Below are 230,686 nucleotides of genomic sequence, written 5' to 3'. Positions count from 1 at the left end.
GACACCGTACTTTCTCTCATTGAAAATGAGATTGACGGACCGATTCCAGTCTCAATTCAACAGGTCATCCAGGATTTTCAGGAGCTTAATGATGGTCTTTTACCTGAACAAATTCAAATTGGAAAAGTCTATACTATTCCGATTTATTAACAATATTCTATGTTCTAATCCCGTCCTATTTCTTGTCAATCTCTATGAAAGACTGTTACAATATGCTAAGGATATACTAATGAAAGTAACTAAAGGAGCGAGATCATTTGAGTGAAATAATTCATCGTTCTACAACGCGCCCTGTTAAGGTTGGTAACTTGACCATCGGTGGCAGTGATGAACTTTTTATACAAAGTATGACTACAACCAAAACCCATGATGTTGAAGCAACTGTGAAAGAAATCCATCGCCTTGAGGAAGCTGGTTGTCAAGTCGTTCGAGTCGCATGTCCAGATGAACGTGCTGCGGATGCAATTGCTGATATTAAAAAACAAATAAATATTCCATTAGTAGTAGACATTCATTTTGATTATAAATTAGCACTAAAAGCAATCGAAGGCGGCGCAGACAAAATTCGGATTAATCCGGGAAATATTGGTCGTCGGGAAAAAGTAGAAGCTGTCGTTAAAGCAGCCAAAGCAAAAGGCGTCCCAATTCGTATTGGAGTCAACGCTGGAAGTCTAGAGAAACAATTTTTAGAAAAATATGGCTATCCTACAGCTGATGGTATGGTAGAAAGTGCTCTTCATCATATCAAAATTCTAGAAGAACTGGATTTCTATGACATTATCGTGTCTCTAAAAGCATCTGATGTAAACCTTGCCATTGAAGCCTATGAAAAAGCATCCAAAGCATTTGATTATCCACTTCATCTAGGCATTACAGAGTCAGGAACATTATTTGCAGGTACGGTAAAAAGTGCTGCAGGTCTTGGAGCGCTTTTGAGTAAAGGCATCGGAAACACTCTTCGTATTTCTCTTAGTGCCGATCCAGTAGAGGAAGTAAAAGTGGCTAGAGAACTCCTGAAAGTGTTCGGACTATCTTCTAATGCGGCTACTCTCATATCATGTCCAACTTGTGGGCGAATTGAAATTGATTTAATTTCGATTGCTAATGATGTAGAAGAGTATATTTCCACTATTAAAGCTCCAATCAAAGTGGCTGTCTTAGGATGTGCGGTAAACGGTCCTGGAGAGGCACGTGAAGCAGATATAGGAATAGCTGGTGCTCGAGGAGAAGGACTCTTGTTTCGAAAAGGAAAAATTGTCCGAAAAGTTCCTGAAGAAATAATGGTCGAAGAATTAAAAAAAGAGATTGATGCCATCGCGGCTGAATATTTCGAGAAGCAAAAATTGGAACAAGAAGAACAATAATCTAATTAGTAATCTTCCGGTGAGGAGCCACAAACTCTTCACTTTTTTCTTTTTTATCTGTCCTTTCCATGTTATCATTTCGCTTGTTTAAATAGTGGCTCACAAATGTTCGAATGCATCTAAGACCTCTTCACATTCCACAAGTGCATATTTACCCTTCTCAATTTATAAGGCTCTTTTCGTATACATTGTGGCTATTTCATCTGATTTTTGATTAAATCGCCCATATCACTGTTGATTTCCATTAAAAATAGACGAAATGATGCCCGAAACAAAGCTATATCATCATTTATAGGCTAGTGCGAAAAGCAACAAACTTTGTAAAAACAGCCACTTATAAAGAAGCTTGGCCCCTTAGCCAAGCTTCTTGCTCCTATTCGGATCTTTTTCGCCCTTTTAAAAAAATGGGAGAACAAAGATTCCAATGATTATGGAAATAGCTCCAATCCCAATGGACCATGATCCTAGCATTTCTGAGCCTTTTCTTCTGGCGACAAAGCCTAAAATGATGCCAGCGGCTCCAAATAAGACAGGTAGTAAAAACAGAGATAGAATGGATAGAGTGATGGCCGAGTACCCATAAATTCGACCAGACGTTTCGGTTTGCTCCACTTCATCCCGTTCAAAATCTGTCCCTAATGCCATTGGGGTTGTAATTTCTGCTGCAACTTCCTCATTGTATTTCCTAGATAGAACCTCTGCTTCCGGATTGTTGTTTGTATCTATTCCTGGATATTGAAAATCCACTGGTGAATAGTTTCTTTTATCGCTCATACCAATCCCTCACTTTCGGTTTCTTGGAGCATTTATTAGTATGAGGCAATTCGATTATTTTACATATTGTAATGTTTAACAGTTCTGAACTTTTTTCTCCAACTTAAATTATATGGTACACTATGGAGGGAAATTGGCATATTAGAAGAGAGGGGTTCATTCATATGACATTACGCTTTGGAATAGATATCGACGGGACAGTAACATGTCCTTCTACACTACTTCCTTATATTAACAAGTCCTTCAACAAAAATATCACACTAAAAGATGTTACCCAATATGATTTATCAAAAGCATTAGACATCCATCCGAGCTCGTTTTCGGAATGGTTTAAGCGAGAAGAAGCCACCATTTATCAGGAATCTCCTCTAGCTGAAAATGCAAAACACGTCCTTTCAACCTGGAAGGAACAATTTCAGCTTTATTTTATCTCTGCTCGACCAAAGCATCTCGCTCAATTGACGGAAAAATGGTTTAGTGAACAAGATATTATGTACCACCATATCGAATTAATAGGATCACATAATAAAATCGCCACAGCGAAAAAGCATAACGTCAATCTCTTTTTAGAAGATAAGCACGATAATGCTGTTATGCTCCATGAAGAACTTGATATACCTGTACTATTATTCAACACTCCCTATAATCAAGACTCGATTCCACAAGGCGTAAAACGTGTAAACAACTGGATAGAAGCCCAACACTGGGTTCAAAATTGGACTGAAGAGAAAAAGCAAAGGTAATTATCCTTTGCTTTTTTCTTTTTGTTGAAGGCTCTTTTCGCATACTTTGTGGCTCTAGCGTATAAAACGGATGGAAACACATTTTTCTTTCCTCATTTCTAATTAAAAATAATGCGAAAAGATGTCCGAAATCATTCTTCATCACAAAATAGGGACTAATTCGAACAGCCACAATCTTTGCGAAAACAGCCTTGTTGAAATAACGCTTTGAATGTTTCCATTCGCTTACGATTTACTTGAAAATCATAATAACCTGCACGTGAAGCTGAGCGAATATGGATCAATTTATTTTTGGGGTCTAACAGTATTTGAATATCATCTTTAAATCTCATCCATTTCGATGTGAACACAGCATGTAAATAGTCAGATTTCTTCTCCTTAACGTGGACCCGATCAAAGTGATTCGTGACTAACTCAACAACGATTGACATCGCTTTCTCCTCACTCACTTCATAAGGCAATGCAGGAATAAAATGGTTCTTCCCTTCTCCTTCTATCGAACTAACACAGTTTTTTTTCCATGAAGTGCATACTTCTAATTCATTCATCGTCTATAACACTCACCTTAAATTTAATGACATATTAATTATTTCCCTACTTTGAAGATCAAAAACCCCTCTATAGAAAAGAGGGGCTGTTAATATATAATTTTTTCTAATGCCTCTTGAAGTTCATTCCTCTTTCAAGAGGAGCAAGTTTACATTCTAAAAAGGTAAAGGCATTTTATATCATCAATTGGATTTTAGAGGATTGTTCAACAGATGCTCCGATGGTTGTACTAAGTCTCTGCTTCTTAGTACGGGATCACTGACATAATGGACATTGACCATAAATTTCAAACTTATGTCCGGATATTTCATAACCCATTAGTTTTTCATTAATATCGGTCATCGGACATGTCTGAATTTCTTTGGTCTTTCCACATGTAGTACAAATAAAATGATGATGGTGGCGAGAATTGGAGCAGGAGATACGAAATAACTTTTCTCCTGAGAGTTCCGTTTCTTCTAAAATGCCAAGGTCTACAAACAAAGATAAATTTCGATAGACCGTGTCAAAACTCAATCCCGGATAGCTTTCCTTCATATACTCCAAAACATCCTTCGCGTTCAAATAGCGGTCATTGGTGGCAAATAGCGTCACCATATCTTCTCGCTTACCTGTTTGCTTGTATCCACGCTCTTTCATAATTTCAATGGCTTCGCATACCTTCATGAACTTATTTCACATCCTTCGAAATCATGTGATGCTGGATTTTTTTACCGACTATAGTGGCAATTAAAATAAAAATCGAGGAAGCAACAATCGTCCCTCCAGGCGCTAAATCTAAGTAATAGGCAGATATTAAACCTACGATCACAGCGGATTCTCCAAATAGAATTGAAAGAAATATGGTTTGTTTAAATCCGCGAGCAATTCGAATACTAGCGGCCACTGGTAATGTCATTAAACTTGATACAAGTAAAATTCCAACAATTCTCATCGATGCAGCAATGACAAGCGCGACCATGATAATAAATACAAAGTGAATCACTTTCGCTTTGATTCCAGATGCTTTTGCGTATTCTTCATCAAAAGAAAGTAAGAAAAGTTCTTTATACAAGAACAGAATGGTAAAGATTACACCAATACTGATTAGTGTAATTAACCATACATCGCTAGAACTGACGGCTGACACACTGCCAAATAGATAATTAAATAAATCCGTGTTGAATCCGTCTGCCATAGATATAAAGATGACACTCAAACCAATTCCACCAGATAAAATAATTGGAATCGCTAATTCTTCGTAATGTTTATAAAGCGAACGCAAACGTTCAATTAAAATTGAACCTACTACTGAAAAGCCCATCCCGAAATATAGAGGATTTAAGCTTGCCATCGAAGGGAATGTTTTACTAATGAGTAAACTTGATGCAATTCCAGCAAGAGTGACGTGACTCAATGCATCAGCAATGAGAGAAAGTCTTCGAACGACGATGAACGCTCCTAATAGGGGCGCAATAATGCCAATGAGTAATCCAGCTAAAAATGCATTTTGTAAAAATGAGTATTGTAATATAGCTTGAAACATAAGCCACCTCTTCTTTAATGATGGCTGTTTTCGTAAAGAATGTTGCTTGCTTTTTGCATTAGTCCATATTTCGTGACGAAGAAAGACTCCGTGAATCTTTTTGTATTATTTTTAACTCGAAATAAGGGTAAAGGAGTGTTTCCACCCGTTATTATATGCTTGAGCAACAAATTATGCGAAAAGAGCCTTAATGATTGTGCTGTAACACATGAACATCGTGGCCATAAAAGGAGGAGAGCTCATTGTCTTTCAGCTGATGAAATTGTTGGGTATTACCATGAAAGTGTAATTCTCGATTCAAACATGCGACATGCGTCACTTTATTCGAAATAGTTCCGATGTCGTGGGTAACTAAAATTAACGTGATCCCTAACTGTTTGTTTAGCACTTCTAACATGTCATAAAAGGATTGAACATTTTGGCTATCAACACCAACTGTAGGCTCATCTAAGATTAGTACGTCAGGCTCACTTACTAATGCTCTTGCGATAAAGACGCGCTGTTGTTGTCCACCTGATAACTCGCCTATATTTCGATTGTAAAGGGGTTCCATTCCAACTGAAGCTATGGCTTTCATCACTTTTTCTCTGTTTTTACGCCCGATAAAACGGAACATACCTGTTTTTTTGGTTAAGCCACTTTCAACCACTTCATATACTGTTGCAGGAAAGCCTGAATTAAAAGAATTCGCTTTTTGTGAAACGTAACCGATCCGGTCCCATTCCTTAAATTTTCCTTGCGATACTCCAAACAACTTTACTTGCCCTTCTTTTGCTTTTAACAGCCCTAGTATCAACTTTAATAGTGTCGACTTCCCAGATCCATTTGGCCCTACTATGCCTAAGAATGCTCCCGTTGGAACAGATAACTGGACATCTTTTAACACAAAATCTCGATCATAACGATAGCTAACATTATTTAACTCAATTATGGTCTTGGTTTCCATTTTTTTAACTCCTTATTCAGAATGATTCCGATTTACTATTGTTCAAAGTATACTAGATTTATTTACTCTTGTAAATAAACTACTCATTGAGACTGCTTCGCTGAAGACCTCGAGCCGATACCACTTACAGCTAAACACCTATCTTACTCACAAAATTAAATGTCTCTTACCTTTAAAAAAACAATCTTCATTGAGAAGATTGTTTTAATGTATTGCTGATTTAAATCGTGCTCCCTTTGTTTCTTGTGTATTCATAATGGTGATAAATGCCTGTGGATCAATGTCTCCAACAATTGATTTAAGCTTGGTGACTTCTAAACGCGTAACCACAACATAGATCACTTCTTTCTCGTTATCTGTATACCCACCTCTTCCTTTCAACATGGTTGTTCCACGACCAAGACGGTGAAGTATTGCTTCTGATACCTCTTCAAAAACTTCTGAAACGATGATGACCGCTTTCGTTTCGTCCATCCCTTGAATAACCGTATCAATGGTTTTAAAGGCAATATAGTAGGTCATAACAGAAAACATCGCTTGTTCTGCGCCAAATACGAAGGCGGCCCAACCAAAAATAAAAATATTCATAAACATAACAAATTCCCCGACGGAAAAAGGCAATTTCTTCGTTAACAAAATCCCGAGTATTTCGGTACCATCCATCGATCCTCCGTGCCGAATCACAAGGCCTACTCCAATCCCCAAAATCAGCCCACCAAACACAGTAGCTAAAATTGTCTGATCTGTACTAAAAGGTTCTATTTTATGTAGCAAATTTTCTAACAATGCTAGTGAGACGATACCGAATAAAGAAGAAATCATAAATGTTTTACCAATTTGTTTATACCCAAAATACATGAAAGGCAAATTTAGCAAGACAACCAGAATCCCAAAGTTGAAAAACCCAGATACATCCGATAATAAATAACTCATGATAAGGGAAACCCCAATAATTCCACCGTCAATGATTTGATTAGGAACGAGAAAAAGTTCAATGGATATAGCCGCTAATCCTGCTCCAATGAAAATCATGACTAACCTATAAATATAATGTAGCAAACTTTCTTTTTTATGGACTTTTTTCGTCATACATCTCTCCCACTTTTCTTTTTATATTTATCGTACACTTTTATTTCATTTGTGCATAGACTTCAAATGAGGAGTGATATTCGGTGAAGCTAATTCAACATGTAATTAACCAAAAAATGAATCGAATTACAGGTGAAGAGTTGTTAAAACACGCCAACCAGTATTCGGTTAAACTGTCATTGGATGATGCCAATCTGATTGCCCACTATTTAAAAGGAAAAAACTATGACCTATTTGACGCAAAACAAAGAAGTCAAATTATTAAACATGTGGCAAAAATTTCTGGTCCTGCAACAGCAAAAGAAGTAAATAGTCTTTTCTTGCAGTTTTTAAAATCATAATCCATTTAAATTCCATCTGACCTACTTACTTTAAGAAAAAAGTAGCTGAAGAAAAAAAGCTGTGTATTTCACAGCTTTTTTTTACGAATTGATGAAGAATAAAATTTTTAGTGGCTATGCTTCAGACGCTGGGAGCTTTTTTTATTGGCTTAGTATCTTCTCACGGATGGTTTCTTCAAAGGATTGATTTTTTAACATTTCAATTTCAAAGAGATAAGGGGGTTTTTTGTCCTTTTTATCTTCTCCTACATAAGGCGTTTCAAGTATTTTTGGTACAGTTTGTAAATTTGGGTGATGAACAATTGAATTAATTGCTTTAAAACCAATATAGCCAAAACCAATGTTTTCATGTCGGTCTTTTCGAGCACCTTGAACATTCTTACTATCATTTATGTGCAACACTTTTAATCGATCTAGTCCTACTAATGAATCGAACTCTTCTAACACCCCATCAAAGTCTTCCACTATATTATACCCTGCATCATGAGTGTGACAAGTATCAAAGCAAACTGAGAGTTTTTCATTGAGATGAACACCATCGAAAATTTGGGCTAATTCCTCAAATGATCGTCCACATTCAGTGCCTTTACCTGCCATAGTTTCTAAAGCTATTTGAACAGTTTGGTCTTTTGTAATCACTTCGTTGAGTCCTTTGATGATTTGCTTAATTCCAGCTTCTGTTCCCTCACCAACATGTGCACCAGGGTGTAAGACGATTTGTTTCGCACCTAATGCTTCAGTTCGTTGGATTTCTTGACGTAGAAAATTCACGCCGAGCTCAAAAGTATCCATATTTTTACTATTACCAATATTAATGATATAGGGTGCATGTACGACAATTTCATCAATGCCGTTCTCTTTCATGTGAAGATGACCTTTTTCAATGTTAAGGTCTTCGATTTTTTTACGCCTTGTATTTTGTGGAGCACCTGTATAGATCATAAAAGTATTAGCTCCATAAGAAACTGCTTCTTCGCTCGCAGCTAAAAGCATTTTCTTACCACTCATGGAAACGTGTGAACCAATTTTCAACATCCAAATCCAATCCCTTCTAAAACAACTTACTTATTTCTATTTTTAATTCGACGTTCTTTCTTTTTAATTTCGTCCATTTGCCACTTCATTTTTCGTTTGTACCCTGGCTTTACTTTTTTAGGTTTATTGATATGCGTTTTCGCTTTTTCATCAATGCTATCACTCGTTTTTTGACGTTTTGAGCGTTTATTCAATTCGCCTAGTTCTACCCATTCTCCTTTTTTTAGGTCCTGTTGAACAAACTTAATACCCAACTTCTCAAGTTTTACTAACGCATCTTCATCGCTAGGAGTGTAAATCGTTGCTGCTATTCCAGAAAAACCTGCACGAGCCGTACGACCTGCTCGATGGATATAGAAATCAAGATCCTTTGGTAGCTCAAAATTAATAACATGACTAACACCTTCAATATCAATGCCTCGAGCCGCTAAGTCTGTCGCCACAATAAATTGATAGTCAAGATTTCGGATTTGTTTCATTTGCTGTTTACGTTCTCTTGGTGATAAATCACCGTGGATTCTTCCTACCTTTAATCCTGCAGCATTGAGTTTGTCTGCCACTTCTTCTGCTTTAGCTTTTGTATTCGTGAAGACAATCGATAAATAGGGGTTGTAGCTCTTCAACATATTAACAAGCAAGTTAATCTTGTCACGGCTTTTTTGTGGAACAACTACATGCTGGATGTTCTGAGCCGAAACTTGCTTAGGTTGTACGTGAGTATAGACCGGATTTTCCATGTATTTTTTCAAAAATGGCTTTAATTTTTCTGGAAGAGTTGCTGAAAATACAAGAATTTGAAGATTGCTTGGCATTTTTGCTGCAATCTTATCAACGTCTAAAATGAAGCCCATATCAAGCATTAAATCTGCTTCGTCCACTACTAACATGGTTGCAGTATGAACAAATAAAGCTTGTTCCTTCATTAGATCGCTGATTCTACCTGGGGTACCAACGACGATATGAGGTTGATTTTTCAACTTTGTTATCGCCCGTTGCTTATCTGTACCGCCTATGAAATTACGCACTGTAATTTCCTCATCAGAATGCTTCGCTAACTCAATCGTTGCTTGATAAAGCTGCTGAGCAAGCTCACGAGTTGGTGCGGTAATGACTGCTTGGACAGTCTGCTGTTCTACATTAATTTTTTGAAGAATTGGCAATAAGAAAGAGTGTGTCTTTCCCGTACCGGTCTGTGATTGACCGATAGCACTTTCCCCTTTTAAAATCGTAGGAATGATTTTCTCTTGTATTTCTGTAGGCTCTTGAAAGCCTGCTTCTTTGATTGCTTCATTTATAAATGGTTTAAATGAAAATTTATTAAATTGATGGGACATATTTTCCCTCCTAGTGTTTGAACATTACAGTATAGAACCCATTATGTCATTATAATAAACATTTCCCGAAACATCTACCTCTCAACCCTGTTAATTGTTGAATAAAATAAATTTCACTCTCTTTATAAGCATTTTCATCTCTCCAGCATAAAATACTATGAAGCAGTATGCTGGTTATGAATTTGAGAGGAGGCGAAAAGATGCCACCTAGAAACCCATCTCCGTTTCAGTTTAACCCAAGAGGCGGACGACCACCATCACTGAGAGGAGGATTCTCTCCCGCGCGGCAACCTCAAGCAATGTTTGGAAGAAATATTTTACAAAACCCTCAGAATTCAATCATTCAACAAGGAGCTCGCGCAGCTAAGACAAATAGCGGTTTACTTTCTCGATTGTTTCAGCGTGGAAGCACTTCAAGTGGTGTGAGTAATGCAGTGTCTGGATTTGAACGCAGTGCCGCTGGAAATGTTACAGGAAGTGGTGGTTTATTAAAAGGATTGCTACAGCCAGGGAACGTTAATAGCATGTTAAGTAACACACAACAGATGTTACAAACGGCTCAACAAGTAGGACCAATGATTAAACAGTTTCAACAATATGGACCGATAATCAAAAACCTCCCAGCAATGTGGAAACTGTATCGTGGTTTGCAGGATGGTGACTCAGAGGAAGCAGAAGAAGATACTACGGAATCAAGTGATGCCAATGAATCCACAGAAACTGCTTCTCGGACTACATCAAAAAGATCGAAAAAAACTACAAGCAAGAAGAAATCCACTACCACTTTGCCTCAAGAAGAGGAAACAAAGCTTTCAAGAGGCAACTCAAAGCCTAAATTATATATTTAGTATACCCATTGAAGCCAATGGGTTTTCTTTATAGTCCTCTTTTTTTGTCAACTCTCTAATTCTCCTTTATAATGAGGTAGAAAAAGAAACCGCACTCCGATTCTTAAACAAGGAGGATGTTTATGGAAGTTCAAAAAATTTCACCAAGAGGGTATTGTTACGGCGTTGTAGATGCAATGGTGATTGCACGAAACGCTGCTTTAGATAAAAGCCTACCACGTCCCATCTATATTTTGGGGATGATTGTTCATAACAAACATGTGACAGATGCCTTTGAAGCAGACGGGATTATTACCCTTGACGGAGAAAACCGTAAAGAAATTTTAGAAAAAGTGGACACTGGAACCATCATTTTCACAGCACATGGGGTTTCCCCCGAAGTAAGAAAGTTAGCCGCTGAAAAAGGACTTATTACGATTGATGCCACATGTCCTGATGTAACAAGAACACATGACCTTATTCGCGAGAAAGAAGCAGAAGGTTATGAAGTCATTTATATCGGTAAAAAAGGACACCCTGAACCTGAAGGAGCGGTTGGTGTAGCACCTCAAATTGTTCATTTGGTAGAAAAACCAGAGGAAGTCGCCTCCTTAACTATCAAAAGCGATAAAATTATTGTCACAAATCAAACCACAATGAGTCAGTGGGATGTAGTTGATATCATGGAAAAAGTTACAGAAAAATATCCTCACGCCGAAGCCCATAAAGAGATATGTTTAGCCACTCAAGTCCGTCAAGAGGCGGTTGCTGAACAAGCTGGTGATGCAGATGTTTTAATTGTTGTTGGAGACCCTAAAAGCAACAACAGCAACCGACTTGCTCAAGTTTCAGAAGAAATTGCTCATACAAAAGCCTACCGCATTTCTGATGTATCAGAACTTGAAATTGAGTGGTTGAAGGACGCCGGGAAAATTGCAGTTACTGCTGGGGCATCGACTCCAACACCGCTTGTCAAAGAAGTGATCAATTTTTTAAACCAATTTGAATACACTGATCCGACCACCTGGAAAAGAGAACGTACTGTTCCTCTGCATAAAATTTTACCTAAAGTAAAAAAACCAAAAACAATTTCACAAGACTAATACAACTCTTAATGTAGTACTTCTTGATTAAGCAATGATCTTGCGGCCTATCAAAAAAAACTATGCGACCAATTGTCAGCAAAGTTTTTTTTGATAGGCACATTTCGTACACATTGTTGCTTTTTCATTTAATCATCAATGATAACATCATATTCCCCATTGACTTGATTCAAAAAGACACGAAATAAAGCCCCGATTCCTATCTTTTAGACGGTTAATATACTGCTGCAAAAAAACTATACGATGGTAAATGGATTCGTATTCGTTTCTGACTGAATAATTTCCACTTTAAAGTTCCGTTCTATCATCTTTCTCTCTAGAATTTTGGCAACACCCTTTATCATGACTTTTTCAACATGATGACCAGGGTCCACCACATTTAATCCTAACATCATCGCTTCGTGTGCTGTATGAAAATATAGATCCCCCGTAACTAAAACATCGGCTCCTTTAAACTTTGCAGCATGTATGTATTTGTTGCCATCTCCACCTAAAACAGCTACCTTTTTCACTGTTTCCTTTTTATGCCCTACAAAACGAACCCCCTCAACCTTTAACTGCTTCTTGACAAATTGGGCAAATGCCTCTAAAGACATTGGCTCCTTTAAAGAGCCAATTCTTCCTAAGCCTAATGTTCTCCCTTTTTGCTTTAGCTTAATCACATCATAAGCTGGCTCTTCATAAGGATGTGCTTTTAACATGGTCTTGATTAATTTTTGTTCAAGAGATTGTTCAACGATTGTTTCAATGCGAACCTCTGTGACTTCTTCAGCCTTTCCTTGTGAACCAATATATGGGTTACTTTCTTTTAATGGCAAAAAGCGTCCTGTTCCAGAGCTTGAAAAGGAACAGTTTTGGTAATTCCCTATATGTCCTGCACCACTTTCTCCTAGCGCTTTTCGCACCTCATCAGCCGCTTCCTCGGGAACATAAACGACTAACTTACTCAAATCTTCTTCAAACGATGGAACTAAAATGTTCGTATTTTCTAATAACAGTGCTTCAGCCAGTAGATCATTCACACCACCTTGTGCCACATCTAAGTTCGTATGGGCTACATATACTGCGATATCATTTTTGATTAACTTTTCAAATATTCTTCCCTGTCCTTTATCTGTCACAAGGTTTTTTAACGCATTATAAATGGGTGGGTGATGGGCGATTATTAAATCTATTTGCTTTTCGATTGCCTCATCCACCACTTCCTCTAAAACATCTAGAGTGATCATGACTCTTTCGACATTTTTATTTAGAGAACCGACTTGAAGACCAATCTTATCTCCTTCTAATGCATACTTTTTGGGAGAAAAATCTTCAAATTGTTCAATGATTTGAAAACCATTCACTTTTTTCATCAAATGACTCCCTCCACCATCGTGATTTTTTTTCTGAATTCACTCTTTTTTATCGATAACTCACTCGTTTCTTCCGCTTGTTCCATTTCTTTTAGTATCCTCTTCCATTGATCGCATTCTTGCTGCCATTTTTTTTTGAAAATATCATTATTTTCTTTTATTAATATGGGACCAAGTAATAATTCTTTTTCAGTTAATTGATAAGAATCCCCTTTTTCTGCTACTACAATCTCATAAATTTTATTTTCTTCTTCTAAAATTTCTTCTTTAACAACAGCCCATCCATTTTTCATTAACCATTTTCTAATGGAAATGGCTGAAACATTCGGTTGTAATATTAACCGCTCATTCCCAACCAATTTTTCTTTTCCCTCTTCTAAAATGGACGAAATAAGCGTGCCTCCCATCCCTGCAATGGTAATGACATTCACTTCTCCTCTAGAAATCACCTCTAAGCCACTACCCAAACGGACTCGTATATGATTTTCTAATCTCAACTGTTGCACTTGATGCTTGGCCGATTCGTACGGTCCTTCAACAACTTCCCCTGCGATGGCGAAATTGACGATTCCAGCTTTAACCGCATAGCATGGTAAATACGCATGATCTGACCCTATATCAACGAGGCGTGACTCGTGAGGAATAAAACTAGCTACTTTTTCTAATCTCTTCGATAATTTTTCTGCATTCACTTTTTTCACCACATTCTACTCATTCTTTTATTCTTTTAGGCTGTATTCGCAAAGATTGTGACTTTTCGCTTTAGTTTATAATCTATGATGTAGCTTTGTTTCGGACATCATATACGAAAAGCGGAAGTGGCTCGCCCTGAGGCGGCAGGCAAATGACAGGACACGCAGTGAAGCCTGCTTCACGTAGTGGACTGGCATTTGACCCGAGCCTCAAGCCACTGCAGCTGGATCACGAAAAGCGGAAGTGGCTGCCCTGAGACCACCGGCATCTGGCAGTACACGCAGTGAAATGGAGAATTTAGTAAAAAACCAAATGAAATAGCCACAATGTATACGAAAAAAGCCTTCTTTTATTATTATGACAAGAAAAAAAGCCCTTTGCAAAGGCAAAGGGCTTTTTTCTACTCAAGACTCAATAACCATTCAGTCATAGCATCAAGGTTTTCAGCTGGTACTAGGTTCGCTGGCATTCCAGCTCCTTTACCATTTTGAAGAATATCCTTGATCTCTTCAGCGCTGTATTTTTCACCCACGCCTACTAGACCAGGACCTACACCGCCACCATAATCTCCACCGTGACAACCGATACAAGATTTTTCGTAAAGCCCTTCAGGATCAAAAGCGACATCCTCTGAACCTTCCATTTCGCCTTCACCATGCTCACTAGCCATTTCGTCAGCATCGCTAATTCCTTTAACAGAAAGGAAAAAAACGAGACCAATTCCCATCACCATAATCAAGATAAACGGAATAATTGGATTGCGATTCATGCATATAACCCCCTTTGTATGTAAAATTGAATTGTCTTTTAATGTACAAGCACTATATATTTTACTTGAAAAAGTAGAAAAGGAAAAGTCTTTACCTCAATTTTTCTACATTATTTGCAAATTCTCCATAAAAAAAGTCTCAGACATGCTGAGACTTTTCAAGAAATTAAGAAAAACAACCAATTTCTCTTGCAATCACCATTCTTTGAACTTCCGAAGTACCTTCCCCAATTTCGAGAAGTTTTGCGTCACGCATCATTCTCTCGACTTCATAATCTTTCATATAACCGTTTCCACCATGTAGTTGCACTGCTTGGTCGGTGATTTCCATACACACTTCAGACGCATACAATTTGCACATTGATGCTTCTTTTGTAAATGGTTTGCCCTGATCTTTCAACCAAGCTGCTTTATGAACCATCGTACGAGCAAGTTCAATCTTCATCGCCATATCAGCCAGTTTAAACTGAGTCACCTGAAATTGAGATAAGCTTTTTCCAAATTGCTTTCTCTCTTTTGAGTATTGGAGGGCTTTGTCAAACGCTCCTTGAGCGATACCTACAGCCATTGCCCCAATACCAATTCGTCCACCGTCTAAGGTCATTAAAAATTGTTTAAACCCTTCACCTTGATTACCTAAGAGGTTTTCAGTTGGAACACGAACATCTTCCATAACAAGTTCGGTTGTATTTGATGCATGAAGTCCCATCTTTTCGTAATTGTCAACAATGGTAAAACCTTTTGAATTCGTTGGGACAATGATTGCACTTATTTCTTTTTGTCCATTCTCAGTTCCAGTAATAGCAGTAAGAGCTAAAGAGTTCGCATAGCTCGCATTGGTTATGTAACATTTGTTTCCGTTAATTACATATTCATTTCCATCTACCTTGGCAGTCGTTTGTGTTCCACCAGCATCTGAGCCTGCATTGGGTTCTGTGAGACCAAATGCTCCGAATGACTCTCCTGTACAAATGGGAGTTAAGTACTTTTGCTTTTGCTCATGTGATCCGAATAAATTTAGTGGTGCTCCTCCTAATGATATATGTGCAGAATAGGTTATGCCTGTCGATGCACATACTCTACTTAATTCTTCTACAACAATTGCAAAGCTAATAGTATCCGCTCCCGAACCACCATATTCCTCCGGGAAAGGCAATCCCATAATTCCTAACCCTGCCAATTGCTTAAACTCTTCTATCGGAAAGGTCTTGTTTCGATCTCGTTCAATCGCTCCTGGAGCGACAATTTCATTCGCAAATTCCTTAATGGTGCGTTGAATCATCTTTTGTTCAGAAGTTAATTCGTAATTCATAACCATCCCCCTTTACATGAATACGCTTTCATTTGTATTATATAAGGAAGGAAGTCTGTTCTCAACATTTAAAATTTTCGTTATTTTCTAAATGTTATTTGAATATAAAGATTAAAATAACTATAGACCCCAATGCACTGGCAATATAAAAATAAGTCAATCTCCATTTTAGGCCAATCCAACCCCAAAATATACAGTTGATAAACAAGATGAGGTAAAGGCTCCATTCACTTTTCTCCTCATAAGATAGGTTGAAATGAAGGGAAGCCATAAAGAAAATTACGCTAGCTTGGATAAAGAGAAGAGGAAACGATTTTTCTTTATCAGAAAAGTAAATAGCCGAAAAAAATAATAAAACGACAAAAGCCAACAAAATCACTGTTTGCAATACGTTTGACAATTCAGTAAAATATATGACAAATACCGAAATTGGAATCATTAGACTATAGAGGGTGAGTAAATACCACCAATTCCTTAGTATGAAAGACTCCTTTTTCTTGGGCTGATTATTTCCTTCACTATATAGGGAAAGTAAAAATTCACAATAATGTTCAGGTAGCATTTTGTTTTGTTTCCACATTTCTATTTCATTTATTATCGTTTCTTTACGATGTTTATTCATGAATCATCACATCCTGTATGTTACAATTCGCTCTCTAGAGACAAAATCCTTCCAAATTTTCATAAAAATTTGGAAACAAAAAAAACAATAGTTCACTCCGAAAAGTAAACTATTGCTGATTGCCTATTCTAAGAAGTCTTTTAAACGTTTGCTACGGCTTGGGTGACGAAGTTTTCGAAGAGCTTTCGCTTCAATTTGACGAATACGTTCGCGGGTAACGCCAAATACTTTTCCAACTTCTTCTAGAGTTCTTGTTCGGCCATCATCTAATCCAAAACGAAGTCGTAATACATTTTCTTCACGATCTGTTAATGTATCTAAGACATCTTCAAGTTGCTCTTTCAACAACTCATATGCAGCGTGTTCTGAAGGAGATTGTGCTTCTGCGTCTTCAATAAAGTCTCCTAAATGAGAGTCATCTTCCTCTCCAATCGGAGTTTCCAAAGAAACTGGCTCTTGAGCAATCTTTAGAATTTCGCGCACCTTTTCAGGCGTTAAGTCCATTTCTTCTCCTATTTCTTCTGGTGAAGGTTCACGACCTAAATCTTGTAGTAGTTGTCGTTGGACACGAATTAGTTTATTAATGGTCTCAACCATATGAACAGGAATCCGAATGGTTCTTGCCTGATCCGCAATTGCACGTGTTATAGCCTGACGAATCCACCAAGTAGCATACGTACTAAACTTAAATCCTTTACGATAATCGAATTTTTCTACAGCTTTAATTAAGCCCATATTTCCTTCTTGAATTAAATCTAAGAATAGCATGCCACGGCCTACATAACGCTTAGCAATACTTACTACAAGACGAAGGTTTGCCTCAGCCAATCTTCTCTTAGCTTCCTCATCACCATTTTCAATGCGGTTTGCAAGTGAAATTTCCTCTTGAGCAGAAAGAAGGTCTACTCGACCAATCTCTTTCAAATACATTCGTACAGGGTCATTAATCTTCACTCCAGGAGGAACACTTAAGTCATTTAAGTCAAATTCCTCATCTGTACCTTTATTAATTTGAGCTGTACTTGGTGCATCGTCGGCCCCGTTTTCATTAATAACTTCAATGCCTTGTTCACCCAAACTTTCATAGTATTCATCCATTTGATCGGATTCAATATCAAAATTCGAAAGCTTTTCAGCTATTTCTTCATATGTTAAGACACCGCGTTTTTTCCCAACCTCAAGTAATTGTTCTTTTACTTGTTCTAACGTAAGTTCTGATTCTACCTCTTTGGAACGTGCTGACTTTTCAGCCATTAGTTCCCCTCCTTCCAACATCCTAAAACTATTTATTGTGAAGAGACTTTTGTAACTGAATGATTTCCATTGCAATTTGAACCGCTTTGGTTACGTCGTTCTGCCTCTCCGCTTCTCTTCTCTCGTTTTCTTTATCCTTTATTGTCAACATCTTTTGATGTTTTAACACGGAATTTACACAATCCACGATTTCTTGATCACTTGCCTCATTATTAATCGACATCATCTCAATATCGGTTATCACCCTTCTTAATTTCTCGTCAGGGATAAAAGTAAGGAATGAACTTGTATTTGGACTGTTATCTTCCTCATAATAGGCTAATAAATACGTAAAGATTGCTTGATGCTCATCTATATTAAAGGGTTCTCCTGCTAACAGTTCTCGTATTTTATAGGTAACATCTGCATCTTTCAACATATGTGCAATAAGATGACGTTCAGCTGTTTGGTAAGCAGGGAACAATCGATGATTAACTTTGGGTTCAACTAGTGCGATTTGTTGTTTTTTACCAATTGAAGGATCTTTCTTCCTTTGCATGAAATATATCTGTTTTTGTTGCTGGACAAGTGCTTCTAACGATAAATCAAATTCATCTGATAGCTGCCTTAAATAAAGATCTCTTTCAACAAAGCTATCTAAGTATGAAATCTCTGTAAGCACTTCTTCGATATACTTTAGGCGATCTCCTTCATCTTGAAGGTTTTTTTTCATTCGGAAATAGACTAACTTAAAGGCCATGAACGTTATACTTGCCCCTATTACATTCTCTAAAAATTTCTTCTTACCGAATTTTTGAATGTAGTCATCAGGATCTAGTTTCTCAGGAACTTGAGCAATTCGAACATTCATACCTGTTTCTGTTAGCATTTTGGCTGTTCGGAATGCGGCCTGGATTCCAGCAGAATCTCCGTCATAGCAGATCACAATGGAACTGGCCATTCTTCTAATCATTCCTATATGCTGTTCTGTTAATGAAGTACCCATCGTAGCAATACCATTTTTAATATCTGCTGTCGAAGCAGATATCACATCAGCAAATCCTTCAAATAAGATAGCTTGATCTAACTTCTTAATCTGTCCTCTAGCGCGATGAAGATTGTAGAGTATCCCACTTTTATTAAAAAGAACTGTCTCCGGGCTATTTAAGTATTTGGGTGAATCGTCTTGTAAAGCACGTCCAGAAAAAGCAATCACTTTTCCTTTAACGTCCTCAATTGGGAACATAATTCTCCCTCTAAAACGATCAAAATATGTGTTTTCATCTACTTTCTTTACTAATAACCCTGCATTTTCCATGAGTTCAACCGGAAAATCACGTTTCTGTAAAAATTTCACGGTGAAATCCCAACTTAATAAGGACCACCCTATCCGGTATTCTTTAATCGTTTCTAACGTAAATCCGCGAAGCAATAAATATTCAAGTGCATCCTGACCTTCTTTTGTGTTTACAAGTAAATGATGGTAAAATTTACATAATAATTCATGTGCTTCTAGCATCAATTCTTGCTCTTTCGATATTTTCGTATTCGAAATAGAAGGAATATCTAGCTCCACCTGTATTCCCGAACGGCCTGCTAGCTCAATTAATGTTTCTTGAAAACTGATTCCTTCTGTATCCATTAAAAAGGAAATCGCGTTCCCACCAGCTCCACACCCAAAACAATGATAAATCTGTTTTTCAGGTGAAACAGAGAAGGACGGGGTGCTTTCACCATGAAAAGGACATAAGCCGAAATAATTTCGCCCCTGCTTTTTCAGTTGAACATAATCACTAATGATATCAACAATATCCACAGATTGGCGTATTTCATTTACTTTTTCCTCTGGTATTCTTCCCGTCAATTTCAATCACCTTGCCTAGTTCATTTAGTCAGGCTCTATTCGCACACATTGATGCTATTTAGACAACATCGAAGACAATAGTTCAATAAAGCGAACTCGATCCTCTTCAAGAAAGGGCTTTGGTCCTTTGCCATATCGGCCTCTTCTTCTTTCTTTCGCTGCAAGGTAACGGAAGTCTAAGGCCGTTTCAATCGTTTCTTCCCTATACTGCATTCCCTTCGGCGATAAAACTAAAACACCTTTAGGCAGAGCAAGACCAGCTAACCCGATATCTTGACTAATCAGAATATCCTTCGCTTTAATATGATTCAGGATGTAGAGATCAGCCGATTCTTTCTCATCATCTACATATATCCACTTTCCTTTTGTAGGAGAATGCATTCTATGTTGATAGGATGCGACAAATATAATTTGAACTTTGTAATCATGAGCAAGACGTGTCGCCTCATCTTTTACGGGACATGCATCCGCATCCACAAAAATAGATCTTGATTCATCTGTATTAATAGTAATTCTACATCACTCCAAGGAATCCTTCTCTTATTTGCATTTTCTCTAAGAAAAAAAGCGATACTTGTCGAATTTTATTATTCCCATATTCTTGACATACCTCAATAATTAGTTTATTCCTATCACGATTAGTCTAAACCTATTTTCATGAGTTTTATCACAATTTTTTATTATAGTATAAAGAATGCATTTTGACTATGTTTTTTATTCATTCAATATAAATAACAGCACAAACTTATTGTGCTGTTACAGGTTTCGCTTAATTAAAGGAAATCATTCGTGATTGCAAACCAAAAGCAGACGATAATTATTTCCGTTGAATATAACTTGTGATGATATTAGCCGTTTCTTCTACCGCCTTGTTTGTAACATCAATCACTTTGCAATCTATCTTTTCGGCAACGCGTTCAAAATACTCAATTTCTTGAGCAATTCTTTGCATATTTGCATAGCTGGCTTTATCGTTTAATCCTAATGCTTTTAGACGCTCTTTACGAATGTTATTTAGTTTATCAGGTGAAATTTTCAATCCAAAGCACTTTTCTGGAGATACTTTAAATAATTCCTCAGGAGGATCAACTTCTGGAACAAGTGGAACATTCGCTACTTTTAACCGTTTATGTGCCAAGTACTGTGATAACGGTGTTTTCGATGTTCTTGATACACCAATTAATACAATATCTGCTCGTAAAATCCCTCTCGGATCACGTCCATCATCATATTTTACGGCAAATTCAATTGCTTCAACTTTTTTAAAATAATCTTCATCTAACTTTCTTACCTGACCAGGTTCATTTAAGGGTTCCATCTGATACATACTTTCAAATGTATCGATTAATGGACCAATTACATCAAATGACTTAATACCTAATCCAGTTGTTTTTTTCTTCATATATTCTCGCATCTCTGGTTTTACAAGTGTATACACAATCACACCTTTATCTAAACTAACGAGGGAGAATACTTCATCTAAATGCGAAAGCTCTTCAACATAAGGAAACCGTTTTATGGAAGTGTTTTTTCCAATAAATTGACTAGCAGCTGCCTTAGCTACTAGTTCAGCCGTTTCTCCCACGGAGTCGGAGACAATATAAATCATGGGTTCTTTCATCTTTTGGCCACCACCTTTACTATCCTACAAATCCTCTTCTGCCAAAGCAACGAAGGCTTTGGTCACATTTGTTTTCGTAATCCTACCAATTACTTCCATATCACCTTGAATACTCTTCACGATTGGAATCGCATCAATTTGCTTATCAATTAGACTTTTAGCAACGTCAATTAATCGATCCTCACGTTCGCATACGGTAATGTTCGGCATTCTTGTCATAATAATGTTAACGGGTAATGTAGTTAATTCTTGCTTTCCGATACTTGCTCGAAGCAAATCTTTACGTGATAATACACCTACTAAACGGGTTTGATCATCCACCACAAAAAGTGTCCCTACATCTTCAAGAAACATCGTACAAATGGCATCATAGACCGATACATTCTCAGGAACGACAACTGGAATCGATTGATAATCCTTCACAAAAATCTTTTTCAAGTTTTCTGTGAGAAGTTGTGTGCCTGTTTTACCTGTATAGAAATATCCTACCCTTGGACGTGCATCTAAATATCCTGCCATTGTAAGAATGGCTAGATCAGGTCGAAGTGTTGCACGTGTTAGGTTCAATCTATCTGCAATTTGTTCACCTGTGATTGGTCCGTTATCTTTCACAATTTGTAAGATATATTGTTGACGCTTATTTAGTTCGATTATCCTCACCACCTCTAAAATAAAAACGAAAGTGTTATACTTTTATAAAAATATTATATACTAATTAACAAAAAAGAAAAGGGTCTTTCATGAAACTACTCTTTAATATCCAAGATTACTCTTTTGAAGATAAAATATCAATTTTCTTGATTATTCCTTGCAGAAACGTGCTAAATTGTCTTTCAAACTGAGCTACATTAGTTGGATTCTTGAAATAATTCGAATAGGGTCCTGCAGTATCATTTCCTTTTTGATTGCACTTTCATTCTCAAATATTGAGAATTTACTTAGAACGTGTTAAAATGATTCCATCTTTCAACTTAATTGTTGCGTTGACGGACAAATAAGTACTTGTACATAGAGCGAGCCAAGGATAGTGAGAGCTTGGTAACACAAGGAAACGGCGCTCCTGAGCAAACCTAAACAAAGTGAATAGACAACAAGTTTGTCTATTAACTAGGGTGGAACCGCGGGTTTAACTCGTCCCTAGGCAGTGTATTTCTATTGCCGTTGGGAGGAGTTTTTGTTTTGTCAAGGGTGTTTTCGCAAGGATTGTCGCTTTTCGAACCAGTCTATATACGGTGAAATTTCTTATTTTTTGGGCATTTTTTCTTCTATTTTTTCTGGATTCAACAGCCAAATAGAGGATTCCAATTAAAATTTGAGGAAATAGCAACAATTATACGAAAAACTCCAGGTCTGCGGATCCACTGCCACCGTCTACCATGAAAAAAAGTCATTTTTATTCAAAAAATGGTTTACGACTGATTTGTTTGGAATAAGCTAAATAATTTATCTATTCTAAAATATTCTTTTTTTTACACAAAATTAGCAAAGCGGTTGGCAAGCGGTTACCTATTGGCGTTAAGCCTAAGACTGGGGGGCTTATACCCTGGATACGATGATGCATAGAGCAAGACACAAAAACTGGTTTAAGGTCAATGTTTTTTTATTTTCACAAATAAAAATATTTGGAGTGAATTCAATGTCAATGGAACAAATAGTTAGTCTTGCGAAACAAAGAGGATTTATTTTCCCTGGTTCAGAAATTTATGGTGGGCTAGCCAACACTTGGGATTACGGTCCTCTCGGTGTTGAATTAAAAAACAATATTAAAAAAGCATGGTGGAAAAAATTCATTCAAGAATCACCTTATAACGTAGGATTAGATGCCTCGATTCTAATGAACCCCCAAACATGGGTAGCATCTGGTCACGTAGGAAACTTCAATGATCCTATGGTTGACTGTAAAAAATGTAAGTCACGTCACCGAGCGGATAAACTTATTGAAGACAAACTTGAAGAAAAAGGAATTGAGATGGTCGTTGATGGTCTTCCATTTGAAAAGATGGGGGAATTAATCAAAGAACATGATATCGCTTGTCCTACGTGTAATGGTCATGACCTTACCGACATTCGTCAATTTGATTTAATGTTTAAAACACATCAAGGCGTTACAGAATCTTCTTCAAATGAAATATTTCTTCGCCCTGAAACGGCTCAAGGGATTTTTGTTAATTTCAAAAATGTTCAAAGAAGCATGCGCAAAAAAATGCCTTTCGGTATCGGACAAATCGGTAAAAGCTTCCGTAACGAAATCACTCCAGGAAACTTCACCTTTAGAACGAGAGAATTCGAACAAATGGAAATGGAGTTCTTTTGTAAACCTGGCGAAGATCTCGAGTGGTTCGAATACTGGCGTGAATTCTGTAAAAATTGGTTACTCACTCTCGGTATGTCTGAAGATAACATCCGACTTCGTGATCATGGTGAGGAAGAATTGTCACATTATAGTAATGCAACGACGGATATCGAATTTAAATTCCCGTTTGGATGGGGAGAGCTTTGGGGCATTGCCGATCGTACAGATTTTGATTTAAAACGTCATATGGAACATTCCAAAGAAGACTTCCATTATCAAGATCCACAAACCAATGAAAAATATGTGCCTTACTGCATCGAACCATCGCTGGGAGCAGATCGAGTCACACTTGCTTTCTTGGTGGATGCATACGAAGAAGAAGAGCTAGAGAACGATAAACGTACGGTTCTTCGCTTCCATCCAGCACTCGCTCCTTTTAAAGCTGCGATATTGCCTTTATCGAAAAAGCTATCGGATGGAGCAAGAACGGTATTCGAAGAATTATCAAAAGAGCTAATGGTAGATTTTGATGAAACCGCGTCAATTGGAAAACGATATCGCCGTCAAGATGAAATCGGGACACCATTTTGTATCACTTATGATTTTGATTCCGAAGAAGATGGCCAAGTCACCGTGCGTAACCGAGACACAATGGACCAAGTACGTATGCCAATTAATGAAGTTAAGTCATTCATAAAAGAAAAAACCCAATTTTAACAAGAAAAGCGGAAGTGGCTCGTTTTGAGGCGGCAGGCAAATGACAGAACACGTAGTGAATCCTGATTCACGCAGGGGGCTGACACTTTGCCCGAGCCTCAGAGCCACTGCAGCTGGATCAAGAATAGCGGAAGTGGCTCGTTTTGAGGCGGCAGGCAAATGACAGAACACGCAGTGAATCCTGATTCACGCAGAGGGCTGACACTTTGCCCGAGCCTCAGAGCCACTGCAGCTGGATTACGAATGTCAATTTTGACTTAGTTAAAATAGTTTCCCAAATTGAAGATTAACTCTTTCTATACACTTCAAAAAAGACGAACCCTAGGGTTCGTCTTTTTTGATTAAATCCTCAATGGATTGAAGTTGATCTAAAAACTTCCTTGATTTTAAATATAGCCCTGAAGCCTCGTCATAATAACTTCGAATCAAAGTGGTTAATTCATTCTTGGTTTCTTCTTTCACTGATATATTACCCATTCGATTCAAATCGAAAAAATACATAATCCGCAATATTTTTACGGCACTTTGAGATAGCGGGAAATGATGAGGATCGTTACCTTTACAACGATGGCAAATCAACCCATTTTCTTTGAACGAAAAACCAAATGATCCATCGGAATTCCCACAAATAGCACAAGCATTCATTGTGGGATGCAACCCTAAAACAGGCAACATCTTTAATTCAAAAATATGAGTTAAAATTTCCGCATCATAACCCTCATCTATATATTGTAATATTTGTAGATATAGCTGAAACAAAAACGGATTCGGCCTTGCATCATCGGTTCCCTTATCTAGCAATTCTGAGATATAAGTGACATAAGAAGTTTTAAATAGATCTCCTTTAATCCCTTTCATACTTGAAATGATATCTCCTTGCTGTAGAGTTCCTAGTCCACTCCCTTTTTGAAATAAAAAATATCCATAAGTAAAAGGTTGTGAAACGGCTGAGAGACGACTTTTTGGTTTTTTAGCTCCTCTAGCCATAAATGCAACTTTACCAAATTCTCTTGAAAAAACAGTCACTACTTTATTTGATTCTCCATAATTACTAGTTCGAATCACTAGTCCTTCACATTTCTGTTGCAAGTCATCACCTCCCGTCAGTATTCAACCATTACGAGGGATGACTAAGTTTTTATCTTAAGACAAAGGGAAATCAACTTGTACTAGCTCAGCATCGTCAGTCAATCCACTGTCAATTTGACTACTTTCTAGCTCCTTGATGAGAAGATACGTGTCTATATTACCTGTTTCTTGAAATAATTTCCAGGTAAGATCTAACATATTGAATCTCCACCTTTCTTGTTTTTACTAGTAAGTGCCCCTAATGACTTCTGTTCTTAGCTTCACCCTAATCCCTCAAAACATAAGACGTAAAATTTACTAACTGACTTCTTCACCCTTATTTGTAGTGTATTAAACACATCTAAATCTGACTAGAACTATGCATCCTTCTTACGTATTGAAGTGAAAAAACAGTACTAAAAATTTTAATAGTCGTCTTCACGAAAACCATAATCTCGAAGATGTGTGGCCTTATTACGCCAATCCTTCTGAACTTTCACCCAAAGTTCTAAAAAGACTTTTGTTCCTAATAAATTTTGAATATCTAGCCTTGCACGCTTACCAATTTCCTTTAGCATCGAACCTTGCTTACCGATGATTATTCCTTTTTGAGAATCACGCTCGACTACAATTGTTGCCATGACATGGATCATCTCTTTGTCCTCTTCTTTAGACATCTTCTCAATGACTACTGCTAAGGAATGTGGAATTTCTTCACGAGTTAAATGAAGGGCTTTTTCTCGAATCAGTTCTGATGCAATAAATCGCTCCGGATGATCGGTTACTTGATCTGCTGGATAGTATTGTGGTCCCTCAGGAATATAGTTTTTTATTTGCTTGAGCAGCGTATCTACATTATTACCTTCTAGTGCTGAAACGGGAACAATCTCCGTAAAGTCATACAGTTTGCGATATTGATCAATAACAGGAAAAAGATCATCTGGGTGAATTTGGTCAATTTTATTTAGCACAAGAAAGACTGGGGTCGTGACATTTTTTAGTCTCTCAATGATAAATTCGTCTCCTCGACCATATCCTTCTTCCACGTTAACCATAAACATAATAAGATCGACTTCTTTTAATGTATTTTGGGCTACCTTGAGCATGAAATCACCTAGCTTGTGCTTAGGCTTGTGGATACCTGGTGTATCAATAAAAACTAGTTGCGCATCATTAGTCGTTAAAACACCTTGCACTTTATTTCGCGTTGTTTGTGGTTTATCACTCATGATCGCAATTTTTTGTCCAATGACTCTATTTAATAATGTTGATTTCCCTACATTAGGTCTTCCGATAATAGCAATAAATCCTGACTTATGTTCACTACTTTTTTTATTCATGTAAATCCTCCGGTGAAAAAGCTCCTGGTAATAGTTCTTCTACAGTTATTTCTTGAATATCTCCATTGAGGTTTGTAAGTACTACTTTCATTTCTTTGGCGCAAAGCTCTGAAATGACTTGTCTGCACGCTCCACACGGGGACACAGGGCGTTCTGTGTCAGCCACTACCGCTAACATCTTAAACGAAGTAACCCCTTCTGAGTAAGCTTTAAATAGGGCTGTGCGCTCTGCACAATTACACATGCTATAGGCAGCGTTTTCAATATTACATCCATGATAAACAATATCATCACCCGATAAAAGTGCTGCACCTACTTTGAATTTTGAATAAGGAACATATGCCCGCTCTCTTGCCAATTTGGCTTCTTTTATTAATCGTTTAACATCCATGACTGTGACTCTCCTTTTACTTTACAATTCTATTTTACTACATTTCCTCAAGGAAATTAATGGGCTGTAACAACATTGTTAAAAAAGTAAGAAAATTCAAACAATTTACCTATTTTTTAATTGGCTTGTCCTCATATTTTATCCAACTATAGAACGCATTTCAAATAAAGTTATGTAAAAAGAAGATTTTCAATAAAAAACAAGCTCATTTTACATGAGCTTGTTTTCACAATAACCCTATTTTCGGTAAAAAGATAATAAAACCAATACAAACTGATGCGATCGCATAAACCAAAACAGCCGCCGCCGCCAAATCCTTTGCTTTTTTAGCAAGAGGATGAAATTCTTCGGTAACTAAATCGACTGTAAACTCAATCGCACTATTCACTATTTCAACTACAAACATCCCGGCAATCACCATAATTATCAACATCCATTCAACTTTATTGACAGAAAGACTAAAGGAGAGGATGAGGACGATGACAGCTGTTAACGTATGAAAACGAAAATTCTGTTGTGTTTTCCAAACTATTTTCAGGCCATTTAAAGCATAGCTTAAGGCAGGCAAAAATTTTGACCACTGAAAAAATTTAGCTTCTTTGGAGTCCATATTCATCTAAGATATCTTTCTGACGAGAAAACATCGTTTTCTCGTCTTCTTTTGTCATATGGTCATAACCTAATAAATGTAAGAAGCCATGAAGGGCAAGAAATCCAAGTTCTCTCGAGAAACTATGCCCATATTCATTTGCCTGTTCCTTCGCCTTTGGAACGGAGATGATAATATCTCCTAAAACTCTTGGTATACCTTCCCCAACAATCTCCATCTCTCCCTCGCCTAGTTCTTCCATTGCAAAGGAAATAACATCTGTCGCTTGATCTTTCTCTCGATAATCTTTATTAATATCTTGAATGCGATCGTTAGAGACAAATGTTACAGATAGCTCAGAGTCATCCTGTACTTCTTCCTTTTCTGCTGAAAAATTTAATAAAGCTTCTATTTGAGTCAGGTCTTGTTCAGTTAATTCCTTCGTTTCATCAACAAAGTCAATTTGCAAACTCATAAGTCATTCTCCTTTTTATCCTCGGGATATTCTATTCTTGAATGAAAAATGCCATTTAATGCATTACACAGTGTTTCTTTAACAATTTCTAATTCTTGTAACGTAATATCGCATTCATTAAACTGGCCATCCAATAATCTATCTTGAATAATAGAAGACACAATTTTCTCGATTTTTTCTTTCGTAGGATGGTCCATTGATCGGACTGCCGCTTCAACGCTATCAGCAATCGAAATAACCGCAATCTCTTTACTTTGAGGCTTTGGTCCCGGATACCGGTAATCATCCTCTTTTACTTCATTTCGTGTTTCTTTTGCTTTATGATAAAAGAATTTCAAAAAAGTCGTGCCATGATGCTGCTCCGCAATGTCGATAAATTCTTTGGGCATTTTGTATTTTCTAAGGAGCTCTCCCCCATCAACAGCATGTGCAATAATAATATCACGACTCCTCTCAGGTGAAATACGATCATGAGGATTCGGACCATTCATTTGATTTTCAATAAAGAAATGTGGTCTTTTTGTTTTTCCGATATCATGGTAATAACAACCAACTCGAGCTAAAAGTCCATTTGCTCCAATCGCTTCACACGCTGCCTCAGCTAAATTCGCCACCATGACACTATGATGATACGTTCCTGGAGCCTCGGTTAGGATTCTTTTTAATAGGGGATGATTTGGATTGGATAACTCCACCAATCTCATCGTGGAAAGAATTCCAAATCCCGCCTCAAAGAAAGGAAGAAAACCTATTGTCAATACGGCAGAAGTTATGCCAGATCCAAACGCGTAAAGTAATAAATACAGATAATTCATATTTTCATAAGGATTTGATCCTAATAAAACAATAAAGAAAATTATAATAATATTCAATAATGATACAATAATCCCTGTTTGTAGAATGGATAAACGTTGATTTTGCTTGGAAAGAATAATCGTCCCCATTAATCCACTAAAAAGAAAGTAAATCGCAATTTCAATATTAAAACTTCCAGCTACGCTTTCATGAAATATAATACTACCGCATACCGCTAATAATATGGACATGATTAACGAGAGTCGTTCATTTAATAAGAGTCTAATGAGCATTGTTGCCATAGCTGCCGGAAATAAGTAGCCTACCTCCATAATGTCTAGCACTTGCAATAATGCAAAAATCTTCATCAAGAGCAGGGTCAATACGAAGATTAGGCTCAATAAAATGACGTAATTCTGCTTTTTTTCTTCAGATATCTGCCATTTATAGAAGTAAACATATAGAATAGACACCACCATCGCAACAAATAATGCTAGCCCAATAGGTGCCCGACTCGAACTTTCCTCGTTTAATAAATTTACCAGCTTTAACTTTCGATATTGTTCCGCACTAATAATATCCCCTGCTTCTACAATAACAGTCCCTTCGAGAATTCGTTCAGGAGTTACTTCTTCCATTACGACTTCGATTTTCTTTTTCGTAAGTTCTTCGCTGTATTTTTCATTTGAAATAATAGCATAACGCCCTATAGCAATCGAGGATTCTTTAACAGGTTGAGAGAGATTATTTAATTCAATATTTGATTCAATCTCATCTTTTACTTGTGGGACTCCTTCATCTCTAATTTTTTTTGCCATTACCTTTTCGATTTCATCAACAACAATCCGCTGAGCTGATAGGATTTCTTCCTTCTCAGCTACAAGTAGTGATTCAAAAACTTGATCGGATATAGATAGAGTCACATTTTCATTGGCATCCTTAGTTAAACGAGATTTTAATTTGTTTAAACGTTCTTTTGGCGTTAATGGTTTAACTTCTTCATTTTGCTCAGGTTCTTCTAATTGTGGTGAAGAAAAGTTACTCTCCTGCTGAATCTGTAAAATCATATCAAAAACTGACGTAATTAAACTTTTTCGATTCTCTTTTACGTCTGGGGAATACTCATAAACAGGTTCTACTTCTTCAGCAGCCTTTTGTTTTAGTTGTTCTGTTTTTTCTTCATCTTCTTTTGTTGTAGGTGAGTAGATTGTCTCTTTCGCCACTTCAAATAATTCGAGATTATACGTTTCTGTCTGAACATTACTAATTAAAAGGCCGTATAAAATGAAACCGAGAAATAAGAAAATGATCCCTGTGAAAACTTTAAAGCTTATAAGTTCCTTTATTTTTACTAATAGTTGATTCATAGGTCTCCTTCCTATCCCTATATGATAGGTACAATAACGTTAATTATGTAAAATCATAACAGTTTTCCTCGAAAATTTCACTTTTTTTCAAAAGGCTGTTTTCGTAAAGTTTGTTGCTGTTCGCACCAGTATATAAACGGTGATATAGCTTTGTTTCGGGCATCATTTACGAAATGCGGAAGTGGCTGTCCTGCGGCGTCAGGCAAATGAAGAACTCGGAGGTGATGCCTGCATCGCTGGAGGGTTATTCATTTGACCCCGAGCCGCAAGCCACTGCAGCTGGATCAGAGAAATGCGGAAGTGGCTGCCCTGGGACGGCAGGCATCTGGCAGTACACGCAGTGAAGCCTGCTTCACGTAGTGGGCTGACAAATGCCCGAGTCCCTAGCCACTGCAGCTGGATCACGAAATGCGGAAGTGGCTCGCCCAGCAGCGGCGGGCAAATGTTATCCAACGGAGAAGGTCCTGACCTTTGGAGTTGGATAACATTTGTCCCATAGCTGCTAGTCACTGCAGCTAGATCCGTCTATTTTTAATGGGAATCAACATGGAAATGGGCGATTTAATCAAAAACCAGATGAAATAGCCACAATGTATGCGAAAAGAGCCTTTCAAAAAGAAAAACCTGAATAATATATTCAGGTTATCCTTGATTTTGATAAGCCGTAATAACTTTCGCCACTAGTGGATGCCGTACTACGTCCCCTTGCTCTAATACAATTATCGAAATCCCTTTTACATCTTTTAAAATCGTGGTTGATTGAACTAATCCGGACTGAACGCCTTTTGGTAAATCAAACTGAGTAGGGTCGCCAGTAATGACCATTTTTGAACCAAATCCTAAGCGCGTTAAAAACATTTTCATTTGAGCACTAGTTGTATTCTGAGCTTCATCCAAAATTACAAATGCATCATCTAGGGTACGGCCTCTCATATAGGCAAGAGGAGCTATTTCAATCGTTCCTCTATCAATCAATCTTTCTGTATGCTCTGCGCCTAAAACATCATGTAAGGCATCATATAACGGACGCAAATACGGATCGACTTTTTCCTTTAAATCACCTGGTAAAAAACCTAGACTCTCTCCTGCTTCAACAGCTGGGCGTGTTAATATAATTTTCTTAACTTCTCCATTTTTCAGTGCACGGATAGCCATGACAACGGCAAGATATGTTTTTCCTGTCCCAGCTGGTCCAATTCCAAAAACCAAATCACTCTTTTTAATGGCTGAAATATAATGGCGCTGGCCTAATGTTTTCACTCGAATGGTTTGACCTTTGGCATTTTTGGTGATTTCTTCTTCATATAAATCCACCATATACTCTACTATGCCCTGGTTAACGAGTTGGGTAGCATATAACACATCTCTAGGACCGATGTTGATGCCTTTTTTGATTACTTTAAGTAATGTTGAAAGTACTTTGTTTGTATTTTTGACATTACTTTCATCACCCGAAACATAGATATCTCCTCCACGAGAAGTGATAGTGACATGCAATGCTTCTTCAATAATTTTTAAATGGGTATCACCTGTGCCAAAAAGAGCAACAGCTTGATTTGTGTCTTCTAATGAGATATTGATGGTTTTTAACTTTTCTGTCATTCTGAGTCTCCTTGAATGATGGGTTGTCCTTCTGCAAGGTTTTCTATTACTTGAAAATGAATATTTACCCTTACTTTACCATTCTCTTCTTTAGCTTGCAAAACTTTTCCATTCGATATTTCTGCATCTTGTGACAATTCAGATGCTAAATCTTCTTTCGCAAGCTCTATCGCTGCTTTTATAGCCTCCTCTTTGTTATAGGTTCTCTCAACAGACTCACTTTCTTTGTAACTTGTTGTATCGACGGAAATAGGCAACGACCATTTTAGGAAGTTAATCGATTTTTTGGTTTTCTCTTCTTTATAGTCGTCATAACCGATATCTCCCCACCCCCACACCGGTATGGAGAGTCCTCCCAAAGAAAGAAAAAATCGCTTTTCCTCCTCACCAGTTAATACATCAAATTGTGAGGACATTGGAATCACAACCGTGCTTGTATACCATGTTTCTCCGTAAATTTCTCCTTGTGCGGATACAGCCTCATGTTGACCTTCTTTTCCAATTAAACCAGAAACAAGAATTTGCCCTTTTTCCACATATTGATTAATTTTCACTTCTGATTTTCCAACTTCAACAAACAACTTTACGATAGTTCCTTTTTTCTTCGCTACTAAATGTTGAGGACCTACCTCCTTTTTTTCTTCTGGCTCCGTTTTTTCAACGACTTCAAAATGGAAGGTTGTCCCCTTTAATTCCACACCTACCCATGTAATATTATCAATTTCACGGGTCACATCCGATTGAATACGCTCAACATCTGGAAGTAAAAATTGCAATTTACCCTTACGAATTCCCATTTCATTTACAGTCTTATTTAAGGCATGCTCCGTTTCAGGTGATGCCCCTTTCACTTCTATCTTCCACACCATATTAGATAATGCAAGAATCATGAAACAGAAAAGGACCGCCCCAATCATAAAGCCACTATTTTTTCGTGAACGCTTCCACCAAAAAGGAAGACCTTTTCCTCGAATAAACGAAACTTTACAGTCGCTCCTACGCACTGATTTCCTCACATTATGTAAATCATGAAGGAAGAATGTAAAGATCACCGTTTCCGTCCCAACTTTTTTGACATTCCAAATGGAAACCTCTGCCCTAATTAATGTGTTAATAAATCGCTCTATTCCTTTACCTGATACTTTTACCACAACACTCCCTGTCACAAAAGTCATCCAGTGATTTTTCACCATTTAGCCTCCTTTCTATTCTTCTACATAGGTTACTTTCTGAATTTTACCTTGTATTAATATTTCTTCTGGTAAAATCGTTTTAATCACAAATTTGTTACCTTTGATTAATAATTGTCCTTTTTTTAATAACAATCGAACCTCTTTATCGGAAAAAGATAATAATCCATTATGATTTTCTATATAAATATGGAGCTGCCCAACCATTGTGATTCTCGGTAAATCCATCATCACATCCTCTGGAAGGTCCATTCGCTTTGTTATCCATTGACGCCAATGTTGCATCAACTTTTTTGTCATAAAAAAGAACCCCCTTTCCTCTCATGTTTATGAGAAAAGATGGGGATTCATCACTTAAAATTTTCGCATTCTTTTGCCTTTGGATCTTGGAGGACCAAGCACTTCAGACAACACAATTCCATTAATGATATCATTTTGACTGAAAGATGGTACGGTAGGTGTACTGCTTTTTGTTTGTGTTTTATACCTTTCCGCTGTTTTGGAAAGTCCCGCTTTTCTTTGTTCTAGCGTTTTCAATTGATGTTCTGCTTCTAATTTTTTTTCAATAAATTCATTTCTTTGCATATCAACTTGATGTTGCTTCCTTGGGTTCTCATTCAGAATAGGGGCTTGCCGATCTGCATTATGTTGCACCCGCCCTTTATCTTGCTGAGGAGGAATGGAAGGCGAGGTAGGGGGCTCCTCGACCTTCTGAGCTTTATTGAAAACCCTTCCTAGAAGAAAAATAATCACAGCGATAATTATCGCTTCCATAGTCCCCCTCCTTCCTATTTAGTGGTCGTTTGGTTTTCACTTCTGATCTTTATCTTTTTTATCACCTGTCATTTTACCAATTGAGTCTCTCATTTCAGTGTCTGCATCAATATTCCGAAGGTTCATGTAATCCATTACGCCCATATTACCAGAACGCAAGGCTTCCGACATAGCAAGCGGTACTTCAGCTTCAGCCTCTACTACCTTCGCTCTCATCTCTTCAACACGTGCTTTCATTTCTTGCTCATTAGCAACAGCCATCGCGCGTCTTTCTTCAGCCTTCGCTTGGGCGATGTTTTTATCTGCTTCCGCTTGTTCTGTTTGTAATTCTGCCCCGATATTTTTACCTATATCAACATCGGCAATATCAATCGATAAAATCTCGAAAGCTGTACCTGCATCTAACCCTTTAGTTAAAACAGTTTGTGAGATTAAATCAGGATTTTCAAGCACTTTTTTATGGTTGCTAGATGAACCTATCGTCGATACAATCCCTTCTCCTACACGAGCAAGCACCGTATCTTCTCCAGCACCACCAACAAGCCGCTCAATATTGGCTCTAACTGTAATTCTTGCTTTTGCTTTTACTTCGATTCCATCCATAGCAACACCGGCAATAAATGGAGTTTCAATTACTTTGGGGTTTACACTCATTTGCACAGCTTCCAGAACGTCACGACCGGCTAGATCAATTGCGGCCGCTCTTTCAAAAGTCAACTCAATATTCGCTCTGTGGGCTGCGATTAGGGCATTTACCACTCGGTCAACGTTACCTCCTGCTAAATAATGACTCTCTAATTGGTTGATTGTCACTGTTAATCCCGCTTTTGATGCTTTAATAAGTGGATTAATGACTCGATTTGGAATAACTCGACGTAACCTCATACCGATTAATGTAAAGATTGATATTCTCACTCCTGCTGCTAATGCAGAAATCCACAGCATCACCGGTACAAAGGTGAATAGAACAGCAAGGACAATAACAGCGATTACGACCGCCAATAGAACAAAAATCGTTTCTGGTGTAATAGACATTCTTTTTTCCTCCTTATTGGTTTACAGTTCCCGAACAATAATTCTCGATCCTTCTGTTTTGATTACTTTTACTTTTCTTTCTTCTGGAATATAGCCACCTTCTGAGACTACATCAATTCGTTCGTCTTCGATCATGATTGTTCCAGCCGGACGAAGAGCAGTTTGCGTGATTCCTATCGCACCAATAAGCTCCTCTCGTGTACGATTAGAAACATAACCATTCTCTGTGTTCGTTGAATCCCTTAAAATAATTTTATTAAACAAACTCATTTTTTTGCCAAACACCTTAACTAGCACGACCATTGCAATTATCGCAACAAGTAAGGCGATAATAAGCGACACTCCCATGTACATGACATTTCCGCCTGCCATGATAATACTCCCCAAAATTGCAGCGACCCCAATAATGCCAAAAATCCCTCCAGGCAATAAAAGTTCTATCACGATTAGTATCACACCTACAAGAAATAAGATGATTGTTTCATAACCCGCTAGCCCCGCAACTAGATGTCCATAAAAGAACAATAATAAAGCCGTTAGTCCCATCGCACCTGGAATACCCAATCCAGGTGAATATAGCTCTACGATAAATCCTAAGCTTGCTACAGATAATAAAATAGGCACTACAATTGGATTGGTAAAGAAGCGGGCTAATTTCTCTGCAAAAGACTCATTGATATTGATTACTTCCGCATCATCTAGGTTAAGCAACGTTAAAAGTTCATCAAGATCCTTCACCGTTCCTTCTGAGTACCCAACCTTTTCTGCATTTTTGGCACTTAAGGTAAGCAATGCTCCTTTTGGTGCTCGTAAATCAGGAAGATCAATGTCCTCATCTGCCATTGCGAGCGCATAAATTGGGTCTCTCCCACTATTCTCTGCAGCCGTTTCCATCGTTGTAAGCCAATAGCTTTCGGCTTTCTTTCCTGCCGTATTTCCTTGTTGATCAATAACCGCCGCTGCTCCCATACTCGCCGAAGGCACCATATAGATTTCATCAGCATTTAGAGCAAGAAATGCCCCCGCTGACAATGCTTGTTCGTTAATAAAAGCCACTTTCTTTATTTTTACGTCATTTAATAATTGAGATATATCTGCGGCAGCATCGACGAATCCTCCAGGAGTATCAATATCAAAAATGATCGTATCCGCACCTGCTTCTTCTGCATCTGATATTGCTCTATCTAAAAAAGCCGCTAACCCTTTTTCAACTTCTTTATGTAAAGGGATAATTGCAACTTTTTCATTTTCAGCAGACATGACCGACGGAATAATAAATCCTAATGAAATTAAAAGAGTAATAAAGGGCAATAATTTTTTCATGGTTTACACACCTCCCCTCAACTATTTTATCTAGTTATTTATCTCTTACGGTAAAAAAAGAAATAAGTTTCGAAAACATTCAGTTCTTTATTATTTTTTTGAATCCTTACTCTTACATTATATCTATTTTTACACACAATCATCAACTATCTTTATTCTAATAAGAAAAGCGCAAGGTGTCCGTTTATCGGCGACCAGCATAAGACATGCCGGCTGAATGGTCGCCCTTTGACCTTTTGGGCGGATTGTCTTATGACCTCGAGCCGATGGCACCTGGAGCTAGACAATAAGAAAAGCGCAAGGTGTCCGTTTATCGGCGACCAGCATAAGACATGCCGACTGACTAGGTAATTCTCACCAGCAGAAGTCGACACGAGTAATCGTTTCAGAAGTTGCATATAAGTGCGTGTCGTAATATCCAAGGTGAAAAATATCAATGGTCAAATACTTTCATCAGAAATATTGCTTGTTATGAATGCTTGGAGTACCAAAAAAATATGCAGTAGAAATAAGTATAGAACATGATAGATTCAATTTAAGGTAAACACTTTTCAAACCCATCTATCATGCTCAAAATATTAACGGTATACATTCTCGTATGATACAATAAAAAGACATTTTATAGGTATGGCTAAAACGTACTTGACCGTTTCTTTGTTCGCCTTCTTTTTGTTTGTATCTGCAAAAACGAAAATACAATGCAAAATGTTAAAGAGTTCCTATTATCTTCATGCGTTTAGTAAATGACAGATACCTTTGATCATTTACGTTTATACGTCTTTAAACCTACACCAATGAAAGGGTAGATAGCACTTGCCTATTATTAAGCACCAGATTTATATTGAAAAACCACTCACTGTTTGTTTTGACCTTGCGAGAAACGTAGAAGTACATACAGAAACAACAACCAGAACGAAAGAAAGAGCTATTTGTGGTGTTACAACTGGACTGATGGAAATGGGGGATACAGTCACTTGGGAAGCCATCCATTTTGGAGTTAAACAAAATTTAACAGCTAGGATCATCACGATGGAAAAACCGTACACCTTTACAGATGGTATGGTTAAAGGAGCATTCCACTCTTTCACGCATAGACACGACTTTATAGAAAGTGGTACTGGAACTTTTATGATAGACATCTTTTCGTATAAATCTCCTTTTGGAATTTTCGGGAAAATAGCTGATAAATTATTTTTAGAAAAATATATGAGGCGTTTTATTGTAAATCGCGCAAAAGAGTTGAAAAGAATAGCTGAAAAATAAAAAAACTGAGCGACAGCTAGGCTGTTACTCAGTCTTTTTAGGATAAATACTTCTGAACTATCTTATTGATGAGAGTACCATCTGCCTTACCTTTTACTTTAGGCATAATAGCTCCCATCACTTTCCCTATGTCAGCCTTTGAAGAAGCATTCACTTCTGTGACGGTTTCGCTAACAATCACTTCAACTTCTTGTTCTGAAAGCTGCTTAGGCATATATATGTCGACGTAAGTTAATTCAGATTGAATTTTTTCCACAAGATCGCCGCGATTGGCTTTCTCGAATTCACGGAGGGAGTCTTTGCGTTGCTTTACTTCACGAGAAAGGACTGTCAACTCTTCGTCTTGAGCAAGCTCCGGTTTCCCGAGCTTAATAGCTTCATTTTGTAATGAAGCTTTAAGCATCCTGATTACGGAAAGCTTTTCTTTTTCTTTGTTTTTCATCGCTTGTTTCATATCTTGGTTTAAACGCTCGAGAAGACTCATCGATACACCCTCTCTAATTAAAACTTACGCTTTCTAGCAGCTTCAGACTTCTTCTTACGCTTTACGCTAGGCTTTTCATAGAATTCGCGCTTTCTATACTCTTGTAAAGTTCCAGTTTTGGATACAGAACGTTTGAAGCGACGAAGAGCATCTTCAAGCGATTCGTTTTTACGAACGACTGTTTTTGACATCTCTCTTTCCCTCCCTCCGAACACACTACGCTTACATGACATCTTCAAACATGCAAAGTCCATGTACTTTGCAATTATAATATAAGGAAGAGTTAAGGTCAACAGCTATTCTAAATTCTTCCCTAATTATTATCATTTACTCATAAACTTGTCCATATACATATTTGTAAAGGGGTGTATGAGATGTTGCTGTTTGTTTTTTTTGTTTTATTAGTCGGTTCATTTTTAACTGGCATTCTCATTTTGCGACAAGGTTTGTATACATTATCTGGAGAATCCTTAAAAACTTGGCTTCAAACCTACACTAAAACACCTACCAGAGGGTTAATTGCTGGCACCATCTGTACAGGCATCTTACAAAGTAGCTCGGTCGTAACCGTTATGACAATCGGGTTTGTTTCTGCAGGTATTCTTACCTTCCAACAGTCGATTGGCATTATTCTAGGTACAAATATTGGCACTACTGTCACGTTGGAATTATTCTCCATTTCAATCAGTCAATTGATAATTCCTTTACTCTTGCTCGGTTTATTACTTTCAATTTTTCAAAAAGTCTTTCTAAAAAGCTTAGGATTTATTTTTATCGGACTTTCAATTGTTTTATTATCGATGAACGGCCTCGAATTATTTTCTGATTCTCTTCAAAAAAATTTGGATTTTTCTTCAAATTTCCGTTCTCCGGTCATTTCACTATTATTTGGAATTGTTTTTGCTGCTTGTGTCCAATCTAGTACTGCGACAACTGCTTTTGCCATGAGTCTTGTCTCCTCTCAGCTAATTGGGATAGAAGGAGGCATATTAATTATGTTTGGTGCTAATATTGGTACCTGTATTACGGCTCTATTTGCGAGCATAGGAGGTGGTAAGGAAGCAAGGTTAACCGCTTGGGTTCATGTTTGGTTGAATGTAATCGGAGTAGGAGCCTGTCTACCTTTGGTCCGCTTGCTTGGAGACCTCGCTCAGTTATTAAGCTCGGATCCAGCTGTTCAGCTTGCTCATGCAAGCGTAATCTTCAATGTGGGTACATCACTGCTAGTTCTTCCGTTTACCTCCCAGTTCGAACGCTTTGTGCTCTTTGTTCATGATAGGTAACTGTGTATAACCATTGGAATAAAATACATTTAAATACTATTTTCCCAAAAAATAAGCACTCCATTTTAGCTGCTAAATGAAGTGCTTACTTGTTTGTTAATTTATCGACCTTGTAATCCCTAACCGTTATAATTTCTTAACGAGTATTTTCATTGCTTAATAATCAGAATCACTTGTTAATCCTTGAACAATCTTCACACCAGAACTTGCACCGATTCGAGTCGCACCAGCTTCCATTACCGCTTGAGCATCCTCGACGCTACGAACACCACCAGAGGCTTTCACACCAATATCTGGTCCAACTGTTTTTCTCATTAACGTAACATCTGCTACAGTGGCTCCACCTGTTGAGAATCCAGTTGATGTTTTCACATAATCCGCACCTGCTTTAACGGAAAGCTCGCAAGCAATAACCTTTTCTTCATCCGATAGCAGACTTGTTTCGATTATTACCTTAGATAGTGCTTTTCCCTTAGATGCAGCTACAACTGCACGAATATCACGCTCTACCAATTCTAAATCCCTGTCTTTCAGCGCACCAATATTTATCACCATGTCCACTTCAGTAGCACCATTTTCAATCGCATTTTTCGTTTCGAATGCTTTCGTTTCAGGTGTGGTAGCTCCAAGTGGAAAACCAATGACCGTACAGACCTCCACATCTGAACCTTGTAATTTTTCACTAGAGTATTTTACCCAAGTAGGGTTTACGCAAACAGAGGCAAATTGATGCTCTCTTGCTTCCTCACAAAGTGTGTCCACCTGTTGTTTCGTTGCCTCTGCTTTTAATAGTGTATGATCAATCATTTTTGCTACTTCTTTAGTCATATTTTTCTCTCCTTTCACTCAGTTGTATGTACCTCTTCATCATAACAAATTCTCGTCGAAAAGACGAGTTCTACCTTATTGTTACCCTTTTTATGATTCTCAAACACGATAGCTAAGAAATGAGCAAGGTGTCAGTACCTAGACTTCCACCATTTTAAAAATCACATTTGCTAACTGAATCAAAAAACTCTGTCTAGAAGAGACAGAGTTTTTGCTTAAATAACCGCTTTTTGTACTTCCTTTTCATCTTCCTCTAACACGCGAACAAACTGTCCTTCATTGTAGGGATAGCCGGCTTTGGTTATTTTAACTTTTACAAGCTTTCCAACCATGTCTTCGGTTGCAGGAAATACAACTTTGAGGTAGTTATCTGAATATCCTTCAAATAAACCACTTTCTGCATCGCCTTTGAATTTTTCTTCAGGAATGACTTCGAGAACCTCTCCCTCAAAAAGAGAACAATACTCTTTCGCCAACTGATTTGATAGGGCAATCAGTTCATGTACCCGTTTATTTTTAATTTCTTCATCCACTTGATCATCCATTCTTGCCGCAGGAGTTCCGGTACGTTTGGAGTAAGGGAATACATGAAGTTCGGAAAATTGATGTTTTTTTATAAAATCATAGGTTTCCATGAACTCTTCTTCTGTTTCACCAGGAAAACCGACGATAACGTCCGATGTAACCGCAAGACCAGGTAGAGCTTTCTTTAACTTTTCTAAGCGCTCACCAAAGAATTCCATAGTATACTTTCTCCTCATACGTTTTAACACCGTATTGGAACCTGATTGCAATGGGATATGTAAATGGCGTACGACCAGCTTAGAGCGATCAATTACATCAATTACTTCATCTGTTAATTGGCTTGCTTCAATGGAAGAAATCCGAATTCTCTTCAACCCATTTACTTGTTTTTCTAAATCAGTTAGAAGCATAGCAAGGTTATAATCCTTCATATCTTCCCCATACCCACCTGTATGAATGCCAGTAAGTACAATTTCTTTATAGCCTGCATCCACAAGTTGCTGAGCTTGATGAATGACTTCCTCTGGATCACGAGAACGCATTAAGCCACGAGCCCATGGGATAATACAAAACGTACAAAAATTGTTGCAACCTTCTTGGATTTTCAAAGAGGCTCTAGTTCGGTCAGTGAATGCAGGAACATCAAGCTCTTCATACACACGATTCTTCATGATGTTTTTCACCGCATTAATAGGTTCTCGTTCTTGTTTAAATTGTTCAATATAAGCTAACATTTTCTGACGATCTTGTGTACCCACGACGATATCTACACCAGGAATCGCCATAATTTCGGCAGGTGATGTTTGGGCATAACAGCCGGTTACACAAATAACCGCATCAGGATTCTTACGAATCGCACGACGAATAACTTGACGGCTTTTTTTGTCTCCAGTATTCGTAACAGTACATGTATTAATCACGTATACATCTGAAGATTTTTCGAAATCAACACGATCATATTGATTTTCTTTAAACAACTGCCAAATCGCTTCAGTTTCATAATGGTTTACTTTACAGCCTAGTGTGTGAAAAGCGACAGTCGGCATGTCCTCACCTCATTAGTTCAAATTTAAAAGATATAGATGATAATGCATATAGCGGCGCTGTTTCCGTTCGAAGAATACGAGGTCCTAGTCCGCAAGCTAGAAAATTATGTTGAAGGAATGCCTCCACTTCTTTCGAGGATAGACCGCCTTCTGGACCAAAGATAATCAAAATACTCTCGTCTGGTTTAACCTTTGATAAAATCGTTGCAAAAAGGGCTTGTTCCCCTTCTTTTGCCGATTCTTCGTAGGCGACTATTTTATGATCGTATTCTTCACTCAGTTTTAACAGTTTTTGCATATGAATCGGTTCATCTACAGTAGGGATGATTGTTCGGTGTGATTGCTCAGCCGCTTCCTTAGCAATTTTCCCCCAACGTTCTCTTTTTTTTGCTGATTTTTTTGGATCCCATTTTACAATAGAGCGATCCGCTTTAAAAGGGATAAACCGCACTGCACCTAGCTCTGTTCCCTTTTGGATGATATATTCAAGCTTATCCCCTTTCGGCAGCCCGCTCACAATCGTGACGTTCACTGGGAGTTCTTTGCTTTCATCTATCCATTCTACAATGGATGCTGTAACAGTTTCACTGGAAATCTCATCTATTTTCGCGAGAACTGATTGTCCATTTAAAAAGACACAGTAGAAACGATCATTCACATTCATTCGCATGACTCGTACCATATGATGGGCATTTTCGCCATCCATAATAAAAGAGGAATGATCAACGCTTCCATTAGCATTAACAAAATACCTTTGCATTTCCTTCACCTCTTAACACTACTTAAGCAGGCCGTTTAGCAATCATTGCTACCCAGTCTTCCATTACAAGCACTTCTTCGATTTTAAAACCAACATTCTGTAGAGCATCCTTCACTTCCTGCTTTTTAGGTTGAATGATACCGGACGTAATAAAATAACCTCCTGGCTTGACAAGTTCAAATGCTTCTTTCGTAAAACGTAAAATTATTTCAGCTAAGATATTTGCCACAATTACATCAGTCTGGCCTAATTTGCCTTCTAAAAGATTATTTTGAGAGACTGTTACTACGTCTTCTACTTTATTTAGTTCTACATTTAACCTTGCTGAACGAACCGCTACTTCATCTAAATCGAGTGCATCGACCGATTTAGCACCAAGCATAGCTGCTGCAATACTTAAAACTCCGGAACCTGTCCCCACATCGAAGATATCATCTCCGTGGCGAACCGTTCTTTCTAGTGCTTGAATACACATTACAGTTGTAGGATGGGTCCCTGTTCCAAAGGCCATTCCTGGATCTAGTTCAATGATCAGCTCGTCACTAGAAACTGGTTGATAATTCTCCCAAGTAGGTACAATAGTAAATCGTTCTGAAATTTTGACTGGGTGATAGTATTTTTTCCAAGCGGTTGCCCAATCTTCTTCATTTATTTCAGAAATTTCAACTTTGTTAAGACCAATATCAATATCATAAGACATTAAGTTATTAACAGAGAGCTTAATTTCTTCAATCGTCTCACCTAGAAAGCTATTAACAGGTAAATACGCTTTTACCATAACCCCTTCTTCGGGATAATCATCAGGATTGAGCTGGTAGAGCTCTCCAAACTGATCTTCTCTTTCCTTGACAAGTTCAAACGGATCTTCAATCACGACTCCACTTGCACCTGCTTCATGCAATATATTGGAAACCGGTTCAATTGCTTCGTTAGTCGTATGAATACTAATTTCAGACCACTTCATTGCTCTACCAACTCCATTTCAATTATTCACCTTTGAAGGCACGTTTTACTTTGTCAAAAATACTGTGATGCTGCTCATCGGGCATTCCGCCACTGATATCAGCAAACTCACGCAATAAAGATTTTTGTTTATCTGATAATTTGGTTGGCGTAACAACTTTCACAATCACGTGCTGGTCACCTTGCCCGTATCCTCTAACATTTGGTACACCTTTACCTTTTAGGCGGAAACGTGTGCCTGTTTGCGTTCCTGCTGGCACTTTTAACTTCACTTTTCCATGAAGAGTCGGTACTTGAATTTCGTCACCTAGCGTTGCTTGAGAAAAATGTAAAGGCATTTCACAATAAATATCGTCACCATCTCGTTCAAAGAAATCATGCGTTCTTACATGGAATACCACATATAAATCCCCGGCCGGTCCTCCGTTCACTCCAGGTTCACCTTGACCTGTAACACGAAGTTGTTGACCATCATCAATTCCTGCTGGCACTTTCACACTAATTTTACGGCGTTTCCTTACTTTTCCTTTTCCACCACAAGTAGAACATTTATGCTTAATCGTTTGTCCTGTTCCATCGCAATGGTTACATACCCGACGATTAACAATTCGACCAAATGGCGTATCTTGTTCTACATTTAATTGACCTGTTCCTTGACAATGAGAACATGTTTCTGGCTTAGTTCCTGGTTTAGCGCCGTTCCCCTTACAAGTTTCACACGTTTCTTCATTTGGTATATCTATTTCAGTGTCTTTCCCAAAAGCCGCTTCTTCAAAGCTTAACGTCATTGTATACTGAAGATCTGCTCCCTGACGTGGGGCATTAGGATCACGGCGTCTTCCGCCTCCACCACCGAAGAATGAATTAAAGATATCTTCAAAACCGCCAAAACCGGCAGCTCCTCCGCCACCAAACCCTTGATTTGGATCAGTATGACCATAGCGATCATAGTGAGCGCGCTTTTGCTCATCACTCAACGTTTCATAAGCATCTTTCACTTCTTTAAACTTCTCGTTTGCATCCGCTTCTTTATTGATGTCTGGATGGAACTTTTTAGAGAGTTTTCGATATGATTTTTTAATCTCATCTTGAGAAGCACTTTTCCCCAAACCTAATACTTCGTAATAATCCCTTTTACTCATCAGACCAACACTCCCGTTTCGTTTCGCATAAAGGTTATTTTAACACACAAAAAAAAATAATATCAAGACTAAAAGCGAAAGTGGCTGTTTTAGGACGGTAGGCATCTGACAGAACACGTAGTGAATCTTGATTCACGCAGTGGGCTGACAAATGCCCGAGTCCTTAGCCACTGCAGCTTGATAAGACTAAAAGCGAAAGTGGCTGTTTTAGGACGGTAGGCATCTGGCAGAACACGTAGTGAATCTTGATTCACGCAGTGGGCTGACAAATGCCCGAGTCCTTAGCCACTGCAGCTTGATAAGACTCCCTGCTGAAGTGACTACCTCTTCCACTTTTTTCCTAAGGCTGTTTTCGCAAAGATTTTGTTCTTCGATTCAGTCTATAAACGGTGATATCGCTTCGTTTCCGGGTACCTTTTCGTCTATCTTTGATGGGTATCAACTGCAAATTGGAGGATTCCATCTAAAATTAGACTAAAGAGCCAAAATGTATACGAAATGAGCTTTTCCTAAACAAAAAGCCAAAGTCAAGAACTTCCTGACTTTGACTTTTTATTTTGTCAGCCAATCTTATTTATCGTCGTTTACTTCTTCAAAGTCTGCATCGACCACATTATCGTCTTTTTTGCCTTCTTCAGCACCTTCAGCACCTTGAGCTTGTTGAGCAGCTTCTTCGTATAACTTCATTGAAAGAGCTTGAACAATTTCTTGAAGAGTATCTTTCTTTTCACGAATTTCAGCTAATTCATTTTTCTCAATCGCTGCTTTTAGGGCTTCTTTTGCTTCTTCTGCTTTTTTCACTTCTTCTTCTTCCACTTTACCTTCAAGATCTTTAAGTGTTTTTTCTGTTGTAAACACTAGTTGATCTGCTTCGTTACGAAGTTCTACTTCTTCTTTACGAGCTTTATCCGCATCTGCATTTTCTTCAGCTTCTTTAACCATGCGCTCGATTTCGTCTTCTGAAAGACCTGATGATGACTTGATCGTTATGTTTTGCTCTTTTCCTGTGCCAAGGTCTTTTGCCGTTACGTTCACGATACCATTTTTATCGATATCGAATTTCACTTCTACCTGAGGTACACCGCGTGGTGCTGGCGGGATATCAGCAAGTTGGAATCGTCCAAGCGTTTTATTATCATTCGCCATTGGGCGCTCACCTTGTAAAACATGAATGTCTACGGCAGTTTGATTATCAGCTGCAGTTGAGAACACTTGTTGTTTAGATGTTGGAATTGTCGTATTACGATCAATTAATTTTGTGAATACGCCACCCATTGTCTCAATACCAAGTGATAGTGGAGTCACGTCTAGTAACACAACGTCTTTCACGTCACCTGTAAGTACTCCACCTTGGATAGCTGCACCCATCGCTACTACTTCATCTGGGTTAACGCCACGATGTGGTTCTTTTCCTGTTGCTTTTTTAATGGCTTCTTGAACAGCTGGGATACGAGTTGATCCACCCACCAAGATTACTTTATCAAGCTCTGAAGCTGAAAGACCAGCATCTTTAAGCGCCTGACGAGTTGGAACCATTGTACGCTCAACTAAATCTGCAGCTAACTCTTCAAATTTAGCACGAGAGAGCGTTACTTCTAAATGAAGTGGTCCCGCTTCTCCAGCTGTAATAAATGGCAATGAAATTTGAGTAGAAGCCACTCCTGAAAGGTCTTTTTTCGCTTTTTCAGCAGCATCTTTTAAACGTTGTAGAGCCATTTTATCTTTAGATAAATCAATTCCGTTGTCCTTTTTGAAGTCCTCAACCAAGAAATCGATAATCACTTGGTCAAAGTCATCTCCACCTAGGCGATTATCACCAGCTGTTGAGCGTACTTCAAAAACGCCATCTCCAAGTTCTAGAATAGATACGTCAAACGTTCCACCACCAAGGTCATACACAAGGATTGTTTGATCTTCATCCATTTTGTCTAAACCATAGGCTAGAGCTGCCGCTGTTGGTTCGTTAATGATTCTTTCTACTTCTAATCCAGCAATTTTACCAGCGTCTTTCGTTGCTTGACGTTCAGCATCATTGAAGTAAGCAGGAACTGTAATAACCGCTTTTTCAACGGTTTCTCCTAAGTAATCTTCTGCATATCCTTTGATATATTGCAGAATTAACGCAGAAATTTCTTGAGGTGTATACTCTTTTCCTTCTGCTTCAATTTTATGACTTGTTCCCATATGACGTTTAACAGAAATAATCGTATTTGGGTTTGTAATCGCTTGACGCTTCGCAACTTCCCCTACTTGCTTTTCACCATTTTTAAATGCAACAACAGATGGTGTTGTACGTCCACCTTCAGGATTTGGAATTACTTTTGGTTCTCCACCCTCTAGGACTGCAACACATGAGTTTGTTGTTCCTAAGTCAATACCGATAATTTTGCTCATGTTTTTTCCTCCTTCATATCTCTATGTAATTATTGATTTACTTTTACCATCGCTGGTCGAAGTACTCTATCTTTCAGTTTATACCCTTTTTGGAACTCTTCAAGCACAATATTGCTTTCTTTTTCTGTGTCTTCTACTTGCATGACCGCTTGATGTAAATTCGGGTCAAATGGTTGGTCGACAGCTTGAATCGCTGTTAAGCCTTCTTTCGTTAAAGCATCTGTTAGACTGCGATAGACCATGTCCATTCCCTGCAAAAGAGTTTTGGTTTGTTCGTTATCCGGTTCCAAGTTTAACGCACGCTCAAAGTTGTCAAGGGCTGGAAGAATATCAGAAATGACACTTTGTGCTCTATATTTTTCACTCGCCTCACGATCTAAGTTCACTCGGCGACGGAAATTATCAAAGTCGGCACGAAGTCGAAGATAACGTGTTTCTTCATCTACTAGCTTTTCTTCTAATTCGCTCACTTTTGAAGAGAGACCTTCAGCTTTACCCGCTTCCTCTGTTTCATCAAAGATGGGTTCAACTACTTCTGTTTCGACCTCAACTTCTTCTAGTGGTTGTTCATTTTTAGTTTCTTCATTCATGTGTATCACCTCCTTGAAAGGATAAAAAACCAGAATTCGCCCCCACCAATAATTCTCTGTTGTTTTGAGAATATTGTCAAAACATCCATCGACTTATCTTTACCAATATGGCCAGTCTCATTCGCTTTGATACAGCTTGGTTAAAGCTTTAGACATATCCGTAGTGATAAAGTTTAACAGACTAATTACTCGCGAATATTCCATCCGTGTTGGACCTAATATGGCAATAGTCCCAACTTGATTGCTTCCAACTGAGAAAGAAGCTGATATAAGACTACAATCTTCCATTACTAGAGAGTCATTTTCTTTGCCGATTTTCACTTGAATCCCATTTGGAAGCTGAGAAATCAACTTATAGATCCCTTGTTCATGCTCAATCATATGCAATAGCTTTTTCACTTTATTTAAATCATGAAATTCTGGCTGATTTAGCATATTCGTTTTGCCACCAAAATACAGTTTTTCATTTGACGGTAAATTCAAAGCGTCTGAAATAGATAGGAGCACCAGATCATATCTCTGAATATGTTGCTTCAGCAAAACAGCTACTTCCTTATAAATCTTGTCATGTAATTCCACAAGTGGTATACCAATAAGTCGTTCATTTAGGATGTTCGCCATTTTTTCTAGATCACTTGAATCAATTCCTGGTGGAAGTGTAAACATTTTGTTTTCTACATGGCCTGTATCCGTGACGATTATCGCGATAGCCGTTTCCTGATTTAACGGAATGATTTGGAGTTTTTTCACTCTATTTTCACGGACTAAGGAACCAAGAGCTATAGTTGTATAATTGGTTAATTCGGAAAGAATACCTGCAGATTTCTGCACTACATTTTCCATCTCGAAAATTCTTTCCGCAAAGACCGATTGGATTTTTTGCATATCTTGTTTGTTCAAAGTGTGAGGAGAAAGCAAATGGTCAACATAATATCGATACCCTTTTTCAGAAGGAATCCGTCCAGAAGAGGTATGTGGTTTCTCAATGAATCCTAACTCTTCTAAATCAGCCATTTCATTGCGAATGGTTGCAGAGCTAAATACAATGTCCTCTTTTTTTGACAAACTTCTTGATCCCACTGGTTGAGCAGAGCGGATAAAGTCATCAATGATTATTTGTAAAATCAAAAGTTGTCGATCCGTCAACATTATTTATCACCTCTGTTAGCACTCTTTAACAACGAGTGCTAAATCTAATAATAAATTATCAAAATGACAAACCCCTGTCAATGGTTTTACCTTATTGTAAAAAAGATTGGAACACTTCATTCCCTAAAAACTTTCCTTTGTTCGTCAACCGAACCCAGCCAGAGTTGTCTTCAATGAGTTCTTTCTTAGTTAAATCTATCATTGCGGCTGAAAACACGTCGTAGAGATCTATTTCGTATTTTATTAGGAAGTTTTCACGAGATACCCCTTCCATTTTCCTCAATCCGAGGAACATTTCTTCCTCCATTTTCTCCTTTTTGGACACCGGAATTTCTTCAATGAAAGGTAGTTTATTTTCTTGTAATGGTTGCATATATTTTCTTAATGGTCCATAGTTTGCCCGTCTTACTCCTGCCATATAACCATGAGAACCTGCACCAAAACCGTAATATTCCTCATTATTCCAATACACAAGATTATGTTTACTCTCAAAGCCTGGTTTCGCAAAATTACTAATTTCATACTGCTTCAATCCGTAATTATCCATTTTTTTCATCAATAATTCAAACATATCTGCTTCTTTATCCTGTCCTGGTAGTGGCAGTTGGCCTTTTTGCATTAAATTATAAAAGATGGTTTTGGGTTCAATAATTAGTGAATAACTCGAATAATGAGGAAGATCTAAAGCTAGTGCCGCATCTAAAGTTTCTTCAAAATCTGAAATGGTTTGAGTCGGTAAGCTATAAATTAAATCAATGCTAATATTTTCAAATCCGGTTTCTTTTGCCGTGGCGATTGAGGTATACACTTCTTCAGCGGTATGGGTACGACCGATTTTTCTTAATAAGTCATTGTTAAAAGACTGAACACCAAAGCTAAGGCGATTGACTCCATTCGAACGTAAAACCTCTAATTTTTCTTTTGATAAGTCTCCTGGATTCGCTTCAAATGTGAATTCTCCCCTTTGGTAAGGTAAATGATTGCGAATGCTGCTACAAAGAATATCCAACTGTTTGGAACTTAAAGAAGTAGGAGTACCACCACCCACAAAAATCGTTTGAATATCCTCCGTTGGAAATTGTTCAAGTGTTACTTTTATCTCTTGGTCTAAAAAATGTAAATATTCATCAACCGGCTGCCCTTTTAAAAATACTTTATTAAAATCGCAGTAATGACAAATATGTTCACAAAACGGAATATGAATATAAGCAGCAGAAACCATTCTCTTCCCTCTCTCTTGAATATATTAATTGTGTTGCATAGAAAAAAGGGGTACAAGCTTTTGCTCTCCCCCTCCATTTTTTCTTATTGGTTGGTTCTTTCAATTCAGGCTTGCTTCTGCTAGTTAGAAACAAACGGTCATAATTTTTTTCGTTTATTTCATCAAGATACACTAACTCTAGTAGCAAGGCTACTTATTTGAATTGTCATCTAAATTTAGGACAGCCATAAACGCTTCTTGGGGGACTTCAACAGAACCTACTTGCTTCATCCGTTTTTTCCCCTCTTTTTGTTTATCAAGAAGTTTTCGTTTACGAGAAATGTCTCCACCATAACATTTAGCTAACACATTTTTTCTCATAGCCTTGATTGTGGATCGTGCCACAATTTTATTTCCAACTGCCGCTTGGATTGGTACTTCAAACTGTTGACGTGGAATTAATTCTCTAAGCTTATCAACAATACCTTTTCCTCGCTCATAAGCAAAATCCCTATGAACGATAAAGCTTAACGCATCTACCTGTTCTGCGTTCAATAAAATATCCATTTTCACTAGATTGGATTCTTTATACCCAATCAATTCATAGTCAAAAGAAGCATATCCTTTTGTACTAGATTTCAATTGATCAAAAAAGTCATAAACAATCTCCGAGAGTGGAATTTCATAAACAATACTCACGCGAGTTTCATCTAAGTATTGCATATCAACAAATATTCCGCGTTTTTTTTGACATAATTCCATGACTGCACCGACATAATCATTCGGGACCATAATCGTTGCTTTTACGTAAGGTTCTTCGATTTTAGCAACTTTTTGAGGGTCCGGCATTGCTGAAGGGTTATCTACTTTTAAGATTTCATCGGATGTTAAATAAACATCATAGATAACACTTGGAGCAGTCGTAATTAAATCAATTTTAAATTCACGTTCAATTCGCTCTTGAATGATTTCCATATGTAGCAGTCCTAAGAAACCACAACGGAAGCCAAACCCTAATGCTTGTGATGTTTCTGGTTCAAATTGAAGCGCAGAATCATTCAATTCAAGCTTTTCGAGAGCTTCACGGAGATCAATGTATTTTGCCGAATCAATCGGATACATCCCGCAATAGACCATAGGATTTAAACGACGATACCCTGGTAAAGCTTCTTGGGCAGGGTTTTCCACACTGGTAATTGTATCCCCCACTCGAGTGTCACCTACGTTTTTAATCGCCGCTGTCAGGAATCCAACATCGCCCACTGTTAACTCGTCTCTTGGAGTGGCTTTTGGGGTAAATACGCCTATTTCATTCACTTCAAATTCTTTTCCAGTTGCCATCATTTTGATTTTATCGCCTTTTTTCACCGTGCCTTCTACAACACGAATATAAGCAACAACGCCGCGATACGCATCGTATAGCGAGTCAAAAATCAAGGCTTTAAAAGGAGCAGATGGATCTCCTTGAGGTGCAGGAACTTTCTCTACAATTTGTTCTAGAATATCTTCAATCCCTATACCAGCTTTTGCAGAAGCTAGTACAGCTTCTGAAGCATCTAGGCCAATGACATCTTCCACTTCTTGACGCACACGCTCTGGGTCTGCTGCCGGAAGGTCGATTTTATTTATTACCGGTAAAATTTCTAAGTTATTATCAAGAGCTAAATAAACATTCGCTAACGTTTGCGCTTCAATTCCTTGAGCAGCATCTACGACAAGAATGGCTCCTTCGCATGCTGCTAAGCTACGAGACACTTCATATGTAAAATCCACATGACCAGGGGTATCAATTAAGTGGAAAGTATAATCTTCCCCATCCTTTGCTTTGTACGTTAATTGAACAGCGTTTAACTTAATCGTAATTCCTCTTTCACGTTCAAGATCCATGGAATCTAGTAATTGTGCTTTCATTTCACGAGACGTAAGAGCATTTGTTTTTTCTAAGATTCGATCTGCTAACGTAGATTTCCCATGATCGATATGGGCAATAATTGAGAAATTTCTAATATTCTTCTGTCTTTTTAAGTTTTCTTCACGGTTCATTTCAGTTCACTCCTGTTAATCGACACATGTACACTATTTTGAATTATATCAGCACAAAACACAAGATACAACTAAAAGCGAAAGAGGCTGCCCTGAGACGGCAGGCATCTGGCAGAACACGTAGTGAAGCCTGCTTCACGTAGTGGGCTGACAAATGCCCGAGTCTCAAGCCACTGCAGCTGATCACCAAAAGGCAACTAGCACCCTCATGACCTTCATCCAGTAAATTTAAGTAAAAGTAGATCGTGTTAACACATTATTCCCCAAATTAAGCCAACATCTCCATACGAAAATCGGTAAAAACAAATATCCCGTTGCCCAACCTGACAAACGGGATGACTTATAGCTACAGAAACGATGAGAAGAAATGAATCAAACCTTCAACCACACTTGATACCGTGTTTGCCAATACTTTTCCTACAGAAGAAAAAATATTATACGATTTCATACGCTGTAGCTTCTCTTGTTTTTCAGCAATTGTTTCATTGGAATAGGAGAATTCTTCCTGTTGTGAAAGCTGGCTTAGTGGATCAACTGCTACTTCCCCCTTCATATCAGTCATCCCAGTAGAAGCTGTTTGCATCCCAATTAGTACACCGAGAAACAGGGTCAAAAGGAGCAGAAGGCATTTCCCAAAAAATGTTGTCACTTTCATCACACCCTTTTCAGGATCAGTCGTCCCTTGTAATGGTCTAATTACTCGCTAGAAGGTGCAGATACTTTTTCCGCCTGCCAGTAATATTCAGCAAAGCTTTTTGCAAAAGCTTCTGCAGAACGATTTAATTCTTCAAACGTATTATCCACTCCACCAAATTCAATCAGCATTGCTTTTTCAGATAAATCTTGATTAAATTTCCCGTTAGTTCCTGCACCTTTCTTTTCAATGATTCCGCGCGATAATCCTGGATAGTGTTTTTCTAACAGATTGTGTAACGCCGTCGCAACCTTTAGATTCTCTTCATAATTCGGATGCTCTGCCCCAACAACAAAGGCTAATTTAGCAAAGGGTTGTCCACCTATGGTTGTGGTTGTAACCCCTTTTCTTTGAGCATCACGGTGAATATCTATTAGATAGAGTAAATCCCTATGTTCTGTGACGGAAGCTTGGACAACCTGTCTTGATTCTTCATACGCGTTAAAATATTCAATTCCCTTTTGATTCAAGCGAGCAACGATGTCACTCTTATCTGTGATAGTTCCTATCCCTAAGCCTTCCAGTTCAGTTTCGAGTTTATCTCCAATTTTCGTAACATTTATTTGGGAATGATGAGCAGAATCGGGATCCGTTATTCCTTTTAAATACGGTAAAAAAGATTCTCTTGTATGAGTAAAATAGATATAGACTTTCTCTTCTCCACTTCCCGTATAAGGGGGTGGATTATCAGGAGAAACCCCCTCTGTATTTTGCAGCTCTGCTTCCTTTTCAAATGTATCCATTGGAGGGAGTGACTCAATAGGCAGATTCGTGTAATTCGTTCCTTCTCCTGCAACCACGATATTTCCATCAAATATTGAAAATCCAGGAAGCTCTCTACCTAAGTAACTTCTCGGGTCTTCAAAACGAATATTTGTCGTCATTGACAGTAGCAATTCAGATGTAGTTGGCCAAACACTGTCGCCAGAATTTCCACTTTGAAACATATGATTTTCTAAAGTGAATAGACTAAATAAACTCTCACCTGAGATATGCTCGGCTGCTCTATGAACAGAATCTGATTTTATTCGATATTCAGGCTTTAGCGTAGTCAGGAAGCCTGAAATCACAAAAATAGAAAGAAGTGAGCAAAGAAAAACAAAAATGCCTTTTGCAATAGTAGTGATATTAATGGCTACGATGGTATGGGACGACTTTAACGATTTCATGCTTCCACCCTCTCTAATAAACTCTATTAGAGACTATGATGTTACTAGAGATAGTAGAACTAAAGATCCCAAATCAGACCATGGTTTACCTAGTTTTAAATCCTACATTCTGCTGATTCACCGCTTCATGTAAAGCTGAGTTTAGACCATTGGCAATTAAATTGGCCATGTCCTCAATAAACACATCAACCTCTTTCGGGGTGACCATTAAATTATGTCCTATAGGGGCAAGCACTTCATGAATCAGCTTTCTTTTTTCTTCCTCTTCTAATGTTCCAATCATTCCTAAAAATGTTTTTCGCTGCTCTTCAGGTGGTAGATCTTCCTCAGTGAATGTTTTCTTCTCTCCGAAGGTCATCCCTGCAGGAACGAGAGAACGCGAAGGCTTACCTCCTTCTCTCATTTCTCTTCCAAAATGTTTTAGTAGATAGTCGACGGTATCACTGGCAATCGTCACGGCATCTACGACGGTCGGAACCCCTACGGCAATAACCGGTATGCCCAGCGTCTCCTCACTAAGTTCTTTGCGCTTATTTCCGACTCCTGAGCCTGGATGAATACCTGTATCAGATATTTGAATAGAGGCGTTGACTCTTTCTACATTTCGCGCAGCTAGTGCGTCCACCGCAATAATAAAATCTGGTTTTGATTTTTCAACGATACCGTAAATAATATCACTTGTTTCAATCCCAGTAATCCCCATCACTCCTGGAGCCACTGCACTAGTCGGACGATACCCTTTTTCAACACTTTCAGGCTGAAGGGCAAATAAATGCCTTGTAACAATCACGTTTTCACAGACAATCGGTCCTAATGCATCTGGGGTAACATTCCAGTTTCCTAACCCCACGATTAAAGCGCTGGCTTCTTTTGCAATTCCTTTGTTTTGTAGAAATCCACTGAACTCTTTAGCAAATATTTCCTCAACTTGTTGTTGAAGATCAGAGTTTTCTTCACGAATCCCAACAGCTTCAATTGTTAAATATTGGCCTGTTTTTTTGCCAATTACCTTCTCACCTTCAGGAGTAATTGTGACATTTGAAACTTTAACCCCATTGATTTCACGTTCTTTTATAATGACGCCGTCTAAAGTGGTACGATTAGTTTCCACTCCTTCTTTCTCTTGACCCTCTAAGGCTATCTCTCTCGCTTCAACCGCTAAATCGGTTCTTACGGAGTAGTTCGACAAATCTAATGGCTCATGACCCATAAAGGATTTCACCTCCAAAAAAGATAGTTCAAGCTTAAGATAGTTTGCCCTGTGAAAATTTTCTTCATTCATATTCAACGGTTTCTGAAGGAAGAGTATTGCAATCCGCTCTATCGTTTGGTAAAATATCATTTGTTCTCATTTAAAATGAAAAATGTAATTATCGAGTAAAATAGAATCTCGATCGCTATTTAGGAGGTGACAGGAATGCCAAATATTAAATCTGCCATCAAACGCGTAAAAACTAATGAAGTTCGTCAAGCGCAAAACGTTATGGTTAAGTCTTCTATGCGTACAGCAGTTAAGAAATTTGAAGCTGCAGTTGTGAATAACGACAGTAATTCAGCTGAATACCTTAAAAGTGCAGTGAAGCAATTAGATAAAGCTGCTCAAAAAGGCCTTATTCACAAGAATACTGCTAACCGTACAAAAGCTCGCTTAATGAAAAAAGTGAACGCTTAATAAAAAAAAAACGATCTCTTGAGATCGTTTTTTTATTTGCACTTTTCATGAATTTTGTTGCTCTTGACACAAAAGAAGAAACAAACAAAAAAGGTTTTTTTGTGATTTCCTACTTTAAGTCTAGAAAAAATTTCTCGGTGGGAAAAGAGCATGAAGTCAAATCATTAACCGGTGTTACTCTTTTGCCATAAAGCCTTAATATTTTCGACCTTCTCATAATTATTCTCCATGAATCTTTAATAAAAAAAGCTCTACAATCAACTCTTTGCTTCGTCTTCCTGTTTTCATATCAAAATCACCTTCTGAAAGTAGTAGCATTATTTTGCTCAATTGTTCATCAGAAAAAGACTTTGCTTGTCCTGCTGCTAACTTGACGCGAAAGGGGTGTACCCTCAGAAAAGTGGCTATCTTTTGTTGCCCATATCCTTTCCTAGATAGCTCCTTTACTTGATAAATCAATCGAAATTGACCTGCTAAAATCGCTAAAATTTTAATAGGCTCTTCGTTTTGCTTCAATAAATCGTAATATATTCGAAGAGCTTCCTGTGTTTGATTGTGGATTACTTTTTCTACAAGAGAAAAAACATTTTGTTCTAAAGATCTTGCGACTAGTTGGTCGACCATTTCTGCTGTGATTCGTTTCGTTTCATATGCAAATAAAGCTAATTTGTCAATTTCGCTCGTCAACATCATTAAGTTTGTTCCTGACAAAGTCAGCAAAGTTACTACAGCGTCTTCATCAATTTGTACACCACTTAGTGCAGAACGCTCACGTATCCACGTTTTTATTTCATATTCGCTTAATTTTTTTGCTTCAAGGACAGTTGCAGAATTTTTCAAGGCTTTGGTAATTTTTTTTCGTTCGTCCAATTTTTCATAAGGTGCAACAAACACCAAAATGGAATAAGGTGCTGGCGAGCCAAGATATTGCTGGAGTTTATCCAGATTATGTTCTATTTTTTCTTTTGTTTTTTCTGCTGTTAAAAAAACAGGGTTATGTAATAGAACCACTCTTCTCTCACCCATAAATGGAAAGGTCTCTGCATCTTCTAACGCCACTTCAATTGGAACTTCTTGTAAATCAAATGATGCAAAATTAAAATCCATTTCTTCAGGAGATAGCGCGTGCATGGTCAACTTTTGCTTCGTTTCATTAATGAGAAAGCTCTCTGTACCATAGAGTAAGTAGAGAGAGGAAAAATTACCTTTTTCGAATTCGTTCCATAATTTTGATACCACTATTAACCGCTCCAATGTGTTTAATTCTTACATTCTTATCGTAAGGAAGCTTAGTTAAATATGCAAGAGGAAAGAGCGGAAACCTTATCAAAAAAGGACCCGCTCCTAGATCTATATAAACGCCAAGAAAAAAGACCTAGGACTCTTAATTCTTGGCGGTATCTCCTTTGGTAAGGTTATTTTAACCCCCGTTTGTTAAACTATAGGTGTAAACTCTTTCTAGTAAAGGAAAATATGAATGGAAGTATAGATTTTTTTTTAACAATCCTCTATACTAAAATAGAAATAGGAGGGGTACTCGTGAACCAATTCGAAAAAAATGTTCAGTCTAAACGTAACGACGCTGTTGATTCAGGTGTTGGATTTATAGTATCTTTTGGATTCTTTGCCACCATGTTCGTAATTGCAACGGTTATTCAATACTTAGGATCTTAATAACGGTAAAAGGAGTTCGTGTTGATGCGAGCTCCTTTTTCGTTATTAATACCACATCTTATGGAAGGACAGTATAAAACGTTCCTTGATCCAGAAAAAACACATACGAAATCGCCCCACTTTTTGCTGTCGTATACACTGTTGTATTTTGTGACTGTAATCGCTTCAAAACGTCTTTGTGGGGATGACCAAATCTGTTGTTTCTCCCTGCTGAAATGATTGCAAATTCCGGTGAAAGTTCTTCTAAAAATTTAGCTGTAGAGGAAGAATTGCTACCATGATGTCCTACCTTCAAAACATCAATATTGACCATCCACTTTTGAAGAAATTGTCTTTCTCCATCCTCTTCTAAATCACCTGTAAACAGCCAAGATTTTCCACCAAATTCTCCATACACTACCAGTGAATCATTATTGCCATCATATACATCATCAAATGGAGATAAAATATTGAATCGTCCTGATCGATTCGACCAGTTCTCTCCTGCTTTCACTTCGTTGACCGGAATATTTTTTCGTTTTGTAACTTTTAGAATTTCCTTCATCTCATCCTTCTTTACTGCTGAAGGGCTGATAAGTACCTCACTTACTTCCAACTGTTTCAACACCGCAACACTGCCACCTATGTGATCGTAATCACTATGAGTTAGAATGAGCTTATCGAGTTTTCTCACCCCTTTACTTTTGAGGAAGGGAATCACTACAGATTCTCCAATGTCAAAGGTTTTTTTGCCAGTGAAAGATACTGCACCGCCCGTATCAATTAAATAATGACCTCTGTTATAAGGCAACCTAATATAAATACAATCTCCCTGCCCTACATCTAAAAAAACTACTTCTCCTTTTGGAGAGATATATGGTGCGAGAAGATGGAAGAGTACTAAACTACTGCCAAGAAGAAGCGCTGTTTTCATTTTTCCCTTTTCCCAAGTAAGGAAAATAATTGAAATGAAACATATATCCAATATGATTAAAATCATGCTAGGTTTTCCAAGGATTATGGTGCTATAGGGAAACGAACTAAGATAAAAGGTCAGTTTCTCTATATACAAGACCAGTACTTCTAACAAAGAATGAAATAACTCAAATAAAGGAAAGAAAATTAAAAGGAGGAGAAATGTGGCGTAACATAAGGGCAACAACAAGAAAGAAAAAAGAGGAACATAAAGCAAATTTGTGAAGAGCCCAACGAGGGAGATTTCATAAAAATGAAATAACAATATCGGATACGAAGCAACTGTGGAAATTAAACTCACTTTAAACAGTACGACTACATAATTTGTCCTCTGCAAAAGCGTCGCTGAAGAAAGAATTAAGGTAAAACAAACACAGTACGATAATTGAAAACCAGGATCGAGAATAATTCGTGGTGCGAAGAACATATTTCCAAGGAAACTGACGCATAGAGCATCGACTGCACGAATCTTCCCCTTACTTAATGAAGCGATACTCAAAATCATAACCATTAGACACGCTCGAACAACGGGTGGAGATGCACCGGTCAGCAATACAAAGGCCGGTAATAAAATCAGTAATGCCACTTTACAAAAACGATGATTTAGTCCCATTCGAAGTAACATATAATAACACATACCACTTATTAAACCGACATGCAGCCCGGAAATCGCTAGGAGATGAATCACTCCTAAACGACGATAGGCATTTTCACTCTCACTCGAGAGCTCGTTACGGTCTCCTAGTATAAGGGCTAACGCCAATGGACCAGACCGACCAAAATGATTTTGTATTTTTTCTGTTGCCTGTTGTCTCCACTTTTGCATCATGACCCAGAGAGAACCTTCTCCTTCATCACATGTGATAGGTGCATCTGTATGCAGTACCCAGTGAATAGCTTGGTTTTTTAAATACTGTTCATAGTCGAACGCATTTTCATTCGTAGCTTTCCCAGCTTTTTCGAGTTCCCCCCCTACGGAGCAGGTCATTCCAGGATTGAATAGGGAGTAACCTAGTTCAGCATCAACGCTATTAGGAAAGGTTAGTGAAAGTAGAATGGTTTCATTTAATGTCTTTACTTTTCCAACTAATTTTTCGTCCCGTTGGACAAAGGGTTCTGTGATTGTTATTTGAAATTTTTTTTCGTCACCATGAAATACCGTTGTTTGCTTTTCATCTACATAACCACTATAGGTATAGCTAAAAGTAATCACAATTAACATGAAAAGATAATTTTGATAGGAGAATTTCTTAAGAAAGGAAAAAGCAAAACAGAGGCAAAGGAAGGAGAGACCCCAACGAAGCTGTATATGAAGGGACACTCCTAACAAGAAGGTGAATGAGAGATAGATTAGGTAGAAAGATTTCATAAAGCTAAAAGGGATTGGAAGAAGTGTGCTTGTATTTAGCGATAATGTCTGGGGAAGCACCGCACCGTTCCAATTCCATTACGAGTTCGTTAACAACATTCTCTTTTTCTAGATTCTGTAGATTTAGACCTTCTCCAAGAAAAGGTACATGAAGAATGGACACATCCGCTTTTTCAAATAATTCAACTGCATATGGATGATTTTTATATTCTTGAGCATAATAAACCGTTTGAATTCCGGCTTGAATGATAGATTTTGTACACTGAATACAGGGAAAATGCGTCACATATAATTCGGCTCCTTCTGTTGGTACACCAAATTTTGAACACTGTAAAAGAGCATTCATTTCCGCGTGAATAGTTCGAACACAATGATTATCAATCAGGTAGCACCCTTGATCGATACAATGATCTCCACCTGAAATGGATCCATTATACCCACCTGCGATCATCCTCTTTTCCCTCACAATTGTTGCGCCCACAGCTAATCTTGTACATGTACTTCGTAATGCAAGCAAATGGCTTTGGGCCATAAAGTATTGATTCCAGGATATTCTATTCATAATTTACTCCCATCCTTCGTTTACCTTAAGTGTAACGATTTTTTCTCGCCAACGTCAATCCTCTTTTTCACTAGGTCGAAATCTCATCTTTAATCTTTTCATACATTTTCTCTCCAATGCCGGTTACGTTCAAGATATCTTCCACACTTTTAAACAAACCCTCTTCCTCACGATGATTGATGATTGCCTCGGCTTTTGAAGGTCCGACCCCTGAAAGTGTTTCTAACTCCTCTTTTGATGCTTTGTTAATGTTGATTTTCATAGGCTGTGATTGCGTCAGATTTCCTTCAGCCATTTCACCTACTTTGGGAACCAAAATCACCATTTCATCTTCAACTCGTTGTGCATAATTTATCTTTGAAGGATCTGCATCAATCTCTAGCCCTCCAGCTTTCTTAATGATATCTACAACTCTTTCATCCGCACTGGTCTCATACACACCAGGATTTTTGACAGCACCTTTTATATCCACCATATAATCCTCACTTTGAATATCCGCTTCTTCGACTGTTTCTTCAATCATTAGAGGTGTGCTAATATGCTCTTTTTCAGTATTTTTTTGAAGATACAAGCCTACAAGTACCGCCACTAACGCACTAATCATGAGTAGCCAATTTCTATAGCGAAGGAGCATTTCTTTCATTTTCCATTTCACCTCCCTAAGCATATATAGATACTTCCTAGCATAGATTGTATGAGAGAATGTGGATAAAGAAGGAGGGTTACAGCATGAAAATTGGCATCATTGGTACGGGGAATATGGGAAAAATTCTTATCCAGTCTCTTGTGGAATCAGAAGCAATTTCTCCTTCCCAATTGTTTATTACTAATAGAAATCTTACGAAGGCAAGAGAAATTCAGAAAGAGATTCCTTTATTAACCATCTGTGAAACGGTCTCACAAACCATAAAATCAGCTGACTTAATTTTTCTATGTGTGAAACCATTGGATATGCATCCAATCTTATTCAAACATAATCATCTTTTCACAGCCGAAAAGTGCCTTGTTTCCATAACGAGTCCTGTCAGTGTCACTCAACTAGAGTCGGTTGTTGATTGCTCTTGCGCCCGCTTAATTCCAAGTATTACGAATCGTGTGTTATCTGGTGTCTCTTTATTGTCCTTCAGCACAAACTGCTGGACTGACTGGAAAGAAATTTTATTTTCACTGGCTGAAAAAATATCGACACCTGTGGAAATTGATGAAAATATTACGCGGGTATCCTCTGATATTGTTAGTTGTGGACCAGCGTTTTTTAGTTATATCACGCAGCGGTTTATTGACGGGGCTGTAGAAGAAACAAAAATCTCTAAGAGCCAAGCAACCTTACTCGCATCACAAATGCTCATAGGACTAGGTGAATTATTAAAGAAAAACGTTTATACTTTACCATCGCTTCAAGAAAAAGTATGTGTGAAAGGTGGGGTTACGGGAGAAGGTATTAAAGTGTTAGAGAGCGAAATTGGGGATATGTTTCAAAAAGTATTTCGAGCAACACACGAGAAGTTTGAAGAGGATCTGTCAAATACAAAAAAACAATTTAAGACGTACTAAATCTATTATTCGATTCTTCCTCCCGATATCCTCCTAAAAAATAAAAGAACCTGTGAATCAGGTTCTTTTTTTAGTTCAGAAGTAAAAATAAAAAGTTTAAGGATGCCTGACGCCGCAGGACAGCCACTTCCGCTTTTCTTTGTCCAGCTGCAGTGGCTTGCGGCTCGGGGTCAAATGAATAACCCTCCAGCGATGCAGGCATCACCTCCGTGTTCTTCATTTGCCTGACGCCGCAGAACAGCCACTTCCGCTTTTCTTTGTCCAGCTTCAGTGGCTTGCGGCTCGGGGTCAAATGAATAACCCTCCAGCGATGCAGGCATCACCTCCGTGTTCTTCATTTGCCTGACGCCGCAGAACAGCCACTTCCGCTTTTCTTTGTCCAGCTTCAGTGGCTAGGGACTCGGGCATTTGTCAGCCCACTACGTGAAGCAGGCTTCACTTCGTGTTCTGCCAGATGCCTGCCGTCCCTGGTCAGCCACTTCCGCTTTTCTTTGTCCAGCTTCAGTGGCTAGGGACTCGGGCATTTGTCAGCCCACTACGTGAAGCAGGCTTCACTTCGTGTTCTGCCAGATGCCTGCCGTCCCTGGTCAGCCACTTCCGCTTTTCTTACGGCATACAAAGAATGTTCTTTCTGCTTTTCCGGTTGGTTGGGTTTGAAAAAAGTCGTAGGAAACAGATAGAATTTCTAATTCTGCTTCTTCTAACCACAGCTTATATTGACTAGATTGAAACGTTCTTTGAATATGTAACTCGTCAAACCGGTCATAGGTGTCATGCTCTTCATTGAACGCAAAGAACGTTAAATCATGTTCAACACTTAGCGGCCACTCACCAGGTAGGCAATCCCAGATATATGATACATCGTCATCCTTTAAAGTATATGTTTGTCCTAAAAAAACAGTATTCATTTTATAAGGAGTATGAACATCAAACATAAATAAACCATTTTCCCCAAGATGATCATGTACCCGCTGAAAAGTAGACCTGATTTGCTCTTCATCCGTTAAATAATTTAATGAATCACAGAAAATAGTGATTAAATCAAAATGACCTAACCCCTCTAATTGACTCATATCTTGTTGAAACAAGGCAATCGAAGCCCCCTGATTCATCGCTTTTTCCTGAGCAAACATTAACATTTCTTCAGATAAGTCAACACCTGTAACGGACCAACCCTCGCGAACATAGCGAAGAGACATTTCTCCAGTTCCACAAGCTAAATCTAATACTTTATGTGGCTTTATTTTATTTTCTCTCAAGTGTGATTTAGTAAATTCCATCCAATCATCATAAGGAACATCACTCATTAAGTAATCATATACAGATGCAAATTTCTGATAACTCATGAAGAGGACTTACTCGCAAGATCTACTAGTGGCGCATCTCCCCATAAACGTTCCAAATGGTAATAATTTCGTTCATCTTTATGGAAAATATGTGCAACAACATCTCCTAAATCCACTAAAATCCATGAACCTTCGTCAAATCCCTCCATTCGTTTTACAAAAATACCCATTTCATCAGCTCTCTGTTTCACTTCACGTGCCATCGCTTGAACTTGCTTATCGGAATTCCCGTGACAAATCACGAAATAATCCGCAATTATTGAAATTCCATCCATATTTAAGGCAACAATGTCTTCTCCACGTTTATCATCAATTGCTTCGTACACAACTTGTAGTAATTCGTTTTTTTTCATTATAATGTCACTCCTCTTTTTACTAAATCATTGTACGCTTCAAATGTCTCTGGAAATACTTGTACTCCTTTGCTAATCAAAAAGGTTATTGTATTTTTCATCGCAAATAAAAGCGCCTGATCAATATCTACTTTCGCTAATCTTCGTGCTTCCTCAACTCCTGGAAAGTTTCGACCAGGTTCAATATAGTCTGCCACATATATAATTTTTTCAAGTAAAGACATATTGGCTCGACCAGATGTATGAAAGCGAATAGCAGCTAAAACCTTCTCATCTGCTACTCCCACCTGTTGTTGAACTAAAAATGCGCCAACAGGAGCATGCCACAATTCATCATTAAATTGAATCAACCGATCATCAAAGTTCTGCTCAAGTAAGATTGCTTTCATTTCTTCCTTTGGTCGGAATTTTGCGTAATCATGAAAGATAGCTGCTAGTTCAGCCTGTTTCTCGTCTTCCCCAAAAGCTTTGGCTAAATCCACAGCAGTCTCTAGTACCCCAAGAGTATGTTTATAACGCTTCTCCGTCAGTTCCCGTCTAACAACGGCCAATGCATCAGAACGGTTCATACAAACTCTCCTCCTCAAGGTAATTCAAAACCGGATCGGTCACTAAATATTTTACGCTCTTTCGCTCATTTCGTTTTGTACGAATCATGCTCGAAGAAATTTCCATGATCGGAACTTCTACGAATAAGATATCTAAATCTGTCGTGAGCGAATAGCCTGGTCGGTTCACACCAACAAATGTAACTAATTTTGCTAATTCATCAATTTTATACCAAGTAGATAATGACTCTACCATATCACCACCGATAATAAAGTAGAAATCCGTATCGGGATTCTTTTCGGTTAATAGTTGCATGGTGTCTACTGTATAAGAAGGGCCACTTCGTTCTAGTTCCAAAAGCTCTATTTGGAACTTAGGATTCGATTCTATCGCAAATTGAGTCATTTGTACTCGTTGATTATTAGAACTCTCCCCTAATTGTTCTTTATGAGGAGGTTGCCCGTTCGGCATAAACCATACTTCTTGTAGACCTAGCTTTTCCAATACCTCATTCGCAATAATCAGATGCCCTATATGAGGGGGGTTAAAAGTTCCACCTAGAATACCTACTTTTTTCCTCATCCCCTCACCTTAAGATGGAAGAACAAGTTGCTTATTTTCTCTTGATTCTTTATACAAAACAATGGTATTTCCAATAACTTGAACGAGTTCTGCTCGCGCTCCTTTTGATAAATCTGCTGCGACCTCATTACGATCTTCATCACAATTTTGTAGGATGCTGACTTTGATTAATTCTCTAATTTCGAGAACTTCGGAAATTTGCTTAACCATATTTTCATTTACTCCACCTTTTCCAACTTGGAAAATTGGGGATAAATGGTGTGCCTTCGCTCTTAAAAATCGTTTTTGTTTACCTGTTAGCATGATTATTTCCTCCTAGTTGTTTCATAACTATTTTCTTCATTATTTTTGTATCAGGATAGATTCCAGTCCATTTTTGAAAGGCAAGTGCTCCTTGGTGCACAAACATTCCTAAGCCATTTTGTGTTCTTGCTCCCAATTCCTTTGCCTCTTTTAAAAACAAGGTCTCTTGCGGATTATAAATAATATCAATTACATACGATGATGCTTTTAAGTTTTTTACCGATAAGGGGCTATCTTGAATATGCGGATGCATACCAATATTGGTGGTTTGAATCACCACATCATAATGTGCTAATTTCTCTTCGGCTTCTAAAAGAGAACATGAATTCCCTCTGATTGGAAACGGACATTCCGACAACAGCCTTTCACCATTTGCAACTGTACGATTGGCTACATCAATCGAATAGATACCTTGGTGGGCAAGAGTATAAAGAATTGCTTTAGCTGCTCCACCAGCACCAATTACCAGCACAGAGTCAACACATTCAATCTTGTGATGTAAGGCAGTCATAAAACCTTCTCCATCGGTGTTATATCCTATCAGTTTCTCTCCATCAGACACAACTGTATTCACCGCACCGATAGCTTGCGCGAGTGGGTCAACCTCGTCTAATAAAGGAAGAATTAGTTCCTTATGAGGGATCGTGACGTTAAATCCGGCAATTCCTAGAGCTTTCATACCTAACAGCGAACGCACTAAATCATCTTTTTTAATATGGAAAGGATGGTAATAGGCATTTAGTTTATGTTCTGAAAAGACTGCATTATGCATTAGTGGAGACATTGAATGAGCAATTGGATCGCCAATGACACCATACAGCATATTCATTTTCTCTCCCCCTCTTATCTTAAGGCTCATTTTGTAGACATTGTTGCTATTTAATCAATAATTTCGAGGGCACATCGTTTTTTTCAGAGATTACATTCATATGATTACGAAAAGATGACCAGAAACCAAGCGTTATCACAGCTCATAGACTAACAAGAAAAGCCACAATTTTTGCGAAAACAACTTATATTAATGATTTACGAATAAATACACTTACACCTTTTGGGGCATAGGCAGCTATTTTTACTCCAGGGTCATTGACTGTTACCCAGCCTAATCCGGAATAGACAATATCTGTTTTCCCTTCTCTGATCATGAACTCGTGGCGAACCAACTCAGGAAAGTGATCAAAATCATTTTTCCTTGGAGGAGTCAGTAGCTCACCCACATGATTTTTGTATAAATCATCCGCTTTCTCCAATTTGGTTCGATGGATCATTAATTCATTAGCTAAATAACACACAAAGGACGTGCGCAACCCTGACAAGAAGTCAAAACGTGCCAATCCTCCAAAATAAAGAGTTTGCTCTTCATTTAACTGAAATACTCGGGACTTGATTTCTTTTTTAGGGGTAATGATTTTAAGATCTTCTTTTGCAACAAAATGGGCCATTTGATGATGATTGATAATACCTGGCGTATCAATCAAAGCTGCTCCATCATCTAAAGGAATTTCGATCATATCAAGCGTTGTCCCAGGAAAGTGAGAGGTCGTAATAACATTCTCCTCTCCTGAAACCTCTTTAATAATTCTATTGATGAAAGTCGACTTCCCAACGTTAGTACATCCAACAACATACACATCTTTACCTTGACGGTACTCTTCAATAGCTTCTAACGTTTCTCTAATTTTCTTCCCATTGGCAGCACTTACTAGTTTAACATCTATTGGCTTTAAGCCTTGCTCTCTTGCTTCATGTTTCATCCAATGGACAACTTTAGATTCTTTAACCGATTTCGGTAACAAATCCACCTTATTTCCAATCAGAAGAATTGGATTTTTACCCACAAAGCGATGAAGACCAGGTAACCAACTTCCGTTAAAATCGAAAATATCAACAATCTTTACAATAAGGCCCTCTACTTCACCTAGCCCATTGAGAATTTTTAAAAAGTCATCATCCGTTAGGCTTACGTCTTGTACTTCATTATAGTGTTTTAAACGAAAACATCTTTGACAAATAATCGCCTCTTTTTGCAAAGATGAAGGTGGAGCGTATCCTAAGGCTTCTTTATCCGTTGTTTGGATCCCTACACCACACCCTACACAAGCTAGTTCAATATTACTCACAATTAATCCTCCCAATTAATTAGTCCCTTTCGTTTAAACCAGGACATAATTCTTCTTTCAACTCTTCGATTAAACTTCGTAACAAATCCATCAGTTTGAGCAACAGGGACGACTAAAATCGTATAAAAACCATTTCGATTTCCACCGAGAACGTCCGTTAACAATTGATCACCGACAACTACCGTATTTTCTTTTTCGACCTTCATATCCTTAATGGCCCGAAGAAATGCTTTTCCCATGGGCTTTCTAGCCTTGTAAATAAACGGTAGTTCAAGTGGGTCTGAAAAGGATTTAACTCTCACTTCATTATTATTAGATACTATCGTTACAAGAATCCCTGCATCTTCTAAGCTTTTAAACCACTGAATGAGTTTCGGCGTAGCATTAGGCCGGTCCCATTCTACTAACGTATTATCTAAATCGGTAATCACAGCTTTTATTCCTTGCTCTTTTAATTCACTCGGCGATATTTGAAAAATATCTTTAACGAGCTTGTTAGGCAAAAAAGATTTTAACACATTAACACCTCTTTTAATTTCCTATAATGTTTTCGTGGGAGTAACTACAAGTAAAGCAAAAAAACAATACATCGAGTTACTTGGGCACATCGAAATCAGCAATTTGGCGATTCGTTCTCCATGACTCTTTTCGTATACATTGTGGCTATTACATCTGATTTTTGAGTAAATCCTCCATTTCACTGCGTATACTGTCATTTGCCTGCCGCCTCAGGGCGAGCGACTTCCGCATATCGTAATTGATGGCCGAAACAAAGCTATATCATAAATTATAAACCGATACAAAAAGCCACAAACTTTGCAAAACAAGCTTATTTATTCAAGCAGTTTCACATTCCGTATCAATTTCAATCACGAATTGAGGAAAGATGACTAGAATCCTATCCTGTTAATGGAATTGATACTGCAGCGAATAGCACCTTACTAAAATGATATTTGCTAATAATTTCTCATAATTATTAGCATATCCAATTATACATAACACTTCAAAAAATTCTATAATACGTCAAATTCCCTAAAAAGCAAGAAATCTTTCGATAAAATTCTACGCATGGTTTTTTGTGGATAAAGTAATCCACATTTTACCATCATAAATACCGGGCATATTTTCCCTTTATAAACAAACTAACCACAGGTTATCCACCAACACCTGTGGATAAGAGAACGCTTGTTCCAGCTAACTTTGTTTGATAAAGTTAGAATATATCATTTACAACACTCATATATGTATCTTTCAGCCATTTAGAACATTTACTTATGGAGGTGAAAGACCCTGTGCACAAGCTATCTGACGAGTTATTAATTCAGTCATATTACAAAGCGATGAAACTTCACTTAAGTAAAGATTTTATAATCCTAATTGAAAAAGAACTGCATCAACGTGGTTTTTATGAAGTGATGAAGGTATCCTCGTGAATAAGAAAAGCGCAAGGTGTCATCTATATATGACTTTGAGCTAAAAACCAAAACCTCTTCTAAATAAATACTGCCTTAATTTATTTGAAGACCCTGATGTTTAATCAACAGGGTTTTTTTATGAACGAAATTGTCCCAACTTCTCTCCTACTCTAATTGAAAAGGGTGTTGTATCGATCATTGGAACAAATGTATTTTTTTCAAATAACAGAACTACGGTCGATCCAAAAGTAAAGTAAGCAACTTCTTCTCCTTTTTCCCATTGTTCTTTCTTCTGAGTTCGTTCAATTGAGTTGACCCACATTGCACCGACCATCGCCATGCTCATTTTTTTTGAGTTCTTCTCTAATTCCACCACATGACGATAATTTTTACTTAGCACCTGTTCGCCATATTTTAATCCAGCTGCATTTACAGGATATGAGTGACGGCCTAGAATTTGCTGGTCCACAATCGTTGCCGAAATCGGACTGTGTATACGGTGGTAGTGAGCTGGACTTAAATATATAACCATAAAAGTACCGCCTTCATAGTGTTTCGCTTTTTCCAAATCACCTACCATTTCTTCTACCGAATAATTTTTGTTCTTTACCACCATAATAAGATCTTTCGTAATAACCCCTATATTCTCGATGACTCCGTCCACAGGACTTACAAGAGTTTCCTTGGCTAGATGCACTGGGCGAGCATCACGTCTCAACTCACGGATAAAAAATTCGTGTAGAGAAGAAAATTCGGTTATCGATTTTTTAATATCTTCTTGACCAATGTCATATAATTTCATATAAGATGGAATTATATGCTTACTCAACGATGACTGAACAAATCGTTGTAAAACAAAAGAAGACCATCGTTTATTGGTCAGTTCAATAAATAATTGATATAGTATTTTTTTCAAATTATTTCCTCCGTAATAAAAATGACTCTTTCCTCATGAGCCCATTAGGTATATAATAGACTATTATTATACAACAATTTTTCAAAAGGGTCGTCCCTTTTTTTAGGAGTGTGAACTATGCTGCTTACGCAAGTCATAGACTTTACAGTTAGAAAACTCAAAGCACAGACAGCAAATGCTCTAACGTTACTAAATTTATCTCTGGGTGGATTTGCAATCATAAATATTATTGAAGGACAGCTTCAACTTGGTTCTCTCCTTATTTTTTTAGCAGCTCTAGCTGATCGATTTGATGGAATGGTAGCTAGAAAATTAAGCATTGAATCGGAGCTTGGTAAACAATTAGACTCTATGTGTGACCTGATTTCATTCGGTGTTGCCCCAGCACTTTTAATTTATCTAGGAGTTATCCATGAATTTGGTGCTCCAGCAATGTTCTTTACTGTGTTCTATATCGCAAGTGGCTCATTTCGATTAGCACGGTTTAATGTCACTGAAAATGACGGTTATTTTTCTGGTTTACCCATTACAGCCGCTGGTTGTTTTGCGACATTGTTATTTATTGTTCACCCATATGTAGCTCCCCAAACTATTTTATTCTTAATGATTTTCTTATCTTTCATGATGATTAGCTCATTTCGATTAAAGAAAGTGTAAAAGGATCCAGCGAAACGCTTGGATCCTTTTTTAATAGGAGCGGTACAGGCACCATCCTCCAAAAACAATAAGCAAAATGAGCAATACTACCGCTAAAGCTAAGTAGTAACCGCCACCATAATACCCCACATTAGGGGGATATGGATAATAACCTGGACAAGAGTAATACATAAGCATCCCCTCACTTCTTTAATAATAGACTATGTGAGAGTGCTTCTATTTGTATAGACAAAAACCCAATCATACAAATTCCTAAAGGTTATTCCATATTTTAGATGATTATTTTTATTAATTCTCAAGATGTAACTAAATTGATACAAGCACCCTCCCTGTTACCTCTCAAACTGATTACAATATTTTACTAGTAAATCCTATCATTTCCCCCACACGCTCGAAGTTAAGCAGTTATATAAAAATGTGTTACATACTCCTATTCAAAAAATCCTCACTTTCTTTTTTGTCCGATAGCCTAATTTTGAAGCAATTTTATTTCCAGCACAATCCTATTTCTTGTTAAACACTTGAACGTAGGTCGGTTGATCATGAGTTTCACAATAAACCATTGTTACTATAGAATTTTTAGTAATAATGATGTTTACATATAGGGTTTGAGAGTGCACGATCCTGATTGTTTTCGTATACATTGTTGCTAATGCATTTATACTTTTTATTAAACATCTATTTTTGCAGAGATTTCATTCAAATAATTTCAAAAAGAGAACCCGAAACCAAGCAATTTCCATGTTTGTAGATTGGTACGAAAAGCAACAAACATTGTGGAAACAACCTTTCTTTAAGAGAGTTGACTTACCACTTCTATGGACAGGCAAGGACAATCTCTTCCCCGCATAGACTTGATAATAGGCAATTGCCAACTTGGAGGTGAATTACATGTCAGCTCTTCTCACAGCGTTAGGATACTTTCTGAAAGAACTGGTATTTCTAGTATCTTATGTAAAAAATAACGCTTTTCCTCAGCCGTTAAAACCGGAGGATGAAAAGAAAAATTTAGCTCTTATGGCCCAAGGGGATGAGCATGCTCGGAATTTATTAATTGAACATAATTTACGTTTAGTTGCCCATATTGTTAAAAAATTTGAAAACACCGGAGAAGATTCAGAAGACTTAATTTCTATTGGGACGATTGGTTTAATCAAAGCAATCGAAAGTTTTTCAGAAGGGAAAGGTACAAAGCTTGCCACTTATGCGGCCAGGTGTATTGAAAATGAAATCCTAATGCATTTACGTGCACTCAAAAAGACAAAAAAGGATGTTTCTCTTCAGGATCCAATCGGACAGGATAAAGAAGGAAATGAAATTTCTCTGATTGATATTTTACAATCAGAAGCTGAAGATGTTATTGATACAATTCAGTTAAACATGGAAATCGAAAAGGTTAGAAAATACATTTGCGTTCTGGATGCTCGTGAAAAGGAAGTCATTATAGGACGGTTCGGATTGGATATGAAGGATGAGAAAACACAAAGAGAAATCGCCAAAGAACTCGGCATTTCAAGAAGTTATGTTTCTCGAATTGAAAAAAGAGCTTTAATGAAAATGTTTCATGAATTTTACCGAGAAGAGAAAGAAAAACGGAATTCACGCCCTTAACAATTCAAGGCAAGTAGTAATCGCTTCTCTAAAAATGAAGTAAAGCAGATGAGAAAAGCCACCAGTAATTGGAGGCTTTTTTTTATTGGAATTTGAAATTAATATCTACGGGATATAAATTCTAACCCTACTCTGCGCTAACCTCAGCTGAAATAATTAATGCAATTGCAGCTGTAATAACTAGTCCGATAACCATTGAAAACATCCCAATCACTCCTTTTCGTTTCCGTTTCTGATACTACCAATATAGCACGTAAAAACAAAAACCAACGACCAAAAAGTGAACAATAAGTTACTAAAACATGACAAAAAAGTGAACAAAGAAAAGCGGAAGTGGCTGACCAGGGACGGCAGGCATCTGGCAGAACTCGCAGTGAAGCCTGCTTCACGGAGGGGGCTGACAAATGCCCGAGTCCCTAGCCATTACCCGAGAAAAAATCCCTATACGGACATCATCATCCCATCCACACACATCACAACCAATAAACTAGCCATATAAAAAAGCAGCGATTCTAACTGCTGCTTTTCAATAAAAATTATTTAAGATTAGATTGTTTTCCTTTGAAACCAAACCGTCCAAAGACATATTGTTAAAAACAAATTGATCCCCCTCAGTTCATATTGCTACGCAGAATCTTTCTCCATCCAAAGTACATTTAGCTTCTTTTGTTTCACAAATCTCATCATGACACTATCTCCTTTCCAATTTTTCTGATTAGGATCTTACCCATTGATCACATAGTGAACATTTTTTTCACGAATTTCTTCAAAATGTGATTGTACTTGTTGATTGTGATGACACTCTTCAAATGACTGTTTGCGTTTGTTAATCGAAATGGTCATAAAGAAAATGTTTAAAGTCATACTGTATTCCTCCTTTCTTTGTAGCAATCTAGCTCAAATGAAAATGTGAGTAATGCTTTATTTTTTGTTCTTCATACATTTTCAAAATTTGTTCTTCGTGTAAAAGATCTTCCCTAGACTGTCGTTTTCGTTGAATATTAATCGATACAAATAGTAGATTTAAGGTCATTTTGCTCCCTCCTTTGCTCACAAAAAAACCACAGAAACATACTGCTTCTGAGGCATAAAAATAACCACAGAAGTAGACATCGCTCCCGTGGCTAGCATATTGTGTAAGTTTTTAATACCTGCTAATAATTATTCCTAAATGGAGACGAATTTGCCTTATGATATTCAATTGTATAGTTTTTAAATGCGTATGAAATCATTGTAATCGTCCTCCTTTAGTTTTTCTTACAGTGGTAAGTATATCCAAAAATATTGGTAATGTAAACCACTTTTTTAAAATTTAGGCTGTTTTTTATAACTGTGCAGTTTGTATTTCTATATAAAGCAGTAATAAAAATATATTTCGTGTTCTTTTGCAAGGAACCACCATTAAGACTGATGCCTCATGCTCATTTTCCGAAAAACCTTTTGTTAAATGTTGCCCAGTGGTGCAACACAAATAATTCCATGCAATTTATTCAAGGAATCATGACTAATGGACCTCTTTTCCTTTGATATTACCAACTTCGCTCCTTTACCATCAGCTAACACTTACTAAAGAAACCTATTTTCTTTTTTCCAATCTCCGCATTAAATTCTGAACTAAAAAAACGCCTTTTGGCGTTTTTTAAGAAGACTATTTTCGCAAAGCTTGTTGCTTTTCAAATTAGTTTATCCTCTTTGATATAGCTTTGTATCTGGAATTTTTCGTCTGTTATTGATGGAAATCAACAGTGAAATGGAAGATTAAATCAAAAATCAGATGAAATAGCCACCATGTATACGAAAAGAGCCTTTAAGAAAATGGTCTTTCATTCTCAAGTTTGGCAAGTTGTTTTTTTATTAAAATTGCTTGAAAAAAGAAGTAAAATGATAAACTTAAAAAAATCGTCGTGAAGGTCATCAGAGTATATATCTTTATTGTGGTTTTCCCCATTGTCGGAAGTACCACTCCTAAATATAGAAATACACTTAATGCGACCAACGTGAACCCAAATCGCTTATAATCAATGATTTTCTCATTTAATCTTTTTTTCATCGTCAACACCCGCTTCAAAGAATCTCAAGTTGTGAAGTTACTATATCACAACTTCTCATGTATTCTAACAAGCAAATATAACCATAAATAGAATAATTTTCCTGAGGGTTTATCGTAATGCTTGTTGTAAATCTTCAATCAAGTCTTCGACATCCTCAAGTCCTACCGAAATACGAACTAATCCATCTGTTATTCCTAACTCATTCCGACGCTCTTTCGGAATAGAAGCATGGGTCATGCGAGCTGGTACTGAAATTAAGCTTTCAACTGTACCTAGACTTTCTGCTAAAGTAAAAAACTTAGTATTCTCAAGCAAGTGATCCGCCTGTTTCTCACTTCCAACATCAAATGACACCATCCCACCGAAGCCACGTCCCTGCTTTTTGGCAATCTCGTGATTAGAATGATTAGTGAGACCTGGGTAATACACTTTGCTTACTTTCGGATGCGTTTCGAGGAAGTCGACGATTTGATTCGTGTTGCTTTCATGTTCTTCCATTCGAATGCCAAGGGTTTTTATCCCTCTAATTAGTAAGTACGCATCTTGTGGCCCTAGAACCCCCCCTGTGGAGTTTTGCACAAAGTGAAGATCTTCTCCTAATTCCTTTGTTTTTGTGACAACAAGACCCGCGACAACATCACTATGCCCGCCGATGTATTTAGTCGCACTGTGAAGGACGATATCAGCTCCTAGACTTAATGGGTTTTGCCAATAAGGCGTGCTAAAGGTGTTATCCACAATAGTAACCAGATTATTCTGTTTGGCTATATTACTAGCAGCTTCAATATCAGTCACTTTTAAAAGTGGATTAGTCGGTGTTTCTATATAAAGAGCTTTGGTGTTTTCCTGAACAGCTTTTTCAATATTTTTTAAATCACTTGTATCAATAAAGGTGGCTTGAATCCCAAATCTATTTAACACCTTCGTAATTACTCGAAAAGTCCCCCCGTAAACATCATCCGTAAAAACAATATGGTCTCCACTTTTAAATAACATCATGACAGCAGTAATTGCTGCCATTCCAGAGCCAAAGGCAAAACCACGATCTCCGCCTTCTAAGTCTTTGATTAATTCTTCAAGAGCATGCCGAGTGGGATTACCCGTCCGCGAGTATTCGAACCCTTTATGACCTCCTACACTTTCTTGCTTGTACGTACTCACTTGATAGATAGGTACATTTACTGCTCCTGTATGAGGATCAGTAGGAATGCCTCCGTGTATAAGCTTTGTTTTTCGACGCATTTTTATATTCCTCCTTCGTAGATTTTTTTACTTAAATATCGTTCACTTGAATCTGGAAACACCGTTACAATATGACTCCCTCGTTTGGCATTTTTTGCTTCTAGCAAGCTTGCATGTAGAGCCGCACCAGACGAGCTTCCAACCAACAACCCTTCTTTTAATGCTAATTCTTTCACTCGAGCAAAAGCTTCTTCATCTGAAATTGTATGAATACTATCAAAGTAAGAAGGATCCATGTACGAAGGAAGGAATTCCATGCCAATTCCTTCAGTTTTATGAGGTCCTGATTCCCCCCCATTTAAAATGGAGCCAACCGGTTCAACAATTGCCGTTTTGATGTTTGCTTTTTGTTCTTTTAAGTATTGTGCTGTGCCCATAAATGTTCCTCCAGTTCCTGCTCCAGCTACAAATATATCGACTTTCCCTTCTAACTGCTCCCATATTTCCGGACCAAGTGTTTTATAATAGGTTAATGGATTGGCAGCATTGTCAAATTGCTGCGGACAATAGGAATGTGGAATTTCATTTAGAAGTTGCTGCGCTTTTTCGATAGCTCCTTTCATTCCTAGGTGAGTAGGGGTATGTACAATGGTTGCTCCTAGTGCCTTCATTAGTTCTTGTTTTTCCATGCTGAATTTTTCCGGAATACAAAACAAGACATTGATATCTCGATGAATGGCGGCTAGAGCTAAGCCAATGCCTGTATTTCCAGCTGTTGGTTCAATTATGGTTCCTCCAGCAGATACTTTTTCTGTATTAATGGCCTCCTCTATTAGCTCCTTTCCTAGTCGATCTTTAATGCTTCCTCCAGGGTTATAAAACTCTAATTTGGCAAAAAGACGAACTTCATTAGGAAGGGAGAAGTGTTTAATTTCAATGAGAGGAGTGTTTCCAATTAATTCGTGAATAGAAGAATAGGTGTTCATCATTTTTACCCCCGGAATAATAATCAATCCTACAAACAATAAGGTTATTTTCGCAAAGTTAGTTGCTTTTCGTATCATATTATCATCTATGATATAGCTTTATTTTGGCATCAATTCGTCTGTTTTTGATGGAAATGAACAGTGAAATGGAGAATTTATCCAAAAATCAGATGAAATAGCCACAGTGTATACGAAAAGAGCCAATAATAAAGATGAAAGGGACTCTATATGGAGTCCCTTATTTACTTAAGGCTGTTTTTCTCAGCGGTATATACCGTAAAAATAAAAGGTCTTTAATTATCATTTTCTTGTTTTTTGAATGAAATCCCTGAAACATTGAAAGATAACAACGACTAGTAAATTAAATAGGAAAAATGTATACGAAATACCCTTACTTAAAGTGTCGCCACAATCTTCATGACTAAATGAGCCGAATTGACAGCTGCAATATCTAAGAACTGTTCAAAAGAGACATTAGATTCTTTACCTGCAATATCGGACAGTGCACGAATAATCACAAACGGAACTGCGAAATTATGTGCAACTTGAGCTACTGCTGCCGCTTCCATCTCTACTGCTTGTAAGTCAGCAAATTTGTTACGAATCGCCGTTACTCGATCTGGATCACTCATAAATGAATCTCCAGTAGCAATTAGTCCTTTTACCACCTGAGCATCCATTGTATCTTTCGCCGCAGCTTCTGCTAAAGAGACGAGTTTTTCATCGGCCGTGAATGCGGCTGGGAGCTGAGGCACTTGACCATATTCATAACCAAACGCTGTCACATCAACGTCATGATGGCGCACCTCAGTAGAGATAACAACATCTCCTACATTTAATGATGCATCAAATCCACCCGCTGAACCTGTATTGATGATGACGTCTGGTCTGAACTTTTCTAAAAGAATGGCTGTGGACATCGCTGCGTTAACTTTCCCGATGCCCGAACGAAGCAATATCACTTCTTTTCCGTGCATGGTACCGACCGTAAATTCACATCCAGCAATCTCTTCAGTGTGTACTCCTTCAATGTTTGATCGTAATAAAACCACTTCTTCTTCCATTGCCCCAATAATTGCTGCTTTCATGAAAATACCTCTTTCTATTGTTTGATTGCTTCCATGAGCCAAACAAAAGCATTGCAGCGGATGAATGTGACGGAAAAACCAGCCTCTTCTGCCATTTGAGTTAATGCAGGTATCGTTGTATAGTGCTCACGCTTTAAATCCTGCGCTAAATCTTCAAAACCTTGCTTTTCAGCCTTTTCAATTCCATCTGAGTATGCTTGAGATGACAGATACATGGTGTCTGCAAACACTATTTTACCACCTTTATTCAATAGGTTTCCATATTGATGAAAAGCTTGTGCTTTTTCCGTATCTGTTAAGTGATGAAATGCATATGTGCTAACAATCGTATCCGGTTTACCATCAACTGAATAGCTTAAAAAATCCCCATCCACGACAGATATACTCTCGCCAAATTTCTTTTGAAAAACCGCTCTCATTTCCTTTGATGGTTCGATTCCAATGACATTATATCCCTTTTGAACTAATTTTGCGGATAAATTCCCTGTTCCACTTCCGAACTCCCATATCGTTCCACTTGATCTTTCGCACACCATGGTCAATATCTCTTCGTACCCTTCAAAAACTTCTTTGTATTGAAGATCATGACCTTCAACCGTTTTATCATATGAATCTGCCCACTCTTCAAAAATGTCTAAAAATTCCCTTCCCATTTTAGCACCTCAATATCTCAAAGTATATAATTCCTATGAGTATACTATGAATTAAAATTAAAACTGTTATTAACTTATCATATGTTTCTGAGAAGTTCAATAAAGAATACTTGCTTACACCGTCGTGTTTTACTTAAAATAGAGAAGAAGCTTTCGCTAGGGGGTGATTTCTTGGAGTTAAACTTAGATTTATTTCAAGATAAAATTGAATTTTTTGAAGACACGAACTTAAAAGACTTAGAAAGAAAAATAAATGAACAAATTCAGCATAATAAGGCCATTTTATTGGAGGTTCATTCTGTTTCGCATCAAGTTGCCTTAAATATAGATGGACAACCTTTATACAGCGCTGTTGTTCATTTCAAACAAACAAAATAAAACAGCTGGGCACATGAGTGCCTCAGCTGTTTGTTTTTTTATCATTCTCTAATAGACGGTCCACCTTAGTCGGCTTCCACCCTTGACCATCCATCCACTCAATATAGACACGATAAATTTCCATTTCATTTGAAGAAGTTACTGTTCCGATGGCCTTGTTCGGACCACCACCATTTCCTATATACCACACTGTCATATCACCAAGAGGTAAATTCGCTCCTAGAGCAATGGCTTTTTCTTTTTCTTGCCAATCAATTGACCCCACTTCATAACTTGAAACATGCTCTCCTTCTTGAGAAGTGGGGATAGGTTTCCATGTATTATTTACATAGGTATCTTCCACATTAGGATCATTATTATTTTCGGAAATGACTATTTCCTGCTCAGAATCCCCAGATTCCACTTCGTCGGTCTTCTCTGCTTCCTCAGATGGGCTTTGAGTTTCTTCCTTTACTTCCATTTCCACCTTTTCTTTCGCGTCACTCTCGGTTTCTTTTACTTCTTCTTTCCCAGCCTTTTCGTTAAGCGGTTCCTTCTTACTGGCACTCTCTGATGAATCGATTGCAACATCTTCATTAAATACGATATTGTATCCTGTAAAAACGATTAAGCCAAGGACTACTACTATTAATGAGTTTAATATAATATTTGCTCTTTTTTTTCGTACTCGTTTATCCGCTCTTGATTTATACCTCACTCATACTCCTCCTACTTATAGACAACAATCCGTCTTTTCTTAAGAGGTTATCATATCTTGTCTACGGAAAAAAGGGGAAAGTTCACTCATTTTCTAAACTTTCTTCATTTTGTGCTATTATTCTTACTGCATCAGCAAACATTTGATGAGCACTTTGACCTGAAAGGGTAGTATTTGCATTAACTGCCACTAAGGCGTATTTTGGATTTTCAAAGGGAAAATAACCAGCGAACCATTTATGATAATAGGGAGTCTCATCTTTGACTTCTACTTGAGCGGTCCCTGTTTTGCCTGCAATTGCATAAGGAAGGGATGAAAGACTATGAGCGGTTCCTTTTTCACTTTCAACTACCCATCTTAATAGCTCTTGTAATTTCATCGCTGTATAAGGAGATAAAGGTGTTTCATTAATCCTCTTATACGGAAAGGTAAACATGGGCGCGCTGCTTTGATATTGAATTTCTGATACTCCCTTTACCATGTGACTCTCTCCGCCCCTTGCAATAGTTGCCATCATATTCGCTACAGCGAGTGGTGTAACTTGCACATTTAGTTGACCTATACCTGTTTGTTTAAAAACACTTTCACTGCCGTTGGTTGGGGGATCAAGAAAGACCTGGCCTCGTTCTTCATCAAGTTGAGCAAAATCCTGATAATGAAAAATATCCCCTTTCCAGCCTGATCCTCCGATAACGCCTAATTTTTCTGCATAGGTGGTAAGAATACTAGGACTTATGCGAGCCAGACGTTCAGATAGTTCTCCGAAGGTAGCATTACAACTTTTAGCAAAGCTATCTTTAAATGTTAGTAGACCATATTGCATTTTCTCTGTCTCTTGTTCGCCATATATATTTACATTACAGTTAAACAGCTCATGTTCATTGACGATTCCTTTTTCAATAGCTGCAGCAGCCACCACTGCTTTAAATACCGAACCAGGAGTAAGTTGAGTAAACATGAGGTTGTTTATACCTTTGGTTTTAAAAGGATCGGCAGTATTTAGCGGCGCTTGTGAAACGACAGCTTTAATCTCACTTTTTTCAATATCTAGCAGAAGAAGCCCACCTTCAATAAGTGCACTTGAATTCAAGTACTCTTCAAAATCTCGTTGAAGAGCAGAATCAATCGTTGTTTTAACTAGAAGAGGGTAAAATGAGTTAGTTGGAGAGGTATATTTTACATCCATCCCGAATAAAGGTCTTCCCAATGCATCCACATGGTACATGAGCTTTTCGTCGCCACTAGATAGTAACAACTCATCAAATGTTCCTTGTAATCCTGTCACACCAATCGGTTGGATATCATTTAAATTGCTGTTAGGATACCTTTTTTCAAATACCTCTTTATTTTCACTTGTAATGCCTATAAATTGTGCTGCCAATGGCGTTGTTAATGAAAGTTTTTCCTTCAAAGCGAAGACCCCATCTATCTTAAGCTGATTAATTTTTGTCGCCTGCTCTTCAGAGAGCGAGGGTTCTAGAATCCGAAGTGGTTTCTTTGTTTCTTTAAGTCTAGATTGGAGATCACTTACGTTCATATTCAAGATAGATGAAATTTTTGCTAAAGCTTCCGTGTTATGTTGAATAAATGAAAATAAAACCAAAATATGCTTCTCTGTATACGATAAGGGTTTAGACGAATCATCGAGAAATTGACCTCGGCCACTGTCAATTACATACTGTTGTGTACGCTGTTGTACACTTTTTTCAATCAGATTGATATTCGCTGCTGAATACGTTTCTGTCTGAAAAAGCTGTAATTGCAAAAGTCTTCCGATTAGCAAGGAGTGAAATAACAAAATACAAATCCCGAAAAATTTTAAACGTTTTTTTCTTTTCATTTCTTCCACCTCATCATCATTGTTGACACAATGAACAAAATCATACTAAGGTGAATCCTTGAGCAATAAGAAAAGCGCAAGTGGTTGCCTAGGGATGACTGATAAATATTTGCCTACCTAGCCTTTAGGGAGGTATCAAAAAATAGGGACGAAATTGCGTTCAGATTACATTTCACTAAGCTAATGGTTTGTTGGGTCCAACATACTCAAAATCAATATTTAGACAAAAAAATGACCATTCGTAGGCTTTTATACCTCCGGATGGTCATTCATTGAACCTTATTTAATGGCTGTGATTCTTACCTTCATGTCTCCGCCAGGTGTGTGAACAGAAACTTCTTCTCCAACTTTTTTCCCAAGTAAGCTTTTTGCAATGGGTGAATCGTTTGATATTTTCCCTTCAAATGGGTCTGCTTCTGCACTACCAACGATGGAATATGACTCTTCATCCCCACCTGGTAGTTCAACAAAGGACACGGATTTACCTAAGGTTACAATGTCTTTCGCCTGTTCATCTTCTTGAATGATTTTTGCATTTCGAATCATTGCTTCTAGAGTGGAAATACGTCCTTCTACAAAAGCTTGCTCTTCTTTAGCTGAATCATACTCCGAGTTCTCGGACAAATCTCCAAAACTTCTCGCAATCTTTATTCTTTCAACAACTTCTTTACGCTTTACTGATTTTAATTGATCTAATTCTTGTTCCAGCTTTTCTTTACCTGCTTGTGTCATGGGGAATACTTTTTCTGCTGCCAAATCCCTTCACTCCTTCTGTGATTTACGGTTTACGTATTCAAAATGTCATCTTTATGTAAGAGAATACGCTTAAAAAAATACGGATTTAGCGCAACCAAGCTGGCCGCGCTAGAGAAAAATAAGTTCACGAAAATCGAGAACTCTTTATAAATTGTATCGTCCATAAATCAAGTACTTTTAATTAGAAAAATACGGTGGATATGAACAAAGAACGAAGCAATCATGCAAAATTACAAGCATATCGTTTCGTGTATCTATGTTATCGTATTACAAAAATGATTTTTGTTCAAGAATAGTTTGAATTTTTGTGACCATTAAATCAATCGCCACATGATTATGCCCACCTTCAGGAACAATGACGTCAGCATAGCGTTTAGTCGGCTCAATAAATTGATTATGCATAGGACGAACCACATTCACATATTGATCAATCACAGAATCAATCGAACGACCACGCTCTTTAATATCACGAAGCATGCGACGTATAATGCGAAGATCCGCATCAGTATCAACGTATAGTTTAATATCCATTAGGTTACGCAATCTTTCATCTTCTAATACAAGAATCCCTTCAAGGATAATCACATCTTTTGGTTCTACGTGAATCGTATCTTCTGAACGAGTGTGCATTTTATAGTCATACACTGGTTTTTCAATTTCTTCGTGACGTAATAAACATTGTAGATGATTGATTAATAAATCGTTATCAAATGCTAAGGGATGGTCATAATTCGTTTTTAATCTTTCCTCAAACGGTAAGTGACTTTGATCTTTATAGTAAAAATCTTGCTGGACCATTAAAATGGAATGCTCTTGAAACGATTCATAAATCGCTCTTGTAACACTCGTTTTCCCGGAGCCTGATCCTCCAGCTACTCCAATTACAATTGGTTTTGGTTCCATTTTTCCCATTAGTTCTCCTTTCGCATCATGTTGTTAGCATACACAGGTTGATCTACTTTAAATCGAACAATTTGGAGCGGATGACGTGCTGCATCTAGTTCCTGACCCTCTTCATCCCATATGGTCTCAATCACTTGTGTAAAGTTCTCGATTTCTGGACCGAAAAACTCTACTTCATGGCCTGGTTTGAAATGATTGCGTTGTTGTAGTGTGACTATGCTTGTATCAGCATCGTAGTCGAGAACAAGTCCAATAAATTCGGTCGTTGTTTTTCGGCCGTGCACACCAAACATTTGCTCTTGAAAGCCCGGTATACCCTCAAAAAAGGCTGATGCCGCATCACGATTGGCACATTTCTCTAATTCAACTAGCCATTCTTTTTTTATTTTAAAGTTTGCTGGGTCTGCACAATAAGCATCAATGATCTTTCGGTATACGCTTACTACGGTGGCAATGTAGTGAATGGATTTCATTCGCCCTTCAATTTTTAGTGAATCAATCCCAAGTTCGATCATTTGGGGAATAGACTCAACTAACTTTAGGTCTTTTGGACTCATCGCAAAAGGAGCATCATTTTCAGTGAATAAAGCTTCCTCTTCTTCTTGATTTTGCTCGTAAAGATCATAATCCCAACGGCATGATTGACAGCAGCCACCACGGTTAGAATCACGTGCCGTCATATGATTAGATAAAGTACAGCGTCCCGAATAAGAAATACACATTGCCCCATGTATAAAAGTTTCAATCTCAATATCCACTTTTTCCTTCATTTCCCGAATTTCTTCTCCACTTACTTCACGTGCCAAGACGACACGATCGAGGCCTTCTTGTTTCCAGAAATCAATCGCCTTCCAGTTTGAAAGAGACTGCTGTGTGCTTAGGTGTACTTCTACTTTAGGAGCTACTTTACGGCATGTTTCGATAATAAGGGGATCCGCCACAATAATTCCTGTAATTCCGGCTTCTTGCAAACCACGAAGGTAATCCTCTAATCCGTTAATATTTTCATTATGCGCATAGATATTCGTTGTCACATAGATCTTTGCGCCATACTTCTGAGCAAACTCCACACCTTCTTTCATGTCTGCAAAGGTGAAATTTCCTGCGTTTGAGCGTAAACCATATTCTTGTCCACCAATATATACTGCATCAGCTCCGTAGTGAACAGCGATTTTCAACTTCTCAAGATTTCCAGCAGGGGCAAGTAATTCAGGTTTTTTTACGATGACACGTTTACCGTTCACAACTTGTGAAATTTTATCGCTTATGATTGCCGACATTCTATTTCCTCCTTTTTTGATTTATTCACCTTCGAAAAGTGCAATTCGTCCAACTATAGGATTATGACCTCAAGCCAGTAGCGCCTAGAGATAGAAACAAAAACTAACCATCTATACGTTCTTGCTTATTCAAAAACCGTTCATTTTAATAGACTGTTTCTTTAAAGAAAAATCCTGTATCTAGTGGTCGATTGCTCGGTTGAAGTTCTTCCAATCTTTCTAGCAATTGCTCTTTCTTTTCTTCGTAGGCATCTTCATCTGCCTTACATAAGTCAATAGCTTCTCTATACAATTTAGTAACTGCTACGATATACTCCGAAGATTTCAATACTCCATCAATTTTGAACGATTCAATCCCAGCCTCAACCATCTCTTGGAGCTCATCGATAATACATATATCGTTCGGGCTCATAATGTGTGTGCCGTTTTCATCTTCAAATATAGGATATTTATTTTCACGTTCTTTATCATGCAAAATCATATTTTTATTGGCTTTTCGATTTTCAATCTCCATCGCTTTGCCTTGATACTCAAAATAATTTCCAAGCAGTGATCGCTTCGATTGGAACATACACGTCATGCCATGAACTTGGACTTCAAGCTCGACTTCTGCATTCTCTTTCATTTCAATCACTGTATCCATATTAATTTCACGTGCTAAAACTGCACGCTTAGACCCTCTTCGTCCCCAGTAATTGCATGTATACCAATTCGTAGCTGTTGTTTCTGTATTCCAATGGAGCGGCATATCTGGTGCCACTTCTCGAACCGCCATTAAAACCGCAGGATCACCAAAGATGATCGCATCGGCGTTAGCCTCCTTAAGAAACGCCACGTAGTCGGTTAGAGATTCTACTTTTTCATTATGAAAAATAGCATTCATCGCAACATAGACTTTCTTGCCTAGTTCATGCGCTATTGATATAGATTCTTTTACTTGTTCTCGGTTAAATTCACCTGCAAGTCGTAATCCGAATTTCTGTTCTCCTAAAACAAATGCATCGGCACCAGCTTCAGCTAATAATCGGATATCTTCCACCTTTGTTGGTGTGACTAATAGTTCTGGCTTTTTCATATCGTTTCACCTCTTTTTATGCTAATCGCCAGTCCGTCGCCTACTGGTAAAATGCTTGTCTGAAAGTGGGAATGACCCATCAACCACTCATTATAGTGTTGTATTTTTTTTACTAACATTTTTAAATTCCGACTATTAATGCTCTCTAGATTTGTAACAAATCCTTTAAAAAGAACATTATCTGTATAAACGATCCCAGCAACAGAAAGCATTGGTGTATACAGTTCAAAAAACTTTTTATACTGACCTTTTGCAGCGTCAATGAAGATAGCATCAAAAGGAGCTAATGGGTCAATGATTTCATTTACATCTAAAGCATCGCCATGTATTAAAGTTATACGGTCTTTTGCCTCTGAGCGAGCAATAAAGGACTGTGCTTCTTTATAACGTTTGAGATCTCGTTCGATGGTGACAAATTGTCCTTGTGGCAGTGCTTCTGCCATTCGAAGTACGGAGTATCCAATCGCTGTTCCTACTTCTAATATCCTTGCTGGTTGCTGAATTCTAAGCAGTTGGAGTAAATTCTCGATACCTACTAATTCCATAATAGGGACCTTTTGCTCTTTGGCGTATATTTCCATTTCGGTTAAGAGTAAATTTCGTTCCTTCACTAGACCTTCTATATATGAATGGATGGAATCGTTCATGTTGACCCCGCCTTTTCTTACAGATCATTTGCTTTGTCCATGAAAAAATAGCGTTCACAGAAAAATGAAATAAAAAGGGAGAAAACTGTCATTATCTTCCTTATCTATCCCAGTTTTTCGCTGTGTAAAACGCTACATTCTAAAAACACTTTTTCTATTTTAACATAAAAAGAAGAGGAAAGCGAACCTTTCTCTCCCCTCTCTTTGTCTAATTGTTAAGAATTAATTCAGACCGTAATTCCTCATGTTGTGCGAGTGTTTCACTAAAAAAGATTTCTGTAACACCTTCCTCATTCTCAGCAGCTAAGAAATAAAAATAATTTGTGTCGACTGGTTTTAAAGCTGCCTCGAGAGAAGTTACACTCGGATTCGCTATAGGTCCTGGTGGTAGACCTTGTATTTGGTAGGTGTTATATGGTGAGTCAAATGCATAGTCCTTTTCAAACAAGCGATTTTTGTGCTTGCCCATCCCATACAAAACGGTTGGATCGGTTTGTAGAGGCATACCTTCGTCTAATCGATTATAGAATACACTTGCGACTTTTTTTCGACTTAATTCTTGCTTTGCTTCTTCCTCAATTAGAGAAGACATAGTGACTAAATCATGAACCGACATTTCTTGCTCTTCACGCAAATCACTAAAATCAGCTAATACTTCATCCGTTTTAGCGAGGATAGTATATATCATCTCTTCAATCGCTGGTTTTTCCTCATAAAAAGCATATGTCGCTGGATATAAGTAGCCTTCAAGTGGATAGCGAATGTTTTCCGCTTGGATATCTTCTGTTAAAAGTTCCGGAAAACGGGCCTTTGCTTTTTCGATAAACTTTTTGTCATTAATCTTGTCAAGAAACTCTTCTTTTGAATAAGGAGTTTTACTCTCAAAGTCTTTCGCAATTTCTTCAAGCGTAATCCCTTCTTTCACTGTCAATTTAAAAAGGGCTTCTTTATACACTTTCCCTGTCTTTAAGCTCGTAATAATTTCATCTAATGTCATGGATGGTGTTAGGTTATACGTCCCTGCTTGAAAATCAGCTTCATTATTTACTTTGACATAGTATTTAAATACCGTGGCATTATGAATGATGCCGTTTTCCTCTAAAATACCCCCGATCGTGGTAACACCCGAACCAATTGGTATTTCTACAGGTACTTCTTTTTCACTGTCAATTTCAACGGGTTGAAGGGCGGCTTTAATATAGATGTAGCCTCCAAGAATTGCTCCCGTTACAACAAAGAGAACGATTGCCAGCATTATCAAAACAATTTTCCGAATGAGCTTGGCGTCATTTTGTCTCTCTTTTAAGTTTTCCCACCATTGTTCTCTTCTTGATTTTTGTTCATCCATCTACTTTTATTCCCCCTTTTCGAGCTAAAGCGGGACAATCTCCCAAATTTCGTATTCACTATAATAGTATACAACATTTTCTAGAAAGAAAAATAGAAATAGTTAATTTTCCTTCCTAATGATTGTTTTAGTTTCAATAAGGAATGCATCAGGTATTTGTATCTAGACACCATACTATTTCTAAAATCATACATTCTTACATTTCACGCAAAAAAAAGAGGCGATAATCCGCCGCCTCTCTTCTTCTTTATTCTTCTTCTTCCTCTTCTTGGTCAAGGAATGTATTTAGCATTTCTTCGATCATATCCCACTCTTCGTCCGTTTCGATTGGTTTTAAATCGCCTTCTTCACCTTCAACATTTGGGTTAAAAGAAGAAGCATGAATTTCGATTTCTTCATTCTCATCCTCTTCTGCCCCTACCGGGTAGTAAAGAACATATGATTTTCCGAATTCTTCATTTTCAAAAGTAAAAAGAACCTCGCATAGCTGTTCGCTTCCTTGTTCATCAATAATTGTAATCTGCTTTTCACCGTGTTCCATTTTATTCACCTCATTATTTTATGCTATCTAAATAGCCTTGTAAAATCATCATGGCTGCTATTTTATCGATGACTTTTTTGCGTTTCTTCCGACTCACATCTGCTTCAAGTAATACTCTTTCAGCGGCCATTGTCGTTAAACGCTCGTCCCACAAAACGACAGAGATACCTAGCTTTTTTTCAAGATCGCGCCCATATTTTCGTGACGCCTCTCCTCGTGGACCGATAGTGTTATTCATATTTTTTGGCAAGCCAATAACAAGTTTTTCTACTTCATACTCTTTTACTAATTGTGCTACTCGGTCGTAGCCAAACTGCCCTTTTGTTTCATCGATTTTAATCGTTTCAATTCCTTGAGCAGTCCAGCCCAGCGCATCACTAATGGCGATGCCGACTGTTTTCGACCCAACATCGAGGCCCATAACTCTCATACTAATCCCTCTTATCCTTGCTTCAAATAGGATTTAACCAGTTCTTCAATAATTTCATCCCGTTCTAATCGTCGAATTGTATTCCGCGCATCTTTATGACGGGGAATATAGGCGGGATCTCCTGACAGAAGGTACCCAACAATTTGATTAATAGGGTTATAGCCTTTTTCTTGTAATGCTTCATGGACTCCAGTTAAAACCTCTTGTACATCTTTTTCAAAAGGTTCATCAGAAAAATCAAATCTCATTGTTTTATCAAAAGAGCTCATTACTTCGCACCTCACTTTAGGCTTGTTTACTGACTCCATAGCTACTATTTACATTGTACACCACTTTACCTGTTTGTTAAACGGATTTGATCCATTCTTCTACAAAAGAAAGTGCAGATTCTAATTGTTCTGGATGTTTACCACCTGCTTGAGCCATGTCAGGACGACCACCCCCGCCGCCTCCACAACGACTAGCCACTTCTTTTACTAGCTTGCCTGCATGGTACCCTTTACCGACAAGATCTTTTGAAACGGAAGCGACAATATTCACTTTTTCTCCATGAATTGAGCCGAGCACAATCACGCCAGTAGGTACTTTCTGCTTAAGTTCATCAACCATATTACGAAGCCCATTCATATCAGTCTCTTGAACTTTAGCTACTAATAAAGAAATACCTTCGACTTCTTTAATACTGTCCGTTAAGCTTCCTGCTTCAATATTGGAGAGCTTAGCTGCATATGATTCATTCTCACGTTGTAGTTCTTTCGTTTCAGCTAATACTGAATCCACTCGTGAGAGAAGATTTTCAGGTTTCGTTTTTAGTTTGTCAGCTACATGCGACATTAATACCACTTTCTCATTTAAATGTTGGTATGCAGCCTTTCCAGTCAACGCTTCAATTCTTCTTGTACCTGCACCGATTCCGCTTTCAGTCACAATCTTAAATAAACCAATAGAGGCGGTATTGTCTACGTGACACCCTCCACAAAGCTCTAAACTATAGTCTCCAACTGACACTACGCGAACTTCGGAGCCATATTTCTCACCAAATAGAGCCATTGCCCCCATCTTCTTCGCTTCGTCTAAAGATTTTACGGCAATCGAAACGTCCGTACTCTTCCAAATCTCTTCATTCACCATGTATTCAATTTTCTCCAATTCTTCAGCTGTTACACTACCAAAATGAGAAAAATCAAAACGTAGGCGATCTGATTGAACTAAGGAACCCGCTTGATTTACATGCTTTCCTAGTACATCCTTTAGTGCCCTGTGAAGCAAATGCGTAGCGGTGTGATTTTTAATTGTTCCTTGGCGTTCATCCTTTTTCACTGTCGCTTTCACTTGTTCGTTGACTTTAATCGTACCTGAAGTAATCTTTACTAAGTGAAGATTTTGTCCGTTTGGCGCTTTTTTTACATGCAGAACAGATGCTTTTCCATTTACACCCACGAGTGTACCGGTATCAGAAACTTGGCCACCACTTTCAGCGTAAAAAGGTGTTTCATTTAATATCAAATGCACTTCTTGACCTTCAACTGCTTCATCCACAAACGTATCATTTGATACAAGCTTCACGATGTTACTTTCTAGGTTCAGCGTGTCATATCCTACAAACTTACTCTCAGCTGTGATTTCACCTAGAACGCCCCCTTGCACTTGCATGGAGCCTACTTCTTGACGAGCAGAACGTGCTCGATTACGCTGTTGCTCCATTGCTTGCTCAAAACCTATATGGTCAACCTTCATACCTTCTTCTTCAGCATACTCTTCGGTTAATTCAACTGGAAAACCATACGTATCATAAAGTCGGAAAACATCTTGACCGGTTATTGTGTCCTGATCAGTTGATTTTGCTTTAGTGATTATTTCTGAAAGGATGGATAGCCCTTCATGTAATGTTTCATGAAAGCGTTCCTCTTCATTTTTGATTACTTTTTGAATAAAATCGATTTTATTTTTTACTTCTGGGTAGAAATCTACCATAATCTCAGCAACCACTGGAACCAATTCATACATAAAGGGACGGTGAATATCAATTTGTTTCGCAAAACGGACCGCTCTTCGAAGCAATCGTCTTAGAACATATCCACGTCCTTCATTAGAAGGCAAAGCTCCGTCTCCGATTGCGAATGAAACCGTTCGAGTATGATCTGCGATAACTTTAAATGCCATACTTGATGCACCTGTTGATGAGTAGGTGATTCCAGCTATTTTCCCAGTCGCTTCTATGATAGGCATAAAAAGATCTGTTTCAAAGTTAGTTGGGACTTCTTGAACAACACAAGTCATTCGTTCGAGGCCCATCCCAGTATCAATATTTTTCTTTGGAAGTGGAGAATACGTTCCATCAGAATTATGATTGAACTGTGAAAAAACCAAATTCCAAACTTCTAAGTATCGGTCATTTTCTCCTCCAGGGAACAATTCTGGATCGCTTTCATCTGCTCCGTAACTTGGTCCACGGTCGTAAAAGATCTCTGTATTCGGACCACTAGGACCCTCTCCGATATCCCAATAGTTTCCTTCTAACGGAATAATTTGCACTTCTGGTAATCCGATTTCATCGCGCCATATCCTCAGTGCTTCTTCATCTTCAGGATGAATGGTCACTGAGATCTTACTCGGATCAAACCCGATCCACTTTTCGCTGGTCAAAAACTCCCATGCCCAATGAATTGCTTCCTTTTTGAAATAATCTCCAATTGAAAAATTTCCGAGCATCTCAAAGAAGGTATGATGACGTGCCGTTTTTCCAACATTCTCAATATCATTTGTTCGAATTGATTTTTGCGCATTCGTTATTCGCGGGTTTTCCGGAATGACACGACCATCAAAATATTTTTTTAAAGTTGCTACGCCTGAGTTGATCCAAAGTAAAGATGGATCATCGTGTGGAACAAGTGAAGCACTCTGTTCAATTCCATGTCCTTTTTCTTGAAAAAAATCTAAATACATTTGACGTATTTGTGCACCTGTTAACTTTTTCATAACATGATCCTCCTTTTAGTGTTTACATAAGTCGAAGAAAACACAAAAAACCCTCATCCCCGTACAGGGACGAGAGCTTCCTCGCGGTACCACCCTGGTTACAGCCTCCAATTCTTCAGGCAACTGTCACTTTACACCTTAACGCGGCAAACGGCAGGTTTTGACTGCACTCTGGATGAGCGTTCTGTTATCCTTCATCTAGAATTTCTTTCAGCCTAGGAAATTCCTCTCTTGCGTGCATTGCACTCAGATGGTCTATAACATACTGAATCCTTCTTCGCTTCTTCATATGTATTGTATATGTCGAATTATAGAAATAACTGATCTATTTGTCAATGATGAACGGAGCACTAAGAGATAAAATGATTTTTACCGTATATAAGAGCCGTCTTGATCACCGCAAGAAAAGGAACTGCTACAATAAGCCCAAGCACCCCTCCTAGCTCACCTCCAACCACAAGTGCCCCCATAATAAACAATGGATGCATATGGAGACTCTTCCCTACAATGTATGGGGATAGAATGTTTCCTTCTAAAAATTGGAGTACCACAATAATAAGAACAACATAAACCATCATGTTAACGGACATTGTACTTGCAATAACCAACGCCGGTAACGCACCAACGATGGGTCCAAAATAAGGAATAATATTTGTAAACCCTACGAATAGCCCTAAAATGAGAGGATAGTTGATTCCAATTAGCCAAAAAGCCGCAAAGGACAGAGCTCCAATAATAAAACATATAAGCAATTGACCTCGAATATATCCCCCTAGTGACTCATCCAAATCATGTATAAAGAGAGAGGCTTTTTTTCGCCAATTAATAGGTGTTATTTTCGACGCAAACCGCTTTACTTTAATGATGTCTTTCAGTAAATAGAACGAGACAAATGGAATGATGATTATAAGAAAAGCCTTATTTAGCAGGGACAAGAGAAGACGGATCAATTTGTCAACGAGTGAATTTGCCCACTTTTCTAGTCCGTGAATCATTTCTTCTAACTGATCTTGCAAGCCATCTGGCCATGAAGCGGTTTCTTGCTGAATGATGGAGAGCCATCCCTTATATTCCTTGGCGTATGTTGGTGCCTGAAGCGATAATTGTCTTAATTGCTCCACCAAGTTTGGAAACCCTTTATATAGTCCATAGCCAATCCCCCCGAAAAAAAACACATAAATAATAATCAAGGCAGAAATGCGTGGTATACCTGCAGAATGAAGCTTTTCTACGACCGGATGGAGCAAGTAAGTAATAAATCCACCAATCAGAAAAGGAGAAAGTGCGATAATCAAAACTTTAAGAAAAGGATGCCATACAGGCGCCAACAGATAGAGGATATATATAAACAGTAATACCAGCAAACTGAGTGATAGTCGATATAACCAAGTAACATAATCCTTTCTTTCCATCACCACGCCTCCTTTTTATTAGTCTGCCTTTATTACTAGGGAAATTATGCAAACGAAATGCGCAAGGCGCCCACAACCGGCGACCAGCATAAGGCGAGCCCTGACCTGAGGCGCTCTTTGCCTCTTGACAGGGCTTGCCTTATGACCTCGAGACGGTGGCGCCTGAAACACCAAAACCATATAAAAAGAGGATGGCTTAAACACCATCCTCCCACTGCACTACTTTATCGCTTTTTTCACTCTTCTTTTGATTTGCTTCCACTGCTTTTGGTTACCGCCTAACGATGCCGCTAACCCTGCACCAAAACCCAATAAGGTAGATAGTTTTCGATTCATCTTAACACCTCTCAATTAACTTAGTCGGCGTTCCTCTTCATCAAATAAATCATCTAAAGAGCTTAGTGTTCCATCTTCTTCTACTTGGTGAGTATGAATCAAACCGTCTGTAATCGTTAATTCAATAAAACATACCCAACAATAATATTGATTGATCCCAATTTTCCCAATATTTTTACTGCAACAGTTCGGACACTTCATAATTTCGTACGCACCTCACGTATCGCCTAGTTTCTTTTTTGGAAAAGAAATCCATGCTATTTGCTATGAGTGTGCCCTTTTTCCCTTAATTTTATACTGTTACATTGGGCATCTATTGGGAAAATTACTGATTTCTTTCAATGGAACATCCTTAGTGTGCTTCCTTTACGCAAAATCATAAGGAGAAAGGTTTTCCATTCCTATCATCGGATCGACTTGATTAAAGTTTATTTCGGTTATGAATTCTACTTCGTTTTCTTCTGAATTCAGATTATCCTCTTGATACATCAATCGCTCATAAAGACTCGTTTGTCTCTGCGTATCTTCTTCACGATTAACGCCAATTTGCAGCGCTTCTTCTTCTCCACACAAGATGAGAAAGTTTTTGCTTCTGGTAATTGCTGTATAGATCAAGTTTCTCCGTAGCATGCGATAATAACTTTTTAAAACCGGGAGGATAACGATTGGAAATTCGCTTCCTTGAGATTTATGTATGGAGCAGCAATAGGCGAGTGTAATCTGAGTAAGATCCTGCTTGGTATAAGTTACTTCATTGCCTTCGAAAGAAACAACCACCATATCCTGCTTCTCTGTATTTTCTTTCGCATAGAAAATTGACACTACCTCGCCAATATCCCCATTAAATACTCCAGATTCTGGTTGATTCACGAGTTGAAGAACTTTGTCTCCTTTTCGATAGGAAACATCACCAAATTTTATTTCTTTTTTCTTTCCGTCCTCATTACTGTTAAAAATCTGTTGAAGCGTTTGATTTAGGACATCGATGCCCGCAGGACCTCTATACATTGGAGCAAGCACCTGAATTTCTTTTGCACTATAGCCTTTGGTTTTTGCGCTTAAGACTATTTTTTCGATTACGCCTTTCATTTGTCCCGGTTTACAGGCAATAAAAGAACGATCTTTTTGCTGTTTTCGAATATCCGCAGGAAGTCGACCTTTTTTCATTTCATGAGCCAGTTCAATAATCGATGACCCCTGCTCTTGCCGGTAGATATCCGTTAGTCTAACAGTTGGAATCACGTTCGATTTTAATAAATCTTTTAGAACTTGACCAGGACCCACTGATGGCAACTGATCCTCATCGCCAACAAAAATAATCTGAATATGATCTGGTACTGATTTAAGCAATTGATGAGCGAGCCAAGTATCGACCATCGACATTTCATCCACAATTAATAACTTTCCTTCGATTGGGGATTCTTCATCCGCCTCAAATTTCCCTTGACCATTCCAACCTAAAAGTCGATGAATAGTCCCAGCTGGTAAGCCAGTGGATTCAGACATTCGTTTTGCCGCTCTTCCCGTTGGAGCAGCTAGTAATATTGGGAAAGGCTCATTTTTATAGCTTTTCGGATCTAGTGAACATCCATGTAAGTCCGCATACAATTCAACGATCCCTTTTATTACGGTGGTTTTCCCTGTTCCTGGTCCACCAGTCAGTAATAACATCGGTGACATAAGCGCAGTCTGAATAGCTTCTCTTTGTGAAGAAGCATACTGAACATTTAATCGGTCTTCAAGAGCTCCTAAACTTAGTAAAAATTCTGATTCAGGAAATTGATTTTCGTATTCTGTTTGTGAAAGAATCCGTTTTAAATTTGTTCCAATCCCTTTTTCTGCGTAAAAAAGGGAAGGAAGAAAAATACGTTTTTTTTCATCTAGAATCAGCTTTCCTTCTTCACTCAAGTGGACGAGCTCTTGTGCAATTTTTTCGTACTCAATTCGTTCTTGTTGATTGTGTTGAAGTAATTTTCTTACTTCTGATAACAGACTTTCCCCATCAACATAAACATGTCCTTCACTTAGAGAGGCTTGTTCCAATGCAAATAAAATACCTGCTTTAATTCGGTCAGGATGATGACCAATAATTCCAAGCTTTGCCCCTAATTCATCTGCACGCCCAAAACCGATTCCTTCAATATCCGAAACCAGTTGATAGGGATTTTTTTGAAGAATATCAAGCGCTTGGTCTTTATAATGTTGATAAATTTTCATGGAGATTTGGGGACCAAATCCAAGTTCGTTAAGTTTAATCATAATTTGTTCTAAGCCTTGATGTTCCATTAGGGTTGCAAAAATTTCTTTTGCTTTTTCTTTCGGTAGTTTCGGAACGCTTTCCAATTCATTTGGTCCTTGCAATATTTTACTGATCGCGTTTTCGCCTAAATGTTCGACAATACGCTCCGCTGTTTTTTTTCCAATCCCTTTAAACAGGTCACTCGATAAATACCCAATCACACCTTGTTTGGATTGCGGAAGTTCTTTTTGAAATTTTTCGGCTTGAAACTGAGTACCAAATTTCGGGTGATCTTGAAATTTCCCGTAAAAAGTATACGTTTCTCCTTCATGCATTTGAGGGAAATGTCCCGTCACCACAGCTTCTTTGTCTTCATAAGATGCATTGGTTTCATCAACACGAATACGAATTACCGAATAAAGATTCTGATCATTGTGAAAGACGGTGACGAGATGCCTTCCTTTTACAAATGGATCTTGCTCTTGGAACAAATCCATCTTATCTTGTTCATTCATAAAAGGAATCTCCCTTCCTCTTTATTGTTCGCTTAAGATTTTTTCCATCATTTTCTGACCATACCCCGCAAGCATATGATCCTCTTGTACACTTAACGCCTGATTAAAATAGGTGAGTGCTTTATGAGCATCATCATAGTGAGCAGCATGCGCCACTCCTAAATTATAGAGAGCATCTGCGTGATGTGGGTCTTTTTTTATGACGAGTTGAAATTGCTCTACTGCTTCTTTCACCATCTCAAGTTGAGCAAGGCATAATCCATACTGGAATCTCGCTTCTGCATCCTCTTCATTTACTTCTACACTCCGTTGAAAATAAGGAAGTGCTAGCTTAGGCTGCTCTAGATTCATTAATGACAAGCCGAGCATAAAGAATACATCTCCACTATCTAATCCGATTGTAATGGCTTTTTCAAAATACGTTTTACTAAGATCAAATTGGTCCTTGTTAAAGAATAAATTCCCTAACCCGTAATAAGCTGTTGCTGCTGCTGTGTCTAGTTCAATCGCTTTTTCAAAAAAACGTTGCGCTCGCTCTTCCTCGCCTAATGAGGCGAGAACATTGCCGAAATTTATGTATGCAACAGCATCTTTTGGATTTTCTTCAATTTCAGCTGAAAATAGTTTGATCGCTTCTTCGTACTTTCCCACTTGTAATGCTTGAATTCCTTGTTGGTTTCGATTCATTTTTTCCACCTCGTTGTTTTTCTATTTGCAGTATAGCATATTGCCTTTCAAAGCTGCAGAGAATCGTGTATTCCTTCTGAGACTTCCTGATTCTATGAGATATCATCGTCTATCCATAGAGTACTTCTAATTTTTTTGTCGAGAAAAAAAGCATTGATTCGAACTTCCTCTTCTGCACCTATAAAAAGGCGGATTTTGAAGGAGTATATTCAAAATTTTAACCGATCATACAAGTCCTAACTTTTTTCATGTAATGTCTCAAAAAAAAATCCCAGCTCTATAAAAAGAGCTGAGAAAAGCACAAACTATCCAACATACGTTAGGAGTGTTTCATTCTTAAAAATCTTATTAATCGTTCCTCCACCTAGGCAAACATCACCTTGATAAAAGACGACCGCTTGTCCAGGGGTTACAGCACGTGAAGGTTCATCAAATACTACGATTGCTTCACCGTTTTCTTGCAACTGAACCCTCACCGCCACGTCATCTTGACGATAGCGGAATTTTGCCGTACAGCGAAATTCCGTTTGTGGCGATTCTTTAGAAGTAAAGCTAAGATCTGTAGCGGTAATGGACGTCGAGTAGAGGCTATCATGTCCGAACCCTTGCTCAACAAAAAGTACATTCCGTTTAAGATCTTTTCCTACTACAAACCACGGATCTCCTGCTCCACCAATTCCTAAACCGTGACGTTGACCAATCGTGTGGTACATTAAGCCATCGTGTTTGCCCTTGACTTCTCCAGCGAGAGTCTCCATCAACCCAGGTTGTGCTGGTAAGTATTGGCTTAAGAACTCCTTGAAGTTTCTCTCACCAATAAAACAAATACCGGTGCTATCTTTTTTCTCTGCCGTAGCAAGATTAGCTTCTTTTGCAATTTTACGAACATCTTTTTTTTCTAAATGACCAATAGGGAACATTACTTTTTCCAATTGAGCTTGGTTCAACTGATTTAAAAAATAAGTTTGGTCTTTATTATGATCGTGACCACGGAGCATTTTGACTTCTCCACCTTGATCTTGAACCTGCGCATAATGACCTGTTGCCAGATAATCTGCCCCTAGTTTAACAGCATGCTCTAAAAAAGCTTTAAACTTAATTTCTTTGTTGCACATCACATCTGGATTTGGTGTTCTTCCCGCTTTGTATTCATCTAGGAAATACGTAAACACTTTGTCCCAATACTGTTTTTCAAAATTAACTGCATAATAGGGAATGCCGATTTGATTTGCTACTCTAATCACGTCATCGTAATCCTCTGTCGCTGTACAAACACCGTTTTCATCGGTATCATCCCAGTTTTTCATAAATATCCCAATCACATCATAACCTTGCTCCTTTAATAAAAGAGCTGCAACAGAAGAATCCACTCCTCCTGACATTCCAACTACTACTCTTGTATCACTAGGCGCTTTTTTCATGATGTTCACCACACTTTCTGATTAAATTGAAGTCAGACGATGAATAATCTTTGCGGATTTACGGGCCGCAAACTCAACATCCTCTAATGTATTATTTAAGCCGAAGCTATAACGGATAGAATTTCGTACCCTATCAGATTTTTCCCCAAACATCGCTACAAGAACATGAGAAGGTTCAATTGAACCCGCTGTACAAGCCGATCCACTAGAAACCGCAATACCTTCCATGTCTAAATTAACGAGTAAAGATTCTACATCGGTTCCTGGAAAACTTAAGTTTAGCACATGGGGGAGAGATGTCTCAAGACAACCGTTTTGGAAAAACGTGACATCTTCTTCTGTGAGAATATTTTTGAGTGTGTCCTTCATTTCTTGGTAGGATTCCCTTTTCTCTTGACTTGCTTTCATTGAAAGGGTCGCAGCTTTTGCTAGTCCTACAATACCAGGAAGATTTTCCGTACCTGCTCTTCGTTTTCGTTCTTGCTCACCTCCAAATAATTGAGGAGATAGAGGTGTATCTTCTTTCACATATAAAAAGCCAATTCCTTTTGGTCCATTAATCTTATGACCCGAAACAGACATCAAATCCAGGTGAAGCTGGTTGACATCGATGTCAACGGTTCCGTAAGCTTGCACAGCATCAGTATGAAAATAGGCAGGGTGATGTTGAAGTAATTCACCTATTTCTTTAATCGGTTGAATGCTTCCAACTTCGTTATTGCCAAACATCACACTAACTAAGACGGTATCCTCACGGAGCGCTTGTTTTACTTGTTGTAAAGACAGAACTCCGTCTTCATTTACAGGAAGATAGGTTACGTCAAACCCTTGCTTCTCTAACTGTTGACAGGTGTGCAAGATTGCGTGATGTTCAACAGATGTTGTGATAATATGGTTGCCTATTTGTTTCAAGGCTGTCGATACTCCTACTAGCGCCAAATTATCTGCCTCGGTTCCCCCGCTTGTGAAAATGATTTCATTGTGAGAAGCTCCAATGCTTTTTGCAAGGGTCGTTCTTGCTTTATCCACTAAATACCTAGCCTCACGACCAAATCCATGAATACTCGAAGGATTTCCATACACATTCGTGTAAGTCGAGAGCATTTGTTTCACTACTTCCGGGTGAGTTGGTGATGTTGCTGCATGATCAAGATAGATCGCATTCATTCTTGTTCACTCCTGTATTAAATATAGCCTCTTTTCGTATACTTTTTTGCTTATTAACTCAATAATCAATGGAATCTTCCATCTTTCCAGTGATTTAGTTCAAAAGCACGAAATGATGCCCCGAAATCGATAATTTTCAGGTTTATATACTACTACGAATATATCCTAAATATAAAACATATAGGCGTCTGACTCGCCTTCTTCTGTATAACTAGCTAGATCTTCAATTGTCGTATTGTCTAAGACATCTTTAACCGCATCACGAATTCTCATCCATAATTCTCGTTTGGCTGGCTCTTCTTCTTCAATTCCTTCAACCGGACTAATCGGTCCTTCTAGAACACGAATAATATCACCCGAAGTAATTTCAGCTGGCTCTTTCGCTAAAACATAGCCCCCATAGGCTCCACGTATACTTTTTACAAGTCCCGCATTCCGTAACGGTGCGATAAGTTGTTCTAAATAATGCTCCGATAATTCATGTGTTTGAGCAATGGTCTTCAGTGAGGTTGGTCCCTCTCCGTGGCGCTTTGCCAGTTCAATCATGATGGTTAAGCCGTAGCGGCCTTTGGTAGAAATTTTCACTGGGGTCCCCCCTACTTCATTCTATTAGTTGTCCATTTTTGTTTTTTTATATTTTTATGTTCTACTTGGCAAGATTCTCATTCGTAGGACTCTATATTACTGGGTCTTATCCTATGCATTGTTGCTACTTAATTTGAAGATTATGGAATTCACCGTATTTGTATTGATTTCATTCAGAAAGAGACAAAAAGTTGCCCCGAGTCCTGTCATTTTTATGAAATATACACTGTTGAACAAAGCAAAATTCTTTGCATATACAGCTTAATCAATATAGCATTATAGCATACAATAAGGCATAAATGCATTTTTAGTGAAGGTATGATACATTTAAAACACCATTTTAGAACGTTAGTTTGGAGTGATTTTCTTGAGTATTAAACCATTGGCGTTTCGCTTAAGACCGAAAACCATTGACGAGATCATCGGACAAACCCACCTTGTTGGGGAGGGGAAAATTATTAAAAGAATGGTGGAGGCAAAGCAGCTTTCATCTATGATTTTATATGGTCCGCCAGGGATTGGCAAAACATCGATTGCTAATGCGATTGCTGGAAGTACCAGATACGCTTTCCGAATCTTAAATGCAGTGACCAATAATAAAAAAGACTTGGAAATCGTTGCAGCAGAAGCCAAAATGTCAGGAAAAGTCATTTTACTACTTGATGAAGTCCACCGTCTCGATAAGGCCAAGCAAGATTTCCTGCTACCTTATTTAGAAAATGGAATGATTACATTAATAGGGGCAACGACCAGTAACCCCTATCATGCTATCAATCCCGCAATCCGAAGTCGATGCCAAATATTTGAGCTTCATATTCTTTCCACTTTGGAAATCATGCTCGCTTTGCAAAGGGCTCTTGAGGATTCAGAAAATGGCTTAGGGAAATATGATGTGAATATAACGGAGGAGGCCTTACGTCACTTTGCACAAGCCAGTAACGGCGACGTTCGCAGTTCGTTAAACGCGCTTGAACTTGCAGTCATGTCGACAAAACCTGCCCCTGAAGGATATATCCATATCACGTTAGCCATTGCAGAAGAATGTTTACAAAAAAAAAGCTTCTCCCATGATAAAGACGGGGATGCTCATTATGATGTACTAAGTGGTTTCCAGAAATCTATTCGTGGGAGTGACACTAATGCAGCCCTTCACTACTTGGGTCGACTGATTGAAGCTGGAGATCTTGTCAGTATCGCGAGAAGAATTCTAGTGATTGCTTATGAGGATATCGGGCTTGCCAATCCACAAGCCGGCCCAAGAACACTTGCAGCCATTGAATCTGCTGAGCGACTAGGTTTTCCAGAAGCACGAATCCCACTTGCATCCGCCGTTATTGAACTTTGTTTATCACCCAAATCCAATTCTGCGATTATGGCGATTGATAATGCCCTTCAAGATATCCGTAGTGGAAAAAGCGGGGATGTTCCGTCTCATCTAAAAGACAGTCATTATCAAGGCGCAAAAGAACTGGGTAGAGGACTAGAATATAAATATCCCCATGATTATGAAAACGGATGGGTTAAGCAACAATACCTTCCTGCCACCATTCGCAACGCTAAATATTATGAACCCAAAGAAACCGGGAAGTTTGAAAAAGCACTCTCGATGATTTATCAAAAACTTCAGTCCTAACAGAAGGCTGCGTTCGTAAAGATTGTTGCTTTTAACATTAGTCCTTATTTCGTGATGAAGAAAAACTGTGGGGATCTTTTCACATCATTTTCAACACGAAATTAGAAAAAAATGTGTGTTTCCATCCATTTTTATATACTAGAGCAACAATGTATGCGAAAAGAACCTTTGGTAAACAATATCGGTTCTTCTACAACCAATAGAGGACCTTTCTTGCACTTCCGTAAAAAACAAGGGTAAAATAGCTAAAAACCGCCATTCACAAAGAACGGCGGTTTTTCTATAAGGCTATTTTCGCAAAGTTTGTTGCTTTTCGCACCAGTCTATAAACGGTGATATAGTTTTGTTTCGGGCATCATTTACGAAAAGCGGAAGTGGCTCGCCCAGGGACGACTGGCATCTGCCAGTACACGCAGTGAATCCTGCTTCACGTAGTGGGCTGACATAGGCCCGAGTCCCTTGCCACTGCAGCTGGATCCATCTATTTTTAATGGAAATCAACAGTGAAATGGGCAATTTAAGCAAAAATCAGATAAAAAAGCCACACAGTCTACGAAAAGAGCCTTCTATAACTTACGCCCCTACATCTCGTTTCACAAATGGAATGAAAGCGAGAAGCATAAAAATAACGTAATAGACAGCCAAAACGGCTAATGAAAACCCTAGTGTCATGCCCTCAACAAGGGGAGTTCCTTCTGCATACATCGTAAGATCTGTATTGGCGAAAATAATGTATTTTGTCCAATCAAACCAAAAAGATAAGATACCGGTTACCACACCACCCGATAATAAAGCAAAGATCGAAATTCCAATGGAGATCGAGCTATTTCTGAATAAGGTTGAAATCATAAAGGCCATAGTCGTGATTAAGAAGACTCCGATTGAACCTAATAAGTATGATTTTGCTAAATACCAGATCATTGATTCTTCAATTACTTCTCCACCCGAGTAGGTTAAATGAACACTATTTCCTCCGCCAAATAAAACTAAGCCGACAACAGAAGAGAGCACAAATAGCGATACTAACAGCATCAGACCAAATAAAATGACGGTAATGTATTTTGATAGCAATATTTTCAGTCGAGAGATTGGTCGAATCAATAATAATTTGATCGTACCCCAAGAAAATTCACTCGCTACAATTCCTGCTGCGACGATAATCGCAAACAATCCAACCAGTTCAATTCCACCAGAAGCATTGTCAACAAACGTCCATACACTTGAACCTTGTTCTGGCGGAATATTATTTTCAAGTCGGTACGTATTGATTGCTAAGTTTTTTTTGTTTTGTGAGGTGACCATGTTTTCATTTTCATCATTGGCAATAACTTCTTGAAGATATTGATTTTCTTCTGTCAGTCGTTGCTCCCAATTAGAATCTTCTGCTGTATCTACCTCTGTATACTTTAATACAGCACCCATAATCCCAACTAACAACACCAGAAGACCAAGCATGACATACGTACCAGGTTTTTTAAAAATCTTCATAAACTCATTGCGGAGTAAATTAAGCATGTGCCTTCGCTCCTTTCTCATCCGTGATCTCAAGGAAACGATCCTCTAATGTTTTAGCAGCTCTTGTCACGGAGAAAAGAGCAATTTCATTATCCACTAACGTTTTCACCAAAGCAGGAATTTCCTCTTTTTCTAATTGAACATGAAGAAGATCATTAAGCTGAGTGTAGGTTAAATGCGAAAGCTTTTCCTTCATGACTATTTCAGCTGCAGCTAAAGGTGAAACTTCAAGCTGATAAACCTGCTCACTTCCATCCACAAAATCAGATACCATTTGAACATCTACCAGTTTTCCGTTTTGTATGATTCCGATTCGATCACACATCATTTCCATTTCAGATAAAAGATGACTAGAAACGATCACTGCTATGTTTCGCTCCTTCGCCAATTGACGAACATAATCCCGAATTTCACGAATTCCGGCAGGGTCAAGCCCATTGGTCGGTTCATCTAAAATGAGAATCTTTGGATCATGCAATAGAGCTTGTGCTAATCCTAATCGTTGTCTCATTCCAAGTGAATACGTTTTAACCTTGTCGTGAATTCGATCAGTAAGCCCAACAAGCTCTACCATTTCATCGATTTTTTCCTTTGAGACATTTCCGTGCATTCGTGCAAAGTGAAGTAGGTTTTTATACCCTGTTAAAAATTTATAAAGTTCTGGATTTTCTACAATAGCCCCTACATTCGCGATTGCTTTTTCATAATCCGTTTTGATACTCTTTCCGGCGATTTGAATGTCCCCGCTAGTCATACTAATTAACCCAACCATCATTCGAATTGTGGTCGTCTTCCCTGCACCATTGGGGCCTAAAAAACCAAAAACTTCTCCTGGCACTACATCAAAGCTCAAGGAATCAATGATCGTTTTCTTGCCAATTTTCTTTGTAACGTTTTGAATACTTACAATACTTTCCATACGAAACCTCCTAAATAGTTGACACTACCACCTACTACCTATTCTCCACCTCTCGATACAAACCTTCTTTTTGCTACGAAGTTCTTCAGTCTTTTATCGATTCTATTGTTTATACGGACTACACAAGCTAAGGTTTCAAAAATAAAGCTGTTTTTCAAAGAATTATCTATTTTCTAGATAAGGTCGGTTCTCTTCACATGTAAGCTTTCTTACTCTATTCTATGTAAATAGCCTTAGTATATCTTGATTCAAGATACACTTTAAAAGTAAAAAACCACTGAGAGACCAGTGGTTTAATCGTTGACTCTTGTCATTTTGATTTCTTTTAACATTGTATTAATGACATGGCTTGCAGCAATAAGTCCAGCAACAGAAGGAACAAAGGCATTCGAGGAAGGGGGCATTTTTGCTTTACGAATTTCTGCCTGGTCATTTCCGACTTCTTGACGAATATCCTCGCGAATCACAATCGGACTTTCATCCGAGAATACAACTGGAATACCTTTAGTAATACCATCTTTTCGCAAGCGAGTCCGAATAACTTTTGCGATTGGGTCTGTATGTGTTTCAGAAATATCGGCAATCTTAAAACGGGTCGGATCATTTTTATTCGCTGCTCCCATGCTCGCAATAATGGGGATGTCTCTCTTTAGACATTCTTTCATTAAATGGAGCTTATAAGAAATGGTGTCAGAAGCATCGACAACAAAATCAATTCCTTGACTAAAAAATTGTTCGTACGTTTCTTCTGTATAAAACATCTTAAGTGCTATCACTTCGCACTCTGGATTAATATCAAGAACACGATCCTTCATTAATTCTACTTTTTGTTGACCGACTGTGGACATTAATGCGTGAATTTGCCTGTTCACATTCGTAATATCAACGTCATCTTTGTCAACAAGAACTAATCGACCGACACCCGAACGAGCAAGAGCTTCGGCAGCGAAAGAACCTACGCCACCAATGCCTAATACGGCAACGGTACTATTTTTTAATGTTTGTATACCTTCTTTTCCAATTGCTAATTCATTTCGTGAAAATTGATGTAACAAAAAAACCAACTCCAAGCTTATAGTTTCATTTAATTAGAATAGCTTAATTTTGGGTCAAAAGCAATATAACCCGATCGGTTTTCTATGAGATAATACAACTATGAGACAGAGAACCATCGCAATCTGAAGAGCCAGCTAAATTGCAGAATTCACAGGAATCTCAAGTTCCTGTTGCGGATTGACATTTGAAAAATGCTCTTTTCGTAAGGCTGTTTTCTCGAAGATTATTCAGTTTAAAACTGTTAGATAGCTTTGCTTCGGGGTCCTTTTCGTCTATTTTCGATGAATATAAACAACAAAATAATCGATGGAATCTACAATTAGGTGAAATACTCCATTCTACTAGAGTTTTCATCTAAAACAGAGAAAATAAGCACCAAAACCTCACCTATTAACGGAATGTATGTAGCGTGGAAAACAGTCTTTCCTAGCGAAAATTTTTGATTTCTAAATAAATAGTACGAAATACATCGAAAAAATCTTTCTGCCTGTTTATTCTTTGTGCTAGTGGCAACAAAATTTACGAAAAGAGCCAAATAAAAAAAAGCTCCTTGAAATTCAAGAAGCTGAATACTCATATAAGGTATAGAAGTCCCAATCGTGCCGTCGCTGAGATACTAACGTTTTGAACCCGCTCTCGGCAGGTGGGTGTCTTGTTCTAAACGTTGTACGTCCTCCCGCAGGAGGCATGTACGCTATTTAAAAACGGAGACTCCCAAAGTTAGAAATGTTCGGTCAAAACTTATAGATAATACAACGAACACATCAGGACTTCTACTTGTAATTGTATCTTATCATATTTTACATTTGGATTCAACGAAGGAGATACTGGAAATAGTTCTCTATTTTTCTACATTTAATGACAAATGTAAATCTTGCAGTTGACTCTCGCTTACTTCACTTGGTGCATTCGTTAGCTGACAGCTTGCGCTTGCGGTTTTTGGAAAAGCTATCGTATCACGTAAATTGGTGCGACCAGCTAGTAGCATAACTAAACGATCAAGTCCTAAAGCAATTCCACCATGTGGAGGCGTTCCGTATTCAAACGCTTCTAATAGGAAACCAAACTGTGCTTTTGCTTCTTCTTTCGAAAATCCTAGTACCTCAAACATTTTTTCTTGAATGTCTCTTTCATATATACGAAGACTTCCTCCACCTAGTTCATACCCGTTCAGAACTAGATCATAAGCCTCTGCTTTGACTTGCTCAGGAGAGGTTTCTAATAAAGGTAGATCTTCGCGAACCGGCATAGTAAACGGATGGTGAGCCGCATAATAACGGCCATCTTCTTCGTCGTACTCTAAGAGTGGCCAATCAGTCACCCATAAGAAGTTAAACTTACTATAATCAATTAGTTTAAGATCCTTTGCTAGTTTACTACGAAGTGCACCAAGTGCATCTGCCACCACCGACTTTTTATCTGCAACAAATAATAGTAGATCACCCGCCTCACACGAAGCAATGTTTAGCAGACCCTTTTGCTCTTCCTCTGTAAAAAACTTCGTAATTGGTCCTTTTAAGCCTTCTTCTTCTACTTTTAACCAAGCAAGTCCTTTTGCCCCGTAGCGAGAAACAAATTCCGTTAATGCATCGATGTCTTTACGTGAATATTTCGCTGCCGCTCCTTTTACATTGAGAAGTTTGACTTGGCCGCCGTTTTCAATCGTGCTCGTGAACACCTTGAAGCCTGAATCTTTTACAACTTCAGCCACATCGATTAATTCCATTTCAAAGCGTGTGTCTGGTTTATCCGATCCGTAACGATTCATCGCTTCATCATAGGTCATTCTAGGGAATGGAAAACGAACATCGATACCTTTGACTTCCTTCATCAATTTATGCATCATGCTTTCCATCAGTGTGATGATTTCTTCTTGCTCTAAGAAACTCATTTCGATATCAATTTGCGTAAATTCTGGTTGACGATCTGCACGTAAATCTTCATCCCTGAAACATCTGGCAATTTGATAATAGCGTTCAAATCCGGACACCATCAGCAATTGTTTAAAGATTTGCGGACTCTGAGGAAGGGCATAAAACTCACCTTCGTGAACTCGACTTGGAACTAAATAATCTCTTGCTCCCTCTGGTGTACTTTTCGTTAGCATCGGAGTTTCCACATCCATAAACCCTTGATCATCTAGGAAGTGACGAATGGATTTCGTCACTTGATGACGCATTTTAAAGGTTTCAAACATAACGGGACGTCGGAGATCTAAGTAACGATATTTCAAACGAAGGTCTTCAGATACTTCGGTAGCATCTTCAATCATAAATGGAGGTGTTTTAGACTCATTGATTATTTGGATTTTCTCCACCTGGATTTCAATTGCCCCCGTTTTTAAAGCTGGGTTAATTGCCCCATCTGAACGTTTGACTACCGTGCCTTCAATGTGAACCACATACTCATTTCTCACTTTTTCTGCCGTTTCAAGAGCCGCTTGTGAAACTTTAGGGTTAAAGACAGCTTGGACAATCCCAGTCCGGTCACGGAGGTCAACAAATATTAACCCTCCAAGATCACGACGCTTTTGAACCCATCCTTTAAGCAAAAGTTTTTCCCCTATATGTTGTTCCGAAATGACTCCGCAATTTGTACGCTCGCTCATATTTTTCTCCTCCTTTAGTTGTGTAGCTGTGAAAACTGGTGGACAAATGCTTCTAGGTCAAGTTGAATTTGCTCGCCGCTTTCCATATCTTTCACTTTCACTTTCTTCTCCGCAAGTTCTTCTTCCCCTAGGATAGCCACATATTCTGCATTGACTCGATCCGCTGCTTTAAACTGTGCTTTTGTTTTCCGGTCTAAATAATCTTTATCAGCTGAAAAACCCGCTTGACGGAGTTGGTGCAGTAGCTTGACACTATAGTCCTTTGCATCCTCACCTAATGAAACAAAATAGCAGTCTACTTTCTGTTCAATAGGTAGATCTATATTTTCAGCTTCAAGTGCGGCTAATAACCGTTCGATACTTAAGGCAAATCCAATTCCAGCTGTATTTGGCCCCCCAATCATCTCGACCAACCCATTGTATCGACCACCACCGCATAAGGTCGTAATCGCACCAAATCCTTCTGCATCGCTCATGATTTCAAAAGCCGTGTGATTATAGTAATCTAAGCCACGAACCAATGTTGGATCGATTGTAAACGCCACATCCATACTCTTTAAGTAGCTTTGGACTTTCTCAAAATAAGCATGAGACTCCTCATTTAAGAAATTCAAAATCGATGGAGCGGAACACATGAGTTCATGATCCCGATCTTTTTTACAGTCTAGAATCCGTAATGGATTTTTATCTAATCGATTTTGGCAATCCGTACAAAACTCTCCTATTCGTGGTTGAAAGTGTGCCACAAGTGCATCACGATGAGCCGTACGGCTTTCCGTATCGCCTAATGAATTAATCACAAGCTTTAACTGTTTCAATCCAAGTGTTTGATAGAGACTCATTGCTAGTGCAATAACTTCTGCATCAATTGCTGGATCCTCACTTCCTAACGCTTCAACACCAAATTGAACAAATTGGCGGTAACGTCCTGCTTGAGGACGCTCGTAGCGAAACATAGGACCTGTATAAAACAATTTGACGGGCTGGTTAGCATCGCCAAACATCTTATTTTCAACGAAGGACCGGACAACTGATGCTGTCCCTTCAGGGCGTAAAGCAAGATCTCGGTTTCCTCGGTCTTTGAATACGTACATTTCTTTTTGGACGATATCAGTTGTATCGCCAACTCCTCTTAAAAACAATTCAGCATGCTCAAAAACCGGTGTGCGAATTTCCTGGTATTGGTATAATCTACACAGTTCTTTCGCCGTACTCTCTATGTATTGCCACTTTTCAACTGTACCAGGCAAAATATCTTGAGTACCTCTTGGAATTTTCACCATAATCGATTTCCTCCTAACATAAAATAACCAAATAAAAAAAACTCCCGTCTCCCTTGTATGAAACAAGGGACGAGAGTTTTTTACCCGCGGTGCCACCCTAATTGAAGCAGAATGCTTCCTCTTAAACAGTTAACGCCTGCAACGTTCTTTCCTAATAAACTCAATCGTTGTTTCAGAAAGAAACCTAAGAAGTGTTCATTCACTAAGGCATCATGTAGAAATGTTTTCAGCCAAGCCATTTCCTCTCTTTTCATGTGCTTCTAAGCTACTGTGCTCCGTCATTGGTTTTAATGTCATTTTGTTTCTATAATCATACGAAGGTGGACTTTCATTGTCAAGTTTAATTTATGAAAAGCGGAAGTGGCTGCACAGGGACGGCAGGCATCTGGCAGAACACGTAGTGAATCCCGATTCACGTAGTGGGCTGACAAATGCCCGAGTCCCTAGCCACTGCAGCTGGATCACGAAAAGCGGAAGTGGCTCACCCTCCGGCGTCAGGCAAATGAAAAACTCGGAGGTGATGCCTGCTTCGTTATGATATTCGAACTAATCATAGCCAATAGAAATAATCCAATTCAGTATTAATTTCTATCTCAACAAAGTATAAGAATAGAGAATGTTTATTCTACCCTCGTTCCAACTTCTTTTTTAATGCTCTTACTTCCCTTAGCGATAATCCAAATTCTGATGCAAGTTCTACTGATGTCGCTGCACTTTCTTTTGCTAAAAAATGGTGGAAGTCAACGCCAAATACTTGGCCACTACCAGCCTGATTGATTGTTTGCTTATCACTTGATCTCATATTTTCACCCTTTCACTTCTCTTACTCTTATCCTCTCCAATCACTCCTGTTTTCTTTCATATTAAACAGAAAAAGGATTTTTCCTATATCTATCGAAATTATTATGGTAGAATCCCTATCATAACGGTAGGCATTATGAACTATTACATATACAATAGAGTAGGAAATTAGGAGGTGCTAAGAATGAAAAACAAAAGTTTACTCGTCATCTGTCTCTTCGTTTTATTTGGGAGCTTATTGCCCACTCCTACATACGGAGCAGACTCTGTCACCGTGAACACGGAAAATTTAAATGTTCGAAGTGGTCCAGGATTAACGTATAAGGTAATTGGAACGGTGAGAAAAGGACAATCCTATGGGGTCTTAAATCAGAAAGATGATTGGACTCAAATTGAAGTTTCTCGAGGCAAAAAAGGCTGGGTGGCAAGCTGGCTCGTCTCAATTACAAAAAAAATAGAAACGTCTCCCGCTTTATTTGGCTACATAAAAGAAAATGGTCTACGAATCCGCTCTGGAGCAGGAACCAATTTTAGCATAATCGGATCCCTCTATAAAGGTGATAAGGTCGAAATTATTAAAGAAGAAGGATCCTGGCTACATATTGTTTTTAAAAATGAAAAAGGCTGGGTTCATAGAGATTACGTTAATCGCCAAACGCAGTCGGAAGCACCTCCAGTTCACACGAATAAGATCAATCAAAAAGCCATCATTACGGTCGACAGGTTGAACGTTCGTAATGAACCAAGCTTGAGAGGAAGTATTCTCGGAACAGTTCAAAAAGGGAATACAGTTTATGTCTTGAGAGGTCAGAAAGATTGGGTGGAAATTCAGTACGGAACTAGTACTGCATGGGTGTCTTCCTCTTTTATTCAATATGTAAAAAAAGAGACAGCCCCTCCTCCTCAAGAACCGACAACGAACGCACTATATGGAACAGTGACCGTGAATAAATTAAATGTCCGGAATCAAGGATCTTTGAACGGACAGATCATCCGAAGCGTCTCAAATGGCGAAAAATATAAAATATTAGACGAGCAAAGTAATTGGGCAAAAATCCAGTTATCTGAGAAGGAATCCGGTTGGGTAGCGGGATGGTACTTACAAAAATCTTACTCAAACGAGAAACCTTCATCACCAGCAGACAGACCTAGTACATCGAAAGGCAACGTTCAAATTATTTATAACGGGACAAATATTCGTGCAGGAGCATCTGTGAACAAACCCGTCATTAAGAGAGTTTTTGCTGGCGAGGAATTCCCCATTCTTCAAAAGGAGGGCGATTGGTTCAAAATTTCTTTAGCAGATGGAAAGATTGGCTACGTAGCCGGCTGGGTCGTAACAACAAAAACGGCTTCAGAGAAACCAGATCCTACTCCTCCCCCTGCTTCTCCCAATGAAAATTCACTGAGCGGGAAAACCATTTTACTTGACCCAGGTCATGGCGGCATTGATAGTGGAACGATTGGGGCGAGGGGGACCTTAGAAAAGCTGATTACCTTAAAAACGGCTGAATCTTTATACAGTAAATTAAAACGAGCAGGAGCGAAAGTAGTATTAACAAGAAAAAACGATAGTTATGTATCTCTACGGACACGCGTTAGTCTCTCTCACTATTACGCAGCCGATGCATTCTTATCTCTCCACTTCGATAGTATCCATGATCCTTCTGTCACAGGTCATACGGCCTATTATTATCATGGCTATCAAAAAGACCTTGCAACCTCCATCAGTTCAAAATTATCAAAAGCGATTGCCTCAAAAAACCGAGGAGTTAGACAAGGAAATTATCATGTGATTCGTGAAAACAAACGTCCCGCTGTCCTACTTGAACTCGGTTTCTTAAGCAATATTAACGAAGAACTAACAGTGAATTCTAAGCAATTCACTGAGATGTCCACAACTGGTGTATATAACGGTCTTGTTCACAACTTTCAATGAGGATGTTTTCACAAGAAACATTGCTTTTGCTGCAAGATAAATTGTTAACAAGGTCGATTGCGAGGCAACATATTGTCTTTTTTTGAACATAATTCCTCCTTACACTTAGGATTGCATTGGATCGTAATTTAAATAGCAACAATGTATATACAAAAAAAACTTACAAAAAAGGATCGCTTTTTAGGAAAGCGATCCTTTTTTAATTTCTTAGCTTTCAAGTATCAAGGTAACGGGCCCATCATTCACCAGTGAAACGTCCATCATTTTGCCAAATATTCCAGTCTCAACCTTAAATCCAGCCGCTCTTAATGCCTCATTAAATTGTAAGTAACGCTCTTCGGCAAAGTCCGGTTTGGCTGCTTTCATAAAATTGGGTCTGCGCCCTTTACTACAATCACCATATAATGTGAATTGTGAAACAGAAAGAATTTCTCCTCCAACATCAAGCAAGGATTCGTTCATTTTTCCGTCTTCATCTTCAAATATCCGTAAATGAGTGATTTTATTGGCTAGATAGTTAACATCTTCTATCCTATCTTCATGCGTGACCCCCACTAATAAGACCAGCCCGCTTTGAATTTGACCCGTGACTTCCCCATTGACTTTCACATTTGCTTCTTTACTTCTTTGTAACACCACTCTCAATTGGAAAACTCCTTACGTCATAATCCTTCTTACTGCATAGATATCTGAAATTTGCTTGATTCGATCCACTACTCGTTGCAAATGATTCACATTCCGAATAGACATCGAAATCCCGATCGTGGCCATTTTGTTTCGATCTGATTTTCCACTGACAGCTGTAATGGTTGTTTTTGATTCATTAACCGCTTGTAGAACTTCATTCAACAGACCGCTGCGGTCATATCCAGTAATTTCAATATCGACATTGTATTCTTTTCTTTGCGTGGCATCGCTTTCCCACTCGACGGGAATCAACCGGTTCTCCCCATCATCTGTTGTGATATTAGGACAGTCTCCACGATGAACAGACACACCTCGACCTTTTGTAATAAAACCAACAATTTCATCTCCAGGAACAGGGTTACAGCAACGGGATAGACGAATCAACAGATTATCAATCCCTTTTACTTGTACCCCTGTTTCTCCACGCTTACGCGGAGGTTGTCCTTTTAATTCCTTCACTTCTACAATCGCTTCTTCTTGGTTTCGTTGTTTTCGAAGTTTCTCGGTTAATCGGTTGGCGATTTGAGCAGCGGTAATGCCGTTATAGCCAACAGCGGCATACATATCTTCTTCATTAGAAAAGTTGAATTTTTCAGCAACACGTTTAATGTTCTCGTTCGTTAACACTTGTTTCACTTCAAAGTCGAGCGCACGAATTTCTTTTTCGACAAGCTCTTTGCCCTTTTCCATGTTCTCGTCTTTTCGCTGCTTTTTAAAGAACTGTTTAATTTTATTTTTTGCCTGAGACGTTTGGGCAAGCTTTAACCAGTCTTGACTTGGGCCATAGGAATGTTTAGATGTTAGAATTTCAATGATATCGCCTGTTTTAAGTTTATAATCCAAGGTCACCATCTTACCGTTCACTTTTGCCCCAATCGTTTTATTTCCGATTTCGGAATGAATCCGATACGAAAAATCAATCGGAACCGAACCTGATGGCAACTCAAGGACATCTCCCTTTGGTGTGAAAACAAACACCATGTCAGAGAAGAGGTCAATTTTGAGGGATTCCATAAATTCTTCAGCATTAGCTGATTCATTTTGGAATTCTAAAATTTCTCTAAACCAGGACAGCTTCTTATCGATTGGCACCTTTTCGTCGTTATTGATTCCTTCTTTGTATGCCCAATGAGCCGCAACTCCGTATTCGGCAATTTGATGCATTTCCGTCGTTCGAATTTGAACTTCGAGAGGATCCCCTTTAGGACCAATTACTGTCGTGTGCAATGACTGATACATATTAGGTTTAGGCATCGCAATATAATCCTTAAACCGTCCTGGCATTGGCTTCCAGCATGTATGGATAATTCCCAAAACAGCGTAGCAATCTTTTATGCTATCGACAATGATTCGAACCGCTAGCAGATCATAGATTTCATTAAATTGTTTGTTTTGTAATGCCATTTTTCGATAAATACTATAAATATGTTTTGGTCGCCCTGACATTTCAGCTTCAATCGAAACTTCTTTCATCGAATCTCGGACTTCATTTAACACTTCGTCTAAATACTGTTCGCGTTCAGCCCGCTTTCGTTTCATCAAGTTAACTATGCGGTAATATTGTTGCGGATTTAAATAGCGTAAGGCTGTATCTTCCAATTCCCACTTAATCTTGGAGATACCAAGTCGATGGGCTAATGGAGCAAAAATCTCTAACGTTTCATTGGCAATTCTTCGCTGTTTTTCCACAGGAAGATGCTTTAATGTTCTCATATTGTGGAGCCGGTCTGCTAACTTAATTAAAATCACACGCAAATCTTGTGCCATAGCGACAAACATTTTTCGATGATTTTCCGCTTGCTGCTCTTCATGTGATTTATATTTGATTTTTCCGAGTTTTGTAACACCATCAACAAGCATGGCAACTTCTTCGTTGAATATATCTTTTATTTCAATAAAGGTAATCGGAGTATCTTCAACGACATCATGAAGAAAACCGGCTGCAACGGTTGCAGGGTCCATTTCAAGATCAGCTAAAATACCAGCTACCTGTATCGGATGAATGAAATAAGGCTCACCCGACTTACGATATTGTTCTTTATGAGCATTGTGAGCAAACTCACATGCTTTTTGAACTAAAGCTACATCTTCATCTCTTAAATATTGTTTTGTACGATCAATCACTTGTTCGGCGGTTAGGACCTGGTCTTTCGCCATAGATTTACTCACCTTTATCTTATATTTATATTATTAATTGTTACTATTATCGAAAAAAAAAGCGAATATGTAAAGGGAAAGAGAAGAATTCCCTCGAACAATCACAAATATTGTCGTGGTTACATTCTTTTATTCCTAATGATAACACTTTAGTTGCTGAAGTGAGAACTTTTGGTTAGTAAGTAGTCCGTTGGAGTGTCCAAAACTACTATTGATACTTTTTCAGAAACAAGAAAGCTTGTTTTACTATTTTCTCATCCTTTTTCACTCATATTCAAATACTCTTTTCATATACATTATTGCTAATTCATCTAATTTTAGATGGAATCCTGTATTCTTGCTGTTGTTTTACATCAAATAGAGGCGGAATGATACCATGAACCTGTAATATTAGCGAAATAAATACTGCTGGAAAAACAGCCTAACCAAACAACTACTTCTTTTTTAATCTCTAAAAGAAAAGAGCACTCGAATGAGCGCCCTTCTAAGTATCATGTTAACTCTTTAGTACTTCATTAATGTAAGCATATCATAACCATGAAGCTTATCGCGACCATCAAGATAAGATAATTCAATTAAGAAGGCAATTCCAGCAACAACGCCACCTAATTCTTCTACTAATTTAATAGTGGCGTCAATCGTACCACCTGTTGCTAATAAGTCATCCGTAATAAGAACACGTTGACCTGGTTTGATCGCGTCTTTGTGAATCGTTAAAATATCACTACCATATTCTAATCCGTATTGAACCTTAATCGTCTCACGCGGTAGCTTGCCTTCTTTACGAACAGGTGCAAAACCTACTCCCAATGAATACGCAACTGGGCAACCAATAATAAATCCACGTGCTTCAGGTCCGACAACAAGATCGATTTGTTTTTCCTTTGCATATTCAACGATTTGGTCAGTAGCATATCTATAAGCATCACCATTGTCCATTAACGTGGTGATATCTTTAAATTTAATACCTGGTTTCGGCCAATCCTCAACAATTGTCACAAATTGCTTTAAGTCCATTATTCCATTTCCTCCTCATGTTTAGCGGGCGATACTCTTTTATCGAACCAAGATTTTAGATCTTGATAAGGAGAGTACAGTAATTCATTTTCAAGCTGAAAATATGCCTGTTTTTGTAAAAAAGACGGTGATTCGCTGAAGTCTTTTTTCTTCGAAACAGGTTGTAAGGATATTAATCCATTGTTTATTGTAACAAAATCTAGTTCAAAAAACACCTTTGACATAAAATCTACCGTTTCTTTTGACCACCCGCGATGCTTCGCAAGCTGATCTCCATATTTACCCAAGTCAAATTGCCCTTTTTTTGATAGAAAGGCATAATACCATTTAAAATGTTCTCTTGTAGGCATCGTGCTAAAGAAGTGACTATCTGCTTGAAAAAAACAACAGTAGATTCTTGCCGGTTGTCCTGTTTGTAATAGAGTTTCTAAGTGCTCTTTTACAATCGGCAAGTCTAACAATACGAGCGTCTGTTGAGATACCGACACCTCTTGCACTTCTTCTAGAGATGAAAGTAGCTTCACTTGATTCTTTAATGGAATCATATCTGGTTGAAGCAAAGTTGCTTCTTGAAAACAAACGTACAATACATCTTGACTAGGCACTGCATGAAGCCATTTCCCTAATTTCGTTCCCCTCATATCAAAAAGTTGCCACTCGTTTACTTTGACATCTTGTAGAAATATTTGCGGCTTTCTCGTGTTATTCCACTCATTGATCGATAATTGACCAATGACCGAAACGGAAGCAGCAGGAGCAATGTGGTCGGCAAGATTCCCCATATGAAAACCTATGCCATCTAAACTAGATCCATTTTGAAGTAGATTTAATTTTAGGTGAGCCCCATTTCCACCAATTTTCCTTAGATTCCCTACAGATGCATTTGAAATAAGCATCTTTGGCTTTGGGTTTCCCATTCCGAATGGAGATAGTAGCTTTACATTTTGGATACTCTCAACTGTAATGTCTTCCACTTCAATTTGACTATCGAGCTCTGTAACAGGAGTAAAATCTTCTGCAGTTAATTGAGCAAATGCTTGTTTGTTTAATCGTTCTCGAAGCTCCTCAACATCTGTTAAAGTCAACGTCATCCCTGCAGCCATTGGATGACCGCCAAAATGAGGGAGCAATTCGCGCATTTCCGATAAATTTTTAAATAGATCAAAACCAGCTATGCTACGAGCCGATCCTTTCGCTTGTCCTTTTTCAGGATCAAAGCTTAAGACGATAGTTGGACGATAGAATTTTTCAACGAGTCTGGAAGCAACAATGCCAACAACCCCTGGATTCCAGCCTTCCTTCCCAATCACTAGCACAGCATTATCTTTTATAGGAAACGAGCTGTGGACCATCGCTTCTGCTTCTTTTGTCATCTCTGAGACGATGGCTTGTCTTTCTTTATTCATGGAATCAATTTCTTTTGCGATTATTAATGCCTCATCACTATTTTCTGTGAGAAGAAGATCAACAGCGGGATCTGCATCCGCTAAACGACCAACCGCATTTATTCGCGGACTAAGTAAAAATCCGACTGTTTCCTCATCAATGTCAGCCATATCTGTTCCTGCTACTTGACAAAGGGCTTTGATACCTGGTCGTTTTGACTGTCGAAGTAAAGCGAGTCCTTTTTTTACAATCGCTCGATTTTCATCAAATAATGGGACTAGATCGGCAATCGTCCCGATGGCAGCGATTTCAAGTAAATGATGAGGTACCTCGCCGTATAGTCCATGAGCCAATTTAAAAGCAACTCCAACTCCAGCTAAATCAGGAAAGGGATAGGATCCATCCTCTCGTTTCGGGTGGAGAATCGCAAGAGCCTTTGGTAAAACAGGACCTGGTTCATGATGGTCAGTAATTATTAAGTCTACCCCTAACTCAGCTGCTAGTTCCGCTTCATTAATGGCGGCAATCCCAGTATCCACGGTAATGATAAGTGAGTAGCCTTCTTGAAACGCAAAACGGAAGGCCCCTTCATTCGGTCCATATCCTTCTGAAAAACGATTTGGAATATAAAAATCAACACTCGCTCCTAAATCACGTAAAGTGAGCATCATCACGGACGTGGAGCTTACTCCATCGGCATCATAGTCGCCAAAAATCAATATTTTTTCTTGATCGGAGATGGCTCGTCGAATTCTCTCCACCGCAACGTCCATATCCTTCAATAAAAAAGGGTCGTGAAAACATTCTTCTTTACTCCATAAAAAGGACCGTGCGTCATCAATCGTATCGATGCCACGGTTACATAATAATTTTGCCACAATAGTAGGGATATTTAATTCACTTTTTAACCTATTTATTTTTTCTTCATCAACGTTCTGAACAATCCAACGACTTTTAGAACTTAACATTCGATCACCCCTTTAGCCTTTCTTATTATACAGAACGAAAAAAAAGCTTTCAAGAAAAGCGGAAGTGGGTCGCACAGCAGCGGCGGGCAAATGTTGGTTCACGGAGAAGGTCCCGACCTTCTCCGTGGAGCGTTATTTGCCCCTTAGCTGCTACCCTCGAGTCGGACCAATAATCATTATGTTTTTCAAATTTAAAAAGATAAGAGCAAAAATGCTCTTATCTACAATTTAAATCAATTCTTTTGTTGTAGATATATCTTCATCTACATTTTCTGTTTCATGTTGCTTTGGTAATTGTGCCAGTAAATTTTCATTTTCCTTTGACAGTTGCTTGATTCTCCGTTGAAGATTAAACACTTTTACGATGCCTACGGAACCAACAATTAATCCACCCATCAACACCGAAGCCAGGATAACCAGAATGAGTGGCCATTCAGAAGTACCGAATAAATAATTTACTGCAACTGCATCCACATTAATTACAGCAAATACTGCGACGATTAATGCAAATAAAAAGGAAACCAACAACGTCCATTGAAATTTCATAGCTTCTCCTCTTCCCTATTATTATTTATTTTCTACACATCTTTCGGGTTATACGGATTAATGTGTACAAATACATCTCTTACGTTCGGCATACTAAGAAGTACCTTTTTTACTTTCTTTCCTACTTTATGACCCTCTTCTACGGTAATATGTGGGTCAACACTTACTTTTATATCAATAATTACATAAAACCCATGCTCTCTTGCATGCAACTCGGTTAATCCCAACACTTCTGGAATCGCTAAAACGGCTTCCTTAAGTGGGACCGTATCCTCTTCGTGCAATACATGATCTAGTGTATTATGTATTGACTCTCTCCCAAGATGCCAGGCCATTCGTAACACTAAAAGAGCGACCAATATCCCCGCGACAGGGTCGGCATAAACCAACCAATCAATTTCCAGTTTCCCCCCTGCCATCGCAGCACCGATCCCAATTAAAGCAGCTAGAGAAGAAAAAACATCCGATCGATGTTCATATGCGTTCACGATTAATGCATTACTATTCAGTTTTTTACCCAATCGGAATTTATATTGAAACATCGATTCTTTTACTATAATAGAAAAAATGACCGCGTAGATTGCGATAAAGTTCGGTGGTTCAATCGTTTCAAAAAAAGATTCAACGGAAGATTTCCCAATTTCAATTCCGACTAAAAACAACAAAACCGCAACAATAATCGCTGCTATTGATTCAGCTTTGCCGTGACCGTAGGGATGATCCCTGTCAGGTGGTTGCTTTGCCGCTCTCAACCCTATGTAAACTGCTAGAGACCCCGCTACATCAGAAGCAGAGTGAACAGCATCTGCAATGAGAGCACGACTGTTTCCCATAATACCAGCTACCCATTTTATTATGGCTAAAACTACATTTCCCACAATGCCTACTAGGGCGGCAAATTCTGCTTTTTTAAAGCGATCCTCTGTCACATTACACTCCTCCTTCGTCCATTCCCTCTACCAAATAAATCCAACCTAGTACAAACTAATAAAAGAACTGTCTAACTTTCCATTCCCTATTCACTTCCAAAGTAATCTATCGATAGAAGTACCATTTTATTGTAACCCATAAAACACAAAAAACTACAGAGGACATTGAAAAGCGGAAGTGGCTGCCCAGGGACGGCAGGCATCTGGCAGAACACGCAGTGAAGCCCGCTTCACGTAGTGGACTGACAAATGCCCGAGTCCCTAGCCACTGCAGCTGGATCACGAAATGCGGAAGTGGCTTGCTCTATGGCGGCAGCCTCATGATTACCACGGTAAAAAGGAAAAGACCGCAGGATTCTGCGGTCTTTCTATTACACTTGAGGCTCGTCGTTCCATTGTTTTTTCTCTTTAAAAGTTGTTATTGTTCCTTTTTTCTTCAACTCTTTTTTCTTTAAAACAAGCCAGACTTGCGCAGCAATAAAGATGGAAGAATAAGTACCAGATACGAGTCCTACTAGTAAAGCAATCGTAAAGTTGTTGATTGAAGAACTTCCGAATATCATAAGCGCAACGACAGTAAAGATTACTGTAATTACCGTTGCAATCGAACGTGTTAACGTTTGACGTAAGCTCGAGTTTACAACATCCTCAATATCTTCTGGTGTTTTTAAGCGCTTTTTCTTCTGTAAATTTTCACGCAATCGATCAAAGGTAACAATTGTATCGTTGATCGAATATCCGACAATCGTTAAGACGGCGGCGATGAACGTAATGTCTACCTCCAGTCTTGTTAAACTGAAAAACGCTAATATAAAGAACGCATCATGCAATAAAGCAACAATGGCTGCTATTGCCATATATAATTCAAAGCGAAAGGTTACATAAAGAATAATACCAATTGATGCTATCGCTACAGCTTTAATAGCATTGGCAGCTAGCTCTTTTCCTACGACTGGGGAGACGGTACTAATACTGGGTTCCTCTCCATAGATGTCGGTGAAATGTTGTTTTAAACTAGCGATATCTTCTTGTGAGAGTTCCGTTTTATAACGAACCACGCCTATTTCATTGTCACTACCCGAAATAATGATATTATCAGATGTGATACCAACTTCTTCCAGTTCTGTTGTGATTTCGTCTTGGGTGATCGAATTATCTGCCAAGATTTCCATTCGTGTTCCACTCGCAAAATCAATCCCCAGGTTCAACCGGAAAACTACGAGTGCAACAAGCCCAAGTGCAATTAGCACACCCGACAAACTAAAAAACACTTTTCGTTTAGCAGCAAAATCAAAGCGATCAAATCTTGTTTTCAGATCCAGTGTATCCACGTTTTCAGAAAGTTTGTGGATATCAGCTTGTTTGACACCAAACCAACCTGGCTTATCTTTTAAGAATGAGCTATTGACCCATAAGCCTAGAAGGAGACGAGACCCCCATACTGCGGTTAAGAAACTCATTAAAATACTTACTATAAGCATTGTGGCGAACCCTTTAACTGAGCTTGTTCCAAAAATAAAGAGCACAATACCCGCTAAAATGGTTGTTACATTAGCATCTAAAATCGTCATGAAAGAGTTTTTATTTCCCGTTTGGAAAGCCGCTTGAATCGATCTACCGACTTTAAGTTCTTCCTTTATGCGCTCATACGTAATGATATTTGCATCAACCGCCATTCCTACCCCAAGAATTAATGCTGCAATTCCAGGCAGAGTTAAGACAGCGTTCATCCAATCAAAAATCAATAAGATTAAGAAAATATAAAGAGATAGCGTAATGGTAGCAATAACACCTGGGAAGCGATAAAACATCATCATAAACAAGAACACAATCGCAACTCCGATGATCCCAGCAAAAACGGTTTTCTCTAGTGCTTTTTCCCCGAAACTTGCCCCAACCGAGGTAGAGTAAATCTCTTCAAGCTTCACAGGGAGTGCTCCTGCGTTTAATAATGATGCTAAGTTTTTCGCTTCATCAATTGTGAAGTTCCCCTCAATGATCGCATCGCTTGAATTAATTGGCTTATTCACAGAAGGTGCGCTGATAAACTTAGGATCTGGTTTCAATGCCTCTTCCGCGTATGAATCGCCTTCTTCAAAATCTAACCAAATTACCAGTGGTTCACGTGTTGGCGACAATTCCTTTGTAAGCTCATAAAACTTCTTACGATCCTTCAATTGAATTGACACAATTGGAGCACCCGTTTCATTAAAAACTTGGGTAGCTCCCCCCGATTTCAAATCCGATCCATCGAGTCTGACAACATCGTTTTTATCGCGGAAAGTTAAATTTGCTTGAGTAGATAAAATTTCACGTGCTTCTGTTTGATCTTCTACTCCTGCAAGTTGAACACGAATTCGATTTCCCGATTCAATTTGAATATTCGGTTCACTGACGCCAATTACATTAATACGTTTATCCAAGGCTTTCTGGGTATCCGAAACTACTTGATCAGTAATTTCATCACCCTTATTTAATTCTTGAACTTCATAAAGAACTTCGAATCCACCTTGAAGGTCTAACCCTAATTTAATATCTTTTACAATGTTTTCGGTTGTGGTTCCAATTGCCGTTCCTATTAAAAGAAGAAGTAAAAAAAAGGCCACAATCCTGCTGCGCTTTACCATTATGTCGTTCCTCCTTGCCAATATTCAACGCTACGAACAGTTTGAAATCCTGGACTCTGCGCGAACCAGAATTTTACGAACATTTACATTATGAATTAGAAAAAATAGACTGTCAATTTGTTTTCTACTTCTTACTTGGTCTTTTCGCCATGAAGTAAGGCATGTAAATCATCTTTATCGCTTTCTTTAAACCAATTCGATGAACGAAATGCATCAACTGTTTGAAAATTCATAAACTCACCAGGCTTTACGGCCAGAACATCATTTACAAGTGCAGAAAATCGAATGTCACTTTCTGGATATTTCCATTTCTTTTTGAGCAAATAGCTCCACAGCCTTTCATTTGCTATTTTGCCATATCCTAATAAAAAAAGCTCTTCAGTTTTACTGGTTAACACAGGTTTTAATGTATGGAAATATTGATTGTACGGATGCTCATCCATACCGTCCCCTCCTTATTCGCTTCGAGCGAAATGGTAACAACTTGTCATGCTTTGTCCAACCTGCTGCATATACTTCATTGTATATGAATTTACCAATTTTGAGAAGGCAGGGAAAATCATGTCTAAGTTTTTAAAAGGAACGATGATTTTAATGATCGCCGCCCTTATTACACGAATACTCGGATTCATTAACCGGATCGTTGTGGCAAGATTGATTGGGGAAGAAGGCGTAGGTCTCTATATGATGGCCTTCCCTACCCTAGTGCTTGTAATTACCCTTACACAGCTTGGTCTTCCAGTCGCAATCTCTAAAAGTGTTGCCGAAGCAGAAGCACAAGGCAATCGAAAGAAAGTCAAAAATATTCTAGCCGTTTCGTTGGCTGTTACAACCGGATTATCTCTCATCTTCACGCCTGCGCTCATCTTGTTGGCACCGTTTTTATCCGAAGTCTTATTTACTGATGATCGAACGTACTATCCGCTTGTTGCCATTGCACCAGTGATTCCAATTATCGCTATTTCTTCTGTCATTCGCGGGTATTTCCAAGGAAAACAAAACATGAAACCCGCTGCAATTTCACAAGTGATTGAACAGGTGGTCCGAATAGCATTGATTGCAGTAATGACCAAAGCATTTCTTCCTTATGGGATCCAATACGCTGCTGCAGGAGCCATGGTTGCGTCTGTGTTTGGCGAACTCGTATCGCTCTTATACATGTTCACTATGTTCAAGATGAAAAAGAAGTTCCCTGTTCGTCGTAATTTTTTCAAAGCTCTCTCAAAAGGGAAAGAGACTTTGTCAGAATTGATGGCAGTAGCCATTCCAACTACCGGAAGTCGCCTGATTGGATCACTATCATGGTTTTTTGAACCTATAGTCGTATCGAATAGTCTCGCAATAGCCGGAGTGACAGCCATTGTCGCAACGAAACAATACGGTGCACTAACTGGATATGCTCTCCCGCTCTTGTTTCTTCCTTCCTTTGTGACTGTATCGTTATCCACTTCTCTTGTTCCGGCCATTAGTGAAGCCTATGCTCTGAAGCAGTTACGGACAGTTGAATATCGCTTGCAAGAGGCCCTTCGCTTTTCTTTAGTTACAGGAGGACTCGCCGTCGTCTTATTATTTATTTTCGCCTTTCCGCTTATGGAAATGATGTACGGGTCTTCGAAGGCAGCTCCCTTTATTAAGCTTATGGCTCCCTTTTTTCTCTTTTACTATTATCAAGGTCCCTTGCAAGCAGTTTTACAAGCATTAAACTTAGCTAGGGCTGCTATGATTAACAGTTTAATTGGAGCCGTTGTCAAGATAGGATTAATTTTCATTCTTGCTTCACAGCCCTCTTTCGGCATTTACGGTGCTGCAATGGGAATTGTTGTCGGGTTTATGGTCGTTACCTTACTGCATTTTGCGACGATGTTAAAAGTTATTCCGATGAGCTTCTACGTGAAAGATTATTTGAAATTTGCCACGGTTACAACCTTAACAGGATTTTTTGGAATGTGGTGGTATGAACACGCTTTACTCAACAGTGCTCTTATTTTAAGGTTACTGACCGGACTTAGTTTGGTCTCCGCTCTTTATGTTACTTTGCTTTCCCTACTTGGTGTTATCACGAAGAAAGATTTTATGAGAATTCCTTTTGTTAAGTCCCTTTTTCACATAAAGAAATGAGAGATGATCTATGTCTCATCTCTCATTTCTATGTAAAATTCGCCTCCTTGAAAAGAGCAAAATGAGATTGCTTTTATATTGGTGAACCCCCTTTCTTTTAATTCTTTTCTTAACCAAAAGCTGGTTCTCTCTATCGTCGCTAAATGAGATTCTTGAATGATCCCATCTAAAATAAGCGGTAACGTAATCGATTTCTCATCTTCTTCTTTTTTTTGAAAAACGGAAAGTTTTCCGGAAGGCTCCAAAATCGCAAAGTCAACCTCAGCGACATTATCTATGTCCTTTTCCCTCAACTGAAGAAGAAGGTCATCAAAATTATACCGCTGCTTCCTCATTGCTCGTTCATCTATTTTCCCCCGATTAATAATAACCGTTGGAGTTCCATCCATCAATTCTCTAAATTTTTTGCTTTTTAATGAAATCCAAGCTGTGATAATTTGAATGACTAAGAGAAGGATCATTGGAATTAAGGCTTGAACAAGGGGCGTGGTAGGCTGTTCAATTGCTAAAACGGCAAGTTCCGCTATCATAATGAACACAACCAAGTCTAATATACTAAGTTCCCCTATTTCTCTCTTTCCCATCAATCTAAAGATAGTCAATATGGTCGCATACAAAAAGAACGTTCTAATAACAATGACCCCAACATCCTCCACTTAACCAGCTCCCCTTAACCTTTTCGTTAGTATGGATCTTCTTTGGGATTCTCATGTTGGAATTATTTTCTTTGGTTTGGTTCCTTAAGATTGCCAAAAAAAGACCAGCATATCAGCAATTTATCTTACTGATGTTACGGTTATTCATTCAACCACCCTTTAGCTTCATTCTTCCCCCCTTTAATAAGCTAAAAAAATGGCTTTATGTACATAAAGTAGATATAAAAAGTAGAAATGACTAGCGAAAGTAAGGTAACGGGAACTCCTACGATTAAATATTCTTTAAATTGAAGCCATACATTCTCTTTAGCAGCTAGTCCGACGATGACAAGATTAGAGGAGGACCCTAAAAGAGTAGCGTTGCCACCTAAACAAGCGCCAAGGGCAAGCGACCACCAAAGCGGATCCATATTAACCATCCCAAACTCTTGAAATTCCTCTATTACAGGGATCATTGCAGCGACAAATGGAATATTATCAATCACTCCAGAGAGAATGCCAGTTCCCCATAAAATTACAAAAGCTGTCTTTTTCATATCTCCTTCTGTAAGCCTTAATATTTCTCTCGCTATTTCGTCAATGAAACCGGATTCCTCTAAACCTCCTACAAGCAAAAAGAGACCGATAAAGAAGAATAATGTTCCCCATTCAATTTCTTCCAATACTTCTTCTGGCTTAAACTTTTTTTCAAGAAGTCCTAGAAGGAGGACTGCTCCTGCTAAGCTCACGGTTGTCACATCTAAATGCAAAATAGGGTGTAAACCAAATCCCACTAGCACCATTACCAGAACCGATAGCGAAACAATCAATCCATTTTCTTTTTTTATATAAGATTTAGCATTTAATCCTTTTAATTTTAATTGGTCTTGTGGAGAAACATATAAGTTATTTCGATAAAGAAAACTCAAAAATGAAATGGTAAGCAATAAAATCACACTAACAACCGGAACAAGATTTACTAAAAATGCATTAAAGGTAAAGTGAGGCACAGCCTGACCAATCATCATATTGGGAGGGTCACCAATTAGGGTAGCTGCTCCACCAATATTACAAGCTAAAATCATCATGATGAGAAATGGCATCGATGGAAGATTCAAAATCCGGATGAGTGTAAATAAAATAGGTACTAAAAGCATTGCAATTGTCACATTGGCTAAAAACGCAGAACCAACAGCTGAAAGCAGTGAAAAGACAATTAACAAAGCCACACCATTTCCTCCTACGAGTTGAGCAAGAAGAATTGCTACATATTCAAAAAAGCCTGTTTTACTTGTTACGGTAACAATTAGCATCATAGAAAACAATAATGTAATGGTCTTCCAATCAATGTATGTAAATAAGGCTTTCTCAATAGAATACGCTCCAATGAGAAGCATCCCTACCCCACCAGATAAAGATGCAAGAACTCGATTCCATTTTTCTGAAATCAAGAAAATGTAGGTGCAGATAAAAATCAAACCGACCAAATAAGCCATCATGCTCGATCTCTCCTTTTTTTCCCCATTCACATCATTATATGAGGCTTGACCAAGTAAAATTTATAGTCTTTTTTTCTTTTTCAAGAATATGCTTGTACTACCGACATTTGCATTTGAATTAGACGAAAAAAGGGGAGATACGCATATGGAAGTTAAGAAAATGAGCGGAGCGGTTTTATACGGAGTAGGAACGATATTAGGTGTGGTGATTATCGTTTCGGCTGTTTTTGCGACAATTCTACGGTTTACCAGTCTCGATGAAAATTCTATTTCGCTCTTTATCACCATTTTATCTTTTTTGACTTTATTTATTGGCGGATTTATCACAGGCGGTAAGGCGAAAGAAAAAGGTTGGTTGTTTGGAGCCTTAACAGGAGGTCTATTTACTTTAGCCGTTTTTATGTTTCAATATTTAGGATATGACAAGCTTTTTTCAATGGACCAAATCATTTACCACAGCTGTTTCACGGTAACGGCAATGATGGGTGGAATATTAGGAGTAAATGTGAGCGGCGGAAAACAAGAATAGAAACATTCAGTTTTTTTCTCCATCAAAAGCAAGGGGCGACCAACATAAGATAAGCCCATGGCCTGTTAAACAAGACACTTCTCTTGCACCCAACTATTTATATTTCTTATCTTACCCAAAGGCTCTTTTCGTATATATTGTGGTTATTTCATCATATTTTTGATTAAACCTTCCATTTCACTGTTGATTTACCTCAAAAATAGACGAAATGATGCCCGAAACAAAGCTATATCAAAGATGATAAGCTGATTCGAAAAGCCACATTTTTTGCGAAAACAGCCTACCCAAAAAAAGAGACAGCCATGGCTGCCTCTTTTTTTCTATTAAATTGTTTTGTTTTTTTCTACTACTTCACGGATTGCATTACGGTCATATGTAAGACGCATTTTATCTCCACATAAGATTACCACTTTGCCTTCGTCAATTGCATCGACAGTACCATGTAGTCCACCAATTGTGACAATTTTATCTCCTTTTTGAAGATCATTTTGCATTTGTGCTGTTGTCTTTTGTCGCTTTTGTTGCGGGCGAATTAGTAAGAAATAAAATAACACAAACATTAAAATAATCGGTGATAAGTTAATTAGTGTAGCCAAGGGAACTCCTCCTTTCGTTGATCATGTAGCATTAGAAGTTTTTGGCATCAGGGCGATTGAACCCGTAACGTTCAAAAAACTCTTCTTTAAAATCACCTAAGCGATCTTCACGAATCGCTTGTCGGACTTGCTCCATTAATTTTAACAGAAAATGAAGATTATGATAAGTCGTTAAACGTAATCCGAATGTTTCATCACTTTTTATTAAATGTCGAACATAGGCACGACTATAGTTTTTACAAGTATAACAATCACAATTTTCATCAATTGGACGGAAATCACGAGCAAATTTTGCATTTTTAACTACTAGTCTTCCCTCACTTGTCATTAACGTTCCATTACGAGCAATTCGTGTCGGAAGCACACAGTCAAACATATCGATTCCTCTGATTGATCCATCAATTAATGAGTCTGGTGATCCCACACCCATTAAATAACGTGGTTTATGGGATGGCAAATGTGGTGTTGTGAACTCTAACACACGATTCATGACATCTTTTGGTTCACCAACAGATAACCCTCCTACAGCGTATCCAGGAAAATCCATTGAAACGAGATCTTGAACACTTTGTTTCCGCAAGTCTTCGTATTCCCCACCTTGCACGATTCCAAATAACCCTTGATCTGAAGGGCGTTGATGAGCTTTTAAGCATCTTTCTGCCCAGCGAGAAGTCCGTTCTACAGAACGTTTCATATAGTCTCGTTCTGCAGGGTACGGAGGACATTCATCAAAGGCCATCATAATATCGGAGCCTAAGTCATTTTGAATTTCCATCGCTTTTTCAGGACTTAGGAACAATTTGTCCCCATTGAGGTGATTACGAAAATGTACGCCCTCTTCTTCTATCTTACGGAACTCACTTAAACTAAAAACTTGGAATCCACCCGAATCAGTTAAAATCGCACGGTCCCAATTCATAAATTTATGTAGTCCACCAGCCTCTTTGATAATATCATGACCTGGTCTGAGCCATAAATGATAAGTGTTACTCAAAATAATGCCGGCATCCATCGCTTTTAATTCTTCTGGAGACATAGTTTTGACTGTAGCAAGTGTTCCGACTGGCATAAAAACAGGTGTTTCAAATGATCCGTGTGGTGTATGAACACGACCTAGTCGGGCACCAGTTTGTTTGCATGTTTTAATCAATTCATAGCGTATTGCACTCATGTCTTTCATCTCCTTTTTGCATTATCGCACTAACATGGCATCCCCAAAGCTAAAAAAGCGATAACCGCTCTTCACTGCTTGGGAGTAAGCTTGCATAACATTTTCCTGGCCTGCTAAGGCACTTACAAGCATTATGAGTGTAGATTTTGGCAAATGAAAATTCGTTATCATTCCATCTATCCCTTTAAAATTGTAACCTGGAAATATAAATATATCTGTCCAGCCACTCTCTGCAGCAAATAGGCCATTATGTTTTGAAGCAATCGTCTCTAAGGTCCGAGTAGAAGTGGTTCCGACGGTAATGATATTGCCACCATTTTGCTTGACTTCATTTAAAAGTTGAGCAGTTCCATCGGTAACTTGATAAAACTCCGCATGCATTTCATGCTCTTCAATACTCTCAACTGAAACTGGCCTGAACGTACCTAGACCGACATGAAGAGTAATAAAAGTAATATGTACCCCTTTTAATCGAATCGCTTCTAACAGCTCTTCTGTGAAGTGGAGGCCTGCTGTTGGAGCGGCAGCAGAACCACGTTCACGTGCAAATACCGTTTGATAGCGACCCTGCTCATCAAGCTTTTCGCGAATATAAGGCGGAAGGGGCATTTCACCTAATTCTTCTAAAATCTCATAAAAGATTCCTTCATAAGAAAATTGAAGCAGTCTTCCACCGTGCTCTTTGATTCCTACACACCGTGCGGTAAGCTTTCCGTCACCAAAACGAATAACACTTCCTTCTTTTATCCGTTTCGCTGGTTTGACGAGTGTTTCCCACACATCTTCCTCTTCTTGCTTTAGTAGAAGAACTTCAATATTAGCCCCTGTACCTTCTTTTTCTCCAAATAAACGTGCTGGTAATACCCGCGTGTCATTTAAGACGAGACAATCTCCTTCTTGGAGGTAATCAATAATATGCTTAAAAACAGTGTGTTGCATGCTACCATCATCTTTGTTTAGTACCATTAGTTTGCTCTCTGTTCGCTTTTCTAAAGGAACTTGCGCAATCTGTTCTTCTGGTAAATAAAAATCAAAGTCCTCGACTCTCACTATCGTCACCCTTTAATTTCTTCCCTCTGCTACGTAAACCTGACTTAAATTATAAAGCTAGTTACCGATACAGGGGGAATTTATTCGTTATTTTAACCTTCCAACTACATAAAAAATTATGGATAGGATAATGCTGACCAGGATAGACGTGACGACAGGAAAATAGAAGGTACTATTTTCTCTCTTGAACACAATATCCCCTGGCAATCTTCCTAACTTTGTAAAATACAGTAAAAAACCTACAATAAATACTATCGCACCGAACGCCATTAGTGCTTTTGGCAAACTACTCAAGTTTAGGCACCTCCAGGTTAAAATGGCGATAAACTAAATCTGTAACCATTCTTCCCCTAGGAGTGCGTTGTAAAAACCCTATTTGCAATAAATATGGTTCATACACATCTTCTATCGTATGAGACTCTTCTCCAATACTTGCGGCAATGGTATCAAGACCAACAGGTCCCCCTTTAAAACGCTCAATAATGGCCAGAAGGAGTTTATGATCAATATGGTCCAATCCCAAAGAATCAACTTGAAGTAAATCCAGGGCCAGTTGAGCAAGAGAAGTCGTAATCGTCCCATCACCTCTTACTTGAGCAAAATCGCGAACGCGTCGAAGTAGGCGATTGGCGATACGGGGTGTTCCTCTTGATCTTCTTGCAATCTCTCCTGCCGCTTCAACGGTGATCGTCGTATTCAAAATATCGGCGGTCCTTACCACGATGTCATGTAGCTGAGCTTCCTCGTAATACTCAAGTCGGCTTAAAACTCCGAATCGATCACGAAGCGGAGCTGATAATGACCCTGCTCTTGTAGTAGCTCCTACTAAAGTAAACGGAGGCAATTCAAGTCGAACAGAACGGGCACTGGGTCCTTTTCCAATCACAATATCCAAACAAAAATCTTCCATTGCGGGGTAGAGAATTTCTTCAATGGAGCGCTGCAAACGGTGAATTTCGTCAATAAAGAGAACGTCTCCTGGTTCTAAAGCTGTTAAGACCGCAGCTAAGTCACCTGGTCTTTCGATGGCAGGTCCTGAAGTTGTTCTGAGCTGAACTTCCATTTCATTAGCAATAACAGCAGCAAGTGTCGTTTTCCCTAAGCCTGGGGGACCATAAAGCAGTACATGATCAAGTGTTTCTTGTCGGAGTTTAGCTGCCTCAATAAACACTTCAAGATTTTTCTTCACTTTATCTTGACCGATATACTGCTTTAAAGTTTGTGGTCGAAGTGACTGTTCAAAATTTACTTCTCCTACTTCTACATCATTAGAAACAATTCGATCATCCATTGGGAGCTTTCCTCCTTCCTCTTTCCGCCAAAAGTAATGATGGAGTATGTTATCTTACAAGCAATATGTAAAAAGAAAGCGATTTTCATTATTGCTAGTAATCTTAATAGTCAATAATATCTCTATTTGAGCCATGATTTCGTTCATAGATTGAGAAAAAACGCCCTGAAATCAATCTTTTTTAACATTATTCACAAAGACTTTCCTTATTGCTTATTGCCCTAATAGAAGCTGCAAGCCTTTTTTAATATAACCGTTTGTGTTAAGGGATTCTTTCCCCAATTTGGGTTCAATCCTTTTTAGCTCTCTTTCCGAATATCCGAGTGCTTTTAAAGCTAAAATAGCTTCTTCCAAGTCAACTCTCATAGAACTGTTGTCTTCCAATTCTGGTTGAAATAAATTTGGAAAGAAATCAGGTACAACATCTTGCAACTTGCCTTTTAAGTCTAGAATCATCTGCCTTGCCGTCTTTTTCCCTACTCCAGGAAATTTAACAAGGAAGGATTCATTCTCATTTTCAATGGCGGTTATGACCGATGAAACTTCACCAGAAGCCAAAATAGCTAAAGCTCCTTTTGGTCCTATGCCTGAAACATTTAATAGCTTCATAAAGAGGAGTTTTTCTTCTCTTGATAAAAATCCATATAATGCAAGCACATCTTCACGAACATGCTGATATGTATAGACTTGAACGGACTGATTTTGATGTGGCGAAAAAGAAAAAGGATTTGGAGTATACATTTTATACCCAATTTCACCATTTTCAATAACCACATATTCCGGCCCAACAAAGTGGACAGTCCCCTTTATATATTCATACAATGAACTTCTCTCCTTACGGTTAACAAATAGTATCATATCATCTTTTTTCACTTTTACAAATAGAACACACATTACCAAAATGGCGAAACGTTTGTTCTTATTTTATCAGAAAAAGGACAAAATAAAAAGCAACCATCCTGCTTGGCTGCTTTTTTGATTTAATTTATGAAGTCAACCAATTTATTGACTTCTCCCTTTGTTATTGGGTTTTTTTGAATGTTTGAAAGCTATCTAGTACTTCCACATACTTTTCTTTCGAGTCTATAGGAATCCCCTTCGCGAGTTCCTCTTGTGTTTTGCTTTCTAATTTCTCAACATCAATTTGAAAAAATGATTGAATCACCTTAGCTTGTTTAGGCTTCCCATTGAAGATGGTAAGTGTCCCCTCTTTAGAAATCCCAAAGTACCCATTGCTTTTTAACAAAGGAGAGATATCGTCAAGTTCTTGTTGAAAAACCACTGTGCTTTCATTCATTTCCACTAAATCCCAGCCTGTATATTGTGACCAAAAGTCTTCCATAGACCAAATCGTTTCAGTTAATACCTCTTTGCTAGTTTCACCATCTAAGTACATTCTCTCAAGAATGACTGTTACTGTATGAGCTGAAACCTCAACAGCTTCATATTCCTCAATATTTGTTTCAGATTCTTTCGCTTCAAAAGCAGACTGATAAAAGGCGAAAAAAATGGTTCCAACAACGACTAGAATCATAAACACAGCTCGAAAAGCAATTGTCATCCTGACCACCCCTGCAACATACTATTTACTTCAGTTCTATTCTGTCCAAAAATTAACAACAATATCCCACAAACAAAAAACGACAATGAAATGCGGAAGTAGGTGTTCAGCAGCGGTACCTAATGCCGCTAAACGGAGAGGGTCCTGATATCCGCGGTGAGTTGACATTTGATGCTACCTGAATTTTCATCTCGACCTACTCAGGTACTGACATTTCTTCTAAAGCTGTTTGCGCAAATATTGTTGTTTTTCGTATTGAGGTTCAAAACCAAAAAAAGTTATCAGGATATTTTTTAGTCCTCCGAGAATCAAGCAGTAAAACCACAAAAAAACAGAGAGAAGTTCTCCCTGTTTTAGTGATAACTATTAATTAAATGCTTAACGTCTTTTGCGAGTGATGATTTTGGACCTCCGCCTCGTAGATCATTATCAATTACTTTTATTCGTGCAAAGTTCCCTAAATTGGTGTCAATATAGTATATTTTATTTTTCACATACGGCTTGACAGCCTCTTCTACCTTTACCCTTGTTTCTCTTTGGCTTTTGGGATCAATTTTTCTGAGGTCCAGTCCGATGACAACGTAGCCTCCGTCCACAACCGCTCTGCACTCTTCTACATTCTCCACTGCTGTAGCCGCTGCACTAATCTTTTCTACAAGTTTCCCATGATAGCCAGTATAGTAAGAATTTTTCGCTTTACTGGAAATAGGATCCCAAAAACCATGGTAATTTGGCTCTTTAGGATAAGAATCCGTATCTCGAGCGAAAAAGCTTCTATCTTCTTCCGCTAAAGGGGTTTTGGGGTCCATCGGATTACCATTTTCATCTTTTACTTGCAAGTATTGACGTTTGTATTCTCGAATGGCTTGCCCTTCTTTGCCAACGGAATGATCGTACAGTTCAGTAACAGGACCGTCACTTCGGTCATTTGTATCTCCCCCGTGTCCTACATTGGAATAGATGCCTCCTGGTTCATATGGAATTGGACTTTGATCCGCCTGTTCTGCAGCTTGACAACCTGTAAGAACCAAAGTTGAAAGAAAAAAATGAAGAGAAACCCATGGTGATTTTCTCATATACCTTCTCCTCCAATCATTTGAGCAAGAATCGCTCACACTTAGTGTTAGAGAAGAATCCTTAAAAATACGAGGATAAATCTGACTTTTCATTTCCCTTTCTCTTCCAATGTCCTAATCATTTCTTCAATAATCTGCACGCCACGCATTCGATTATGATAATACTGAAACGTCATCCGGTAGAGGTAGGGCCAAACTCTTCTTTGATTTTCGTGACTAGCTTTACGAAAGCGATTCCATTCGCGGTAAACATCGGTTGGATATATAAGTCCATATAAAAATGGCAAATCGGTCTGATAGCTTGTTAAGGATTTATGCTGCCATAGGGACTCTACTTTCCATTCCATTGCTTGCAAAAACCGATTCGATAATTGTAAATCATCCACCATTTTTGGTGCGGTTGCAATTAAATCAAAATCAATTAAGTAACAATTCTCCTCCTTACTTTTAATAAAATTATGGTGTGCCACATCGCCATGGACAATACATTCTTGCCGATTTTCCCATTGTCTTTTCGATTCCTCTAGGTTCTGAAGAGAATAAGTTCCCCAATAAGTAAAGGAAGATAACATATGCTCGGGAATAAACAACGAAAAAAATGGCAAGTTCTCAGTAAATTCTCTTTGCCTTCTAATCCATTTCCCAAGTAAATCATACGATGGAAGGTACGTGTGAAGTTCGTCAATATAAGAGGATGTATTTTCGTGAAACACAGATAACACTTCTAGTGCTTTTTCTCTGTCTTTGTATTGATGGTAGTAAAAAGGGGTGGACTCTAGCCAATGGTACAAGGCAAAATAATTACCCTCAAAAAGCAATGTTTTTTCGAAATGAAGTGGATGAAATTTTACAACGAAAGGAAATTCATCCTCATCTAATTTGTTGGTTAATAGCAACTGTGTAAGAAGGTGTTCCTCCGATCTATATTCTTTGACAAACCATTTATTTTCGTCGATTTCCATCAACCATTTTCCATTTTTCAACTTCGATATTGTGACATCTTGTGTACCTAATTCTTTTTTAATAAACAAAAGGAGACGATTATCAAAATCGTCCCCTTGCCAATTACCCTTCGAAATCATCGTCATAGGGCTGTGGCATTGCAAATGGTCCTGGTGCATACAAGCTTGGCGGACCGTTATAATATTGGGGACCCATATATGGAGCGGGGCTTACACCTTCTGGCATATAGCCATTGAATCTTGGTCCGCAACCACAATCTTCCTCCATTCCAGGTTGGTCCATTACCCCAGCAACATTGGAAGGCATTCCATAGCCTCCCATCCCATGATTCATCGGCATCCCCTGCGCTCCAGGACTTTCACCAGCAGGCCCCATTCCTTTCGACATAGGATAACCTTCATATCCAGCTCCTGGCATTATTGGAGGAGTGGGATAGCCTTGTGGTTGACCCATAGGGTGTTGTGGTGGCATGCCATGTCCTTGCTGCATTGGCATAGGATATCCTTGGTGCGGCATCCCCATTGGTGGAGTGCCTGTCATATCTTGAGCACCCGCCACTTGTTGTGGATGCATTTCGTCCATGCTTTCCATGCCCATTCCTTGGTGCATCGGGTATCCTTGCTGCATTGGGTGTCCTTGATACATCGGGTATCCTTGATACATCGGGTATCCTTGCTGCATTGGGTGTCCTTGCTGCATTGGGTGTCCTTGATACATCGGGTGCCCTTGCTGCATTGGGTGTCCTTGCTGCATTGGGTGTCCTTGATACATCGGGTGCCCTTGCTGCATTGGGTGTCCTTGCTGCATCGGCATTTCCTGGGTACCATATCCTGTTTCAGGCATTATTGGCGATTCAGGTACACCGTTTTGATTACCCATTGGATACCCTTGGTACATCGGCATTCCCATTGGTGAATCCATTTCATTTTGCACTCCGGCTACTTGCTGCGGTGACCCGTGTTCAGGCATCATTCCTGGGTAGCCTTGCATATAGGGAGAGGATTCATCCTCATAGCCCATCATTTGCGCATTCTCTACTCCTGGCATTCCATGTTGCATCGGGTATCCTTGTTGCATTGGCATTCCATATCCTCCATATGGCATTTGATGAGGTGGATGTCCCCCATGTGGTGGGCAATAGCCTGCACCTGGCATTATTGGTGATACCGGGTAGCAATGTTCATAGGGCTGTTGTTGAATAGGCATTTCAACACTTTCAGGACTTTCTTCAACAACCGGTTTTTCTTTTTCAACCGCTGGAAGAACATTTGTTGGCTTTTTCGGCAATACAGGTGCTTGTTGTTGGACCTGCATATTAGCCATATTCATCGTATAGTAATTGTTAATATCAATTTCTGGGATGACCGGCATCGGCATCTTAGGCGCATATTTTTTTACAGGCGCCTCTTTTATCGGCATTTTTGGTGCTTCTTTCACAGGTTGCATTTTCGGTACTTCTTTGATTGGTTTAGCTTCTGTATATGGATGAGTTGCTATAGGCATCTCTTTCATACCGTAATTCACCTGTGTTTCTTTCTTTAGGCTTCCGCCCATGGTTGGCACTTTAATTTTCATTCCAGGCATAATCATATCAGGGTTAGATAGTTGTGCGTTCATCTTCTTAACCTCTTCGAAATCCACACCATATTTTTTGGCGATTTTCCAAAGAGTGTCCCCTTTTTGTACAATATGGATTTTCACTCTTTTTCCCTCCTCAGGCATATGTCTATATATCCTATGTGTAAATAGGCAAAGTGCGATTAATCTACACAAAAACTTATGACTAAAGAAAAAAAAATATGCCTTCCCATCATTGGGAAGACAACTTCATTTTAGGACTACGCCCTTGCTAGCATTCGGTCTAGGGCAGCATTGGCAAATTTCGCTATTTCTGGATCAACAGAAATAATATTAATTGGCTCGTCAGCTACAATGCTCTCAAGCGCCCATAGCAGATGAGGAAGATCAATCCGATTCATAGTAAGACAAGGACACATATAGGGGTTTAGTGAGACAATATGTTGATCAGGATGATTGCTAATTAAACGATTCACCAAGTTCATTTCAGTCCCAATTGCCCAAGCACTTCCAGGCTTTGCATTCTCTATGCTTTCAATTATATATTTGGTTGAACCATTTTCGTCAGCAAGACTCACCACTTCACGACTACACTCTGGATGGACAATTATTTTCATGTTCGGATGATTTTTCCTTATATCTCCAACATTTTGAACAGTGAAATTCTCATGAACGGAGCAATGACCTTTCCAAAGAATCACAACTATCTCTTCTGGGTTTCCATCAAAAACTAATTCATTTTGAATCGGATCCCAAACGGCCATCTTGTCTAAAGGAATTCCAAGATCATAAGCTGTATTTCTCCCTAAATGTTGATCAGGTAAAAATAATATGCGTTCCTTTTCCTTAAGAGCCCATTTTACCATCGCATGAGCGTTTGAGGAAGTAACAGTAGCTCCTCCATTTTCACCTACAAATGCTTTAATTGCCGCGGTTGAGTTGACATAAGTGAGCGGAATGATCGTATCACCAAATTGATGTTGTAACTCTGTCCAGGCTTTCTCTGTTTGGTGAATATTGGCCATATCAGCCATCGAGCAGCCAGCCCGCATATCAGGCAAAATTACTTTTTGCTTTTTAGTTGTTAATATATCCGCTGTTTCGGCCATAAAATGCACACCACAAAAAACAATATACTCGGCCTTTGTGTTTTGTGCAGAGACTTGAGCTAATTGCAAAGAATCCCCCGCTGCATCTGAAAACTGAATAACTTCGTCTTTTTGATAATGATGTCCAGGTATAAATAGCTTTTCGCCAAGATCAGCTTTGATATTTTTCACTCTCTGTTCCATTTCTTCAACAGAAAGATTGTGGTATTTTTTAGGCAAACCAACATTTTGTTGTTCTTGTAACATTTGTAGTACACTCATTTTCCCATGCCCCCATTGATCTAGCTTCGTCGATTTATTGACGGTGATCCTTTATGAATTCGAAACCCTTTCCTGAAATATGCCTACAGGATATTTGTTTAGAAGTTTTGCGATTGCTTATTTAGTCATCTCTCAATTTAGTATTTCTGTAGCGGGTAGCAGCTATGGCTCAAATAATGCTCCACTTCGAAGGTCAGAACCTTCTACGTGTACCAACATTTGACCGTCGCTGCTGACCTGAGACTCGGGCTTTTGTCACCCCACTTCGTGAATCAGGATTCACTACGCGTTCTGACAGATGCCTGCCGTCTCAGGGCAGCCACTTCCGCTTTTCGTTGTCCAGCTACAGTGGCTTGAGACTCGGGCTTTTGTCATCCCACTTCGTGAATCAGGATTCACTACGCGTTCTGACAGATGCCTGCCGTCTCAGGGCAGCCACTTCCGCTTTTCGTTGTCACTTTGGCGCTTATGTCTAGTGATTTGTAGGAGTGGGTGAGATACCCTAAAGAGATGTAATGTACGCCTGTGTGGGCGTAGTCTTTGACATTCTCCGGAGAGATGCCACCGGAAGCTTCAGTCACAATATATTTCGGAACGTAAGAAATCCATTCTGCAATCTCTTCAGGCGTTCGATTATCAAACATAATGATATCAACTCCTGCTTCTATGGCTTCTAGCATTTGTTTTTTTGACTCAATTTCTACTTCTATTTTCACTGTATGTCCTAGCTTGTTTTTGACGATATTAACAGCATTAGTGATTCCGCCTGCGAAAGATAAATGATTATCCTTTAACATCACGCAGTCGTACAACCCAAAGCGATGGTTATAACCTCCACCACAAGTTACAGCATATTTTTCCATCATTCGTAGACCAGGTGTTGTTTTTCTTGTGTCACAAATTCTTACACCTGAGTCTTTCACTGCTTCCACTATTTGATATGTCGTAGAAGCAACGCCACTCATTCGTTGGATAAGATTAAGCACTACTCGCTCTCCCTGGAGTAAACTACCCATGGGACCTGAGATTTCAGCAAGAACATCGCCTCTATCTACTTTATCTCCGTCTTGACGTTTTACTTCAACCTCAATCTTGGAGTCAATCAACGAGAAACCCGTTTCGATAACATCTACTCCACAAAAAATGCCGGCCTCTTTTGCAATAAAATGAAATGTTCCCAGATCAGTCCGCTGAAATAATGGGTGTGAAGAAACGTCTCCTTCCCCTATATCTTCAATAAAAAATTGCTCAAGCATGGTTTTTAATTTTAAGTTGTTCATTAAAAGTCACCTTCATTTCTCCGTCCTTCATAAAATGGACAATTCGTTTTTGACACCAAGATTCTTTCTCTTCGGGAAAATCATTGCGAATATGTCCACCGCGACTTTCGGTTCGAAGAAGTGCAGATTCGGTCATAAGTTTGCCAATCAACCACATGAAATATCTTTGAATACCCTCCAAACGATGACCTGCAATCAAGTGAATGGCTTGATTCATTTTTTGTTGTTCATTTAACCAGTCTAAATGCTTTCTTAAGCTACCCGTGTCTCGAATGACTCCAACATTTTTCATCATCTTCAATCGAAATTCTTCAGAATCAAAATTCATGGTCATGAACTTTGAATGAGATGGCGGTTCTATTGAAGAGGTGAGGGAAGTTTTCTTTTGTTGTTCATTTAGATAATTTGCAAGTCTTTCACCATACACTAATCCTTCTAATAAGGAATTACTCGCAAGTCGATTCGCCCCGTGCACACCAGTACAAGCTACTTCACCGATTGCGTATAATCCTTTAATTGATGACTCCCCGACCGAGTTGACCATTATACCTCCCATTAAGAAATGGGAACCAGGCGCAACAGGTATTTTCCCTTTCTGTAGGCAAACGCCATGCTCAGTACATAATGTTGAAATGGTGGGGAATTTCTCTTGAAAGTTAGCGATTGGAGAAATATCTAGGAACACTTCATTTCCTATTGCTCGTTCTTTAAATATCTCGTGGGCAACAATATGTCTCGGAGCTAAATCTTTAAGTACATGCTGATGCTTCATAATTTTTTGGCCAAATTGATTAACTAGAAATGCACCTTCTCCTCTTACAGCTTCGGACACTAGTCCTTTTGTTTCACCACTTACAAACAAAAGTGTAGGATGAAATTGAAAAAATTCAAGGTCTGTTAGGTGGGCTCCCGCAAGATAAGCCATTGCTAATCCATCACCGGTACTATTATGATGATTGGAAGTGAACGAATAAAATCGGCCAGCCCCGCCAGTTGCAAGCACAATATGAGGAGCGTAATAAGCCGCTAGCTCTTGCTCGTTATTACAAGTCAATACACCAATACAACGATTGGTCTCTTCTTCTTGTAGCAGCGAAATAACTGCTTCATGTTCGATAATTTCTATATTGTCTGGCAATGTTTTCACTAAATGTTGAATCAAAAATTTTCCGGTTGCATCCCCACCGCTATGCACAATACGCTCAGCACTATGGGCTCCCTCCATCCCCATCGACAAATCACCATTAACTTTTCGATCAAAAGGAAATTTTTGTTGATTCAACGATTGGACAATGCTCTTACCTTCCTCTACTAGACGCTGAACCTCGACTTCATCATGATGCCATCTACCCGCGGCTAACGTATCTTTGTAATGCTTCATCACATGATCATTCGGGGATAAAGCAGCGGCAATTCCCCCTTGTGCCATCGACGAATTACTACTTTCCTTATTAGACTTTGTGATAATAATCACATGAAACTCATGATTGAGTGATTTTGCCAATTGCAAGGAAGCAATACCGCTTCCAATGATAATAACATCTGCTTTACGCATGACGATTTTTCCTCCCTGTTTTTACAGGTGTCTTGACACATATATTTACACATAATTAAACTAAAAACAAGTATTTTTTATGGTAAACTAGTATTCTGAAAATTAGAAGGAGGGTTCTCTCCATGAAATATTTCGATTTTGCTGCTACAACTCCCATCGACTCGGATGCTCTACAGGCCTATACCCAAGTCGCTAAGAACTATTTTGGGAACACAAGTAGCCTACATGATGAAGGCAGTAAAGCAAAGCAATTATTAGAAACATGTCGCCAAGAATGGGCAACTCGATTGAACATCCCTTCTGAAGGGATTCACTTTACCTCAGGTGGCACAGAAAGTAATTTAATTGGTATTATTTCCCTTGCACTCAGTCAAAAAAAACTCGGTAACCACATTATCACAACAATGGGGGAACATAACTCGATTCATTCTGCTTTCGAGTACTTAGAAAACCGAGGTTTTCAAGTAACAAAACTTCCTTTAGATCAAAATGGACAACTATCGCTGACCACATTAAAAGAGAACATTCGTGAAGACACGATTCTCCTTTCAGTACAAATCGCAAATGGTGAGATTGGCAGTTTACAACCCATTGAAGCTATTGCAGAATTAGTTCAAAAGAAAAAAATTCTTCTTCATTGTGACGCTGTTCAATCATTTGGTAAAATGAGTGCTTCACTTCAATATGTGGATAGTTTTAGCATTTCGTCTCATAAAATTTATGGACCTAAAGGTGTCGGTTTACTTTATATAAACCCTCTTCGTCACCCAACACCCCTTTTCCCAGGTCAAACTCACGAAGGTGGTCTTCGTGGAGGAACCGTAGATTTGCCAAGCATCGCAGCCTTTACCGTTGCAGGTGAAAAAATGATGCAAATAGAACAAGACAGAATTAAAGCTATTCGCCAATTATTTTTAACAGAATTAAGGAAACAAAACCTAAAGATAAGATTATATCAACATAGCAATCCAAGCAGGCAACTCCCTCATGTTGTCGGACTTGGTCTCTGTGGCCTCCAAGGGCAATGGGTCATGTTGGAGGCCAACCGAAAAGGCTTTGGCATATCTACAGGAAGCGCATGCTCCATCGGTCAACAGGACTCCTCTAAAACCATTAAGGCCATGGGTATTTCAGATGAACAGGCCAAAGAATTTATACGCATTTCATTTAGTCACTTTACGTCTGATGAAGATGTAATTGAGCTTGCTCATACCCTCAAAGAAATTGTTGATGATGCTCAGCATTTACAAAACCGTTAAACTACTATGTATCACTAGTGATCTTAAAGGAGGAATCGAGTTTGTCTGGAAAAAAAATATTAGGAGAAGAACGGAGACAACTCATTTTAACGAAACTTAAAAACGTTCAACGCCCTGTCACAGGAAGTGAATTGGCCAAATCGATGAATGTTAGCCGGCAAGTGATTGTGAGTGACATTACACTTTTAAAAGCGCGTAATGAACCCATAATTGCCACGAGTCAAGGCTATTTATTTCTTCCAAAGCGCAAAGAAAAAACGGTCGAAAAAACAGTTGCATGCCTCCATTCTCCTGATCGGACCGAAGAAGAATTAAATCTTCTTGTCGATATAGGTGTGTTGGTTCAAGATGTCAAAATAGAGCACCCCGTCTACGGGGACCTTACCGCCTCTATCCGAGTAGCCACTCGAAATGATGTGAAGGAATTTATGAAAAAAGTAAGAGAAACAAAAGCTTCCTTTTTATCTGAATTGACTGATGGCGTGCATCTTCATACGCTCGTTGCTGATAGTGACGAAACCCTTCTTCATGCTGAAGAAACTCTCCGATTACATGGATTTTTAGTTCAATCATAAAAACCCTACAAGAAAAGGGTTACGCACCTAGTGCTAGACTCAAAAACTATTGTACACTTGTATAAAAAAACCGTATGAAGCGACTAACGCTATCATACGGTTTCTTTTATAAGATAAAATACGAACTGTAACTTCCAACTACTTTCACTTTACAACCAACAGCTTCAATTTCTTGGAGAGCCCCTTGTACCAATACATTTTCAACTTCTTCCTCAATATCAATAATAAAGAAATAATCGCCTAATCGTGTTTTGAGAGGTCGGGACTCAATTTTACTCAGATTCAATTGTCGCCATGAAAACGCTGAAAGTACTTGATGTAGTGCTCCAGCACGATCTGTTGGCAAGGTAACCATAATGGTCGATTTCACTTTTGTCGGTGTCAGTGTGAGTTTTGGTACACTTTTTTCTAGTGTAATGATCAGAAAGCGTGTATGGTTGTTTTCAGAATCATGAATATTTCGCTTCACAACCTCAAGACCATACAGTTTTGCTGCAAGGTCAGTGCCAATTGCAGCCGAAGAACTAGTTGGGTTTTGACTTACCCATTCCGCTGCTGCAGAAGTAGAGGTCGTTGGCAGCAATGAGGCTCCTTTTACATTCTGATGTAAAAAATGATGACATTGTGCAAGGGCATGAGAGTGAGATAGAATTTTTTCGATTTTTTCGGAATGAACTTGGTTTGGGTGCATCAACAAATGTTGATTGATGGGTAAAACCACTTCAGCTACCACTTTCAAATCATTAGAGCGAAATAAGCTATCAATAGTGAGTGAAACAGAACCCTCTAGCGTATTTTCTAGAGGAACTATTGAGTAATCAACTTCTTTATTCATCAAAGCATCAAAACAATCAGGAATGGTAACATAATCTATTAACGAATTTTTTTCAAATACGTGAAGAGCTGCCATATTCGTAAAAGATCCTTGTGGTCCTAAATACCCTAGCTTTATCTTTTTCATTCCTATGCTCCTGACCCTAACACTTCAACTTGTTCGACAAATTCTAAACGACCTAACTTAGACAGAAGCTCCTCTAGCCCAATGGTCATACCCATCACATTTAACGACACCGTTACACTCGCTCTGCCTTGGAGCGGAATAGCTTGGTGAATCGTTAAGACGTTGCATTGATAAATCGCCAACTCACTCAATAGGTGCGACAACGCTCCTGAGCGATCTTCTAAATGAAAAAATAAGGTAATGAGTTTCTCTTTGACTACACGATGAAAAGGAAAAACAGTATCTCGATATTTATAAAACGCACTTCGACTAAGGTCAACCTTGTTTACAGCATCCCATACCGAAGTAGCTTTTCCTCGATCAATTAATTCCTTCGCTTCAAGTGTCTTCTTCATAGCCTCTGGTAATACATCCTCTCGTACAAGATAATATTTCCCATCTATCTTTTTTCTCTCCATGACTTCCCCCACCAACTACCAATTCTTATTCTATGAACTCAAATTCAAACTCTAACAATTTTACTATATCTCCATCAACTGCACCTTTCTCTCTGAGTGCTTCATCAACACCCAATGTTCGAAGCTGTCTCGCAAATCTACGTACAGATTCTTCGCGGGAGAAATCAGTCATTTTAAACACACGTTCCACAGTATACCCACTTAACACAAAGCTTCCATCTGGGTCTCGAGAAATAAGGAAGTTTTCACTGGTTTTGTCGTGCTTATAGAGAACCCGGTTAATTTCTTCTTTTTCTTCCTCAAGCAATGGAAACTCTGGTGTTGTTTCAATTAAATCTGCAATAGCAAACAACAATTCTTTTAACCCTTGTCGAGTTACCGCAGAGATGGGAAACACCGGATGTTCATTTTGCAATTTTTCTTTAAATTTCGCTAAATTTTCCTCTGAATCAGGTAGCTCCATCTTACTTGCCACAATAATCTGTGGACGTTCTGTCAGACGAAGATTGTACTCCTTCAGCTCTTCATTAATCGTCAAATAATCTTCGTAAGGATCTCTCTCCTCTACCCCAGACATATCAATCACGTGAACGATAACTCTAGTTCGTTCAACATGCCGTAAGAATTGGTGTCCAAGTCCAACGCCTTGGGAAGCACCTTCTATTAGCCCTGGAAGATCTGCCATTACGAAACTTCGACTATCTGAGGTTTCAACCATGCCCAAATTTGGGGAAATCGTCGTGAAATGATAGGCTGCTATTTTCGGTGTTGCTGAAGATACAACCGATAATAAGGTTGATTTCCCAACACTTGGGAACCCAACTAACCCAACATCGGCCAACAACTTCAGTTCCATGATAATATTTCGTTCTTGACCTGGCTCTCCTTTTTCAGAAAGCTCAGGAGCAGGATTAGCTGCAGTGGCAAAACGACAATTTCCTCGTCCGCCTCTCCCTCCTTTAACAATGATTGCCTTTTGTCCATGTTGAACCAAATCAGCAATTGTTTCTCCTGTGTCATCGTCTTTTACAATCGTACCAGGTGGGACCTTAACAACCATAGGTTCAGAATTTTTTCCGTGCTGCCCTTTTGACATTCCATGCTCTCCACGAGTCGCCTTAAAATGTCGTTGATACCGGAAATCAATCAGGGTCCGCAGGCCTTCGTCTACTTGGAAAATGACATCCGCTCCTTTTCCACCGTCACCTCCGGCTGGTCCACCCTTTGGAACGTATTTTTCCCGACGAAACGCGACCATCCCGTTACCGCCGTCTCCGCCTTTTGTATATATCTTGACTTGATCGACAAACATATGTTACCTCCTAGAGTGAGTGTTAAAAACAAACGTGGTAGTTTATGATGACTTCACGATGAATCGCAACAGAATTTCATGAGTCGTGAAGGTGTCCACAAGTAGTTGAACACCTTTCCCACCTGTATTTTGTTTTAGCCAATCACTCATTTTATTCTTATCTTTTATTATTCCTTGAAAATCCAAAATGAACCGACATTCTTCTTTTTCTAGTGAAATATCTAAATCTGCATGATTTTCTCCTAATAGCTCTACGTTCTCCTCTAATTGTTGAAAGAAAGAGCTAAACCAAGGGAAGTAATCGTCCACTTTGATCAAAGTAGACATCTCTAATTCTAACAATTCATATTCAAGTTGAATGGCATGGCTAGCCCAGTTATAAGTTAAGAGCCACTGAGTAAACTGTGGTGACTTCAGAGCTGAAAGATGAGATTGTTTTTGAGCTTCCAACACGATATTATCAATTATTTTTTTGGCTGTATTCACCCGATCTAAATCAAGGTTCCCTTTCACAAGTTGCAGTTGATTCATAAAATCATGCCTAGCATGTCTTAATGTTTCTTCTACCGTCCAATTTTGTATCATTATTGCACTCCTATACCTAATCTCTTTGTCATTAGTATAGCAGAAAATGAAACGACATGCGTTTATGAAGGACTTTCTTGAGGAAGATGCTTCTCACCTTTAAGCGTGCCATTGGTCTAGTTCCCTCTCTATATAAATAAGAAAACTCTAACCGTTACCGGTTAGAGTTCGTCTTAAGAAAATTAAGCTTCTTTCGCTACTGGATATACGCTTACTTGTTTTTTGTCACGACCAAGACGTTCGAATTTCACGACGCCGTCGATTTTTGCAAAAAGAGTATCGTCTCCACCACGACCAACGTTTGTACCAGGGTAAATTTTTGTACCGCGTTGACGGTAAAGAATTGAACCACCTGTCACTAATTGACCGTCTGCACGCTTAGCACCTAAGCGTTTAGAGATAGAGTCACGACCGTTCTTTGTTGAACCTACTCCCTTTTTAGACGCAAAAAACTGAAGATCTAATCTTAGCATATGTTCCACCTCCTATTGTTTGAAGGTTAATTTCATGTATTTCTTATAATCTCGTTCAATCGTTTCCAATGATACAACCATGCCTTTTAATAACAATTGAACTTGCTCGTCTTCTTTTTCTGAAAGGGTTTCAGGAAGTTGAAAACACAAAAATCCACCATCTGGGGATTGCTCAATTACTGGTTCTATCCCTGTTAATGCGAGAATCGCGTTAACAGATCCAAAAGCCACAGCCGATGCACCAGCACATACGATATCTTGACCATGTTCGGCAAAGTTTGCGTGTCCATCCATTGTGAAGGACTGAATTCTTCCTTCGGATGTTTGCGTTATCGCTACTCGTATCATCTCAACCTTAAGCGTTGATCTTTTCGATCACGACTTTAGTGTATGGTTGACGATGACCTTGCTTACGACGGTAGTTTTTCTTTGGCTTATATTTAAAAACAACGATCTTTTTAGCACGACCTTGCTTTTCAACTTTCGCTGTAACGGTAGCACCGTCCACTAATGGACTTCCTACTTTTACATCGTCTCCGCCTACGAATAAAACTTTGTCAAAAGTAACAGAATCTCCTTCTGCTCCGTTTAACTTTTCAATGTAGATTGCTTGACCTTCTTCTACTTTGATTTGTTTTCCGCCAGTTTCAATAATTGCGTACATACATGGCACCTCCTTATAAACTCAGACTCGCCAATCACAGGCGTTTTGCAATGCAAAAACTTATAACCTGGAATGTGCGGTTGTAGCACGGGTGCTACAATCAATAACAGTAGAATCCTATCATATTTTTAACGGTCATGTCAATACTATGATTTCAATTCATCATCTCTTTCATCACTCGACCGAATAATAGAATAGGCTGGGACATCTGACTCCACTAGGCTAAATACCACCTTTTTGCCTAGGCTTCCCTGAATACGGTGTAAATGAGCGTCCTTTTCTCCACAAAAAAACTTTTTCACTTCTTTTGTTGTTTCTACTTTTATTGTAGTCGATTCGTTGCGCTCATACTCCCAAAGCTCTCTTTCCATTCGATAAGCCACTGTCTCTGCGCTGACAATCACCCCCATACCTGTGCAAGTCGGGCAGGTCGATGTGTAAGAGTCCCCTATATCTTGACTTGTTTTCTTGCGAGTAAGCTGTAAAATCCCCAGCTCCGTGAAACCGATAATCCTAGTATGTAAAGGATCCTGAACCAGTGCTATTTTTAACGTTTTACTTATTTCACTACGTTGATTTTCATCCTTCATATCAATAAAATCAATTAAAATGATCCCACTCAAATTTCTTAGAAGAATTTGTTTAGCAATCTCCTTTGCGGCCCATTTATTCGTTTTAAAGACGGTATTTGCTAACCCATCTTTCCCTGTGAATTTCCCGGTGTTGACATCAATAATGGTCATTGCTTCTGTTTTTTCAATGATGATATACGCACCGTTTTCAAGCCAGACAATTTTCTTTAATAACTTCAAAAGATCGGACTCTATACCAAAGGTAGCGAAAATATTCTCATTTCCTTGATACCACTCATACGTGCATGAGCTCAGAAGATCCTTATTCTTCAATTTATTTAATAACATTTGATCATCACAGATTACATGAACTCCTGGATGTTTTCTTATCATTTCTATAATTGAGCGCATAAACACATCTTGTTTGTAAAGAAGAATTGGTGGTTTTTTTGTTGATAAATTTGCGACAGCCTGTTGACTTTGAGCTTTGAGAACAGTTAGTTCTTCAAGGACGAGGTCTTCCGAAACATTAAATGCACCGGTCCGAATGATCATACCTTCTTCCTCTGACTTCCAGCTCTCGGCTTTTTCTCGCCAATCCTCTCGCTCGACGTTGCTTCCTTTCTTCGACACAGCTATATACCTTCCATGAGGCATATAAACAGCTTTCTCTCCACTCCACTCCACAATCATGGAAAGCTTTGGTCCTTTCGTTTCAGTTCCATCTTTTTTTACTTGAACAATGACTTTTTCTCCTTGATGAACACATTTCCCAATCGTTAATGCCTTTTTTTCACGGTCAGATAGTGTGGACTGTACGTACGCTATCGTCTCGTCTCGATATAAAAAACCTTGCTTATTTCCGCCAAAATCAATAAAAGCTGCATTTAGTCCAGGTACTACTTTCGTAACAATTCCATAATAAATATGGCCAACAAGCGATTGCTCCTCATCTCGATTAAATCCCCAATCAAAAAGATTTCCATCCTCAATGAGGGCCCATCGCTTTTCTCTTGCTTTTGCATTAATAAGTAAATGTTGAATGATAATCACTTCTTTCAATAAGGCTGTTTTCGCAGAGTTTGTGGCTTTTCGAATCAGGTGATCATCAATGATATAGCCTTGTACCGGGCATCATTTCGTCTATTTTTGAGGGAAATTAACAGCGAAATGGAAGATTTAATCAAAAATATGATTAAATAGCCACAATGAATTCGAAAAGAGCCTTACAAATTTATATTTTTTCATTTAAGTATGTTTTCGCCGCAGCTTATTTTCCGTTAAATGGATAGGTTACTCGACATCTTTTCGACTACTTTTGAAAGGAGTTCATCGATGAATCATTTCATTAGCAACACTGGATTCGAAAAGAGCCTGAAACAAAGAAACAAGCTAGTGATTCACTAGCTTGTTTCTTTGTTTCAATCAATCTCTATACATCGATTGATTCTTATCAATAAAGATACAACAAATCCTTCGTTTTAGCCATAGTTCGTTTATCTGTAAAAAAGGCGTGAAGTAGTTCATTTTCATCTAGTTCTCCTGCCTCACGACCATTTTCCATCACAATGACTGGATGTTTATACCCTTTATAAAATCGTTGAAGAACGTGTAGAAGCGGCTCATCCGATTGTACCTTCATTGGCCTTAACCTACTCACGCTAGTTTTTTTTCCATAATAGCGCTCAAGTAAAAATTTCATATGAATGTAATACCTTTGTTTCCATTCTAACCAAAGTGAAAAATACAAAAAAGTCATCACAATCCATAAATGCAGGTGATAAGGAAATTGAAACAAAACGTAACCATGCAGAAGGACTAGTAGTCCCGTTGAGGTCAAAACACTCCATTTGTAGGCCTCCATAAACGGCATAAACGAGTGCAACACGATATTTACAAGCTTCCCACCGTCTAGCGGCCAAATCGGTAACAAGTTAAATAAAAGTATCATCCAATTATACAACTTAAAGGTTTCATAATAATACGGTGAAATCCAGCCCAGCGAATACATCCCCCATCCGAGCACAAGCAGCCACACGTGTTGAAGCGGCCCAGCAAGAACAACAAGCAACTCTTCTTTTTGACTCCGATTGCCAAATTCATCCATTTCAGCAACCCCTCCGAACGGAAGGAGAGCAATTCGTTTTATTCTCCAAGAAAAAACATGGGCGACAACCCCATGTCCTAGCTCATGAATAAACAAAATGCCTAGAACAAGAAGAACATCTATAAAATAACCTGTAGCGATAGAAATGCCAATGACAAGCCACAACAGCGGATGAATGTATACCTTTCTGAACAAATCCCCTATCCTATTCAAAGGTCATCACCTGAATCGGATCAATAAAGTCATTCTCTTGTTTTATGGCAAAATAAAATTCACCGGAGTCTTCGTTATTTTTCACCTGCCCAACAGGACTTCCAATCTCGACATAACTATATTGATCTACTTCAATATTTTCTAAATTTCCATACCAGGATTCTGACTTATCACTATGTTGAAGGATTACCATATTGCCAAACTCTTCATTTTTTCCAGCAAACAGTACAAAGCCACCTTTCAACGCTTTAACCTTTTCATTCATCCCCGTTTCGACCATGACCCCTTTTCCATTATGATCAAAATCCTCAATAATTTTTCCTGACGCAGGAACCGCATAATCTGGAGTAGTCACAGGAAGCGGACTGTTCGAGGCATCCTGTTTAGGAATAAAAGAAAGAGGCTTACCGAACTGCTCTTCATACCAAGCTGATACTGCAGCAAATTGAAATTCATTTCCCATGGTCGATTGAACATACGACCGAGCTTCTTCTAACGCAGGCGAGGAGTTTTTATATAAAATTCCAACAGACAATACCATCACAGCAGAAAGTAAAAGCTTTAATAAGAATGTTTCTTTGTTAAATAAGGGGTGAGTGGACATCGGTGGTTCCGAGACATACGATGAAAAACGTTCCCCCCCGTAGCGTTCCTCATCGGTTGGCATAAGCTCATCGTATTGAGAGGAATTTCCTGACTTACTCTTGATTTTTCTCGCTAATTGTTTACGAATTTCATCTGCACGATTACTCATCCCTCACCATTCCCTTTCACTAGTTTGTTCTAATGTATGACTTGTCCGTAATCAATATGTCAGAAAGATAGAGACAATCTCTGTCGTCAAGCAGGAATCGGTTTATAAGCGGATTATAAGCGGATTCACCTTTTTGACGTTGTGAAAGGCATACAAAAAACTAAAGGCAGCGGAAGTTAGGTACGGAAACCACTAAAAAAAGGAACTTCCCCTTAGAAGCTCCTCTCAAGTTAATTTCAGTTATTTCAATTCTTCTCCTGTGAAAACGGTGCAACCAATTCAACTTTCATACGATCAGGATCTTCGAAAAACACTGCATAATATTCATCGCCTCCTGCAAAGGGATGTCGATCTTGATAAAGAATGCGGTGGTCTTTATCAAGCAACTTCTGTGTTATCTCATCAACCTGTTCACGTGATTCAGCATGAAAGGCGAGATGATTTAACCCCACTCTGCAGCGATGATAAGGAGGATCAATATATTTCTCATTAACTTCAACAAACACCAAATACGTCTCATCTAGCTTGAAGCTAACCCCTTTATCCCACTTCTGATATTTTGAGTATCCCAATTCCGCCAAAAACCAACCCCAGAATGCTTCAGAGGATTTGAGATTTGATACATATAGTTCTACATGATGAATTAGTCCATGTGCCACTTGTTGTTCTACTCCTTCCAATGAAAAAATCCTCCGATGATCTCGAAGGAATTTTTTTCTATACTTTCGCTCCAAAGAACTTTTTGATTTTCGTAAATACGCCCGACTTATTTCCATCTAATACCTGAAGTGGAACAGATTCTCCTAGAATTCGACGAGCAATATTACGGTAAGCAATCGCTGCTTTACTCGTTGGATCCATTGCAATAGGTTCACCTTTATTGGAAGATAAAATGACATTATCGTCATCTGCGACGATCCCGATTAAATCGATTGAGAGATGCGCAGTAATTTCATCCACATCTAATATATCTCCGGCATTCATCATATGGGTACGAATTCGATTTATCACCAATTTAGGTGGTTCAATATTTTCTTTTTCTAACAAGCCAATAATGCGGTCTGCATCTCTCACAGCAGATATTTCAGGTGTTGTAACAACAATGGCCCGGTCTGCACCTGCGACGGCATTTTTATACCCTTGCTCAATTCCTGCAGGGCAATCAATGATAATATAGTCGTAGTCTTGTTTTAAATTATCAATAAGTTTTTTCATTTGCTCAGGAGAAACAGCTGTTTTATCACTCGTTTGAGCAGCAGGAAGGAGAAATAATTTATCATCAAAACGCTTGTCTTTTACAAGTGCTTGATGAATCTTGCAACGCTCTTGTACTACATCAACGAGGTCATAGATAATTCTATTTTCTAAACCCATGACAACGTCTAAATTTCTCAATCCAATATCTGTATCAACTAAACAGACCTTTTTCCCTTGTAAAGCTAGTGCCGTACCGACGTTAGCAGATGTGGTTGTTTTACCGACACCGCCTTTTCCAGACGTAATGACAATGGCTTCACCCATGTGTGTCCCCCCCTTTAAAACTGGTAATCTCTGGTCGTAGATGTTTTAATACTTGTAGGCGATCAACAATAATCTGATCATTCCTATTTATCAAAGCACACTCCATCTCATGAGAACTTTCTTCATCAGCAGAGTCTGGAGCTCTATTTAAACAATTTGCAATTCTAAGTTGAGTAGGAATCATTTTAGAGGCTACTATTACACTATTTTTTTTCCCGTAACAGCCTGCATGAGCTATTCCTTTTAATGAGCCCATGACATATATATTTCCAGAGGCCATAATCATTCCTCCTGGATTTACATCCCCAACTAAAAGTAAATCTCCTGGCACTTCTACCACTTGCCCCGAGCGAACAATGCCAACAATAGAAGTAATTTCGTCTTCTTCTTTCGCTTTTTGCGCTTCTTTTTTTGTGATGACATTGCTAGTAATGTCTTCTACAACAAGTTTTCTTTTTTTACGAACAAGTTCTTTTACTTCTTCTTGTTGTACATCTGTTAAGTACCGATTGCCTGTTTCGATATTCACCGTTATCAGTGGAGTATCATCATGGTCATGATAATGAGCTGATAACTTCAAATCTAATTCACGTTTTAGCTCTTCAAAGGAGCACGAATCATTAAGATGAAGAGTTAATCCTTCTTTTGTACCTTTAATCATGACATTTTGTTTTTTCTTCATGGCGCAATGTTCACCTCAGTCGTCTTTTAATTCGACAAATGCAAATGAAATTCCTTTTTTTTATCAAAAATACTACACTACTCTTCTTCTTGAATTTTCTTTAATTTTAACAGTAGTGTTTTTAGTGGCATGCTCATCAGAATTAAAGCTATCGCATTGACTATCATGGTTGGAAGTAACCGCCACTCCACAAATTGCGTATGGGAAAGGCTCGTTTTTTGAAGCAATGAATACAATTCAAACACTGCAAAATCCATCAGAATGATCCCTAGAAACGACACAATTGACGTTACGATTACGTTTGCATCAAATAGCTTCATAATCTGCGAAACGAGATAAACCACGATAGGAAACAAATACAAATATATGCCGATTATCCCAGTAAAATAAAAATCAAATAGAAAACCAAAAATGATTGCATACACAAAACCTGTTTTCTGCCCCTTATAAATACCAATAAATAAAAGGAGTATTAACAAGAAATGTGGAACGACTACACCGTGCTGCCCGAATATTTCTGATGAAAATAATTGAACAAATAGACTCTCGCTATAAAAAATCAAAGTCGCGACTATAGGGAGAACAAATCGTCTCATTCTTCATTCTCCTCATCTGTCACACCAATTTGACGTTGAATCACGTAAACATGTTCTAAATCATAAAAATCTGCATTCGGTTCAATGTAAGCTGTTTTCGTAAGGCCTAACTTATCAACCGCTACCTCTGTCACTTTACCTATAGGCAATCCTTTAGGAAAAACCCCTCCAAGTCCAGACGTGATGACTTGTTGACCCTCTTTAATTTCTTTGTCATAAGGAACAATTGTGAGTATAAGTTTTTGCTTTTCCTCATCGTACCCAATAATCCACCCGTAGTCGTTCTCATCTCCTTGCACAATAGCGGACACTCGGTTCCGTGGATTAGATGACGTTAACAATTCAACAGTAGATGAAAATTTATTTGCATCTTTCACTTTACCAATTAACCCTTGCGCGGTACGAATGGCCATGTCATCTTTTACCCCGTGAACGGAGCCCTTATCGATCGTAATCATAGCTTCCCATTGATCAGGATTTCTTGCAACTACGGTAGAATGTATTGCTTCATATGCTCTTAAGTCATCTTGAATATCTAACGCAAGTCTGAGTTCTTCATTATCTTGTTCTAAATCTTTGACTTTTGTTTCTAGGGTGGCAAATTCCTCAAGACGAGATTTCAATTTTTGATTTTCATTGTATGTATTTTGTAATTCTACCGTATCTTCAAAGAAGCCCGCTACGTAGGAAGCGGGCTTAGAAACAATAGATTGTCCAAAACCAACAATATCTTTTACAAATTGTTCAGGCCAGGGAATGTTTTCTCGCTCTTTTAAAGAAAATCCAAGCAATGCCACAAGAAGGATTATGCTCACGAGTAAAACAATCAGGCGCTTATTCAGAAAGAACGGTGGCATGAAAGTAACACCTCAGTCTAGTAAATTAGCGTGAATCTTTAAGTTTATTTTTAAACAGATCAATATGATCTAATGATTTACCTGTTCCAATTGCAACGCAATCTAGTGGATCCTCAGCAATCATTACAGGCATATTGGTTTCTCGACTAATGACCTTATCGAGGTTCCTTAACAATGCACCACCACCCGTTAATACAATACCTCTATCCATAATATCTGCTGCTAGCTCTGGAGGTGTCTTCTCTAAGGTGTTTTTAACTGCATCAACGATAGAATAAACCGTATCTTTTAAAGCGCCAGCAATTTCTTCAGCGGTAATTTCCATCGTCTTCGGTAGCCCAGTAAGAAGATCTCGTCCACGAATTTGCATATCTTCGACTCCATCTGCATCTCCAGCAGAGCCTACTTCCATTTTTATCGCTTCAGATGTTCTTTCACCAATCATCAAATTATACGTCTTGCGGATATAATTTGTGATAGCATCATCCATTTCATCTCCAGCCACACGAATCGATTGGCTTTCGACAATCCCGCCTAGTGAAATAATCGCAACTTCCGTCGTCCCACCACCGATATCGACAACCATACTACCAGTTGGTTCCCATACAGGCAAATTTGCGCCAATAGCAGCCGCAAAGGGTTCTTCAATTGGATAAGCATCACGAGCACCAGCTTGTCTTGTTGCATCAATGACTGCTCGTTTTTCAACATGAGTAATGCCTGTTGGAACACATACCATGACATAAGGCTTACCTGCAAAGATACTTTTATTTTTCATTGCTTGCTTTATATAATATTTCATCATTGCAGCTGTCGTATCGTAGTCAGCAATAACACCATCTTTCATTGGTCGACGAGCTACTACATTTCCCGGTGTACGTCCGATCATATTTTTAGCATCATTTCCTACTGCTAAAATTTGTTTTGAGACTGTTTCCATTGCTACAACAGATGGTTCACGTACAACAATACCCTTCCCCTTTACATATACAAGGGTATTTGCGGTACCTAAGTCAATTCCTAAATCTCTCGTTCCAAATCCAAACATTCGTTGTATCTCCCTTTCTGATACGAAATATATAATGGTCCATTCAATGTGTCACATGAATTTTTTTGGTTTTAAATGAAAAAAATCATAACTCTCATTATAGCGTAACAATCTAAAAAATCATAGTATCATAAATAGCCTTTTTCTTTTAAACTGACGTATTTTTTTTCACCAATAATAAGGTGATCCAACACTTCAATCCCTATTATCTTACCACACTCTACCAATCTTTTCGTCACTTCAATATCTTCACGACTTGGCGCAGGATCGCCCGAGGGGTGATTGTGGACACATATAGGTATAACTTTGAGCGATTTTCTTTTCATCTGGATACTTTTAGGGGAATTTCTTCGAAATAAAAGGCTTTCATGAAGTTATTTATTGCCCAATTATAGATTTAGATGGGCGTTATTATGGTAAAATGTAGACAATACTATTTGGGGGAGGTTTCAATGTTAATCACTTCGAACAAATACAAATATATAGTTAAAGAAATAAGAGTTCGAGATTATGAAAGAGGACAGATTAGAACAAAAAAGGTTATCTGTATAGGGTTAATTGATAAGGAATCAGGATTATACTTCCCTCACCCATTAACAGACTTTATAAGGATTAAATATGAGCTAGTTGGTAGATCATTAAACTCGCAAACACTCCCAGCATATGTAGTATGCAGGTTTCTAAACTTTGTAAATTCTCAAATCCACCAAGAAGACATGCACTTTTCTCCCCTCATTGAAAGTGGGATTTATGGTTTGAATTTAAAGCACGGTAGCATGTTTATATCCCACCTAACTTCTAAAGGCTTAAGCTATTCTACAGTCACTCAATACGAAAGAATACTAACTACATTCTATTACTACTTAAAAGAAGTAAGCTTTCTCCATATAGACTTACCAGAAAAACCAGGAACACATTCAGAAATAAATAAAACTAATATCTTTAGAGGAGCACAGTTACAAACAAAAGTTCCATCTAAGAGAGTTAGACCGGACAAGAGGTCTAAACTAAAAGACTTCGGAGAAAACCGATATGAGCTAACCTACCAATTCATTAATATAGCAAGAGAAATAACACCAGACATTGCCTTTGGGATCTGCTTACAATTTTTCGGGGGATTGAGAAGAGGAGAGATTGTAAATCTAACTAGAGGGGATATTTTAGTTAATTATCGCAATTCCATTAATGTTGAGATTAGAGATAATAGAGAAAAATTATTTAAACACTTAAAAGATACTAAAAGTGAATACCCAAAGCGATTAAACTATCTTCAATCAAACCTATGTGTTCAAACCATTATAGATACTGACTTGGTCTGGGAGACCTACGATGAACATATAAAAGCATTAGAATATAAAAGTGAACAAAAAATGATAAAGAACCCGTTCTCTTTCTTTGTAGACACTGACGGAAAACCAATGTCTGGAAAAGTTTATGAACGAAGGTTTAAAAAAGTTAAAAAGTACTTTCTTGCATCATTATTGGAGGCTAATCGTTTCAGTGAATATAAAGTATTTACTGAAGCTTATTGGGGGACACATATTGGCAGAGGTATATTCACAAATTTCCTTTTAGACATGGGATTAACCGTTACTCAAATAGCTATTGCAAGAGGGGATAGAAATATAAATTCATCTATGGCTTATGTTGATCAAAAATTATCAACTGAATTAATAAACAAAGCTATTAATGATATGAAAAATGCTTCTTATAACCAAAATACTCTTTTCAAAACTAATCCGAAGGATGGTAAAGAGAAACGTGAAACAAGATTTAGTTACTATTAATCAGATAAGTACTAACCCACGGTATTCATACTTGGAATTGACACGTTTTAATATTCAGAAGTTAGAGCAATATGGATTTATTACCGTTCTCAAAGAAGAAGAAGTATCCTACGTTTCAATTGTGCAATTAGAGAATCATAAGAAAGTTGAAAAAGAATTCTTTGATAATCATGTGTCCTTCTTATACTTTATTGAAAAAGTCTTCAAATTAAATAAGACTACACCAAAAAACATTTATAAATTAGCATTAATTAAAAACAGTTGTTTGAAATTGACTATCAAAATGTTTATGAATAAAGAATATGTTAGCAAGCAAGATTATAATAATTTCTTTAATACCTTTATTCATAAGATAGATGTGTTAAATCAGTTGGGAATTTCAGAAAGTTTGTATCAACAAAAGCTCGTTGAATTGAATATATGTGAGACTCCTTTAACCCCACGTTCTAGGTTTATTTATTTAAGTGATTATAAAACACTAAAAATAAACGTTAATAAAGATGACTATCTAAATGATAATCATACCTGGCTAGTTGCTGCAAGAGTTATTAAAGATAAAAGGTACAAACATATAGCTAGTAATGTAGAGTCATTATTAAGAATTGCTAAAGCAGGACATATTAAATATTACACAAATTCTGACAATGTTGTTTTTGTAGAAGAACGCACATTAAATGAATATGCTGAAGAAGTATTAATACTAAAAAATGATTATTATATGATAACTAAAGTAACAAAGTTATTAGGAATTAAACAGTTTAATATTAGTCAGTTAAGTAAAAGTTTAATTCCAAACTTATTACATATATGTTATCAGAAAAATATTGATGTGAAATATTATGAAATACCTATTCAGTCCGAAACATTATATATTCACCGAAAATCTTTTGATCAATTTTTATTAGATCATATCTCCAATAACCAGATTGTCAAGGATTATCAGTTAGAAATTAATACACTCAACAGACTTGTGAAGAGATTTAAAATTAAAAGATTAACACTTCACTACACCTTATCTCTGTTCAATAAAAAAGAAATTGAACAATTGTTTGAAAACAGCCCTCACCCATTAGCAGCCAATGTAATAGAAAAAGATAATTCTAAACTATGCAACTACTATAATTTTGGTCAAGTAAAATCATTGCTCAGTGCAACCCAAGGCCAGATGGTACACATACGGAAAGAGGAACAACTTAGTTTTGAGTATTACCAAGGTACCACAATTTATTTTAAAGGTGATATAGATAAATTGTTGGAAATTCAGACAAATGCCAAAGAAAAATACTATACGTCAAGTTACATTTACAATAAATTAGGAGCAAAATACATTAATCTTCAAAGATTTAAAGCTTGTAAAGTATCTACTTTAATTAGAGCTGCTTTCAACACTAGAAGTAGCATGCACTTTTATCTTAAAAGTGACATAGAACCTTATATTAATAACCATCAAATAAAAAGACAGATTTCAGAATTAGAGCTTACCAATCCCAAAGAAGTTTTTTTACATAGGATTAAAATTGAATCATGCGATTTCTTAGAAAAAAACACTTTCACTTATGAACAATGGATGAATTACTGTATGGAAAAATTAGAATCTTCCAGTACTAATACATCGCCAACAACGATCCCGAAGTTAGTAAACTGCTCAAAAAGACTAACTTCTTTCCTTAATGACGAAGAGCTTTATAAAAAGCAGACAACCGAGATCAATTTTGCCCTTTTTAGAGATAACGTCCCTATAACCCATCAGCATGCTTTCTATGGCTTCCTAAATAAATTAAGTGATGAACTTTCCATACGAAAATTACCACTAATTAATATTAAAAAAATTTGGAACCCTTATAAAAAAGAAACACCAGAAAATGAAAAAGCAAAAGAGATATATACCTATGAAGAATATAAAAAGATATTCGATTATGTCATAAATATAGATAAGCATAAAAAAATAGCAATAGAAGATGCAATGGATACCAAAAATAACCAAACTAATACCTACTATGCATCTTCTTGGTTTTATGTGATGATGCATCTTAATAATGCTTGGCGTCACCAAGATATTTGCACTCTTCCTTGTATCGAATTAAAGGAACTAAACATAAATTCTTTAGAGCAATTTAAAGATATTAACTTGTCCTTAAAACAAGCACAACAGATAATAAATCAGATAATCACAATGAATCTAACCGTTTCAAAAACAAATGTAACTAATCAATTCTTTTGTTCAGAAGAGCTAAAAATCCCACTAGCAACAGCAGCTATAATATGTCAGCTTATTAATAACCAATCATCAACTATTAAAAATCATTTGATAGATTTCGGAAATAAAAATCAAAAATTTTCAAGAAAATCTCAAAAAAAGTTCTTTTCAAACTTTGTTGATAAATCATTTATATTCGAAAATCGAAAATTTAATAGAACTCTCCTTTCGTTTATGTATAGTTTATTAGTAAACAATGGCCATGGTGGAGCTGCACTTGAAGTAGCTCAGCGTTTAAGAGCACACAAAGATCAGGAATCTACTAATATTTACATAAAGATTCCTGAAAACGAATTTAATTACCTTAGTAGACAATTGTTTAAGCGTAACCACTTTGGATATATTCCAAGCTTGTTTTTAGATACACTTAATGACAGTTCCCTAACATACAATCAAAAAACTAATAACATAGTGGAAATAAATAAGATAATGGGTGGAATATATGGAATTGAAGTAACTTCCGGCTTTATAAATTCTATATTATCTGAGAAAAAAACTATTATGGATATGGTGCTAAGTATGGGAAAGGAAGAAGTACTTGATTTTTTATTTAAAATTGACTGTGAATTATTACCAAGTAAAGAAGAGAACTTTCAATGCTTACTCTCTGAAACTGGATGTATAAAACCTTTTGAAAACTGTAGAAGGTGTGCATACTCCATTCCTAATTTTTATGCTTTATCTGCAATAACTGAAAGTATAAGTCAGCTATTAATTAATTTCTCTAAGGACTTTCAAAATACACTATATGATACTGAGAAAATAAAATTAGCTAACCTTCTATTTAGAGAGATAGATATCCTTTTCGAAGCCTGTGTGGAGTTTGGCCAAGAAGAAGTATTTCAATTTTTCAAAGGAAATAAAGAAGGATATTTTAATTTATTAGACTTATTAGATGACGTTACAGGTAATTATGATTTAAAAAATTACTTAACATATAAACCAACTTAGTAAAGGAGAAGTATGAGTAATTTAAACTTAAACCAATCAGCTGTTAAAGAGTTAGAAACATTTTCGGAATCTTCATTTTCATTATTAGAGACTTTAGAGAGTGCAAAACAAACAATTGCAGAACTAATAAATATGGAAGTTTTTCTATCAAGGAGTTTTGATGAAGACATCTGGGTGCTAGCCAATCCTAATTCTAAAGGAAGAACACATACATTGGATTTTAATAGGTTTAGATTCGCTAATAAATCCTTAGATATAGTGCTAATAGTTAAATGTTGGGTCTCAGAACAATTAAATAATTTTAAAACAACAACTGTTTACCATCAATATCATTATTTTTTAATGGGCTACGAGCAGTCTAATGGATTAGATGAGAGAGGTGTAGACCCTTTTATTAGATGGCTTCATTTGTCTCAAGTTAATAATAACGCTAAAATCACGATAATTACTTCTACTCTAAATTTTTTGGATTTTAGTGATTTAAAAAATGGAGAAGTTTATATACCAAAATTACATGAAATAAATCAAAAGTTAAAATTTACTCGAGGTATACGGAAACTTCCTCCTTCAAAAGAAATATTAACATTTTCATATTACCTGGATAAGTATTTTTTACAATTACTAGATGATAGAAGCGAAGAAGGAACAAAAAATAATAGACAAAAAGAAAAGATCCTTTATTACCCAATTTTATTATGGTGGAGACTCACAAATATTATACCAATGCGAAGTGTTGAATTTGCTTCTATTGAGAGGAATTGCTTAATTAAGAATGATAATAATTATTTTATTCGTTTACCAAGAAGAAAATTGAAATCTATAAATAAGCGTAATGTACAAATAATAGACACTGTTGCTATTTCAAAGGAAATGTATGAGATTATTAACTCTTATATAAAAGAGACTGAGCCTTTTGGAGAAACTAACACTTTGATTTCCTACCCTTCTCTAATATGGACTGATTCCTCAAACAGGCGAAAGAGACAAAAAAGAGTTATTAGGAATTTTAATAGAGAAAATTTACAAAGACTAATTACTAAATTCTACAAAGAGATAATAAATGACAAGTACAACTGTAATATTAAAAGAGGAAATCAAGTTAGCCCTAATGATACCAGACACCTTGCTTTCACCTCGCTAATGATGCAGGGAATTTCCCCTGTAGAAATTGCTCGACTTGGTGGCCATCAAACTATAAGTGCACAATATCACTATTCCTCACATTTAGAATATTGGATTGATAGCGAAGTGTTCAAATTACTAAGTAGGCATAGACAATTACGATTCTTTGAAGGTAAAGAATCTATCAAACATATCCCTAACGAAATTAAGCTAAAAGCTTTTCACCCCCCTACTTCTAACTACAAAGGCAAGCTAAAAATAGGTTACTGTACAGATAATTTGCAAAGGTGCGAGTCCGAGGAATGCCTTTTATGTAGCCACTGGAGAATTGAACCTGAAGAGTTTTTAATTAGATCTAATGAAATCAAAAAAGTCTTATATAAAAGAAGAAAACATATTCATGAACTTCATGCATTCATAGAAAATCTACATAAAAATATTATTAACGATCGAATTAACTATACAAATCCCAAATCAATTCAACAGCTAAAGACTTTATCAAACCAAATTAATTCAGAAATCAGAAGCATTTCCCATCTTAGGGCATTATTTATAAAAGAGGGTTTTGAAAATGAGTAAAGTAGGACGAAAAATAAAACTTAGTGAAGAAAAAGTTGATGAAATAATTTATCTCTTCAAGACCGAAAATGCCTTGTCTGGAAAAATTAAATATGGAGATATCTATCAGTTTGCTAACAAGCTAGTTGATCAGGGTCGCTTAGACAAGAACACATCTGATTCTTTCTGGAGAAAAAGTGGGAGATTGGGAAGGAAAAAAGTTGATGAAGCCAATCAAATATTTGCACACGAACTGAATAAATCAACAGTACAACAAATACCTAACATTACAAATATTATTAACCGAGACTATAAGAATAAAGAGGATTTGCTAAATTCATTATTGCCAATCGAAAAACAGTTACAAAAAAGCCTGGAAACTCAGAATAACTTAAAACATAAGAATAATTTATATCAAGAAGAAATAACAAAATACAAAGACAAAGTTTTAAAATTAAATAAGGAAAAAAGCGAACAGCAGCAACTCCTTTTTGAATTATTCTATTACATTTTATCAGAAGCCAATGAAAGCACTAAATCATTAGCAAAAAAAGCTATGAAAGAAATTTTTAATGACCCTTTATGTTTTTACCCAAATATTAAAGAAGAGGAAACTACATCTCTTAAGGAGAATAAGATACTTTCTATCAATAATAAAAACAATGAAAATAAACTTTCTAATAAGTTTAAGGAGAGATTTAAATGAGAAGAATTTAAATCTCTCGAATTTCTAATCTACTTATCTTCATATACGGTAAAAATTTCTTTAGTTATTTTGTAAATTAACTTAATTTCTTGCTCTGATTTAGAATTCAAAATATTATCTAATAAATCCAAAACCTCTTTTTTATCTAGGTATTGGTCTTCAATGTTTATAGAATCATAATTAAATATAGTCCCTACGTTAATTTCCAGTCCATCTATAATCTTTTCAAGGGTCTGAAGGGTAATATTTCTCTCTCCTCTTTCCACTCCAGCTAGAAATGATGTTTGCAACTTAGATCTTTCCGCTAACTCATCTTGGGTTAGCTTCTTTTTTTTTCTAATTTCTCTAATATTCATTCCAACGAATTTCGCTATGTTTTCCAATTTTAACTCACCTCTATAATTAGAGTAGGTCAGTTAAAACTCCCAAAACAGATACATACAATATAACTTTATTTGATTTTTGTACTTAAAAGTACTATTATTGATTTTGAAAATACTATGTTTATTAGAGGAGATCAACATGAATAATTATTTAACATCAAATATAGTAATTGAAAATGTATTACAATCAAAAATGAGGGGTAGAGTTTCTTATCAGGGGAACTTACCTTCACAAACTGCAATAAACCTTTCCTACTCAAAACCTTATAATTCACCAACAGGAAAAGGCTATCAGAGACCCGTCGATAAGAATCGTTGTAAGGATTTTGCAAAATATTTGTCTTTAGGAGAAGATTCTTTATATACTCCAATTTTACTAAACGCCGGAGGCAATTGGGAATTTCAATATTACGATAAGACTCGTCCTTTATATGGACGTCTAATATGTACAAAAAAGGCAAGCTTAATGGATGGTCAACATAGATTAGGTGGAATTAAAGAATATGTTTCAGACACAAACATTACATTGAATGTTCCATTCCTCGCTTTTCACTACTTAGATGAAGATGAGGAAATAAAACTTTTCGATACCATTAACACAAAAGCAAAAGGAATCGGAACATCTTTAAGTAGATATTTAAATCGGGATAATGATGATATTAGTTGGGTGGCTACAAACCTAATTACCAATCCTGAAAGTCCCTTTTACAAAAAAGGAACTTTAATTGGAAAGAGAAATAAAGAAAAACACATAACTCTTCAAAATATATATCATATTGTTCTTTTGTTAGTTAATAAATCTAAATTAGCTGATCTACCTAAGGAAAGAATTCTGAGTCTATCTTTATTTTATTTCAATGCTGTTAGAGAATTATTGCCCACACAATGGGCTGATAATAAATTGTTTAGATTAACACATATTATTTCTCTAAAGGCTATTTCCATTGTTGGAAACGTATTGATTAACGAACATTTCCTTCAAAAATCTCATCAACCAGACTCAGCAAAGATCATTAAAAAATTAAACGTTCTAGTTGAAATTGATTGGTCATCCAATGGGGAATTAAAATATATTAAGGGTGGCAATGGTGCAAAGATACTTGCGAATGACCTTTTAAACCTTATGGAATATTAAATGTTCTTAATGAAACTAAAAGCAGCCAACATTTCTTTGTTGGCTGCTTCTATTTAATAATTCTTATTTTAATAGCTTATCTTTAAAATCTTCACGGAAACCTTGTTTTAACTCTTTATCATCTGAGTAAAATTTAATACCAATCAAACGGATTTGATCATTTTCACTTAAGACTTCCACTTCTTCTCTTTCTGATAAGGAAAGTAAAAACTCCTGCTTCCACTCGTCTTGCTCTCTTAAGTTATCTCCTTTGGGTTCAAGAAACACCTGATAAGTATAATCTGAATCCTTGAGGTATAAAAGGAAATCAGGCATGAATCCCCGCACTCCATCAACCTCTACAATTTTGACTTTCCTTTCATTTCTAATCAGATATACTTCATTATATCGTTCTCTTAGTTTATCGATATAATCATTAATAAAATCTATTAGATTACTCTCTAAACCATTCACAATTGCTTGGTCGTAAATATACCAATCATGGTCTCTCATGTTTCTTGTACGAATTACTTGTGTTACGTTACTAACTCGCTGATTTACTTTATTCATCTCAACAACGTAGTCATTCACTAAACTAGAAAATGCGACTCCTTCAAAAACTGGTGTACCACGTTCTTTCAAATAATTTGAACGAATATTCTTCTCTGCATAAGTTAAAAATCGTTCTACAATAGAAAGTTTTTCATCTGGTGTTAAATCTTCTGCTTTAAGGGATGAAGGAAGTGAAAGATTGATCATTAGATCACCTAAAAACCCTTCCCCTTCTATAAACTGCTTCATACTTGTAATACTTGGTATAAAATTTTTTAAATTCTCATATCGGTAAAAGGAATTTCGTTGGATTGCCTTTTGTAACATACTTTTTGAGACTAATAATTTTTCCTCATGTCTTTTTATGCCTGCTGTCATTGTACTGCCGGATAAATATTGATACTCGACTGCTGTTTCATATTGAATATCATATACTTGAGAAACGTTATAATCTGTAAAAGATTGATAATCTGATGCTGAAGTTGGAATAAGCTTATTAATGTATATTTTCCCATTTTTAAAAAAATCCATTTTTCGAATGTTAGGTTTTATTTTTGCAACCATTCGTTCGAACTGATCTTCTTTCACTTGAATATTAGCTGCTTCTAAGGATTTTTCTAAATTCTTAATATAAGCACTATCATTTATAGTATGATAATGGAGTGTTTCAATGACCTTCAATTCGTTTCCTACATAATCATACTTGCGAGTATATGTCTGTTTCCCTTTAGTAGTAAACGGATAGTATCTAGCTCCTCTCCCAATAAGCTGTGCCTCACTATCAGTGGTTGTCTTAGTACTTGCAGATCCTTCACTTATCCTAACAATATCAAATAAATTTAACACATCCCATCCCTCATTAAGTTTTGCCACAGCAAAAATTGTACGTATAGGATTATTATCATCTTCCAAAGTATTCAATAATAGTGCGTTTCCTTCTGATAAAAAAGAAGAATCATTCGCATTCAATGTAGTTTCATTTGTAAATTCCCATTTTAGGTCATTTACTACCTTATTGAGATCTATTTTTTGATAATACCTAAACATCATATACCATATACTCTCTGGGTTTTGATATACTATTGCACCTTTATCAATAACTCTTTTCAAGTGGTCTACTGTCATTTCCTCTACCATTGACAAGAAGATTTTATTTGCTTCAATTGAAGTTGCAATTTTATTTGATTTAAATAAGATTATCGGCTTTAAATGAATACCATGTTCTTTACCTATGTATTTGCGATACTGACTTAGTAATAGGCTATTTAACATCTTTTGTTTGTCATCTTCATTAGCACGAAGTAATACTACGTTCTTTGAATATCCGTCTTCCATAAATCTTTTCAAATCATATTGAAAAACTATCTTATCCTGATACTTCTGGAATAATGAATCATTTGTTAGGTCAATTGTTGCAGTGTACTCGACTAGTCTATTCGATACGTTTCTTCTTAATAACCTTGAAACAGTGCTCTCCCATGTTTTTTCTTCTAATTCTTTTGTATTGAGCTTTTTTTTATCATTACGCGTTAAGGCATTGATATGATGTGCTTCATCAGCTAATAAAACTAAATCAAGTTCACTTAATGATTCATAAGTAAGTCCATTTTCACGGGGAGTAGTTAAATCAGAATGCAGTTTTTGAATCGTTGTTAGCTTTAAATAAATTGTATGTTTTGCAGGTAGAACAGGAAATACATCAACAACCTGGATTGTCACTGGATTTCCTTCAATTACAATACCTTCTGGCCGAAAAAGGTATTTAGGCGATGATACATTCATTAAATTATCATAAGTTTTTTTTATTATGGCATCACTGTTCACGAAGAATATAAAATTTTGATGACCTTTTTCTTTAAACAAGTAAAGAATTGTTGAAGCTAATACCAATGTTTTTCCTGAACCAGTCGCCATATGAAACAATAGGTGATTAAAAGATAAATCAGCCGCATCTGATTGCTGTGTGTATATAAAATGGCGCAACGCCTCCTCCTGGTAAGGGCGAAGGGTATGACTCAAATTTGAATATATATAATCAGGTATTTCTGGTGGCGTTTCAAATATATCGTTAAAGCGTTTTTCTATACGGGAATGAAGAATTTCATTGCTCATTATTCTTCACCACCAAGTTCTTTCCTGTATAAAACATTCGGTTGAATTTTTTATCAGCTATAGAAAAAACATATTGATCATCTTCCATCTCGGAATATCCTAAATACATTTGATTTGCATCCAAACTCTTAATCAACACTTTTTTCTTTTCTTCGAATGTTAAAGCATGAAAGCCACTTTCCTCATTTGTCAATTTATCAAGATTTACTCTATAGTCAAAAAAAGCACTATGAAACATCTCTAAAATAACTCGTTCAAGCTGGGTATCTGTTTCAGTACCTTGAATACGCTTTACAAAATGCTGATTTAACGGTAGCATTTCTGCGTAGACAAAGCTTCCTCCACCTTGCCAATTTAAGTCCTTTGAAATACCCCCTTGTTCACCGGCTATTACTTTTTGTAACCGGGGAACTGAAACACTTTCAATATAGTCCATTTGTTCAATTCCAATAAATCTTCGTTGCATCTTCATTGCCACAGCTTGAGTCGTCGCTGACCCCATAAAGAAATCCAAGACAATATCTCCCTCGTTTGAACCTAAGTGAATTACACGTTGAAGCAATTTTTCAGGTTTAGGGGTTGAAAAGGTCTCTACATCATCCAAAGCATTCACTTCTCTTTTAGCATCTTGGTTGTGCCCAACTTCTGAATGTTTCCAAATTGTCATTGCAGTAACCCCGTCTTTCACTTCACTTAAAAAGCGTTTAATGCGGGGCACATTATTACCATCTTTTCCAAACCAAATGCGTTTATCATTAATCATTTCTTCTAATTTTTCTTTCGTTACTCTCCAACAGTATCCAGGGGGAGGATTGACTTCCCTTCCTGAGGGAGTAGTGATAGTATAGTCTGTATTTGCACTATATGTTTTCACTGATAGGTCACCAGATGTCCAGGGTCCCCTTGGATCGTTGTCACTATTGGTATATCTGCTATTCATCTCTTCACTTCGGGGAAGTAAATTTGGTCGCCAGATCTCTTTGTTTTTTGCATAAACTAAAATATGATCATGACTGTCTGACAACCAAGTTGCATCATTTTGTGGTGAGAATTTTTTCTCCCAAATAACATTTCCTACAAAGTTATTTGAGCCGAATATTCCATCACATAGTACCTTTAAATAATGTGACCCATCATCATCAATAGATATCCATATTGAACCGTCTTCCGAAAGCAAATCTTTCGCAACTTCTAGCCTATTCTTCATAAAAGTAAGCCATGTAGATAACTTGAAATTTGAATTATAACCGAATGTATCGTCTTTTTTCTTCTCTATAAAATAATAAGGTGGATCAATGAAAATTTGTTTAACCTCTCCTGCATATCTAGATTTAAGAGAATGAAGGCCGATTAAGTTATTACCTTTTAATATAAGGTTTTCCCCTTCATCAAACTCATTTATATCTTCAATCCCATACTTATTATATTTCTTAATATTGGTCATTACTTTAGGAGACAATAGTGTATCTATCTCTTCTTTTGCTAATATAGAATGTAAGTAGATCTCACTTCTTTTTGTATCTTCATTTGTCATGCCGCCTTCAAGAATACAATCTTTATGTGGAAAATCTATTACAATATCTGAATTATATTTTAGATATTTTCCTTCAGTGGTTAATCCAATCTCATTACTATATTTTGTGTAACTATTTTCCAAATAGTTTTTATATCTTAGCATACTAATAAACTCATCTATTTTAAATATATAATTATTAGACACCCTCACAGAATATGTCTCTTTAATAACATCATTAGTTAATAGAGGTTCTACCAATTCTAATTTATAATTACGAAGATCTTCTATTACTTTATTTTTCAATAAGGTGTCTTCTTCCCAATATTCTGGAATGTCAGAAAGCACCTTGAAAATTTCCTTTTGCAGCTTTGTCTCCACTATAAATCCCCCTAAGCATTTAATACTTATTCATAGATTATCATTATGTTATTTTTACTATTTTCGGTCCTTCTTCTGTATAACCTGTTATATTATACTGAACTACGCCTCTATTCCTCATCTTAATAGAGACCAACTGTGCAAAGTCTTCATTATGTGTTGAGATTACAATGTGTTTGTCATTATACCTTGAATCCATAATAGCTCTAATAACGTCAATTAAAGCAAGTATATTTACATCATCCATGCTTTGAATTGGATCATCTAGAAACAATTGATTTAGACTACTGTATCGTTGTGTAAGTCCTAATCCCAGAAAAATGCTTAATGCAAGAATATTTAATTGGGCTGCACTGAACATTTGATCTAAGTATAATTCAATTTTATCGTCTAATTGAGTTTCTCCAATAAAATTTGTTCCTCTTTCAGTATTAGTAATATGCAATTTTTTATGGAAAGGATGTGGATTAATAGTCTCATATACCCAGCTGATAATTGGATGTTTTTCTAATCTCTCCTTTACAACACGCCTTTGTTGACCAAGCAATTTACCATGAAGATCACTTACTTCTTCACGGTACTCTTCAACTATTTTTCTTTTATTAGACAATTCTAATATTTTGTTATCTAACTGATCGAATTCTTTTAACGACGATTCATACTCAACTGGAAGTTTAAGCTTTAACATTTCCTTAATAACAGATAAAACTTCCATGATAAAATTATCTTTATCATTAATCTTTTTTATTTGTTTTGTTAATTGTTCCTCAGAAAATTCATTAATTCTTTCCTCTTTAAGAATGGATATCTCATTTTCCATATCTGATATACTGTCTATATCATTTAATATTACATACTTTTCGGCGTTCATTTTAAACCAATCATCTTTAGTTTTAATGAATGCTTTGAGTTCATTTGATACTAGATTTGTTTTTAATTCTCTTGCACCAAACAAGATTTTAAAAGATTCATCAAGCTTATTTAATTTACTTGAAGCTTTATCTAATTCTTTCTGCTGCTTATTTACAATACCTTCATATTCCTCGATTTTCTTATTGATTTGTTCTTCTGTTCGGCTATATAAGGAAGTATATTCATTTCTGATTTTATCTAGTTTTGTAATTAGTTTATTTATCACTTCTTTTTGTAACAAACCTTGTAGTAACTTTACTTCTTCAATAATTCCGTTTTCTTTTTCAGACAAGTCATTTATTTCTTCATTCCCTGAAGACGAAGTAGCATCAATTATACTCAGTATTTTATCTGAAACACTTGAATTAGGTTCCCACTCATTAGTTATATTGATGTAAGAAAAGTCTTCATTTAAGCAGACTGGACATTTGTCTATATCAGGATTTTCAATCAACAATTTTTTAACTTGTGATAGAGCTTTTTGATACTCACTATTCAGTGTAGAGACCTTCTCTTTAACTCTTTGAATTTCATCTAAGCTCGAATTTTTTTCTTTTAATTCCAATTGAAGTTCATTATATCTGCTTCTAATGAAATAAAACCAATTTAGATCGACATTAATAGTTTTTTCACTTTGTGGGATTAGCATTTGATAAGTTGATATGAAGTTTTCTAGATTCTGTTTTTCTCTGTATAATTGATCCCAAAATTTTTCATTAATCAATAAATCATTTTTGTTAATAAGTGTTTTAAGAGATGAGAAAATATTACTCTTCGATTGAACTTCTTTTAACTTCTCCTCGAATTCACCTAATGATTTTGAAGATTGAGTTCTTGTTACTTTCAATTCATTTATTTTTTTCTGAAGGCTTTCAAAATTGTTGTTTAATAGTTTTGAAGCATGGTCAGATTTTTTTAATATATTAATACCTTCATTTAGTAATTTCCAAGTCCTTAGTTTTCCTTTTAAGCGTTTATATTTTTCTTTTTCTGTAGAAAGGTTTTCTTTTTGGTTGACAAGGCTTGTTTGCGAAAAGCTAACATTTTGCAGGAATTGACTGCAATTTTCAATATTAATTTTATTTTCCAAAATTAGAGAATTAATATTTAGTTCATTACTAAACTCAGTTTTTTCTTTAATAAGATTTTCCATTTTCAGATAATGCTTCTCGGTAGACTTCAGATAATCTTCTATGCTACTAAAACCTAAATTATTAATGAATTTCTCTATTTCTATTTGGGTATTAGAATGAGAATTTATTTGTTTCTCTAATTCGGTACTTTTTTTTGAAAGAGCATTTCCGTTATTGTTATACTTTTGAACTTTAAGGTAGAGTGAGTTTAATTCCTCTTCATGTAATAACTGCATGAAAATTTCCCTTCTTTTAGAAGGAGAGTTATGTCTTAAAAAATCACTAATACTTTCTTGACCTAGCATATGTGTATGGAAAAACACCTGCATATTTTTAGCCTTTGAAATAAATTTTTGTAATACTTTTTCATTATCTACATCAAACAGGTCTTCACCATAGCCCATTATCACTGTGGATTTATATGTATTATCTTTTAAAGTGGTCTTTAATATATTGCTATTACTTCTTCTAATAATTCGTAAGCCATTGCTGAAAATAAGTTCAACATAAATACTCCTTTTAGAAGTGTTTCCATGGATGGGGTGATAAAATTTTAAGTAATGACTTTTTTTTAGTTCATTTACTTGATAGGTCTTATCATCATAAAACTTTTCTAACCTATATACATTATCAGTTAAACACCATTCAATTGCTTCATAGAAAGAAGTTTTTCCAAAACCATTATAGCCTTTAAAAATTACCAAAGGAGCTTCTAAATCATCGTAAACATAGCATTTATCCTCTCTTTCTATATTTTCCCCATATCCTCTAAAGTTCTTGATCTTAACACATGAAAGGTACATGCTACTCCTCCTTTACGACAGCCTCTATATTTTCTAATAGAGCTTGAATAGACTCGTAATTAATTGTCTCCTCATCTTCATCGACATCAGTAAATGTAAACTCATTTAATATCCTTTCCGGAAAAACATAGTGATCAAACTTTTGTTTTAATTCATCACTATGTTCATATTCAATAACTATTTTTCTTGCAATAAAGCGATCTCGCTCATATGCCGATATACTCTCTGATTTAAAGGCTTTATTCTCAGCATCCACCTGATGTATACCTATAACATACATATCCCAAAGAAATTTTGACATTGGAATCTTTTCATTTTGAACAAAAGCTATATTATTTTTATTATTTATTTCAGCCATTATCTTCTTCCTAAGGCCTGGGAGACGGTTTATAACCACATCAATATCATTTAATGAAGTTATGGAACAAATTATTAATATTTTATCTTTATCTAAATTACAAATTCTGCAATTCGGTAATTCATGAAAATTTATAATGCTTGATAGTCCCAATCTCTGTATTAGCGCATCCATGATTATTTTCCTTTCTTAAAGTTATTTGCGAATTCACAGTCATCTTCTTGACTATTAAGTTTTAAACAAGAAATACATTTATAATCAAACGATTGATAAAGATTCTGTTGTATCAATGTTCCGTGTGGTCTTGCAATATCGAAAACTATATCTTCTTCGATTCTGCTTTTATCGTATTTGCAAATTTCACAAGCATTCTCGAAAACTATGGTTTCATCACCTGTAGCAAATAGATATTCTTGTTGCTTCACACTATGCTCTATAAATGATGTAATCAACGTTACTTCATCTTCTCTATCGCTAGAAGAAGGAGTCGTTCTTAATGAGAAATCTCCATACTCTGAAAAACCTAAATTGTTAATACCATCTAAGTCGATTAGATTTACATCCCCTAGACTATTCTCCGAAACCGATGAAACCTCCGCCATAGCTTTAAAAAGATCTAAAATATTCATTGTATATGTGTGTTCTGCACTCATGATATATCTGTTATTAACTTTTTTTTGACCGTAAACATTAATTTCACGAATCCATTGTTCAGTGCAAATTCCAACTACTTTTAAAATATGTTCCAATTGACTTGAAAAGCCCTTATTTATCAATTTTCTTTCATACTTAATTAATTCTTTTTCAATCTCTATCATTGTCTTAATTAATGAATCATTTTCAATTAATTCAGCTATAGTTTCTTCATGGTTTTTAACAATGTTGTCTAGGTCTTTCACAAATAAGACATGCTTAACTGTACTAGCTGTTGTATCTAAAAAGGCATTCATTATTAAATGTCGAATATTGGAATATTCGCCCGTAGATAAAGAAGGATACAAATCTTGTAAGTGATCCTCAATTATATTATTCAATTGAATAATACTGTCATATTTTTCAATTCTAATATCAGGGAAATCAAAATTCACTTGTTTAATAAAGGCGAAAATTTCTTTGTCACCTAATAAAATCTCAGTTGGTATGTATTGACTATAATCCGATGGGTTTTCATGTAAATGTTTTATGAGGGCAGATTTGTGTTTAGGATTTTTAATACCTGGGTTGTTATTTTTGTAATATTCTTTAAATGTATTGAACCTATCCTTAAAAGCTTCTTTATCTACATATTCGTAGACAAGACAATCCTTTACAAAATTTACGTAGGGGTCCTGAGAAGGAAAATTTTTATTGTTCCAGTCATTAAAAAAACTAGAATCATTATTAGAAATTGGTACGTTGGTGTTTATCATAAATGTGCCATTTAAATCATCAGAATTCCTATAAGTATTATAAAAATTATATATAGTATGACGAATAGCTTCACTAAAGCGTGTAAAATAGTCCTTTTTGTAAAATTTCGCTTCAATAAAACTATTACTCCCTTTGTTAACAGTAATATCAGCACCATATTCAACACCAACATATCCTTCCGGGTGCAACTTAGATATTGATACAAGTTCCTTACAAGCAATTAAGAGTTGAAAATAAAAACCCGCAATTGAGTGTTTAACATCAGTAGATTTTCCATAATTAGAGCTCATTTTTTATCGCTACTTTCATATAGATTTACATTCAGATCAATTCCATTTTAGAACTTTTTGTAAACTTCAATTTTAAAGAAATAATTGAATAAATGACAACTCAAAAAAAGCCTAACACCATACAAAATTATACAGTAATTAGGAATAAAGGTCTAGGATTCGCCCAATATTAATGGGCGAATTAATATTTGATTAATGAGCACAAGGGATTTTTATTTTCGCCCATTTAACTTCGTGTCTATTAGGGCTAAGATAATCGAGGCAGCAGACCGTCTGAATGCCTCTTTGTACACCTCCCTTGGATGTACAATCGAAGCGTTCAAACTTCCAATGAAAATGGTTTGCTTGTGAAGAACTTGATTTTTCGTATTTAGGTATAAGCAAACGAAATGTTCTTTTGAGAGAAAGCGCATTTCATTCATCACATAATTTGCGCCATCTTCAGGTGAACGAATCACATATCGGTCTTGATACATCAAATTACTAACTCTCCGACCAATTTCAACCGCTGCCATAATTTGAATCGCTTTAGCAGGACCGATTCCTTTCATCGCTGTAATCTCTTCTAAAGATGCCTCTTTTAGCAAGCGTAACCCATCGAAGTGTGTTAATAGTGAGTTAGCCAGTTCAATAACAGACTCGTCCTTCGTTCCAGTACGAAGAACGATTGCCAATAATTCTTGATTCGATAAACTCGCCGGACCGCTTGTAATGAGCCGTTCACGAGGTCTCTCTTCTTGGGGAACATCTCTAATCATTAATTTCGTTGACATGTCTCTCCTCCTATTGATCACATAAGGAAAGCTTACGAAATGACGTTGAATTCCTTTAACTCATGATAGACCTTTGAAATGGGAAGGCCAACAACAGTATAATAATCTCCTTGAATAGATTTTACGAATACTGCGCCTAAGCCCTGAATTCCGTAGCTACCCGCTTTATCAAATGGCTCCCCACTTCTAATGTATCGATGAATTTCCTCATCTGAAAGCTCCCAAAACGTGACCATCGTTTTTTCAAAAAAATGGACTTCTTTTTGTTTCGATTGGATTGACACACCTGTCAGGACATCATGGGTTTTCCCTGATAATGCTTTTAACATGTGGTAGGCATCATCAGCATTCTTCGGTTTCCCAAGGATATTTTGTTCAGAAACGACTATCGTATCCGCTCCAATGACAATAGACTGTGGAAATTGCTGACTAATGACGTTTGCTTTCTTTTGGGCTAAAAATAGAACGGCTGCTTGAGGAGTGAATTCGGCAGGGATAAATTCGTCTACCTCACATGTCAGAATGGAGAAGGGAACTTGAAGTTTTTCTAATAGTTCTTTTCTTCGAGGAGATTTTGATGCAAGAATGAGGGGTTTGGACACAATCATTCACCTATCTTTCGTTTAGTTGAAAGGGAGATACATCTTTCATCCTACCAAATTTTGTGAATATACTCAATCACTTTAACAAAGAAGAAGGTTTTAACGAGAATTGTCGTTTTTTAGTATTCTTTAAAAAAAAAAAAAAAAAAAAAACAGACAGGACTTCTGTCTGCTTTCATTTCCTGAGAAATAGCGGAAAGTGTCATAATGAATTTTCTCCACTCTCTTATTTAAGCTGTACATAAAGTTTATAGTAATTCAGCAAATGTTGTTGAAGTGCCAGGTAATCTACTTGTTTCTTTGTTGCTTCATAGGTTTCTAACGCCGCTACCATTGCCAACGTCTCTTTTTGAATGGACTGAATAGTTGGCATTTGTAATGAAAAACTCTCAAGGGAGCTTGTCTGGTTTTTTAACGTTGCTAGCGCCCCTGACATATCCTCATTCTTTTCTAATAGAGGAAGTACCGCTAGCATTTCGTTAAATATCTTCTCTGCTTCTCCTAGAAATTGAAATTCATCATTCGTTACTTGTATTTTGCTTTCTGGGAGACTAAACGCTTTTCCGAACATCTCCACATTTTGCACTTGATAATAATCCCCTAAACGGCTCAATGCAGATACTTGACCTGCAATCCCAATCAACACATAGTATTGATCGTCTTTTAGGACTAAAGCCGAAGGATATCCTTTTTGAGATAGTGAATCCGCCGTTTGCTGTGCAGAGGCTTCATTTGTAAAAAAACCTCCTTGGAGAACCTGGAATGAACTTTCCTTTATAGTATAAGTCATGGTCTCGGTCTCGCTCACGTTCGTTACAGGAGTAACTTGTTCTTGAAGTGATACAATATTCGCACTCTCTCCTTCAGTTTTGACAATTTTAAGTAGAACAATACCAAGGAAGATCCCAACCACTACCGCTATAATCATCGGTGCTACTACTCTATTCCAACCGCTTCCATAGGAAGCAAGAGTTCGCTTTGGTCGCTGACTTCCTTTCATATAGTGAATTTTATTATTCGGTCGTTGCTGCTCCTTTTTTGAAGGTTCAATATCCTTTGAAAGTTTCCTTGCATCTTCTGTCGCAGCTGTTTCTTCTTTAATTTGTTGCCAACTATGAACAGGAAGGTTTTCATTGTTGACTTTTTCTTCTCCATTGATTTTGATCGTGATCTTTTTATTATGTGAACTCATCCTCTCCCCCCTTCCCCGTTTATGTTCATGCTAGCATACTAAAAAAAAAAAAGGACAAGACTTTTGTCGTCTTGACCTTAAAGCGTTCGTCATTTTTTAATCATTATCGACGATTTTTTCTTCAGAAATTACAGAATACGCTATCGGCGTTTCAATAACATTTCCTTCTTCCACTTTGCTACAAAGATTTTTTGTTTCACCTTTTAAACATACGGAGACGATTGTCCCCTCCTTAATTAACACATATGATGGATTAATGTCTGATTCGAGGACATTTTTAGTGAAAGGGTCCACGATTTCTTCAATTAAGTTATCGTCAACCATTTGTTTGTAGGTCACTTTATAGACTGGAATCTGGTTTACTACCGCATCTTTAACATAGAATTGTGCCGATGACCTTAAGGTATATGCATTGGCGACAAACGCTTGGTGCTTCGAATGATTAATAATTCGTCCGATTGCTAAGATAGAGATCATGGCTAAAATCCCTAGAATGACGATTACTGCTAATAATTCGACTAATGTATAGCCCTTTTCGCTGTTTTTCATATTATTCTCCGTCTTCTTCCTCATCTTCTCGGGAAGGAAAAGCTGAAAATGGATTACTTTTGCCACTTGGCATAGGGGTGTCAAGCCTTGGTAGTTCTTTTGAAAGATCTAGCAAGCCTGGTAAATAAAACGCAGAAACCATCACGTTGTAGCTCACAAATTCCATATTGTTATCAATTGAAATAATTTCACCGCCACCATCAAACGTAATACTTTCAATTTCTAAAATTCGGTCTAGGTTTTCTAACACCGTAATAAATTTCTCTAAATCAAAATACGTTTTCGATTGAACCGTCAAAGTGGAAGATAATTTCTTTAAGCCCTTCGGTAAGACCGTTACTTCTACTGCCTCTTTTTGAATTGAGGCCTCATCAACTTCTTCAATCTGGATGTCATTCTCAATGTTAACGCCGTCACTCACGTCTCCATCCGTAAATTCGATTTGCTCAATAAACGAGTCCGATAAAATTTCTGCTTTTTCAAAGTGTAAAAGCAATTGTTCCGTTAAAGGTTTTACTGGAACTTTTTTCTGTAAGCTAGTTGTATCCTCAAAGGCTTGTTTTTGAATATCTTTTACTTTGCTTTCTAAGACCGTCACGAGTTTTTCTTCATTATCAATTTTCAACTCTACCGTCTGCAATGCTTCTTTTTGAGGTTGATAAAAAAAGGCAAAGCTGGCATACAAAAGAGCCGCACAGACAAGACTCACGAGCAAAACAGCTAAAACGTCTTTGTTTGCTAGTGTTTGTTTCACTCTTCCTCGCCTCCTTGTACCCGCTTAGTCAACTCATTTTGAACGAATAAACGATTGATCTTAATCTCGTATTCACCGTAATAGCGTGGTAAAGTTGTATCGTCCATAATGCTTTTTTCAGGAGACACCTCGGTCGTAGATAATTGGTTTAATGTAGCCGATGAGATCCAGTTTGATTGCTTCAGATCACTTAAATAATACGCTGCTTCTCGGCTACTATCGAATTGGACGTTTAACGAGATTGTGCCGTCTTCTTGGTACGAAAACTCTTGAAAAAACCCTCTTTTCGGCAACAGTGAAATTAAATGATTCATAACCGGTACGGTATCAAGTGGATACCATGCCGCCCATTTCACCGCATCTTCTAACTGTCTAACAGAATCGGACGTTTGAAAAGTAGATAATTGACCTTCAAGCTGCTCGCGATAAGACTCTACTGTCTGAAGCTGGGCATCTTTTGCGGCTATTTCCTTCTGCATCGACTTTGAGAATAAAAACACGCCCATAAATATGAATAGCGAAATTAACATTAAAACCACCATCACGTAGAGGGGTGCTTTCTTCTTTTGAATTTTGTCCGGCAGTAAATTTATCTCAATTAACATCATTGCACCTCTTTTAACCCTAGGCCAACCGCCACAATATACTGAAGAGGAAGCACTTCATTTTGACACATAATCGGCAAGTCTGGCTTTGAAATGATGCTTACTTCTAGCAACTTACTTAAATGCTGTTCAATTTGTGGGAGGTGCGGGTGATCTCCGACGAGAAAAACCGTATTCACTCGAGCCTCACCTTTATTCAAGGTATACCGGTAAAAGCTCATCACTTTCTCGATCTCCTTAAACGTATCCTCTAACACAAAAAGCTGTTGCTCTTGATCCACTTTCTCGATATTAAGTGGCTGTTCGTTACGAAGGGAAAGTGGTCTCATAAATATGGGTTGATGCAGATGAAAAATCGAAATGGTCGCTAAGTGGGTATCAAATTGCAAGATCATTTCATGATTTTCTGCATCGGTCATGTTTAAAGAGTGAAAGAAGCGATAAATAGATAGGGGGGAAATATCTGCGACAATTGGCGTTAATTTACTATCTTCTAATAAATCTTGGTAGGATTTCACCGTTTCTTCCGGTGCAGCCACTAGTAAAATCTTTTTTTCTTGCTCGGTTTCTCCTAGCAAGACCACGTCAAATAACGGATCCTCGAACGGTAAATGAATACTTGTCCCGATTTCAAGAAATAGATAGCCTTTTATTTCATCATTTTTAACGTCTTTCGGGACCGTTAATTTTCGAATAATAATAAACATATCTGGAACAATGAAGCGAACTTGACGCTTCATGATTTTCCATTTTTGAAGACATTGCTCAAGGATCGTTTCAAGCATCTCTACTTCTATGATCTTTCCTTCAGAAATTACACCTGGAGATAACTCTTGTTCACCATAATTGGTCACTTCAGAAGACGAGCCATTTTTTAATTCAATAAAACGTATCGCAGTATCGGTGAACACCAAATTGGCGATACGAGAATTTGGTGTTATCCATGAGAACGTCATAAGAAATTGCCCCTTTTCATCACATTTAACATTAAAGCAAGGGAAGAGTATCCCTCCATCTGTTACAAAACAAATTGCAGACTAAGAAAACGATTTTAGTAGATGGTAGTTTCCCCAAAAAATCTAATTATTCGCAGGAGTATAGAAATCGCTAATACTATAGAATTTGGGGCATTTTTTCGTATTTAATTAAACGTAATCATTGAAAAAAATGAAGAATTCCACCGAATTCGAACAGTGAATTAAATTACCAAAATGTATACGAATGGTGCCTAGTAAATAAAGAAAGAGAAATACCATGACAGAATCGCTTCATGAAAAAAGAAGACGAGGATAGTTCCTGTGGCAATAAACGGCCCAAACGGAATCGGCTTCCCTTTTTTAAACACGTTCAACCAAAGGCCTACGATACCACCGATAGCTCCCAGCAAGGTAGAGAAAAAGAACGCAAGCAAGACCAGCTTCACTCCTAAGACAAACCCAAGCAATGCAAACAGCTTAATATCGCCACCACCCATGCCTCCTTTACTCAACACACTAATCAAAAGCAAGAGTGTAAAACCAACCGTCGCTCCTAGTACACTCTCAACCAAATGATGCGGTAACAGAAAGAGAAACTCTAGAAAGAAAAGGCCCAAGAAGAACAGCAGAATTTTATCAGGAATCAGCATGTAAGCAAGATCTGATACCGTGATAATGATCAACAACGACACGAGTGTGATGCCAATTAGCGCTTCGGCACTGAAGTCGAAACGAACGTAAACGAGAACAAATAATAGCCCGGTAATCAGCTCCATAATAGGATAAAGAGGGGAAACGCGCGCCGAACATTGGCGGCATTTACCCCTCAACATCATATATGAAAAGACCGGGATTAATTCCCATGCTGTTAGCTCATGCCCGCAACTAGTACAGGCTGAACGTGGTGACACGATTGATTTCTTCACCGGAATCCGTAGTCCCACGACGTTGTAGAAGGAGCCTAGGGTGATTCCGTAGAGGAAGATGATTATAGAAAAATAATTCACTAATTTGTCCTTCTCTGTATTATACAGTAGATTATTATGGTTTTAATATGACATCATCTCTATCAATATCTTTAGGTTGACCAGATAAATGTTCTCCATTACCAGTTTCATTAGATACCAATGTTACTGTAAATGTATATCCTGTATCATCAACAGTATTACCATCAGAATCTGTTGTGGTTGATTTGGCAACAACGACTTTGCTCAACGTAGCATGGTATGTTCCACCTGAAGGGTTTTCAACAGGTTCTAAATATCCATCTTTTTCTAGTTCCTCTAATGTAACTTCTCCAATCCCATCAGCGTTGGCTGTTACTGCCAATCTCGCCGCATTCACCATTTGCTCCGCATTCGCAATATGAGCATCTTTTTTCGAGTTATTAATCAAACCACCAATACTTGGGACAGCAATCGCTGCAATAATTCCAAGGATAACAACTACCGCTAATAATTCAATTAGCGTTAATCCCTTTTCGTTCTTTAATAATTGACTTAATTTTTTGCGCATGTTTTTTCCTCCCTTTTCTTGTCTCCTTATAGGAAAATAGTACTCTACTTGATTATACATAAAATTCTTGTCGTGAACACTGGTAATTTGTAAATTAATAGAATTTTATACAATATTTTAGTTTATTTTGACTATTTTATAGTTATTTTGACTAGGTGCTCATTCCTTAATAGCCTTGAACATTGTTAAAGATCTCAAACATAGGTACAAGGATTGATGAGACAATCGTTCCGACGAGTGACGCAAGAAAGACAATCATCAGTGGTTCGATTAAGGACTTTAGTCGATCCGTTGTGTTTTCCACTTCTTTTTCGTAAAAATCAGCTACCTTGCTTAACATCGAATCAAGTGAACCTGTTTCTTCACCGATGGCAATCATTTGTGTGACTAGAGGTGGAAAGGCCCAGTGTTTTTTCATAGGCTCTGTGAAGGCTTGGCCACTTTCAAGCGACTCACGCGATTTGCGTAGAACGCCTGCAATCACTTCGTTTTCTACCACTTTTTCGACAATCGTAATTGCCTGTAAAATCGGCACCGAACTACTGAACAAAGAACTTAGCGTTCTAGTCATTCGAGCTAGAACGGCTTTTTGTATTAATGTCCCAAAAATCGGCATTCGTAACACAGCATAATCGATATAGTATTTTGTTTTTTTGTTTGCTTTTAACATCATAAATCCCACAACGATACCAACCATCAATAAAGCGACAAGATACCAAAATCTCTGCATCCATTCACTAGCACCGATGACAAACCGCGTAATGAGTGGAAGTTCTCCACCAAAATCAGCAAACATTGTCACAAAGGTAGGCACAACCGCCACCAATAGGAAGATGACTACAAAAATCGCGATGACCCCTACGACTGCGGGATACGCTAGGGCAGAAATGACTTTTTGTTTCGTCATATGTTGCTTTTCATAGTGCTCAGCTAAACGTTCAAGCGATTCATCCAGGCTCCCCGTCGCTTCGCCTGCTTTAATTAAATTAATAAAGATCGGCTGAAATATTTTTTTATGCTTACTGCAAGCTTCAGAAAGGGGATTCCCTTCCTTAAGTTCATCGGCGATTTCTTTGAGGGCCTTGCTTAAGGCCTTACTGCCCGTTTGAGCTGAGAGAATGTCTGTTGCTTCCACTACTGTCACACCCGCTTGGAGGAGAGTGGAGAATTGGCGAAGAAAGATCACCAAATGCTGTAGCTTGACTGGATTACCGATAACAATATCCTTTTGAAACATCGATTCTGGTACTTCTTGAATCGTCACAACACGAATGCCAGATGTTTTCAGCTTTAACATGGCCTCTCGTTTGTTGGGAGCGGTTATATGTGCTTGCTTCTTGCCTTTGCGGTCTCGACCGGTATATTGAAAGCGTGCCATTAAAAAGCACTCTCCTGTTTGACGTACGCCGTTGCAACGTCTTTTGCGATGATGTCAGCATCAAGCAAAGCTTGAATTGAGCTTTCCATCGTATGCATGCCTGCTCCCTTAGAGGTTTGCATAATATTGTTGATTTGGTGAACTTTTTCCGAGCGAATCAAATTGGCGATGGCTGCATTATTCACGAGCACTTCGGTCGCCGCTCGTCTCCCCTTTTTATCAAGCGTTGGGAACAATCGCTGTGAAATAATACTAACCAGTACAGAAGCTAGTTGAATTCGAATTTGCGATTGTTGCTCGGGTGGAAACACATCGACAATTCGTTCAATCGTAGCTGGTGCGCTCGAAGTATGCAATGTTGCTAATACTAAATGTCCTGTTTCTGCCGCTGTTATTGCAGTGTGTATGGTTTCTAAATCGCGCATTTCACCGACTAAGATAATATCGGGATCTTGGCGTAGAGCACTTCGTAATCCTTTTGCAAAGGTACGTGTATCAAAGCCCACTTCTCGTTGATCAATGATCGAGGTTCCATGTTTATGCAAATATTCAATCGGATCTTCTAATGTAATAATATGCTTTCGCATTTTTGTATTCATGTATTGAATCATCGAAGCAAGCGTTGTCGATTTGCCACTTCCGGTCGGGCCGGTTACAAGAATGAGACCTTGTGGTTTTTCCGCTAATTTCTTAATAAGTGCTGGCAGTTTTAAGTCATCCACAGTAGGAATGCTCGTCGGCACAACTCGGATCGCTAATGAAAAACAGGACCGTTGTTTAAAGGCATTAATCCGAAATCGGGAGACACCGGCGATTCCATAGGAAAAATCTAATTCCCCGTTTTCTTCAAGAGGTTGCCATAAATGCTCTGGAATAATGGATTTGGCCATTCCTTCTGTTTCTTCTGGAATTAAATATTCCTTACCAAACTGCTTTAAATCACCATGAATGCGGAATACAGGAGGAGATCCCACTGTCAAATGAATGTCTGATGCTTTCAATTCAAATGCCGCTCGAAGTAAGTAATCTACTTTTTCTTTCATCATTATCACCTATTCCGACACCGCTACACGGAGTATTTCTTCCGTTGTTGTGTAGCCTTGTTTTACTTTCAGGAGTCCATCGTCGATTAAAAAAATCGTTTTGTTTAGGATGGCCACATCTCTCAACTGAGTAAAAGAATCGCCATTTAAAATAATTCGTTTCATTTCATCATTCATGACCAACACTTCATGAATCGCCATCCGTCCTTTATAGCCGGTCATATTACATGAGGAACAACCTTGACCCCTGACAATTTTCTCAATTTTCATGCCTCTTTTGGCAAAAATTTCAACTTCTCGCTTCGTCGCAGGTTGCTCCTGTGAACAATCGCGACAATTCCGGCGAATCAGACGCTGAGCAATGACTCCACTTAAAGCAGAGGCTACTAGAAATGGTTCTACCCCCATGTCTAGTAAGCGAGTGACAGTACCAATCGAGTCATTAGTATGAATCGTACTTAACACCAAATGACCCGTTAAGGACGCCCTGATGGCCACTTCCACTGTTTCTCGGTCACGAATCTCTCCGACCATAACAATATTCGGATCTTGACGAAGAATTGCGCGCAAACCCTTGGCAAACGTAAGTCCGACATTAGGGTTTACTTGAATTTGGTTGATACCCTCTAACTGATATTCCACTGGATCTTCAACGGTAATAATATTCACTTCTTCTGAATTAAGCTTATTTAACGCGGCATACAATGTCGATGATTTCCCTGACCCAGTCGGCCCAGTAATCAAGACGATTCCTGTAGGTTGATCAATCATATGCAAAAATCGTTTTAAATTCACTTTATTAAAGCCAAGATGTGTCAAATCATTTAACGCCGAGCTCAAATCAAGGATTCGCATCACTATTTTTTCACCGTATACCGTTGGAAGAGTAGAGACCCGAAGATCGACGGCATGAAAATCAAGATTCGCTTTAATTCGGCCATCTTGGGGGACGCGGTATTCTGTGATGTCCAGATTGGCCATAATTTTAATTCGGGCAGTCAGCATACTTTGCATATGCTTTGGTAGTGTTCGTTCAGTCCGCAACACCCCATCTACACGGTAACGAATAGCGACCTTGGTTTCTTGTGGATCAAGATGAATATCACTTGCTTTTTGTGTGACAGCGTTTGAAAGCAATTGATTCACTAAACGCACAATCGGAGAATCTTGATTAACAATATTTTCTTGCTGAATGTCTTCGTTTGAATCCGATTGGGCTTGGGCAAATTCCTCAAAGCCTTCATCTGTATCGTAGTACTTCGCTATCGAACGCAGAATATCGTCCTTTGTTGCAATCGCTGTTTCTATTTGAAAGCCTGTGGCTAAACGAAGGTCTTCAATACTATAGAAATCCATCGGGTCACTCATAGCTACAAAAAGTTTGTCGCCTTCTTTTTTTAATGGAATCATTAAATTTCGCTTGGCTGTGTCTTTGGGAATCATGTGAAATAAGGTTGAATCAAATGGGTACCGGTATAAACTGACATGAGGAATGCCAAGCTGAAATTCTAACACTTCAATCAACTGCTGTTCGGTAATATAGCCTCTTTGTAAAAGCACATCACCTAATCGTTGCCCTTTTGCTTTTTCAGATAAAGCCGTTTGCAGTTGGTCCATGGAGAGTAATCCGGCTTCAACTAATAAATCTCCTAAACGTTTACGATCTTTTACCATCTGTTTCACCTAATTTCTATTTCAATGAGTTTTCATCTTGACTTGGTTCTTCACTAGACTTCTTCGTCTTTGTTGATTCACCTATTTTCTTTGCGTCCTCTCCTGTTCCTCCGACTGTTTCCGGAGGAACGGTTGAATCTTTCACTTTATCTTCCTCATCGCTCGTTGGTCCAGAAGAGTCATCTCCCTTTTTCTGCCCTGATTGTGTAGCCGCAGATTCTGGAACTACTAAACTATGAACTTCGATACGATGTTGGGGAGGATAGAAGTCTTCAGCTATCTGTACTGTGCCTGTCACTTCTCCACTCGAATTCACGATTTTCTTGATGACTTCAATTAACACGCCATCTTTTCCCTCAAATTGAACTTCTACGTTTCCTGTAGTGATTTTGGGACTGTACTGAATAATCGTTTTCGGTGAAAACGTCTCTTTACCTTGAAGTAGAACAGAGTAAGTCGCCGGGAGAGGTTTACCCTCTAACCGCCCATACAGTTTATTCCCTAAAATCTCCAATTTAATAACATATAAGGCTTCATTCGGGTTGGCCAAACTAAAATCCAAGTTTAGTTCTGGTTGTACTTTGGCTTCATATCCTAAATCAATTGAAGCTGGAAGTTGCTTACTAGTATTTCTTTCAATGATTTGAAAATTTGTTTGCAACGTTAATTCATAGATTAAAGAACTTATGAGACCCATTGTTTCATAGTCTTGAGAGGAAATGCCTGAGTTCTTCACGTAATCATTAAAAGAAAAAGAAGTTTGTCCCGGCAAATGAATGGGACTTAATGCCTCTACCAGTTGAACCACATCTGGTGTAACGTCCACTTCAGCGGAGATCGCCTCTGATACGTATTCACCCAACTCCTCACTTATTAAATACTCATTTAGCGAAAGCGTTTTTCCATTTGTTAGCGTGGAAGCAATCAGCTCAATTTCTTGTAGAATCAAATTAACATTTACATTTTCTAGAGAGATAGAGTAAGAAGCATTTAGCCACTCCGATAGAGCAGACTCATTAATCGAAGCTCGTAGGGAGTTTTCCTGACCTGATTGAGCAGATTGTACCGAAGTAGCCAGATTAAAAGAAAATAATTCAGCAGGAAAAGGGAACTGCTCCTCATTATATTCCAGCTCATTTTTTTGTTCTTTCAACCAATCCTCTACTTCAATTTGAAGTAATTGATCAGCTTCTTCTACGGTAAAATTGCTCACATCGATTGAGCCAATCGTTGTATTATTGGTAAAACCATCTTCAGAGAGAAGATTATCTAAAGCAAAAACACCTAGTTGCGAAAATCCAAAGAAGTACGTTGTAAGTAGGATGAGTACAACAAAAACTCTTACGCCATGAGTAAATTTCATCCGATTTTCCCCCTTCTCTTACACACACCTAAGCTTCTACATTCATTGATAATTCAACAAACACTGATGGTCCTGCTGCTTTTGCTGCCAGGATATGAGCTTCTTCTAATTCTGTATCGGCAGCAATAATAACTGAGCCTGTTGGATCGTAAATATCTTTTGTTACTCTTTTCCCAACAAGTAAATTAACTTGTTTATTTTGTATTTGCTCAATACCTTGAGTCGGACTCACATCTTCTAGTAACTCTTCCACAACATCGTCTTTCTTCTCATCAAGGCTTGATTTAAAGTGATTAGTCGCTTCTTCTTGAACAATAATGATATCTTTTCCATAAGTTAAGACGTATTGTGCCTCAAGCAACGCTTCTTGGCTGTTTGTTTTGATCTGCATACCAAGGATAGACCCCGTATCGTCGTCAACCATAAATTCCACAACATCGCCAACAAGCTGACCTTTACGAGTCATTACTCTTGTATCATTTATTTTTATTTTTTTATTTACTAATGAATTTGCGATTGGAATCTCATTTAAATCAATGACAGCATTTTCATTGTCAACTGTGACGGCAAATTCACCAATGCCAATAACCTTTTTAAACGGAATTGCCTTCACACTTACTTGCCAGTCTTCATGTTCAATCGTTAAGAAATCCACAGAGCCTTTCTCTGGATTAATGACTAAAGATTTAACAGAACCAATTTCATTTCCATCTGCTATACTAATAATGGGTAGACCTTTCATTTCTGCACTCTTTTTCATGTCTTCACACCTATTCTCTAATATCTATTTTAATTGTTGTTCAGCCAATCTTTGTAAAACTGAAGCTGAGCGGATAAGACTGGATATTCTGAAAAGCGAGCATCGATGGACGATAAAAATTCATCCAGTAATGTGTATTTTTCCTGTTCAACGAAGTGATTCATTAGCAAGGTCGCAAACGTAAAATAATCTTGATCATGGAGTACCGGTTTTATATATTCTCTCAACTGAATTTCATAGTCTGCAGCGGAAAGGGTTTGCTTTTGAAAGTGAATTTGAGCAAGAATGGTCTGGAATAATTCATGAGCTACGGGTTTCACTGCTCTTTCCACCGGTAATTCTTCCTCGATCTGATATATCTCTTCATCCTTATTTGTTAATTCTTCCTTGCTGACGTGAACCACTTCGGCTACACTTATATCCAACTCTTCTGTGATTGAATCTCTTTCTACATTGTCAGCTTCGTCTGTACCTTCGATTATTTTCGAATCTTTTGTTCCTTCACCAACAAGCGCTTCTACTAACTTGTCTTCTGTTACTTCCTCGTCTATATCAGCTTCGCCTATCTCTTCTGTTACTGCATCTTCTTCAACATCTTCTTCAAACTTACTTAACCACTCTTCTAACAACAAGTCTTCATGAATATCCTCTGGTACAGCATCTACCTTTGGAGTCATTTCAGTGATTCCTGCTGCTACGTTTTCATTAGCTTGGTGAATATCGACGATTGGATCATCAATACCTTCTAGCTTTTTGGTATCCTCTTTATTTTCCGTTATATCTTCGACAATTTCCATAGGATTTCGCAAAAACCTTTCATTCCCCACGGATTTTCCGTCAATTTCTTCCTCATTCTTCAAATTATCGTTAACTTTTTCTAAAAATGTTTCATCATTAAGAATTTCTGCAAACAGAGCTTCTAAATCTTCTTCTTCCTCAACTTGAACTTCTTGGTCAGCAACTTCTGTCGAATGAACCATGTCTATTTCAATAGTATTTGCTTCATCCAAACTTTCCACTAGATCTTCTTCCACGGAAGGACTATCTTCTTCCAATAAGCTACCGAGGTCTCTCTTTTCTAGTATATTCTCTAGATTCAGCTCTTTCATAACGTCCGCTTGTTCCTCTTCAATCGTGTCGCTATTTTTTAGAATGGCTATTTCAGGATCGATTTCTATCAGTTTCTCAAGTACTATCTCTTCTTCCTCTTGAAGAATGTCTTCTAGTTCGATTTCTATCAAGTCTTTTTCTAAATCAGCTGCTACTTCTTCGTTGTTTAAATGAGAAAACAGTAGAGGACTCATTTTTTTCTGGATAAAATAGGTCGAACAGAAAATAAGAAGTATTAAGACGAGAAGAACTCCCCAAACGGGATATGATTGTACCGCCAGTATTCCAGCAACTGCGAGTAAACATGCAATTCCAGTTAATAAAAGCTTTCCTTTCAGGTTATAGCCTAATGGCAAATAATAAAGTATCGGAATAAGTACAACTAAGGCCAAAAGTACCATTATCAACTCTAACATGAGCTCATTCCCTCCCTTTCTAAAAATTTCTATTATTTTTGACTCACTTCCACAATATTCGACTACTAGATATTGTATAATAAACTCATGCATTTTAAAAGAAGGTGAAGGAATGAAACTGTTAAATTACTTAAAAAATAATCGCGCATTTACTTTATTGGAACTTCTTGTCTCGATTACGATCCTAAGCATTGTCCTCCTAAGTTTTATGAATTTCTTCTTACAAGCAGGTACACATACAAATTTAAATCAGAAAAAAACTGTCGCTATCAACGTTGCACGAAACGCTTTAATGTTTATGGAACAACAAAATTTTTTACAATTGAAAGATATCTACGCAGGCGTACATAACGGGACTATAGAATCAGATTCCTTTGCACTTCAACTAGTTATTTGCGACTCTGCTTATCAATACTTTGACACAAAAAGTACAGCTCCAGAAACTTGTGAGTCTATTTCTATAAATAATTTGAGTTATGATGTATCCATTTTTTCTGAAAAATTACCAGCAAACAAGCAAGAAGACTACTATATTCCTATTACAATTGAAGTGAGGTGGGAAGTGAATGATCGCGACTATCATACGACCTTGGATGGAACGATTAAAAGTGAAGATATCCGATCCTAGCGGTGTTACGTTGATCGAATTACTCGTCACAATTACGATCGCAAGCATTTTGCTACCTCTTACATATGGGACGTTTATTACAGGCTATAAAATATACGATAAAATTAGTATTGAGGGCCAACTTAGAGAAGATGCCGATTATGTTTCATCTCTTATCATGCAAGAAATGTATGCTCTTTCTTTTGATTATATTGAACAATGTGGTTCCCAAGGTCAATGTATTACTTTTGTAAATGCAAAAAATACAACAGTAGACAAACCAAAGGGAAAAGAATTTTATGATGTTGGTGAAGAAAGTGCCTCTTCCATAACTGAAACAACTCTGCAACTCGTAGAAGTAAACGGAAAATCCGCTTGGAAATTTGGTAATAGCATATTTGAAACTCCCTCATCCTTTGCTGGCTCAACAGTCACTTTTGATTGTTCTCAACAAGGAACAACAGAAGGATGCAAAAATGCCATATTAGACTTCCAATATACACTCGAAAATCCACGTTTAAAGCGAACGCTCACATTAGAAAGCCGATTTGGATTTTAGGAAAGGGGGCAGCACGTTTGAAAAATGAACAAGGAAACACTTTATTGAATGTCATGATTACGACACTAGTACTTGTCACCATCGGTTTAGCCATTGTGTCAGCTACCATTAGTGGTGCAAAACGAACCGAAGTCCGAGAGACTGATATTTCGATTACCTATGACGGCTTAAAAATAATCGATCAAATGACAGCTGATCTATCGTTGGAATCAAAAACATTCTCTCTAGTCAATCTTTCAGGATCATTATTAGACTCAAATCTATCATCTATCATTACAGGTTCAATCCTAAGTAAATATAAGTCGCTTGATTCGGTCTCGTGTGTGAATGTGATTGACGTAAGCCAAGATGCTCCAACATATTACGCAACAGGGGATGAAAATAAATGCTTAGGAGATAAACTCTCAACTTTAGAAACATTTTCAATCAATACAACAGATTACTTAACTAGGGTTCTCGAACTGGTCGTTGTTACGGAGACTCCTGACAGAGAAGAAGGTTTTGTGAAACGAACGGCACGAAAGCGAGTTATTTTATCTCCACTTCCTAGCTTTTTAAAATATGCAGTCGGGTCAGCTGGAACTCTAAGATTAAACGGATCTCCTAACATCGAAGGCAATCTATTTGCAAATTCCATCGCAATTCAAAAAGAGGCAGAATACGTTCTAACAAACAACACAACCAAAGATGTTGACACACCGTTTCCATCGATTCATGGAGATTTATACACGAATTCCAAAGAAAGTACCTACTCAGAATTCAGCTCAATCTTAACTCCAAATCATTTCTACAAAGGAAAAATTCCGCCATTAAAGAACGATAGTCAATTTGTGAATATTGATTTAGGTCAAACGATTCTTCAACAAACGGATGTTTTATTACCAGCCGGATTAATTAGTACTAATAATCCCCAAGACTTAGTCTCAACCATTACGTCTACCTATTCACTCGATTCCGTTACATCGGTTCCTAGTGATGTTTCGGTCTTTGAGGATGGGATATTAAAGGATATAACTGATTCCTTGTCTGGACTATTAGGAGGAGCTCTCAGTGACCTTCTGGCTGGTGGCAAAGATGTTATCTTTCAAATCGATAAAAATCTCACTAGTCCAGTCTCTGTATTAACCATTCCAGGTGATCTTGTTGTCAACGGCAACATAGAAGCCCTAAATTTGCCAGAACTCATTATCGATGGTGATCTCTATATTATCGGGAATGCACCCGTCAATTTAAAAAATATTGTCACAACTGGTAATGTATATATTTATAATGAGTCCGCAAGCTCTATAATCGACGGTGACATCATCTCAGCAGGAAGTATAGTGTTAGAAGGTCATAAAGACTTTTCAATTACCGGAAATATCTTCTCCCAAGATGATTTAACCATTAAGGTCTTTGATTCAGTCACATCAATCACAGGAAATATCGTTTCAAAAGGAAATTTAGTCATACAAGGTAACAACAATGAGATTTCTCAAAACGGATCAGAAGATGATAATGTGGCTTTCGATGCGGTAATGTATGTTGGAGGGTCTGCTATTGTTTCCAACTTAAACATACTACCAGTTGGGAATAGCGGAGATAAGCAACTTATTCTTTTATCTCAAGGTGATTTAACGATCACGAGAATGAATGAATTTTCCAACTTCGCTGATAGCGATGAAAAAGGCAACTTACCCAATGATGCTAGTATTAAGCCGTTAAAAGCTTTCTTTTACACCGATGGAGTCGCAGAGCTCTATGGTGTAGGATCCTTGTTTTACATTGACGGAGGCGTTTTCTCAAAAGATGATTTAATCATTAATTCAATTCGTGGTGATATTTCATCGATTGATCACGCAAATACGACTGTAACCGGTGCTTCTCAAATCGATCACTATTCTCGATTTAATGTTGATTATAACCGTGATGTGCTCCTTCAGAAGATTGATTTTCTGCCACAGGTTGAAAACCTAACCCTTTTTAGCGATTCAGTAGTAGTAGATTAAGTGTCGATATAAGAATAGCCAATAAACACTTGTTTCTTTTTCAAAGGCTGTTTTCGCAAAGATTGTTGCTTTTCGAACCAGTCTATAAATGGTGATATCGCTTTGTTTCGGGCATCATTTCGTCTATTTTTGATGGGTATTAACAGTAAAAAGGAGGATTCCATCTAAAATTAGACTAACAGCAACAATGTGTACGAAACGAGCCATATGAAAAGAGCCTTCAAAAAAACCGCTAGCAAGGAATTCCCGCTAGCGGTTTTTCTTCTGTTACACTTGTTCAGTTTACCATCTTCCATCTAAGTTGCCTGTTTCATTTCCCGTACCACCATCATCGTCGGATTCAAAATTAAAAATAGCATTATCTTCGATGTCGCCTTCTACCTGATCATATTCTTCTGCTACCGCCGTAATGGTCACTGGTCCTATTTTCAATGCTTTTGCATACCAGATGCCATTTTCTTCAAAAATAGAAACCATTTTTGCGTCAGACGCAACTACATTTGTGATTGTTTTATTGGTTGCATTCTCAGGATAATACTTTATCAGCGAATTGAGTTCGATCGGATTCTCTGAAAGGGTGAGAACAAAACGTTCTTTCGTAAATTGAATTTCTTCTAGTTTTACATAAGGACTAAGAACTTTAATGGGAACTTTCACGACAATTCCACTTCCGTCTTGTGTTTGTATAATTAAGTTCGTTTGCCCTACTTTTAATCCTACCACTTGATCTTTATCGCCTCTAACACTAGCAATGGACGTATCTTCTATCGAAATCGACAAAGCATGATTCGTGGCATCCAGCGGCTGAATATCCACTAAAAAAGCAAGAGACTGTCCTTCTAATACCTCAATTGGGTTTGGTGTAACTGTTATGCTTTCTATCCATTTATCAATGAATACTGATTTACTAATTGTGAGTTCTGATAAAGAAAAGCCACCTTCCGCTCTCATTTCAATTGTATTTTCCCCAATCTTTGTTAACGTAACACTTTCTTCTGCCGTCAAAGGAGACCAGTCCGTCCAACCTTCTACCGTTTCTGTTCTGTAAAAGTAATTAAGGTCATTCCCTGCGATCAGTTTTGATAGTTTTACCACAACATCTGCAAGCGTATGATCGCCATGAAATAAGTTAACCCCACTGCCTTTTTCTTTCATTGAAAAATCAGGAGTAAAATACATCGTCACTGTTTCACCCGTCGAATAAGTCACATCAATAGCGGTGTTGTTTGAACCTGATTTAAAGTTGATGTCCTTTACAGGTAATTCCTTCAAATCAAACGGATTAGGAAACGCAGTTGTTGCCAACTCTTGCTTTTTCGTTTTATCTACTTTTTTGATAATCCCACCAGCATACCCATCGTATGCAATTAGTGTAGACCCTTCAATCGTATTTAGCCGGACCTTGCTTGAAATACGATTTCCACTGGATGGGATTGTCGCATACGATGTTTCAGTAAATCGAGAATCTGCGTAATCCACCTTGGCACTTGGCATCGACACATTATTTATGGCCCAATCTGTTTGGAGCAGAAGATCTACTTCGAATCCATTTGTTGTGAATTGTCCGTCCGTGTACGGCAATGTTTGAAGAACCTTGATGATCGCAACATTTTTTCCATCTTGTGTGGTTTGAGTCACATTCAGGCTTTCTACAATTTTCACACCAGTTGGTAAAGGCTGAACAATAGAGAGGCTGTTTAGCGCTCCGTTTACTCCCTTCGCGTTCACAATCATTCCAGGAGAGATTGTGTAATGGACGTTAAATTGGTTAGACTTTATATTTGTTTCTTCTTTAATTAAGTTGTGAAGAGGATTTGCTATTCCTTTAACATTCATTTCACCAATTAATGAAGCTGGAGCATTGTCCTTTACAATGATAGTGGCAGACTTTCGAATTGGTGTGGCTAGCCCATCATAGGTAAGTTGAATATTATCAAAGGTATACGTTCCCTTTTCAGTAAATTCTAGTGGAAGAGTTAAGTCTTTCGGACTTGGTGTTCCTTTGTCTATCTCATAAGTAAAAGTATGGTTCAAATATAGATTATCTCCTTCTTGACGAACCGTTGATCCAGAAGGTAAAACCACTTTCCCCTTATACTTACTAATATCTATTTTAATTTCAGCATTAATTTTTGGAGCTGAAATCTGTTCAGAAATTTTCATAAACACAGAAGATAAATCCTCTTTGTCCGAAGCAGCAATAGCATCCGCTCCAGTGGCGTCTGACAAATCCTTCAAATATTGCTTGTGTTGATCTAACAAGCCATCTCCAAAAGCAATGGAGTACACTTTAACCCCTTTTGCTGATAGCTGCTTAACTGTAGATATATCATTCCCCTTTATAAGCTGGATATAGGAAGTGGCATCAATATTACCTAAAGAAATAACTTGTCCATCCCTTCTAAAATAGCCATTATTACCTGACTTTGTCGTGGAAAGTTTAGGATTCGCTATTTTTCCAGAATTAAGGTAAACCGATGCGTTATAGTACACGACCATCTCTTCTGTAACCTCTGCTTCTTCATAAATTGGATAACAAATCTTCCCTCCCCACCATGTTCGATAGCATTCTTTGCCTATTTTCTCTTTCTTTTCATAGGTCACCAACTCTGTACTTTGAGAATGAGTAGCTTGACCATCGGTTAAAAAGATAACATTTTTATCATGATTATTTTCGGAAAATAACTGAAGGGCTTGATTGAATGTACTTGTATAATTTGTTCCTCCGGCTGCGACAAAAGTAGTAGCTCTTGTTTGAATATAGTCTAGCTTTGCTGCGTTATCACGAAATGAATCATTAGAAAGTGTTACTACATTGTTACTATTTACGTTGTCACTAAATGGAACTAAGCCAAATTGATCCTGACTATTTTGACCTTTAAAATAGGTAACGGCCTCGTTCAATGCTTGTTTGGCACTTCCAAGTCTAGTTTTATCTAGTAGATTTGAATTTGCTACTACCTCTTTCATCGACCCAGAAGTATCCATTATAAAAAGGGTATCCACAGGATCACGAGTGGTTGGTGCATCCCCCTTTGGCGTCAGAGAAAAGTCTAATCTCCCCTCAGCGTTTGCGTCTTGAGGCTTTAGTAATACATCTTGTGAAGGATTTACCGTGAAGTCAATTGAAGGGCTCTGAGCTGCGGATGCAAAAGAAGTAGAAAATAATACAAAAAAGAAAATTAATGCAGGATAACGGATGATTTTAAATCGTGTACTCATAATGACCACCTCCCTAGTAATGTTTCTAATAGGCTGTTTTCACAAAGATTGTGGCTTTTCGAATTAGTCCCTATTTTGTGATGAAGAATGATTTCGGGCATTCTCTCGCATTATTTTCAACTCGAAATAAGGAAAGAAAAGTGTGTTTCCATCCGTTTTTATATGCTAGAGCCACAAAGTATGCGAAAAGAGCCTACTAATAATAACAGTGTCTATATACTTACTACTATTATACCAATCTAGTTCTGTCGATTATAGTAATAAATGCAGAAAAATAGTAGAAGAAAGATAAAAAGCTCTATTTAATTGCATAGAGCTTCATTATTTGGCATATTCCGCGACCCGATTTCGCCCAGCTCGCTTCGCCCCAATATAGAGTGCGCGGTCTGCATTACGAATAAGAGTTATTCCGTCCTCACAATCTACTGGAGCAGACGCTACACCAATACTCGCTGTAATTCGGACTTTTTCACGCCGACTCTGCTGACTAAGACTGTTTTGAACCGTGAACGGGCGGCTTTCAATGCCTTGACGAATTTTTTCCGCTTGCTTTAAGGTTTCCACTTTCGTCATATCAGGAAAAAGAACGACAAATTCCTCTCCACCGTAACGAGCAACCGTCCCATGATGACCGACAATCATCGTAAGTCGGAGGGCCAGTTCCCGAAGAACATCGTTTCCACTCTCATGTCCGTACGTATCGTTGATATTTTTAAAATGGTCTAAATCTAAAATGATCAAGGATAGCTCCTGTCTCTTCCCTTCATATAACGCCTGAAATTCTTTGTTCAGTAATTCATCGAAATAGCGATAATTATAGAGACTCGTTAACGCACAATGCTCACTTTGACGTTTGGTCTCCTCGTAATATCGAGCGTTTTGAATCGCAACACCAAAATAAGAGCATAAAATATCGACAATCATAAGCTGGAATTTTTGATAGGTTTTCGGTTTTTCAGAAGCTAGTAAAAGGACACCCTCCACTTTTTGGTTACGGACGATGGGTACGCTTATTACACTCTCAACATTACTAGGCATATACCCCTCAGCAATTGGAGCCCATTCTTTCTTACGGTTGTATAATACTGCTCTGCCACTTGCCCAAACTTGCCCACTTATTCCTTCATTGAGGCGGTGGGCAGGCAGGTTATTCGGCATTTCTTGACCTTTTTCGACTCTCTTTAAAAGTTCTAGGCGATCCGTTTTTACATTTAAAATATAAGCATAGTCCACCGGAAGAGTTTGAGTAATGCTATGTAGAAACACATCGAGCACTTCATTTATTTCTAATCTTTCTGTTAGTTCGTGACCAATCTCCGCCGCTTTTTGTAAGCTTTCATTTACGTCTTCTGATGATTTGTACATATTCAATAAATAGCTAACACTTAATACGGGAATACCGATTAAAAAGAAGGAAATCATCCCTAACTCTTGGTTGAGGAAATATAAAATTAACCCCACCGGAAACATCGTTAACGTCGAAATACCATCCCAGATCATATCTTCACTAATGAAGGGGCGTTTCTTTCCAATTAGATTATGAAAATAAAATAACAATAGCTGATTACCGACGATTCCAACGATTACGTAGGCAATGGAAGGTAGGAACATGTCCGCAAAATCAACAGATCCTGTTTTACCTCCAAGACCCAAATAGACTAAACCTGATGCAATAGAAATGATAAAAAACATGGCAGAATTTAATGGAAAGCGATAAAAATCAGTTTTACTTATTTTCAAACGAATCATTAATGGGATAATCGAAAATTGAATTAATACTACTTCAAAAAATAATCCATATTTTAAAAACGCTGCAAAAGCTATCGTTTGTATCATGAAAACTGGTGTACCATTTATGACGATAGGTAAGAGGGCAACCATAGTTGCTAAAACTAGAAAAAAAGTGACTTGGAGCATGCTATCTACCTCAGGAGGAAAGGTAAGGTAGGTTATCCAAACACCTATTGGAACAATTGCCAACCAAACTGACCAAATGATGTTTTTTGCTTTTGATGATGTTGCCAATTTCCCGCCTCCTTCTGCGTTTTCTAGGTATATCCTACCAATATTCTATCAAATCCGCAGAAAATTGTCACACGAATTATTTTATTTTTCTAATAATTCCACTACGAGTGGTTTGACTTCTGAGAGAAAATACAAGGAACCCGTAATGACCAATAAATCATCTTCTCCCATTTCACTTATTTTTCCCTCCAGATACTCTTTCCAATATAAAGAATAGCCTGTATGTTGTTCCTCAGCAATTTGTGACAATTGTTCGAGAGACGGGGCCCGCGGGAAGTCAAATGTAGTTAACACAATTCTATCTGTCACCTTTTTTAAATCCTCGATCATGGGGGAGACCTCTTTATCTGCTAAAGCCGCAAATAAAACGGAAATGTGCTTCTGAGAAAATTTTCTCAATAGTGTCTCTCTTAATGCAGATATTCCTTCCGGATTATGGGCTCCATCCACTAATACCATTGGAGAATAAGATAAAATCTCCATGCGAACTGGCCAATAAGCCGCCGCTAGCCCTGCACGAATTTGATTTTCGCTTATTTGGAAGCCTGAATAATTTACAAGCCACTCTATGCTTTTTATTGCCAACGAGGCATTTTCGACTTGATGTTCTCCGTGCATTGAAATAGAAAGATTCTCTATCGATAAACTTGAAGATTGATAAGAAAAGGTTTCTCCCGAATCGTTTGGATAGTAGTCTTTTATGAAAAAATCTTCCTTCAATGAAAAGAGAGATGCCTTTCTTTCAAGACTTCGTTCTCGAATTACTTCTAGAGCGGACTGTTGCTTGACGCATGTGATAATTGGCACTCCAGGTTTTATTATCCCAGCTTTTTCTTCGGCTATTTCTTTTAGGCTATTTCCCAATATTTGCGTATGGTCCAAACCAATAGATGTGATAATTGAGAGCTCCGGAACAACCACATTGGTTGAGTCCAACCGTCCCCCTAGCCCCACTTCTAACAACAAGATATCTACCTTCTGCACATTCGCAAAATAGTAAAAGCACATGGCTGTAATAATTTCAAATTCTGTCGGAATCCACTCGCCTTCTTTTTCCACTTCTTCGACAATTGGTTTTATCATCTTCACCAGATTCAGAATTTCTAAATCCCCGATAGGCTGACCGTTTACGCTAATGCGTTCGTTAAATGTTTCTATATAGGGTGAGGTAAACGAACCGACGTCATACCCAGCTTCGTGAAGGATAGCTCGCATATAGGTTAACGTCGATCCTTTTCCATTTGTTCCACCGATATGAACCGCTTTTACTTTTTCTTCAGGATGATGAAGTTTTTTTAACAGAGCATTCATTCGTTGCAAACCTGGCTTCATTCCAAATCGTAGCCGAGAATGAATCCATTTAAGAGCTTCTTCATATGTATTCATACTGTTTTCCCCTTTAGATTTATATAGGAAAGGAGGAACCTTGAAGAGGCAAGGTTCCTCCTTTAACATTACTCGCTTTTTAATTCCGCAATACGCGTTTCAACTGTTTGACGTTTTTCTAAATAATTTCTTTCTTTCTCACGCTCTTCATCTACAACGCTTTGCGGGGCTTTGCTGATAAATCGTTCATTATTCAATTTTCCTTGAACACGCATGACTTCTTTATTCCATTTTTCTCGTTCTTTTTCTAAACGAGCAATTTCTTCGTCGATGTTGATTAAACCGGCTAATGGTAAATACAATTCTGCACCAGTCACTACCGCTGACATACTCTTTTCTGGTGCCGTTAATGTCGTAGATAATTCTAAAGTTTCCGGATTACAGAAACGGTCGATATACCCTGCATTTTTCTCAAGAATCGCTAAAATCTTTTCATCTTTTGCTTTGATGAGCAAGCTTACTTTCTTGCTCAGTGGTGTATTTACCTCTGCACGAATATTTCGTACTGAACGAATAATTTCAACAAGAAGTTTCATCTCTCCAGCTGCTGCTTCATCAGAAAGCTCCGACTGTACGGTTGGCCATGCAGCAATGGTTATGGACTCACCATTATGAGGGAGGTTTTGCCAGATTTCTTCAGTGATAAATGGCATTAATGGATGAAGTAGACGCATCGTTTGATCTAGCACATAGGCGAGGATACTACGAGTTGTCTTCTTCGCTGCTTCAACTTCCCCGTATAAAGGAAGCTTCGCCATTTCGATATACCAATCACAGAAATCATCCCAAATAAAGTTATAAAGCACGCGACCTACTTCACCAAATTCGTACTTATCGGAAAGATTTGTTACACTCTCAATGGTTTCATTTAAACGGGTTAAGATCCATTTATCAGCAACGGATTTTTCACCTGTTAAGTCGATTTCTTCATATTTCATACCGTTCATATTCATTAAAGCAAAACGGGAAGCATTCCAAATCTTATTTGCAAAATTCCAAACAGATTCTACCTTTTCGATACTAAAGCGCAGGTCTTGACCTGGGGATGATCCAGTTGATAAGAAATAACGCAAAGCATCTGCTCCGTACTTATCAATTACATCCATTGGATCCACGCCGTTGCCAAGCGATTTACTCATTTTTCGCCCTTGCTCATCACGTACTAGTCCATGAATAAGTAAGTCTTCGAATGGGCGTTTTTCCGTAAACTCTAGTCCTTGGAAAATCATCCGTGATACCCAGAACGTAATAATATCGTAACCGGTAACCAGTACGTTTCCTGGATAATAACGCTGATAGTCTTTTGCACTTTCATCTGGCCAACCCATTGTTGAAAATGGCCATAATGCAGATGAGAACCAAGTATCCAATACGTCAGTATCTTGCTCCCAATTTTCAATATCAGCTGGCGGCTCATGGTCAACATAAATTTCGCCTGTTTCTTTATGATACCATGCTGGAATGCGGTGTCCCCACCATAGTTGGCGAGAGATACACCAATCACGAATGTTTTCAATCCAATGCATATAAATTTTTTCGAATCGCTCAGGTACAAATTGAACTTTTTCTTCCGATTTCTGAAGAGCAATGGCTTGCTCAGCCAGTGGCTGCATTTTTACGAACCACTGAGTCGATAAATATGGCTCAACAACTGCTCCACTTCGTTCAGAATGCCCCACAGAGTGATGGTGGTCTTCGATATTAAATAAGACTCCAGCATCCTGTAAATCTTTAACGAGTTGCTTACGGCATTCGAAGCGATCCATGCCTTTATATTTGCCTGCGTTTTCATTCATTGAGCCATCTTCATTCATCACAAGAATTCGTTCTAGGTTATGACGGTTACCGATTTCAAAGTCATTTGGATCATGAGCAGGCGTAATTTTAACCGCTCCTGAACCAAATTCCATATCCACATAATCGTCGGCCACAATCGGAATTTCTCGGTTTGTGATCGGTAAGATAACCGTTTTTCCAATCAAATGATTATATCGCTCATCATTAGGATGAACAGCAACAGCCGTATCGCCAAGCATCGTTTCTGGTCTTGTTGTCGCAATCTCAATTGCACCAGACCCATCAGCCAGTGGATATCTCATATGATAAAATGCGCCTTGAACATCCTTATAAATAACTTCAATATCCGATAAAGCCGTCTTGGTTGAAGGATCCCAGTTAATAATGTAATCGCCACGATAGATTAACCCTTTTTTATAAAGTGTAACGAATACTTCACCAACAGCATCTGATAGTCCTTCATCTAAGGTAAAACGCTCACGACTGTAATCTAGTCCCAGCCCAAGTTTTGACCATTGGTTTCGAATAAACCCAGCATAATCCTCTTTCCATTTCCACGTTTCGGCTACAAATTTTTCACGCCCTAAATCATAACGCGAAATACCTTCCATACGAAGCTTTTCATCTACTTTCGCTTGGGTGGCAATTCCTGCGTGGTCCATTCCTGGCAGCCACAGGACGTCAAATCCCTGCATCCGTTTCATTCTCGTTAAAATATCTTGAAGTGTTGTATCCCAAGCGTGACCTAAGTGAAGCTTTCCTGTTACGTTCGGAGGAGGAATAACAATCGTGTAAGGCGTTTTACTTTCATCATCCTTCGCTTCAAAATATTTTCCTTCTAGCCACCATTGATAGCGTCCCTTTTCAATAGAATTAGGATCATATTTCGTCGGCATAGTTAGTTCTTGGTTCTCCATTTTTTTCCTCCTTAAAATGTGAATTCTTAGAAAACAAAAAACTCCCATCGTCAATAAAAGGACGAGGGAGTGTATTCGCGGTACCACCTTTTTTCTAAATAGAATCCTCTATTTAGATCTTCATTAAAATAACGGCAATTCACCGGCTTCTACTATACCTAGTGTTTCATAGAAGCTGCTTCCGGGCGACATTCTATTGGGTTAACTTAGGAAATGTTTCAGCAAGCCATTTCCCTCTCTAAAAGTAAGTACCAATATACTCTTCCCGTTCAAGGCATTTTCAAGTATGTATATTTATAGTATATAAAAAATGGTGTCAACGTCAATCATTATCTCATAAAAATTTGTTTTTATACCTATTTTCAAGATATCACGCTTTTTCTCCCTACACATAAGCTGTAAAAAAAGGAGGAACGAATAATGCGACGAAAATACAACCCCTACCTTTTACCTTCATGGCTTCGAACTTGTAGAGGTGTATGTGCCCAATTGATTGTTCCATTTACCATCTTCCAACTAATTCGGACATTTTTATTTCCAACTACGTTTGATGTAATGCTGCTGATCCTATTTGTGGCTCTCGCCCTCGCTATCCGCTTGGAATGGATATAAAAAGGAGCTTTCCTGTTAGGAAGAAGCTCCTTCTTGATTAGCTTCAGCCGCTTCGGCTTTTTTCTTTTGTTCTAATTCTTCCATTTTCATGACGATATATTCTATATTTTTCAATCCCCAATACTGACGTTGTAGTTTTTTTATTAATTTCGCTTCATTCTTTTTTTCACGATGGTGATATTCTTCGACTACTTTTATTACTAACGACGGATACGCCAAATAACTTAAAAACAGTAGATTTTCTTCTTCGCGAAATGGGAAATGCTGAAAATAAGTTGATAACCATTCAAAGCACTCATCATTTGGCTTCGGGTAGGTTTGTAGAGTTCGTGAAATAAATGGGATTAAATCATGTATTGGAGAAGCCGTTTTCGTGTCTTCAAAATTACTAAAAAATCCTAAGCCTCTTTCATCAAATAAAAAATGTTCAGAAGACAGCTTCCCGTGTATCATTACGGTTCGTACTTTATCTTTTTCCTTGGTTTCTTCGTACCAAGAATCTAACTTTTTTCGAGAAAATCGTATCGATTGGGAGATTTCATAATAATACGTACAAAATAATAATTCAAAGGGAGACATATATATTTTTTTTTCACACCGGTCCAAAAACTCATCTATAAACTCTGTTTGTTTATCCCACTTTTCTGTCGTCATTTCGTAATGCTCTTGTCGCTCCTCAACTTTAATAGGTCGCTCACTTGTAGAAAGATGGTGTAAGCGAGCCAACTCGCGAAATAGCTTTTGATGTTTTTCATGACGATCCTCTTTTTCCACATTGATGAGCCAAGGCATTAAATAATATAACCCTTCTTCTTGCCAAACAGCGTAGCGTCCATCCATCGTTGGATAAATAGGAACGATCCGGTTATAGCCTTGCTGATATAGGTATTGAACACTACTGACAAAATCTATTCCTTTTTCAGGTTGAATTTTTTTTAATGCGAATGTTCCTTTACTGCTATATACTTTACTGACTTTGCCTAACTCTTCTATGAAGTGTGGCTCGATTCCGTAATTCTGCAAAATCGGAGAAAGTCTATTTAAGCGATTGGTTTCCATGACTCCACCTTCTTTTTATTTAGCTCTTATCGTAAACTTTATTGCTCCTGACATGACGAAAAAACAAGCAGTAAGGTTTTTTCATGTGTTTTCCTACTTTTTGTCGAGAAATAAAAAATTTATTGTAAGGAAAAGAGCACGAAGTCATACCAGTAAAGATTTCATTCCTTTTCGAACCTCCACAATCTTCGCGGAAGTAGCCTTTTAATTTGCTAAAAGAAACGGACTATTGTATGGAGATGAATGAAAAAAGGAAGAGCAAGGTTTCCCCTGCTCACAATAAAGTCACTATTTATATGCAGGGGTATATGGGATATATAAGACTTGCCCCTCATATACATCTTTTGTAACGTCTAATTGATTCACTCTCAGGAGATTCTGAACACTTGTTTCATATTTTTCAGCAAGACCGTCAATGGTATCTCCTTCTTGTACAATACAAACTTTCAACTTCGCAGGGATATCCTCATCTTTTCGTGCAAAGAAATCAGTTAAGGAAATCGACTCATATTTATCTTTTTTATTTTTGGCTTTTTTCACAGGCTGAACAACACTGCTCTCTTCTTCACTTTCCTCAAACTCCATTTGTGAAGACGACGACTCCTCTTCTAGGTAGTTTGCATCTGATGAGGAGGAACTGCTCGAACTGGACGACTCATCCGTATCAGGAACGCTAAACATATGTTCAAATGGTGAGTCTTGCTTTCTTTGTTCTTCTTCATAATGAAAAACGGGTGGTGAATCTTTTTTCTGATTCTTAACTTCAACTGGGACATCATCGTCTTGAACTCTTTCTTTTTTCGCTTCTAAATAGAAGGGTTCATACTCTTCATTCGACGGCAATTCAGCCTGAGGTGTGTCTTCTATTTGAATTTCTATGGCTTCCTCCAGCGCCGCTGTACGAGCAAGTGGTTCTAACACTCTTTCTCCTGAAATATCAATTGCTTCTTCTTGTGATTCACTTTCAATACCCATGATGGTTAAGTCAGCTGTTAATTTTAGACAAGCATTTTCCGGTACAATGTAATCAAACGAATCAACAAACACATCAATGGAATCTAGATTAGAAATACGATTTTTTGGGATCGTGATGTCAACTGGAAAGCTATGAGAAAACGCACATTCCCCTTCACTATCACGTTCAACCTTTGATACGAGCTTGCCATATTTCTTTTCTTCTGACCAATCTTCCTGAACATTTTCTTCTTCTAACTCTCCTCCAATATATTCACCCGTTAACTCTAGATGTCCGCGAATTAAAACATATTGTTCTTGTTCTTGAATCGTAATATGAGGATCTAGGGATATGGAACGTAATTCCTCCACTTCCTGTCCTCTTTTAAACCAAATGGATTCCTCTAATGAGAACCTTAAACAAGATGGCTGTCCTTGTGTCAACGGTAATCCTCCTTTCAAATCACAAAAGCTTTGTATATCACTACCACTTTATGTGAAATACACAAAGATTATGATACCCTTTCACAGAATAACAAGAAAAGCGGAAGTGGCTGCTCTGAGGCGGCAGGCAAATGACACAACACAGAGGAAATCCTGATTTCCGGCGTGGTGTGGCATTTGACCCGAGCCTCAAGCCACTGCAGCTAGATCATGAAAAGCGGAAGTGGCTGCCCAGGGACGGCAGGCATCTGGCAGTACACGCAGTGAAGCCTGCTTCACGCAGTGGGCTGACAAATGCCCGAGTCCCTAGCCACTGCATCTGGATCATGAAAAGCGGAAGTGGCTGTTACAACGCCATCAAGACCTATATCCTCTCCCCCCAATCAGAGACAACACAATAAATACATTTCATTCAAAATCATTACTCACTGTTTCTTACACTAAGATTCTTTATCTATAATTTTTTCTATCGACATAACCATCAATTTGACCCTCTTATATCTGATAGTCTCGTTCAAAATACGAAATGTTGGCCATAAATTCACCTTTACAACGTTTTTATATAACTATTAGGCTCTTTTCGTATACTTTGTGGCTATTTCACCTGATTTTTGATTAAATTTCCCATTTCACGTTGATTTCCATCAAATATATACGAAATGATGCCCGAAACAAAGCTATATCACAGTTTATAGACTGGTTCGAAAAGCAACAAACTTTGCGAAAACAGCCGTACAAAAAACCCCGTTTATAGGATAAACGGGGTTTTTTTATGGAGATAAAATAGAATAAAAATTAAAAACGGTTACGTGTTTAGGCACCCTAAGCTTTTCTTAACTACGAATGCTTTTAAATGCTTGTTCCGCTGCATGGATCGTCTGTTCAATGTCCTCATCTGTATGAGCCGTGGATAAAAATAACCCTTCAAACTGAGAAGGTGGTAAAAACACACCATTCATGGCCATTTGACGATAATATTCAGCAAACAATTCAAGGTCGGAGGTTTTGGCTTTTTCATAGTTGATAACTTCTTCGTCTGTAAAGAATATACCAATCATCGATCCGGCACGATTAATTGTATGTGGAATGCTATACTTTTCAGCCACTTTCTTCAAACCGATTTCAAGCAAATCAGCTTTTCGTCCAAATTCTTTATACGTGTCTGGCGTTAATTGATTTAATGTTTCATAGCCAGCTGTCATTGCTAACGGATTTCCAGACAATGTTCCGGCTTGGTATATAGGTCCACTTGGCGCAATTCTCTCCATAATTTCCGCTTTACCACCATAGGCTCCTACTGGTAACCCACCACCAATGACTTTCCCTAAACAGGTAATATCTGGTGTTACATTATAATAACCTTGAGCACAACCATAATCGACACGGAATCCCGTCATCACTTCATCAAAAATGAGCAATGCACCATGTTTCGTCGTAAGATCTCTTAATCCTTGCAAGAATCCAGATTGTGGTGGAACGACGCCCATGTTTCCTGCAACTGGCTCGACAATAACACCCGCAATATCCTCCCCAAATTCTTCAAAGGCATAGGATAGGCTTTCAAGATCATTATAAGGAACTGTAATCGTATTTTGAGCCACTCCTTCTGGTACTCCCGGACTATCTGGAAGACCTAGAGTCGCGACACCGGACCCCGCTTTGATCAACAAGGAATCCCCGTGACCATGGTAACAGCCTTCAAATTTAATAATTTTATTTCTTCCTGTATACCCTCTTGCTAAACGGAGTGCACTCATAGTAGCTTCGGTTCCAGAAGAAACCATCCGAACCACTTCTATCGAGGGAACACGTTCAATGACTAGTTGAGCTAGTTTATTCTCAATTAGAGTAGGTGCCCCAAAGCTTGTCCCGCTTTCGGCTACTTTCCTGATTCCCGCGACCACTTTTTCATTTGTATGACCTAAAATTAGTGGTCCCCATGATAAGACATAATCAATGTACTCATTCCCATCGATATCATAGATTTTACTTCCTTTTCCGCGTTCCATAAAAATCGGGTCCATATTCACTGACTTAAAGGCTCGAACTGGGCTATTGACCCCACCAGGCATCAACTCTACCGCTTCTTTAAAGGCTTTATTCGAATTCGTATATTCTCGCATGTTGACTCCTCCCATTCTTTGAATCTTCATTTGTTGTCTTATTCTTCACGTAGCCATCTCGCTGCATCTTTAGCCGCGTACGTAATGATCAAGTCTGCTCCCGCTCGCTTCATACTTGTTAGTTTTTCCAAAACAAGTGATTTCTCATCAACCCATCCATTTAATGCAGCTGCCTTAATCATCGAATATTCACCACTTACATTATAGGCTACAATTGGTGCGTTACATTCATTTTTTACATCACGAATAATGTCTAGATAAGATAAAGCAGGCTTCACAATCAAAAAGTCTGCACCTTCTTCGAGATCAGACTGAGCTTCTCGAATTGCTTCCTTTCGGTTTGCTGGGTCCATTTGATACGTTTTTCGATCACCAAATTGAGGAGAACTATGGGCGGCATCTCGGAAAGGTCCATAATAACTTGACGCATATTTAACAGCGTAAGACATGATTGGAATATCCTCAAAACCTTCATCATCTAACCCTTTGCGAATCGCTGCAACAAACCCATCCATCATATTACTAGGAGCAATGATATCTGCTCCGGCTTTTGCTTGGCTTACCGCTGTTTTAGCTAGTAGATTTAAGGTCGGGTCGTTCAAGATTTTCCCACCTTCGATAATTCCACAATGACCGTGATCAGTGTATTGGCATAAGCATGTATCCGCCACTACAACCATAGCTGGAAATTGTTCTTTTATGTACGCAATCGAGTTCTGAACAATACCATGAGGGTGATATGCTTGTGTTCCTACTTCATCTTTATCGACCGGGACACCAAACACAATCACCGATTTGATACCTAAAGAAACGATTTCTTCCATCTCCTCTTGCAAGTAATCCATCGAAATTTGATAGACCCCAGGCATTGAAGCGACTTCATTCTTTATCTTTTCCCCTTCAACTATAAAGAGAGGATAAATAAAATCTTCTGCTCTCAAAAAAGTCTCTCGTACTAATGCTCTCATATTATCACTTTGACGCAATCGTCTGTGACGACGAAATTGTAGGTTATCCATTTGAAGTTCCTCCTATGTCTCTTGGTAAAAATAAATAATCTCCTTAATCATCTCTTCTATTGTAAATGTATTTGGACAAATTTGCACAAATAAGCCTAGCTCTTCTGCCGTTGCTTTTGTTTTTGGTCCAATACATGCATAAATAAGATCCGGGACATCCATCTGAAAATTCTCAAGTGTCTGCAAGAAAAATCTCACAGCTGAAGAACTCGTAAACGTAATCACATCTAGTGTTTGTTTACTAAGTAATGAATGCATCTCTTCGATAGAGTTGTCTGGGATAAACGTTTCATAGACAATCCACTCATCACATCGCTGGGAACGAGTGTTTAATCTAATTTTTATCTCACTGCTAGCCAGTTTCCCTTTCGGAATTAATACATTATGATCTCTTTTTATGAGCTCCATAAATTCCTGAGCAAAATCTTCTGCTGTAAAGCGGCTTGGCCTGAAAGCAACTGAAAAGCCTAATTGAGATAAATACTCTTCCGTTTTAGACCCCACGGCCCCAATACTGACATTCAAACTTGCAAAAGATACAGAATATTTCCGAAGAAACTTCAAGAAAAAATCGACTGCATTTTGACTCGTGAAGACTACCCAATCATAATGATCAATTTGCTTGATGAAAACTGATTCTCGTTTGTCTTCATAAGCACGAAAGGCAAGAAGAGGGACTGCGTGTGCAACCCCTCCTAGTCTTTCAATATATTGAGAGAAGGGAACTGCTTGTTCAGCACCTCTAGTAATCAAGATTTCTTTCCCTTTCAAGGGTAAAGAAGAAATCATGATTGATCTAGCTCCTTTTTCACATCATCAATCAATTGCTTAGCTCCTTGGGAACTGAGAACGCTTGCCACTTGGTTCCCAACTGCAATAGGGTCTTTACCCGTTTGAATTTCTTTATAAATGGTTTTCCCGTCTGGTGAAGCCACTAGTCCTGTGAAACGGACCATGTCACCTTCATGAACGGTTGCAAATCCCGCAATAGGTACTTGACAACCGCCTTCCATTTTATTTAAGAAGGCCCGTTCTGCTTCTACAGTTATTTTGGCTTCCTTTGACGTGAATTTTGAAAATAAGGACAAAAGCTCTTCATCATCTTGGCGGCACTCAATGGCTAAAGCCCCTTGTCCCACAGCAGGTAGACAGATATCCGTTGATAGGAATTGCGTAACGACGTCTGTTGTCCACCCCATCCGGGCTAATCCGGCAGCCGCGAGGATTATTGCATCATAGTCGTCCGTTTCTAGTTTTCCAATTCGAGTATCTATATTTCCACGAATCCATTTAATTTGGAGATCCGGACGATAGGCGAGTAATTGTGCTCCACGACGAAGTGAACTCGTTCCAATGATTGAGCCTTTAGGTAAGTCATCAAGCGCCACATGATCCTTAGAGATAAACGCATCTCGATGATCTTCACGAACTGGAATACACCCGATGGTTAATCCATCCGGTAGTTGGGCCGGCATATCTTTCATACTATGTACGGCCATATCAATTTCCTTATCTATCATCGCTTGTTCGATTTCTTTGACAAATAATCCTTTACCACCAACCTTTGAGAGCGTGACGTCTAAAATCACATCTCCTTTTGTGACAATCTCTTTGATTTCAAAATCAAACGGCGCACCCAAATCTTTCAATTGCTGTATCACCCATTTGGTTTGCGTTAATGCTAACTTACTTCTACGTGAACCGACAATAATTTTTCTCATGACCTCTGACGTCCTCCTTCATCAATACCAAAAATGAAATGTAGATAAGCGACTGATAAGAAAAAAATTAATTAATATTATCAAGAAAGCCGCAGTATTCCATATCGCTAAGGATTTTCCATACATTTCTTTTCGAACTCGTAAATATAAAAATACACTATAGACAATTAACAAAATAAACGAACCAATAATTTTCGGGTCATACCATAATACATCAGGTAACTTAATAAAGGCCCACTGTACCCCTAAAATTAGACTTAACAACAGCATCGGCAACCCAATTGCATTCAATACATACGTCATTTTTTCTAGCTGTGACAAATCACCTAAACGCCATAAACGAGGTCCCCATTTCTTCTCTTTTAATAGTTTATATTGAAGTAAGTAAAGCAGAGAAAAAACAAATGAAAGGGAAAAAGCTGCGTATGAAAGAATAGCCATTGTAATATGAATCAGCAATAGTTCGGATACTAACTTTTCAGCCATAGCTTCTGATTCCATTTGCATCGGTGCAAATGTATGAATCACAATAATGATAAATCCTAAAACATTCGTAAAAAAGACTGTAAAATCCACTCGTAACAACCGATTGATACTAAGAGAAAGTGTCAGAAGAACCCATGCATAAAAATAGAGTCCTTCAAAGATCGTTAATACCGGAAATCGACCCGTTCGAAACATATAGAGAAATAAAAAAATTGTTTGCAACACCCAAACAATCGAAAGAATCCAGAAGGCGAACCGATTTGCCTTCTGGTTTTTGTGGAGAAAATCAATAAAATATAGCAAAATACTCAAAGCATACAGGACGACCATTAATTCATGTAGCCTTGTCATATTGTATTCAAACATGTAACAAAGCCTCACTTATGACTGAAAAGAAGGCTGTGGTTGAAGAACCGAAGATGACTTCTTTTCGTCTGCTATTTCCGTGGATTGGACTTGTCCTTCAATGTTGAAAATTTTCATAAATAACTCTAATTTTTCACTCGCATTCTTCTCTCCTGCGAGCTCTTTCACTTGCAGAATCGGATCTTTCAGTATTTGATTGATAATGCTTTTCGTGTGCTTATTTAGCACCTTGCGTTCACGATCGGTTAAACTTGGCATTTTCCGTTCGATGCTGGTCATTGTTTCCGCTTGAATAACAAGCGCTTTTTCGCGAAGAGCCGAAATAACCGGTACGACACCAAGCATGTTTACCCATTCATTAAAACTGACTAATGCTTCTTCAATCATCAAAAGAATCTTTTCCGCTGCAATTTTACGTTGTGCGAGATTCGCTTGAACAATCCCTTCAAGATCGTCAATATCATAAAGAAACATACTCTCAATCTCTGCTATTGCTGGATCTAAATCGCGCGGTACCGCGATGTCAATCATAAATAGAGGACGCCCTTTTCGTAATCGTTCTACACCCGCCATAAGCTCTTTATTAATAACGAATTCCTTCGCTCCTGTTGAGCTAATTAAAATATCTGCTTCAATTAAAGCGCACTGAAGTTCTTGTAATGTTTTAGCTTTACCATCAAAGCGTGCAGCCAAATCCTCTGCTTTTTTCAGTGTACGATTAATAACAGTAATATCTTTTGCGCCACTACCTTGAAGATTTTCAATCGCAAGTTCACCCATCTTGCCAGCACCTAAAATCAGTACTTTTCTTCCTTCTAATGAGCCGAAAACTTTTTTAGATAACTCAACCGCAGCATAACTCACACTCACTGCGTTTGCACCAATATCTGTTTCAGAATGTGCTCTTTTGGCAAGAGTAAGGGCCTGTTTAAATAGATAATTAAAAATTGTGCCCGTCGTTTGTGATACTTGAGCGACTTTAAAGCTACTTCTTATTTGCCCCAAAATTTGTGTTTCACCAAGCACCATTGAATTCAGACCACATGTCACTTTTAGCAGATGCTCAACCGCACCTTCTCCTTCATAGATGAACAAATACGGCGAAAATTCATCTTTATCAATATTAAACCATTGAGATAGAAATTCTTTTATATAATAACGTCCAGTATGAAGCTGATCGACAACAGCATAAACCTCTGTCCGGTTACAAGTTGACACGATCACGTTTTCTAACAGGCTTTTTCTATTATTTAATTCCATCATAGCCTGAGCTAAGTCGGCTTCATTAAAAGACAAACGTTCGCGAATTTCAACAGGGGCTGTTTTATAATTAAGACCAACAACAATCGTATGCATGCAGAAATCCACCTCCAAAAAAAATCATTACTCCAATTATAACATGCTTGTACAATAATAAATAAAAAAATGTGAACAGAAAGTGAAACCTATGGTACTATGAAAAGCGAAAGTGGCTGCTCTGAGGCGGCAGGCAAATGAAGAGCTCGTAGGTGATGCCTGCATCACTGGAGAGTTATTCATTTGACCCGAGCCTCAAGCCACTGCAGCTGGATCCATCGAAAAGCGAAAGTGGCTGCTCAGGGACGGCTGGCATCTGGCAGTTCCACACATTGTTCAATGAATTTATATCAAAATATAGCTGATAAGTAGATAATTCTTACTATGAGATACAAACATATATCGTACATAGTCACCTAAACCAGACTAACAAAACCCAACAAAATTTTCAAGTTTCTCAATGGGTATGGGAGGAAAAAATGAAGAAGCAACGCTTATTTCCAGCGGTCATCTTAATTGGATTTGGACTATTTTTTTATTTACAAGAAGCACAAATCGAACTATTTTCTGGCTTTTTTAATTGGCCAACATTATTTCTCATCATTGGATTCGCCTTTTTAATGCAAGGATATAAAGGCAAAGATCACGAAGCGATTCTACCTGGAGTTATTTTAAGTGGATTTGGCCTTCATTTTCATGTCTTGCAACGACTAACAATATGGCCCGATCATATTGGTGTATTCATTCTGATTATCTCTCTAGGTTTTTTACTACGTTATCAAAAAACGGGAGATGGTCTTTGGCAAGGAATTCTCTTTTTAGTCCTTTCTATTACCTTATTATTCTATCAAACGGTTATGCAGTCCCTTCAAATGCTCGAAACCCGCTTCAGTTTCATCTGGCAACTTTGGCCACTATTCTTCATCGGTGTGGGCGTCTACTTGCTATTCTTTAACCGAAAATAAACAAGCAGGAGCTTAGTAGCCTCTCCTGCTTGTTTATTTTCACTGTTCGTTTAACGTTGCTTTCCGAAATAAAATTGCTTTTCGCAGCAGATTATAAGCCGATACAAAAGATGTGCAATGGCGCATTTATTCTTAGATTCATGGATAAAATTAATATCAAAATGGAGGAATCCGTTGATACTGAAATTATATTGCAACCAGGCCTTCGAAAAGAATCATTTATAAAATGGAATCTAAAAAGGCTTTTGTTCGTTCTTCCTTCGGTGCCCCAAATAAATCACCAGGATGGCCGACTTCTACAATCCTACCATCGTGCAAGTAGACAACCCAATCTGCAACTTCTCTAGCGAAACCCATCTCGTGTGTCACAACCACCATGGTCATTCCTTCTAGCGCTAGCTCCTTCATGGTACTTAACACTTCGCCAACCAACTCCGGATCTAGCGCAGATGTCGGTTCATCAAACAGCATAATGTCTGGCTTCATCGCTAACGCTCGAGCAATGGCAACTCGTTGTTTTTGTCCACCCGATAATTTAGATGGATATACCGACTCCTTTTCTTCTAGTCCTACTTTCTTTAACAAGCCCCTTGCTTCTTTCATCGCTTGTTCTCTCGCTACATTCTTGACGTGCATTGGCGCTTCTATAATATTTTCTATGACCGTTTTGTGAGGAAATAGATGGAAATGTTGAAACACCATCCCAACTTTTGAACGAATTTGATTGACGTTATGACTTTTCGCTCCAATTTCTTCCCCGTCAATGATAATACGCCCGCTCTCCTTTGTTTCCAAGAAGTTTAAACAACGCAATAAGGTACTTTTTCCAGATCCACTTGCTCCAATCAAGCACACAACATCACTTTCCATTACCTTGAAATCAATATCCTTTAAAACGTGAAGATCACCGAAGGACTTATTGAGCTTCTCTATTTCTAAAATAACATTCTCTTTCACTTCACAAACCTCCTGACGATTAATCACTAGCTGCTAGCTTATTTTCAAGGACTCGCACAATCATAGAAAAGATAAAGACGAGGAATAAATAATAAATAGACACAATCAATAGATACGTCATAGAATCAAAATGGGTTGACCCTAGCGTAGTTGCGACACTAAATAACTCAAACATCCCAATAAAAGAGGCGAGGGATGAGTCTTTTAGAGCAATAATGAATTGATTACCTAATGGCGGAAGAGCTCTTCTAAATGCCTGTGGCAAGATAATACGTCTCATTGTTAACGAAGAAGTCATTCCAAGGGAACGACCTGCTTCCATTTGTCCACGGTCAATAGAAGAAATGGCCCCTCTAAAAATTTCAGCGATATATGCCCCATTATGGAAAGCAAGACCGAGAACAACAGACCAAAAATCGCTAATATTTAATGAAGTTAACCCGAAATAAAAAATGAAAATTTGTACAATTAACGGGGTACCTCTGACGACAAATATGTAAAGTTCCGCAATCCATTCTAATACCTTAATATTCGAATTTCGCAATAATGCAAAAAATAACCCTATGAAAAGAGCGATAAAAACAGACACAACCGTTAGTAAAAAGGTCCATTTTAATCCAATCATAAATGTATCTGACGTTTCAATAAACGTATTAATAAAATCCATACTTTCCCTCCATGACTCCATTTGACATCGGAAATATTTCCAAACGTACGGCTCTTGTTGAACGAATTCGGTTCTTACGTACTCTCTTCACCCACCCCTTCAGCTTTTTTCGAAGAAGGGACCACTTAATTTTGGAGTTAGAGTCAGCTAATTATTAAAAAAATGAGGAGACGATGGTAAAACCCATTCATCTCCCAGAATTACTACTCCTTTTCCGGATCTGTCGTAATGTCTTCTCCGAAATATTTCTCACTAATTTCTTTTAACTTTCCTTCTTCTCTTAGTTCTTCTAGTGCTTTATTGATTTTTTCTAACAGTTCTTTGTTCTCTTTATTAATGGCAATCCCTTGATCGCTACGTCCAATTAATTCGCGAGCATCAATAGTTAACCCTGCTCCCATCGCTTCTTTACCAGTGATGAAGTCAGTAATAACGGCATCATGTTTACCATTATTCAACGCTTCTAGGGCAACAACATCACTGTCATAGCGTTGAATTTTATCGGTGACCTCTGCTGCTGTTTCTTCATATGTAGAACCTTTTGACACCGCAATTTCCATTCCTTCTAAATCAGCTAAGGTTAAGACATCACTATCTGGTCTTACAAAAATTTGTGGTCCTGAATAATAGTACGGTGTTGAGAAATTGACTTGCTCTAAACGTTCATCTGTTATTGTATGACTAGCTACCGCTGCATCAAATCGACCCGTTTTTACTCCTTCGACAATCCCAGCGAATTTAAATTTCTTTTGCTCAGGATCAAGATCAAGCTTCTTTGCTATAGCTTCTGCCACATCAATATCAAAACCCGACATCTTTCCATCTTCTTCGGTTACACTAAAAGGGGCAAATTCACCTGAAGCAGCATAAACAAACTTGCCATCTTCTACTAAATTTAGTCCCGTTTCATCCCCCCCTGAGGTCTCACTGCCACATGCTGCTAACAATAAAGTCAACGTTGTGATCAAAAATAACTTCAACTTATTTTTCATTCTACTTCCCCCTTGTTTATCTAAGTCGTTCAATGAAGCGAACACTACTATTTTACCAATTATTCACATTATTCTCAAAAATGATACAAACTGAAAATTCATTCTCTCCGCATCTTAGCCAAGCTGTGACGAACTCATCTCTTCCAGACGTGCAATTCCTATACTTTCCCTTTATTTCCTCTTAAATCCAAATGATTGATAAGAATTGTGCCAATTGCTAGACACATACCTACCCATCCGGAAAAATAACCTCTCTTCCTTTTCAAAAGGTTGGTTTCGCAATGTTAGTAGCTTTCAACCAATCATTAAACTGTGATATAGATCGGTTTCTGGTTATCTTTCCGTAATTAATTGATGCGCTATCTCCAAAAGTAGCTGTTTACCCAAAATGGTGAATCAATAGCAACAATGTATTTGAAAGGCTTTTTTCACAAAGTTTGTTGCTTTTCGTACCAGTCTATAAACGTTGATATAGCTTTGTTTCGGGCATCATTTCGTCTATTTTTAATGGAAATCAACAGTGAAATAGGCGATTTAATCAAAAATCAGATGAAATAGCCACATTGTATACGAAAAGAGCCATTTGAAAAGAGCCTTTCAAAAAGAAAAAACCTGACTACCTTTAAATTGGTAGTCAGGTTTTTTGTCCTTATTTAAACTTATTTAATGCGCCCCAAACTTTATCTTTTCCCTCTCCCGTTTCAGAAGAAAATAGAATTACTTCGTCGCCCTTTTCAAGATTTAAGGTTTCCTTTGTGATTTTCATATGCTTCTGCCATTTTCCTTTTGGGATTTTATCTGATTTAGTCGCTACGACTAAACACGGCAAGTCATAATGTTTAAGGAAATTGTACATGGTAATATCATCCTTGGTTGGTGGATGACGTAAATCTACTATTAATATTACAGCACTTAATTGATCCCTTATCGTAAAGTAAGTTTCGATCATACGACCCCAAGCATCTCGCTCGCTTTTTGAGACTTTGGCAAATCCATAACCTGGAACATCAACAAAGAATAGTTGTTCTTCAATTTTATAGAAATTCAATGTTTGTGTTTTACCTGGTCTCGAGGAAATTCTAGCTAGCGCTTTACGATTCAGCATTTTATTAATAAATGATGATTTCCCCACATTCGAGCGACCAGCAAGCGCAAACTCTGCTAATCGTTCTTTGGGGTATTGTTCCGGTCTTACAGCACTTATTACTAGTTCTACATTATTTACTTTCATCTATTCCACCTGCTATTGCTATTTCTAGTACTTCATCTATATGGGACACAAGTACAAATCGTAAATCTTGACGAACACTTTCCGGTATATCATCAATATCTTTTTCATTATCTCGCGGCAGAATGATGGTTCGAAGTCCAGCGCGATGAGCGCTTAACGTCTTCTCTTTCACACCACCAATTGGCAGTACTCTCCCGCGAAGCGTCATTTCTCCAGTCATCCCCACTTCACGATGAATCTCTTTACCTGTTAACGCAGAAACTAAGGCCGTTGTGATGGTTATCCCAGCTGAAGGCCCATCCTTTGGCACAGCTCCTTCAGGGACATGGATATGAATATCATATTGTTCATGAAAATCCTCTTGAATTCCAAGTTCTTTTGTTTTAGAACGAACATAACTAAACGCTGCTTGAGCAGATTCTTTCATTACATCGCCTAGTTTACCAGTTAACACTAACCTTCCCTTACCAGGTGAGAGACTCACTTCAATTTGCAGCGTATCCCCACCAACCGTGGTATAAGCTAATCCTGTTGCTACACCTACTATATCCTCTGTTTCAGCTTGACCATAGCGAAAGATTTTTTTCCCTAGAAAATCTTCAAGGTTTTTTTCAGTAATAACAACTCGCTTCTTTTTGCCTGAAACAATAATTTTAGCAGTTTTCCGGCAAATTGCTGCCAGTTGACGCTCTAAACTTCGAACGCCTGCTTCTCTAGTATAATACCTGACAATATCTCGAATAGAATCATCACGTATTTGCAATTGGCTCTTAGTTAGACCATGATCTGTAATTTGTTTCGTTAACAAATGATCCTTTGCAATATTGATTTTTTCTTCTTCTGTATAACCCGCAATTGAAATGATTTCCATCCGGTCCCGCAATGGACCTGGAATCGTCGCTAAGTTATTGGCTGTTGCAATAAACATCACATTAGATAAATCATAGGTTTCTTCAATATAATGATCGCTAAAAGAGTTATTTTGCTCTGGATCGAGTACTTCTAACATCGCAGAAGAAGGATCTCCTCGAAAATCATTAGACATTTTATCTATTTCATCCATCAAAAACACAGGATTAACCGTTCCCGCTTTCTTCATTCCTTGGATTATCCGGCCTGGCATGGCTCCCACATATGTGCGGCGATGACCTCGAATTTCTGATTCATCCCGAACCCCTCCAAGAGAAATGCGAACAAAGTTACGACCAAGAGATTCTGCAATCGATCGCGCTAAACTCGTCTTTCCTACCCCAGGAGGTCCTGCTAAACAAAGGATAGGACCTTTTAGAGAATTAGTTAGTTGTTGAACTGCTAAATATTCTAACACTCGTTCTTTTACTTTACCTAATCCATAGTGATCCCGATTTAAGATTTTCTCTGCTTTAACAATGTTTAGATCATCATCTGTCGCGTTTGTCCAAGGTAGAGCAATCAGCCATTCGATATAATTACGAATGACCGCGCTCTCTGCAGAGCTAGAGGGAATCTTTTCATACCGACTTAATTCTTTTAGAGCTGTTGCCTCAACATGAAGAGGCATCTCAGCTTCTTCAATTTTTCCAGCCAACTCAGAGATTTCTCCTGTTTTCCCCTCTTTGTCGCCTAATTCTTTTTGAATTGCTTTTAATTGCTCACGTAAATAATATTCTTTTTGCGTTCGTTCCATCGAACGTTTGACACGCTGACCGATTTTCTTTTCGAGATTTAATACTTCTTTTTCATTATGAATAATTTCAATTACATGTTGTAATCGATCATGAACTTCAAGCATTTCTAAAATTTGTTGTTTGTCTTTGAGCTTAAGAGGAAGGTGAGATGCAACAATATCCGCCAATCTTCCAGGCTCTTCTATATCAGAAACCGTCGAATAGGTTTCTGCTGTAATTTTCTTAGATAGCTTGATGTACTGGTCGAAATAGTTCAACAAAGTTCTCATTAAGGCATCTAGTTCCGGACTTTTGTTCGCTTCTTCTTCATGCGTAACAACTGCCACAGAGGTATAGGACTCTTCTTCATACAACTTATTAATCGTAGCTCGTTGCAGTCCTTCTACTAATACCCGAATCGTACCATTTGGGAGCTTTAACATTTGTTTTACTTTAGTTAATGTACCCATTGTGTAAATATCTTCTTCAGTTGGTTCATCAATATTAATATCTTTTTGCGTGGTTAAAAAAATAAAGTGATCACCCATCATTGCCTTTTCTAATGCTTCCACAGAACGGTCTCTACCTACATCGAGGTGAAGAACCATGGTTGGATAAACAAGCAAACCTCTTAAAGGTAGGAGGGGGACGATTTGTTCTTGTTTTTTCGTCATAATCAAAGTACCTCCATCATTCTATTATGAAAATCTCATTTAAAAATGAACGGGATTCAACGTTCATTCAATTTATGTATGATTATTCCCAAAAAATCAGTCATGTTTACCGACGTCAATCTTTGTACAATTCTAACCTATTTGTATACTAGTGTCCATTCAAAGACCCATTCTCTCTTTACCACTCCCTGATAACATTATTCGACTCTCCTTCAATATGCCATTGCTCCTGCTAACTTTTTGTTGCTGATGATCTATTCTTTCATATTTCCAAATGAAACCGATTCGAAATCGAATCGGTCTAGAACACTCCTATTTTACCTTACACACTTTGACTTTTTTCAATGCCAAATCCTTCTTTTCGATCCTTTTGCAATGCAATTTTAATAACTTCTTGTAAGGTTTTAACAGGAATGATCTCGATATCAGATACCTCTCTTAATAAAGAAGGTTGATTGTCATATGGAATAATCACCTTTGTTGCCCCAGCAAGTTTAGCAGCCTTTACCTTTGCTAATACTCCTCCGACTGGCTTAACAAGACCATGAATGCTAATCTCTCCGGTCATGGCGATATCATGGTACACAGGAATTCGATAGATTGCAGAGTAGATACCTGTTGCCATTGCGATTCCAGCAGAAGGACCATCTACTGGGATTCCACCGGGAAAATTCACATGGATATCATATTGTTCTGAAGGTATACCCATCGTACGCAAAACTGTTAAGACATTCTCAATAGACCCTTTAGCCATACTCTTTCTACGAACAGATTTCCCTTGATTTCCTATGCTCTCTTCTTCTACAATTCCCGTAATATTTATACTTCCTTTGTCTAAAGCTGGGATAACCGTTACTTCAATTTCTAGCAACGAACCGGTATTTGGGCCCGTTACAGCTAATCCATTTACAAGTCCTATCACTGCTTTTGGATTCACTCTTTTGTCAAACCGAGGAGAGAGTTGACTAGAATGAACGACCCACTCAATATCTTCATCTAGAATCCCCGTCCGTTTTTTAACAATCGCTAATCCGGCTGCAATTTGAACCATATTTACAGCTTCTCTTCCATTTCGCGCGAACGTGGATAGTATCTCCAAACCATTATCACTTATTTTTAAATTCACTTTATCAACCGCTCTTTTTCCCACTTGAATAATTTCTTCTCGATCAAGCTCTCGAAAGAATACTTCCATACACCGAGAACGAATGGCTGGTGGAATTTCACTTGGGGTCCGAGTTGTTGCTCCAATGAGTCTGAAATCGGCCGGTAGTCCATTCTTAAATATATCGTGTATATGCTGAGGAATTTGCTGGTTTTCTTCACTGTAATAAGCACTTTCCAAATATACTTTTCGATCTTCTAACACCTTCAACATCTTATTCAGTTGAATGGGGTGTAATTCACCAATTTCGTCAATAAATAATACTCCGCCATGAGCATTAGTCACCGCTCCTTGTTTTGGTTGAGGAATCCCAGCTTGTCCCATCGCTCCGGCTCCTTGATAGATTGGATCATGCACAGAACCAATTAGCGGGTCTGCTATTCCTCTTTCATCGAACCTAGCTGTCGTGGCATCTAACTCAACAAAAACCGCTTTGGGAGAAAATGGGGTCGTTTGTTGTTTTTTTGCTTCTTCTAATACTAATCGAGCTGCAGCCGTTTTTCCAACTCCAGGAGGTCCGTAAATAATCACGTGTTGAGGGTTCGGACCACATAGTGCTGCTCTTAACGCTTGAATACCATCTTCTTGCCCAATAATATCCTCAAAACTTGTTGGTCTCACCTTCTCTGCCAAAGGTTCTGATAGCTTTATCGAGCGTAGCTGTCTAAGCTGCTCCATTTCTTTTTTTGACTCTCGATCTATGGATACTTTTTGAGTTCGTTGGTTTCGAAGTAAATTCCAAAAGTACAACCCAATGATGACGCCAAAGAAAAGCTGGATAAGTAACGCAATAGCAGTCCAACTCATACAATCCCTCCAGTTATCCAAGTAGTATTACGTAGTATCTCCTGTGAATAACGAGATTAAACAAAATGGACCTACCGACAAAAAATCCCAAAAGGCGTTAACCTTTTGGGATTTTTTGTCATCATGCTGAATTTTTAGTTTCATCGTTAGGGGAAAGCTCTGTTCCATCTTCTAAAAGAAGTTTAGGCTTTTCACCATTGACTACCGTATCTTGTGTAATAATACATTTTTTGATATCTTCTCTCGATGGAAGATCAAACATAACATCCAACATAATGTTTTCGATAATCGAACGGAGACCACGTGCACCTGTTTTACGTTCGATCGCTTTTTTCGCAATTTCTATCAGTGCACCCTCTTCAAAATCAAGGTTTACTTCATCTAACTCAAGCATTTTTTGATATTGTTTCACTAGTGCATTTTTTGGTTTCGTCAAAATTTCAATTAGTGCATCCTCATCTAAAGGCGTCAAACTCGCAATGACTGGGAGACGACCGATAAATTCTGGTATGAGTCCAAATCGCAGTAAATCTTCTGGTACTACTCTAGATAGCAAGGATTTGTCTTCAACCTCTGCTTTTTTGGAATCTGACCCGAATCCGATGACTTGTTGACCTAATCGACGTTTGATGATCTGTTCAATACCGTCAAATGCACCACCGCAAATAAACAGGATATTACTTGTATCAATCTGAATGAATTCTTGGTGAGGATGCTTACGTCCACCTTGAGGCGGCACACTTGCTGTTGTTCCTTCCAAAATTTTCAGTAGTGCTTGCTGGACTCCTTCACCAGAAACATCTCGTGTAATGGATGGGTTTTCTGATTTACGAGCCACTTTGTCGATTTCATCAATATAAATAATTCCTTTTTCTGCACGTTCAACATCATAGTCAGCTGCCTGGATAAGCTTTAATAAGATGTTTTCAACATCTTCTCCAACATAGCCCGCTTCTGTAAGCGATGTCGCATCAGCAATAGCAAAAGGAACATTTAAAATTCTTGCTAAGGTTTGAGCTAAAAGAGTTTTACCACTTCCAGTGGGCCCAATTAAGCTAATATTACTTTTCGATAACTCTACATCATCTACTTTGTTATTAGAATTAATCCGCTTGTAGTGATTATATACAGCTACGGCAAGCGACTTTTTCGCCTGGTCTTGACCAATTACATATTCATCCAAAATCCCACGAATCTCCATTGGTTTCGGCACATCTTTAAATTCTACTTCTTCTTCTGTCCCAAGTTCTTCCTCTACGATTTCTGTACATAACTCGATACATTCATCGCATATATAAACTCCTGGACCTGCCACAAGTTTCCGAACTTGATCCTGTGTTTTGCCACAGAATGAGCACTTGAGTTGTCCTTTTTCATCGTTAAATTTAAACAATGACGTTCACCCCTTAGTAAAGACTAATTAACAATATGTTAAGTCTTTAATTTATTCAATGACGATCATATAGCTACTACATGATACATTGTATTACCGAAACAGTTATGTATTGCATTTTAACACAAAACAAAATGGAAACGGAACTTAAACGACTTTAGGGAAAAACAACCAAAATCCCTTATGATTTGACCCGTCTAATCAGCTTTTCCCATTTTTACGAAATTCTATTCTTTATGTAATTTTTTTTTGTATAAAACAAGGCACGATTTAATCGCACCTTGTTTCTCTATCTATTATTATGCAACAGTTTTGCTATTATCTACAAGAAATTCGATTGCTTTGCGAATTTTCAAGTCACCTTTAAGACCATCTAAGCCACCAAGCGCTTGCTTAATGTTATCGGAGCTCATATTATATTGCTCAGCCATTACGCTTACTTCTTTTTCTGCTTCCTCATCAGAAACTTCTAAGTTTTCAGCGATTGCAATAGCTTCAAGCGTTAAGTTTGTACGTACACGTTTTGCTGCATCTTCTTGCATTTGAGCACGAAGAGCTTCTTCGTCTTGTCCTGAGAATTGGAAGTACAATTCTAAGTTCATGCCCTGCATTTGAAGACGTTGTTCAAATTCTTGCATCATACGGTTTAATTCGCTGTCGATCATAGCTTGTGGAATTTCCACTTCTGCACCTTCAGAAGCTTTTTCAATTAAAGCTTCACGAGTAGATGTTTCCGCTTCTGTTTTTTTCGTTTCTTCCAGACGCGTTTTTGTTTTTTCTTTAAGCTCAGCAAGTGTTTCTACTTCTTCGTCTGCTTCTTGAGCAAATTCATCATTAAGTTCAGGAAGTTCTTTTGTTTTAATTTCGTGAAGCTTCACTTTAAAAGTAGCCATTTTTCCAGCAAGATCTTCTGAGTGATATTCTTCTGGGAAAGTTACTTCAACTTCTTTTTCATCTCCAGCAGATAATCCGATTAACTGTTCTTCAAACCCTGGGATGAATGAACCAGATCCGATTTCAAGTGAATAATTTTCACCTTTTCCACCTTCAAATGCTTCACCTTCAACGAATCCTTCAAAATCAATAACAGCTGTATCGCCGTTTTCAACTGTTCCTTCTTCTTTTACAGCAAGCTCAGCTTGACGCTCTTGAAGAGATTTCAATTCAGCATCCACATCTTCTGCAGTTACTTCAGTAGTCATTTCTTCCACTTCTAGACCTTTGTATTCGCCCAGTTTCACTTCAGGCTTAACAGTTACTTTTGCTGTGAAAATAAACTCTTTGCCTTTTTCCATTTGAGTTACATCGATTTCAGGACGGTCAACTGGATCGATATTTGTTTCTTCCACAGCGCTTGAATAAGCTTCTGGAAGCATAAAATCAATTGCATCTTGGTAAAGAGATTCTACACCAAAACGTTTTTCGAACATGCCACGAGGCATTTTCCCTTTACGAAAACCTGGTACATTTACTTGTTTTACCACTTTATTAAAGGCTTCATCTAAACCTTTATTTACCGTTTCAACGTCAACTTCAACAGTTAAAACACCTTCATTACCTTCTAACTTTTCCCACTTTGCAGACATATTATTTCCCTCCAACAATCTATAATTGATCAATTTTCAAATTGAACATGGTTAAGAATTCCTTCTTAATATGTAACAGTATCTTCTGTCAATCTTAAGATATTGTTCACTTTACAACCATTACATTATAACACAAGTGCTTTTTCTTTCAACAGAAAGCCTTTAAATATCGGTAGAAGAAAATTCTTCTAATTTTTTTATTTTTCGTATCTCTCTCTCTATCTCTTCCACTCTTATCCCCATCTCTGTAGCCATTTTGTTTACATCGGTCATTTCCCCAATAAGCGCTAAGGCGTGGATATAATAAGATATGGAAGCAACGTTCTCAGAGGCTGACAAGGAAAATGGGTACCTTAAAAACGAATGTCGACTAATCATTTCTTTCATTAATGAAAAGAGAGAGGGATTTTTTTGTTCAACCATTTCTTCCACTTCGACCATCAATGCTTGATAGGAAGACATATCAAACACATCTACTAGCTCTGCCGGAATGACTTTCCCTTGTTCCCCTAGTTTTATAACTGATAGTTCTTGATCAATCTCATGTTCTCTGAGCACATTCAGAACCATTGTTTGGAGCATAGGATGCGCATTTGAGTCAGTAAGATAAGCAATCAGTTGTGACCGGTATGGACGGATGTTGCGATGAACTAATTGACCCATCACCAGTATTTGTTCTTGGAAATCACCTGTAAATAATTGAAGCTCTTCCTCCTTGGCCTCCATTATTTTTAACTGCTCTCTATTGACTACTTTTTGACTGATTGAGAGTAACTGTTTAAAGTGTTCTTCTTTGTTCGGTGGAACATTTTGCTCATCAAAGAGTGCATTCAAAAGTGTTACCACTTCTTGATGTTCATTTAGTTGAATTAAAATCATCAAGTACACGTCAATGATTTCATAGTATTCGCCTTTGCCTTCTTGCAGAAGAGATTGACAAAAGTCTCTCGCCGCTTCATATTGTTCCCCTTCATATAAAGCAAGTATTAACGCCATGTATATTTGGGGTTGTTCATATCCTAAATCTAATGCTTGCTTCAACAAATCAGCTGCTTCTCGGTATTTCTTTTCTTGGAGATAATCGAGACCTTTCTCCATCAACCTTTCCTTAATACCAGGGAAATAAACAACATTTCCGCTATATTCTATGGTTTTGCGTTTCTTTTTCATGGTACATACCGTCCTTCTCACACTCTATCTTATTTAGTGTAGCATGTGAAAATCATAATACCAAACAATATCCAAGAGGGACAGGTATCTCTTCTCATTTTGCTGTTTACTAAAGGCTCTTTTCGTATACATTGTGGCTATTTCATCTGATTTTTGACTAAATCCTCCATTTCATTGTTGATTTTCCTAAAAATAGACGGATCCAGCTACAGTGGCTTGAGGCTCGGGTCAAATGAATAACTCTCCAGTGATTCAGGCATCACCTACGTGCTCTTCATTTGCCTGCCGCCTCAAAGCGAGCCACTTCCGCTTTTCGTGATCCAGCTACAGTGGCTTGAGGCTCGGGTCAAATGAATAACTCTCCAGTGATTCAGGCATCACCTACGTGTTCTTCATTTGCCTGCCGCCTCAAAGCGAGCCACTTCCGCTTTTCGTGATCCAGCTACAGTGGCTTGAGGCTCGGGTCAAAGCTATATCTTAGATAATGAATTGATACGAAAAGCCACAATCTTTACGAAAGCAGCCTTACTAAAAAGGGAGAAAAAATGGATTTCCCCCTGCCCGGTTTAATATCAACCTATTATTTCTGCTAATTCACTAGTAAATTCCACAAATCACCAGATTCAATACATATTAACTAATTTTGGTCAAGGTACCTGTCCCTCATCCCAATTGATCATAAAAAAACGCTGTTTCCATACGTAAGTATACGAATGAAATCAACGTTTTTAGTTTGGACGTCCCAGGAGAGATTCGAACTCCCGACCGACGCCTTAGAAGGGCGTTGCTCTATCCAGCTGAGCTACTGGGACATAATATAGTAAATAGTTCTTATTCGTTTCTGAAAAACCGTCACCCTCATCTCAGTTAGCTTTTTCAAGTTCTGAATTGATAAGTGAATGTGATTCATTTATTAAGGACATTTTTTATTATATTAGTCTATCGAGAAAAAGTCAACAACTTATTTTGAAAAAATTGAGGAAGAACAAGTTCTTCCTCGTCTATTGTACCTGGAACTGCTGCCTTAATTCAATAAGTTCTTGATGATGATGATCAAAGAAAGAAATCATAAGCACTGACGCCTTCCTTTCAATCACACAATACGTTTTCTCCTCTCGTGCGCGCGGTAACAAGATACTACCCGGATTTACATATAAGATTCCATCAACAAATTCTACTCCGAGGACATGAGAGTGACCAAATAATACAATATCTGCGTTATGTTCTATTGCTTGATAACTTAAATTCATCAGTGACATTTTCACATTATACATATGTCCATGAGTGACAAAGAATGTGGTCCCTTTCACAGCGTGTACAATATCCTCCGGAAAGTCGCCGTTCCAATCACAGTTGCCTTTAACAGTTAGAAAGTGCTTTAACGCTTCGTCATGATTGGTTAGCTCTGAATCACCACAGTGGAACATCTCATCCACTTTCCCGTGGTAGAGCTGTTGTAATTCTAGCAGTGACTCAATTGAACCATGACTATCACTTACAACCAATACTCTCATTGAGTCGACGCCTCAGATAATAAAGCTGGTAGCTTTTTCTCTAGTTTCCGTAATGCATTTCCTCGATGGCTGATGCTGTTCTTTTCTTCTGGTGATAATTCAGCCATTGCTTTTCCTAAACTAGGCACAAAAAAGATCGGATCATAGCCAAATCCATTTTCCCCACGTTTTTCTGATAGAATTTCCCCCTCACAGCTTCCCTCAACCGTGAAAGAGTCCATCCCAGGTGCAGCCACTGCTAGCGTACAACAAAAGCGGGCCGTTCGCTGTTCAGCTTCTTTCTCTTTCAGTTTTTCTAATACTTTTTCCATATTGGCTTCATCGCTTTTTGCACCGCCCGCATAACGAGCAGAGTATACACCAGGTTCCCCGTTTAATGCATCGATCATTAATCCTGAATCATCAGAAATCACCATCGTCTGGTAGGTGTTGGCAATGGTTTCCGCTTTTAAGAGGGCGTTTTCAGCAAATGTTGAACCCGTTTCTTTTACATCGATAGCCCCTTCAATGTCAAGCAAAGTCTTGACATTGAAGCCGTATGGGGCAAACATACGCGTAAATTCTTTCGCTTTTCCCTTGTTTTTTGTAGCGATTAAAACCGTTTTCTTCATCAATTTCTCCTCCAACTCTAGACTATTTCAATCGAATAGCAATTTCTCCAAGCGCTTCTTTTTGAATTTCAAACAGTTCAGTTATACCTGTTTGAGCAGCAGCAAGCAACTCTTGCAGCTCATTCATTGAGAAGGTTGCTTCTTCCCCTGTTCCTTGTAGCTCCACAAATTCACCTGTCCCAGTCATGATAATGTTCATATCCACAAGCGCTTTAGAATCCTCTGCATAATTCAAATCAAGAACAACACCATGTTCTTTTACTGTTCCTACACTTGTTGCAGCTAAATAATCTTTTAATGGGAACTGTGGCAATTTTTTGTTGTCTTGCAATTGAGCTAAAGCATATGCAACAGCAACAAACGCACCTGTAATAGAGGCTGTTCTTGTTCCGCCATCTGCTTGTATGACGTCACAATCCACCCAAATCGTTCTTTCCCCTAGAGCTTTAAGGTCAACAACCGCTCTTAAAGAACGTCCAATTAAGCGTTGTATTTCCATCGTTCTGCCTGAAACCTTCCCTCTTGACGACTCCCGGATATTACGAGTTCCTGTCGCACGTGGCAACATGGAATATTCTGCTGAGACCCAGCCTTTTCCCTCACCTCGCATAAATGGGGGTACTCTTTCTTCAATACTTGCAGTACAAATCACTTTTGTCTCTCCAACGGTTATCAATACTGACCCTTCAGGATGTTTCAAGTAACCCGTTTCAATATGTATATTTCGTAACTGCGTCGATTCTCTACCGTCAATTCTCATTCTAGTCCCTCCGCTTATTACACTTTTTAAAAAAAAAGAGAAGAGGCGGCAGAAGCCAACCTCTTTCGCTTACCTTCTATATAGTATAACAAACTGACCCATTTTAAAAACTTATCGTATTGACTCTTTCAGGTCGAGTGACTGGTTCACTTAATATATCACCTTCTTCGTTAACGAGATCCCCTTCCCCGTTCACCAGTACGGACACTTTTTCAATTCCAGTTTGCTCGGTTAAGGATAGTACAAGTGAATTAAGTAGTTGAGTAGAAATTAGTTCCTCTTCAAAGCTGCCAAATATTGCTTCATTAAAATTTAAGGTTACTTCTCCATCGACAAGTTTAGGGTCATCTAGTAAAGCTACATCTGACATAAACCCGCTCACTAATTTGGATGTGTACGCTGGTCCATCAATCAGCTCCTCCACAACGGCTATTACGTTATCATTTTCAACGTTACTCACCCTTTTTGTCACAGGAACATAGTAAACTGATTCACCCTTTTGAGCTAAATAATACACTGTAACTTGTCTTGAATTAGTTAAGTCGACTACACCATTTGAGTCAAGATTAATACCCATCGTACGACTTAAACCATTCTTATTAATCGGCGTTCCATTGACAGGCATTTCTGTTAACGGGTAACCATTTACTCTGAGTTCAACTTTCTCCACTTTTTCAAACTGGGTTAAGGTCCAAGTTACTGCTTGTAAAATTTTCTCTTCATCCTCCGCTGCGTATTTCTCAAACTCTGGTGAAAAATCAGCGATGGCTTTATTTCCATCAATATTCACATCGACTGTTGTATCTGCTGGTAGCACGGCTCTAAATCCATTCGGTAGTATATTTGAAACAGGCCCGTTTGTCACCAAATACTCTAAGGCTTGCTTTGCAACACTTTCAACTTTCGGAAGCGACATCGTCTGAGAAACAACATACCCGTTTTCATCAATTAAATATAATTCCGTCATAATGGTTGCAGTTGAATCGTCTATTGAGCTTGTCACCGTATCTCCCTCTGCAGAATCAGTAGTATCCACACTTTCTTCTCCCTCTTCTAAGTAAGAGACATCCTCCTGTGGTGGATCTTGTTGTACTTTCTCATCTCCCCCGAATAATCCACACCCAGATAAATATAAAGATGAAGCAAGGACCATTACCGCCGTCACTTTAAATCGCTTCGACAAAGCTAACCCCTCCTAAGACAGTTTGTACTATATGTATACGAGCTTATCGCCAAAATAGACCGAGCGAATGAAAAAACTTCCCTCCATTTTGATGCACGTTTTGTAACTAAAGCGTAAGATAAGCGCAATGCACATAGGGCTAGACACTAATTCCCCTATTTTTAAAGTAACTATTTTCACAGCAATATCTTAAAACAATAAGGCTTTGTTAAGATTTAGGGTTGATATTGTGTAAATTCTGCTAAATTGTGCCATCCTTATCGTAAGAATATTACGGAAGAGGTAAGACAGATGGCCACATTAGCGAATATCTTAGCTGACGTTTCTTATTTAACAGACAAAGATAAAGAAAATCTATTGGAATTTCTTAAGCGTATTTTTACGCACGATGCTTCTCAACATGGTAACTTGATTGGTGAGCTTCGTGAAAATAAATTTACTAGTGGTTATCATTGTCGACATTGCGGAAGTGTGTCTGTTGTTCGATACGGTAAACGAAATGGTCGTCAAAGATATAAATGTAAGGATTGCTTTAAAATCAGCAATGACCTAACGAATACTCCACTATATCGGTCCAAAAAAGCTAATAAGTGGATTACCTTTATTGAATGTATGCTAAAAGGACTGTCTCTTCGCGAATCTGCTAAAATTGTCGGTGTTCATTTCACGACCTGTTTTTACTGGCGGCACAAGCTCCTATCTGCTTTGGCAAGGCAACAAACACCTACTTTTGAAGGCATTGTAGAAGCCGATGAAACCTATTTTTTAGAGAGCCGCAAAGGTAGAAATATCCTTACAGATAGAAAGTCTCGAAAACGTGCTGGTTCTGCAACTAAACGAGGTATTTCCTCTGAACAAGTATGCGTATTAATCGCAAAAGACCGTAATAAGAATACGTTATCCAAAGTAGTTGGAATGGGACGGATTCTAACTCAACAATTAGATGAAAATTTAACACATCTTCTACAAGAAGATGCTGTACTGTGCTCGGATGCCCATAGCTCTTACAAGTCATATTCTAAAGGAAATGGTATTCAACATATCATCATTAACGCTAGTAAAAAAGAGCATGTTAAACGTGGTATCTATCACATAAATAACATTAACAACTACCATTCTCGACTAAAGAAATGGATAAGAAAGTTCAACGGTGTATCAACGAAATATTTACAACTATACTTGATCTGGTTCCAGTTCCTTGAAAACCGTGAAATGGAAGCAGATTTGAGCAAAAAGAAACGGATGCTCTTTTTAGCCTGTATATTAGGCACTTGGGAAACAACAGACAGCTTACGATTAAGGGCAGAAGCCTTCTAAACCCTGAACATGCCAGGTTTTAGAAGATCAATCTTCAAAATCAACCTTTATCTCTAACAAAGCCAACAATAAAAAGATAATTTTAAGGACCTCTAATCGAATTTATTTAACGATATCAGTGACGAAATCGAAGGTTATTTGACATTTAAGATGAAAGCATACATCCATTCATACCAATGAAGGGTGCCTTGCGATGCTTCCATCGATTCTTTCAAATTTAGGAAGGAAATTGTTTATCCTATGCCTAAACAGGATAGGTGAACAAATGGATGCGCACTAGAACTCAACTGATTTTGAAGTTTTCAAGTATAGAATAACAACCAAGTTATTTACTTGGAACAAAAATAAAAACGCTGTAGATATGGAAATTCTCAGCGTTTTTTCTATAATATATTTTTATCCATTAATAAACTGTCCAGAAAGACCATTTTTCCATTAACGAATTCCCATATTTTTTTGCATTTTTATTAGCAATCATAATTTCTATATTATTTATCCTCGGGTAGCCGAATCGATGTAACATGAAAATCATCCCGTTGGAGCCAATCTGAGGCTATTACGGTAAAAAGCTTTTTAGATCCTGTTGTGAAAAAACAATGATGAGGAGGACTTTCTCCTTCTGCTAATGCATTCCGGTAATCTAAAATAGCACTTGCCTCTCTAGCCGTTTCATCTCCAGAACTGATTATTTTAACTTTTCTTCCCATTTCAGCTTGGATGACAGGCTCTAGTAATGGGTAATGAGTACACCCTAAAATAAGTGTGTCTAACTTTTTCGCTCGCAGTGGTTGTAGCGTCTGGGAGACGATTTTCTCAACAAATGTCCCCTCGTACTCACCTGATTCTACTAAAGGCACAAACTTCGGGCAGGCCAGTGCTAACACTGTTACTCTACGATTAATAGATTTTATAGCTTTTTCATAAGCTTTACTATTAACCGTCCCCACTGTTCCAAGGACACCTATGTTTCCCGAATAAGTATGCTTTAAAGCAGCACGAGATCCTGGAAGAATTACACCCAAAACTGGAATCGACAAAGCCTCTCGTATTTCTTTTAAGACCACGGCTGTCGCCGTATTACAAGCTATAATTAGCATTTTTATATCATATTGAAGTAAGTACTCTGTCATTTCCCAAGTGAATTGGGCCACTTCTTCTCTTGAGCGAGGTCCATATGGACAACGAGCGGTATCTCCTACATAATAAATTGTTTCGTTTGGAAGCTGTCGCATCACTTCTTTAGCGACTGTTAATCCTCCAACACCTGAATCCATAATACCTATGGGTTTATTCACAACTCATTCCCTCATTCTTATTTCATTTCTAGATAAAGCTTCTCGAGCTGATTCTTCAAGAGTCCAATTTCATCTATTGAAAAACCATTAAGAACATTTTGCAGATACATTTGTCTTTTTTCTATAACCTCCGCAATCATTCGCTCTCCTTTATCTTGAAGGTGAATCCGAACAACTCTTCGGTCCTTATCGTCTTTCACTCTCATAACTAGCAAACTTTTTTCCATTCGATCAACTAAGTCTGTGGTTGTACTACAAGCCAAGAACATCTTATTCGAAAGCTCCCCAATTGTCATATCACCATCCTCTAATAGCCATTGCAAAGCAATAAATTGAGGTGGAGTAATTGTATACTGGCTAAGAATTTCTCGTCCCTTTTGCTTAATAATACCTGAAATATATCGTAAATTTTTTTCTATATCAGAAACAGTATGTAATGTCTCGTCCGTAAAAACAGTTTCGTTACTCATCCTAAATGCACTCCTCAACACGTCATCACGAATACACGCCTATATGCCATTTTCTCTTTTTTTTAGTTAGAATTCAAGTGGATATTGCTATTTCCCTATGTAAGCCTCCAATACATAGCAAACCGGTTCCCCCAAATCGAAGGAACCGGAAAACATTAAAGCTTTAGCTCTCCCATGCGGAGAAGTTCTACCACAGCTTGTGAACGCCCCTTCACTCCAAGCTTTTGCATGGCATTGGAAATGTGATTTCGAACTGTTTTTTCACTGATAAACAACTCACTTGCGATCTCCTTTGTTGTTTTATCTTGGACTAACAGCTCAAATACCTCACTTTCCCTTTTAGTTAGTAATGGTTTATGTGCATAATCATTGTCCTTCAATTATTGTACCCTCCTTGCCTTCGCCAGCTTCAACCACGCGGGGATGGGTATAACGGTCGTCGTGATATTGTATGTGAGTTAGGCTAAGAGGGTGACGGTCTAACGATACAGAAATAATAAAATATTTATTTCAAGAAAAACTTAATGCGTTTTCACTTCGTATCCCATCCATTTTTTCTCTCATACCCTCTGTCCAAGGAGCCCCTTTTCCTGTTTTTTTCGACATTTGGACGATAGTTCCTCGACCAATAAAGCAAACTTCATTTTTTCTGTTTACTGACATATAATGCAAATCTACTGAAGATGTGCCTATTTTGAAAGCCTTTACATAAATATTTAAATCCTCGCTAAAAAATACTTGTTTCAGGAAGTCACACTGCAGATCGGCAACAACCGGAATATACTCATATGAAGGTTTTAACCATTCTTGCATAAATCCTAAACTTTTAAAATATTCAATCCGCGCTTCTTCAAAATAGATAAATGGAATCGTGTTATTCAAATGACCAAACATATCCGTTTCTGAGAAGCGAACTTTGACGGGGTGACTAAATTTAAATTCTTGTTTCCACTCTAATAAATCATCAATATACGCTATTTTTTTCACTATTATCCCTCCAGTTGAATGAACAATCATTCATTTTCTTTATTATACCCTTTATGAATTCAATTGGAAACTTCCTCGAACTTGGATTGGAGTAATTCATTTTTATTTATATTAATGAGTATGCCGTTAGCTCAGAAAGACTCACTGTTTCAGTTGATATAAGATTCTCTTCCTGACTTACAATATCGTTGAACTTTCAATTTCAAACTAGGTTATAGCTTTCCGCGGGGCGGGCGGTGAGCCTCCATGGAAGGTTC

At 37.9% G+C, this 230,686-nt stretch carries 218 protein-coding genes, 1 tRNA gene, 1 other RNA gene, 2 pseudogenes and 3 other annotated features (1 of these 225 cut by a window edge); of the genes and pseudogenes, 35 read left to right on the top strand and 187 right to left on the bottom strand.

Annotated features, from left to right (window positions below; all coding sequences use genetic code 11):
* Together yqfZ and ispG are read left to right on the top strand one after the other, a co-directional pair.
* On the top strand, positions 1-150 hold the final stretch of the coding sequence (gene yqfZ / locus U8D43_RS02355) for a protein YqfZ (protein WP_335869354.1). Its footprint begins 174 nt before the window's first position; 150 of the gene's 324 nt are visible here — the last part of the coding sequence; its start codon lies beyond the left edge, outside the window; the stop codon is at positions 148-150.
* Between the two features lie 116 nt (positions 151-266).
* Positions 267-1,364 (top strand): flavodoxin-dependent (E)-4-hydroxy-3-methylbut-2-enyl-diphosphate synthase, encoded by a 1,098-nt coding sequence (gene ispG, locus U8D43_RS02350; protein ID WP_335869395.1) that lies wholly within the window; start codon positions 267-269, stop codon positions 1,362-1,364.
* A gap of 396 nt (positions 1,365-1,760) precedes the next feature.
* Here the strand turns inward: ispG and U8D43_RS02345 are convergent, their stop codons facing one another.
* Positions 1,761-2,138: a DUF4190 domain-containing protein gene (locus tag U8D43_RS02345; protein WP_335869353.1), complete on the bottom strand. Its 378-nt coding sequence runs from the start codon at positions 2,136-2,138 to the stop codon at positions 1,761-1,763.
* Between the two features lie 164 nt (positions 2,139-2,302).
* Here U8D43_RS02345 and U8D43_RS02340 point away from each other — a divergent pair, with 164 nt between their 5' ends.
* Entirely contained in the window at positions 2,303-2,881 is a 579-nt protein-coding gene (locus U8D43_RS02340; RefSeq protein ID WP_335869352.1) for a hypothetical protein, read from the top strand.
* A 155-nt stretch (positions 2,882-3,036) separates the two neighbouring features.
* On the opposite strand, the gene U8D43_RS02335 is transcribed toward U8D43_RS02340, so the two are convergent.
* From U8D43_RS02335 to U8D43_RS02315, 5 genes are all read right to left on the bottom strand, one after another.
* The gene (locus tag U8D43_RS02335; RefSeq protein WP_335869351.1) at positions 3,037-3,429 is read right to left on the bottom strand and encodes a DUF1499 domain-containing protein; all 393 of its coding nucleotides are present in this window, start codon (positions 3,427-3,429) and stop codon (positions 3,037-3,039) included.
* A gap of 256 nt (positions 3,430-3,685) precedes the next feature.
* Positions 3,686-4,096 carry a Fur family transcriptional regulator gene (locus U8D43_RS02330; RefSeq protein WP_335869350.1) on the bottom strand — a complete coding sequence of 137 codons (411 nt, stop codon included), beginning with the start codon at positions 4,094-4,096 and terminating at the stop codon, positions 3,686-3,688.
* A 4-nt stretch (positions 4,097-4,100) separates the two neighbouring features.
* Complete coding sequence (locus U8D43_RS02325; protein ID WP_335869349.1) at positions 4,101-4,955, bottom strand: metal ABC transporter permease; 855 nt, start codon at positions 4,953-4,955, stop codon at positions 4,101-4,103.
* A gap of 187 nt (positions 4,956-5,142) precedes the next feature.
* A complete protein-coding gene (locus U8D43_RS02320) occupies positions 5,143-5,901 on the bottom strand; it encodes a metal ABC transporter ATP-binding protein (protein WP_335869348.1) in 759 nt (252 codons plus the stop codon).
* A gap of 204 nt (positions 5,902-6,105) precedes the next feature.
* Positions 6,106-6,990, bottom strand: a complete 885-nt coding sequence (locus tag U8D43_RS02315; RefSeq protein ID WP_335869347.1) for a YitT family protein — start codon at positions 6,988-6,990, stop codon at positions 6,106-6,108.
* Positions 6,991-7,073: 83 nt separating this feature from the next.
* Here U8D43_RS02315 and U8D43_RS02310 point away from each other — a divergent pair, with 83 nt between their 5' ends.
* Positions 7,074-7,331 carry a DUF2624 domain-containing protein gene (locus U8D43_RS02310; protein WP_335869346.1) on the top strand — a complete coding sequence of 86 codons (258 nt, stop codon included), beginning with the start codon at positions 7,074-7,076 and terminating at the stop codon, positions 7,329-7,331.
* Positions 7,332-7,472: 141 nt separating this feature from the next.
* Here U8D43_RS02310 and U8D43_RS02305 read toward each other — a convergent pair whose 3' ends face one another.
* Positions 7,473-8,366, bottom strand: coding sequence for a deoxyribonuclease IV (locus U8D43_RS02305; RefSeq protein WP_335869344.1), 894 nt, complete (start codon positions 8,364-8,366; stop codon positions 7,473-7,475).
* Between the two features lie 26 nt (positions 8,367-8,392).
* Positions 8,393-9,700, bottom strand: a complete 1,308-nt coding sequence (locus U8D43_RS02300) for a DEAD/DEAH box helicase (RefSeq protein WP_335869343.1) — start codon at positions 9,698-9,700, stop codon at positions 8,393-8,395.
* Positions 9,701-9,900: 200 nt separating this feature from the next.
* Between U8D43_RS02300 and vrrA the strand changes: the two genes are divergently transcribed.
* Both vrrA and U8D43_RS02290 read left to right on the top strand, forming a co-directional pair.
* Positions 9,901-10,548, top strand: a complete 648-nt coding sequence (vrrA, locus tag U8D43_RS02295; RefSeq protein ID WP_335869342.1) for a VrrA/YqfQ family protein — start codon at positions 9,901-9,903, stop codon at positions 10,546-10,548.
* Between the two features lie 122 nt (positions 10,549-10,670).
* The gene (locus tag U8D43_RS02290) at positions 10,671-11,630 is read left to right on the top strand and encodes a 4-hydroxy-3-methylbut-2-enyl diphosphate reductase (RefSeq protein ID WP_335869341.1); all 960 of its coding nucleotides are present in this window, start codon (positions 10,671-10,673) and stop codon (positions 11,628-11,630) included.
* Between the two features lie 236 nt (positions 11,631-11,866).
* On the opposite strand, the gene U8D43_RS02285 is transcribed toward U8D43_RS02290, so the two are convergent.
* From U8D43_RS02285 to ccpN, 10 genes are all read right to left on the bottom strand, one after another.
* On the bottom strand, positions 11,867-12,985 hold the full coding sequence (locus U8D43_RS02285; RefSeq protein ID WP_335869340.1) for a Nif3-like dinuclear metal center hexameric protein: 1,119 nt from the start codon (positions 12,983-12,985) through the stop codon (positions 11,867-11,869).
* On the bottom strand, positions 12,985-13,677 hold the full coding sequence (locus tag U8D43_RS02280; RefSeq protein ID WP_335869394.1) for a tRNA (adenine(22)-N(1))-methyltransferase: 693 nt from the start codon (positions 13,675-13,677) through the stop codon (positions 12,985-12,987). The genes U8D43_RS02285 and U8D43_RS02280 overlap by 1 nt, the downstream gene beginning before the upstream one ends.
* A gap of 401 nt (positions 13,678-14,078) precedes the next feature.
* A complete protein-coding gene (gene cccA / locus U8D43_RS02275) occupies positions 14,079-14,447 on the bottom strand; it encodes a cytochrome c550 (protein WP_335869339.1) in 369 nt (122 codons plus the stop codon).
* Between the two features lie 166 nt (positions 14,448-14,613).
* A complete protein-coding gene (locus U8D43_RS02270) occupies positions 14,614-15,759 on the bottom strand; it encodes an acyl-CoA dehydrogenase family protein (RefSeq protein WP_335869338.1) in 1,146 nt (381 codons plus the stop codon).
* Between the two features lie 94 nt (positions 15,760-15,853).
* Positions 15,854-16,381, bottom strand: a complete 528-nt coding sequence (locus tag U8D43_RS02265; protein WP_335869337.1) for a hypothetical protein — start codon at positions 16,379-16,381, stop codon at positions 15,854-15,856.
* Between the two features lie 123 nt (positions 16,382-16,504).
* The gene (rpoD, locus tag U8D43_RS02260) at positions 16,505-17,635 is read right to left on the bottom strand and encodes an RNA polymerase sigma factor RpoD (protein WP_335869336.1); all 1,131 of its coding nucleotides are present in this window, start codon (positions 17,633-17,635) and stop codon (positions 16,505-16,507) included.
* Positions 17,636-17,663: 28 nt separating this feature from the next.
* Complete coding sequence (gene dnaG, locus U8D43_RS02255; protein WP_335869335.1) at positions 17,664-19,478, bottom strand: DNA primase; 1,815 nt, start codon at positions 19,476-19,478, stop codon at positions 17,664-17,666.
* Positions 19,479-19,532: 54 nt separating this feature from the next.
* The gene (locus tag U8D43_RS02250) at positions 19,533-19,955 is read right to left on the bottom strand and encodes a YaiI/YqxD family protein (protein WP_442893540.1); all 423 of its coding nucleotides are present in this window, start codon (positions 19,953-19,955) and stop codon (positions 19,533-19,535) included.
* Positions 19,956-20,295: 340 nt separating this feature from the next.
* Complete coding sequence (locus tag U8D43_RS02245) at positions 20,296-21,099, bottom strand: pyruvate, water dikinase regulatory protein (protein WP_335869334.1); 804 nt, start codon at positions 21,097-21,099, stop codon at positions 20,296-20,298.
* A gap of 24 nt (positions 21,100-21,123) precedes the next feature.
* Positions 21,124-21,759: a transcriptional regulator CcpN gene (ccpN, locus tag U8D43_RS02240; RefSeq protein WP_335869333.1), complete on the bottom strand. Its 636-nt coding sequence runs from the start codon at positions 21,757-21,759 to the stop codon at positions 21,124-21,126.
* 976 nt (positions 21,760-22,735) lie between these two features.
* On the opposite strand from ccpN, the gene U8D43_RS02235 reads away from it, so the two are divergent.
* Together U8D43_RS02235 and U8D43_RS02230 are read left to right on the top strand one after the other, a co-directional pair.
* Positions 22,736-24,109, top strand: coding sequence for a glycine--tRNA ligase (locus U8D43_RS02235; RefSeq protein WP_335869332.1), 1,374 nt, complete (start codon positions 22,736-22,738; stop codon positions 24,107-24,109).
* 40 nt (positions 24,110-24,149) lie between these two features.
* Entirely contained in the window at positions 24,150-24,272 is a 123-nt protein-coding gene (locus tag U8D43_RS02230) for a hypothetical protein (protein ID WP_335869331.1), read from the top strand.
* 158 nt (positions 24,273-24,430) lie between these two features.
* Here the strand turns inward: U8D43_RS02230 and recO are convergent, their stop codons facing one another.
* The 7 genes from recO to U8D43_RS02195 all read right to left on the bottom strand — a co-directional run bounded on the left by recO (position 24,431) and on the right by U8D43_RS02195 (position 30,134).
* The gene (gene recO / locus U8D43_RS02225; protein WP_335869330.1) at positions 24,431-25,198 is read right to left on the bottom strand and encodes a DNA repair protein RecO; all 768 of its coding nucleotides are present in this window, start codon (positions 25,196-25,198) and stop codon (positions 24,431-24,433) included.
* 54 nt (positions 25,199-25,252) lie between these two features.
* On the bottom strand, positions 25,253-25,396 hold the full coding sequence (locus tag U8D43_RS02220) for a YqzL family protein (RefSeq protein ID WP_335869329.1): 144 nt from the start codon (positions 25,394-25,396) through the stop codon (positions 25,253-25,255).
* 206 nt (positions 25,397-25,602) lie between these two features.
* Positions 25,603-26,517 (bottom strand): GTPase Era, encoded by a 915-nt coding sequence (gene era / locus U8D43_RS02215; protein WP_335869328.1) that lies wholly within the window; start codon positions 26,515-26,517, stop codon positions 25,603-25,605.
* Positions 26,510-26,908, bottom strand: coding sequence for a cytidine deaminase (locus tag U8D43_RS02210; RefSeq protein ID WP_335869327.1), 399 nt, complete (start codon positions 26,906-26,908; stop codon positions 26,510-26,512). The genes era and U8D43_RS02210 overlap by 8 nt, the downstream gene beginning before the upstream one ends.
* A 226-nt stretch (positions 26,909-27,134) precedes the next feature.
* Positions 27,135-27,524, bottom strand: coding sequence for a diacylglycerol kinase family protein (locus U8D43_RS02205; protein ID WP_335869326.1), 390 nt, complete (start codon positions 27,522-27,524; stop codon positions 27,135-27,137).
* The gene (ybeY, locus tag U8D43_RS02200; RefSeq protein ID WP_335869325.1) at positions 27,499-27,972 is read right to left on the bottom strand and encodes an rRNA maturation RNase YbeY; all 474 of its coding nucleotides are present in this window, start codon (positions 27,970-27,972) and stop codon (positions 27,499-27,501) included. Before ybeY ends, U8D43_RS02205 begins: the two co-directional genes overlap by 26 nt.
* Complete coding sequence (locus U8D43_RS02195) at positions 27,969-30,134, bottom strand: HD family phosphohydrolase (RefSeq protein ID WP_335869324.1); 2,166 nt, start codon at positions 30,132-30,134, stop codon at positions 27,969-27,971. Before U8D43_RS02195 ends, ybeY begins: the two co-directional genes overlap by 4 nt.
* A 206-nt stretch (positions 30,135-30,340) precedes the next feature.
* On the opposite strand from U8D43_RS02195, the gene U8D43_RS02190 reads away from it, so the two are divergent.
* Positions 30,341-30,478 (top strand): hypothetical protein, encoded by a 138-nt coding sequence (locus U8D43_RS02190; protein WP_335869323.1) that lies wholly within the window; start codon positions 30,341-30,343, stop codon positions 30,476-30,478.
* Between the two features lie 298 nt (positions 30,479-30,776).
* Here U8D43_RS02190 and U8D43_RS02185 read toward each other — a convergent pair whose 3' ends face one another.
* Genes U8D43_RS02185 through U8D43_RS02160 form a run of 6 tightly spaced genes read right to left on the bottom strand, consistent with a single transcriptional unit; the run spans position 30,777 to position 36,058 of the window.
* Positions 30,777-31,736 (bottom strand): PhoH family protein, encoded by a 960-nt coding sequence (locus U8D43_RS02185; RefSeq protein WP_335869322.1) that lies wholly within the window; start codon positions 31,734-31,736, stop codon positions 30,777-30,779.
* Complete coding sequence (gene yqfD / locus U8D43_RS02180; RefSeq protein ID WP_335869321.1) at positions 31,733-32,929, bottom strand: sporulation protein YqfD; 1,197 nt, start codon at positions 32,927-32,929, stop codon at positions 31,733-31,735. The genes U8D43_RS02185 and yqfD overlap by 4 nt, the downstream gene beginning before the upstream one ends.
* Before the next feature lie 12 nt (positions 32,930-32,941).
* Complete coding sequence (gene yqfC, locus U8D43_RS02175; RefSeq protein WP_335869320.1) at positions 32,942-33,226, bottom strand: sporulation protein YqfC; 285 nt, start codon at positions 33,224-33,226, stop codon at positions 32,942-32,944.
* Positions 33,227-33,280: 54 nt separating this feature from the next.
* Positions 33,281-33,700, bottom strand: coding sequence for a YqfB family membrane protein (locus U8D43_RS02170; RefSeq protein ID WP_335869319.1), 420 nt, complete (start codon positions 33,698-33,700; stop codon positions 33,281-33,283).
* A 36-nt stretch (positions 33,701-33,736) separates the two neighbouring features.
* Positions 33,737-34,735: a flotillin-like protein FloA gene (gene floA, locus U8D43_RS02165; RefSeq protein WP_335869318.1), complete on the bottom strand. Its 999-nt coding sequence runs from the start codon at positions 34,733-34,735 to the stop codon at positions 33,737-33,739.
* Positions 34,736-34,756: 21 nt separating this feature from the next.
* Positions 34,757-36,058 carry an NfeD family protein gene (locus U8D43_RS02160; RefSeq protein ID WP_335869317.1) on the bottom strand — a complete coding sequence of 434 codons (1,302 nt, stop codon included), beginning with the start codon at positions 36,056-36,058 and terminating at the stop codon, positions 34,757-34,759.
* Between the two features lie 813 nt (positions 36,059-36,871).
* On the opposite strand from U8D43_RS02160, the gene U8D43_RS02155 reads away from it, so the two are divergent.
* On the top strand, positions 36,872-37,321 hold the full coding sequence (locus U8D43_RS02155) for an SRPBCC family protein (protein WP_335869316.1): 450 nt from the start codon (positions 36,872-36,874) through the stop codon (positions 37,319-37,321).
* Positions 37,322-37,358: 37 nt separating this feature from the next.
* Here the strand turns inward: U8D43_RS02155 and U8D43_RS02150 are convergent, their stop codons facing one another.
* Together U8D43_RS02150 and rpsU are read right to left on the bottom strand one after the other, a co-directional pair.
* A complete protein-coding gene (locus U8D43_RS02150) occupies positions 37,359-37,805 on the bottom strand; it encodes a GatB/YqeY domain-containing protein (protein WP_335869315.1) in 447 nt (148 codons plus the stop codon).
* A 17-nt stretch (positions 37,806-37,822) separates the two neighbouring features.
* Positions 37,823-37,996 carry a 30S ribosomal protein S21 gene (gene rpsU, locus U8D43_RS02145; protein ID WP_006838418.1) on the bottom strand — a complete coding sequence of 58 codons (174 nt, stop codon included), beginning with the start codon at positions 37,994-37,996 and terminating at the stop codon, positions 37,823-37,825.
* A 183-nt stretch (positions 37,997-38,179) separates the two neighbouring features.
* Here rpsU and U8D43_RS02140 point away from each other — a divergent pair, with 183 nt between their 5' ends.
* On the top strand, positions 38,180-39,088 hold the full coding sequence (locus U8D43_RS02140) for a Na/Pi symporter (RefSeq protein WP_335869314.1): 909 nt from the start codon (positions 38,180-38,182) through the stop codon (positions 39,086-39,088).
* Between the two features lie 156 nt (positions 39,089-39,244).
* On the opposite strand, the gene deoC is transcribed toward U8D43_RS02140, so the two are convergent.
* The 13 genes from deoC to gpr form a co-directional block, all read right to left on the bottom strand.
* Entirely contained in the window at positions 39,245-39,916 is a 672-nt protein-coding gene (gene deoC / locus U8D43_RS02135; protein WP_335869313.1) for a deoxyribose-phosphate aldolase, read from the bottom strand.
* Between the two features lie 215 nt (positions 39,917-40,131).
* On the bottom strand, positions 40,132-41,487 hold the full coding sequence (gene mtaB / locus U8D43_RS02130) for a tRNA (N(6)-L-threonylcarbamoyladenosine(37)-C(2))-methylthiotransferase MtaB (protein ID WP_335869312.1): 1,356 nt from the start codon (positions 41,485-41,487) through the stop codon (positions 40,132-40,134).
* 4 nt (positions 41,488-41,491) lie between these two features.
* Positions 41,492-42,247, bottom strand: a complete 756-nt coding sequence (locus tag U8D43_RS02125; RefSeq protein ID WP_335869311.1) for a 16S rRNA (uracil(1498)-N(3))-methyltransferase — start codon at positions 42,245-42,247, stop codon at positions 41,492-41,494.
* A 22-nt stretch (positions 42,248-42,269) separates the two neighbouring features.
* Positions 42,270-43,211 carry a 50S ribosomal protein L11 methyltransferase gene (prmA, locus tag U8D43_RS02120; RefSeq protein ID WP_335869310.1) on the bottom strand — a complete coding sequence of 314 codons (942 nt, stop codon included), beginning with the start codon at positions 43,209-43,211 and terminating at the stop codon, positions 42,270-42,272.
* Between the two features lie 22 nt (positions 43,212-43,233).
* Positions 43,234-44,352 (bottom strand): molecular chaperone DnaJ, encoded by a 1,119-nt coding sequence (gene dnaJ, locus U8D43_RS02115; RefSeq protein WP_335869309.1) that lies wholly within the window; start codon positions 44,350-44,352, stop codon positions 43,234-43,236.
* 570 nt (positions 44,353-44,922) lie between these two features.
* Positions 44,923-46,746, bottom strand: coding sequence for a molecular chaperone DnaK (gene dnaK, locus U8D43_RS02110; RefSeq protein ID WP_335869308.1), 1,824 nt, complete (start codon positions 46,744-46,746; stop codon positions 44,923-44,925).
* 29 nt (positions 46,747-46,775) lie between these two features.
* Entirely contained in the window at positions 46,776-47,336 is a 561-nt protein-coding gene (gene grpE / locus U8D43_RS02105; RefSeq protein ID WP_442893539.1) for a nucleotide exchange factor GrpE, read from the bottom strand.
* Between the two features lie 117 nt (positions 47,337-47,453).
* Entirely contained in the window at positions 47,454-48,485 is a 1,032-nt protein-coding gene (hrcA, locus tag U8D43_RS02100; protein ID WP_335869307.1) for a heat-inducible transcriptional repressor HrcA, read from the bottom strand.
* Between the two features lie 91 nt (positions 48,486-48,576).
* Positions 48,577-49,707 carry a radical SAM family heme chaperone HemW gene (gene hemW, locus U8D43_RS02095; RefSeq protein ID WP_335869306.1) on the bottom strand — a complete coding sequence of 377 codons (1,131 nt, stop codon included), beginning with the start codon at positions 49,705-49,707 and terminating at the stop codon, positions 48,577-48,579.
* A 189-nt stretch (positions 49,708-49,896) separates the two neighbouring features.
* Positions 49,897-51,729: a translation elongation factor 4 gene (gene lepA, locus U8D43_RS02090; protein WP_335869305.1), complete on the bottom strand. Its 1,833-nt coding sequence runs from the start codon at positions 51,727-51,729 to the stop codon at positions 49,897-49,899.
* A 346-nt stretch (positions 51,730-52,075) separates the two neighbouring features.
* A complete protein-coding gene (locus U8D43_RS02085) occupies positions 52,076-52,378 on the bottom strand; it encodes a DUF3679 domain-containing protein (protein WP_335869304.1) in 303 nt (100 codons plus the stop codon).
* A gap of 47 nt (positions 52,379-52,425) precedes the next feature.
* Positions 52,426-53,592, bottom strand: a complete 1,167-nt coding sequence (spoIIP, locus tag U8D43_RS02080) for a stage II sporulation protein P (RefSeq protein WP_335869303.1) — start codon at positions 53,590-53,592, stop codon at positions 52,426-52,428.
* Between the two features lie 85 nt (positions 53,593-53,677).
* Positions 53,678-54,802, bottom strand: coding sequence for a GPR endopeptidase (gene gpr / locus U8D43_RS02075; protein ID WP_335869302.1), 1,125 nt, complete (start codon positions 54,800-54,802; stop codon positions 53,678-53,680).
* A gap of 207 nt (positions 54,803-55,009) precedes the next feature.
* On the opposite strand from gpr, the gene rpsT reads away from it, so the two are divergent.
* On the top strand, positions 55,010-55,264 hold the full coding sequence (gene rpsT, locus U8D43_RS02070; RefSeq protein ID WP_335869301.1) for a 30S ribosomal protein S20: 255 nt from the start codon (positions 55,010-55,012) through the stop codon (positions 55,262-55,264).
* A 219-nt stretch (positions 55,265-55,483) separates the two neighbouring features.
* Here the strand turns inward: rpsT and holA are convergent, their stop codons facing one another.
* Positions 55,484-56,503, bottom strand: coding sequence for a DNA polymerase III subunit delta (gene holA, locus U8D43_RS02065; RefSeq protein ID WP_335869300.1), 1,020 nt, complete (start codon positions 56,501-56,503; stop codon positions 55,484-55,486).
* A gap of 300 nt (positions 56,504-56,803) precedes the next feature.
* Between holA and U8D43_RS02060 the strand changes: the two genes are divergently transcribed.
* Positions 56,804-56,938: a YqzM family protein gene (locus U8D43_RS02060; RefSeq protein ID WP_335869299.1), complete on the top strand. Its 135-nt coding sequence runs from the start codon at positions 56,804-56,806 to the stop codon at positions 56,936-56,938.
* Positions 56,939-56,996: 58 nt separating this feature from the next.
* Here U8D43_RS02060 and U8D43_RS02055 read toward each other — a convergent pair whose 3' ends face one another.
* The 3 genes from U8D43_RS02055 to U8D43_RS02045 all read right to left on the bottom strand — a co-directional run bounded on the left by U8D43_RS02055 (position 56,997) and on the right by U8D43_RS02045 (position 60,466).
* A complete protein-coding gene (locus U8D43_RS02055) occupies positions 56,997-59,261 on the bottom strand; it encodes a DNA internalization-related competence protein ComEC/Rec2 (protein WP_335869391.1) in 2,265 nt (754 codons plus the stop codon).
* 4 nt (positions 59,262-59,265) lie between these two features.
* Entirely contained in the window at positions 59,266-59,823 is a 558-nt protein-coding gene (locus U8D43_RS02050) for a ComE operon protein 2 (RefSeq protein WP_335869298.1), read from the bottom strand.
* 70 nt (positions 59,824-59,893) lie between these two features.
* Positions 59,894-60,466: a helix-hairpin-helix domain-containing protein gene (locus U8D43_RS02045; protein WP_335869297.1), complete on the bottom strand. Its 573-nt coding sequence runs from the start codon at positions 60,464-60,466 to the stop codon at positions 59,894-59,896.
* An 86-nt stretch (positions 60,467-60,552) separates the two neighbouring features.
* On the opposite strand from U8D43_RS02045, the gene comER reads away from it, so the two are divergent.
* Positions 60,553-61,377 carry a late competence protein ComER gene (gene comER, locus U8D43_RS02040; RefSeq protein ID WP_335869296.1) on the top strand — a complete coding sequence of 275 codons (825 nt, stop codon included), beginning with the start codon at positions 60,553-60,555 and terminating at the stop codon, positions 61,375-61,377.
* 70 nt (positions 61,378-61,447) lie between these two features.
* Here the strand turns inward: comER and U8D43_RS02035 are convergent, their stop codons facing one another.
* From U8D43_RS02035 to U8D43_RS01990, 10 genes are all read right to left on the bottom strand, one after another.
* Positions 61,448-61,597, bottom strand: coding sequence for a hypothetical protein (locus U8D43_RS02035; protein ID WP_335869295.1), 150 nt, complete (start codon positions 61,595-61,597; stop codon positions 61,448-61,450).
* Positions 61,548-61,715, bottom strand: coding sequence for a hypothetical protein (locus U8D43_RS02030; RefSeq protein ID WP_335869294.1), 168 nt, complete (start codon positions 61,713-61,715; stop codon positions 61,548-61,550). Before U8D43_RS02030 ends, U8D43_RS02035 begins: the two co-directional genes overlap by 50 nt.
* A 249-nt stretch (positions 61,716-61,964) precedes the next feature.
* A complete protein-coding gene (locus tag U8D43_RS02025) occupies positions 61,965-62,723 on the bottom strand; it encodes a class I SAM-dependent DNA methyltransferase (RefSeq protein ID WP_335869293.1) in 759 nt (252 codons plus the stop codon).
* On the bottom strand, positions 62,720-63,076 hold the full coding sequence (gene rsfS, locus U8D43_RS02020; RefSeq protein ID WP_335869292.1) for a ribosome silencing factor: 357 nt from the start codon (positions 63,074-63,076) through the stop codon (positions 62,720-62,722). Before rsfS ends, U8D43_RS02025 begins: the two co-directional genes overlap by 4 nt.
* Positions 63,076-63,645 (bottom strand): bis(5'-nucleosyl)-tetraphosphatase (symmetrical) YqeK, encoded by a 570-nt coding sequence (gene yqeK, locus U8D43_RS02015; RefSeq protein ID WP_335869291.1) that lies wholly within the window; start codon positions 63,643-63,645, stop codon positions 63,076-63,078. Before yqeK ends, rsfS begins: the two co-directional genes overlap by 1 nt.
* Positions 63,632-64,207 (bottom strand): nicotinate-nucleotide adenylyltransferase, encoded by a 576-nt coding sequence (locus tag U8D43_RS02010; RefSeq protein ID WP_335869290.1) that lies wholly within the window; start codon positions 64,205-64,207, stop codon positions 63,632-63,634. The genes yqeK and U8D43_RS02010 overlap by 14 nt, the downstream gene beginning before the upstream one ends.
* 9 nt (positions 64,208-64,216) lie before the next feature.
* Positions 64,217-64,510: a ribosome assembly RNA-binding protein YhbY gene (gene yhbY / locus U8D43_RS02005; RefSeq protein WP_335869289.1), complete on the bottom strand. Its 294-nt coding sequence runs from the start codon at positions 64,508-64,510 to the stop codon at positions 64,217-64,219.
* Positions 64,497-65,339 carry a shikimate dehydrogenase gene (aroE, locus tag U8D43_RS02000; protein ID WP_335869288.1) on the bottom strand — a complete coding sequence of 281 codons (843 nt, stop codon included), beginning with the start codon at positions 65,337-65,339 and terminating at the stop codon, positions 64,497-64,499. The genes yhbY and aroE overlap by 14 nt, the downstream gene beginning before the upstream one ends.
* A gap of 184 nt (positions 65,340-65,523) precedes the next feature.
* Positions 65,524-66,630 (bottom strand): ribosome biogenesis GTPase YqeH, encoded by a 1,107-nt coding sequence (gene yqeH, locus U8D43_RS01995; protein ID WP_335869287.1) that lies wholly within the window; start codon positions 66,628-66,630, stop codon positions 65,524-65,526.
* A gap of 2 nt (positions 66,631-66,632) precedes the next feature.
* A complete protein-coding gene (locus tag U8D43_RS01990) occupies positions 66,633-67,148 on the bottom strand; it encodes a YqeG family HAD IIIA-type phosphatase (protein ID WP_335869285.1) in 516 nt (171 codons plus the stop codon).
* A gap of 774 nt (positions 67,149-67,922) precedes the next feature.
* On the opposite strand from U8D43_RS01990, the gene U8D43_RS01985 reads away from it, so the two are divergent.
* Positions 67,923-68,063 (top strand): sporulation histidine kinase inhibitor Sda, encoded by a 141-nt coding sequence (locus tag U8D43_RS01985; RefSeq protein WP_335869284.1) that lies wholly within the window; start codon positions 67,923-67,925, stop codon positions 68,061-68,063.
* Positions 68,064-68,181: 118 nt separating this feature from the next.
* Here the strand turns inward: U8D43_RS01985 and U8D43_RS01980 are convergent, their stop codons facing one another.
* A complete protein-coding gene (locus tag U8D43_RS01980) occupies positions 68,182-68,961 on the bottom strand; it encodes a phosphatidylserine decarboxylase (RefSeq protein ID WP_335869283.1) in 780 nt (259 codons plus the stop codon).
* A gap of 117 nt (positions 68,962-69,078) precedes the next feature.
* On the opposite strand from U8D43_RS01980, the gene pssA reads away from it, so the two are divergent.
* Entirely contained in the window at positions 69,079-69,618 is a 540-nt protein-coding gene (pssA, locus tag U8D43_RS01975; RefSeq protein ID WP_335869282.1) for a CDP-diacylglycerol--serine O-phosphatidyltransferase, read from the top strand.
* 30 nt (positions 69,619-69,648) lie between these two features.
* On the opposite strand, the gene U8D43_RS01970 is transcribed toward pssA, so the two are convergent.
* Positions 69,649-69,789, bottom strand: coding sequence for a hypothetical protein (locus U8D43_RS01970; protein ID WP_335869281.1), 141 nt, complete (start codon positions 69,787-69,789; stop codon positions 69,649-69,651).
* 720 nt (positions 69,790-70,509) lie between these two features.
* On the opposite strand from U8D43_RS01970, the gene sigK reads away from it, so the two are divergent.
* Positions 70,510-71,229, top strand: coding sequence for an RNA polymerase sporulation sigma factor SigK (sigK, locus tag U8D43_RS01965; protein ID WP_335869280.1), 720 nt, complete (start codon positions 70,510-70,512; stop codon positions 71,227-71,229).
* Between the two features lie 723 nt (positions 71,230-71,952).
* Here the strand turns inward: sigK and U8D43_RS01960 are convergent.
* The 7 genes from U8D43_RS01960 to U8D43_RS01930 all read right to left on the bottom strand — a co-directional run bounded on the left by U8D43_RS01960 (position 71,953) and on the right by U8D43_RS01930 (position 77,189).
* Positions 71,953-72,093 carry a YrzI family small protein gene (locus U8D43_RS01960; protein ID WP_335869279.1) on the bottom strand — a complete coding sequence of 47 codons (141 nt, stop codon included), beginning with the start codon at positions 72,091-72,093 and terminating at the stop codon, positions 71,953-71,955.
* Between the two features lie 28 nt (positions 72,094-72,121).
* The gene (locus tag U8D43_RS01955) at positions 72,122-72,262 is read right to left on the bottom strand and encodes a YrzI family small protein (protein WP_335869278.1); all 141 of its coding nucleotides are present in this window, start codon (positions 72,260-72,262) and stop codon (positions 72,122-72,124) included.
* 774 nt (positions 72,263-73,036) lie between these two features.
* A complete protein-coding gene (locus U8D43_RS01950) occupies positions 73,037-73,279 on the bottom strand; it encodes a YrhC family protein (RefSeq protein WP_335869277.1) in 243 nt (80 codons plus the stop codon).
* 109 nt (positions 73,280-73,388) lie between these two features.
* A complete protein-coding gene (locus U8D43_RS01945; protein WP_335869276.1) occupies positions 73,389-74,522 on the bottom strand; it encodes a bifunctional cystathionine gamma-lyase/homocysteine desulfhydrase in 1,134 nt (377 codons plus the stop codon).
* Between the two features lie 2 nt (positions 74,523-74,524).
* The gene (locus tag U8D43_RS01940) at positions 74,525-75,448 is read right to left on the bottom strand and encodes a PLP-dependent cysteine synthase family protein (protein WP_335869390.1); all 924 of its coding nucleotides are present in this window, start codon (positions 75,446-75,448) and stop codon (positions 74,525-74,527) included.
* A 395-nt stretch (positions 75,449-75,843) separates the two neighbouring features.
* A complete protein-coding gene (gene mtnN / locus U8D43_RS01935; protein ID WP_335869275.1) occupies positions 75,844-76,536 on the bottom strand; it encodes a 5'-methylthioadenosine/S-adenosylhomocysteine nucleosidase in 693 nt (230 codons plus the stop codon).
* A gap of 14 nt (positions 76,537-76,550) precedes the next feature.
* Positions 76,551-77,189, bottom strand: a complete 639-nt coding sequence (locus U8D43_RS01930) for a class I SAM-dependent DNA methyltransferase (RefSeq protein ID WP_335869274.1) — start codon at positions 77,187-77,189, stop codon at positions 76,551-76,553.
* A gap of 171 nt (positions 77,190-77,360) precedes the next feature.
* Between U8D43_RS01930 and U8D43_RS01925 the strand changes: the two genes are divergently transcribed.
* Positions 77,361-77,567: a DUF2536 family protein gene (locus U8D43_RS01925; protein ID WP_335869273.1), complete on the top strand. Its 207-nt coding sequence runs from the start codon at positions 77,361-77,363 to the stop codon at positions 77,565-77,567.
* Positions 77,568-77,589: 22 nt separating this feature from the next.
* On the opposite strand, the gene U8D43_RS01920 is transcribed toward U8D43_RS01925, so the two are convergent.
* From U8D43_RS01920 to cymR, 20 genes are all read right to left on the bottom strand, one after another.
* Positions 77,590-78,264, bottom strand: coding sequence for a YrrS family protein (locus U8D43_RS01920; protein ID WP_335869272.1), 675 nt, complete (start codon positions 78,262-78,264; stop codon positions 77,590-77,592).
* 82 nt (positions 78,265-78,346) lie between these two features.
* A complete protein-coding gene (locus U8D43_RS01915; protein WP_335869271.1) occupies positions 78,347-80,104 on the bottom strand; it encodes a penicillin-binding transpeptidase domain-containing protein in 1,758 nt (585 codons plus the stop codon).
* A gap of 279 nt (positions 80,105-80,383) precedes the next feature.
* Positions 80,384-80,860, bottom strand: a complete 477-nt coding sequence (gene greA / locus U8D43_RS01910; RefSeq protein WP_335869270.1) for a transcription elongation factor GreA — start codon at positions 80,858-80,860, stop codon at positions 80,384-80,386.
* A gap of 267 nt (positions 80,861-81,127) precedes the next feature.
* Entirely contained in the window at positions 81,128-81,763 is a 636-nt protein-coding gene (gene udk, locus U8D43_RS01905; protein ID WP_442893542.1) for a uridine kinase, read from the bottom strand.
* Positions 81,764-81,771: 8 nt separating this feature from the next.
* Entirely contained in the window at positions 81,772-83,043 is a 1,272-nt protein-coding gene (locus U8D43_RS01900; RefSeq protein ID WP_335869268.1) for a peptidase U32 family protein, read from the bottom strand.
* Between the two features lie 145 nt (positions 83,044-83,188).
* Entirely contained in the window at positions 83,189-84,118 is a 930-nt protein-coding gene (locus tag U8D43_RS01895; protein ID WP_335869267.1) for a peptidase U32 family protein, read from the bottom strand.
* A complete protein-coding gene (locus U8D43_RS01890) occupies positions 84,115-84,765 on the bottom strand; it encodes an O-methyltransferase (protein WP_335869265.1) in 651 nt (216 codons plus the stop codon). The genes U8D43_RS01895 and U8D43_RS01890 overlap by 4 nt, the downstream gene beginning before the upstream one ends.
* 208 nt (positions 84,766-84,973) lie before the next feature.
* Positions 84,974-86,113, bottom strand: coding sequence for an endolytic transglycosylase MltG (gene mltG, locus U8D43_RS01885; RefSeq protein ID WP_335869264.1), 1,140 nt, complete (start codon positions 86,111-86,113; stop codon positions 84,974-84,976).
* A gap of 247 nt (positions 86,114-86,360) precedes the next feature.
* Positions 86,361-86,654: a DUF1292 domain-containing protein gene (locus tag U8D43_RS01880; RefSeq protein ID WP_335869263.1), complete on the bottom strand. Its 294-nt coding sequence runs from the start codon at positions 86,652-86,654 to the stop codon at positions 86,361-86,363.
* 13 nt (positions 86,655-86,667) lie between these two features.
* On the bottom strand, positions 86,668-87,084 hold the full coding sequence (gene ruvX / locus U8D43_RS01875; RefSeq protein ID WP_335869262.1) for a Holliday junction resolvase RuvX: 417 nt from the start codon (positions 87,082-87,084) through the stop codon (positions 86,668-86,670).
* 11 nt (positions 87,085-87,095) lie between these two features.
* The gene (locus U8D43_RS01870; protein ID WP_335869261.1) at positions 87,096-87,353 is read right to left on the bottom strand and encodes an IreB family regulatory phosphoprotein; all 258 of its coding nucleotides are present in this window, start codon (positions 87,351-87,353) and stop codon (positions 87,096-87,098) included.
* A gap of 76 nt (positions 87,354-87,429) precedes the next feature.
* Positions 87,430-90,063 carry an alanine--tRNA ligase gene (gene alaS / locus U8D43_RS01865; RefSeq protein WP_335869260.1) on the bottom strand — a complete coding sequence of 878 codons (2,634 nt, stop codon included), beginning with the start codon at positions 90,061-90,063 and terminating at the stop codon, positions 87,430-87,432.
* 350 nt (positions 90,064-90,413) lie between these two features.
* Positions 90,414-91,475 carry an AI-2E family transporter gene (locus U8D43_RS01860; protein ID WP_335869258.1) on the bottom strand — a complete coding sequence of 354 codons (1,062 nt, stop codon included), beginning with the start codon at positions 91,473-91,475 and terminating at the stop codon, positions 90,414-90,416.
* 219 nt (positions 91,476-91,694) lie between these two features.
* The gene (locus tag U8D43_RS01855) at positions 91,695-91,811 is read right to left on the bottom strand and encodes a DUF3918 domain-containing protein (protein ID WP_335869257.1); all 117 of its coding nucleotides are present in this window, start codon (positions 91,809-91,811) and stop codon (positions 91,695-91,697) included.
* A gap of 15 nt (positions 91,812-91,826) precedes the next feature.
* A complete protein-coding gene (locus tag U8D43_RS01850) occupies positions 91,827-92,015 on the bottom strand; it encodes a YrzR-like zinc ribbon domain (protein ID WP_335869389.1) in 189 nt (62 codons plus the stop codon).
* 162 nt (positions 92,016-92,177) lie between these two features.
* Positions 92,178-94,565 carry an SF1B family DNA helicase RecD2 gene (gene recD2 / locus U8D43_RS01845; protein ID WP_335869256.1) on the bottom strand — a complete coding sequence of 796 codons (2,388 nt, stop codon included), beginning with the start codon at positions 94,563-94,565 and terminating at the stop codon, positions 92,178-92,180.
* Between the two features lie 21 nt (positions 94,566-94,586).
* Complete coding sequence (locus U8D43_RS01840) at positions 94,587-95,252, bottom strand: tetratricopeptide repeat protein (protein WP_335869255.1); 666 nt, start codon at positions 95,250-95,252, stop codon at positions 94,587-94,589.
* Positions 95,253-95,557: 305 nt separating this feature from the next.
* Complete coding sequence (gene mnmA, locus U8D43_RS01835; protein WP_335869254.1) at positions 95,558-96,673, bottom strand: tRNA 2-thiouridine(34) synthase MnmA; 1,116 nt, start codon at positions 96,671-96,673, stop codon at positions 95,558-95,560.
* 21 nt (positions 96,674-96,694) lie between these two features.
* Positions 96,695-97,840, bottom strand: coding sequence for a cysteine desulfurase family protein (locus U8D43_RS01830; RefSeq protein ID WP_335869253.1), 1,146 nt, complete (start codon positions 97,838-97,840; stop codon positions 96,695-96,697).
* Between the two features lie 165 nt (positions 97,841-98,005).
* Entirely contained in the window at positions 98,006-98,425 is a 420-nt protein-coding gene (gene cymR, locus U8D43_RS01825; RefSeq protein ID WP_335869252.1) for a cysteine metabolism transcriptional regulator CymR, read from the bottom strand.
* Between the two features lie 373 nt (positions 98,426-98,798).
* On the opposite strand from cymR, the gene U8D43_RS01820 reads away from it, so the two are divergent.
* A complete protein-coding gene (locus U8D43_RS01820) occupies positions 98,799-100,058 on the top strand; it encodes a replication-associated recombination protein A (protein ID WP_335869388.1) in 1,260 nt (419 codons plus the stop codon).
* Between the two features lie 573 nt (positions 100,059-100,631).
* Here the strand turns inward: U8D43_RS01820 and U8D43_RS01815 are convergent.
* The 7 genes from U8D43_RS01815 to U8D43_RS01785 all read right to left on the bottom strand — a co-directional run bounded on the left by U8D43_RS01815 (position 100,632) and on the right by U8D43_RS01785 (position 108,241).
* Positions 100,632-101,573 carry an ABC transporter permease gene (locus U8D43_RS01815; RefSeq protein ID WP_335869251.1) on the bottom strand — a complete coding sequence of 314 codons (942 nt, stop codon included), beginning with the start codon at positions 101,571-101,573 and terminating at the stop codon, positions 100,632-100,634.
* Positions 101,566-102,492, bottom strand: coding sequence for an ABC transporter ATP-binding protein (locus tag U8D43_RS01810; RefSeq protein ID WP_335869250.1), 927 nt, complete (start codon positions 102,490-102,492; stop codon positions 101,566-101,568). Before U8D43_RS01810 ends, U8D43_RS01815 begins: the two co-directional genes overlap by 8 nt.
* A 293-nt stretch (positions 102,493-102,785) precedes the next feature.
* Positions 102,786-103,547 (bottom strand): tRNA threonylcarbamoyladenosine dehydratase, encoded by a 762-nt coding sequence (locus U8D43_RS01805; RefSeq protein ID WP_335869249.1) that lies wholly within the window; start codon positions 103,545-103,547, stop codon positions 102,786-102,788.
* A 587-nt stretch (positions 103,548-104,134) separates the two neighbouring features.
* A non-coding RNA gene (ssrS, locus tag U8D43_RS01800) (6S RNA) lies at positions 104,135-104,322 on the bottom strand.
* A gap of 67 nt (positions 104,323-104,389) precedes the next feature.
* Entirely contained in the window at positions 104,390-106,156 is a 1,767-nt protein-coding gene (aspS, locus tag U8D43_RS01795) for an aspartate--tRNA ligase (RefSeq protein WP_335869248.1), read from the bottom strand.
* A gap of 14 nt (positions 106,157-106,170) precedes the next feature.
* Positions 106,171-107,442, bottom strand: coding sequence for a histidine--tRNA ligase (hisS, locus tag U8D43_RS01790; RefSeq protein ID WP_335869387.1), 1,272 nt, complete (start codon positions 107,440-107,442; stop codon positions 106,171-106,173).
* Between the two features lie 59 nt (positions 107,443-107,501).
* Positions 107,502-107,730 (bottom strand) — a binding site (T-box leader).
* 334 nt (positions 107,731-108,064) lie between these two features.
* Positions 108,065-108,241: an RNA polymerase subunit sigma-70 gene (locus U8D43_RS01785; protein ID WP_335869247.1), complete on the bottom strand. Its 177-nt coding sequence runs from the start codon at positions 108,239-108,241 to the stop codon at positions 108,065-108,067.
* Positions 108,242-108,424: 183 nt separating this feature from the next.
* On the opposite strand from U8D43_RS01785, the gene U8D43_RS01780 reads away from it, so the two are divergent.
* Positions 108,425-110,179: an N-acetylmuramoyl-L-alanine amidase family protein gene (locus U8D43_RS01780; RefSeq protein ID WP_335869246.1), complete on the top strand. Its 1,755-nt coding sequence runs from the start codon at positions 108,425-108,427 to the stop codon at positions 110,177-110,179.
* Positions 110,180-110,386: 207 nt separating this feature from the next.
* On the opposite strand, the gene dtd is transcribed toward U8D43_RS01780, so the two are convergent.
* The 8 genes from dtd to U8D43_RS01740 all read right to left on the bottom strand — a co-directional run bounded on the left by dtd (position 110,387) and on the right by U8D43_RS01740 (position 120,939).
* Positions 110,387-110,824 carry a D-aminoacyl-tRNA deacylase gene (gene dtd / locus U8D43_RS01775; protein WP_335869245.1) on the bottom strand — a complete coding sequence of 146 codons (438 nt, stop codon included), beginning with the start codon at positions 110,822-110,824 and terminating at the stop codon, positions 110,387-110,389.
* A gap of 12 nt (positions 110,825-110,836) precedes the next feature.
* Positions 110,837-113,023 carry a RelA/SpoT family protein gene (locus tag U8D43_RS01770; protein ID WP_335869244.1) on the bottom strand — a complete coding sequence of 729 codons (2,187 nt, stop codon included), beginning with the start codon at positions 113,021-113,023 and terminating at the stop codon, positions 110,837-110,839.
* A gap of 504 nt (positions 113,024-113,527) precedes the next feature.
* Positions 113,528-114,040, bottom strand: coding sequence for an adenine phosphoribosyltransferase (locus tag U8D43_RS01765; RefSeq protein ID WP_335869243.1), 513 nt, complete (start codon positions 114,038-114,040; stop codon positions 113,528-113,530).
* Complete coding sequence (recJ, locus tag U8D43_RS01760) at positions 114,040-116,394, bottom strand: single-stranded-DNA-specific exonuclease RecJ (RefSeq protein ID WP_335869242.1); 2,355 nt, start codon at positions 116,392-116,394, stop codon at positions 114,040-114,042. Before recJ ends, U8D43_RS01765 begins: the two co-directional genes overlap by 1 nt.
* 228 nt (positions 116,395-116,622) lie before the next feature.
* Complete coding sequence (locus U8D43_RS01755; RefSeq protein WP_335869241.1) at positions 116,623-116,940, bottom strand: LapA family protein; 318 nt, start codon at positions 116,938-116,940, stop codon at positions 116,623-116,625.
* Between the two features lie 32 nt (positions 116,941-116,972).
* The gene (locus U8D43_RS01750; protein WP_335869240.1) at positions 116,973-117,869 is read right to left on the bottom strand and encodes a cation diffusion facilitator family transporter; all 897 of its coding nucleotides are present in this window, start codon (positions 117,867-117,869) and stop codon (positions 116,973-116,975) included.
* A 371-nt stretch (positions 117,870-118,240) separates the two neighbouring features.
* A complete protein-coding gene (gene secDF / locus U8D43_RS01745) occupies positions 118,241-120,496 on the bottom strand; it encodes a protein translocase subunit SecDF (RefSeq protein ID WP_335869239.1) in 2,256 nt (751 codons plus the stop codon).
* Positions 120,497-120,627: 131 nt separating this feature from the next.
* Complete coding sequence (locus U8D43_RS01740; protein WP_335869238.1) at positions 120,628-120,939, bottom strand: post-transcriptional regulator; 312 nt, start codon at positions 120,937-120,939, stop codon at positions 120,628-120,630.
* Between the two features lie 118 nt (positions 120,940-121,057).
* Here U8D43_RS01740 and spoVB point away from each other — a divergent pair, with 118 nt between their 5' ends.
* Entirely contained in the window at positions 121,058-122,614 is a 1,557-nt protein-coding gene (spoVB, locus tag U8D43_RS01735; protein ID WP_335869237.1) for a stage V sporulation protein B, read from the top strand.
* 8 nt (positions 122,615-122,622) lie between these two features.
* Here spoVB and U8D43_RS01730 read toward each other — a convergent pair whose 3' ends face one another.
* Entirely contained in the window at positions 122,623-123,270 is a 648-nt protein-coding gene (locus U8D43_RS01730) for a DUF421 domain-containing protein (RefSeq protein ID WP_335869236.1), read from the bottom strand.
* A 188-nt stretch (positions 123,271-123,458) separates the two neighbouring features.
* The gene (locus tag U8D43_RS01725; RefSeq protein ID WP_335869235.1) at positions 123,459-124,748 is read right to left on the bottom strand and encodes an ArsB/NhaD family transporter; all 1,290 of its coding nucleotides are present in this window, start codon (positions 124,746-124,748) and stop codon (positions 123,459-123,461) included.
* 145 nt (positions 124,749-124,893) lie between these two features.
* Between U8D43_RS01725 and U8D43_RS01720 the strand changes: the two genes are divergently transcribed.
* Positions 124,894-125,277 carry a TIGR04086 family membrane protein gene (locus tag U8D43_RS01720; RefSeq protein ID WP_335869234.1) on the top strand — a complete coding sequence of 128 codons (384 nt, stop codon included), beginning with the start codon at positions 124,894-124,896 and terminating at the stop codon, positions 125,275-125,277.
* A gap of 323 nt (positions 125,278-125,600) precedes the next feature.
* Here the strand turns inward: U8D43_RS01720 and yajC are convergent, their stop codons facing one another.
* The 13 genes from yajC to nadB all read right to left on the bottom strand — a co-directional run bounded on the left by yajC (position 125,601) and on the right by nadB (position 138,768).
* Positions 125,601-125,873, bottom strand: a complete 273-nt coding sequence (gene yajC, locus U8D43_RS01715) for a preprotein translocase subunit YajC (protein WP_335869233.1) — start codon at positions 125,871-125,873, stop codon at positions 125,601-125,603.
* A gap of 31 nt (positions 125,874-125,904) precedes the next feature.
* A complete protein-coding gene (gene tgt / locus U8D43_RS01710; protein WP_335869232.1) occupies positions 125,905-127,044 on the bottom strand; it encodes a tRNA guanosine(34) transglycosylase Tgt in 1,140 nt (379 codons plus the stop codon).
* A gap of 21 nt (positions 127,045-127,065) precedes the next feature.
* A complete protein-coding gene (gene queA / locus U8D43_RS01705; protein ID WP_335869230.1) occupies positions 127,066-128,094 on the bottom strand; it encodes a tRNA preQ1(34) S-adenosylmethionine ribosyltransferase-isomerase QueA in 1,029 nt (342 codons plus the stop codon).
* Positions 128,095-128,181: 87 nt separating this feature from the next.
* A complete protein-coding gene (locus U8D43_RS01700) occupies positions 128,182-128,388 on the bottom strand; it encodes a DUF2905 domain-containing protein (RefSeq protein ID WP_335869229.1) in 207 nt (68 codons plus the stop codon).
* Positions 128,381-129,385, bottom strand: coding sequence for a Holliday junction branch migration DNA helicase RuvB (gene ruvB / locus U8D43_RS01695; RefSeq protein ID WP_335869228.1), 1,005 nt, complete (start codon positions 129,383-129,385; stop codon positions 128,381-128,383). The genes U8D43_RS01700 and ruvB overlap by 8 nt, the downstream gene beginning before the upstream one ends.
* Before the next feature lie 213 nt (positions 129,386-129,598).
* Positions 129,599-130,207, bottom strand: coding sequence for a Holliday junction branch migration protein RuvA (ruvA, locus tag U8D43_RS01690; protein ID WP_335869226.1), 609 nt, complete (start codon positions 130,205-130,207; stop codon positions 129,599-129,601).
* A gap of 199 nt (positions 130,208-130,406) precedes the next feature.
* Positions 130,407-130,946, bottom strand: coding sequence for a BofC C-terminal domain-containing protein (locus tag U8D43_RS01685; protein ID WP_335869224.1), 540 nt, complete (start codon positions 130,944-130,946; stop codon positions 130,407-130,409).
* 353 nt (positions 130,947-131,299) lie between these two features.
* Positions 131,300-132,022, bottom strand: a complete 723-nt coding sequence (locus tag U8D43_RS01680) for a YhcN/YlaJ family sporulation lipoprotein (RefSeq protein ID WP_335869223.1) — start codon at positions 132,020-132,022, stop codon at positions 131,300-131,302.
* Positions 132,023-132,111: 89 nt separating this feature from the next.
* Positions 132,112-133,104 (bottom strand): phosphotransferase, encoded by a 993-nt coding sequence (locus U8D43_RS01675; RefSeq protein ID WP_335869222.1) that lies wholly within the window; start codon positions 133,102-133,104, stop codon positions 132,112-132,114.
* Positions 133,088-134,686, bottom strand: a complete 1,599-nt coding sequence (gene safA, locus U8D43_RS01670) for a SafA/ExsA family spore coat assembly protein (RefSeq protein ID WP_335869221.1) — start codon at positions 134,684-134,686, stop codon at positions 133,088-133,090. The genes U8D43_RS01675 and safA overlap by 17 nt, the downstream gene beginning before the upstream one ends.
* 137 nt (positions 134,687-134,823) lie before the next feature.
* Entirely contained in the window at positions 134,824-135,933 is a 1,110-nt protein-coding gene (gene nadA, locus U8D43_RS01665; RefSeq protein WP_335869220.1) for a quinolinate synthase NadA, read from the bottom strand.
* Between the two features lie 398 nt (positions 135,934-136,331).
* On the bottom strand, positions 136,332-137,213 hold the full coding sequence (gene nadC, locus U8D43_RS01660; protein WP_335869219.1) for a carboxylating nicotinate-nucleotide diphosphorylase: 882 nt from the start codon (positions 137,211-137,213) through the stop codon (positions 136,332-136,334).
* On the bottom strand, positions 137,182-138,768 hold the full coding sequence (gene nadB / locus U8D43_RS01655) for an L-aspartate oxidase (protein ID WP_335869218.1): 1,587 nt from the start codon (positions 138,766-138,768) through the stop codon (positions 137,182-137,184). The genes nadC and nadB overlap by 32 nt, the downstream gene beginning before the upstream one ends.
* 122 nt (positions 138,769-138,890) lie before the next feature.
* Here nadB and U8D43_RS01650 point away from each other — a divergent pair, with 122 nt between their 5' ends.
* On the top strand, positions 138,891-140,027 hold the full coding sequence (locus U8D43_RS01650) for an IscS subfamily cysteine desulfurase (protein ID WP_335869217.1): 1,137 nt from the start codon (positions 138,891-138,893) through the stop codon (positions 140,025-140,027).
* Between the two features lie 41 nt (positions 140,028-140,068).
* Complete coding sequence (locus U8D43_RS01645; protein ID WP_335869216.1) at positions 140,069-140,602, top strand: transcription repressor NadR; 534 nt, start codon at positions 140,069-140,071, stop codon at positions 140,600-140,602.
* 106 nt (positions 140,603-140,708) lie between these two features.
* Here U8D43_RS01645 and pheA read toward each other — a convergent pair whose 3' ends face one another.
* From pheA to U8D43_RS01560, 17 genes and pseudogenes are all read right to left on the bottom strand, one after another.
* Complete coding sequence (gene pheA, locus U8D43_RS01640) at positions 140,709-141,554, bottom strand: prephenate dehydratase (RefSeq protein WP_442893541.1); 846 nt, start codon at positions 141,552-141,554, stop codon at positions 140,709-140,711.
* An 11-nt stretch (positions 141,555-141,565) separates the two neighbouring features.
* Positions 141,566-142,021 (bottom strand): transcriptional regulator ThrR, encoded by a 456-nt coding sequence (thrR, locus tag U8D43_RS01635; protein WP_335869214.1) that lies wholly within the window; start codon positions 142,019-142,021, stop codon positions 141,566-141,568.
* Positions 142,022-142,046: 25 nt separating this feature from the next.
* Positions 142,047-143,333 carry a GTPase ObgE gene (gene obgE, locus U8D43_RS01630; protein WP_335869213.1) on the bottom strand — a complete coding sequence of 429 codons (1,287 nt, stop codon included), beginning with the start codon at positions 143,331-143,333 and terminating at the stop codon, positions 142,047-142,049.
* A gap of 42 nt (positions 143,334-143,375) precedes the next feature.
* Positions 143,376-143,918, bottom strand: coding sequence for a Spo0B C-terminal domain-containing protein (locus U8D43_RS01625; RefSeq protein WP_335869212.1), 543 nt, complete (start codon positions 143,916-143,918; stop codon positions 143,376-143,378).
* 182 nt (positions 143,919-144,100) lie between these two features.
* The gene (gene rpmA / locus U8D43_RS01620) at positions 144,101-144,391 is read right to left on the bottom strand and encodes a 50S ribosomal protein L27 (protein WP_335869211.1); all 291 of its coding nucleotides are present in this window, start codon (positions 144,389-144,391) and stop codon (positions 144,101-144,103) included.
* Positions 144,392-144,403: 12 nt separating this feature from the next.
* A complete protein-coding gene (locus U8D43_RS01615; protein ID WP_335869210.1) occupies positions 144,404-144,739 on the bottom strand; it encodes a ribosomal-processing cysteine protease Prp in 336 nt (111 codons plus the stop codon).
* A 7-nt stretch (positions 144,740-144,746) separates the two neighbouring features.
* Positions 144,747-145,055 (bottom strand): 50S ribosomal protein L21, encoded by a 309-nt coding sequence (gene rplU, locus U8D43_RS01610; RefSeq protein WP_335869209.1) that lies wholly within the window; start codon positions 145,053-145,055, stop codon positions 144,747-144,749.
* A gap of 13 nt (positions 145,056-145,068) precedes the next feature.
* Positions 145,069-145,147, bottom strand: a sequence feature (ribosomal protein L21 leader region).
* Positions 145,148-145,201: 54 nt separating this feature from the next.
* A complete protein-coding gene (locus U8D43_RS01605) occupies positions 145,202-146,680 on the bottom strand; it encodes an Rne/Rng family ribonuclease (protein WP_335869386.1) in 1,479 nt (492 codons plus the stop codon).
* Positions 146,681-147,080: 400 nt separating this feature from the next.
* A complete protein-coding gene (locus tag U8D43_RS01600; RefSeq protein WP_335869208.1) occupies positions 147,081-147,947 on the bottom strand; it encodes a M50 family metallopeptidase in 867 nt (288 codons plus the stop codon).
* Positions 147,940-148,701, bottom strand: a complete 762-nt coding sequence (locus U8D43_RS01595) for a peptidoglycan DD-metalloendopeptidase family protein (RefSeq protein WP_335869207.1) — start codon at positions 148,699-148,701, stop codon at positions 147,940-147,942. Before U8D43_RS01595 ends, U8D43_RS01600 begins: the two co-directional genes overlap by 8 nt.
* A gap of 245 nt (positions 148,702-148,946) precedes the next feature.
* Entirely contained in the window at positions 148,947-149,345 is a 399-nt protein-coding gene (locus tag U8D43_RS01590) for a VOC family protein (RefSeq protein WP_335869385.1), read from the bottom strand.
* Between the two features lie 73 nt (positions 149,346-149,418).
* Entirely contained in the window at positions 149,419-150,222 is an 804-nt protein-coding gene (gene minD, locus U8D43_RS01585) for a septum site-determining protein MinD (protein ID WP_335869206.1), read from the bottom strand.
* The gene (gene minC, locus U8D43_RS01580; protein ID WP_335869205.1) at positions 150,215-150,904 is read right to left on the bottom strand and encodes a septum site-determining protein MinC; all 690 of its coding nucleotides are present in this window, start codon (positions 150,902-150,904) and stop codon (positions 150,215-150,217) included. Before minC ends, minD begins: the two co-directional genes overlap by 8 nt.
* 77 nt (positions 150,905-150,981) lie before the next feature.
* Complete coding sequence (mreD, locus tag U8D43_RS01575; protein ID WP_335869204.1) at positions 150,982-151,500, bottom strand: rod shape-determining protein MreD; 519 nt, start codon at positions 151,498-151,500, stop codon at positions 150,982-150,984.
* Positions 151,497-152,357, bottom strand: a complete 861-nt coding sequence (gene mreC, locus U8D43_RS01570; protein WP_335869203.1) for a rod shape-determining protein MreC — start codon at positions 152,355-152,357, stop codon at positions 151,497-151,499. Before mreC ends, mreD begins: the two co-directional genes overlap by 4 nt.
* 25 nt (positions 152,358-152,382) lie before the next feature.
* Positions 152,383-153,405, bottom strand: a complete 1,023-nt coding sequence (locus tag U8D43_RS01565; protein ID WP_335869202.1) for a rod shape-determining protein — start codon at positions 153,403-153,405, stop codon at positions 152,383-152,385.
* Positions 153,406-153,533: 128 nt separating this feature from the next.
* Positions 153,534-153,701 (bottom strand): annotated as a pseudogene (locus U8D43_RS01560) (JAB domain-containing protein); the annotation flags it as partial.
* Between the two features lie 156 nt (positions 153,702-153,857).
* Here U8D43_RS01560 and U8D43_RS01555 point away from each other — a divergent pair.
* From U8D43_RS01555 to U8D43_RS01540, 4 genes are read left to right on the top strand one after another with little or no spacing between them, the layout of a single operon-like run.
* Positions 153,858-155,192 (top strand): site-specific integrase, encoded by a 1,335-nt coding sequence (locus U8D43_RS01555; RefSeq protein WP_335869201.1) that lies wholly within the window; start codon positions 153,858-153,860, stop codon positions 155,190-155,192.
* A complete protein-coding gene (locus U8D43_RS01550; RefSeq protein ID WP_335869200.1) occupies positions 155,167-158,400 on the top strand; it encodes a hypothetical protein in 3,234 nt (1,077 codons plus the stop codon). Before U8D43_RS01555 ends, U8D43_RS01550 begins: the two co-directional genes overlap by 26 nt.
* A gap of 12 nt (positions 158,401-158,412) precedes the next feature.
* A complete protein-coding gene (locus tag U8D43_RS01545) occupies positions 158,413-160,101 on the top strand; it encodes a site-specific integrase (RefSeq protein ID WP_335869199.1) in 1,689 nt (562 codons plus the stop codon).
* Complete coding sequence (locus U8D43_RS01540; protein ID WP_335869198.1) at positions 160,094-160,786, top strand: hypothetical protein; 693 nt, start codon at positions 160,094-160,096, stop codon at positions 160,784-160,786. Before U8D43_RS01545 ends, U8D43_RS01540 begins: the two co-directional genes overlap by 8 nt.
* Before the next feature lie 29 nt (positions 160,787-160,815).
* On the opposite strand, the gene U8D43_RS01535 is transcribed toward U8D43_RS01540, so the two are convergent.
* Positions 160,816-161,169, bottom strand: coding sequence for a helix-turn-helix domain-containing protein (locus tag U8D43_RS01535; RefSeq protein ID WP_335869197.1), 354 nt, complete (start codon positions 161,167-161,169; stop codon positions 160,816-160,818).
* A gap of 139 nt (positions 161,170-161,308) precedes the next feature.
* On the opposite strand from U8D43_RS01535, the gene U8D43_RS01530 reads away from it, so the two are divergent.
* Complete coding sequence (locus U8D43_RS01530; RefSeq protein WP_335869196.1) at positions 161,309-162,304, top strand: DGQHR domain-containing protein; 996 nt, start codon at positions 161,309-161,311, stop codon at positions 162,302-162,304.
* Between the two features lie 63 nt (positions 162,305-162,367).
* Here U8D43_RS01530 and U8D43_RS01525 read toward each other — a convergent pair whose 3' ends face one another.
* The 20 genes and pseudogenes from U8D43_RS01525 to U8D43_RS01430 all read right to left on the bottom strand — a co-directional run bounded on the left by U8D43_RS01525 (position 162,368) and on the right by U8D43_RS01430 (position 186,458).
* Positions 162,368-164,947: a DEAD/DEAH box helicase family protein gene (locus tag U8D43_RS01525; protein ID WP_335869195.1), complete on the bottom strand. Its 2,580-nt coding sequence runs from the start codon at positions 164,945-164,947 to the stop codon at positions 162,368-162,370.
* Positions 164,937-166,808 (bottom strand): DNA methyltransferase, encoded by a 1,872-nt coding sequence (locus tag U8D43_RS01520; RefSeq protein ID WP_335869194.1) that lies wholly within the window; start codon positions 166,806-166,808, stop codon positions 164,937-164,939. Before U8D43_RS01520 ends, U8D43_RS01525 begins: the two co-directional genes overlap by 11 nt.
* Positions 166,809-166,884: 76 nt before the next feature.
* Complete coding sequence (locus U8D43_RS01515) at positions 166,885-169,689, bottom strand: AAA family ATPase (RefSeq protein ID WP_335869193.1); 2,805 nt, start codon at positions 169,687-169,689, stop codon at positions 166,885-166,887.
* A gap of 1 nt (position 169,690) precedes the next feature.
* The gene (locus U8D43_RS01510) at positions 169,691-170,047 is read right to left on the bottom strand and encodes an ABC-three component system middle component 1 (protein WP_335869192.1); all 357 of its coding nucleotides are present in this window, start codon (positions 170,045-170,047) and stop codon (positions 169,691-169,693) included.
* A 176-nt stretch (positions 170,048-170,223) separates the two neighbouring features.
* The gene (locus tag U8D43_RS01505) at positions 170,224-171,747 is read right to left on the bottom strand and encodes a hypothetical protein (protein ID WP_335869191.1); all 1,524 of its coding nucleotides are present in this window, start codon (positions 171,745-171,747) and stop codon (positions 170,224-170,226) included.
* Between the two features lie 251 nt (positions 171,748-171,998).
* Positions 171,999-172,520: pseudogene (gene radC / locus U8D43_RS01500) on the bottom strand (RadC family protein); the annotation flags it as partial.
* A gap of 32 nt (positions 172,521-172,552) precedes the next feature.
* On the bottom strand, positions 172,553-173,122 hold the full coding sequence (locus U8D43_RS01495) for a Maf family protein (protein ID WP_335869190.1): 570 nt from the start codon (positions 173,120-173,122) through the stop codon (positions 172,553-172,555).
* 226 nt (positions 173,123-173,348) lie between these two features.
* Positions 173,349-174,314 carry a DUF948 domain-containing protein gene (locus U8D43_RS01490; protein WP_335869189.1) on the bottom strand — a complete coding sequence of 322 codons (966 nt, stop codon included), beginning with the start codon at positions 174,312-174,314 and terminating at the stop codon, positions 173,349-173,351.
* A 96-nt stretch (positions 174,315-174,410) separates the two neighbouring features.
* A complete protein-coding gene (locus tag U8D43_RS01485) occupies positions 174,411-174,863 on the bottom strand; it encodes a type II secretion system protein (protein ID WP_335869188.1) in 453 nt (150 codons plus the stop codon).
* A gap of 1 nt (position 174,864) precedes the next feature.
* The gene (locus tag U8D43_RS01480; RefSeq protein ID WP_335869187.1) at positions 174,865-175,617 is read right to left on the bottom strand and encodes a hypothetical protein; all 753 of its coding nucleotides are present in this window, start codon (positions 175,615-175,617) and stop codon (positions 174,865-174,867) included.
* On the bottom strand, positions 175,614-176,222 hold the full coding sequence (locus U8D43_RS01475; protein ID WP_335869186.1) for a PilN domain-containing protein: 609 nt from the start codon (positions 176,220-176,222) through the stop codon (positions 175,614-175,616). Before U8D43_RS01475 ends, U8D43_RS01480 begins: the two co-directional genes overlap by 4 nt.
* Entirely contained in the window at positions 176,222-177,178 is a 957-nt protein-coding gene (pilM, locus tag U8D43_RS01470; protein ID WP_335869185.1) for a type IV pilus biogenesis protein PilM, read from the bottom strand. The genes U8D43_RS01475 and pilM overlap by 1 nt, the downstream gene beginning before the upstream one ends.
* A gap of 272 nt (positions 177,179-177,450) precedes the next feature.
* Positions 177,451-178,206, bottom strand: coding sequence for a prepilin peptidase (locus U8D43_RS01465; RefSeq protein WP_335869184.1), 756 nt, complete (start codon positions 178,204-178,206; stop codon positions 177,451-177,453).
* A gap of 34 nt (positions 178,207-178,240) precedes the next feature.
* Positions 178,241-178,714, bottom strand: a complete 474-nt coding sequence (locus tag U8D43_RS01460) for a competence type IV pilus major pilin ComGC (protein ID WP_335869183.1) — start codon at positions 178,712-178,714, stop codon at positions 178,241-178,243.
* Between the two features lie 166 nt (positions 178,715-178,880).
* A complete protein-coding gene (locus U8D43_RS01455) occupies positions 178,881-180,092 on the bottom strand; it encodes a type II secretion system F family protein (protein WP_335869182.1) in 1,212 nt (403 codons plus the stop codon).
* Positions 180,092-181,135, bottom strand: coding sequence for a type IV pilus twitching motility protein PilT (locus U8D43_RS01450; protein WP_335869181.1), 1,044 nt, complete (start codon positions 181,133-181,135; stop codon positions 180,092-180,094). Before U8D43_RS01450 ends, U8D43_RS01455 begins: the two co-directional genes overlap by 1 nt.
* A gap of 9 nt (positions 181,136-181,144) precedes the next feature.
* Positions 181,145-182,809 (bottom strand): GspE/PulE family protein, encoded by a 1,665-nt coding sequence (locus U8D43_RS01445; protein WP_335869180.1) that lies wholly within the window; start codon positions 182,807-182,809, stop codon positions 181,145-181,147.
* A 16-nt stretch (positions 182,810-182,825) separates the two neighbouring features.
* On the bottom strand, positions 182,826-184,172 hold the full coding sequence (locus tag U8D43_RS01440) for a hypothetical protein (protein ID WP_335869179.1): 1,347 nt from the start codon (positions 184,170-184,172) through the stop codon (positions 182,826-182,828).
* 28 nt (positions 184,173-184,200) lie between these two features.
* Positions 184,201-184,932 carry a PRC-barrel domain-containing protein gene (locus U8D43_RS01435; RefSeq protein WP_335869178.1) on the bottom strand — a complete coding sequence of 244 codons (732 nt, stop codon included), beginning with the start codon at positions 184,930-184,932 and terminating at the stop codon, positions 184,201-184,203.
* A gap of 29 nt (positions 184,933-184,961) precedes the next feature.
* A complete protein-coding gene (locus U8D43_RS01430; RefSeq protein ID WP_335869177.1) occupies positions 184,962-186,458 on the bottom strand; it encodes a hypothetical protein in 1,497 nt (498 codons plus the stop codon).
* A 112-nt stretch (positions 186,459-186,570) separates the two neighbouring features.
* On the opposite strand from U8D43_RS01430, the gene U8D43_RS01425 reads away from it, so the two are divergent.
* Genes U8D43_RS01425 through U8D43_RS01415 form a run of 3 tightly spaced genes read left to right on the top strand, consistent with a single transcriptional unit; the run spans position 186,571 to position 189,612 of the window.
* The gene (locus U8D43_RS01425; protein ID WP_335869176.1) at positions 186,571-187,086 is read left to right on the top strand and encodes a type IV pilus modification PilV family protein; all 516 of its coding nucleotides are present in this window, start codon (positions 186,571-186,573) and stop codon (positions 187,084-187,086) included.
* Complete coding sequence (locus tag U8D43_RS01420; protein ID WP_335869175.1) at positions 187,025-187,624, top strand: PilW family protein; 600 nt, start codon at positions 187,025-187,027, stop codon at positions 187,622-187,624. The genes U8D43_RS01425 and U8D43_RS01420 overlap by 62 nt, the downstream gene beginning before the upstream one ends.
* Positions 187,625-187,641: 17 nt before the next feature.
* Complete coding sequence (locus U8D43_RS01415; RefSeq protein WP_335869174.1) at positions 187,642-189,612, top strand: bactofilin family protein; 1,971 nt, start codon at positions 187,642-187,644, stop codon at positions 189,610-189,612.
* Positions 189,613-189,894: 282 nt separating this feature from the next.
* On the opposite strand, the gene U8D43_RS01410 is transcribed toward U8D43_RS01415, so the two are convergent.
* From U8D43_RS01410 to U8D43_RS01395, 4 genes are all read right to left on the bottom strand, one after another.
* Positions 189,895-192,834 carry a VWA domain-containing protein gene (locus U8D43_RS01410; RefSeq protein WP_335869173.1) on the bottom strand — a complete coding sequence of 980 codons (2,940 nt, stop codon included), beginning with the start codon at positions 192,832-192,834 and terminating at the stop codon, positions 189,895-189,897.
* Positions 192,835-193,155: 321 nt separating this feature from the next.
* A complete protein-coding gene (locus tag U8D43_RS01405) occupies positions 193,156-194,859 on the bottom strand; it encodes a diguanylate cyclase (RefSeq protein WP_335869172.1) in 1,704 nt (567 codons plus the stop codon).
* 81 nt (positions 194,860-194,940) lie between these two features.
* Positions 194,941-196,245, bottom strand: coding sequence for a bifunctional folylpolyglutamate synthase/dihydrofolate synthase (locus U8D43_RS01400; RefSeq protein ID WP_335869171.1), 1,305 nt, complete (start codon positions 196,243-196,245; stop codon positions 194,941-194,943).
* A gap of 68 nt (positions 196,246-196,313) precedes the next feature.
* Positions 196,314-198,959: a valine--tRNA ligase gene (locus U8D43_RS01395; protein ID WP_335869170.1), complete on the bottom strand. Its 2,646-nt coding sequence runs from the start codon at positions 198,957-198,959 to the stop codon at positions 196,314-196,316.
* A gap of 54 nt (positions 198,960-199,013) precedes the next feature.
* Positions 199,014-199,241 (bottom strand) — a binding site (T-box leader).
* Positions 199,242-199,379: 138 nt separating this feature from the next.
* Here U8D43_RS01395 and U8D43_RS01390 point away from each other — a divergent pair.
* Positions 199,380-199,571, top strand: coding sequence for a YszA family small membrane protein (locus tag U8D43_RS01390; RefSeq protein ID WP_335869169.1), 192 nt, complete (start codon positions 199,380-199,382; stop codon positions 199,569-199,571).
* A gap of 15 nt (positions 199,572-199,586) precedes the next feature.
* Here U8D43_RS01390 and ysxE read toward each other — a convergent pair whose 3' ends face one another.
* The 8 genes from ysxE to hemA all read right to left on the bottom strand — a co-directional run bounded on the left by ysxE (position 199,587) and on the right by hemA (position 209,099).
* Positions 199,587-200,630: a spore coat protein YsxE gene (gene ysxE / locus U8D43_RS01385; protein ID WP_335869167.1), complete on the bottom strand. Its 1,044-nt coding sequence runs from the start codon at positions 200,628-200,630 to the stop codon at positions 199,587-199,589.
* A 288-nt stretch (positions 200,631-200,918) separates the two neighbouring features.
* Positions 200,919-202,028 (bottom strand): stage VI sporulation protein D, encoded by a 1,110-nt coding sequence (spoVID, locus tag U8D43_RS01380; RefSeq protein WP_335869166.1) that lies wholly within the window; start codon positions 202,026-202,028, stop codon positions 200,919-200,921.
* A gap of 833 nt (positions 202,029-202,861) precedes the next feature.
* Positions 202,862-204,151 carry a glutamate-1-semialdehyde 2,1-aminomutase gene (gene hemL / locus U8D43_RS01375; RefSeq protein WP_335869165.1) on the bottom strand — a complete coding sequence of 430 codons (1,290 nt, stop codon included), beginning with the start codon at positions 204,149-204,151 and terminating at the stop codon, positions 202,862-202,864.
* A gap of 38 nt (positions 204,152-204,189) precedes the next feature.
* Positions 204,190-205,170 carry a porphobilinogen synthase gene (gene hemB, locus U8D43_RS01370; RefSeq protein ID WP_335869164.1) on the bottom strand — a complete coding sequence of 327 codons (981 nt, stop codon included), beginning with the start codon at positions 205,168-205,170 and terminating at the stop codon, positions 204,190-204,192.
* Positions 205,171-205,182: 12 nt separating this feature from the next.
* A complete protein-coding gene (locus U8D43_RS01365; RefSeq protein WP_335869163.1) occupies positions 205,183-205,959 on the bottom strand; it encodes a uroporphyrinogen-III synthase in 777 nt (258 codons plus the stop codon).
* A complete protein-coding gene (gene hemC, locus U8D43_RS01360) occupies positions 205,956-206,891 on the bottom strand; it encodes a hydroxymethylbilane synthase (protein WP_335869162.1) in 936 nt (311 codons plus the stop codon). Before hemC ends, U8D43_RS01365 begins: the two co-directional genes overlap by 4 nt.
* 21 nt (positions 206,892-206,912) lie before the next feature.
* A complete protein-coding gene (locus U8D43_RS01355) occupies positions 206,913-207,743 on the bottom strand; it encodes a cytochrome C assembly family protein (RefSeq protein ID WP_335869161.1) in 831 nt (276 codons plus the stop codon).
* A gap of 15 nt (positions 207,744-207,758) precedes the next feature.
* Entirely contained in the window at positions 207,759-209,099 is a 1,341-nt protein-coding gene (gene hemA / locus U8D43_RS01350; RefSeq protein WP_335869160.1) for a glutamyl-tRNA reductase, read from the bottom strand.
* 419 nt (positions 209,100-209,518) lie between these two features.
* Here hemA and U8D43_RS01345 point away from each other — a divergent pair, with 419 nt between their 5' ends.
* Complete coding sequence (locus U8D43_RS01345) at positions 209,519-210,004, top strand: LiaI-LiaF-like domain-containing protein (protein WP_335869159.1); 486 nt, start codon at positions 209,519-209,521, stop codon at positions 210,002-210,004.
* 219 nt (positions 210,005-210,223) lie between these two features.
* Here the strand turns inward: U8D43_RS01345 and U8D43_RS01340 are convergent, their stop codons facing one another.
* From U8D43_RS01340 to U8D43_RS01275, 14 genes are all read right to left on the bottom strand, one after another.
* A complete protein-coding gene (locus U8D43_RS01340; RefSeq protein ID WP_335869158.1) occupies positions 210,224-210,961 on the bottom strand; it encodes an amino acid ABC transporter ATP-binding protein in 738 nt (245 codons plus the stop codon).
* 19 nt (positions 210,962-210,980) lie between these two features.
* Positions 210,981-211,628, bottom strand: coding sequence for an amino acid ABC transporter permease (locus tag U8D43_RS01335; protein ID WP_335869157.1), 648 nt, complete (start codon positions 211,626-211,628; stop codon positions 210,981-210,983).
* Between the two features lie 203 nt (positions 211,629-211,831).
* Complete coding sequence (locus U8D43_RS01330; RefSeq protein ID WP_335869156.1) at positions 211,832-212,620, bottom strand: transporter substrate-binding domain-containing protein; 789 nt, start codon at positions 212,618-212,620, stop codon at positions 211,832-211,834.
* Between the two features lie 649 nt (positions 212,621-213,269).
* Positions 213,270-213,851: a ribosome biogenesis GTP-binding protein YihA/YsxC gene (gene yihA, locus U8D43_RS01325; protein WP_335869155.1), complete on the bottom strand. Its 582-nt coding sequence runs from the start codon at positions 213,849-213,851 to the stop codon at positions 213,270-213,272.
* Positions 213,838-216,171 (bottom strand): endopeptidase La, encoded by a 2,334-nt coding sequence (lon, locus tag U8D43_RS01320; protein WP_335869154.1) that lies wholly within the window; start codon positions 216,169-216,171, stop codon positions 213,838-213,840. Before lon ends, yihA begins: the two co-directional genes overlap by 14 nt.
* Positions 216,172-216,493: 322 nt before the next feature.
* Positions 216,494-218,143, bottom strand: a complete 1,650-nt coding sequence (lonB, locus tag U8D43_RS01315) for an ATP-dependent protease LonB (RefSeq protein ID WP_335869153.1) — start codon at positions 218,141-218,143, stop codon at positions 216,494-216,496.
* 121 nt (positions 218,144-218,264) lie between these two features.
* Complete coding sequence (gene clpX / locus U8D43_RS01310) at positions 218,265-219,536, bottom strand: ATP-dependent protease ATP-binding subunit ClpX (RefSeq protein ID WP_335869152.1); 1,272 nt, start codon at positions 219,534-219,536, stop codon at positions 218,265-218,267.
* Between the two features lie 299 nt (positions 219,537-219,835).
* Positions 219,836-221,122, bottom strand: a complete 1,287-nt coding sequence (gene tig / locus U8D43_RS01305) for a trigger factor (RefSeq protein WP_335869151.1) — start codon at positions 221,120-221,122, stop codon at positions 219,836-219,838.
* Between the two features lie 162 nt (positions 221,123-221,284).
* Entirely contained in the window at positions 221,285-222,292 is a 1,008-nt protein-coding gene (locus U8D43_RS01300; protein ID WP_335869150.1) for a tetratricopeptide repeat protein, read from the bottom strand.
* 738 nt (positions 222,293-223,030) lie between these two features.
* A tRNA-Arg gene (locus U8D43_RS01295) sits at positions 223,031-223,104 on the bottom strand.
* A gap of 189 nt (positions 223,105-223,293) precedes the next feature.
* Positions 223,294-223,806 carry a YfcE family phosphodiesterase gene (locus U8D43_RS01290; RefSeq protein WP_335869149.1) on the bottom strand — a complete coding sequence of 171 codons (513 nt, stop codon included), beginning with the start codon at positions 223,804-223,806 and terminating at the stop codon, positions 223,294-223,296.
* Positions 223,803-224,417, bottom strand: coding sequence for an XTP/dITP diphosphatase (locus U8D43_RS01285; protein ID WP_335869148.1), 615 nt, complete (start codon positions 224,415-224,417; stop codon positions 223,803-223,805). Before U8D43_RS01285 ends, U8D43_RS01290 begins: the two co-directional genes overlap by 4 nt.
* A gap of 22 nt (positions 224,418-224,439) precedes the next feature.
* A complete protein-coding gene (rph, locus tag U8D43_RS01280) occupies positions 224,440-225,177 on the bottom strand; it encodes a ribonuclease PH (RefSeq protein WP_335869147.1) in 738 nt (245 codons plus the stop codon).
* A 103-nt stretch (positions 225,178-225,280) separates the two neighbouring features.
* The gene (locus U8D43_RS01275) at positions 225,281-226,360 is read right to left on the bottom strand and encodes a GerMN domain-containing protein (protein ID WP_442893538.1); all 1,080 of its coding nucleotides are present in this window, start codon (positions 226,358-226,360) and stop codon (positions 225,281-225,283) included.
* A 291-nt stretch (positions 226,361-226,651) separates the two neighbouring features.
* Here U8D43_RS01275 and U8D43_RS01270 point away from each other — a divergent pair, with 291 nt between their 5' ends.
* Positions 226,652-227,677 carry an IS1595 family transposase gene (locus U8D43_RS01270; protein WP_335869146.1) on the top strand — a complete coding sequence of 342 codons (1,026 nt, stop codon included), beginning with the start codon at positions 226,652-226,654 and terminating at the stop codon, positions 227,675-227,677.
* Between the two features lie 488 nt (positions 227,678-228,165).
* On the opposite strand, the gene racE is transcribed toward U8D43_RS01270, so the two are convergent.
* From racE to U8D43_RS01250, 4 genes are all read right to left on the bottom strand, one after another.
* Positions 228,166-228,972: a glutamate racemase gene (gene racE, locus U8D43_RS01265; protein WP_335869145.1), complete on the bottom strand. Its 807-nt coding sequence runs from the start codon at positions 228,970-228,972 to the stop codon at positions 228,166-228,168.
* A 17-nt stretch (positions 228,973-228,989) separates the two neighbouring features.
* The gene (locus tag U8D43_RS01260; protein ID WP_335869144.1) at positions 228,990-229,442 is read right to left on the bottom strand and encodes a MarR family winged helix-turn-helix transcriptional regulator; all 453 of its coding nucleotides are present in this window, start codon (positions 229,440-229,442) and stop codon (positions 228,990-228,992) included.
* A gap of 155 nt (positions 229,443-229,597) precedes the next feature.
* Complete coding sequence (locus U8D43_RS01255; protein ID WP_335869143.1) at positions 229,598-229,822, bottom strand: helix-turn-helix domain-containing protein; 225 nt, start codon at positions 229,820-229,822, stop codon at positions 229,598-229,600.
* 130 nt (positions 229,823-229,952) lie between these two features.
* Entirely contained in the window at positions 229,953-230,429 is a 477-nt protein-coding gene (locus tag U8D43_RS01250; protein ID WP_335869142.1) for an acyl-CoA thioesterase, read from the bottom strand.
* Positions 230,430-230,686 lie beyond the last annotated feature (257 nt).

It is taken from the genome of Bacillus sp. 2205SS5-2, from assembly GCF_037024155.1.
GTDB lineage: Bacteria > Bacillota > Bacilli > Bacillales > Bacillaceae_K > Bacillus_CI.
The sequence above is the reverse complement of the archived record's forward strand: the minus strand, read 5'-3'. Positions and strand labels throughout refer to the sequence as shown.

What these genes read in the sequence shown, in the direction of transcription:
- U8D43_RS02345 (WP_335869353.1), bottom strand. Translation starts at nt 2,138, where the DNA reads ATGAGCGATAAAAGAAACTATTCACCAGTGGATTTTCAATATCCAGGA.
- U8D43_RS02340 (WP_335869352.1), top strand. Translation starts at nt 2,303, where the DNA reads ATGACATTACGCTTTGGAATAGATATCGACGGGACAGTAACATGTCCT.
- U8D43_RS02335 (WP_335869351.1), bottom strand. Translation starts at nt 3,429, where the DNA reads ATGAATGAATTAGAAGTATGCACTTCATGGAAAAAAAACTGTGTTAGT.
- U8D43_RS02330 (WP_335869350.1), bottom strand. Translation starts at nt 4,096, where the DNA reads ATGAAGGTATGCGAAGCCATTGAAATTATGAAAGAGCGTGGATACAAG.
- U8D43_RS02325 (WP_335869349.1), bottom strand. Translation starts at nt 4,955, where the DNA reads ATGTTTCAAGCTATATTACAATACTCATTTTTACAAAATGCATTTTTA.
- U8D43_RS02320 (WP_335869348.1), bottom strand. Translation starts at nt 5,901, where the DNA reads ATGGAAACCAAGACCATAATTGAGTTAAATAATGTTAGCTATCGTTAT.
- U8D43_RS02315 (WP_335869347.1), bottom strand. Translation starts at nt 6,990, where the DNA reads ATGACGAAAAAAGTCCATAAAAAAGAAAGTTTGCTACATTATATTTAT.
- U8D43_RS02305 (WP_335869344.1), bottom strand. Translation starts at nt 8,366, where the DNA reads ATGTTGAAAATTGGTTCACACGTTTCCATGAGTGGTAAGAAAATGCTT.
- U8D43_RS02300 (WP_335869343.1), bottom strand. Translation starts at nt 9,700, where the DNA reads ATGTCCCATCAATTTAATAAATTTTCATTTAAACCATTTATAAATGAA.
- vrrA (WP_335869342.1), top strand. Translation starts at nt 9,901, where the DNA reads ATGCCACCTAGAAACCCATCTCCGTTTCAGTTTAACCCAAGAGGCGGA.
- U8D43_RS02290 (WP_335869341.1), top strand. Translation starts at nt 10,671, where the DNA reads ATGGAAGTTCAAAAAATTTCACCAAGAGGGTATTGTTACGGCGTTGTA.
- U8D43_RS02285 (WP_335869340.1), bottom strand. Translation starts at nt 12,985, where the DNA reads ATGAAAAAAGTGAATGGTTTTCAAATCATTGAACAATTTGAAGATTTT.
- cccA (WP_335869339.1), bottom strand. Translation starts at nt 14,447, where the DNA reads ATGAATCGCAATCCAATTATTCCGTTTATCTTGATTATGGTGATGGGA.
- U8D43_RS02270 (WP_335869338.1), bottom strand. Translation starts at nt 15,759, where the DNA reads ATGAATTACGAATTAACTTCTGAACAAAAGATGATTCAACGCACCATT.
- U8D43_RS02265 (WP_335869337.1), bottom strand. Translation starts at nt 16,381, where the DNA reads ATGAATAAACATCGTAAAGAAACGATAATAAATGAAATAGAAATGTGG.
- rpoD (WP_335869336.1), bottom strand. Translation starts at nt 17,635, where the DNA reads ATGGCTGAAAAGTCAGCACGTTCCAAAGAGGTAGAATCAGAACTTACG.
- U8D43_RS02245 (WP_335869334.1), bottom strand. Translation starts at nt 21,099, where the DNA reads ATGAAAGAACCCATGATTTATATTGTCTCCGACTCCGTGGGAGAAACG.
- U8D43_RS02235 (WP_335869332.1), top strand. Translation starts at nt 22,736, where the DNA reads ATGTCAATGGAACAAATAGTTAGTCTTGCGAAACAAAGAGGATTTATT.
- U8D43_RS02230 (WP_335869331.1), top strand. Translation starts at nt 24,150, where the DNA reads ATGACAGAACACGTAGTGAATCCTGATTCACGCAGGGGGCTGACACTT.
- U8D43_RS02220 (WP_335869329.1), bottom strand. Translation starts at nt 25,396, where the DNA reads ATGTTAGATCTTACCTGGAAATTATTTCAAGAAACAGGTAATATAGAC.
- era (WP_335869328.1), bottom strand. Translation starts at nt 26,517, where the DNA reads ATGAATAAAAAAAGTAGTGAACATAAGTCAGGATTTATTGCTATTATC.
- U8D43_RS02210 (WP_335869327.1), bottom strand. Translation starts at nt 26,908, where the DNA reads ATGGATGTTAAACGATTAATAAAAGAAGCCAAATTGGCAAGAGAGCGG.
- U8D43_RS02205 (WP_335869326.1), bottom strand. Translation starts at nt 27,524, where the DNA reads ATGAATATGGACTCCAAAGAAGCTAAATTTTTTCAGTGGTCAAAATTT.
- ybeY (WP_335869325.1), bottom strand. Translation starts at nt 27,972, where the DNA reads ATGAGTTTGCAAATTGACTTTGTTGATGAAACGAAGGAATTAACTGAA.
- U8D43_RS02195 (WP_335869324.1), bottom strand. Translation starts at nt 30,134, where the DNA reads ATGAATCAACTATTAGTAAAAATAAAGGAACTTATAAGCTTTAAAGTT.
- U8D43_RS02190 (WP_335869323.1), top strand. Translation starts at nt 30,341, where the DNA reads ATGAAGAACTCGGAGGTGATGCCTGCATCGCTGGAGGGTTATTCATTT.
- U8D43_RS02185 (WP_335869322.1), bottom strand. Translation starts at nt 31,736, where the DNA reads ATGACAGAAAAGTTAAAAACCATCAATATCTCATTAGAAGACACAAAT.
- yqfD (WP_335869321.1), bottom strand. Translation starts at nt 32,929, where the DNA reads ATGGTGAAAAATCACTGGATGACTTTTGTGACAGGGAGTGTTGTGGTA.
- yqfC (WP_335869320.1), bottom strand. Translation starts at nt 33,226, where the DNA reads ATGACAAAAAAGTTGATGCAACATTGGCGTCAATGGATAACAAAGCGA.
- U8D43_RS02170 (WP_335869319.1), bottom strand. Translation starts at nt 33,700, where the DNA reads ATGGAAGCGATAATTATCGCTGTGATTATTTTTCTTCTAGGAAGGGTT.
- floA (WP_335869318.1), bottom strand. Translation starts at nt 34,735, where the DNA reads ATGTCTATTACACCAGAAACGATTTTTGTTCTATTGGCGGTCGTAATC.
- U8D43_RS02160 (WP_335869317.1), bottom strand. Translation starts at nt 36,058, where the DNA reads ATGAAAAAATTATTGCCCTTTATTACTCTTTTAATTTCATTAGGATTT.
- U8D43_RS02150 (WP_335869315.1), bottom strand. Translation starts at nt 37,805, where the DNA reads ATGAGTCTTCTCGAGCGTTTAAACCAAGATATGAAACAAGCGATGAAA.
- rpsU (WP_006838418.1), bottom strand. Translation starts at nt 37,996, where the DNA reads ATGTCAAAAACAGTCGTTCGTAAAAACGAATCGCTTGAAGATGCTCTT.
- U8D43_RS02140 (WP_335869314.1), top strand. Translation starts at nt 38,180, where the DNA reads ATGTTGCTGTTTGTTTTTTTTGTTTTATTAGTCGGTTCATTTTTAACT.
- deoC (WP_335869313.1), bottom strand. Translation starts at nt 39,916, where the DNA reads ATGACTAAAGAAGTAGCAAAAATGATTGATCATACACTATTAAAAGCA.
- mtaB (WP_335869312.1), bottom strand. Translation starts at nt 41,487, where the DNA reads ATGCCGACTGTCGCTTTTCACACACTAGGCTGTAAAGTAAACCATTAT.
- U8D43_RS02125 (WP_335869311.1), bottom strand. Translation starts at nt 42,247, where the DNA reads ATGCAAAGGTATTTTGTTAATGCTAATGGAAGCGTTGATCATTCCTCT.
- prmA (WP_335869310.1), bottom strand. Translation starts at nt 43,211, where the DNA reads ATGAAGTGGTCTGAAATTAGTATTCATACGACTAACGAAGCAATTGAA.
- dnaJ (WP_335869309.1), bottom strand. Translation starts at nt 44,352, where the DNA reads ATGAGTAAAAGGGATTATTACGAAGTATTAGGTTTGGGGAAAAGTGCT.
- dnaK (WP_335869308.1), bottom strand. Translation starts at nt 46,746, where the DNA reads ATGAGCAAAATTATCGGTATTGACTTAGGAACAACAAACTCATGTGTT.
- grpE (WP_442893539.1), bottom strand. Translation starts at nt 47,336, where the DNA reads ATGAATGAAGAAACTAAAAATGAACAACCACTAGAAGAAGTTGAGGTC.
- hrcA (WP_335869307.1), bottom strand. Translation starts at nt 48,485, where the DNA reads ATGTTGACGGATCGACAACTTTTGATTTTACAAATAATCATTGATGAC.
- hemW (WP_335869306.1), bottom strand. Translation starts at nt 49,707, where the DNA reads ATGGTTTCTGCTGCTTATATTCATATTCCGTTTTGTGAACATATTTGT.
- lepA (WP_335869305.1), bottom strand. Translation starts at nt 51,729, where the DNA reads ATGAACCGTGAAGAAAACTTAAAAAGACAGAAGAATATTAGAAATTTC.
- spoIIP (WP_335869303.1), bottom strand. Translation starts at nt 53,592, where the DNA reads ATGAAATCGTTAAAGTCGTCCCATACCATCGTAGCCATTAATATCACT.
- gpr (WP_335869302.1), bottom strand. Translation starts at nt 54,802, where the DNA reads ATGGGTCATGAGCCATTAGATTTGTCGAACTACTCCGTAAGAACCGAT.
- rpsT (WP_335869301.1), top strand. Translation starts at nt 55,010, where the DNA reads ATGCCAAATATTAAATCTGCCATCAAACGCGTAAAAACTAATGAAGTT.
- U8D43_RS02055 (WP_335869391.1), bottom strand. Translation starts at nt 59,261, where the DNA reads ATGAAATCTTTCTACCTAATCTATCTCTCATTCACCTTCTTGTTAGGA.
- U8D43_RS02050 (WP_335869298.1), bottom strand. Translation starts at nt 59,823, where the DNA reads ATGAATAGAATATCCTGGAATCAATACTTTATGGCCCAAAGCCATTTG.
- U8D43_RS02045 (WP_335869297.1), bottom strand. Translation starts at nt 60,466, where the DNA reads ATGAAAGAAATGCTCCTTCGCTATAGAAATTGGCTACTCATGATTAGT.
- comER (WP_335869296.1), top strand. Translation starts at nt 60,553, where the DNA reads ATGAAAATTGGCATCATTGGTACGGGGAATATGGGAAAAATTCTTATC.
- U8D43_RS02035 (WP_335869295.1), bottom strand. Translation starts at nt 61,597, where the DNA reads ATGAAGAACACGGAGGTGATGCCTGCATCGCTGGAGGGTTATTCATTT.
- U8D43_RS02030 (WP_335869294.1), bottom strand. Translation starts at nt 61,715, where the DNA reads ATGAAGAACACGGAGGTGATGCCTGCATCGCTGGAGGGTTATTCATTT.
- U8D43_RS02025 (WP_335869293.1), bottom strand. Translation starts at nt 62,723, where the DNA reads ATGAGTTATCAGAAATTTGCATCTGTATATGATTACTTAATGAGTGAT.
- rsfS (WP_335869292.1), bottom strand. Translation starts at nt 63,076, where the DNA reads ATGAAAAAAAACGAATTACTACAAGTTGTGTACGAAGCAATTGATGAT.
- yqeK (WP_335869291.1), bottom strand. Translation starts at nt 63,645, where the DNA reads ATGAACCGTTCTGATGCATTGGCCGTTGTTAGACGGGAACTGACGGAG.
- U8D43_RS02010 (WP_335869290.1), bottom strand. Translation starts at nt 64,207, where the DNA reads ATGAGGAAAAAAGTAGGTATTCTAGGTGGAACTTTTAACCCCCCTCAT.
- yhbY (WP_335869289.1), bottom strand. Translation starts at nt 64,510, where the DNA reads ATGCTAACAGGTAAACAAAAACGATTTTTAAGAGCGAAGGCACACCAT.
- aroE (WP_335869288.1), bottom strand. Translation starts at nt 65,339, where the DNA reads ATGAATATGCTGTATGGTGTCATTGGCGATCCAATTGCTCATTCAATG.
- pssA (WP_335869282.1), top strand. Translation starts at nt 69,079, where the DNA reads ATGCTGCTTACGCAAGTCATAGACTTTACAGTTAGAAAACTCAAAGCA.
- U8D43_RS01970 (WP_335869281.1), bottom strand. Translation starts at nt 69,789, where the DNA reads ATGTATTACTCTTGTCCAGGTTATTATCCATATCCCCCTAATGTGGGG.
- sigK (WP_335869280.1), top strand. Translation starts at nt 70,510, where the DNA reads ATGTCAGCTCTTCTCACAGCGTTAGGATACTTTCTGAAAGAACTGGTA.
- U8D43_RS01960 (WP_335869279.1), bottom strand. Translation starts at nt 72,093, where the DNA reads ATGACTTTAAACATTTTCTTTATGACCATTTCGATTAACAAACGCAAA.
- U8D43_RS01955 (WP_335869278.1), bottom strand. Translation starts at nt 72,262, where the DNA reads ATGACCTTAAATCTACTATTTGTATCGATTAATATTCAACGAAAACGA.
- U8D43_RS01950 (WP_335869277.1), bottom strand. Translation starts at nt 73,279, where the DNA reads ATGAAAAAAAGATTAAATGAGAAAATCATTGATTATAAGCGATTTGGG.
- U8D43_RS01945 (WP_335869276.1), bottom strand. Translation starts at nt 74,522, where the DNA reads ATGCGTCGAAAAACAAAGCTTATACACGGAGGCATTCCTACTGATCCT.
- U8D43_RS01940 (WP_335869390.1), bottom strand. Translation starts at nt 75,448, where the DNA reads ATGAACACCTATTCTTCTATTCACGAATTAATTGGAAACACTCCTCTC.
- mtnN (WP_335869275.1), bottom strand. Translation starts at nt 76,536, where the DNA reads ATGAAAGCAGCAATTATTGGGGCAATGGAAGAAGAAGTGGTTTTATTA.
- U8D43_RS01930 (WP_335869274.1), bottom strand. Translation starts at nt 77,189, where the DNA reads ATGGGAAGGGAATTTTTAGACATTTTTGAAGAGTGGGCAGATTCATAT.
- U8D43_RS01915 (WP_335869271.1), bottom strand. Translation starts at nt 80,104, where the DNA reads ATGAAAAGAAAAAAACGTTTAAAATTTTTCGGGATTTGTATTTTGTTA.
- udk (WP_442893542.1), bottom strand. Translation starts at nt 81,763, where the DNA reads ATGGAACCAAAACCAATTGTAATTGGAGTAGCTGGAGGATCAGGCTCC.
- U8D43_RS01900 (WP_335869268.1), bottom strand. Translation starts at nt 83,043, where the DNA reads ATGTCGGCAATCATAAGCGATAAAATTTCACAAGTTGTGAACGGTAAA.
- U8D43_RS01895 (WP_335869267.1), bottom strand. Translation starts at nt 84,118, where the DNA reads ATGAAAAAGCCAGAACTATTAGTCACACCAACAAAGGTGGAAGATATC.
- U8D43_RS01890 (WP_335869265.1), bottom strand. Translation starts at nt 84,765, where the DNA reads ATGAACGATTCCATCCATTCATATATAGAAGGTCTAGTGAAGGAACGA.
- mltG (WP_335869264.1), bottom strand. Translation starts at nt 86,113, where the DNA reads ATGGATGAACAAAAATCAAGAAGAGAACAATGGTGGGAAAACTTAAAA.
- U8D43_RS01880 (WP_335869263.1), bottom strand. Translation starts at nt 86,654, where the DNA reads ATGGAACACGGTGAAAAGCAGATTACAATTATTGATGAACAAGGAAGC.
- ruvX (WP_335869262.1), bottom strand. Translation starts at nt 87,084, where the DNA reads ATGAGAGTTATGGGCCTCGATGTTGGGTCGAAAACAGTCGGCATCGCC.
- U8D43_RS01870 (WP_335869261.1), bottom strand. Translation starts at nt 87,353, where the DNA reads ATGAGCTCTTTTGATAAAACAATGAGATTTGATTTTTCTGATGAACCT.
- alaS (WP_335869260.1), bottom strand. Translation starts at nt 90,063, where the DNA reads ATGAAAAAGTTAACAGGTGCACAAATACGTCAAATGTATTTAGATTTT.
- U8D43_RS01860 (WP_335869258.1), bottom strand. Translation starts at nt 91,475, where the DNA reads ATGGAAAGAAAGGATTATGTTACTTGGTTATATCGACTATCACTCAGT.
- U8D43_RS01855 (WP_335869257.1), bottom strand. Translation starts at nt 91,811, where the DNA reads ATGAATCGAAAACTATCTACCTTATTGGGTTTTGGTGCAGGGTTAGCG.
- recD2 (WP_335869256.1), bottom strand. Translation starts at nt 94,565, where the DNA reads ATGAATGAACAAGATAAGATGGATTTGTTCCAAGAGCAAGATCCATTT.
- U8D43_RS01840 (WP_335869255.1), bottom strand. Translation starts at nt 95,252, where the DNA reads ATGAATCGAAACCAACAAGGAATTCAAGCATTACAAGTGGGAAAGTAC.
- mnmA (WP_335869254.1), bottom strand. Translation starts at nt 96,673, where the DNA reads ATGAAAAAAGCGCCTAGTGATACAAGAGTAGTAGTTGGAATGTCAGGA.
- U8D43_RS01830 (WP_335869253.1), bottom strand. Translation starts at nt 97,840, where the DNA reads ATGAATGCGATCTATCTTGATCATGCAGCAACATCACCAACTCACCCG.
- U8D43_RS01815 (WP_335869251.1), bottom strand. Translation starts at nt 101,573, where the DNA reads ATGCTTAATTTACTCCGCAATGAGTTTATGAAGATTTTTAAAAAACCT.
- U8D43_RS01810 (WP_335869250.1), bottom strand. Translation starts at nt 102,492, where the DNA reads ATGGAAAGTATTGTAAGTATTCAAAACGTTACAAAGAAAATTGGCAAG.
- aspS (WP_335869248.1), bottom strand. Translation starts at nt 106,156, where the DNA reads ATGAGCGAGCGTACAAATTGCGGAGTCATTTCGGAACAACATATAGGG.
- U8D43_RS01785 (WP_335869247.1), bottom strand. Translation starts at nt 108,241, where the DNA reads ATGAGATCAAGTGATAAGCAAACAATCAATCAGGCTGGTAGTGGCCAA.
- U8D43_RS01780 (WP_335869246.1), top strand. Translation starts at nt 108,425, where the DNA reads ATGAAAAACAAAAGTTTACTCGTCATCTGTCTCTTCGTTTTATTTGGG.
- U8D43_RS01770 (WP_335869244.1), bottom strand. Translation starts at nt 113,023, where the DNA reads ATGGCGAAAGACCAGGTCCTAACCGCCGAACAAGTGATTGATCGTACA.
- U8D43_RS01765 (WP_335869243.1), bottom strand. Translation starts at nt 114,040, where the DNA reads ATGGACTTAAAGCAATTTGTGACAATTGTTGAGGATTGGCCGAAACCA.
- recJ (WP_335869242.1), bottom strand. Translation starts at nt 116,394, where the DNA reads ATGTTAAGTTCTAAAAGTCGTTGGATTGTTCAGAACGTTGATGAAGAA.
- U8D43_RS01755 (WP_335869241.1), bottom strand. Translation starts at nt 116,940, where the DNA reads ATGAAATTTCAATGGACGTTGTTGGTTTCCTTTTTATTTGCATTAATC.
- secDF (WP_335869239.1), bottom strand. Translation starts at nt 120,496, where the DNA reads ATGGTAAAGCGCAGCAGGATTGTGGCCTTTTTTTTACTTCTTCTTTTA.
- U8D43_RS01740 (WP_335869238.1), bottom strand. Translation starts at nt 120,939, where the DNA reads ATGGATGAGCATCCGTACAATCAATATTTCCATACATTAAAACCTGTG.
- spoVB (WP_335869237.1), top strand. Translation starts at nt 121,058, where the DNA reads ATGTCTAAGTTTTTAAAAGGAACGATGATTTTAATGATCGCCGCCCTT.
- U8D43_RS01725 (WP_335869235.1), bottom strand. Translation starts at nt 124,748, where the DNA reads ATGATGGCTTATTTGGTCGGTTTGATTTTTATCTGCACCTACATTTTC.
- U8D43_RS01720 (WP_335869234.1), top strand. Translation starts at nt 124,894, where the DNA reads ATGGAAGTTAAGAAAATGAGCGGAGCGGTTTTATACGGAGTAGGAACG.
- tgt (WP_335869232.1), bottom strand. Translation starts at nt 127,044, where the DNA reads ATGAGTGCAATACGCTATGAATTGATTAAAACATGCAAACAAACTGGT.
- ruvB (WP_335869228.1), bottom strand. Translation starts at nt 129,385, where the DNA reads ATGGATGATCGAATTGTTTCTAATGATGTAGAAGTAGGAGAAGTAAAT.
- U8D43_RS01685 (WP_335869224.1), bottom strand. Translation starts at nt 130,946, where the DNA reads ATGACAATTGCTTTTCGAGCTGTGTTTATGATTCTAGTCGTTGTTGGA.
- U8D43_RS01680 (WP_335869223.1), bottom strand. Translation starts at nt 132,022, where the DNA reads ATGAGAAAATCACCATGGGTTTCTCTTCATTTTTTTCTTTCAACTTTG.
- U8D43_RS01675 (WP_335869222.1), bottom strand. Translation starts at nt 133,104, where the DNA reads ATGATTTCGAAGGGTAATTGGCAAGGGGACGATTTTGATAATCGTCTC.
- nadA (WP_335869220.1), bottom strand. Translation starts at nt 135,933, where the DNA reads ATGAGTGTACTACAAATGTTACAAGAACAACAAAATGTTGGTTTGCCT.
- nadC (WP_335869219.1), bottom strand. Translation starts at nt 137,213, where the DNA reads ATGAACAACTTAAAATTAAAAACCATGCTTGAGCAATTTTTTATTGAA.
- nadB (WP_335869218.1), bottom strand. Translation starts at nt 138,768, where the DNA reads ATGCGTAAAGCAGATGTTATTATCATTGGAAGCGGTATTGCTTCCTTG.
- U8D43_RS01650 (WP_335869217.1), top strand. Translation starts at nt 138,891, where the DNA reads ATGAAATATTTCGATTTTGCTGCTACAACTCCCATCGACTCGGATGCT.
- thrR (WP_335869214.1), bottom strand. Translation starts at nt 142,021, where the DNA reads ATGGAGAGAAAAAAGATAGATGGGAAATATTATCTTGTACGAGAGGAT.
- obgE (WP_335869213.1), bottom strand. Translation starts at nt 143,333, where the DNA reads ATGTTTGTCGATCAAGTCAAGATATATACAAAAGGCGGAGACGGCGGT.
- U8D43_RS01625 (WP_335869212.1), bottom strand. Translation starts at nt 143,918, where the DNA reads ATGATACAAAATTGGACGGTAGAAGAAACATTAAGACATGCTAGGCAT.
- rpmA (WP_335869211.1), bottom strand. Translation starts at nt 144,391, where the DNA reads ATGCTAAGATTAGATCTTCAGTTTTTTGCGTCTAAAAAGGGAGTAGGT.
- U8D43_RS01615 (WP_335869210.1), bottom strand. Translation starts at nt 144,739, where the DNA reads ATGATACGAGTAGCGATAACGCAAACATCCGAAGGAAGAATTCAGTCC.
- rplU (WP_335869209.1), bottom strand. Translation starts at nt 145,055, where the DNA reads ATGTACGCAATTATTGAAACTGGCGGAAAACAAATCAAAGTAGAAGAA.
- U8D43_RS01595 (WP_335869207.1), bottom strand. Translation starts at nt 148,701, where the DNA reads ATGAGTAATCGTGCAGATGAAATTCGTAAACAATTAGCGAGAAAAATC.
- minD (WP_335869206.1), bottom strand. Translation starts at nt 150,222, where the DNA reads ATGGGTGAAGCCATTGTCATTACGTCTGGAAAAGGCGGTGTCGGTAAA.
- minC (WP_335869205.1), bottom strand. Translation starts at nt 150,904, where the DNA reads ATGAAGAAAAAACAAAATGTCATGATTAAAGGTACAAAAGAAGGATTA.
- mreD (WP_335869204.1), bottom strand. Translation starts at nt 151,500, where the DNA reads ATGAGACGATTTGTTCTCCCTATAGTCGCGACTTTGATTTTTTATAGC.
- mreC (WP_335869203.1), bottom strand. Translation starts at nt 152,357, where the DNA reads ATGCCACCGTTCTTTCTGAATAAGCGCCTGATTGTTTTACTCGTGAGC.
- U8D43_RS01565 (WP_335869202.1), bottom strand. Translation starts at nt 153,405, where the DNA reads ATGTTTGGATTTGGAACGAGAGATTTAGGAATTGACTTAGGTACCGCA.
- U8D43_RS01555 (WP_335869201.1), top strand. Translation starts at nt 153,858, where the DNA reads ATGTTAATCACTTCGAACAAATACAAATATATAGTTAAAGAAATAAGA.
- U8D43_RS01545 (WP_335869199.1), top strand. Translation starts at nt 158,413, where the DNA reads ATGAGTAATTTAAACTTAAACCAATCAGCTGTTAAAGAGTTAGAAACA.
- U8D43_RS01540 (WP_335869198.1), top strand. Translation starts at nt 160,094, where the DNA reads ATGAGTAAAGTAGGACGAAAAATAAAACTTAGTGAAGAAAAAGTTGAT.
- U8D43_RS01530 (WP_335869196.1), top strand. Translation starts at nt 161,309, where the DNA reads ATGAATAATTATTTAACATCAAATATAGTAATTGAAAATGTATTACAA.
- U8D43_RS01525 (WP_335869195.1), bottom strand. Translation starts at nt 164,947, where the DNA reads ATGAGCAATGAAATTCTTCATTCCCGTATAGAAAAACGCTTTAACGAT.
- U8D43_RS01515 (WP_335869193.1), bottom strand. Translation starts at nt 169,689, where the DNA reads ATGTACCTTTCATGTGTTAAGATCAAGAACTTTAGAGGATATGGGGAA.
- U8D43_RS01510 (WP_335869192.1), bottom strand. Translation starts at nt 170,047, where the DNA reads ATGGCTGAAATAAATAATAAAAATAATATAGCTTTTGTTCAAAATGAA.
- U8D43_RS01505 (WP_335869191.1), bottom strand. Translation starts at nt 171,747, where the DNA reads ATGAGCTCTAATTATGGAAAATCTACTGATGTTAAACACTCAATTGCG.
- U8D43_RS01490 (WP_335869189.1), bottom strand. Translation starts at nt 174,314, where the DNA reads ATGAGTTCACATAATAAAAAGATCACGATCAAAATCAATGGAGAAGAA.
- U8D43_RS01485 (WP_335869188.1), bottom strand. Translation starts at nt 174,863, where the DNA reads ATGAAAAACAGCGAAAAGGGCTATACATTAGTCGAATTATTAGCAGTA.
- U8D43_RS01475 (WP_335869186.1), bottom strand. Translation starts at nt 176,222, where the DNA reads ATGTTAATTGAGATAAATTTACTGCCGGACAAAATTCAAAAGAAGAAA.
- pilM (WP_335869185.1), bottom strand. Translation starts at nt 177,178, where the DNA reads ATGACGTTCTCATGGATAACACCAAATTCTCGTATCGCCAATTTGGTG.
- U8D43_RS01460 (WP_335869183.1), bottom strand. Translation starts at nt 178,714, where the DNA reads ATGCGCAAAAAATTAAGTCAATTATTAAAGAACGAAAAGGGATTAACG.
- U8D43_RS01455 (WP_335869182.1), bottom strand. Translation starts at nt 180,092, where the DNA reads ATGGCACGCTTTCAATATACCGGTCGAGACCGCAAAGGCAAGAAGCAA.
- U8D43_RS01450 (WP_335869181.1), bottom strand. Translation starts at nt 181,135, where the DNA reads ATGAAAGAAAAAGTAGATTACTTACTTCGAGCGGCATTTGAATTGAAA.
- U8D43_RS01445 (WP_335869180.1), bottom strand. Translation starts at nt 182,809, where the DNA reads ATGGTAAAAGATCGTAAACGTTTAGGAGATTTATTAGTTGAAGCCGGA.
- U8D43_RS01440 (WP_335869179.1), bottom strand. Translation starts at nt 184,172, where the DNA reads ATGAAATTTACTCATGGCGTAAGAGTTTTTGTTGTACTCATCCTACTT.
- U8D43_RS01435 (WP_335869178.1), bottom strand. Translation starts at nt 184,932, where the DNA reads ATGAAAAAGAGTGCAGAAATGAAAGGTCTACCCATTATTAGTATAGCA.
- U8D43_RS01430 (WP_335869177.1), bottom strand. Translation starts at nt 186,458, where the DNA reads ATGTTAGAGTTGATAATGGTACTTTTGGCCTTAGTTGTACTTATTCCG.
- U8D43_RS01425 (WP_335869176.1), top strand. Translation starts at nt 186,571, where the DNA reads ATGAAACTGTTAAATTACTTAAAAAATAATCGCGCATTTACTTTATTG.
- U8D43_RS01420 (WP_335869175.1), top strand. Translation starts at nt 187,025, where the DNA reads ATGATCGCGACTATCATACGACCTTGGATGGAACGATTAAAAGTGAAG.
- U8D43_RS01410 (WP_335869173.1), bottom strand. Translation starts at nt 192,834, where the DNA reads ATGAGTACACGATTTAAAATCATCCGTTATCCTGCATTAATTTTCTTT.
- U8D43_RS01400 (WP_335869171.1), bottom strand. Translation starts at nt 196,245, where the DNA reads ATGAATACATATGAAGAAGCTCTTAAATGGATTCATTCTCGGCTACGA.
- U8D43_RS01395 (WP_335869170.1), bottom strand. Translation starts at nt 198,959, where the DNA reads ATGGAGAACCAAGAACTAACTATGCCGACGAAATATGATCCTAATTCT.
- U8D43_RS01390 (WP_335869169.1), top strand. Translation starts at nt 199,380, where the DNA reads ATGCGACGAAAATACAACCCCTACCTTTTACCTTCATGGCTTCGAACT.
- ysxE (WP_335869167.1), bottom strand. Translation starts at nt 200,630, where the DNA reads ATGGAAACCAATCGCTTAAATAGACTTTCTCCGATTTTGCAGAATTAC.
- hemL (WP_335869165.1), bottom strand. Translation starts at nt 204,151, where the DNA reads ATGCGAGAATATACGAATTCGAATAAAGCCTTTAAAGAAGCGGTAGAG.
- hemB (WP_335869164.1), bottom strand. Translation starts at nt 205,170, where the DNA reads ATGGATAACCTACAATTTCGTCGTCACAGACGATTGCGTCAAAGTGAT.
- U8D43_RS01365 (WP_335869163.1), bottom strand. Translation starts at nt 205,959, where the DNA reads ATGATTTCTTCTTTACCCTTGAAAGGGAAAGAAATCTTGATTACTAGA.
- hemC (WP_335869162.1), bottom strand. Translation starts at nt 206,891, where the DNA reads ATGAGAAAAATTATTGTCGGTTCACGTAGAAGTAAGTTAGCATTAACG.
- U8D43_RS01355 (WP_335869161.1), bottom strand. Translation starts at nt 207,743, where the DNA reads ATGTTTGAATACAATATGACAAGGCTACATGAATTAATGGTCGTCCTG.
- hemA (WP_335869160.1), bottom strand. Translation starts at nt 209,099, where the DNA reads ATGCATACGATTGTTGTTGGTCTTAATTATAAAACAGCCCCTGTTGAA.
- U8D43_RS01345 (WP_335869159.1), top strand. Translation starts at nt 209,519, where the DNA reads ATGAAGAAGCAACGCTTATTTCCAGCGGTCATCTTAATTGGATTTGGA.
- U8D43_RS01335 (WP_335869157.1), bottom strand. Translation starts at nt 211,628, where the DNA reads ATGGATTTTATTAATACGTTTATTGAAACGTCAGATACATTTATGATT.
- U8D43_RS01330 (WP_335869156.1), bottom strand. Translation starts at nt 212,620, where the DNA reads ATGAAAAATAAGTTGAAGTTATTTTTGATCACAACGTTGACTTTATTG.
- yihA (WP_335869155.1), bottom strand. Translation starts at nt 213,851, where the DNA reads ATGAAAGTAAATAATGTAGAACTAGTAATAAGTGCTGTAAGACCGGAA.
- lon (WP_335869154.1), bottom strand. Translation starts at nt 216,171, where the DNA reads ATGACGAAAAAACAAGAACAAATCGTCCCCCTCCTACCTTTAAGAGGT.
- lonB (WP_335869153.1), bottom strand. Translation starts at nt 218,143, where the DNA reads ATGAGTTGGACTGCTATTGCGTTACTTATCCAGCTTTTCTTTGGCGTC.
- tig (WP_335869151.1), bottom strand. Translation starts at nt 221,122, where the DNA reads ATGTCTGCAAAGTGGGAAAAGTTAGAAGGTAATGAAGGTGTTTTAACT.
- U8D43_RS01300 (WP_335869150.1), bottom strand. Translation starts at nt 222,292, where the DNA reads ATGAAAAAGAAACGCAAAACCATAGAATATAGCGGAAATGTTGTTTAT.
- U8D43_RS01290 (WP_335869149.1), bottom strand. Translation starts at nt 223,806, where the DNA reads ATGAGAGTATTGGTTGTAAGTGATAGTCATGGTTCAATTGAGTCACTG.
- U8D43_RS01285 (WP_335869148.1), bottom strand. Translation starts at nt 224,417, where the DNA reads ATGAAGAAAACGGTTTTAATCGCTACAAAAAACAAGGGAAAAGCGAAA.
- rph (WP_335869147.1), bottom strand. Translation starts at nt 225,177, where the DNA reads ATGAGAATTGACGGTAGAGAATCGACGCAGTTACGAAATATACATATT.
- U8D43_RS01270 (WP_335869146.1), top strand. Translation starts at nt 226,652, where the DNA reads ATGGCCACATTAGCGAATATCTTAGCTGACGTTTCTTATTTAACAGAC.
- U8D43_RS01260 (WP_335869144.1), bottom strand. Translation starts at nt 229,442, where the DNA reads ATGAGTAACGAAACTGTTTTTACGGACGAGACATTACATACTGTTTCT.